Here is a 230,686-nt window from a genome sequence, read left to right as displayed (position 1 = left end):
ACTCGCTCTCAACTGTGTATATCATACATATACAGAATATACAGATATCACAGGAATGTCAACAACCGGTCATGTTGCGAAATCATTCTTTTCTTCCATCAGCTTCATAACCGCGGCTTCGCTTTGTGGGGCGTTTATATCAAAATATCAAAATAGGATTTGATAAAAAGAGACAAGGTGTATACAATTAATACAATGTTTGGAAACGGTGAATGAAAGAGGGATTGATTTGGCTATCATTGATGTTATCAAATTTAATGGCATAGCGAATCGAGATTGGCTGGTTTATCGTTATCCCGGAGATAGCTTTGTGTATGGTTCGCAGCTTATCGTAGGGGAAGGGCAGATGGCGGTTTTTGTAAAGGGAGGCAGGGCGCTGGACTTCTTCTCGCCCGGCACTTACACGCTTCGTTCCCAAAATATTCCGCTGCTTCAGTCGTTTATCAACCTCCCCTTTGGCGGCAGAACCCCGTTCTCGGCAGAAGTGTTCTTTATCAATAACACCGCCAAGCTGGACGTGCTATGGGGTACGAGCGACCCGATCAGTCTGATCGATCCTAAATACGGAGTTCGGATAAGAGTTCGGGCCTTCGGTCAAATGGGCATGAGAATTACCAATTTCCGCGTGTTTTTAACGGAGCTGATCGGTGCTGTCGGCGACGCGCAGGTCGTGAAATATGACACGGTGATGGGCCATTTCAAAGGCGTTACGGTCACGAAGGTCAAGACGATGATAGCGGATTTGATTATTAACCAGAAAATATCGGTCATGGAAATAGCGCCGAAGCTGGAGGAACTATCCGAGAAGGTTCATGAGAGCCTCGCCGGGGAATTCGAGCGGTTCGGCATCGAAATGATAGACTTCAACCTATCGTCTATTAATTTCCCGGACGAAGATTTTGAGACTATTAACAAGCTGCTGGGCGAAAGAGCGGCCTTCGATATTATGGGAGATTCCCGCTATAACGCGAAGCGTTCATTTGACGTGATGGAGGCCGCGGCAGGCAATGAGATCGGGGGCGGGATGGCTGCCGCCGGTATGAGCTTCGGCTTTGGGGCAGGCAGCGGGCTTATGAGCAGCAGCTTTTCCCAGACATTCGCCCACTCTTCTGTGTACAGCACTTCCTGCCAAGCCTGCGGACATATGAACGAGCCGGGGGATAAGTTTTGCGGCAACTGCGGCGGCAAATTAAGCAAGGAACAAATCGAATGCTATTCCTGCCATATGCTGATAGATGAGGATGCCAAATTTTGCTCGAATTGCGGAAGCTCAATGCTTTCCAAGCCATGCCCCGGCTGCCAGAAGGTGAATAAACCCGGGACCAAGTTCTGTGCCGAATGCGGCACGAAGCTGGGGGGCTGAATGTGAGCAGGACGGATGTTCGCAGCTACCGCATGCTGCGTTGGCTGGCGGCGGCAGCCTTTGATATTGCAGTTATTTTCGGTGCGATGACCTTGCTTTCTGAGGCGTTCTTGTTGGAACCAGAGAAGCAGGCGATAGCTGGTATGGTTCTGGCATCGGGGATGATTGCGGTCAATGGGATTCTCGTGAGGCCGCAGCTGTTTTTTAGAAACAGCAGCTTCCCTTATTGTGTATCGATGGTTATGCTGACCGTCGCCTATTTCCTGATCTCCAATCTGATCTCAGTATTGTTTATTTCCGGCAGTGTGCTCGGGTATATAGGCTGGGAGCTGTTCCTATTCGCTCTGTATGCGGCTCTCTATGCGATTCTATTGTTTTTTGCCGGACAGGATTCGGATGATAGACTTAGGACCGAGCTCGAGCGGGACGTCAAGCATACGATTCAGGCGCAGCTCAGTACAATTGAAGAAGCTTTGCGGGACAAGGAACCGAATCCTACCGCGGCCTCTATCTGGAAGGCCTTCCAATTGCTGAAGGAACGCTTCCAGGCTTCGACTCCGTTTGGAAGAATAGTGAGCAGCAGCCAGATCATGGAGCTGGAGCATAGGGTGCAGGTGAATCTGGATTTCCTGCAGCTGCATATGAAATCCAGCCTTCATGAAGGCAACCTGAACGACATTTTAAAGCTGATTGAGGAAACTCATACGCTGCTTAATCATAGGGAAGCATTGAATATCCAATCATAATATAGAGAGGAGCTCAGACCTATGAGCACAAAAAACTGCCCTTCCTGCGGCGCACCGGTTGCATTGAATACGACAGAATGTAAATATTGCGGCGAAGAATTCTCCTTTGCTCCGCCGCCTAACCCGCAAATGCACCAAAATGTTCCTCGTGAAACACAGCAGCCATTTGTCAACAACAACATCTATGTCAATTCGGCGCCTCCGCCACAACAGGTCTGGGTCCGTCCTGCCAAAAGTAAAATCGTTGCAGGGATACTGGCTATTTTACTGGGAGGCTTCGGCATTCATAAATTTTATTTGGGCAGGGTCGGCTGGGGCATCGTGTATTTGCTCTTCTGCTGGACGTATATCCCGACCTTGATCAGCCTGGTTGAAGGCATTATTTACTTTGCCTCAAGCGATGAAAGCTTCAATATGAAATATGGAACCAAAACATTGTAAGAGTAACCGGCGAACGCAAACAAGAAAGACGCCCATTCTTTCATCTGGAAAGGAAGGACGTCTTCTTTTTGTGATTCTCAAGGCATTGTTAGCGACTTAAACGAGCCGCAGAACGAAAGCTTATTCTTCTTCATCCCATTTGCGCGAGTATGCTTTCTTGGTGATCCAGAACGTCAAGCCAAGAACGATAACCAAGCAAACAACCGACCAAAAGATGATGACACCCATGACTAACACGATCCTTTATTATATATTGTAGTGCTGGCAGTTCGTATGCCCCGCTATCTGTAATCTGTGCCTATACTGGTTGTAGAATGGAGACATGGTTGCCTGATTTATGGTATCTATATTGTAACACGCCGTTTCTTCAGTCTGTCCGGGGAATATGGCGATATTATAAAATAAAAGTGCAGGAAAATCCAATCGGATCACATCATAAGCTTAGGACGGAGATATTTTTAGGTGAAGACATGGTTATTAAAGCGCGGGCGGCTACCGACTGGAAGTATTCAATCGAGTATGATTGAAGCGGCGTTGACGGAGCTTAAGGATGCTAGGCAATATTGGATAACAAATAACTGCCCTGACCCCCTTGTTTTAGCAAACTAATTTTGGGACAATAATAGGACTGAATTTATAGAGTTGAAAAGAGGATATCATATGAATAAAGAATCCATCTACGGATTGACGCAGGAGCAGCTGATAGCATGGCTGCAAGAGCATGGTCATAAAAAATTCCGCGCGGCGCAGGTGTGGGATTGGCTTTACCGCAAGCGGGTAACCGACTTCGCGGAGATGAGCGACGTTCATCCGGATTGTCTTCAAGTGCTGGCGGAGCATTTCGTCATTTCTACGATGAGTGAGCACACAAGACAGGAATCCGCGGACGGAACGATTAAATTTCTGTTCAAGCTGCGCGACGGCAACTTGATTGAAACGGTACTCATGCGCCATAAGTACGGCTTGTCAGTATGCGTCACGACGCAGGTCGGCTGTAATATCGGATGCAGCTTCTGTGCAAGCGGCTTGCTTGCGAAGAGCCGTGATTTATCGAGCGGCGAAATCGTGGAGCAGATCATGAAGGTTCAGCTGCATCTCGATTCTGCGGGTCAAGGGGAGAAGGTCAGTCATATTGTCGTGATGGGCATCGGAGAGCCGTTCGACAATTACAAGAACATGTCCGACTTCATCCATGTGGTCAAGGACCACAAAGGACTGGCTATCGGGGCAAGACATATTACGGTATCGACCAGCGGTCTGGCCGATAAAATTATCGAATTCGCCGACTCGGATCTGCAGGTGAACCTGGCTATTTCGCTGCATGCGCCTAATGACGAGCTTCGCACCAGAATTATGAAAATCAACCGGGCCATTCCGCTGAACAAGCTTATGCCGGCCATTGATTACTATTTGGAGAAAACGAAGCGGAGAATTACGCTGGAATACATTTTGCTGAAGGACGTCAACGATCGCAAGGAGCATGCTCTTGAGCTGGCAGAGCTGGTCGGTCACCGTCGTCAGCTGGCTAACGTCAATCTGATTCCTTATAATCCGGTCGATGAGCACAGCCAGTACCAGCGGAGCGAGCAGGAATCGATAACGGCCTTCTACGATACGTTGAAGAAGCAGGGCATCAGCTGCAGCGTCAGGCTGGAGCACGGAACTGATATCGATGCCGCCTGCGGGCAGCTGAGAAGCAAGCAATTGAAGCAATCGATCGGGTAAGCAAGAAGGAACGATAAGGTATAAACAGGAGAGAGCACACCCATTAGGGGTGTGCTTTTTTGCTGTTGAAGCTCGACGCGAATCCATATGGGTTACGGATAACGAACCACCCTCAACTGAGCTCTATTAAGCCTCGGCAAGGGCATCCCTTTCGCTCAAGCAGCTGCTAGCTCTCGTGACGGATCACGAATTCGTCCCATTTTACCCCATCCGCATCAAAGGCTTGATAGGTTAATGAAGACCCCTCGATTGTAATGCCGGCAAACATCGGCTTCTCATTCTGGAAATGGACCTTATGGTAGAACAGATCCTTTTTCTTTTCGTTGAACTTGGTACCGGACGCATTGGTGACCACGTATACAGTCCCTTCATGGTTGACAATCGGCCCGTCTCCGTTCCCCGTTATTTTACCGCCGCGCAGGGGATACGATCGGGAATATTCGTGATTATGCCCCTGCAGGACAAGATCGACCTGGAATTCATCAAACAGCTCGCTCCACTTCTCCACCTTCTTATACGAATTCCCTCCGTAGACCCCTCTGTGCATGGCGACAATCTTCCATGGCTTATCGGTACGGGCCAGATCGTTCCGGAGCCATTCGGTCTGTCCGTTGATATTGGATTCCGTATTCAATACGACGATGTGGGCGCTGCCGTAATCAAACGAGTAATTGGTACCGGGAATGGAACCTTTCGCCCCGTTGGCGGGCAGCTGGAAATGGGCCAAATATCGGTCCGCATTGCCGTTCATTTCGTCGTGGTTACCCGTGACCGGCATCAGAGGAATTTGCTTCAGCCAGCTGCCGGTCTTGCCGAAGAAGGAATCCCAGCCGGTCTCCTCCTCGGGATCCTCCGTCAAATCGCCATTATGAACGATGAATCCGGCATGGGGAAAGATCTTGAAGGCTTGGTCCAGCGTCCTGCCCCATTGCTCGAAATCCTTCTCCGTCTTCCCTTGGGAATCCGCAACGTTAATGAACGTGAACCCGTTCGTTCCTTCCGGCTCCGTCCTAAACGAGGAGGGCTCGCTCCAACCCGTACCTTGGCCGCTGCCAACTCGATAGGAATAAACCGTACCCGGCTCCAGTCCGGTGATTTCTACTGTATGAGCCGCCTGAGACTTCTTTTTCTCCATCTGGATGACAGCCGTGGACCCTGTGAGCGTCTGGACGTTATCTCCTGTAAACTGTGAGCCTTTGACCCATTGAATGACGGCTGCATCCTCTGGATTTTCCGTGAACCAGGTGAACGCCCGGGTTGTACGGGGGTCTCCATGAAACGTAGTTGCTATCGATTTAGGGGTGCTGGACGCGTGGACCGGGCCCTGCTTTTGTGATTCCAGCCATAGAGCGGCTCCGACGACAACTACAGCCAATGCGATGAGCCAAGCGGCGCTTTGATATCGGATCATCATGGGGACACTCCTTCCCTGCCATATCAGACTAGTGTAGCTCTATTGTAAAGGAATTGTAAACTTTCAGTTACCGCTCAGTTGCCGCTAAGCGTGAGTTCAGTTAGGGACGATACAATACTTTCTGTAATGAAGAGACAGCTGGATGGGAAATGGAAAAACCAGATACAGGGTTGATCTGATATAGAAAGAGGTGTGACATGAACAAGAGCTTGAAATACCGGCATGAGCTCAAATTTTTCATTAACCAGCATCAATTTTACATTATCCGCCAAAGACTCAAAAGCTTGATGAGCCCCGACAGCAATGTCGGCTCTTCAGGGGAATATCACATTCGGAGCCTATATTTTGATGATATGAGCAATAAAGCGCTTCATGAGAAGCTGGGCGGAATCAGGGACCGGGTTAAGTACCGGATTCGCATTTATAACGTACAGGACGATGTGATTCATTTTGAGAAAAAAATCAAGTTCAACGACTACATTGCAAAAGTGAAGGAGCCGTTGACCCGGGAGATGTACGAGCAGATTGCAGCCGGACATTTCGAGGTGCTGAACAATCCGGAGAAGCCACTGCTGATGGAGCTTTATCATGAAATGAACCATCATCTGCTGCGGCCCAAAGTCATCGTCGACTATGTGCGGGAGCCTTATGTATGCCATAACGGAAACGTGCGGATTACGTTCGACAAGGAGCTAAGGACCGGGCTGCACTCGACGGATCTGTTCAGCAAGCAGCTGAAGCCCGTCCGGGCTATCGACGAGAATCTGATCATTTTGGAGGTCAAGTACGATGAGTACATTCCGGATTCTATCAGGATCGCTCTTCAGCTTGAAGGACTGAACCGACAATCGGCATCCAAATACGTGATCTGCAGAAAATTTCTGAAATACAACACTTGGGAGGATTATTGATCTATGGATACAAACACAACGACAACGAATTTTACGGATTTACTAAAAAAATCGGTCATCAGCAACTTTGCTTCGGATATCACCCTGTCGAAAATCCTGCTGTCGCTGGCCGTCGCCTTTTTCATCGGCTTCTTCATTTACTTATTGTACAAACGGGTGTTCAGCGGCGTCCTGTATTCCAAAAGCTTCAACATCTCCTTGATCGGCATGTCTATGGTTACGGCGATGGTCATTATTGCGGTTAACTCGAACCTTGTGCTGTCGCTTGGTATGGTGGGCGCGCTGTCTATCGTGCGTTTCAGAACGCCGATTAAAGACCCGACGGATCTGATCTTTCTGTTCTGGGCCGCTGCGGCAGGGATCGTGTCCGGCGCCGGCTTCTACACGCTGGCTATCGTGGGCTCAGTTATAATTGGCTTGGTGATGTTCTTCTTTATCAAAAAGTCGTCCTTCGAAACACCGTATCTGTTAGTGGTGAATTGTGAGGGAGACGCAGCGGAACAAGAAGTTCACTCCATGGTCAGCCGCATGGTAAAAAGGTACAACGTGAAGCAAAAAACGGTAACTCACGGCAATATCGAAACGACCCTGGAAATTCGGCTTCGCGATAGCGAAGGGGCTTTTGTCAATCAAATGAACGAGCTTCAAGGCGTGAAAAATGCCGTGCTCATCAGCTACAGCGGTGATTACGTGTCCTAAGAATGGAGGTGTCAGGAATGAAAGCGAAAGCAATAACGCTTCTTCTATGCATCTGCCTGATCTTGGGGATAACCGGATGTGGGGTGACGGGCGGCAGCGGCGTGGCCGGAACTGGCAGTGCTGCGGCGACAAGCGGCGTCAGCTCAAGCAAGTCGGATAAGGAGAAGAGCATAGATGAGAACGTATTTCCGAAGGATAAAGTCATTGATGTGAACATTACGCTTGACCCGGATGATTTTCAAGATATGCTGGACAATGCCAGCGCGGAGGAGTTCAAGACTGCGTCGGTGGATTATAACGGCAAGCATATAGATCATGTGGCCGTCCGGACTAAGGGAAACCTCAGTCTGCGCAGCGTCGTCAATTCGGATTCGGACCGGTACAGCTTCAAAATCGCGTTTGACGAATATATCTCGAGTCAAAGCCTGGAGGGCATTACCAAAATCAATCTGAACAATAATTACAGCGATCCCACCTATATGCGGGAGTTTCTAGCCTATGAGCTGGCTGAGCAGATGGGCCTGCCGACACCTAAATATTCCTATGTCAACTTGTACGTCAATAACGAGCTGAAAGGCTTGTACCTGGCTGTAGAGCAGCTAGGGGAGTCCTATCTCGAGCGGAATTTCAGCAGCTCCAACGGAGCTTTGTACAAAGCGAACGGCGGTAACGGCAGTGAATTGAATTGGCTGGAAAAGGCGAGCGCCTATACGGGACTCGATCTGAAGTCGGGCTCTACAAAAGGAGAAGAGCTTCTGGCCATGGTCAATGAGCTGAACAATGGAACCGATTATGAAAAGGTGCTGGACGTTGAGGAGGCCCTGAAATTTATCGCCCTTAATATGGCTACCGCTAATATGGACAGTTATTTGGGAGGCAATAAGCATAATTATTATTTGTATGAAAATAAAGGGATATTCTCTATACTGCCCTGGGATTACAATATGGCGTTCGGCGGCCTTGGTGGAACGGGGATTCTGATGGATGAGCCGACCCAAGGGGCTGTAGCGGACCGGCCTTTGGTCGATAAGCTGTTGAAGGTCGACAAGTATAAGGAACAGTACCATCAGATTGTCAAAGAGATGGTGCAAGGATACTTATCCGAGGATAAGTTTGCCGCGCGTGTCCAGGAGCTGTCCGATCTGATCTCGGATGGTGTGGCCAAGGACCCAACGGCCTTCTATACCTATGACCAGTACCAGCAGGGTATCACCCAGCTCCAATCATTTAATTCGCAAATGGTTTCCAGCCTGACGAAGCAGTTGGACGGTACAAGTCCTTCTTCTGGCGACGGTTCAGGAAGCGGCGGCGGCATGGGAGGCGGTATGCCCGGAGGTATGGGTGGCGGCGTGCCCGGCATGGGCGCCGGCAATAACAACGGCAAAAAGGGCCAGCAAGTGCAGGCCCAAGCGGCCGCCGTCAACGGGCAAGTCCAGCAGAACGGCCAAGGGGGACAGCAGGCGCAGAACGGCCAAGGGGGACAGCAGGCGCAGAACGGCCAAGGGGGACAGCAGGCGCAGAACGGCCAAGGAGGCCAGCAGGTGCAGAACGGCCAAGGAGGCCAGCAGGCGCAGAACGGCCAAGAAGGCCAGCAGTTGCAGAACGGCCAAGGGGGACAGCAGGCGCAGAACGGCCAAGGAGGCCAGCAGGTGCAGAACGGCCAGGGAGGCCAGCAGATGCAGAATGGCCCCGGAGGCCGTCAGGGCGGCCCTGGAGGCGGCTTTGGAGGTCCGGGAGGCGGCCCTGGGGGACCGGGAGGCCAGCAGCAGCCGCAGGGAAGCGCCAGCGAAGCTATGATGGCTGGAGCTGCTTTTATAGCCTTGCTAGCCGCTTGCTTTATCGTAGTGTTTTATAAGCGCAAACGACTCTAATTCCAACCAAGAAGCCAGGGGGCATGTCGGCAAGTCTCCCTGGTTTTTTGCCGTATATTATGGCCTGTCGAGCATCAATCCGACAGGAAAACCGGCGGACGCCCCAGTTCATTCCAAGGGAAATACTCCATGCTCCGGAAGCCCGCGAATCTTGTCGATTTATGATAAATTTCCTCTTGAAACGATAGATACTAACGTGTACTATAGACAAAGATAACTTCATATGAACTCGTATAATTTTGGGGATATGGCCCATAAGTTTCTACCGGACGACCGTATGAATCGACCGACTATGAGTGAAAAGCGCATCTAGGGTTCCGTTTCTATTTCCTGATGGAGTAGAAGGGCTGGTCCGAGCGATGCGGGCACGGTTGCGTGCTACACCAACAGGGACAAAAACCCAGAAGGACAGGCTTCACTTGAGGAGTGCTCAAGGAGCCCTGTCCTTTTTTTTCATGAAAAGGGGCGAACACAGTTATGAAATTACTTCAAGAACGCATACGTCAAGAGGGACTGATCCTGTCCGATACCGTATTGAAGGTGGATTCGTTTTTGAATCATCAGGTGGACACTCAGCTTGCGCTGGAGATCGGCAAGGAATTCGCGCGTATTTTCGGGGGCAAGACTATTACCAAGGTACTTACCATCGAGGCCAGCGGCATTCACTTTGCCATGGCTGCGGCCATCGCGCTAGGCGTTCCGTTTGTTTATGCCAAGAAGAAGAAAGCCGTCACTCTCGCTGAGAACGTATACTCGGCACCGGTACATTCGTTTACCCGGCAGGAAACGTATCAGGTTAGCGTTTCCCAGAAGTATCTGAATCGGGGCGACAAGGTGCTGATCGTCGACGATTTTCTGGCTACCGGCGCGGCGCTGGTCGGACTGGTCGATATCGTGAAGGAATCGGGCGCTGAGCTGATGGGCGTCGGGTGTGTCATCGAGAAGAGCTTCCAGGAAGGAAGGGGCCTTCTGGAGGGGCGGGGCGTAGAGGTTCACTCTTTGGCTCGAATTGCTTCGATGTCGCCGGGTGAGGTTCATTTCATAGAGGATCAACCTATAATCCAAAAGGTCTAGGGGAGATTAAAGAATGTTAAGCAAACAAAAGGTAGTGACGCTAGGCTTCCAGCACGTGCTGGCCATGTATGCCGGGGCCGTTGTCGTGCCGCTGATCGTGGGGGGAGCGCTGAAGCTGACTCCCGCCCAAATGGCTTACTTGATCGCTGCCGATCTGTTCACATGCGGACTCGCTACGATCCTGCAGGTCATGGGAACCCGATTTTTCGGAAGCCGTCTGCCGGTCGTGCTGGGATGTACGTTTACGGCAGTGGGACCGATTATCGCTATCGCATCAACCTCGAATTTAGCGACCACGTACGGGGCCATTATTATATCCGGCCTATTCGTCGTTCTGGCTGCGCCGCTGTATGGCAAAATGCTCAAATTTTTCCCCACCATCGTAACCGGATCGGTCGTAACGATCATCGGACTTTCGCTGATTCCGGTCGCTATGAATAATGCCGCAGGCGGACAGGGCGCCCCGGATTTCGGACAGCCCCACAACCTGCTGCTGGCTGTGATTACGCTGCTCGTAATTTTGCTGGTGAATCGGTTGGCCACAGGCTTCCTTCGCGCTATATCGGTGCTTATCGGCTTGGTGGTCGGTACCGTAATCGGTTATTTCATGGGCATCGTGCATTTCTCGTCGGTTGGCGAAGCATCCTGGTTCAGCATTGCACAGCCGTTTTACTTCGGTATTCCTCAAATTAGCATTACCGCTATCGTGACCATGATTATTGTCAACATCGTGAGCATGGTGGAGTCCACAGGCGTTTATTTCGCCGTAGGCAAAGCTACGGATCAGAAGGTCGAGCAGAAGCAAATCGTGAACGGGTTGCGTTCCGAAGGCTTGGCGATTATGCTGGGCGGTATTTTCAATGCTTTCCCTTACACCGCTTTCTCGCAAAATGTCGGCTTGATCTCTTTGACCCGTGTGAAGTCCCGGGATGTTATTTTCGCCGCGGGCGGGATCATGGTCGTACTCGGATTGCTGCCTAAGCTGGCTGCGTTGACGACGGTCATCCCGAATGCCGTACTTGGCGGAGCCATGATCGTGATGTTCGGGTCGGTTGCCGCTTCCGGTATTTCCATCTTATCCGAGGTGGATCTGCGCAAAGAGCGGAATCTGCTGATCGCCGCTTGCAGTATCGCGGTCGGTCTGGGCTCGGCAACGCTGCCTCAGATGTTCGACCAGCTGCCGGACTTTGCCAAGATGCTGCTGCAAAACGGCATCGTATCCGGCTCCCTGACAGCCATTGTATTAAATCTGTGCTTGTCCAGCTCCAAGGATGAAGCCTCATCCGCGGCGGATCCTAAAGCCGCTTAAGTTCATGCTGCTACAAGCATTCTATTGACCGATAATAAGCCTCCGTTTGTGAAAGAAGCTTCTTTTACGGACGGGGGCTTTTTGCCGGTTAAGAAACCTGAGGGAATAGAAATTTAGGTCGTAAGCGCAAATTATGTTACAATGGCACTAAAAAGACAGTAAGGGGATAACGATCATGAGCGAAGCTATTAACGAACAGGAGCTTGTACAGTTCATTGCGGATAAGACGAAGGTGGACGAAGCGAGCATCAGGCTGGTTTTGAAGCATGAGCAGACTTTTATCAATAACGCCAAGGAAGATGATATCGACAGCGATGAGATTGTAGATTATGTAATGAGCCGCAAGGATGTCAAATTGGACGAGCTGACGGTCGAAACCATTCTGGATCTGGAAATGGACTACCTGACGGAAAAGGGCATCGTCACCTATATCGATTAATTCAATGCCGTACATAAAGACTCTTATCCCTTAGTGGATGGGAGTTTTTTGCTGCTTACGCATGTCTTTTCCGCTTGGCTTCTTCCTGTCATGCGGCGATAGTGCGAAAAGAGTTAAGATTCCCTCCCGATTGGTCGATATAACAAGTAGGAGTTTCGACACCTGATGGAAGATTTTATATAATAGAGACAGGATGTACAGGGAGGGATAGCCGGGTATGAAGAAACGATACGCCATGCTATCGGCTTGTTTGCTGTGGGGCGCACTGGCGCTGCCCTATTCCGTGAATGCCGCGGCGGAACGGCCGATACGAGTATATTTGGACAATAAGCTGGTCAAATTCGAAGTACAGCCGGTGCTGGAAAATGGGACGACGCTCGTGCCTTTCCGGGCTATCTTTGAAAAGCTCGGGCTGACTGTGGGCTGGGATGCCGACACGCAGACCGTGACAGGCACCAAGGATGGCTTGACGATCGAGTTGGTTATCGATGATACGGATGCCTATGTGAATGACGAGCTGAGTGAGCTGGAGCTGGCGCCGCGGCTGGTGGACGGCAATACACTCGTTCCACTCCGGTTTGTGGGTGAAGCCTCCGGCAAAGAGGTCAAATGGGTTCAGAATACATCCACCATTTATTTGACTACGCCCAAGAGCACAACCACACCGGGGAAAACCGGAAGCACCGGGGGAACGGCGAATCCGTCCAAGCCGACAGACACGACTACGGACAGCTCCAAGCCTGTAAAAGGGGAATACGTGTACCCGAATGGAGATAAGTATACGGGAATGCTCGTCGACGGATCTCCGGAAGGGAAGGGCAAGCTGGTCAATTCGATCGGGAAGGTGCTGTTTGACGGGACAATGGCGGACGGCGTACCGAAGGACGGCCGTTCCAAGAGCTATTATGACAACGGCCAGCTGGAGACCGATGCCGCTATGAAGGACGGCGTGCTGAGTGGAGCCGGGAAGCAGTATTCGGCAGCGGGAAGCCTGGTTTTCGATGGAACATTCTCAAACGGGGAGCGCTCTAACGGTACTCTGTATTACGAGAATGGGGACAAATACACGGGCCCGTTTGATAACGGACAGCCTAGCGGCCGAGGCAAGCTGGTATATAAGAACGGAGACGTCTATGAAGGCGACTTTGTTGACGGCAAACGGGACGGCAAGGGAACCTACACCACGTCCAAGGGCGAGAAGATTACAGGGGATTTCAGAAACAATATGATGGACGGCATGATCTCCTATTATGATAAGAAGGGGACATTGCTGTCCGTCAGCGAGTACAGCAATGATGTTCTGATCCGGAAAGTCGAGATAGGGAATGATACGACGACGCTGCCCAACACCAATCCAGGCTCGCAGTCCGATCCGATAAAGCAGGAGAATGAGCGGCACGAGAAGGCTCTTTACGAGATTAAAGAGAGGTACAATCAGGACCGGAAGCAGCTGGAGGACCAGCTCGCACAGGTGCGCAAGGATAGTCCCGGGGCTTACTCCAGCCAGGCATCCTACGATAAAGCGCTTGATGAAGCGCGAACGAAGCATAAGGAGATTTTGGATAAAATCAATTCGCTCTCGGGAGACAGCTCCAAAACAGCGGAAACGGCGAGAGCCGAGCTGGAGAAGCAGCTGGCTGACGCCCAGACGCTGATCGACCAAATCTTTAAAAAAGGAGCGGCCCAGCAGCAGATCGAGTCGTTAAAAACCCGTTTGAACGAGCTGAGAGACGGTTACACGGCGGAATTGAAAAAGGAAAACGACCGCCACTCCTATGCAATCAAGCAGTTAAAATAATCAGCGTAAGAACAAAGCCTGCGATAGCGGGCTTTTTCTTATAAGGAAAGGGAAACGACGGATGGACGCACCCAACAAAGGGCAAATTAACGGCTGCTGGAACAAATCCGAAGGAGAAATGCCGGAAGGAAATAATTTTAAAAATAACGTGTTGACAAATAGATCAAAATAAAGTATCTTAAATTTAAGACATTTGATCAACACATCGGAGGTGAGCAGGATGGCACAGGATCGCGAGGCTTCCCTGGACTTATATATCGCACTATCAAGAGCAAGCCAATGGGTGAATGCACACGCCGATCGGGATATCCGAAGTCATGGATTAAATAGAACCGAGTTCGGGGTTCTGGAGCTGCTGTACCACAAGGGGGCGCAGCCCATTCAACAAATTGGCGGCAAAGTACTGATGAGCAGCGGCAACATAACCTATGTGGTAGATAAGCTGGAGAAGAAGGAATTCGTGCAGAGGAAAGCTTCTACCGAGGATCGGCGTCTCATCTTCGCTGAGATTACCGATAAAGGCAAGCAGTTCATCGACGACGTGTTTCCTCAGCATGCCGAGGTCATCGAGAAAGCGGTGGAAGGACTCACCCTCGAGGAGAAGCGGGTCGCAAGCCAGCTGCTCAAGAAGCTCGGCAAGCACGCACAGGGTCATTTCAAGTAGTTCTGCACAAAACTGCAGATAACTGCTTTCATTTTTACCCAATATCTTAAAATTAAGATTCTTTAAATTGATAAAACCAAAAACGGAGGGATTTCAAATGAGTATTGCATTAGGGTTATTGATTGTACGTCTGGTTATAGGCTTGACCTTTGCGGGGCATGGAGCCCAGAAGCTGTTCGGATGGTTCGGCGGCTACGGGCCTAAAGGAACCGGGGGCTGGATGGAGTCGGTCGGCATTAAGCCGGGCGTGCTGATGGCAGTATTATCCGGGCTGATGGAGCTGATCGGGGGCTTGCTGTTCGCTGCCGGCTTGTTCACAGAAGTAGGAGCCGCGCTGATTGTCCTCACGATGCTGGGCGCTATAGTTAAGGTCCATGGGAAAAACGGCTATTGGGCAACCTCCAACGGCTATGAATACAATCTGATGCTGATTGCCGTAGCCGTAGGCGTAGCATTGATCGGTGCAGGAGCTTATTCTTTGGATGCTTTGATCCGCTAATTTTTTGAAAAACATAGGATGGAGTGAGCCTGTTATGAGCGAATTTACAACGTTATTGAAAGCACGCAGATCGGCAAATAACTTTATTCCCGGTGTGGAAATACTGGATAAGGAGCTGGAGGAGCTGTTCCAGCTTGTCAAATTCGCTCCGTCCGCCTTTAATCTGCAGCATACGCACTACCTTGTCGTGAAGGATCCGGAGCTCAAAGATAAAGTATACGAGGCGGCCAACCGGCAGTATAAGGTCAAAACCGCTTCCGCGGCGATAGTCGTCCTTGGCAACAAGGATGCCTACAAGGAGGTGGCTGCGATCAACGAAGGCCTTCTCCAGCTAGGGGTCATGAGCAAGCAGGAATATGACATGACCGTCGAGTCGGTTCTTGGGTTTTATGAGGAGCGAGGGGAAACGTTCAAGCAGGAAGAAGCGATTCGCAATGCCAGCTTGTCTGCTATGCTGTTCATGCTCGCCGCGAAGGATAAGGGCTGGGATACGTGCCCGATGATCGGGTTTGATCCGGAGGCGCTTCGCAGAGAGCTTCATATCCCCGATAACTACGTCCCGGCCATGCTGATTACGATCGGCAAGGAAGCCAGTCAAAGACCGCGCGGCTACCGCAAGCCGACCGGAGAGTTTGTCAGCTACAACACCTTTTGATAGATCGCAATTTTACTAATACAACATTAATTAACCATAGATAAAGGAGAGATTTTACAATGACTAAAACAGCTGGAATTCATCATATTACCGCATTCGTACGGAATGCACAGGAAACCGTCGATTTCTACTCTGGTGTGCTTGGTTTGAGACTGGTTAAAAAAACGATCAACTTCGATGCGCCGGAAGTGTACCACTTGTATTTCGGAGATCAGATCGGAAGTCCGGGCACGATCATTACGTTCTTCCCCTATGCTGGGTCCCGTAAAGGCCGTATCGGCGGTGGGCAGGTAGGAATTACCTCGTATGTGGTCCCTGTCGGCTCGCTGGAGTTCTGGGAAGCCCGGTTGAAAAAGCTCGGCGTTTCTGTGATGAAGTCAGAACGATTCGGCGAGCAGTACCTTCAATTCTCCGACAAAGATGGGCTGCGGCTTGAAATTGTCGAGAGAGAGGAAGGAGCGCCTAGCCAATGGTCGTTCGGGGGCGTTCCGGCTGAGAAAGCCATCAAGGGGTTCGGAGGCGCGGTTCTGTTCAGTACGGCCCCGATTCAAACCGGCCAATTGCTGGAGCAGGTCATGGGGCTTCAAAAAATCGGCCAGGAGGGATCATATACCCGCTACAAAGCGACAGGTGACTTGGGTAACGTAATCGACGTGAACGTAACTCCGATGGAATATGGGCACGGCGGAGCAGGAACGGTTCACCATATCGCATGGCGGGCTAAAGACCATGAAGAGCATGAGCTGTGGAGAAGCAAAGTGGAGCATAGCGGCTTCCGTCCGACTCCTATCATTGACCGTCAATATTTCAATGCTATCTACTTCCGTGAAGAAGGCGGAATCCTGTTCGAGATTGCTACAGACCCTCCAGGCTTTGCACGCGACGAGACACCGGAGGAGCTGGGTGAGAAGCTGATGCTTCCCGCATGGTACGAGGCGAACCGTCCGCAAATCGAAGCGAATTTGGATCCTATCGAAGTACGTGTATTGGAGGGCGATGAATAATGAGGCATCTATTTCAAAAAGGAACTGACAGCGAAGCACCGGTGCTCGTGCTATTCCATGGTACGGGAGGGACGGAGCGAGACCTGCTGCCGATAGCTCAAGCATTGTCGCCGGGCTCCTCGGTATTAAGCCTCCGCGGCAATGTGCTCGAAAACGGAATGCCGCGCTTCTTCCGCCGGCTGGCGGAGGGAGTGTTCGATGAGGAGGATCTGATCTTCCGTACGAAGGAAGTCTATGATTTCCTCGATCAGGCTGCCGCAGAGCACGGCTTGGACCGCCGGAATTTCGTGGCAGTGGGCTATTCGAACGGCGCTAATATCGCCGGCAGCCTCTTGTTCCACTATCCGGATGCGTTCAAGGGAGCGGTCCTGCACCATCCGATGGTTCCGCGCCGTGGAATCGGATTGCCGGATTTGAAGGAGGTGCCGGTCTTTATCGGGGCCGGTATGAACGACCCGATCTGCTCGCCGGAAGAGACGGAGGAGCTAACGTCGCTGCTTAAAGGAGCAGGAGCCTCCGTCACCGTCCATTGGGAGCGGGCAGGGCATCAGCTGACCCGTACTGAAGTGGAAGCAGCAGCCGAGTGGTTTCGGGAATCATTTGGATCGGCTCAATGAGGACTACTTAAACGAAACGGGGTGCTTCCTTGATAACCATCCATCCTAGTGAGATTAGTGAACGGGAAAGCTATAAGCTGCTTATCGGGAGCATCATCCCAAGGCCCATTGCCTTGGTGACGACGCTCTCCTCCCAAGGGGTAGTGAACGCGGCGCCCTTTAGCTACTTCAATATTGTTACCGCAGATCCGCCTATGATTTCGGTCTCTGTACAAAGAAAGCAGGGCCGCAGTAAGGATACGGCCCGTAATGCGGCGGCTACGGGAGCCTTCGTTGTTCATATAGCGGACGAAGCCTATATTCGCGAGATCAATCGGACGGCCGCTTCACTTCCGCCGGAAGAGAGTGAGGTGGCCTGGGCAGGGCTGTCTACTGTAAAGAGCGACATGATCCCGGTACCCGGTATTGCTGAAGCGCGAATCCGAATGGAATGCCTGCTGGAGCAGTCCATTCCACTCGGCGGCACGCCGGAGATGCCCGCTGCCGATCTGTTAATCGGCAGGGTGGTATGCTTTCACATCGACGAGTCTGTCTACGATCACGGCCATATCAAGGCGGATACGTTGAAGCCGGTAAGCCGGCTTGCCGGAGCCAGCTACTCGAAGCTGGGCGAGCAGTTCGTGCTGGATCGCCCGGAATAACGCCTTAAATAGAAAGAAAAAGGAGCAGCCCTAAACTGTACCTCCGTTGTTAGATAGGTGTCTAACAATTGGGGTGCAGTTCACGGGAATGCTCCTTTTTTGCGTTAAGCCATGGTGTTTCCTCTAACGTCCTCGGCGATAATCTGATAAGAGCGCAGGCGCGCTTGATGGTCATAGATCTGGCCTGTAATGATAAGCTCGTCGGCCTGCGTTTGATTAAGGATCTGCTGCAGCTTATCCCGGACGGTGTCTTTGTTACCGGCAACGGAGTAGCTCAGCTGCCTGCGGACGACCGCCTTCTCCTGCTCGGTCCAAAGCGCATCCATATCCTCAACCGGCGGCTTTAATTGGCCCGTTCTGCCGCGAATGATGTTCAGGAACTGCTGCTCGTGCGAGGTAGCCAGACGTCGGGCTTCTTCGTCCGTTTCCGCAGCGACGACGTTGACGCCGACCATCGCGTAAGGCTCATCCAGCACCTCCGACGGGCGGAAGCTGCTGCGATACAGCTGCAAGGCAGCCATCAGGTAGTCCGGCGCAAAATGGCTTGCGAAGGCAAACGGCAGCCCGAGCTGACCCGCCAGCTGAGCGCTAAAGCCGCTGGAGCCGAGAAGCCAGATCGGAATATCGAGGCCTTCGCCGGGCACCGCTCTAACGCCCATAGGCCGGGAGTCGATGGCCGAAGGATTCAGATAAGCGCGCAGCTCTGCCAGCTGCTCGGGGAAATCGCTGCCGTCGCTGCCAAGGCCGCGGCGTAAAGCGCGCATGGCGGGCTGGTCCGAGCCCGGCGCTCTGCCAAGACCAAGATCGATACGGCCCGGATACATGGACTCCAGCGTTCCGAATTGCTCTGCAATCATGAGAGGAGCATGATTCGGCAGCATGATGCCGCCGGAGCCTACTCTGATCTTGATGGTGCCGGCAGCAATATAGCCGATCACGACAGAGGTTGCAGAGCTTGCGACCCCAGGCATATTATGATGCTCTGCGAGCCAGTACCGGTGATAGCCCCATGCTTCTGCATGCCGGGCCAGATCCAGCGAATTCCGGAAGGAATCGGCCGGTGTGCCGCCCTCCCTTACCGGGGCCAAATCCAATATAGAGAAAGGGATGTCCTGCAGCCGTTTGGCAGCGGCTCCTGCAGTTGCTTCGTTCACTAGAGTCACTCTCCTTTATGTTTATCCTAAGAAATCGACGCGAGTCGGGCTTAGGTTCATCGATGTGGGATCCATCTGGTAATGATAACATGATTCCCTATGATGCCCTCAGCATGAGAGCCAATAATTTGTAAGACAGTCTCTAATGATAATTATTATATATTATATACATTAATACAAGTACCCACCTTTTTGTTAGATAGTATACTTTTTATACTAATGGGATTCGTCCACCCCGCTTGAAAATATAGGGCAGGAAGGAAATATTGTTCATTGACTCCCGTTCTTGTTATGCTACAATGATCATACAATAAATCATATCGAATTACTCGGATATTAAATGAGAGAGGAGAATCGTTGTGGGACAAATGATATGTACCGGTCTGTTATGCGGTGCGCTGTTGGGCTTTGTGATGCAGCGTGGGCGATTTTGCTTGACCGGCGGCTTCCGGGATATGTACTTGGCCAAAGATAACCGGATGTTCTACGCGCTGCTGATTGCTATCGCTATTCAAAGCATCGGTGTTTTTGCACTTATACAGATGGGACTTATTCAATTTAAGGCAGGGGCGTTTCCTTGGCTGGCGACGATCGTGGGTTCGTTTATCTTCGGGATCGGGATCGTATTGGCCGGGGGGTGTGCTACAGGGACCTGGTATCGGGCCGGGGAGGGCCTGATCGGCAGCTGGATCAGCTTATTCGGCTACATGGTAACGAGCGCCGTCATGAAAACCGGCGTGCTGGTTCCGGTGAATGACAGCTTCAAGGTATTCGCCGCTCCGACGAATTCCATTCCGGCAACGTTCGGGATGAGCGTATGGCCGTTCATTGCGCTGCTGACGCTGATCACCGTATTCCTTGTAGTAAGACATCTGCGCAAGCCCAAAGTGATGATCCCTTCGATGAAGGCCAAAAGATCCGGGCTTAATCATCTGCTGTTCGAGAAGCGTTGGCATCCGTTCGTTACGGCTATTCTCGTAGGGGTGATCGCACTGATTGCGTGGCCGCTAAGTGAAGCGACCGGAAGAATGTCCGGGCTCGGGATTACGACGCCGACTGCGAATATTTTGCAATACCTGATTACCGGCGACAGCAAAAAATATTTGAACTGGGGAGTGTTCCTGGTTCTCGGGATTTTCGCCGGCTCCTTCATCGCGGCCAAAGCAAGCCGGGAGTTCCGTTTCCGGGCTCCTGATGCGAAGGTGGCCGTGCGCAGTATGCTCGGCGGCGTGTTGATGGGTTTCGGCGCCAGCCTGGCGGGCGGCTGCTCCATCGGCAACGGTCTGGTCATGACCGCCATGATGACTTGGCAGGGCTGGATTTCCTTGCTGTTCATGATCCTTGGAACATGGACGGCATCCTACTTCATCTTCGTCCGTCCGCGTACGAAAACAAGCAAGCAGCCTGCGGCAGCTCTTAAAACGACTACAGCATAGGAGGAATCCGAGATGAAACATACATTGGAAGTGCTGGGCATGGTGTGCCCGTTTCCGCTGATTGAAGCGAAGGAAGCGATCCAATCCCTGAACAGCGGGGATGAGCTGATCATTAATTTCGATTGCACCCAGGCGACGGAGAGTATTCCTCGTTGGGCAGCTGAAGAAGGGCATACGATTACCGAATACGAACAAATCGATGATGCTTCCTGGACCATTACCGTTAAGAAAAAATAAAGTCGATAGCAAAAGAAGGCATCCTGTTATGATAGACGGGGTGCCTTTTGGCGTAAATAAATTTCGATGTGAAGCAAGGAGAAAAACAGGGTTGACAATATACATCGATTGTAACTATAATAGTTACAGGTGATGGCCGTTCAGCTTCATAAGCTTACATTCAAGCAATAGCAGGCGGCTGTATTTTTTTAATCAAACTTGTAACTGTCATGGTTACATAGTGAGATAGCTTACTTCCCTCTGAATAATCCATGAAAGGAGTTGAATACTACGTTATGACTCTGAAGATCCAAGCCTATTCGGATTTTATTTGCCCCTTCTGTTTTCTGGCTAAAGGACCGCTGGATGAAGCGGTGAAAGGAAAAGAGGTAGAGGTAGAATGGATGCCGTTCGAATTGCGGCCGAGTCCGGCGCCTCCTATCGATCCTTGGCAGGACCCTTCAAAGCTGAAGGGCTGGGAATCTTTCATCATCCCTACTGCACAGCAATGGGGAGTGGACATGAAGCTTCCCCGCGTGTCGCCGCACCCATATACAGGGTTGGCTTTTGAAGGCTACCATTACGCCTCGGAGCAGGGCAAGGGCAATGATTATATAGCCAAGGTGTTTCAGGCTTTTTTTCAAGAAGAGCAAGACATTGGCAGCGTGGATGTCCTGTCCCGGCTAGCATCGCAAATTGGGCTGGATGAAGAGGAGTTTCGGGAGGCTCTGGGGAGCCGCCGATACCAGCAAGCTCAAGAGCGGGCCCTCCGACACGCATACGAGGAGGCTGGTATTACGGCAGTGCCCACCTACATCATCGGGGATGAACGGCTGCAGGGGGCGGTAAGCAAGGAGGTTCTGGAGCAAGTGATCGCACGCCAGCTGGCAAATAAATCGTCCGGATTCTCCGGTGGTTTGCAGTGCAAGAGCGATGAGTCTTGCTAATCATATCATTCATATAAATCATGCTATGGGAGGAAAATAAAATGAAAATCGCAGTAATCGGAGCCGCAGGGAAAGCGGGAAGCCTCATTGTGAAAGAAGCTGTAAGCAGAGGGCATCAGGTAACCGCTATCGTAAGAAATGCATCCAAATTACAGGATAACAGCATCGCGGTAATGGAGAAGGATGTATTTCAGCTTACATCGGAGGATTTGAAGGGGTTTGACGTGGTCGTGAACTCTTTCGGCGCACCTGCCGGTCAGGAGCACCTGCACGTGGAAGCGGGAAGAGCATTGATTGAGTCGCTGAAGGGAGTGCCGCAAACAAGATTGATCGTTGTAGGGGGAGCAGGCAGCTTGTTCGTGGATGAGCAGCAAACAGTCCGCTTGCTGGATACCCCGGAATTCCCTAAAGAGTACTTCGCTACGGCGTCGAACCAAGGCAAAAACCTTGAGGATCTGCAGCAGTCGACCGGTATCCAATGGACCTTCATCAGTCCTTCGGCCTTCTTTAATCCGGAAGGAAGAAGAACCGGCGCGTATCAAAAGGGCAAGGACAACCTGCTTGTAAACTCTCAAGGACACAGTCACATCAGCTACGCGGATTACGCGATTGCCGTTGTAGATGAAATCGAGAAGCCGCAGCATATCAACGAACGTTTTACCGTTGTTGGGGAAGCTTAAATAAACGAAGCCTCAAAGACCTTTTCGTCTTTGAGGCTTTTTTGCTTGCAGCTGTCCTGTTGCCCGCCGTTATACCCGCCATTTCATCCGGTAACCGCCTATACAATGGTTGAATCGCGATTATTTCACGCCAAGCCGCATCCGGTAGCTGAACATCACGTCCAGTGTTCTTCCTTTGAAATATTCTTCGACTTCCGCTCTAAATGCAGCGATATCGGCGTCGAGATCGGTCGCTCCCAGCTTGAAAACGGTTTGAAGCCCGCCTTGGCTTAATGTCAAACCGATATAACGCTCGGCATCGCATGTTTCCATGTTGTGGAACACAATTTCTTTGGAAAAGCGGAACCTGCCGCTCCCGCGGATGCTCTGCAAATGTTTATCTTTGCTCCATCTATGGGCCTGCTCCGATTGCTGGACAAGCCGGGCGATCGTGTCATCCGCTTTTTGAATCAGGTTATTGTACTTCTCCTCAATGGTCCAGGTGAGCGTCGGCGGCCAGTCGCAATCGTAAGCGGCGAACACTCCGCCTGTTACCAATACCCGTGCAATTTCATTCAAGGTGCTTACCGGCTCCATCCAGTGAAAGGACTGGGAACACGTTACAATATCGACCGAATCGGACTCCATGCCCAGTTCATTAGAGTATCCTTTCACAAAGGAGATGTGGCTCGCTCCATTCAAGGAGCTGGCCTTCTGCAGCGCTTTTCCTCTCATATCGTCATTGGGCTCGACTCCGATGACACGCTCGGCATGGTCCTTCCAAATAAAAGAGGACAACCCCGTACCGCATCCAATATCGGCCACGACCGAGGGCTTACGGCCCAAGTAAGCCGTAACGATCTCAATCACTTTGAGCGGTGCCTCAGGGCGGTTGCGGTCATAAGTATCTTCATAGCCTGAAAACCGATCCACATTGCTCTTCCAATTGCCTTCCGGTATCATAGGTACCCTCCGTTCCTGACTTCGTCTTTTTTGAAAAAAGAATCTTAAGCTGTACCTGTATTGTACCAAGCCTTTCAAAAAAGGTTCAATAGCCTGGCTTGTCCTCCATTGACGCTAGGAATCCGAAATTGTAAAATGGAAACCAAGGGGGAACTATTCGGTTTCCACGGTTTCTGGTTTGGAGGTTATCGGAATGGATGACATCATCCGTACGCGCATTGTGCACGCGGCTGCCGAGCTGTTCAAGGTAAAAGGCTACCGCAGTGCAACCTTGAGCGAGCTCGCTTCGCAGCTTGGAATGAGCAAGAAGACGTTATATATGTATTTCACAGGCAAGGAGCAGATCGCTGAAGCGGTTATAGAGCTCATGCTGTCCGCCATCGAGACGAAAGTAAAGGAAGCCAGACTTCAAGGCGGCAGCCCGCTGGAGATCTTTCGAACTGCCTTTCGAAGCATTCGGCGGGAGATTACGCAGCTGAACCCGATGTTTCTGGAAGACGTTCAGAAATTCGTCCCCGGGTTATGGGAGCGGATTGAGCAGTTTCGCACCAGGCAGCTTTCCTTTTTGGAAGGCTTGCTCGTGCAGGCCCGGCAGGAAGGCTTGATCCGGGAGTTGAATCCCAAGCTTACATCCGTCATCATGCTGGACAGCATCCAGCGGTATGTAAGGCCGGATTTCGCAGCCAAGCACGGGGTTGCGATTATGGACGTCGCAGACACATTATTCACATTGTTATTCGAAGGAATCCGAACGAACGACAAGGAATAGGAGGCGTGCGGAATGAACGGTTTTGTGCTTGATTTTCAGCAGCTGGATAAGTCCAGTTTGCCGCTGGCAGGAGGTAAGGGGGCTAATCTGGGTGAGATGACTCGCGCCGGGTTTGCCATTCCTCCCGGCTTTTGTGTGACGACGGCGGCCTACCGGGCTTTTATTGAACAGTGCGACCGGATGGAGGACTATTTTGCACGGCTGGATAGCGTAAAGGCCGATCAGCTGGAAGAGATCACGGAGCTCGGCAGCGCTATTCGCGGGTATTTGGTTACGGTAGATATGCCGAAGCCCGTCGAGGCAAGCATTATCAAGCACTGGCGGCAAGCTGGCGACAGCAAGGCGTATGCCGTTCGTTCCAGCGCTACGGCGGAGGATTTGCCCTCCGCATCGTTCGCGGGCCAGCAGGATACCTATCTGAACGTGCGGGGAGAGGAGCAGCTGCTTCAATCGATCCGCCGGTGCTGGGCATCCTTATTCACGGCGCGCGCGATTTCCTACCGGGCGAAGAACGGCTTCGATCACCGTTCCGTTCTGCTCTCCGTCGTCGTGCAGCAGATGGTATTCCCCGAAGTGTCGGGCATTATGTTTACTGCAGACCCCGTCAGCGGTCATAGGGGGACCGTTTCGATCGATGCCAGCTTCGGGCTCGGCGAGGCTCTGGTGTCCGGCATTGTCTCGGCCGACTTGTATCAAGTACGCTCCGGGAAAATCATAAGCAAGAGCATTGCGAAGAAAAAGGTGGCGGTCTTTTCTTTACCGGAGGGAGGGACCGAAACGCGCCCTGTGCCGGATGAGATGCAGGAGAGGCAGGCTTTAAGCGATGAGCGGATTCAAGAGCTCGCCGCGCTGGGCCTAAGGATTAAGAACCATTATGGTACCGACCAGGATATTGAATGGTGCTATGCCGAAGGCAAGCTCTATATTGTGCAGAGCCGGCCTATTACATCGCTCTATCCACTGCCCGAGGTTCCGGTTGGCCCCGGCGAATCCCCTCACCTGCTTGTCTCCTTCGGGCATCAACAAATGATGACGGACGCGATGAAGCTTATGGGATTGTCCGTACTGCGTACGGTGGTTCCCTTCGGCAAGCCGTCGGTTCGCGAGAAGAGCGGGCTGGCTTATACCGCAGGGGGCAGACTGTTTATCGACATTACGAAGCTGTTCCATGTGAGGCAGGCCCGCAGGTTGTTCCCGAAGCTGCTGAGCGGAATCGATGAGCTGATGGCGAGCGGCGTGGCCGACTATATACAGAGAGATTCCTTCGTACGGGGATTAAAGCCCGAGCCCGGGCTAAAGCTTCATATTATGAAGTTTGCCGGCCCCATCTTAATCCGAGCCCTCAGGAATCTTCTGTCAGCCTCTCCTCCTCAAATGGCTAAGGAAGCGACCGATTGGACGGATGCCTTCGTGAGGCAGGGAAAGGAGCGGCTGGAAGGGGCCAGCGGCGAAGAACGCATAGTACGCGTGCAGGAATTGGCCGGGTCGATCCTACTCACGCTATTCCCCCGTGTCATGCCTTACCCGTTGTCGGGCATCATCGCTTCCAAACTGATTAAGGCTATGGCGGAGAAGTGGCTGGGAGACAAGGAAGCGATCCATGCGCTGAACAAATCGCTGCCCGGCAATGTAACGAGCGAGCTCGGGCTGATGATCGGCGATTTAGCGGATGCGGCGAGGCAGCATCCCGAGGTTGCCGAGATCATCCGGCAGGGGGATATCGGCGGCCTGAGGGCTCGGCTGGAGCTGGCTGCAGGCGGGGAGGCTTTCCTAACGCAGTGGGATCGATTTATGGAGCTGTACGGCATGCGCTGCCCCGGTGAAATCGATCTGACACGGCGGAGATGGCGCGATGAGCCGGGAGCGCTGCTGCCGGCTATCGAGAGCCATATGCGGACGATGCAGCCGGGTGAGCATAGGGAGCGCTTTGCTCAGGGAGCACGGGATGCCGAAGCCGCGGCCCGCGAGCTCGTGAACGGGGTAAGGGCCCTGCCTTTCGGCTGGTTCCGGGCGAAGCTCATGTCACGGATGATCCGGGTGTTCCGCCATGCGATGGGGATCCGGGAGCATCCGAAATATACGATGATCCGCTTGTTCGGATTTATCCGGCAGGCGCTGCTGGACGAGGCGAATGCGCTGGTCGACCGGGGCGTGCTGCAGACGGAGGAGGATATCTTCTACCTGACGCTGGATGAAGTGCTGGAGCTGACCCGGGGAAGGACGATGGCTCGCTTGCAGCAGGAGATAGAAGAGCGGAAGCGCGACTATGAGAGCTTCCAGGGGCTTACTCCTCCTCGCCTCATGACGAGCGAGGGCGAGATCATCACGGGCAGCCTTCGCCGGAAGGATGTGCCCGAAGGAGCCCTGCTCGGCACGCCGGTATCGGCCGGCGTCGTGGAAGGGATCGCCCGCGTCGTGCTGCGCCCCGACGAGGCCAAGCTGAACAAGGGCGAAATCATGATCGCCCCGTTCACAGACCCGGGCTGGACGCCGTTATTTCATTCGGCGGTCGGCCTTGTCATGGAGGTCGGCGGGCTGATGACTCACGGCGCCGTAGTGGCTCGTGAGTATGGAATTCCGGCCGTCGTCGGCATTGAAGGAGCTACTGCCCGGATTCAGGACGGCGACAGAATTCGTCTGGATGGCACCCGCGGCTATGTGCTGGTGCTGCCGCCGAACGGGAACGGGCAGTAGCTCGTTATAGCAGTACGCGTAAATAAAGACGCCATTCCGGCTGTCATCGGGAGAAAGACGATGGCAGCGGAAGGCGTCCTTTTTTTGTTTCAAAGCCTCGGAAATAGGTTAGCAATAGTGCGAGCGGATCGTTAGCGTTGTTCTTTTGACGTGCTGAACCCTTGCCGCATCTCGGTGAAGAAGTACAGCAGCGCCGCCAGCGGCAGCACGATTCCAAGTGCCAATGCCATACTCCAGCCGCCATTGGCGTAAGACCAGCCGCCCAAGGAGGAGCCGACGGCACCGCCGATGAAGAAGATCGCCATGAACAGGCCGTTCAGCCGTCCCCGAACTTCGCTTCCCAACGAATAAATGACACGCTGACCCAACACAAGGTTGCCCGATACGGCCATATCCAGCGTAATGGCGGAAACATAGAGCAGAACAAGGGCAAGAGTGGAGTGGTCCTGAAATACATCAATAAGCAGCAAGGATACAATGGCGATGCTGATGGCCATGCCCGTCGCTATCCTGCTCCAGCCACGATCGGCCAATCTGCCTGCAATGGGTGCTGCGACCGCTCCGCCTACGCCGACTAAGGCAAACAACGCTATGCCTTGCTGCGTCATGCCGAATGCGTCAGCCAACCGTAAAGGGACAACGGTCCAAAATAAGCTGAACGCTCCGAACAAGCTAGCTTGATAGAAGGCGCGGCGACGTAAAGCGGGAGTGTCCTTAAAAAGTCTGCCCAGCGAAGCGAGAAGCTTGCCGTAGCTGACAGAAGGTACCGGCTTGCGCTGGGGGAGCCGTCGTGCCAGAAGCACTGTCAGCAAAGCCGTCACGACCGCCGATGCGGCAAACACGGTCCGCCATCCCCATAAACCGGCGATTAAACTGGCAGCCGGTCTAGCCAGCATGATGCCTAGCAGCAATCCGCTCATCACATTCCCGATCACCCGTCCGCGATGCTCTGCCGGGGTTAAATAGGTTACAAAAGGCACGAGAATTTGGGCAACGACCGAACCTAGTCCGATGATGAGAGATGCGGTTAAAAACACCGCCGAGCTGCTGGCTCCCGCAGCCGCAAGAAGCGCCAAGACTACAATCGATAAGGAACCTGCCATGAGGCGCCGGTTTTCAATAATGTCACTTAGAGGGACGATAAACAACAGACCAAGAACGTAGCCGATCTGCGTTAGGGTGACGATGAATCCCGACGCTGAAGACGATAGGCCGGTCGCCAGGCTAATCGGACCGACAAGCGTTTGGGAATAATAAAGGTTGGCGACAATGAATCCGCATGAAATGGCGGCCAGCAGCATCAGCTTACTCTGTGTAAACCGGCTGGAATCAAGCTCTTTAGACATGAAATCATCCTCCTAAGGTTCGATTAAGGCATGTGATATAAAGCCCTTTATGCCTCGTAATAAAAACTAAACGTATAGTATAGAAATTGTATGACCTAATAATAAACTAAACGTTTAGTATTGTAAATAGGCAGCTCATTTATTTTGGAATAAAATTTATGTATACTGAACGTATTGTTTTATAAAACAAGAGAAACCAGCTGAAGGGGATGAAACGGATGCCAGGCAAAAGAGGACGTCCGCGAAATACGGAAACGCAGTCGGCTATCCTTACCGCGTCCTATGAATTGCTTGTGGAATGCGGCTTCGATGCGGTTACCGTTGAAAAAATCGCCGATCGCGCCAAGGTCAGCAAAGCTACGATCTATAAGTGGTGGCCTAATAAAGCTGCGGTGGTCATGGACGGATTTTTATCCGCGGCTTCGGAAAGATTACCTGTGCCTGATACGGGTTCCGCATACGAAGACGTGCGCTTGCATGCGGCGAGCGTGTCCAAGTTTATGACCAGTACAGAAGGAAACATCATCAAGGAACTAATTGCCCATGGACAATTTGATTCAGGGTTGGCGGAGGCTCTGAGAACGAGATATATCATGCCGAGGAGAAGCGAGGCGGGCGGATTGCTCGAACGCGGGATCCGGCGAGGGGAATTGAGTGAAGGCCTGGATATCGAATTATGCATCGATCTGATCTACGGACCGATATTTTACCGCTTGCTCGTAACCGGAGCGGCCATCGACGATTCCTTTATCGATAAGCTGATCCCCCTTGTCCTTAAAGGGATTAGGCAGTAATGCCGGTTTGACAGCTTCAGAGCCGAAAGGCTCTTTTTTTGTGCCCGATAGAAAAATCCAACCCAAATAACGAAAAGTCCATTCCAGTTATATTGAATTCATGTAAAAATGATTCTCAGTGATAATGATTATCAATTTCGTCAAAATGGATTTATATAGAAGAAACTCAACACAAGGGGGTAATGAGAATGGAATTGGCTCAGTTGATCCGGGATCGTCGTTCCGTTCATCAATTTGAAGATCGTCCTGTCTCTATTGAACTGGTAAAGGAGCTGCTTGATACGGCGGTATGGGTGCCGAATCACAAAATGACACAGCCGTGGCGCTTCGTCATCGTGCAAGGTGAAGGACGCCGTAGATTGGCTGATATTGCGCGATCCGGGGCAGAGAAGAGGGAGAGAGATCCTGAGAAAAGCAAGGAACTGGGGCAAAAATTTTACGACCGCTTCATGTCGGTGCCGATGTTTGTAGCTGTTGTGATGACGGAGAACACCCATCCGGTCGTCTGGGAAGAGGATTACGCTTCAACCAGCTGCATCATACATAACTTCAGCCTGCTCGCATGGGAGCAAGGGCTGGGTCTGGTGTGGGAAACGTATCCGCTGCTTCATTCCCCTGAGTTCCGAGAAGCGCTAGGCGTTAAGCCAGGGGAGAAAATTATCGGAAGCCTCCATCTCGGATATCCGGCGAAAGTACCGGCTGCTCAATCAAGAATACCGGCGGCAGAGCTTCTCACCATTATCGACCAGGCTTAAGAGAGGCATTCGTATGAAACTTAGATATTTGGTCGTTCTGCTTATCATTTTATCCATAGCCTCTGTCTTCATAGGAGTCAAAGATATTAAACCCTGGGATATTTTCAAGCTGAGCGATGACCAATTGCAGGTGCTCTTCATCAGCCGGCTGCCCCGTTTGATCAGCATCATCATCGCGGGAGTCAGCATGGGCGTAGTCGGACTGATTATGCAGCAGCTGAGCCGGAACAAGTTTGTATCGCCGACAACCGGAGGAACGGACGATTCGGCAAGGCTTGGGATTCTCGTTTCCTTGCTGCTGTTCACCTCTGCCACCCCGATGCAGAAGATGCTCGTAGCTTTTGTGTTTGCTCTGCTGGGCACATTCGTGTTTATGAAAATACTCGATAAGGTGAAATACAAGGATGCTATTTTTATCCCGTTGGTCGGTTTGATGTTCGGGAATATTATTACGTCCTTTTCTACTTTTTTTGCGTACAAGTATGATCTGATCCAAAACATTTCTTCCTGGCTGCAAGGGAATTTCGCGTTGACGATGAAAGGCCGTTATGAGCTGCTGTACATCAGTATCCCAGTTGTTATCATTGCTTATCTGTATGCCAATAAATTCACGATAGCAGGGATGGGGGAAGAGTTCTCCATCAACCTGGGACTGAATTATAAAAGGGTAGTCAATCTGGGCTTGGTTATCGTTGCACTCGTATCCTCCGTCGTCATGCTTACGGTGGGAACCATCCCCTTCCTGGGACTGATTATTCCCAATATCGTTACGCTGTATCACGGCGATAATCTGAAGAAAAATCTTCCCCATACCGCGGTACTCGGGGCTGTATTCGTCATGTTCTGCGATATTCTCGGCCGGGTGATCATCTACCCGTTCGAAATTCCGATCGGACTGACGGTCGGAGTGCTGGGGAGCGCTATTTTTCTTTATTTACTGTTGAGGAGAAAGGCATATGACGTATAGGGCAAAGCTCGGATCACTAACCATATTCGCATTAGCGCTGATTGCCGTGTTTTTATTCATCGACGTCGGTGACAACTGGGCTTACGTACTGCCGAGAAGAGGCTGGAAGATCGCAGCCATGGTGCTGACGGGAGGCTGTATAGCCTTCTCGACGGTCATCTTCCAGACCATTACGAACAACCGGATCCTCACGCCTAACATTATCGGTCTGGATTCGATGTATATGCTGGCGCAGACCGGGGTCGTATACATGTTCGGCTCCACGACGAAGCTTCTGGTAGATAACAATGTGAACTTCGTTTTGACTCTGGCCGTGATGATGCTGTTTGCGGCATTGCTGTACAAGATGATGTTCAAGAGAGAGGGAAGCCATCTTTACTTCCTCCTGCTGATCGGGATCGTTCTCGGTACACTGCTCGGCAGTCTGACGACCTTCATGCAGGTGCTGATTGACCCTAACGAATTCCTCGTGCTTCAGGGCAAAATGTTTGCCAGCTATAACAAGGTTCAAGGCAAGCTGACGATCATCTGCAGTGTGGTTATCGTTCTGGTCGCTGTCTATTATTCCCGGTTAGCGAAGTACATGGATGTCCTCTCGTTAGGCAAGGATCAGGCGATCAACCTGGGTGTCGATTACCACTACGTTGTCAAAAGGCTGTTAATTGTTATAGCAGCTCTCATCTCCGTAGCGACTGCGCTGGTGGGTCCTATTACCTTCCTCGGGCTTCTTGTCGCCAACGTGACGTATCAATTCATGAAGACCTATCGGCACGCGCTGCTGATACCGGCCTCCATACTGATCAGCATTGTGGCCTTAGTCGGCGGACAGCTCGTGGTCGAGCGGGTCTTCACATTCAACACGACGTTAAGCGTCATCGTTAACCTGATCGGTGGCGTGTACTTTCTATATCTTCTGCTGAGGGAGAGCAAATCGAAATGATTGAAGTAAGGCAAGTTTCCAAGCGATACGGTGACAAGCATGTGGTAGAGAACGTGTCGGTCCAGATCGGGAAGGGGAAAATTACATCGTTCATCGGACCTAACGGAGCGGGCAAAAGCACGCTGCTGTCGATGATCAGCCGGCTGACGACCCGGGATGCGGGAGAGATATGGATCGACGGCAAGGATATCAGCCAATTCAAGAGCGCAGACCTGGCCAAGCAGATTTCGATCCTGAAGCAGTCGAACCAGATCAATGTTCGTCTTACGGTCCGCGATCTGGTTTCCTTCGGGAGGTTCCCGTATTCCCAAGGCAAGCTGACCAAGGAGGACTGGAAGTATGTCGACGAGGCCATCGCCTATATGGAGCTTGAAGACATGCAGCATAAATATTTGGATCAGCTGAGCGGCGGACAGAACCAGAGAGCCTATATTGCCATGGTCATCGCGCAGAATACCGAATATGTGCTGCTAGACGAGCCCTTAAACAATCTCGATATGCGGCATTCCGTGCAAATTATGAAGGTGCTGCGCCGGTTGGTCGATGAGCTGGGCAAGACGGTGGTGATCGTGATCCACGACATCAACTTTGCCTCCTGTTATTCGGACTACATAGTGGCGTTAAAAGGCGGCAAGGTCATCAAGGAAGGAACGACCGATCAAATTATCGAATCGTCGGTTCTGAGGGAAGTCTACGATATGGATATCGAGATTGAGAACATTCGCGGCAACAAGATTTGCGTTTACTTTAAATAACCGAAATTATTTGGCGGCGGGTTCTCCGCATGCCGGTTAAAAAATAATTGATTTCTATTAAATTAAAGAGGTGGTTAAGATGAAGAAAAGTTTACCTATGCTGTTGATCGTCCTTTGTTTGGCTGTGTTCATGGCAGCTTGCGGCACTAGCGGCTCGAATTCTTCTAACGGGGCGGCTCCTGCTTCAGGCGGAGGCACACAAACGCCGGCAGCGACTCCAGCGGGCAATGAGGAATTGACCTTCAAGCATCAATTGGGCGAGACCAAAGTGAAGAAAAACCCTAAGAAAGTCATCGTCTTCGACTTCGGCGCTCTGGATACCTTGGATAAGCTCGGCGTTGAAGTGGCAGGCGTAGCTCAAAAGAATCTGCCTCCTTACCTGGCTAAGTACAAAGACAGCAAATATCAAAACATCGGAACGCTGCAAGAGCCGGACTATGAAAAAATCAGCTCCATCAAGCCGGATTTGATTCTGATCTCCGGAAGACAGCAGGCTGCTTACCCTGAGCTCAGCAAGCTGGCTCCTACCTTATATGTTGGCGTAGACAACTCCAAATTTTTGGAGTCATTCAAAACCAATATGAAAATGATCGGCCAAATCTTCGGCAAAGAGTCCGCCGTTGATGCAGAGGTCGCCAAAATCGAACAAACGATTAAAGATGTGAAAACGCAAGTGGCGGCAAGCAACAAGAACGCCTTGATCATTCTGGCTAACGAAGGAACGATCAGCGCTTACGGGCCTGGTTCCCGGTTCGGCTTGATCCACGACGTCTTGGGCATTCCTGCCGTTGAGAAGAATCTCGAAGTGTCCACTCATGGCCAAAGCATTTCCTTCGAATTCATCGCGGAGAAAAATCCGGAGTACCTGTTCGTCGTAGACCGCGGCGCAGCAGTAGGCGGAGCAGCTCAAACAGGCGCTAAACCGCTGGTAGAAAACGAGCTTGTGAAGAAAACGAATGCTTTCAAAAACAACCACATCGTGTACTTGGATCAAAACTACTGGTACCTGTCCGGGGGTGGCTTGGAATCCGTAGCTGAGATGGTTGGCGAAGTAGCAAAAGCGTATAAATAAGCATCATAACTAAGAGCCTGTCCCTTTTGGGGCGGGCTTTTTGGACGTAATATAATTTGCAAATTTTAGGTCCCCCCGCAAATCAATTGAATCAGCATCGAAGCCCATGCCCACTCCTCTGCAAGATGACTTCCAGATTGGGATATTCGAAATAATTATATTACAATGGAAACATACGAGATTTATAGTTTTTTCCATTTAATAAGTTAAGGGGTTGGATGGGGATAAAAAGACCACCGGGTTTGGTCATCATCAGCGGATTGTACATGCTATACGGGTTAATGCTCCTTGTCTCGCTCTTTCTTCCTGGGGAACGAGTGTGGTTTAACCCCGGCTTGTCTGAAGCGCTTGGATTGCCATATGAATATGAGGAATGGACCAGGCTGTTGTTAATTCTTTTTTGCGTCTCGATCGGCGCCGGCGTTTATTTTCTGAAAAAATGGTCTCTCGTTATTTTAATTGTCTATTTTCTGATTCAATTGACCGCGAAAGTAATGTTTTTTAAGGGGAATACGGTTATTTTTTCATATCCATTGGTTCTCTCATTAGTGGTATTGCTATATGTTCTCAGTAAGCGAAAATACTTTTTGTAATATAGATTTGGAAGGGGAGAATTCGTCATTATACGTATTTATAATAATCCGAAAGGGCAGGCTTACCGTCATCTCATTGACTATGCCATCAGCCGGTGCCCGATGTTTGTGCTTGCCATGAGAGGGCAAATAGATCGCAGCCCCAATTGTGCCCGGGTTGTTCAAAGGCTGGAGCCTTTCTTAATAAAGAAACAGGCTACGGATAGCTTAATGCGCGTTCTGGAAATTGCTTATTCCTACGGAGGTATGGTGTACTTTTACAGGAGCTGCCAAGAAGCGGCGCAGGTTCTGAAGGAAGAGGCAGACGGGCTGCTGGCCTGGCAGCATCCGAAGCTCCCGGAGGATTTATGCTTTTTGGACGATTCGGGTAAAGATTGGCTTGTCAACATTGCCCATGAAGAGATCATGACGCTGAATATGGATGAAGAAGAAGGTAAAGCTCTTTCGGAGCAGGTCGACGGCTTGTTTTTGCAGGGGGAATTTAACGCAGAGCTGGACGCATTTCTGAACGATGCCATTCGGCATAAAGCGGAGAAGCTGTACCTGTCCCACTACGATCTGGACCATGTCCCGGAGAAGATCAGCCGGATCACATCGTTGAAGTCGCTAACGATATTCGAAGGAAGAATCCGCAGGCTGCCAGAGAGCTTGTTCGGGCTGGAGCAGCTGGAGGAGCTCATCATATACACTGCAGATCTGCTGCCGTTACCCAAGGAGATCGGGCGGCTTCATCGATTGAAGAGACTGCAAATAAGCTGCTGCAGCTACTATCGATGGGGAGAAGGGGAACCCTTGCCTGCGAAGGAAACAGGCTCATTCCGTGAGCTTCCTGATGAGATCGGGCAGTTGTCCCAGCTAGAGCATTTGACCATCAATGCTACCCCTCTAAGCAGGCTCCCTTCCTCCATTGTAAATCTGAAGAGGCTTAGCTTTGTCGATCTGAGCAATAATTTATTCGAATCAAGACCCATCGAGCTATCCAAGCTTCCCAGCCTTCAACATGTTATGTTTTATCAGAATCCAGTGGAGCCATAGCTCCTTTTTCTTTTGTCCAACAGATGTTAGCTTATGTTAGGTTTATATGGTAACACGTCCTTACGATGATGGGTGTCGTAGGGACTTTTTGTGTTATCCAGGTTAAAAACAGCTTGAACTTCAAGTAAAGTGACAAGAAAGAATCACAAATGAATACGATGTGTAATATATATTGACATATAAGTAACATTCATTTAAAGTAGATGAAAATTAAGCGATGAAGGATGATAACTCGGATGAAGGAAGTGGATGAGGATGGCGAACAGGGTGGATAGGGCGCTGCTGCGGCTGCTGCCAAAGGTGGATCTTCATGTGCATTTGGACGGGAGTGTGCGGGCTCAGACGATTGCCGATTTGGCCAAGGAGCAGGGAATGGAGCTTTCGGTTAGCCCGGGCGGGGATCTGCTTCCCTACATTCAGGTGAATGAGGAATGCGGGAGTCTGCAGGAGTATTTGAGCAAGTTTGACTTCGTGCTGCCCTTCCTTCAATCTAGGGAGGCTCTGGAAAGGGTTGCGTACGAAATTGTGCAGCAATCGGCCGAGCATAACTGTCGGTATGTGGAGGTGCGCTTTGCTCCGCAGCTTCATCGCAGGAAGGGATTAACGGTAGAGGATACGATCCGTTCGGTTGTTCAAGGCTTAAGGCGCGGGGAAGAAGAGTATGGGGTGACGGCGAGGGTGATTGCCATTTGCATGCGCAACCACTCCTATGAGGACAATTTGGAAGTAGTAGAGGCGGCGGGACGTTTTATCGGCAAAGGAGTTGCGGCCGTGGATCTGGCCGGGGATGAGGCGTCGTACCCGCCGCAATGGTTCCGCGAGGTGTTCGCCTGCTCACAGGCCAAAGGCATTCCCGTAACGATCCACGCGGGGGAGGCTGGGGGAGCCGATAACGTATACGAGGCTATTACTCATCTTGGGGCGGTGCGGATCGGCCACGGGGTCAGGCTGAAGGAGGATCGCGCCATTCTCGATATGGTAAGGGAACGCAAGGTTCCATTGGAAATGTGCCCGGTGAGCAATATTCAGACCAAGGCGGTATCCGGCTGGGATGCGTATCCGATTCGGGAATATTTTGATAGCGGCATCCTCATTACGATCAATACGGATAACCCCAGTGTCTCGGGAACCGATATTACGAAAGAATATGAGGTCGTTGCGGATCGATTCGGCTTCAGCCTGGAGGAGATCGCACAGCTGATTATGAATGGGGTAGAGGCCGCCTTCCTGGGGGAAGAGGAGAAGCTCGCCTTGAAGCGGGAGTTTGGCGAGCGGCTTCAAGAGCTGGGGATTGATCCGGCTGGCAAAACGCCATAAACACGAAGGCCGCCCTTACAGGCGGCTGAGTCTGTCGAGAAACCCATTCATACAAAAAATGCAAAAGGTGATAGGTGGGGTATCCCCTGGAGGAGCGGTAGCGTCCGCCTTTGTTCTCGGAAAATTCCTGCTATAAAGCTAATGTAATCGAAGTTTTCCGAGAACAACAGCGGCTGGAGGGGGATTCCCCACCGGGGTACCGATGCTATTTTTCAATTTCTGCTGGTTTCTCAACAACCACAGGCCGCCCTTGCAGGCGGCTCTTTAAACATTTAAGCGTGGCTTCTTTCGGCGGCTTCCTTATGCTCCTTTTGCGGTGCTTCTTTGAAATCCTCGCCGCTCTCCTTGTGCTCCGAAACAAGCTCGCGCGCGGATGATTTGAATTCATGCAGAGTGCGGCCGACCGCTCTTCCGAGCTCCGGAAGCTTGGAAGGACCGAATAAGATCAAGATAACCACCAAAATCATCATGAGACCCGGAAAGCCGATGTTTTGAAGCATACACGCTCAACTCCTCATTTTGTATGTTATGCTGTTCAAGCATCCGTTTGCTTTAATCTTGATTGTGCATCTTTGGATAAACTGCCACGGCCTCAATCTCGATCAGCCAATCTTCATTGACCAGTCCGGCTACGCCGACAGTGGAACGGGCGGTTTTGACCGGATTGGATTCATTGTTGAAATACTCTGCATAGGCTTCGTTCCAGCCTTTGAAATCGAATTTGTTATCCTTGCTCGGATCGGCTGTAAGATAGGCGCGGAGGTAAATCACGTCCTTCAGGGTCAAGCCTTTTTCCTTCAGCTGGTTTTCAATGTTCTTCAGGACGCCTTCGGCCTGAGTCTTCGTGTCCCCGTAACGTTCATACACCGTAGCGCCGTCCTTGTTCAGAACCGGAGGTGTTGTTCCGCTGGTGTATAGATAGGCCGATCCGGCCGGGACAGAAACGCCTCCCGAGATGGTTGAGGAGGGATTACCGTAAAACTCGGCTTCATTCACCGGTTCCGCCGGGTACTTGCTCGGTGTTTCCTCCGCATAGGCACTGACTCCGATAGCTGTAGACAGCAAGCCTACCGCTAGAATGGTTTTGATTTTGTTATACATATCGATCGACCGTCCCTTCCTCTATTCTTTCATGACACGTTCGTGAATTTCGGTGACGACTTTGCGCGCGGATTCGATGCCTCCGGCCATCCAGGCCGGAATGTAGCTGATGTGCTCGCCGGCCAGGTAAATTCGGCCATCCGGCTTGCATAAGGTTGGATATAATGTCTTGCGTTCGTCGGCAGAATAGCTGCCCCAACCGCCCAGGTTATACTTGATGTTTTTCCAATGCACGGAGAAGGAGGCCTCGAATTCCTTGTGGTACTGCGGGTGGATTTTGGCCCCTTGGCTTAATGCGTAGCTTTCACGCTCCGCAAGGGACATTTTCCCGAGCTTGTCGGCGTTGGCGCCCGTTACGTAGTAACCGAGCAAAACCCCTTTTTTGCCGAAATAATTAGTCGGCGGGTAATACATCTGGGTAATATCCATATTCGTCAGGGAGCTTCCGCCGTAAATCTGCTCATCCTCCTCCCAGAAGCGGCGTTTGAACTGAAGGCCGATTTTGCCTGCGGATACGTAGTTAACTTTGGAGATGGCGTCCGCCATTTCGGGGGAGAAGTCGGCCGGGATGCTTTTAAGCACCGATAAGGGAATCGTACAAATACAGTAATCCCCGGTAATTTCCTTGGTTGTGCCGGTTTCCAGATGGGTGTACGTGATGCGCACGCCGCTTTCGTTTTGCCGAATTTCCTTGACCTCGGAATGGAATTGGATGCGATTGCCCAGGCGCTTCTCGAACGCTTTGGCAATATGGTCGATCCCGCCTACCGGATGGAACATCATCATCTGCTGGTCGTACGAATACTCGTTGCTGAAGAAATTGCCAAAGCCGGAGGTGATGATCGATTTCATGTCGAACGGGTCGCGGCGTACGCCTGCATCCAGCTTGCCACCCGGTTCCTCGATATAGCCTCCGCGCTCCGACCCCTTATAGAACAGATCGGCGTTCAAGTCGCCCTCGCGCTTCAAGTATTCAACCAGCTTCGCCTTTTCCTCCGGAGTCAGCGGGAGATCCAGTGCGTTCTGGTTGACCGCTTTGGCCAGCATTTCCGCTACATACCCTCTTACATCTGCTTTGGCTTCCCGTTTTCGGACTTTGCGCCCCGATAGCTCGCCTGCGTTCTCGTTGTAGTAGTAACCGTGCTCGTTAACATTGTTGAATGGCTCGATGGCAATTCCGAATTTGCGGCAGTATTCCATCGTGACATGGAATTGTGGAATCCGCATAGGTCCTGCGTTCAGGTACATGGCCTCTCCTTCGTCGAACCGGGCCACCTGCTTGACGCCGCCGATCTCGGTGACGGTCGTTCCCCTGCGCACGGTCCAGATCCGGCCCCCTGCACGGGCTCGCGCCTCCAGAATGGTGCAGTCATATCCGGCCTGCCCAAGCTCGTAGGCTGCGGTCATCCCTGCGATGCCCCCTCCGAGGATGATGATTTTTTTGCCGTTGCGGTGAGTGGAAGACAAATCGCCTTGATTCGGAGGGGTGAATTCGGCTGCCTTTAAAGTATCGGGCGAAAGCAGGCCCAGCGTCCCCATGACGCTAAATACGGCTGCAGACCCGCCGATTTTACCTACGGTGGTTAGAAACTGCCTTCGGGTCATCTCTTTCGTTGGTTCCTTTGTCTCCATGCTCCTCGACTCCTTTAGGGTAAAGTGGATCAACCTCACAACGAGATCGTACCAAAAAAATTTTTATTTGACTTCAAATTTGTAAGGTTTTCTAACATTGTTTTTTTGTTTTTCGAAAATCATTGCAATTTCAAAGCGGTTTTTGTTAGAATCGACTCAAGAAATGGGGGAAAACGGTTCGTTTATCTTTTCATCGGCCATAATACTTAACATTAAAATTACGTAGGAGGTAATTATGATGGAAGAAAAAGTGATGAACATCGGAATCGTTAAGGAGTTAACAGGCTTATCGGAGAGACAAATTCGCTACTATGAGGAGCGCAAGCTCATCTTTCCCGCCAGAACGAAAGGAGGAGCTCGAAGGTATTCGTTTGAGGATGTCAAGAGGCTTCGCGAAATCAATGAAAAGCTGAGGGACGGCTTCCACACGTTCGAATTAAAAGCAATGCGCCCGTTTAAAAGCATCTAGCGGATCACACAAAGAGTTACATGCCTCGGGCTCAAGGGGCAAACCTTAAGGGAAGGTTGGTGCTGGCCATGCACGATGACAGATTGATGACCTTGACGGAGCATTTAGCCGAGCTGCGTAAGAGGATCTTGCTGGTGCTGCTGGTGACGGTTATCACAATGGCGGCAGGACTATTTATTGCACCCCGAATTTTGGTATATTTAAAAAGCGTACCTCCAGCCTCCGCTATAGCCTGGAATGTTTTCTCCCCGTGGGATGGACTCCGGATTTATATGAGCATTGCCTTAGCATTCTCGCTGGCAGTTACGCTGCCCTTCGCGCTCTATCAGCTGTGGAAATTCGTGACGGTCGGGCTCAAGACGAACGAGCAGGACGCCGCGTTGAAATATATTCCTTTTACGATCGTTTGCTTTGCTGCAGGCTTCAGCTTTGCTTATTTTATCGTGTTTCCCATGAGCTTTCGCTTTACGACAGGGATTGCGCAAAGTCTGCAATTTACGGAAACGTACGGCATTTCCCAATACTTCGGCTTTATGTTTAACATTGTGATTCCGTTAGCGGTGGCTTTCGAGCTGCCGGTTGTTGTTATGTTTTTGACCAAAATTGGCATACTGAACCCAAAGCGGCTGCATTCCATGCGCCGGTACGCTTATTTGACGCTAGTTATCGTGGCCAGCTTGATTTCGCCTCCGGAATTGCTGTCGCATCTAATGGTGGCTGTGCCATTGATAGGCCTTTACGAATTCAGTGTCTGGCTGTCCGGCATGGTATACCGCAAGCAGCTGCAGCTCCGTGAAGCGGGAGGGCTGGAATCGGCGGCATAAAGCTGTCTTGGATTGTTTTGGTCATGAAAGGGGTGGAGGCATGAACGAAAAGGATTATATGATGCTTCTGTATGTGGCGGAGGAGCAGAGCTTGACCAAAGCGGCGGAGCGTCTATATATCACCCAGCCGGCCTTGACGTACCGCCTCCATCAGATGGAGCGGGAGATGGGCGTCTCCCTTATTGTGAAGAACGCCAAAGGGACGAGGCTGACTCCGGAAGGCGAATATTTGGCCGAATATGCCAAAAAGATGCTCGATGAACTTGCCAAAATGAAAGAGTATATCGTTAACATGCGCAATGAGGTCAAGGGGAGTCTTCGAATCGGAGTGTCCAGCTACTTTGGCTTATATAAGCTGCCCCCGCTGCTGAAGAAGTTCAGAGACTTGTACCCGGAGGTTCAGCTTATTGTCACCTGCGCCTTGAGTACGGAGATTCTGGAGCTGCTGTCACGGGAAGAGATCCAGGTGGGAGTGATTCGCGGCGACTATCCATGGTTCGAGGGCAAGCACCTGCTTCATGACGAGCATATTTGTCTTGTATCGCAAGAGGAAATTCAGTGGGAAGACCTGCCGCGTCTTCCCCAAATTTGTTACAAGCAGCCCAAAGTTCAGACAAGCAGCTATTCGCCGCTGCCGTTCAGCGAGACGATCAATGCGTGGTGGCGCGAACGCTTTCATGTTCCTCCGCTGGTCACCATGCAGGTGGACAGCTATGAGACTTGCAAGGAGATGGTCAAGCATGGGCTTGGCTATTCCATCATCCCCGGAATTTTCGTGACGGAGGAGGATGGGCTGCATAAGGTCGAATTGTACCGGAAGAATGGGGAGCCGATGAAGCGCAATACATGGATGGTTTACAAGCAGTCCTCTCTGCAGGTAGCTACCGCTGAACGGTTTGTGTCTTATATGAAGGAAGTGCATCCGCAATAAAATGCAGCACTCTAAGTAGATTGCATGAGCCGCCCGTGCTAAACCCATTCATATAGAAAAATGTGAAAGGTACTAGGTGGGGTATCCCTTGGAGGAGCGGTTGCGCCCGCCTTTATTCTCGGAAAATACCCGCTGTAAAGCGAATATGATCAAAATTTGTCCGAGAACAACAGAGGCCGGAGGGTGATACCCCACCGGGGTACTTATGATATTTTCATATTTCAGGTTTTGCAACAGAATCAGGACCTAGCCACAGGCTAGGTCTTTTTAGCATTACATAGGTTTATAAATTTTGGGACCGCTCCATTACGTAACGGAGGCCGCTTCGAATCCAAGGCCCCGCCTCGTGGGGCTGCTTCATTCCCCAGGCCCAGTTAACACCGGCCGCTATGCATAATTATTCTATAGCCTGTTAGACTCAGACCAACCTGAGAGAGGATGGAAATGAAGATACAGAAATTCCCACCACTTCAAGAGCAGGGAAATCGCATGAAGTGAAAGCGCGAAAATATAAGCAAGGAAGCGGTTTAATTGAGAGTCTCATAAAATTTTTTTAGGTCAACCGCTAAAAACTATTCATTTTACTTATTGGGGGTGCCGATTTACAATAATTCAAATAAGTTGCATAAATATTCGGTTGCATTTCAATTCGAGGATCATCATAAAAACCATATCTTGGGACATGTTAGGTGGGAGCAGCAATGAACAATACGGAATCGAATGAAGCAAAGGCGGCCCTTCAACAAGCGGTGGACGCGAGGGATGAATTGCTCAGAGGCTTGGCGTCGCTGATTCATGCCAATCCGGAGCTAAGCTTTCATGAGCATAAGGCTCAGCAATGGCTGACCGCTCCTTTGGCGGAAGCGGGCTTTCAGGTGGAGAAGGGAATCGCCGGTTTGGAAACGTCGTTTCGCGCGACATGGGAAGGATCGGCAGGAGGGCCAACCATAGCGCTGCTTGCCGAGTACGACGCGCTTCCGGCAATAGGACATGCTTGCGGGCATAATCTGATCGGCACGGCCGCGGTTGGAGCGGCGCTGGCGCTGAAGGATGCCTGCCCCGACCTGCCGGGCAAAATCATCGTGCTGGGAACGCCGGCGGAAGAAGAGGGCGGCGGCAAAATCATCATGTGCAACGAAGGCGTGTTCGACGATATCGACGCAGTGATGATGGTTCATCCGCAGAGCAAAACGATGGTGCTGCGGGGAGCGCTGGCTTGCGTCGATGCGACCTTCACCTTCCACGGGCGGCAGGCTCATGCCTCCTCCTCGCCGGAGAAGGGAATCAGCGCGCTGGATGCGATGATTAACGCCTTTGTGGCGATCAACTCGATTCGCCAGTTCGTGAAGGAGGATGTCCGCATCCACGGCATTATTACGAAGGGCGGAGATGCGCCGAACGTCGTGCCGGAGCTGTGTGAGGCAGTGTTTATCCTGAGGGCGGCCACCGTCAAAGAACTGGAAACCGTAAGGGAGAAGGTATATAAGGCGGTTCGGCATGCAGCCGAAGGAGTGGGCGCTACCGTCGATATTGCGGAAGGGCTTATCTATGCGGAAAGAAACAATAATAAAGCGCTCGCCGCTTTATTCCAGAATAATCTGGAGCAGATGGGCATCGAGGTATGCGATCCTCCGAAGAAAGGCGGCATCGGCTCCTCGGATATCGGCAATGTAGGCCAGGTTACCGCTACCATCCATCCGTATATCCGACTTGGAGACGCTACGACGCATACGCCGGAGTTCAGCGAGCTGGCCGGATCGGAAGCGGGGATGATCGAGATGAATCAGGCGGCCAAGGCGATGGCGATGACTACCTACGATCTCTGTATCGATAAGGAAGCGCTCCGGAGTGTCCGTGAGGAGTTCGAGCAGTGGAAACAGCAAAGCGGCGGGGGGCAAGCACATGGATAACGCAATGACAGGCAAGCGCAAATGGCTGAAAATGCCGCATACTTATGTGATTTTGATCATCCTGGTCTTCGTGGCCGCGGTATTGACCTATGCCATCCCTGCAGGGAAGTTTGAGCGGGTGAAGGATAAGGTAACAGGGAAATCGCTGCTGGTCACCGGTTCCTATCATCATGTGGATGCAAGCCCGGTAAGTCTTGTCGACATACCTAAAGCTATCGTACATGGACTTATAGATTCTGCAGATGTCGTATTTTTTATCTTTATCATCGGCGGAGCGTTCCAGATTATTTCTTCTACAGGAACGATCGAGGCGATTACGGGCCGGGTGGCCCGGACGTTCGCGAGCAAGGGAGTCTGGGTAATACCGGTCTTCTTATCTTTGTTCTCCGTAGGCGGCTTCACGATGGGGATGTCCACGGAGGTAATGGTGTTCGTGCCAATCGGCATAGCCATCGCCCGGGCGCTCGGCTACGATGCTCTGACAGGGACAGCGATGATCTCGCTGGGGGCCTCCTGTGGCTTTACTGCAGGGATTCTTAATCCGTTCAACGTCGGCTTGGCCCAGGCTATCGCTCAGATTCCTATGTTCTCCGGAATGTGGCTTCGAATTATTTTGCTCATTTGCTTGATTACCATAACCAGTCTGTACATTATCCGTTATGCAAGGAAAGTGAAGAAGGATCCAACTCAAGGGCTGGTTCACGAGCTGGAGCAAGAGGCGGAAGGCACCGGGACGAAGCTGGACTTCTCCCATCTTCCGTCCATGCAGCTGAAGCATTACTTGACTATTTTGACGGTTGTCGCGGGCTTCGGGCTCTTGATCTGGGGCGTATCGAAAAAAGGCTGGTGGATGGAAGAGCTGGCTGCCTTGTTCTTAACGATGGGGGTCTTGTCCGGATTGTTCTCGGCCTACGGCCCGAGCCGGATTGCCAAAGAGTTTGTAAAAGGAGCCAGTGCAATCACCTACGGCGCCTTCATAATCGGTTTGGCCAGAGGTATTATGGTCGTACTGGATCACGGAAATGTCATCGATACGATCGTGAACAGTCTGTCCATTCTTGTAGGCGAGCTTCCGAGCTCGATTCAGGTTCTAGGCATGTATGTATTCCAAAACGTCATGAATGTCTTCATTACATCGGGAACCGGGATGGCGGTTACGACGATGCCGATCATGGTTCCACTGTCCGATTTGCTCGGGGTAACGAGACAGACGGCTGTGCTCGCATTCCAATTAGGCGACGGATTCACCAACATGATCCTGCCTACCTCCTCCGCGTTAATGGGAAGCTTGGCCGTGTCGGGAATTCCGTATCAGAAGTGGGTCCGCTTCTTCTGGCCTCTGATGGCGACCTGGCTTGTAGTGGGAGCCATCTTCGTCATCGTTGCCAATATCATTCATTACGCATAACAAATAAAAGGTTGTTCCGCGGGTCCTTTTTCAGACTCTGGAACAACCTTTTTTAAATAATAACACCATTTGTAAATTTACGGGTTTGCACAAAGAAGATGCATCTGCTTAAAGCTAAGTTTCACTTTGCAAGGATAGTCTGGATTTAATTAACCAATGGTTTATTTTGCGAAAATATGGTTCCCGATTTGAATGGTTTGCGGTCTGGTCCATATCCAAGCGCTGGTCGCTGTTTTCGGGTTAAAATAATACAAGGAGCCATTAGAAGGATCCCAGCCGCGTACGGCGTCCTGGGCAGCCAAATAAGCCGTGCTGTCAGGCAACAAATTATATTGGCCATCCGCTACTGCGGTAAAGGCGCCCTTTTGGAAAACGACGTCTTTAATACTATCTCCAAACTTGCCGGATTGAATACGATTCATAACGACGGCGCCGACGGCAACCTGACCTTCGTACGATTCACCGCGGGCCTCGCTGTAAATAACCTTAGCCAGAATGTCCAGCTCTTCACGGTTCAAGGAATGCTTCTTCAGCTCGGACCAAGTCATATCTCCTACCACTCCGTCCGGATTTAAGCCGAAATTGCTTTGAAATCCTTTGACTGCTTGGGCTGTATTAGATCCGTACAAGCCGTCCAAGGGCAGCTGGTAAAAGCCGGCCAGCTTCAAACGGAACTGCAGATCCCAGACGTCGCCGTTGGCGCTGCCTTGCTGTAGTAATGGTGCTGCTTGAGCTGTATATGGGGTAATTCCTACTATATTCGTCAACAATGCAAACCCGAATAGGAAGGCCAATATTCTCCAATTTCTTCGTTTCATACGGTATCTCCCCTTTCGGATAAAGATTATAGAGGCTGTATGAACGAAGATTCAACCAGCATTTATTGGAATATCCTAAAAAATGCTTGCCGGGCGCGGGTTTATCCCACTTTATTAATGGGGATTAAAATCGCTTGCAGATGCGAATTCGATAGGTTCCTAGGTTTGCTATAGCGAATGGTTGGCTCCAGAAAAAGGAAATAAGCTTATGCTTTTAAACGATCACAATATACGTGCATAGCCTCCCGCAAAAAGACGGCCAGCCCCTCCTTATGCTTATCAATGTTCGCTGTAAATCGCTCATCCTCTACGTACAAATCTCCCAGACCGCGGAAAATGTCCGGTGTACATTCGTAAAAGTGGCTTATGATCCATTCTCTAAGCTCCGCCACTCCTTCCTGTACTTGCGGGTCCTCGGGTCCGTTATCCATGGCGGCGATGATCTTGGCATAAATTTGCCGTGATTGCTCCATAATATCGTTCCAATCCTGAGAGGAATAGCCGCCGGTCTTTTGCTCGACGGAGTCCATCATAGCATCTCCATAGCGTTGACGCGCTTCCTTGGCGTATTTGCGTTTGTGTTCTTCTAACGGAGTCCTATCAAAGGACTCGAATCGTTCCTGGTTACTCATTTGTCGTTCTCCTTCCATAGCTTGAATCGTTTTGTGAACCGTTTCGATGATGCTATCGAGCCGCCGCCTCTTCTCGAGCAATAGCTCCCGATGGGATTCCAGCGCCTCTTTCCGGTCGAAATGGGGGTGGTCGAGAATGTCTTTGATCTCCTTCAACGAAAACCCGATCTCGCGAAAAAACAATATTTGCTGTAAACGTTCCAGCTCACGATCGGTATAGGTGCGGTATCCCGCCTCATTAACTGAATCGGGAGAGAGCAGTCCGATTTCATCATAATGATGGAGTGTCCGGACGCTGATGCCGGCAAGATCGGCAACTTCCTTCGTTTTGTAGGTCATATCATCACCTCCTATTTCATCATAGGGTATTACGTTACGTGAGAGTCAACAGGCTCGCTTGTTCTTTTTGCATGATTTTGGTGGAAAAATATGTCTCGATGGAACCACTATTAGCATTTAGTTTGGCTTTAGAAGAGCTGCTTATAGTCAGAGTCGAATCGAATACTATTGTACCGGTAAATGTTGTGTATTAAGGCTCCGGGCTGTCTCGCAATGACAAAGTCAAGGCCCCGCTTGCGGGGTTTTTCGGCATGCCGGAATCTGCGAGTCAGCTTGCCGGGCTGCCTGGCTCGAGTTAGGGCTTCTTGCGATAAGGGTAAGGAATAACAAGGACTAGCCCTAGAGCAAAATAGGGAGAAGAGGATGATTATGGACTATTTCGGCTGAACGCAGCCCAAACGAGGTGATGGCGTGTGATTCGAATGCTGGGTTTTCTCCAGCCTTACCGGTGGCCGGCAGCAGCTGTGCTCGTCTTGATATTTCTGCAATCCTTGTCGGATCTGTATCTCCCGACCTTAATGGCGGATATTGTGGATAAAGGGATTGTGGAAGGCGACATCCCCTACATCTTCCGAATCGGGGGATTCATGCTTCTGGTGGCGGCGGGAGGCGCAATATGCTCTGTTGCGGCAAGCTTTCTTTCCGCCAGGACGGCATCGGGCTTTGGCCTTAACGTGCGGAGCCGGGTGTTCTCCCATGTCGAAAATTTCTCCCTTCAGGAGTTCGACAGGATCGGCACCGCTTCGCTGATTACGAGAACGACCAACGATATTACCCAGGTGCAGCAAGTGCTGACCATGATGCTGCGAATGATGATCAGTGCTCCCATGATGTGTATTGGGGGCATCATCATGGCGGTGAATAAGGACGCCACGCTATCGCTTGTTCTAGTCGTGGTTATTCCGGTGCTTGCGGCGGCCATCGCCATTATCGCAAGCCGCGGCATGCCCTTGTTCAAAGCGCTCCAGATGAAGCTGGACAAGCTGAATCTGGTGCTGCGGGAAGGGCTGACGGGAATACGCGTCATTCGTTCCTTCAACCGGATTGAGCACGAGCAGCAGCGATTTCAGGAGGCCAACCGGGATTTGACGGCTACCGCTACGAAGGTGAACCGCATTATGGCGGCCATGATGCCGGTGATGATGCTGGTCATGAACTTCTCCTCCATAGCTATTATCTGGTTTGGCAGCGTCCGGATCAGCACTGGTCATATGCAGGTAGGGGATCTGATGGCCTTTTTGCAGTATGCGATGCAGATTATGTTCTCGCTCATTATGATGTCGATGATGTTCGTCATGATTCCTCGAGCTTCCGTCTCGGCCGGCCGCATTAACGAAGTGCTGGGCATGACCCCGACGCTGGAGAATCCTGCGCATGGCCGACAGACGGGAGAGAGGAAGGGCTACATCGAATTCGACCAGGTTTCGTTCAGCTATCCGGGAGCGGAGCAGCCGGCCCTCTCGAATATTTCCTTCAGCGCCAGCCCCGGGGAGATTACGGCGATTATCGGAGGGACGGGGTCAGGCAAATCGACGCTGATCAGCCTCATTCCCCGATTTTACGATGTAAGCAGCGGCAGCATCCGTGTGGATGGGGTGGACGTAAGGGAGATGACGCAGCAGACGCTGCGCGAGAAAATCGGCTTAGTCCCGCAGAAGGCCGTGCTGTTCTCCGGAACCATTGCAGACAATATCCGGTACGGCAAGGAGGATGCAACCGACGAGGAGCTGCGGCATGCGGCAGCGGTCGCCCAGGCGACGGAGTTCATCTCCGCTATGCCGGAAGGCTTCGACTCGGTTATTGCCCAAGGAGGAACGAACGTATCGGGAGGACAAAAGCAGCGTCTCTCCATAGCCAGAGCTCTGGTCAGAAGGCCGGAAATTTACGTGTTCGACGACAGCTTCTCCGCTCTTGATTTTAAGACGGATGCGAAGCTTCGCGCTGCCCTGAAGGCGGAGACCGGGGATGCGACGGTCATCATCGTGGCCCAAAGGGTGAGCACCGTCATGGACGCGGACCGGATCATCGTGCTGGAGGACGGACGTATTGCCGGGATAGGGAATCATCAAGAGCTGATGGCTTCGTGCGGAGTGTATAGGGAAATCGTGGCTTCACAGCTATCGGAGGAGGAACTGTCATGAGCGGACCGCATAGAGGGGGCGGGGGACCGGGCCGCGGCCCGGGAGGAGGACCCGGAGGTCCCCGAATGGGAATGCCCGTCCAAAAGGCCAAAAACTTCAAGGGCACGCTGAATCGCTTGCTTCACTATTTAAAGCCTCATCGTTATGCGCTGCTTATGGTTCTTCTCGCTGCCATACTCAGCACCGTGTTCAGCATCGTCAGCCCGAAAATTATGGGGAAGGCGACGACCAAAATTTACGAGGGTGTCATGCTGAAGCTGAAGGGAGTTCCTGGAGCGGAAGTCGACTTCGGTTACATAAAGGATATTTTGCTGGTGTTGGCTGTCCTGTATATCATCAGCGCAGCCTTCAGCTACGTGCAGCAATATGTGATGGCAGGAGTCGCCCAGAAGACCGTCTATGGCTTAAGACAGCGGGTCAATGAGAAGCTGTCCAGGCTGCCGCTGTCGTTCTTCGATTCCCGCGCCCACGGCGAAATCTTGAGCCGGGTTGTCAACGACGTTGACAATATAAGCAGCACGCTGCAGCAAAGCTTGACCCAGCTGATTACCTCCGTGGTCACGCTGGTCGGCGTTATTGTCATGATGCTGACGATAAGCGGTTGGATGACGCTAATCGTATTTCTTACGCTTCCGCTCAGCTTTCTTGTTACCAAAGCGGTAGCCTCCCGTTCGCAGGCTTTTTTTGCAGGACAGCAAAAGGCGCTTGGAGAGCTGAACGGCCACGTGGAAGAAATGTATACGGGCCACCGGATCATTAAAGCGTTCGGACACGAGGAGAAGTCCATCGATAAGTTCAACGAAATTAACCGCAAGCTGTATCAGTCAGGCTGGAAGGCGCAGTTTGTGTCCGGGATCATCATGCCTTTGATGAGCTTCATCAGCAATATCGGCTACGTGCTGGTCAGCGTCGTCGGCGGGATTCTCGTCACGAGAAGGGCGATTGAGATCGGTGATATTCAGGCGTTTATTCAATACACGCGTCAGTTCTCACAGCCTATCACCCAGCTGGCCAATATCGCCAATATTATACAATCGACCATCGCTTCCGCAGAGCGCGTCTTCGAGCTGCTCGACGAGAAGGAGGAGGTGCCGGAGGCTTCGGAGCCTAATCACTTGGAGCGTCCTAAGGGCGAAGTGCATTTCCAGGACGTCACGTTCGGGTACAAAGAGGGCGCCGTCTTGATCGAGCATATGAATATCGATGTCAAGCCGGGTCAGACCGTTGCCATAGTAGGGCCGACGGGAGCGGGCAAAACAACGCTTATCAATCTGCTGATGCGATTTTATGAGCTGGGAGGCGGCCGAATCACGATTGACGGAGTCGATATTACTGACCTGAAGCGGGGGAACCTGCGCAGCCTGTTCGGCATGGTGCTTCAGGACACCTGGCTGTTCAACGGCACGATTCGCGATAATATCGGCTATGGGCGTGAGGGAGCTTCTGCCGAGGACATCGTTCGGGCCGCGAAGGCAGCGCATGCCGATCATTTTATTCGGACCTTGCCGGACGGCTATGACACCGTGCTAAACGAAGAGGCTTCGAACATCTCTCAGGGGCAGAAGCAGCTTCTGACCATTGCCCGCGCCATTCTGGCCGACCCTGCGATTCTCATTCTGGATGAAGCGACGAGCAGCGTAGATACGCGAACGGAAGTATATATCCAAAAGGCGATGAACGAGCTGATGAAAGGAAGAACCAGCTTTGTCATTGCCCATAGGCTCTCGACGATCCGCAACGCGGATATGATTCTCGTCATGAACAAAGGGACTGTGATCGAGAAGGGAACACATGAAGAGTTGCTGGCCGAGGGCGGCTTTTATGCCGACTTGTATCTCAGCCAATTCACGGGGAAAGACTCGCAGAAGGATATCGGGTAAAGCCACGTGGATGTTGGGAAACGGCCGCCGGGCAAGCCTCCATTAAAGAAGGGCTATCGGCAGCAGGGATCAAGGATGAGCTCCTGATTTTGGGACAAGCTAATGCAGGATGATTTTACATAGGGACAGGAGAGAAAAGGATGCATAAAGAAACCGACTCAGGGCAGCGGACGTTGACTACCCGTCAGGGACATCCGGTAGCGGATAACCAGAATATTCGCACGGTAGGCAGCCGGGGGCCAAGCACGTTGGAGAACTACCATTATCTTGAGAAAATTACTCACTTCGACAGGGAGCGCATTCCGGAGCGCGTCGTCCATGCGCGCGGTGCAGGAGCTCACGGAGTATTTGTAGCTTACGGGAAGGTTGGAGAAGAGCCGGTATCCAAGTACACCCGGGCGAAGCTGTTTCAGGAGGCGGGCAAAGAGACGCCGGTGTTCGTAAGGTTCTCGACGGTGATTCATGGCGGTCATTCTCCCGAAACCTTAAGGGACCCGAGAGGCTTTGCCGTCAAATTTTACACGGAGGACGGGAACTGGGACTTGGTCGGGAACAATCTCAAAATTTTCTTCATTAGAGACCCGCTGAAATTCCCTGATATGGTTCATGCCTTCAGGCCCGATCCGATCACGAATGTGCAAGATATGGAGCGCTTCTTCGATTTTGTGTCGATGAGTCCAGAGGCTACCCATATGATTACGTTTGTGTACTCCCCTTGGGGAATTCCCGCTAACTACCGGCAAATGCAGGGCTCCGGCGTCAATACATATAAGTGGGTGAATGAGGCGGGAGAAGCGGTGCTGGTGAAATATCACTGGGAGCCGTTAAAGCAGGGCATTAAAAATTTGCTGCAAAAGGAAGCCAACGAAATTCAAGCGATCAATTTCAACCACGCCACGCTGGATCTGTATCAGGCCATTGAGCGGGGCGATCATCCCGAATGGGAGCTATGCGTACAAATCATGTCCGATGATGAGCATCCCGAATTGTCCTTTGACCCGCTGGATCCCACCAAACTGTGGCCGACGGATCAGTTCCCGCTGCTGCGTGTAGGCAAAATGACCTTGAACCGCAATCCGGTCGATTATTTCACGGAAGTGGAGCAGGCGGCATTCGGAACCGGCGTTCTGGTAGACGGCCTGGACTTCTCGGATGACAAGCTGCTGCAGGGCCGTACCTTCTCCTATTCGGATACGCAGCGGTACCGGGTCGGGACGAATTACTTGCAGCTTCCGATCAATGCGCCTAGAACCCATGTGGCGACCAATCAGAGCGGGGGGCAGATGCAGATCCGGCCGGACCGGGCCCCGGGGCAAAATCCGCATGTCAACTATGAGCCTTCCTCCCTAGGCGGGCTGGAGGAAGCGAAGCGGCATGGCAAGGAGCATGAGCCGCACTATAACGCCAAATTGACCCGCGAGGCCATTCCGCGAACGAATAACTTCGGACAAGCGGGCGATACGTACCGGGCCTTTGAAGAATGGGAGCGTGAAGAGCTGATCTCGAATCTGGTCGATGCTTTGTCGAAGTGCAGCGAAGGCATTCGCGAGAGGATGATCCGGCATTTCACGGAGGCGGATGCCGATTACGGCAGGCGAGTAGCCGAGGGGCTATCCAAGGCTGACCGGAACCGCATCGAGAGCGGTCAGACAGATCCGGCACAGGCGGTCCGCAAGGCTCAGCAAGAGGGGCACAGTGCAGGTCCATATTAAAGGAAGGCGGCGGGCTTAGGAATCGGCCCGCCGCCTTATTTTTGGGGTTCCCAAAGCACCTGAATCAGCTCCAAGCTAGGCGCTATTTTGCAGGGTTATTTTGCATCAGGGGCCGAGAGAAGCTTCCATCCAATGCCGGTCATGCCAACCTAAGCAGGATTAGCTGCGCAGCTCATTATCTATCGCTTCGAGCAGGCTGACCGCTTGCCGTTCAAGGGCAAGCACCGACTCAAGAATCGGCACGGCTTGCTCCGCCGCGGCAGGAGAGTTAGGGTCCCCGCCGGAGGGGAAGGGAAACAGGCTGCGCAGAGGCAGTAGCCGGCGGGCAATATCCCCGTACAGAACGGCTGCCTCCCGGAACAAGCTGCGAATGCGTGCGTCCCGTTCGTCGGAGCCGTTCCATCCGTCAGCCAGCTCGTTCCAGAATGCGGCTGCAAAATGCCGGGCGTCCTGAACGAAGGCGACGTTATAGGAATGACCATTAGGCTCGATCGCTCCGCCGCGGAACGCTTCGATCCAGGTCGAATAAGCCGCAAGTCCCCGAACCGTTCTCGGGGCTTCCTCCTCTATTCCCTGATAATGATCGAGGATCATGCGCAGCGCACCCTGCAGCATCGTACGGTCATCCGTCTCGAAGGAATCCTCAATGGCAAGAATGAATAGATCCTCCAGGATCCCCCGTCCGAGGTTGTCATAGGAAATAGCTTTCTCTCTGCACAATTCCGCAGCCATCAGCTGTCGCTGTTCATCGTCATAGCCGTAGATGACTCCGAATTCGGGGATAAATAGATCCCAGGACAGCACCGGAAGCCCACGGTCGATGGAACGGTGGATGAGCTCCAGCGCTTCGGGAAGCGCTTTGTGCATCGACCTTTTGTGCATTGCTTGCTCCGTTAGCAGGGACGGATCGACCAGGTTGGCATTTGGTCCCGGACCATCCTTCCGGAGCCCGTCAACGAAACGGCAGCGGAAGCCCAGATTGAGCAGCCCCTTGGTGAGGATATCTCCGAAGTTAAAGCTGGTCGGTCCGCCGATATGGACGTCTCCCGGCCCGATATTGATGCGAAAGGCGTGACCGGTCAAGCCCATGACCATGGGAAGGGAGAAGGCTTTGTCCGTATAGCCCAGAATGCGATGAATAGCTGAGGCGGCCGATGTCCAGGTTCCTCCTTCGTGGCTTGCAGCGTTGTTAGGCAGCAGAGTCTTTTTCATAAGTCCCATATCCCTTCTGTTTTTCATGTAATGATCTACAGAAATACGGAGCTTTTCCTGAATCACTTTTTTACGGCCCCGGGAAATAATCTGATACACATTGGCGGAAGAGAGCTGAAACAGCTTGGCAATCTCCTGAGGGGACAAGTGGTCGAAAAAATGCGATTCGAAGATTTGCCGCTCTCTGCGGTTGAGACAGCCTAATATGCCGCCGATCGTATCCATCAGCTCCCGCCGGAGCAAAGCTTCTTCCGGATTCGTCTCTTGCCCGGCAGGAGGCCGTGATTGGGAGAGACGGTGCAGGATGTAATCGAGATCGCGCCAGGTATCCTCCGAGGGCTCTATGGACCCCTGGGACGGTGCCAGGGCGGAGAAGGACTGCTCTTTGGCGACGGAACGGCTCCTTAGCCTAGTGTACGCCTGGTTGCGCACGATCCGGTGCAGCCAAGGGAGGAACCTCTCGGTATCTACCAATGTCCCGAGATGCAGAAAAGCCCGAATCAGCGCATCCTGCACGATATCCTCCGCTAGGAAGGGCTCCTGGGCTATAGAACGGGCATAGCCGTACACCTGGGCTCTATGTCTTCGTATTAATTCCCCGAAGGCCTCGCGATCCCCGGCCTTGGCCTGCTCAACCAGCAAGCGGTCATCCCTATCATCAAGCTCTGGAACAGCTCCTTCTTCATCCCGGGGGTCCAGCGGTGTAAATGATGCAGTGCTCAAGGAAATCCTCCTTACGTAGATTCTTGTTACATTGACGCTTCAGGAGCGGGTATTCTGACAACTGCGGCCAAAAAATAAAGGTGTGGATCATGATTGACTTTATGTGAACCCAAATGGTCGGAACGGGTTGATTTATAGGGCTATGCTCTTTGATTATTTTACCATCTATTTCAAAAATGCAGCGCGGTTTTGCTTGAACAGCCATGCGAAAAAAGCCGCCCTCGCCGTAAAGGAAGACGGCCTGCTTAAGCTTTGCGAAGCTGCTTGCTAACCCAACAAAGAGCGCCGAAGCTTTAATACTTGATGCAGATGGTAGAAACCTCGCTGTAGAAGTCCAGGCTGAACATCCCGCCCTGACGGCCGATGCCGCTTTGCTTCTCACCGCCGTACGGCGTTCTCGGATCACGCAGGAACCAGGTATTCACCCAGGTCAGCCCGGCTTCGATCTGATGCGCTACCCGGAAGGCCCGGCTGCTGTCCTTCGTCCAGATGGATGCGCTAAGACCGTAGTGGGTATCGTTAGCGAGGGCGATGACCTCCTCCTCGGTATCAAAAGGCTGTACGGTGACGACAGGACCGAATATTTCCTCATTGACCACCCGGCACCCGGCATCGACTCCGGTTATGATGGTCGGCTCCACGTAGAAGCCCCGATCAAGTCCATCGGCGCGATTGCCGCCGGTTTCGATCACGCAGCCGTCCTCTCTTGCAGACTGGATATAATCCAGCACCCGATCGTAATGCTGCTTGCTGATGAGCGCTCCGATGTTTGTATTCGGCTGGAGGGGGTCGCCCACCGTTTGCTGGCGCGTGCGTTCAATGAATTTCTCCAGGAAGGCTTCATAGATCGGGCGCTGTACATAGATCCGCGAGCCGCACAAGCACACGGCGCCTTGGTTAATAAAGCTGCTGCGCAGCGACGTATCGACCACTTCGTCCAGATCGCAATCCGCGAAGATGATGTTCGGGTTTTTGCCGCCCAGCTCGAACGATAAGCGCTTCAGGCTGGCTGATCCGGCCTTCATAATGCTTTTTCCGGTGGTTGTTTCCCCGGTGAAGGCAATCGCGCGCACATCCGGATGCTCGGAGATCGCTTCCCCTACGGAGCGACCGGCCCCGTTCACGATGTTGACGACTCCGTCCGGCAAACCGGCCTCCTTGCAGATTTCCCCGAGCAGCGTTGCGGTCATGGGCGTCCAGCGGGCCGGCTTCAGTACGACGGTGTTGCCCATGGCAAGGCACGGCGCAAGCTTGGCGCTGAGCAGAAGAAGCGGGAGGTTCCAGGGATTGATCATGCCGACGACGCCGAGCGGACGGCGTACGACGAAGTTCATGGCGCCAGCCTCGCTGGGATAAGCCTCCGTTCCCATGGTGGAGATGAAATTGGCATAGAAATGGTAGCTGCCGGCGGCACGCGGAATATCTACATTCGTTGACAGCCACAGAGGCTTTCCTGTATCCAGCGTTTCGAGCATGGCAAGCTCGTCTTTGCGCTGCAGAATCAAATCGCCGATCCGGCGCAGTATGGCGGCGCGCTCACTCAGCTTGGAATGCTTCCATCCGCCGTCGAAGGCCCGCTTGGCAGCTTCTACGGCCAGCTCGACCTCGGCTTGGCCTCCCTCAGCCACTTGACCGAGCACCTCCTCCGTTGCCGGATTGATATTATCGAAGGTTTTGGGCTCCTGGGAATGAACGTACCGGCCGTCAATGAAATGCAAGCAATCCATACCTTTCACGATAGTTTCCATTTTCAAACTCCTCCTTTAGGATCTTAGGTTATGAGGCTTTAGCCAGTATCGGCGCAGAGGACCGATTCGTTCTTTGTTATCCTGCGTCACACAGCGGGCCGGACAGCGCTTGAGTCAAGCCCGCTTGGTAAGGGGACGCTCGCGATGCAGCCTCCGGTAATGATTCGGAGTCATGCGAATGCTGCTTTTGAAGGTTCTATAGAAGGTGGACAGCGTTTCAAACCCGATTTCAAAGCAGATGGATGCGATATCCTTGTCGGTCTCGGCCAGCAGCTTTTGCGCAAGACGCATTCGAACGTCCGTGAGGTATTGATGCGGAGTCATGTGGTACACTTCCTTGAAAATGGTATTCAAGTGCCGCGTACTGACGCCGAGCTTGGCGGAAATATCGTCCGGGCCTACAATTTCGAAGTAATGCGTATCGATATAATGGCGAAGCTTCTCGGCCCGGAGGCTGTTCACGGCGGCCGCCTCGGTGGCGGGCTGATAGCGGACGAGCAGAAGCAGCAGCTCGGATAAATACAGCGCATTGGCCAGCTTGTTCAGCAGGTTCTCCCGCGTCTGCTCGAACAGCATTTTGCGCGTCAGCTGCCGCAGCTCCTTGCTTCCGAAGCCGCCAAGCCGGACGAGTCTGGAACGGTCAAACTGGGAGCGCAGCAGTGCCTCACGGACGCTTTCATCCAGCATCGCTTCGTCAAATTCGAGCACCAGCACGGTCATCCGGCTTCCGGAAAGCACCGAATGGCTCGTTCGCGGGACGATGACGACGCCCTGATCCTGTTCGAAGTCGAAGCTCCGCCCATCGAGCACCACTCTGCCCTTTCCCTCCAGAACATACAGGATTTGATGGATGTCATGATGGTGCTCCTGCATGATCTCGCCGTCGTTGTGACGCATTTCATACAAGTGGATTCCAACCATGAACAAGTCAGCTCCTTGCAGTCTTGGCACGCCCGTACAAGAACAGAACGACAAGTATGACAAGACCGTAAATGATTTGTTTTCCTGCGTCCCTCATGTCCAATAACGTAAGAATACTCATCAAAATATAGAGAATGACGGCTCCGGCAATCGTCCCCGCATAGCCCCCGCGCCCTCCCATAATGGAGGTCCCTCCGGCTACGACAGCGGCAATGGACGGGAGAAGCAGCGTGTCCCCCATTCCGAGGAAGGAGAGGCCGTAGAAGCCGACGGACATCATGCCTGCCAGCACGGCAAACAATCCGCTTAGCGTATACACCAGAACGAGGACCCTCTTGTTATGGATCCCTGATAGGTGCGACACGGTAGGATTCGTCCCGATAGCATACACTTTCCGTCCGAACGTGGTTTTGCCAAGCAAAAGCACAATAGCAGCGGCAAGAACCAGCCACACGAGAAGCGCCAGCTTGATCCCGAACACAGAACCCGTACCGAGATAACGCAACCAGTCGGGTGCCGCTCCTTTGGGGTTGCCGTCGGTATAGACGTACGTTACGCTTTTCAAAATACTGCTCATGGCGAGCGTCATGATGATCGGAGAGATCTTGAGATATGCCACACCGAGGCCGTTTAGCGCTCCAACGGCGATGCCTGCCGCCGCCATGATGATGGCTGCGGTCCCGCCGCCGTAGTCCGAGGCTGCTTGAGTCATAATGACCGCTCCCAGGTTCAGCATGTAGGCGACGGATAAATCAATGCCTCCGGTCAAGATGACCAGGGTCTGGCCCATCGCCAGAATGCCCAGAAAAGAAGAGATCACGAGCAGCTGAATCAAATGATCCGCAGAGAAGAACTGCGGCTGCATAATCCCCGATATCCCATAAAGCCCTGCGGTAGCCGCATAAATTTTCCAAACCCCTGTATGGCGAAGCGGTGAGGCAAGCGCTCCCGACGCACCGGGGCGGGTGGAAGCCGGTTTTAACATATCCGTACTCATGAAGGCCCTCCTTATAGTTCTGACTAGAGCCAAAACCTGCTTCATAAGCCATTCCTTTTACGAGGAACTGGCGGAGCCTGATGCCTGGGCAGAGTCCGCGTAGCGGGCTGCGGTCCGTTTTCTTTGCTTCTGAAGGATGCTCACGGCCAGGGCGAGAATAAGGATGATCCCTTGAACGGCATTTTGATAAAAGGACGGGACGCCCCAAAAAATCAACAGACCCAGCACGAGCGACAAAATGGCGGCTCCGGCCACCGATCCAACATATCCGCCTTTACCGCCTGACAAGGCTGTGCCTCCGAGAACGACGGCGGCGATGGAGTTCAAGGTGAACAGGCTGCTGCCGAGCGGATCGCCGGAAGCGGTTTGGGCGGTGAGCAGCAGACCGGCGCAGGCCGAGAACAAGCCGGCCATCGTATACGCCCATACCTTGGTGCGCCGAATCGGGACTCCGGATATGAAGGCCGAGTATTCGCTGCCGCCGATGGCATAGATGGATTGACCGAAGCGGGAATGGCGCAGAGGCACCCAGATCAGAGCCATAAAGACGGCCAGCACGATAGCGGAGACCGGGATATAGGTAAGCACGCGCCCGGTTAGCAGGTCGGTATACGCTTCCGGCACCTTGCCTCCGGCCGTAGGGCGAATATATAACGCGATCCCGCTATAAATGGAGGCGGTCGCCAGCGTCACGATAATCGGCTGCAGCCTGCCGAATACGATGATCAGCCCGTTAAGGAGCCCTGCGGCGCATCCGATGGCCAGCACAATGAGATGGGTAAGAACAAGTCCGAAGCCGGTATGGCCTACCGATACGGAAATGGGATCCATGATCGTAGCCGCTGCGGAATTCGTCAGCCCGATGATCGCCCCAATCGACAAGTCGATCCCGGCGGTCAGCACGACGACGGTTTGCGCCAAAGCGGCAACGGCTAATGTAACGACCTGGTTACAAATGGATTGCGGTCCGTACCTTGTGAAGAAATCGTACTGATTGAAGGCGAACAATACGAGGATGGCCATTAAAATGAGATAAGCCATGGCCGCATCCTTGTTTCTTCTTATCAGCGCGCCGAAGGGTTTGCGATGTGGAGCTGGTTTCATCCTGTCAGGTCACCTCCTGTAACGTTAGGCGATGCCAAGAGCGGCGTGAATCATCCGCTCCTCGGTAATGCTCCTGCCTTCCAGTAAAGCTGCCATCCGGCCCTGCTTGAAGACGGCTACGCGATCGCATAGCCCGGCCAGCTCCGAAAGCTCGGTGGAGTAGAGGAGAATCGCCATCCCTTCCTCTGCGAGCTGCCGCAGCAGCCGGTAAATTTCCGACTTGGTCCCTATGTCGATGCCCCGGGTGGGGTCGGCCAGAAGCAGGATGTCCGCTTGCGTCAGAATCGCCTTGGCAATGACGACCTTTTGCTGATTGCCTCCGCTCAAGCCGCCAACCTCGAGATCGGGGTGGGATGTCTTGATATTCAAAAACCGGATCATCTCATGAACGGCGGTCCGTTCCTTGCCGGCTTGAATGAATCCCAGCTGCTGCCGATGCTGCAGCGTCATCAAGGAGATATTCTCGCGAACGGAGCGGGACAGCAGCAGACCCTCGTGCTTGCGGTCCTCGGGAACAAGCGCAATGCCGGCCTTGATGGCGGCCGCCGGCCCGGTCAATGCGGCCCTTCGCCCGTATACTTGAACCTCTCCGCCGGCGATGGGACGTAAGCCGAACAGCGCCTCAAGAAAGGGGCCTTGCCCATGCCCCTGAAGTCCTGCGATGCCGACGATTTCTCCCTTTCGCAGCTGCAGATTTATGTCGTAAAACTGCCCTGTGCTGGTCAGATTACGGACATCTAGAGCGATTTCGTCCCGGCGCAGGGCACTTTTGGCCGGATACGTCTCGTTCACGGTCCGACCGGCAATCCAGCTTACTATCTGTTCTCCTGAGACGGTTCCCCAGTCGAAGGTGGTCACATAGCGGGCGTCCCGGAACACGGTGGCGCGATGGGCGATCCGTTCCAGCTCATCCATGCGATGGGAGATGAAGATAGCCGTTGTGCCCCGATCGGTGAGTCTCCGGATCAGGGAGAACAGCAGGTCGACCTCCTGCTGGCCCAGCGCAGAGGTGGCTTCGTCCAGCAGAATGACCTCGGGGTCGCGGGATAACGCCTTGGCGATCTCGACCAGCTGCCGTTCCGCGAGCGTCAGATTGCTGACAAGCGCTTCGGGTTGAAGGGTCAGGCCCAGATCCCGGAACAGCTCTCCGGCCATGACATTCATCCGGGCAAAATCGATCAGCCCCCATCGAGTCTTCGGCTCATGTCCCAAATACACGTTCTCCGACACGGTAAGATCGGGAACGAGGGAAAGCTCCTGAAACACCGCGACAATCCCCCGGCGGGCGGCATCGATGGGGGAGCGAAACCGCATTTCCTCGCCTTTGAATCGGATAGAGCCTTTATCGGGGGAAACAACGCCGCACAATAGTTTGACCAGCGTGCTCTTGCCGGCGCCGTTCTCGCCGAGCAGTGCGTGCACTTCGCCTCTGCGGCAGGAAAAATCGCAATCGATCAAAGCCTGCACGCCGCCGTAGCTTTTGCTCACCTGCGATACTTCAAGCAGGGCTTCCTCCGGTGACACGGGCTGGTTTGCCGGGGTCAACGGGCGATTCTCGGTAGGCATCCTTGGCACCTCGCTTTGGTGTGGGTGAGGGGACCGACCGATATCATCGTTTTGCGGCCGGCCCTTTCCCTTAATGGAAGCTTACTTTTGCAAGATTTGCTCGATTTTCAATCCGTAGCTGTTGGATGGGTCCGTCCAGTCGACGTAGAAATTGTCCGGCTGACCCGGCGCATACCATTTGTCTACATTTTTGTAGTCATCGTAAGGCAGCGGGATGATGGTCTTTTTGTCGGTCTTCTCACCCTTGAGCACCTTCAGCGCAATATCGAGAGCAGCGGCGCTAAGGTAAGGGGGCTGGCCTGCGGCAATCGCCTTGACCTTGCTTTCCTTCATATGGCGGAACAGGCCGTTCAGCATCTCCCCGGTCATAGGAATGGCAGCCGGATCGAGCTTGTTCTGCTTCAGCGCCTCTACGATGGCATTCTCGCCGCCCCCTTGCGTGAGGATCCCCTGAATGCCTTTGGACTTGTGGGCCGCCAGCATGTTGTTAATCACGACAGAGGTCGTTGCATCATCGTAATTTCCGAAGCCTTCCTGAAGAATTTTGACGTCAGGGTATTTTTTGAGGACCTCCCGATGGCCCTGGTCCCGGTCGCTGTTGATCGAAATCCCGTCGATGCCTTTGATCAGGAGAATGTTGCCTTTGCCGCCGATCTGATCCATCAGCCACTGCGCCTGAACCCGGCCGAACTGGACCTGGTCGGTGTTGACGTTATATACCTTGTCGGATTCCACGGTATTGTCGAAGGCGACGACGACAATGCCCCGCTGTACGGCCTCATGGAGTACGGGCACCAGTGCCGTTGGAGAGGAAGCGTCGACGAGGATGGCGTCGTAGCCCTTGGACATCATATTGCGGATTTCATTGATCTGGGCTTGCGGATCGTTGCCTGCGCTTGAGGAATAAAACTCGCTGATCTCGCCGGCGGCCTTCTTCTGCTGGGCATAGGCTTCAAAAATTTTCAGCATTTCCGAGCGCCAGGAGTTTCCGGCGAACGCATTGCTCAAAGCAATTTTATAGGCTTTCTTGGTCTTACTGCCGGCCTCTTTATCCCCGGCGCCCGCCGGATCTTTCCCGCCTGCGCAGCCAGTCAGGCTTGCACCAACCAACAAAAGAATGACGAATAACGTTGTCCATCGGATTGACCGTTTTTTCTTCATGGACGCACTTCCCTCCTGGGCCTGGGATCGGTTCCTTATTTGCTGCGCTCTTGCGGTTGATCGAAATCGGGGTAGCCCCCCGTATGCGCCGATGCACCGGGAAATCCGATTCGTTCGGAGACGCCCGGCGTGTTAAGATACAGCCCGGCGACATCGGTTCGGAGCTGCTTGTAAAACCCGGGCACCGAGGCTTTCAAGGCCATCAGCACGGCGTGTAGCTGCTCGGGCCCAAGCCGGGCCAGCGGCTGCCCGAACTGCTCCTTCGCCGCCGTCACGGCGGCTTCGATGCCAAGCTCATACAGCCTGGCGTGAATGCCGCGCTCGATTCTTTCGGCGAGGACCGGACCCGCATTCGCCTCGGCGGCTCCTTGGTCGGTCTCATCAGCGGGAATCACACCGTTGGCGAGCACCGCAAGCCATTCCGCCTGTTCGGCAGCATTCCTTCTCATAGGTATCAGCTCCTTCGTTACAGTTGTCCCTGCCGTGCCTGGTCGGCGATATAGTCCACGGCCCGGCTGGCGATGGCCATCGCGGTCAGCGTCGGATTAAGGCCGCTGCCGGTGACGAATACGCTCGTATCGCAGATAAACAGATTGGGAATGTCGTGCGTCTGGCCGAACTCATTGACGACGGAGGAATCGGGATCGTCTCCCATGCGGCAGGTTCCCATGGCGTGAGCCCCATAATTCAGGCCGGCCCGCACCTTGCGGGCGCCGGATGCTTCCATCAGCTCTGCGGCTTTATCCCGGGCGGCACCCGCCAATCGAATGTCGTTATCAAGCCATTCGATCGAAACTCTGGCCGCAGGAAGGCCGCGGTGATCCTTGACCTCGGGATCGAGCGTCACCGTGTTATGCTCGCTCGGAAGTCCCTCGGCATGAGCCCACCAGGCGGCGGTGTACGGATAATCCTTCAGAAATTGCTTGAATTCCGGGCCTACGAAATCGCCGCTCAATGTGGCGTAGGTGACCGGGGTCATCATGTAGGACAGGAGAACATAGCCGCGCGCATAATCGTTGCGGGAATCCGGCTTGTAGTAGTCCTGCACCATGACCTGCCCCATCTGTATGCCCTTATAAGCGTTGACCGGCTCTTCGAACGTTCCGAACACCTGCCATGTCGGATGGCTGAGCATGTATTTGCCGACGGCTCCGCTGGAGTTGGCGAGTCCGTCCGGGAAGGCGGGACACGCCGACAGGAGCAGCAGGCGGGGCGTTTCCACCGCATGAGCCGCAAGAATGACGAGCTGCGCGCTCAGCTCGTGCTCTCGCCCTTCGGCGTCCAGGTAGAGGACGCCGGTGACGCGGCCGGCGGCTGCGTCGTATAGAACGCGATGCACGAACGCCTCGCTGATGACCTTCACGCCGGCGGCCTCCGCCTTGGCCAGGTACGTGCCCTGGCTGGTCGCCTTCGCGTCCGTCGGACAGCCCGCGGCACACCAGCCGCAGTATGTACAAGCCGGCCGCCCGTCGTACTCGACGGAGTTGATGGCGATGGGCGGGGCGAACGGATGCGCCCCGGACTTATGCGCCCCGCGCGCGAGCACCTGGGCATGCCAGCTGAAGCGGTGGGCCGGCATGGGGAGGGAATACGGCTCGGGCGCGAACGGCCCGCAGTCTCCGGCGACGCCGAAGTCTCTTTCCACCTTGGCGTAGTAAGGCGCAAGGTCCTCATAGCTTAAGGGCCAATCGGCCCCTACGCCCTCCAGACTGTAGGTGCGGAAGTCCTCCGGATGGAACCGGGGCATGACCCCCAGCCAGGTTAACGTTCCTCCTCCTACACCGATGCCGGTTTTGGGAGCGACCTGATGCTTGCCCGCATAGACGCGCGGCTCCGTCCATTGGATTTTGGCGTGGTTGGCCTCGGCGTTGGCGAAATCCGCGTTCGGGTTATACCGTTTGCCGGCTTCGATGACGGTTACGGAGAAGCCATGATCGGTTAGCTCCTTGGCGACCAGACCGCCGGTGGCCCCGGAACCGACAACGATGACATCAACGGGCAGTTTCGACATCTTGAAATACCCCTTTCTTGACTCGCATCTTCTTGGCACTTGTGAACGATTTAACGGAGAGCATATAATAAAAACAAGCAGTGCATTTCAATTCTGGGAGCCTATTCCATATGAGCTTGCAAAAAATTGAGTTACCGGCTGAGGGAATCCTGATGTATGAGTTTCAGCATGTAGACGGTGAGGTGATGAAGCCGCACCATCATCAAGTTCATCAGATTTTGTACGCGTTGGAAGGTGAGGGCAAAATTACGTTGAACCAAAGGGTGGAGTCCTACGGCCAAGACCGCGTGGCGGTAATCGTTCCGAACTCGGAGCATTCCATCGTTTCCGATTCGAAGCTGACGGTGCTCGTGCTGGCTTTTGACGAGGCGATCTTTGATGCCGTGGTACGGGAAGAGCTGCTGCATGCTTTCTTCAACCAATCCCAGCTATGTAAGCCGAATCCTTTTACCGGAAGCGAATTAAGGCTCTTGCTGCGCAAGCTTCTGTTCGAGCAATCAAGCGGGAGCAGACTTGGGCTGCTTGCGATGAAGATCATCTTATCGGAGCTGATGATCCTGCTCGCCCGTTCCCAGCACATGCTGCAGGTTTCGGATGCGAATAGCTTAAGGGCCGAGAAGATCCGGCATTATATCGACACCCATTACTTTGAAATCGTCAGCGCTGCGGATATTGCCGCCAAGCAGGGGATCAGCCTGCGGTACATCAACAATATTTTTAAAGAGCAGTACAACATGACGCCGATGCAGTATTTGGCTGACATCCGAATCGGATTGGCGAAGCAAATGCTTGCCGAGACGGACAAGGACATCGCCTCCATCTGCTTTGAACTTGGATTTGAAACCGTTTCCACGTTTTATCGCATGTTTAAGGACGCCGTTCAAATGCCTCCGAACAAATATAGGACGCTGCATCGCATGCAAGAAGTGAGCCGGGAGGAGGAGGTCTAAAACAGAAAAGACGATCTGCTGCTCGGAGAGCAGAGCTTCCTCACGATAAATTGCCGCCGATCTGCTACGATGTAAACGCCTACATTTGAAGGTGTAGAACGTACCGGTGCTCGAAACATACCGGCTGTTCTTTTTTTCAGGAAGAACGGCTTGAGGCCGTCTGTCTGACATCCTGCGAAATAGGGGCCCGCAATCGAGGATTACAAGGCCATCATAATTCACACGGAAGCGGTTCGTCTTAGCAATCAAGGAAATGGTTTCTTAATATCGGAACTATTATTACAGCACCGCTGCCATAATCCAGGGCGTGACGAACAACGTGATGACAGCGGCCAAAATCATGGAAATGCTGGATACCGTTCCGGAGACGCTGCTGAATTCAAAGGCCTTCGACGTACCGGCGCCATGCGAGCTGGTACCGAGAAGCACGCCGCGGGCAATGTCGTTACGGATGCGGCACATGCGTATAATATAAGGTCCGACCACGGATCCGAATATTCCTGTCATCATGACGGCAACCGCCGTAATCGTAGGAATGCCGCCGATCGTTTGCGAGACATTCATGGCAATCGGGGTCGTTACGGAATGCGGGAGCAGGCTGAAGACGAGCTGATCGTTAAGCCGCAGCCCCTCAGCAAGCCAAATGGACGAGGCTACGGCTGCGCAAGAACCGGCCAGCACGCTGACCAGGATTTCGGTCGCGTGTTTTTTTATTAACGGAAAATGCTTGGACAACGGGATTGCAAAGGCGATCGTTGCCGGCTGAAGCATATCCGACAGCCAGTGGGCCCCGGTATTGTAGGATTCGAAGGAGGTTCCCGTCGATACTAACAGGATGATTAGCGCCAATGGCGTAATGATGATGGGCGATAAGATGAACATGGGTTTATACCTGTACAGCCGCTTGGCTACAATATATAGCAAGACGGTGCCGATCAAGCTGACGGCTCCGATCATGATTGCGCACGCTCCTTACGTTTGGCGATATGCTGGGCGACGAGTCCGCTGGACACCATAACGACGATGGTGCCTAACGCAACGACCAGCACGATCTGGAATCCGTCGCTCACCAGTAATTGGGGATAGGCAACAATGCCGACGGCCGGGGAAATAAAGAACAGCAGAAGCTCGGCAATCAGCCAGCTTGCGCCTGCCTCCAGCCATTCACGGCGCAGCACCTTGGTCTGCAGCAGCAGGAACACGATAATCATGCCGAGAATGCTGCCCGGAACAGGGATATGTAGCCACGCGACGAGCTTGTTCATAATAAACGAGATGACAATCAACAGAAGCACTTGAACGATAATTTGAAGCATGGTTTTCATGGCTGACAGCCCCTTTCCTTTGAAAAGTGTACAGCAGCTTCTTTCATAGGTAAAATACATATACAGAATGTTTTTCATTCCATTTGTCTATGGATGGGGGGGAGCCTATTGGACATGCGGCACCTGCAGTATTTTCTCGAGGTCGCCCATTGGAAGAGCTTTACGAAGGCCGCTCAGGCGCTTTATATTACCCAGCCCACGATCAGCAAAATGATCAAAAATCTGGAGGAGGAGCTCGGTGTTGTTCTCTTCGACCGGATCGGCAGGCGTATCGAGCTGACGGATGCGGGGGCCGTGCTGCTGACTCAGGCACAGCATATGGTCAAGTCCTTCGAGGAGATGACCTCGCATTTGGACGAGCTGATGAAGGTACAACGGGGAAGAATACGCATCGGGCTTCCTCCGATGGTAGGGTCTAACTTTTTCCCGCAGGTGATCGGCAAGTTTCGCGAGCAGTATCCGGGCATTACGCTGCAGCTGTTCGAGTACGGTTCTAAGAAGGTAGAGGCGGAGGTCGGAGCAGGGGAGCTCGATATCGGAGTCATCTTGCTGCCCACCAACGAGGAGCTGTTCGACTTCTATTCCTTCGTCAAGCAGCGGCTTATGCTGGTCGTTCATTCATCTCACCCGCTGGCTGAGAAGGAAGAGGCTTCGTTAATGGACCTGAAGGATGAATCGTTCCTCCTGTTCCATGAGGATTTCGCCCTGCACGACCGGATCATAGCCGAATGTGAAAGGCTGGGCTTCTTTCCTAATGTCGTCTATAAAAGCTCCCAATGGGATTTTATTACCGAGATGGCGGCCGCTAATCTGGGAATTGCTTTATTGCCGGAGGCCATTTGCCGGGAGCTGGACACAAGACGCCTGCGGACGATTCCATTGACAAAGCCGGCGATTCCTTGGCATTTGGCCATGATATGGCGTAAGGAAAGCTACCTGTCATTCGCGGCCCGGGAATGGATCGCTTTCACGCAGAGCATGCTCCGGCAGCCGGTGTGAGACCTGCTGCGAAACAACGAAGACCGCTCCTTTTCGGTATTGCCGAAAGGAACGGTCCTTTTCATTATAAATAGGTTAGATTTTAGGGCTCCGCGCAAATTACCCGGGAGGATTTTAACGCCTTTTTTGCGGCTCTTGCATATTTGCACGTTCACGGCATTGCTGGCAAGCACGTTGCCAGACTCTGCCTTTGCCTCAGCCGATTGGAAAATATTAATAATGATGTAATGGTTTTTTCCAATTCGCTGCCGGTATGTTTTGACATGTGTCCGGAGCATGGTTCATCCCCCTAATCCAGTCTTCTTAATACGGTATGCGGAGGAGAGCCGAGCTGAGACGGCTATCGGCTTGCCGATCCGCCCTATTGCTCTCCATGAAGAAGAGGCTGCCGCAGAATGTTGCTTCTGCTGCAGCCCCTTGCCGTCCATTATGCGCTTGGTAATGTCGCCGGTCTCGTCGATGCTCGTCTTGCCCTAAAATGCCGCTGAAGAACGTGGGGGGACAAAGGTGTCTCGTTGTTCAGCGTTGACAGGAGTGGGAGAATCATTCACACCCTTCTGCCGCCGCAAACGCGGAGGTCCCCGACAAGGACACACTCGGCGCAGCGGAAGCTGTAAATCATAACCTTTTTCATATCTGTATTTATCTCTCTAGTTGTACTTCTTTCTTTGTGCCGCTTCTAAAGCTGCTTGTATGGTCTGGAATGATCAATCCGTCATAAGGTAAAACGTGTCGACATCTCCATAGACGGGAGGAGGTTGAGAAAGGTTGCATGGGAATAAAAGGAATACCGTCCAGGTCGAAAAAGCATCCTGACTAAGGCTTCGCGGCCATATCTGGACTCATTCATTTGACAATGAGAATCATTTTCATCTAATATGAAAGGAAAGATTGCATAACATTCTAGGACGTGATTATCATGCTGCAAAGGCACGAGTCCATGCGTCATCTTCGTCTGGACTATATCGCTGCGGAGGAATTTAAGCTTCCTGTTCAGCGGCACAAGGAACTATTCACCTTGGAGGAGCATGCCTTTGGTTTTGTGCTGCAAGAAAAAGTTAAAATCCATCTGCAGGTGAGCGAACAGCAGCGAACAGGCACCGCCTTGTGCGGAGAGCTCTTTATGCTTCCTCCCCATTCCCGATGTGCGCTGGAGAACAGGAATACGGCCCCTGCGCACCTGTTGATTATCCGTTTCCAGTGCACTCCCAGGCAACTGCTGGACGATGTCCAGCTCTACTGCTTCCGGATGCCGCAAATTCGCAGCTGGATCCAGGATTTTCTCAGCGATGGCGGAAGCATGGAGCCGGCATTGTACTACCAGCTGCAGTCCCATCTGTATGCCATGGTGGCGGCGCTCATGATGTATGTTCAGAAGCCGCGCGAAATGGAGCAGGATTTGGTCGATTACGTGGAGCAGACACGGCAATATATGCTCCGGAGCTATCAGGAGGCGATGGACATGGAGGATATCGCCCGGTTATCCGGGGCCAGCCCGAGCCGGTTCTATCAAGCGTTCCGCCGGCAAACCGGACTCAGTCCCCACAAATTCATTACGAAGATCCGGCTGGACGCTTCGCTGTCCCTGTTGGCGAACACTATGTCGCCGGTGATCGAGGTCGCCCATTCGGTGGGCTATCCGGATGAATATTACTTCAGCCGCTTGTTTAAAAAGCACATGGGGATGACCCCGACGGATTATGCGGCCCGCACCAAGAAGAAAATCGCCTGTCTTTCTCCGGTCCTCCGCGGCGATTTGGCCGTCCTCGGGATCACGCCGCATCTATGCCTGGAAAGAGGCTGGATGGATGAACCGGCGCAGGCTTTGAAGGCCGTTGCTTCGAGTGAGCCGGAGCTTATTTTGACCCCGCCGGTTACAGAAGAGATCTATCGGGCGCTGGGCGAGATAGCACCGGTAGTTAAGATCGAATGGAAGAAATACCCGTGGAAGGAACGGCTGATGGACATAAGCCAGCTGTTCGATCTGTCCAGCATCGCCGAGCGATGGTTATCGTATTTCGATATGAAGGTGGAAAATGCGCGGTTTCACATACGCCAGCATCTCGGGCAAGAACCGGTTTTGCTGGTTCACGCCTCCAATGAAAGGCGCTTTCGCGTATTCGGCATGCAAATGAAGAAGATGAAGGATTTATTTTATGATGACCTTCAGGTGACCCCTCCAGATCCTGCGCACCATATAGGCGCGATGGATGTCACTTCCCTAAGCGAGGTTGCCGCGCTGGATTGCGACAATGTCCTTTTCCTGGTAGGCGCCGCCAAACCGGAGGCCTTTTGCGACCACTTGGCCGAGCATTGGAAGGAGCTCAAGCAGACCCGCAGAAGCAAGCGCTGCTTCTTCATCCGGCATGATGATCCGCTGCTGTACAATGCCTCGGCGCACGATGGCCTGGTCGATCAAACCGTGCAGTACCTGCTGCGCTCCGGGACTTGAGTCTTCCCGAATCCACCGGTTTTTGAAGGGGAAGCCTCCTTTCCCGCCGTCTAATATGCAAATCGGGTGAATGCCCGCCCAAAGCGTGATACAATAAGTTTGCTGTCATCATACATCCGGTTTCAGGGTCTATGGACAGCAAGCTTTTTTTATTGTATAGAAAATAATACACCGTGTATTTTTCGGGGGGAGCTCGCTGCTTCCTGTTGGAGCTTGGTGTTAAGTTCAATTGCGTGAGCGGCTCAACGGAATGGGTGAAGCTGGGCTGCGTTTATGGGGAGGGAATTTATGCTTTCGGGCTGCCCGGGAGCATGCGGAGCCCTTGATCCACGTAGATATAACTGGGGGATACAGAGATGAATAGTTGTTGGCAGAGTGGTTTATTTTTATATGGGAAATAACTATGATGGAAGTAGGAAAAACGGTAGTGCGATTGGTTCCAGGGAGGAGGCTACCATGAATCACAGACCACGGATCCTGATCCTTACAGCGAGTTACGGTGACGGACATATACAGGCTGCCCGGGCACTGAAGCAGTCCTTTCTTGCCCGAGGTACGGACCAGATTCTTATTGTCGATCTCATGAAAGAAGCGCACCCGCTTTTGAATACAATTACAACCACCTTATATTTAAAAAGCACCCAGACCTCCAAATTCGGTCTTGATTATTACGGCTGGAGCTATTATATGACCCGGGAAACCAAGCCGGACCTGGCATGGAACCGGTATTTCAATATTATAGGCAGAAAAAAACTGAAGGAAATTATCGAGGAAGAGCGCCCGGATGCGGTCATCAATACGTTTCCTTTCGGTGCGACACCGGAGTTGTGCCGAAGCATGGGCATTCCATGCTTTACGGTCATTACCGATTTCGCCCTTCATTCCCGCTGGATTCATCCGGAGATGGACAAATATTATGTTGCCGCGGAAGAGCTGAAGAAGCAGATGATCTCGCTGGGGCTTGCCGAGCGTCAGGTGGAGGTAAGCGGCATTCCGATCCGGAGAGACTTTATCCAGTATGACCGATCCAGTCCCAATCCTTTCGAATCGAGGCTGGACCCGGGGAAGCCTACGATCCTTATTCTGGCAGGCTCCTACGGGGTGCTCGGCAACGTGGAGGAGATGATCCGCTCCATTCTCTCTATCGAGGAGTGCCAGGTAGCGGTCGTTTGCGGCAGAAATCATAAGCTGGAGCAAAAGCTGCTTATGCAGTATGCGGGCCGTGATGATGTACACATTTTTGGATTTTTGGATAATATACATCAGTTAATGGCCATTTCTTCCTGTATTGTGTCCAAAGCGGGCGGTCTTACGCTGTCGGAATCGCTGGCGCTGCAAATTCCTATTTTTATATTCAAGCCTTTTGCCGGTCAAGAAAAGGAAAATGCCGTTTTCCTGGAGAGCAAGAAGGTGGCGTCCATCTCAGGCAATCTGGAAGAGCTGACGGAGCAGGTAAGACAATTTTTGTCAGAGGAATACCGATCTGTCGATATCAAGCGTCGCATGAAGCTGCTGCATCCCAAATGCGCGGCAGACTTTATCGCTGACGATGTGCTCAGCACGATAGACCATAAGGTGATTGTAGGCTCATAAATATTTCGCATGGAACAGGGGATAACTAACTTATAGGTTATAGGGAAGAAGGTGGAACACCGATGACAGCCTCTTCTAAACGATCCTTTGCCGCGCATATGCTATTGTACGGAATTATTTTATTTCTTGTTGAGTTCGTCCGGGGGGCCTTTCTCGTCTCCTTCCTGCCGACGTACGCGGTACATGCGCTGGGCTTTACCGTTACGACGGTGGGCTGGGCCGTCTCGGTCCATTATGTCACCGATACATTCATCAAATGCTATGCCGGATATTTGCTGGACCGGTTTCCGCTCCGATTGATCGTGCCGGCCGGGCTCGTTGTTTCCTTGGGCGGGCTGTGGCTGTTGTACAGTGTAAAGTCCTTGTGGCTCCTCATCGGGGCCTCCGCTTTGTTCGGTATCGGCATGTCGCCGATCTGGCTTGTCTGCCTGAGCAAGGTTAGACCTGAGCATCGCGCGGAGCATATGGGACTGCTGTACACCTGCTGGCTTGCCGGACTGGGGTCGGGTCCTGTCGTACTCAACTTCATTATGGACATCAGCTACTCCATTTCCTATTGGTGCATGATGATATTATGGGGAATCAGCCTGCTCTTGTCCTTTTTTATTTCGAACAAAAAAGCATCGACTCCTGCACAAATTCCTCTTCGCGATCAAATCTCCATGCTATGGGAGCGGCTTCGCACGATGAAGTCCTTACTCCCCGGCATGACTCTACAAACAACGGCAGCAGGGATGTTAGTCCCTGTATTGCCCGGCTTTGCTTCTAAGGTTCTCGGCTTCAATTATTCCCAATATTCTTATTTGCTCATTGCCGGAGGCGCGTTCACGGTTATGGCTCTGATTCCTATGGGCAAGCTGTCGGACCGGTTCGGGAAAAAGTGGTTTCTCATAGCAGGCTTCACCGCCTTTGCGGTCATCTTATTTTTGCTCACCTTTGCCAAATATTTGTGGCTCTCGCTGCTGCTTGCGGCTTTATTAGGCATATCCTATGCGGCGGTACTCCCGGCCTGGAATGCGCTTCTCGCCCAATATGTTCCCAAAAACAATCAGGGCATGGGATGGGGACTCTTCTCCAGCGTGGAAGGGATCGGGGTCATTATCGGGCCGGTGCTTGGAGGCTGGATTGCCGACACCTTCAGCGAAAGCTTCACCATCATGACCAGCGCCGTGCTGTTAGGCTTCATTGCGGTTTACTATTTCGTGGCTCCTCCGGAGGGAGCGGGAAAGATGGCTGCACTTAAGAAGTAGGAGGGTGAGTTCAAATGGGTTACTTCGTCTGGATGGTTGTCCTTGTGCTGGCTTTGTACACGATTATTCCGACGCTCCTGGTCCGGTTGTTCGGCTGGGGGGCCTACCGGAAAGGAAACGCGGACCGAACGGTATTCCTCACCTTCGACGATGGCCCGGACCCGGATTATACCCCCCGGCTGCTGGATTTGTTAAAGCGGTATCAGATTCGGGCGACGTTCTTCGTTCTCGGTTCGAAGGCAGTCCAGTACCCGGGGCTGATCATGCGAATGAAGGAGGAAGGCCATCTGGTCGGGATCCATAACTATTCCCATTGGACCAATGCCTTCATGACGCCAAGAAGAGTGCGCAGGCAGCTGAACCATGCCGTCGAGGCCATTGAGAGCATTACCGGCGAAAAACCGGTCTATTACCGGCCGCCCTGGGGAATTATCAATCTGTTCGATTTCTTGCTGTTAAAAGATTTTCGCCTGGTGCTGTGGTCCTTGATTGTAGGGGATTGGCGGAGCCGCGGAGGCACCGTGAAGATCAAGCACCGGCTTCTGTCGCGCTTCAAGGATGGCGCAGTGATCGTGCTTCATGACAGCGGCCAGACGATAGGAGCGAATTCGGACGCGCCGGAATATATGCTGCAAGCCCTGCATGCCTTTATTGAGGAAATGCAGCGGAAGCAGGTTACGTTCCATACCGTAGATGAGATTGGCTGGTCTAACGAGCAAATGGATAGCCTTAGCTGGTACAAGCGGCTCCCGTTATCGCTGTGGCTGAAATGGGAAGGGCTCTACCATTCCTGGTTTGAGCTGGAGCCTGTCGATCCGGACAACCGGCTGCTCTATTACCGGGTGTGCACCTATCACGGCAAACGTATCGCGCTTCCGGACGGAGAGGAGATCCGCAAAGGGGATCGGGTGATTGAGCTTCATTTCAATAATGAAATGATGTTCCGCATCGCCATGGACACCCGTTCGATGATGCAGCTGGCCGTCCAGCTGGTACGCGCGGTGCAGCAGATTATGCCCAAGATGACCGAGCGATTCATGAATGATGAGACGACGAAGGATGTCAAAGGAATATACGGCATCACGATGATCAACCGGGGACCTAAGCAATTAGGCTTTACGGTAACCGATTTGCCCCGCGGAATTTTTTTCGTACTGACTAAGCTTTATTTGCGCACGCTGCTGGTGGTCGTCCATCCTCAAGGCAAGAAGCGGCTGGAGATCAAGAAGGAGCTTCTGACACCCAAAATTTTGGCCATATCGACCAAGGAGCTGCAAAAAAGATATTCCGTTTCCCCTGGTACATAACCGCGCCCTGTTAGGGCATATTATCCCTGATCTTACATTCTAGGATGAAGGGGTGACATGCTTGTGAAACGATTGGCCATGCTGACCGTTTCGCTGCTGCTGTGTGCTGTGATGGCTCCGTTCGCCGTACACGCTGCCGATGCTATCTATGGGGGAGACCCTTACCATTTCGGTTTCAAGAAAAGCAGAAATCAGCAGCTGGCGTCCATTAACGAGGAGGGCTTCAAGGATATTATCCAGAAGAATGAAGCGATCTTCCTGGGGGATGTGACCCAAAAAGAGCTGTACTTGACGTTCGATAACGGCTACGAGAACGGCTATACGGGGCGAATCCTGGACGTTCTGAAGGAGCATAAGGTTCCGGCCATCTTTTTTGTGACAGGGCATTTTGTCAAGGATCAGCCGGAGCTGGTGAAGCGGATGGTGGAGGAAGGACATCTGATTGGCAATCATTCGTGGAGTCATCCCGATATGAGCCAAATATCCAACGAGCGCTTGAGAGAAGAGCTCGAGAAGGTGCAGGCGGAGGTCGGCAAGCTGACCAGCCAGAAGGAAATGCATTACCTGCGTCCGCCGCGCGGCATATTCAACAACCGGATTCTCGCGGAGAGCAAGAGCCTCGGCTACACGAGCGTATTCTGGTCCGTTGCCTACCGCGATTGGGACCCTAAGACGCAAAAAGGCTGGAAGTACGCTTACGATAACGTCATGAGCCAGCTGCATCCGGGCGCCGTCATCCTTCTGCATTCCGTCTCCAGCGACAACGCAGAGGCGCTTGGCCGTATTATTGCTGCCGCCAAGGAGCAGGGGTATGAGTTCAAGAGCCTGGATCAAATGCAGAAGAAGACTTATTAATAGCCCGGCAGGCTGAGAGTCCTTACGGCAATAGTCCATATTTATGAAGCTCCTGCAGAAGGAGCTTTTTTTCATTTCTAAAAGCATCGGATGAGTTCTCTCCTTTGGGCTTGTTATGTTTTTTTAATGTTTTGCCCGGTTTTTTTATTCGATTGTAACGGTCTGCGGAGTAATCTATCTCTAGAGTCTTTCAGCAAGCAACATGATGAAATCCAAAGGAGAGATAGTTGATGATAAACCGCAAAAAATTCGCAGCATGGGTCATTACAACGGCTGTCGGCTTGTCCGCCATCGTACCTGCAGCCTCCGCCGCAGTCCAATTTACCGATAATGGAGCTGCAGCAGCCTACAAAACGGCTGTAGAAGAATTGGCGAAGCAGGATGTCATCTCCGGCTATGGAGACCAGGAGTTCAAACCGAATCAAAATGTAACGCGCGCCGAGCTTGCCAAGATGGTGGCCCTTGCGCTTCACGTAGAATTGAATACGACCGGCAAGCCTGACTTGTCCGATGTAGCCTCCAGCGATTGGTACCAATCCTATGCCGCAGCCCTTGTCAGCATTGGTGCCATGAAAAGCGAGGACGGCAAATTTCAGCCTAACAAGCCTGTCACTCATGAGCAATTAGTTGAGATCACGGCAGCGGTATTGAAGGTCGACGCCGAGCAAGTGAAGGGCCAGTTCGGCAGCGCATTCGCGAGCGGCAAGTTCGCAACCCGCGGAGAAGCCGCCCTGCTTGTTTATGCAGCGCAGCAAATCGCTCCGATTCAAATTACAAGCATTACACCGCTGAATGCTATCACGCTGCAGGTTACGTTCTCTGCGCCGCTTCCCAAAGAGAATACGGATGTGGATAAAGCCAAAGCGAACATTACGTTTGACAACGGCTTGAAGATATTGAACATCCCACAATTGAAATCCGGAGCTACCCAGACCTACATCGTTCCCGTGACGCCGCAAAAAGAAGGCACGACCTACACGATGAGCTACAAGGGCAGCACTTCGATGACGTTTAACGCGAATACGGAAAAGCTTCCGCTTCGTTCCGCACAGCAAGTGACAGCGGATACCTTCGAGGTAGAATCCAGCCTGGAGGATGGGGTAGCCGACTACGGTTACGTGGTCGCTTCTTACAGCTCCAGCCGCAAAGGCGCGTTCATTGTGGACGAGAACAACATGTACAACGGCAAACAGTACAAAATTCTTTCTTCCATGAGAGATAAGCAGGTATACATCACTCCGGAGGGCGGAGAGACGATCGTTGCGAACTATGTGCCGTTCACCCAGGCTACGGACGGCAGACAGGCGCCTAAGTTCCGTCTGCCGAACGGTCAGAAGCTCCAGGCGGGCGTAAAATATACGGTGACCTCCGATTGGGCTACTATTGCCAGCGGCACGTTCACGGCCAAGGAAGTCGCTCCGCTGACCATCCAATCGGCGGCACAGGTGAATGAGACCTCCATTGAGGTGACATTGACACAGGATCCTAAGGATGAGCTGTTTGCACTGCGCAGCGTGACGCTGACTCCGGCAGGCGGAGGAACGCCAATTACGGCTCAATACAAGCTGACCAGCCGCAAAGGGGCGACAGGCACGTTTGATTTGCAAAACGGAGCGAAGCTGGCCGCTGGAACGACTTACACAGTAGCCCCTGCAGGAGACTGGGCAACCGCTGCGGGAGTGAGCCTGAGTACGAAATAAATAACCATAGGTTAATTAAATAGGTGAAAATACGGAGCGGCCTGTCGGGAATGGGCCGCTCTTTTTTCCTATGGCGGCCAACAGAGAATAGGTTGTGCAGGATGAAAAAAGAAGAGGTGAAGCTTGTGCTTAATCATCGGATGAAAAAAAGAATCATGACCGTCATTGCGGTTATCGGGGTCATGCTTGCGATCATGGGATGTTCCCCGCAGCGGGGAATGGAAGGGACGTCCGCTCCCGCAGCGGAACCATCCCCGATGCCTGCGGATCCTGCAGTAAAGGCGCCGGAGAAGGTGGAGCCCGAGCTGCGGTACACCCTGATGATCACGCATTCCAAAAGCGACTACATCTCCTTTACGGATGGGGAGAAAGGAATAACAGACAAGGTCACGGCCGGTGCGTTTCCATTCGGGATCGCCTTGGATGAGACGCGCCGTCGTGCTTATGTGTCGACGGCGGAGGGGGTTGCGGTTATGGATACCAAGCTGCACAAACGCTTGGCTTTGGTTCCATATGAGTCCCATATTAAGGAAATAAAATTCGGGGAATATCGTCCCGGCGGAATGGGCATCGCCGTATCTTCGGATGGCCGTTATGTGTATGTCGGTGTCTACTTGCCGGGCCAGCCCAGCCGGCTGGAAATCATGGATACGGAGAAGCTTGCGATGACCGGAAGCGTTCCGGTAGGGATCAGACCGTTCGATGTGGCTGTGAGCCATGACGGAAGTGAAGTGTACAGCATCGACCATGATTCCTACACCGTTACGATAGTGAATCCGCAAAAACTTACGGCGCGGCAGGTGAAAGCAGCGCCTTTCGGCACGGGAGGAGGGGGCTTCGAAAAGCCGCACTACGCTATCGTAAGGGAGGATGGACGGCTGCTGCTTCCTTACCAAGGAAGAGGCCTCGTCGTTCTGGACCCGGCTGCGGGAACGTCGGAGACGAAGCCTTTGACCGGGAATACGCATCAGGAGGGAGTAAGCCTGACGCCGGACGGCAGGAAGATGCTTATTGTGGGGAACGGGGCCGCCGGAAGCGCGACCGGAAAGCCGAACTTGACCTTGCTGGACATAGGGACGATGGAGGAACGGATCCTTCCTTTGGACCGTCCCCACCAGATGGTGGCGAGCAGTCCGGACGGACGTCTGGCTTATTTGACGGGAGGAGTTACCCTTACCGGCACCGGCTGGGACGGGCTTACGGTGGTAGACTTGTCCGATGGGACTTCGAGGGAGCTGGTTCTGCCGGATTATCCGCTGGATATTGCCGTTGTAAAGGAATCGCAAAATTGACCGGAAAAAGGAGCTGCAGAGGGCTCCTCAGGCTGTCGATAAACCCTGTTTTGCGCGAAATATGCTATAGCGGAGGTGGGGTATGCCCTGGAGGAGTTTACGTCCGCCTTTGAAGCCCGTGAAAATACCGCTAAATATAATGACATTTCACGGGTTTCAACAGCGGCCGGAGGGGCATATCCCACTGGACTATATTGGAAATAGTTCAAGCTCTATAGGTTTCTCGACAGACTCAGGAGCTGCAGAGAGCTCCTTTTTCCTTTGTGATGAGGCTAAACGAGGGGATGCCGAAGGTTATTTGACAACCGGCACATCGGTAATGGAAATGATATTCGCATCGATCAAAGGCGTAACGTCCAGAATGCGGCCTTTAGAGTCGATTTCGACGATTTTCATCACATAGCTTTTTCCATTAATTTCAAAATAGGCGTTATTTCCCGATCCCCCGCTGCTGCTTTTAATTCCCTTCTTGCTAAGCACATCCAGCAGGTCGAACAAATACACGCGAGTGACGCCATTCGTTGTTTTTGTCTCGCTATTGCTGCTCTTCTCCGGCTCTTGTTTGTTCTCCTGGGTGCTCTTCACCGATGAGGAATTCACGATTTTTATATCAGCCAGCGTTATAATTTTTGCCTCAAGCAAAGGAGTGACGTCCAGAATAAGGCCGTTCGAATCGCTGCCCATCGTCTTCAACGTGTATACCTTCCCATCGATTTCGAAGCTCGCCGTATCCCCCGAGCCGCCTCCTCTGTTTTTGATACCTTTGTTGGCGAAGGTGTTCAATAAATCGCTTAAATAGACCGGGTGCGTTTGTGCAGTGTCCGGTGTGCTTTTCTTCTCGGGCTCCGGCTTCGCCGCAGGAGGAGCAGGCGGAGTGACAGGCGTGCTGACAGGGGCCGTGAGTTCTATGGTGCGTGTCTCTTCTTGATAGACAAGTTCATAGCCTGTTAGCTTGGCCACTTCTCTAACCGGCAAATAGGCGGTTCCTTCGTATACGAGAGGAGTCGTCTCCAGCGGTTTTTCCGCGCCATTCACCTTGAACACGAATTTGGCGAATACCGCCTGGACCTGTTTTCCGATATCTTCCGACGACGCGAAAGCAGTTGCTGCTGATCCGATCAGCATTCCGGCAGTTAGACCGGCGATTAGTTTTTTCATTGCTTAACAGCTCCTGTTCTATATGGGTTTCCATAATGTGGACGAAGGCAAATGGGATAAAGTTACATATATTACAGGTTTTTTATAAAATAAAAATGAGGCTTTATCCTCGAAGCTGATTCAGATGCCTTGTTGGAGATCCGCATAATATCAAAAAAAGGGGACCGGCTAAAAGCACGGTCTCCCTTTGTATAAACCCACAGGATGAGCTGCAAGGCTTCTAGGGCCCTTTAGGAGAGGGTAACCTCCACACCCAAAGCGCTCAGCCGGTCCCAATAATCCGGGCAGGTTTTGGATACGCAGCCCGGATCGGCAATTCGGATGCCGTCCGCTTTGACGGCGATCAGCGACAGAGCCATAGCGACGCGATGATCGTCGTACGTATCAAGCAGGGTAGGCTGCGGCTTGCCCGGGTACACCGTCAAGCCGTCCGGGTGCTCCTCCACCCGGATGCCGAGCTTGCCGAGCTCGGTGCAGATAGCGGCAATCCGGTCGCATTCGTGATGCCGGATATGAGCTGCGTCTGTGAGCGTAATAGGGGCATCGGCGAAAGGAGCCAGCGCGGCGATCGTCAAGGTCTGGTCGGACCACCGCTTCATGCTGGCCGTGAACCCTCCCTTAAGCCGGGGGGTCCCGGCCACTTCGATGAACCCGTCTCCGCGGACAACGGTGCAGCCCATCCGTTCAAGCACGTCCAGGATCTCTATATCCGGCTGGCGGGTCCGGTCGGAAATGCCCTCGATGCGGACGCGTCCGTTCGTCTGTGCCGCTAACGACCAGAAGTAGCAGCACGTAGAGACATCCGGCTCCAGAGCCAGGGACTGGGCTTGATACTTGCCGGGCTGGACGAGGACGGATTGGCCGTCCGCCGACGGCTCTGCTTCGATGCCGAAGGCCCTCATCATATCGAGCGTCATTTCGACATAGTCACGCTGTACGACGGTGCCCTCGATTTGCACGGTCAACGGCTCGCGGGCATAGGGCGCCGCCAGAAGCAGCCCGCTGATGAACTGGCTCGAGACATTGCCGGCTATGCTGACGCCGCTCCCCCGAAGACCGTTCGCATGAAGGGTTAGCGGCAGCCTTCCCTGCTCCGCTTCATAGCGGATATCGGCGCCGAGCGCGGACAACGCATCCAGCAGCGGGGCGAGCGGTCTTTCGCTCAGCCGCGGATTGCCCTGCAGCTTCCACGTACCGCGGCCTGCCGCCAGCGCACCGGGCAAGAAGCGCGCGATGGTACCTGCCGCCCCGAAGTACAGCTCGCCTTCGCGGTTCGGCCAGTCTCCGCCCGTGCCATGAATGACGGCCGTCTCTTCCTCAACCTCGATGTGAACCCCAAGCTGACGCAAGCTTTCGATGCACCAGTACGAATCATCGCTTTTCAGAATCCCTTCAAGACGGGAGCTTCCTTCCGCCAGCGCCGCAATAATAAGTGCGCGGTTGGTCAGGCTCTTGCTTCCCGGGATGGTAATATTCGCCGTTATCGCCGATTGAGGCGGAACGATGCGAACCTCTTGCTTCCCCTTGCAGCGGGACCAAGGAGAGCGAGACTCCCGCCCGTGCGGCTGACCGATCGTATGTTCCATATTTCAACATCCCCTCTACATTGAATGCTTGATGTAATCTGATTATAATAGGGGAAATGAAATAGATGAAATTTCAATTTCTTTATAATGACATAGAGAGGACTTATATCATGATCAATCTGGAATGGTACCGCATTTTTTATCATACGGCGAAGGCGGGGAACCTGACCAAAGCGGCGCAGGAGCTGTACATCACACAGCCGTCCGTCAGCTATGCGATCAAGCAGATGGAGGAGACCTTAGGGGTCAAGCTGTTTCATCGGCAGTCCAAGGGCGTAAAATTGACGGTAGAGGGCCAGGCGCTGCTGGAATATGTGGAACCCTCCTTTTCTCTCTTGGATGCCGGAGAGGCCAAAATAAACAATCTCAAGCGGCTCACCGGAGGGGAGCTTCGCGTCGGCGCGAGCGATTCGCTGCTTAAGCATATGCTGCTTCCGCATCTGGATTCGTTCCACGCGGATTACCCGGATATACACATTCGGCTCTCACACGGCAAAACGCCGGATATTGTGCACAGACTCAAAGAAGGGCACATCGATTTCGGCATTGTTCATATGCCGATCGTCGACCCGATGCTAGAAGTGACGGCGCTCTCCGTCATTCAGGACTGCTTCGTAGCCGGCAAAGCCTACAAGGAGCTGGGGGAGCAGCCGTTGACGGCGGAGAAGCTCGGAACACTGCCGCTTCTGCTTCTGTCGCAGGGAAGCAGCACGCGCCGGTTCGTTGAGCAGTGGTTTGCCGGCCAGGGGGTTGCTGTTGAAGCGGATATTGAGCTCGGCAGCATTGATTTGCTGGTAGAGTTTGCCCGCCGAGGCTTTGGTGTCGCCTTCGTAACGCGTTCCTTCGTTCAGGATGAATTGGCGGCGGGCAGCCTGACCGAGCTCCGGACGACCGAGCCCGTTCCTTCCCGCTCGGTCGGCATAGCCATTCGTAAGGACATGCCTCTGTCGTTAGCGGCTTCGCAATTTCTTATGACGCTGCGGAGCGGGTTTCCGGCATGGAACGCTGCCCGGTAAGTCGTCCTTGTACATTAAAGGCCCGCTGCAGGTGATATCCGCATCGGGCCCTTATGATTTATTCCCCCGCCTTAGCCATGTAGCCTACCCCCGGGTAAGTGACGATCAGGCTGAGCTTCTCGTCGGCCTGCTTCAGCTTCTGGCGAATACGCGCTATCGCGACGCGCAAATATTCCACATCGTCGCGGTATTCGCTTCCCCAGATATCGCTTAGCAGCTGCTCGTGGGTCATGACCTTGCCGGCGTTTTGAAGCAGCAGAACGAACAGGTTGTATTCGGTTTCGGTGAACTTGATTTCGCTTCCGGCAAGCCAGGTCCTCCTTTGAGCCAGGTTCAGCGTCACGGGACCAAGACGAATCTCGCTGGAGCCTGCCGTCGCGGGCAGGGCCGTGCGTCCATCGATCCTTCGAAGCACCGCATTGACACGCGCGAACAGCTCGTCGAGAGAGAACGGCTTGGTCAAGTAATCGTCCGCACCTAGGTTTAGCCCCCGCACCTTATCGCTGGAATCGCTGCGCGCTGTCAGGATGATGACAGGTACATTGGAGAAGCTGCGCAGCCGCTCAAGCGCCTCGAAACCGTCCATCCCCGGCATCATGATGTCAAGCAGGAGCAGGTCCGGGTCAAAGCTGTCTATCATGTTCAGAGCCTCCGGCCCGCTGGCGCAGGCAGCGGTCTCATGGCCTAATGATTTCAGATTGGCGGAGATGAACCGAATTATCTTCGGCTCGTCATCCACGATGAGAATTTTATGCTTCTTCATGCCCATCTCCATTCTTCCATTCGTATTTGGGTACGGAAAGGGTAAAGACGCTTCCCGCACCCGGCGTGCTTTCGACGTGAATAGCTCCTCCATGGGCCTCGATGATGCCCTTGCTTATGGCGAGGCCCAGACCGGTTCCCCCCGTATGCCGGCTGGAGGATACGTCGACCCTGTAGAATCGGTCGAAAATATGCTCCAGATGCTCAGGCTCTATCCCGATGCCGTTATCCTGGACCCGGATGTGAACGAATCTGTCATCAGTGGTCGCGGATAGACGTATGACCGGCTGGCGCTGATTATAACGGATCGCATTGGTGAACAGATTGACGAGTACCTGCTCCAGCCGCAGTCTATCGGCAAAAAGCAGCGGCAAATCGTCGCCGAGCTCCAGCTCGAACGCGGCATGCAAGGCTCCGGTATGCTGAGGCATCCGCTCAATGGCGCTCTGTACGATGGACTGGACGCGTACAGGCTGCAGATGGACCCGCAGTGCCCCGGCCTCGATCTTGGAGATATCAAGCCACTCGTCGATCAGATCCTGAATGCGCCCGATATCCTCGCGGATTCCTTCCAGAAGCTCCTGCTTAAAGTCTTCATCCCAGGATGCGTCCGGCCGCAGGAGCGTTTCGACGCTGCCCCGAATGCTCGTGATAGGTGTCTTGAATTCGTGCGAAGCGAGAGAAATCAGATCGTTCTTGAGCGCATCGACCTCATGCTCCTTCGTAATATCGCGCCATACGTAGCCCCGGCCGAAGCTGTTCTCCCCGCTGGACACCTGAAAGGCGGCAACCGAGATAAAGCGCTCCTTGCCGCCGGTCCCTATCGCCTTGAATTTGGCGTGGGGCCGTTGCTTCTGTGTAAAAGAGGTCCAATCCTCGTCCGGCTCAGGCAGCAAACCCGTCATGACGTGGAACAATTCCTCTTCTGGCATTTCGAGCAGCTCCGTGGGCTTCAGTCCGAACATGTCCGTCATACGGCGGTTAAAGTAGACGACCCGCCGGTTTGTATCAATAAGCACTATCGCGTCCGACATGCTCTCGAGCACGGCGTTTAACGTCGCGTGCTCATGACGTATGCTGTCGAGCAGCATGTCATTTTGGACTAGAATGGCGATGGTTCCGGACAGCGTATGCAGAAACTTGCGGTCGCTGTCGCTTAAGGTGTCCGTATCGCTGTGTACGACCAATTCGCCGAGAGCCAGGCTGCCCGTTTGAATCGGGATGACGCTGACGCTCCGGTCCGCGTCGGGGACATCTGCCGAGGCTTGCGTTTCGTCCTCCCAGCCCTTAAACCGCCCCAAGCCGGAAGAGCCCGTGTGAGGGAACAGCCTCAGCTGGATTTCTTGATGAATCAGCCTGCGCAGTTGAACCATGCTATCTTCGATGACCTCGTTTGCGTTCTTCCGGGCAGGGACGGGAGTAAGGAGCGTATTGACGATCTCCAGCTCCTGGTTTTTGCGAAGAAGGCTCTGGGTCCGCTCGGCGACGCGGCGCTCCAGGTCGGCGTTCAGCTCGATGAGCGCACGCTGGTTCTCCTTGATTTGACCCGCCATCCGGGTGAAATGATCAGCCAGCATATGAAGCTCGTAAGGCACTCCGCGAGAGGTGATGGAGCGGTCAGGCTCGGGAAAGACCCCATCGGTTAGCCTTCGGGTATAGCCTACCAAGGCATGTATGGTATGGGTCAACCGTTTGGCCAATAGCGTGCCTACAATGACGGTCAGCAAGAGCGTGATGACCAGCAGCAGAAAGGTCGTTCGGAGCGAATCGGTAAAAGCGGCATTCACGGCCTTGTAGGACCTTGCTACCAGCACGGTCCAATCCAGATCGGGGATCGTCGTATAGCTTACAAGCTCGTCTGCGCGGTTGACGCCGGAGCGGTAGATTCCCTGTCCTTGCTTCTTTGCCCTGGCCTCTTGGACAGACGGTTCATTGGATAGATCGGTCAAGGAATCGGTCAGTTCCCCGTCAGGGTGGTAAATGGCTTTCCCACTGGCATCCAGCACGACAGGATAGGCATCGGTGCCGTAGTCATATTTGGTGACCAGCTGTGCTACAGCCTGCATATCCAGCACGCCGACGATGAGCCCGTCCCACTGCTTTTGCTCGTTATAGACAGGAGCTGCTATGGCTATGGCAGGTTTGTTCGCACCTTCGATACCGCGAAACAGCGGTGTGATAGTCGTTGACTCGGATGCTTTCACTTGATTAAAATAATCCCGATTCCTAACATCGATTCCGAACAGCGCCGGCTGCTGGCCGGATCCCGGGTCGGGGTATATCGAAGTAACGGCACCATTGCGATTCACAACGAACAGCCTTGAGAAGCTGGGCAGATTCGTTTTGACGGATTGCAGCTTCAGCGTCATGCTCTCGCGGGTCCGAAACGGCGGGCTGGACGCGCTGATGGTAGCCGCTACCGTCTCTACGGCATTGCGATGGTAGTAGGTGTAGGTCTGCACGGCGTCTGCCAGCCGATAGGTGGTCTGCATTTGCGTTTTATTATAATCATTCGTAATGTTTTTGATTTGCTGGACCTGGATGGTGCCAAGGACAAGGATGGGAATAAGGGCGACTATGGCAAACGTAATCGTCAGATGAAGCCGCATTGAGAGTCTTTTCACAGGTTCCTCCAAAAATTTTTTTCAAGTACCGCTTTACCCCTTTATTGTAGCATAAATGCAGTATTTTCAAGCGTCGAGCTCGTGTTACTTAAAGTGACAAATTAAATACGAATGAAGGAAATATTCTCGCATCAATTGTCAAATTAACAAAAAAAATATAAACTTATGTTAGTTAGGAAAAAAAGGAATTATAAAACGATATCCAGGAGGTACATCATTCAATGCTTGAGACAACTGTGACTGAAGAGAATCTTAACCCGTTTAAGATCGCCCAACGCCAAATTGAGAAGGCCGCTTCCCTGCTGCAGCTGCCTGAAGAAGTCGTAGAGATTTTGAAACAGCCGAAACGCGTGCTGTCTGTTACTTTCCCTGTCAAAATGGATAACGGCAAAGTAAAAGTATTCGAAGGCTACCGTTCCCAGCATAACGATGCAGTAGGACCTACCAAAGGCGGCATCCGTTTTCATCCGGACGTTACTTTGGATGAGGTTAAAGCTTTGTCCATGTGGATGAGCTTCAAGTGCGGCGTTGTCGGCTTGCCGTACGGCGGCGGTAAAGGCGGAGTCATCTGCGACCCTCGCGAGATGAGCAAAGGCGAGCTGGAACGTGTCAGCCGCGCTTTCATGGAAGCTATTCATGAGATCGTTGGTCCGGAAAAAGACATTCCAGCGCCAGACGTTTACACCACTCCGCAAATCATGGGCTGGATGATGGATACTTACAGCCGCTTGAGAGGTCATAACTCTCCAGGCGTTATTACAGGTAAACCGCTTATTATCGGCGGCTCCAAAGGCAGAAACGAAGCTACGGCCCGCGGCTGCGTATTTGCTATTCAAGACGCTCTGCACGATATGGGTAAAGCGACAGAAGGCGCTACGGTAGCTATTCAAGGCTTCGGTAATGCTGGCCGTATCGCTGCCCGCTTGCTGGCTGAGCTTGGCTGCAACATTGTAGCTGTCAGCGATTCCCGCGGTGCGATTTACGATCCGGAAGGCTTGGATTTGGCAAAAGTGGAGCGCTTGAAAGACCATTCCAACATTTTGGAATATGGCGATTCCCACATCATTCCTGCAAATCAATTGCTTGAGCTGGATGTAGATATCCTGGTTCCAGCAGCATTGGAGAACGTTATTACTTCCCACAATGCATCTCAAATTAAAGCAAGCATCATTGCAGAAGCGGCAAACGGACCTACTACACCGGAAGCGGACGCTATCCTGTTCGAAAAAGGCGTGAAGGTTATTCCTGACATCCTGGCTAATGCCGGCGGTGTAACCGTTTCTTACTTCGAATGGGTACAAAACCTGATGAACTACTACTGGAGCGAAGAAGAAGTAAACGGCAAGCTGAAAGTGGCTATGTCCGATGCTTATCGCGCCGTACAATCCTTGGCTACCCGTTACAAAACCGACCTGCGTACTGCAGCTTACATGATCTCCCTGGAGCGTATCTCCAAAGCGATGGAAGCTCGCGGCTGGGTATAATCGTTCTGCACTTATTATATATTATTTCAAGGCATCCCGTACCAGGGGTGCCTTTTTCCGTCCCGGGAGCCAGTCTAGGCATGTTATCCGCAGCTGCCTTATATACTAAAGTATTCAGACCATCACGGATCATGAGTAAAGAGGTGCTGCGAACATGCTTCACATTGTCGCTTGTATCAAACAGGTACCGGATACGAAGATCATCAAGATGAACCCGAAGACGAACACGATGGATCGGGCCAGTGCACCGGCGATTTTGAACCCGTATGATGCGCACGCGGTAGAAGAGGCGGTCCGCCTGAAGAGAAGGTATGGAGGCAAGGTTTCCGTATTGACGATGGGCCCTCCCCCGGCGGTGAAGGCCATCAAACGCTGCATAGAAATAGGAGCGGACGAGGGGTATCTGATTACCGACCGCGCGTTCGCCGGAGCGGACACGCTGGCAACCAGCTACTCGCTCACCAAAGCATTGGAGAAAATCGGGAAGACCGAGCCGATCGATCTGGTCATCTGCGGCAAGATGACGATTGACGGGGACACCGGACAGGTAGGGCCAGGTATTGCCCGCAGGCTGGACATCCCGCCTCTGACCTCGGTGAACAAGGTGGTGGAAATCAATAAAGATGGAGGCCATATCATCATTCACCGCAAGCTGGAGGACGGCTATGAGGTGATCCAATCGACACTGCCCTGCCTGCTCTCCGTAGAAAAGGATATCAACGAGGTCCCGTATTCCCCTCTTCCCAACGTCATCAAGGCGGCCCGGTACCAGCCTCACATATGGTCGGTTAACGACTTGGAGGATGTAGACCGCTCCCAACTGGGGCTGAAGGGGTCGCCGACCATCGTTTCCTCCGTATGGGCGCCCCAGAAGCCTCAAGGCGGGGAGCTGCTGGAGGGAACAGCAAACGAGCAGGTCGAGAGGCTGCTCGGTATTTTGCTAGAGCGCAAGGAATTGTTCCAGCTTGGGGGTGGAGCTTCGTGAGCTTTGAAGATTACCGTGGCGTCTGGGTGTTTATAGAGGAGAAGGACGGGGTTATAGCTCCGGTATCGCTGGAGCTGCTGGGTGCAGGAAGACGATTGGCCGATAAACGCGGAACAGAGCTTGCGGGAGTTTTGATCGGGGATCAGGTGAAATCGCTTGCCGCAACGGCCTTTGAGTACGGGGCAGACACGATGTATGTATATGATGCTCCTGTTTTCAAGCATTACCGGACCGAGACCTTTATGCGGGCATTACTCGATTGCACGCAAAAATATAAGCCGGAAATCATCCTGTACGGGGCGACTTCCACGGGGAAGGACCTGGCAAGTGCGGTTGCGACCGACCTGCCGACCGGGCTTACGGCCGATACGACCATTCTCGATGTAGAGGAGGATACGGGCTTGTTGCTCGCCAGCCGGCCGGCGTTCGGAGGCAACATTATGGCGACGATTCTTTGCAAAAAGTACCGTCCGCAGATGGCCACTGTCCGCCCGAAAGTCATGAAAGCGCTCCCCAGGGAGGTTGGCCGCACCGGCAAGCTGATCGAGGAAACGATCGCTCTTAAGGAAGAGGACGTAAGGACCAAGGTGCTGGAGATTGTCCGCGAGACGACTCACAAGGTGCGCATTGATGAAGCGGATATTATCGTGGCCGGGGGCAAAGGGCTCGGCAGCCCGAGCGGCTTCCAGCTCGTTCATCAGCTTGCCGATGCCTTAGGCGCAGCCGTCGGTGCCAGCCGGGATGTCGTCGAGGCGGGCTGGATCGAGCATCACCATCAGGTGGGGCAGACGGGGGTTACCGTCACGCCCAAAATTTATGTTGCTATCGGGATCTCGGGAGCGATTCAGCATATTGTCGGGATGCAGAATTCCGGCCTCATCATAGCGATCAACAAGGATCCGTCCGCTCCGATATTCCAGTCCTGCCACTATGGAATCGTTGGCGATGCCTTCGAGATCGTACCGTTGTTGATCGAGCAGTTCACCAAGGCACCGGGCAGAAAGGAGGACGGCTATGTCCGAAAAGTTTGATTGTATCGTCGTCGGGGCCGGGCCTGCGGGAATCGCCTGTGCCTATGAGCTTGCCAAAGCGGGGGTTAACGTGCTGCTGTTGGAGCGGGGCGAATATCCCGGCTCCAAGAACGTCATGGGCGGCGTCCTGTACCGCAAAATGATGGAGGATGTCATCCCGGGATTTTATAAAGAAGCGCCGCTCGAACGGCCCATCGTAGAGCAGCGGTTCATGATGCTCGACAAGGAATCCGCCGTCACCTTTGGCTATAAAGGGATGGAATGGGGGCGGGAGCCCTACAACAATTTTACTGTACTGCGCGCCAAGTTCGACCAATGGTTCGCTCAAAAAGCCGTCGATCAGGGTGCTCTGCTGATTAACGAGACGGTAGCGCTGGAATGTATCGTAGAGGATGGGCGGGTCATAGGGGTCCGCACGGACCGACCGGATGGAGATATTTACGCTGATGTGGTCGTACTGGCCGATGGTGTCAACTCGCTGCTGGCCAAGTCGCTAGGATTTCACAAGGAGTTCAGGCCTGATGAAGTGGCGTTGGCGACCATGGAGATCATCAAGCTGGACCGCAAAGTCATCGAAGACCGCTTCAACCTGGAGGAAGGCCAGGGCTGCACGATCGAGCTGTTCGGCGACGCGACGAAGGGGATTCTGGGCACCGGCTTCCTGTACACGAATAAAGATACGCTAAGCATAGGCGTCGGCACACTACTGTCCGGGCTCATCAAGCATAAAATAAAACCATATGAGCTGCTCGAATATGTCAAGCAGCATCCGATGATACGACCGTATTTGCAAGGAGGGGAGCCGCAGGAATATTTGGCCCATCTTATCCCGGAGGGAGGCTACTACTCGATGCCGAAGGTGGTCGGTAACGGGGTCCTTGTCGTCGGGGACGCCGCACAGCTCGTGAATGCGATTCACCGCGAAGGCTCGAATATGGCGATGACATCGGGACGCTTGGCGGCAGAGACGATAGTGATGGCGAAGCAAGCGGGCAATTTCTCCGAAGAGATGCTCGATCATTACCGGCAGCGGCTGATGGAAAGCTTCGTCGGAGAGGATTTGAAGAAATACAAGGATTCTACGCATCATTTTGATAAATTCCCGCAATATTTCGAGGAATACATCCCGATGATGAACCGTGCGGCCAGCCAAATGTTCACGGTGGACGGTACCTCGAAGCGGGAGAAGCAAAAGAAAATATGGCGTGACATCGGCACCGTCAAGCAAAAGCTGAAAATAGCGCGGGATATGTACCGGGCATGGAAGGTGATCAAGTAATGAGCGATCAGGCGAAAGGCCAGTCCATCGAAGAAAAGCAGTATCTTCTGCGCTTTAACGCGGATACGAAGTCTCATCTTACCGTCTTGGATGCGGATACCTGTTTGACGAAGTGCCCGGATAAAATATGCACGATCTTCTGCCCGGCAGAGGTGTACAAATGGGAGGAGATCCGGATGCATGTCGGCTATGAGGGCTGTCATGAGTGCGGCAGCTGCCGTATCGGCTGTCCCCACCAGAATATCAAATGGGAATACCCGAAAGGTGGTCACGGAATCGTCTTTAGACTGGGGTGATCCTTATGCTGTTTGAGGTTGGAGACCGGGTTGTGTTTAAGCTCGATGGAGCTCGGGGCATTATTGTGGAAGCGGAGCAGGGCATATATCACATCATATGGGAGGATCATTTCAGCAGCTGGGAGAAGGAAGAGGCGCTCGAGAGAGTGAGGGATTAAGGTTTACCGTGAGGGCGATCAAAGGGCCGTGCCGGAGCAGCTGTCGCTGCCAGGTGGCCCTTTTACTTTTATAATGTGCCAACCTGAGCGGCCGAAGGGTACTTAAAAAGTTTTGATCAGGCTTACACGAATGACATCGTCCCAGATCGGCCCGCGCCGTACTTCTCTGTAGCCTAGCTTCCGGTTGAGCTCGATCACATGTTCATACTGGGTATGAGTATAGATAAGGTTAATCCCCCTGCTGCGTGCTTCCTCCTCAAGCTTGCACTTTAGCCGGGTTGCCAATCCCTGTCGTCTGTATTCAGGCTCCACCCAAAGGTTGAAAATTTCAATGAATCGTCCGTCCTCCTGAAATAAGCCCCGGTCCAGCTCATGATAGATAGTCTTCCAAGGGTACTCTTGATCCCGGTTAGCAACGGAATACATGATGGCAGCTGCTTGTTTCCCGGCAGCCTCATCATCCAGGATCCATGCGCCGCGATCGGAGCTGGACACGAATTTGGATATTTTCTCCTGATGCAGCCTCATTTCTTCTGCGGACAGAGAACTCGTGTTAAAGAAGCTGACTTCGTCCTTTAAGTCGATGCGGACCAAATAATCGAGATCGGACGGAATGGCCTTTCGCATACGCACCAAACAGATGCACCTCAAAATTATAATGGCTTCAGCGAACATAAGCGGTGACATGGTTCAAGCTTTCTATGTCTTTGGGGGCTATTTTTAAAGTGGCGGTCGCTATCCCTGTTCCCCCGTAAACATATGGATAACGCTGGATGCCTCTATCGATAATAGTCGGCAAGCCGTGCCCTATTAAGGGAACGCTTCCCACCGCATATCCGGTCCTTTCCAGTACCTCTTTGGGCTTGGCCAGCTTAAGCTCCTCCCCGCCTGGGACAACAGCCTTGATTTCCTCGAAGTCCACTTTTCCGTAATCCCCGGACAGGATCAAAGCGTATAGGGTTGTCCCCGATTGCAGGATCAGGGTCGGCGCCGTCTGACCAAGCTCGATACCGAAATAATCGGCTCCGTCTTGAGCGGATCGTATAGGCTCGGGATGGTGAATGATTTCAAAATCCGCTTGCTGCTCCGTTAAAATGCGGGATAGTTTCTCCATAAGGGCCGCTCCTGTCAATTCTTTATTTTATAGGTTTAATGCAACGATTCCCGCAATACCTGCAAGAGAGAGCATGGCTCCTCCGAAACGGGTCGATACGATATACACCTTCGATGGTTCTGTCGCATCATTCGATTTCCAGCTTTCGGTTAGGGTCCAGATGATAGAAGGCTTGCAGATCATGAAAACGCCCAGCAGAATAAGCAGCACTGAAAGTACCATTCAGTTGTCTCCTTTCGTCAGGGATAACCATAGTGTAGAGACGGATGCGATTGCGTTCAGCAGGTGCATCTCATGTTATAGGTGGTATGAATTAATGTATTCGTGAAAAGAAGCCGGTTTCCTTTTTATTGGAAAAAGAGGGATTGTACAGGTTTGCCATTATATGCGGATAGGATTGACAAATGTTCGTCTTTTCACCCATAAACCGAACTTTGATTGGATCGGAGGACCGATTTTTGCAAAAAATACGAATGAAGGGTTGAATAGTCCTTGACAACGGTAGTGATTTGCTTTACCATTCGTAGTGGCAATGAAATAGGGCTTACATTAATCACTGTTCGTATATCTTCGGCGATATGGGCTGAAGGTCTCTACAAGGAACCGATAATTCCTGACTACGAGTGGGCGGGCTTTCCGCATCCATTCGGGGTTGGGATTTTTTTATGCGCAGTGGAGCAAACTGATTCCAAAAGGATGGCGGAGTTTTCCAAATGCATGGAGCAGCCGAACAGTCTGCTTTTCTTGTGCTGGGGAACGGGTATGCCCGATAAAGGCTGGCATAAACTTTCTTAACTGTGGAGGGACAAGAACATGAGCAAGCGTTACGACGTCATTATTGTTGGAGCCGGACCGGCAGGGATTTTTGCCGCATATGAATTGCTGTTGAAAGCGCCGCACTTGAAGGTGCTGTTAATTGATAAAGGCCATGATATCGACAGCCGCCGCTGTCCGATCCTGGAGGAGAAGATCAAGCTGTGCCCGCCGGCTGCGGGGAAAAAGGAGTTTGCAGGCTGTCTGCCTGCCTGTTCCATTACAGCCGGGTTTGGCGGCGCGGGAGCCTACAGTGACGGCAAATTTAACATCACGACGGAGTTCGGCGGCTGGCTCACGGACTATTTGGCGCCGTCGCAGGTGCTGGATTTGATCCAATACGTCGACCGGATTAACCTGAAGCACGGGGCCCCGGAAACGATTACCGATCCCATGACGGAGGTCGTCCGTTCAATTGAGCAGCGCGGCTACGCGGCGGGCTTGAAGCTGCTGCGCGCGCAGGTGCGCCATCTGGGCACAGAGAAAAACCTGGAAATTCTCCAATCGATCAATCAATACCTGAAGCAGCATATCGATATGCTGTATAAGACGGAAGCAGCCGATATATTGACCGTAAAAGAAAACGGCAGCCACCGGGCCGCCGGCGTCGTCCTGAAGAACGGCGAGGAGATCGAAGCCGATTATGTCATCATCGCCCCGGGCCGTGACGGATCGGCCTGGCTGACGGATATTTTGAAAAAACGCCGGATTCCCATGTTCAACAACCAAGTCGATGTCGGTGTCCGCGTAGAGACGTCCGATGTCGTCATGCGCGAAATAAACGAGCATTTGTATGAAGGCAAATTTATTTATAACACTTCGGTCGGAACGCGCGTTCGTACGTTCTGCAGCAATCCTTCCGGCCATGTCGTGGTTGAGAATCACAGCGGTGTTATGGCGGCTAACGGTCATGCTTACAAAGACCCGGCGCTTGGCTCCACCAATACGAACTTTGCGCTGCTTGTTTCGCACCGGTTCACGGAGCCGTTCGATAAGCCTAACGAATACGCTAGAGAAATATGCAAACGGGCTAACGATTTGTCGAATGGCGGCGTTATCGTCCAGAAGTATGGGGATATTATTCGCGGACGGCGGTCTACCGAAGGGCGTATCAAGGAAGGCTTCCTTGAGCCGACGCTCAAGGAGGCGGTTCCCGGAGATTTGGGGCTGGTGCTGCCTTACAACACAATGAAGAGCTTGATCGAGATGGTAGAAGCATTAGATAAAGTGACGCCGGGAATTGCCTCGGAGCATACGTTGTTTTATGGCGTGGAGGCTAAGTTTTATTCGGCCCGGCCGAAGCTGAGCATGCATTTGGAGAGTGAAATTGCCGGCCTGTACTGCGGCGGTGACGGGGCGGGGGTAACAAGGGGCCTCGCTCAAGCGGGTGCGGCCGGTGTATGGATTGCCCGTTCGATTGTGGAACGGACAGGAAGCAAATAAGAATTGAGAGTCGGAGTCCAGGGTGCCTGGGAATCCGGCTCTTTTTGCTGGTTGGGGAAGGTAAAGAGAGGCTAGGTCCATGCCCCGAGTAGGATTAAACCGTTGTATCTGGTGGGAGGTTTGATTCTCCTATGCCGAATAAGACATCGGGATCCTGCCTGATGTCTTAACAGCGTCTCTATTTTTTTGCCGCCTGTGTCAGGGTGCTACGGGCTTTCATAGAAAGGAGAAATAACGGTCGGAATGATCGATCAGATAAGAGCGTTCGAGTCCGTTACATACTTCACTTTGACGGGAGAAGAGGCGGCCGCCCTGGCATTGTGAGGCCAGGTCCATCAGCGATGCTTTGCCTGCCGTATATCGTTCCAGCCCCCAATCCGAATGGTGCTCATGAACGAAATGAATGGCGTCGGCTACAGGAGCACCCTTTAATTTTCCGAATACGGATGCCCATTTAATAAAATCAAATTGCGGCTCTCCGACGGGCAGCGCGCAGAGTCCCCAACCGTTGACCCCGGAGCTGGAGATTTTCAATAGGCAGGCGGTACGATCTTGTGCAGCAGCTGCTCCCTGGATCGTCTGGTATGCCAGCCGGTCAAGCTGGAACAGTTCGATGGATCGGATAGAGGACTCCCTGATCCTGGAATGGTTCAAATCCAGTTCGGTATCGACGGGATGGGGCATAGACAAAATACACTCCTTTTTAGTTCAGATCGTTGTATCAGCGGCGGTCGCTCTATGAAAAGAAGCCCCGAATAGAGAACTCTACTCGCGGGCTTCCTATGAGGTTGTTGAACCGTATTCTACGATGAAGCACCCTGAATGTAAAATAGGGCTAAACGGTTTTGAAGCCGATTTGGGCTGGGCTAGGCTTGTGAAAACGGAATCAAAGGCCATTATCTTCGACTTTCGCTTCCGCTCTCGGGGCAGGTTAAGCTTTAACCCACCCGTTTGAACTGGCTGTTATACAGGTCGTGATAGAAGCCTTTCTGATCCAACAGCTCCTGGTGGGTACCCCGTTCGATAATTTCCCCTCCGTTGATGACGAGAATTTGATCCGCCTCCCGAATGGTGCTCAGCCGATGCGCGATGACGAAGCTGGTCCGCCCTTTCATCAGCGAATTCATCGCTTCTTGAATATGCATCTCGGTACGGGTATCGACGCTGCTGGTCGCTTCATCGAGAATCAGAATCGCGGGATCGGCCAGAATGGCTCTCGCAATCGTAATCAGCTGCCGCTGGCCTTGACTCAGATTGCTGCCCTCAGCCGACAGGATGGTATCGTAGCTTTGCGGCAGCTTTCGTATGAAGGCATCGGCGTTAGCCAGCTTGGCTGCCGCTTCAATCTCCTCGTCGGTTGCGTCCAGCCTGCCGTAGCGGATGTTCTCCCGTATCGTGTCGGAGAACAGGTAGGCGTCCTGCAGCACGATGCCGAGCTGTTGGCGAAGCTGGTCTTTATCAAGATGGTGGATCGCTTCGCCGTCGATGGTGATCGTACCCTCCTGAATATCATAGAAGCGGGTCAAGAGATTAATAATGGTTGTTTTCCCCGCACCCGTCGGGCCTACCAAAGCTACGGTATCTCCTGGCTTGGCGGTCAGCGATACGTGCTTGAGGATAGGCACGTCTTCCTTGTAGCGGAAGGATACACGATCGAGAATGACCTCGCCCTTTACTTGGCGAAGCTCTCTATGGCCTGCCTGCTCCTCATACTCGGTCTTCGTATCCATAATTTCAAATACGCGTTCCGCACCGGCAACGCCGGATTGAATCATATTGAATTGATTGGCAAGCTCGTTAATCGGTCTGCCGAACTGCTTGGAATAGTTCAGGAAGCTGACGATGATCCCTATCGTCGTCATATCGTTCAACGCCATCCAGCCGCCGACTGCGGCTAATAGGGCGAAGCTCATATTATTCAGTACGTTCATAATAGGGCCGATCATACCGCTGAAGATTTGCGCTTTGGAGCCTGCGCTGCGAAGCTTCCCGTTGATCACGTTAAAATCCTGGATCGCCTTCTCTTCACGGCGGAAAGCCTTGACGACCTTCTGTCCGGAGATCGTCTCCTCGATGAAGCCGTTGATTTCCCCGAGATGCTTCTGCTGACCGGAGAAATAGTTGCGGGTATAGCCGGAGATTTTCCCGGTTATGATCATCACCAGCGGGATCGTAATCAGGCTGAGCAGCGTAAGCCAAACATTCAGCTTCAGCATAAAGATCAAGGCGCCGACCACGGTGATTACGCTGGAGATGAGCTGCGTCACACTCTGGTTTAACGTATTGGATACGTTCTCGATATCGTTTGTTGTCCGGCTCATCAGCTCGCCGTGCGTCTTGCTGTCGAAGAACTGTAGCGGCAGCTTCTGTATGCGGCCGAACATATCCTCGCGGAGCTCCCGCACCGTCCGCTGCGATACGCCTGTCATGACATAAGCCTGAATCCAGGACATGACGGCGCTGAATACGTACACGCCTAACAGAGCGGTGCATAGTCCTATCAGGCCGCTGTAATTGCGCGGAATAATATATTCGTCGATGGACACGCCGATTAAATAAGGACCTATCAGGGCCAAGCCGGAGCTTAGCGCGGTCAGAATAAATACGGAAATCAGTCCGGCGCGTTGACGGCTTAAGTACTGCCACAATCTTTTCAGAGTGGCTTTCGTGTTTTTGGGGCGCACCTTGGCCATCATGCCTCTAGCGCCAGGGCCGCCTCCCATAGGGCCTCCCATGCCCATAGGATGACCCATCGGTCTCGTTGCTCCGCCATTACGCTCCCGGTCGCTGCGGTTCAGCTCAGCCATGTGCGACGGCCCCCTTTCCGATTTGGGAGTTATAGATGTCCTGATATTCCGGACTGGTCCGGATTAATTCTTGATGAGTACCTTCTGCGACGATGCGTCCTTCCTCCAGCACCAGTATTTTATCCGCATCAAGGACAGAGGAGATCCTCTGAGCGATGAGGAAGCAGGTGCTCTCGCGCATCAGCTCTTTGATGGCCGCCTGGATGCGGGACTCGGTCCCCAGATCGACGGCACTCGTGCTGTCGTCCAGAATGAGGATGGAAGGCCGGACGAGCAGCGCGCGGGCGATGGAGATCCGCTGCTTTTGTCCCCCGGACAGATTGACGCCTCTCTGGCCAAGCTCGGTATCATAGCCTTCCGGCATGCTCATAATGAAATCATGAGCCTGGGCCGCCTTGGCTGCCGCTTCCACCTCTTCCTGTGAAGCATCCGGCTTGCCGAAGCGAATGTTGTCACGAATGGTTCCGGTAAACAGGATGGCCTGCTGAAGCACCATACCGACCTGATGGCGAAGCTGATCAAGCGACATTTGCCGCACATCGATACCGTCGATCAGCACGGTCCCTTTCGTAGTATCATACAGCCTGGGAATCAGGCTCACGAGCGTGGATTTACCGGAGCCTGTCGCACCCAGAATCGCGACCGTCTGACCCGGACTAGCTGTAAAATGAATGTCCTTCAGCACTAATTCCTTCTGCTCGGAGAGGGAGTCCTTGGGAACGGACGCATCGGTGCTATAAGCGAACGATACGTGCTCGAACGTAACCTCGCCCGCTCTAACCGCACGGTTTACGGTGTGACCGTCATCCGTAATTTCGGATTGCACCTCCATCACTTCATTAATGCGGTCGGCAGATGCTTTGGCGCGCGAGACGAACATCAGCATCATGCCTACCATCAAGAGGGAGAACAGCACTTGCGTCACATAGTTAACAAAAGCAATCAAATCACCGACAGGAAGGGACCCTTCCCAGGTCAGATTGCCTCCGTACCACAGGACCGCTACAATGCTGGCATTCAAGATCAAGGTCATGACCGGCATATTCAAGGCGACGATCCGCGTGGCCTTCATGGCAATCTCGGTGTAGTCGTTATTGGCCTTGCGGAACCGCTTGTTCTCGTAGTCGGAACGTACGAATGCCTTGACAACCCGGATGCCTGCCAGATTTTCCTGAAGAACGTTGTTCACCGAGTCCAGCTTGCTCTGCACAATGGAGAACAGAGGAAAGGCGAAGCGGATCAGCAGATACAATACCAGGAATAGAATCGGAATGACGACCGCCAAAATGATGGCCAGCCGGGAGCTGATCGTAACCGCCATAATCAGGCTGCCGATAGCAAGGAAAGGGGCTCTGACCAAAATGCGCAGCGTCATTTGCACCAGGTTTTGCATTTGAACCACATCATTCGTCAGGCGAGTGACGAGCGATCCGGCCTTAAACTGGTCCAGATTGCGAAAAGAAAACGATTGCACTTTTTGAAACAGGTCCTTGCGCACATCGGCCCCGAAATTCTGGGAGGCCAGGCTGGAGAAGACGGTACACCCCAGTCCGCCAATCAGACCGATAAGGGAAAAGCCGATCATCATGGCGCCAACCTTTTGAATGTGCAGCAAATCCCTTTGCAGCACCCCTTCGTTCACGATGCTGGCCATAAGCTTCGGCTGAAGCAAATCCATGTATACCTCAACGAGCATCAAGAGGGGAGCCAGCAAGGCGGATTTCCAGTAAGGCTTTAAATACCGAAACAATTTCCACACAAAGTTGCACCTCGCTATTATTTTGTCGACTAAACGTTTTTCTCTAATTTTTTCAGGTTATCCTGCAGATGCAGCAGAAAGCGGCGAAGCAGCAGCTTCTCTTCGGTCGTGAAGTCCTCGAATGAGCTGACCTCTAGGGACTGCATCGTATCCTTCACCGCTTGGATCGCTTGCCGTCCTTGCTCGGTCAAATACACCCTCGAGATCCGCTGGTCCCGTTCATCCGGCCTGCGCTTTACAAGTCCGGTCTTCTCCATGCGGGTCAGCATCACGGTCAGGGTTGCAGGCTGGATGCGCAGCTTCTTGGCCAGCTCCTTCTGGCTCTGTCCGTCCTCTTCCGATAGCCGGAATAGAAGGGGAGGCTGTCCCGGATAAACTTCAATTCCCTGCTCCTGCAGCAGCAAATGCAAGGTGTGGCGGTGAAGCCTCATCACATGGGACATCAAATGGGTGAGAGATTCGGACGGATGGGGATGCAAGTCAGTCGTATCCTCCTTGTTAAATTATTTAGGCGACTAATCTAAATTGTAAAACAGTGGAAGAAGCCAGTCAACTGAAAATATGCTTAAAGCGGGAGGAAGGGAACCGGGTGCTTTGGCAGATTTCCATGCGTAAGAAAACCATGCGTAAGAAACCATGCGGGAAAAGCCAAACTATAGAAAAGGCGGTCCAACCATGTAACTGTATCAATTACAGGTTAAAGAAAAATGAAACCTATGTTAAAATACATAATAGCAAAAGAGTCGAAGCTCGGTTGAGCTGCGATCAAGGAAGAGGGGAGTCGCATGACGATAAGCAGCCGTTTTGCTGTTGCCATCCACATATTATCGCTTCTTGAAGTCAACAAGGAAGGCCGGAACACCTCCGACTTTATAGCCAGCAGCGTCAACACGAATCCAGTAGTTATAAGGCGAATCATGAGCATGCTGAATAAAGCAGGACTCGTCATCACGAATCCTGGGGTGGCGGGAGCCGTTCTGGCGCGGCCGATGGAGCAAATTACCCTGCTGGAGGTGTACCGCGCCGTTCAAGCCGATCATAAGGAGGAGCTGTTCTCCGTACATGAGAACCCGAACCCGCAATGTGCGGTAGGCCGAAATATTCAAGGTGCATTGGAATCGACGTTCCTGCAGGCGCAAAAGGCGATGGAAGATGAATTAAGCAAAGTCACACTGAAGCATATCGTGTCTCAGATGATAGAAGAGTCTTAAAGCTGTGAGAGGGCGGCGTATGAAATTATTGCGTACGCAGTGCAGTGTACAAACAGAACGATCAGGAGGTCGTGGGATGAGGCTTCGTCCATACAGTCTGTTATGTTTTGCTGTTGCGGTTATTTGTGCTGTCATCAGCGTACTGTCATTGGAGAAAGAAGGGAGCGGATTCCTGACTCCTTTTCTGGTTCCGTCTGTCATAGTTGGGTTCATTGGCGCTTTGGCCAGGGTACCGCTTTTGCTGTATATTTCGTTCCTTCTGGCTGCACCTCTGCTATTGTTTGTAATCAGCATGGAGTTCTGGTTCATTGCAGCCGTACCGGCATGCCTTCTGTTAAGTGCCGTGATGCTCCATCTTCCGCGCAAGAAACCCGTTCCCTCGAGATGAAGAAACGGGTTCGATTGTTTCCGGAATCAGCTGCGCCTGCTGGGAAACCTTAGAGCCGTTTGACCATATGAAAATAAGTGTGCCCGTTAATCACCGTGTTTTTGTCCGCTTCATACCCCAGCTTTTTATATAAAGCACAGGCCTTTTCGTTATATTGCTCGACGTTCAGGGCAATTTTGTCGTAGCCGAGCTGCCGCCCGTGCTCTTCTGCCGCGCGGATCAGCTCGGTACCGATGCCTCGGCCTCCCCATTCGGGGAATACGGCCAGAGCATCGATGTAATATTCATCCTCATCGGCCTCCTTATCCAGTGACAGGTTCGGGTCGTTCTTTAACGAACGAAGCTGCTCCAGGATCGGTCGATCTATCGTTTCGGCATCTGAGCCGTGGTAGCACAAAATCATGCCGGCCACTACACCGTCTAGTTCTTTAACGAGAAGGTTAGGGTAGCTGAACCGGTTCCCCTCGGTCTGGAAAAATCGCGTTAACCGCTCCAGCACCTCTTGTTCTGTGTCGGCTCCCGTCAATTGAAAGCCAATATCCTTAATCGCTTGGTAGATTAAAGCTGCGGCTGCAGGAGCATCCGCCGGTTGAGCGAGTCTAATCATATTCATGCCTCCGGTAATAATGAAGTTGTTGTAGCAAGCTCCCATCGGAATAGAATGATGATTCCACCATTCAAAAGCTGCTTTTATTGTATACTATAAAAGAAAAAATCGGAAATGAAGGCGAAGCTTCACGTGGATTGCAAAGGAATGCCCATATTCGGGTATGCTCCGAATAACGAACAGGAAGGAGGGAATTGCTGTGAGGTTAAGCGTGTTGGACCAGTCTCCCATTGCGGAAGGCAGCAGTGCGTCAGAGGCATTGGCCCTGACGGCAAGGCTGGCTCAGGAGACCGAGCAGCTGGGATATTCCCGGTTTTGGGTAGCGGAGCACCATTTTACGATGAGCCTGGCCGGCTCGAGCCCTGAGGTGCTTATCAGCCATTTGGCAGCCCGGACCTCCAGCATACGTATTGGCTCGGGAGGCGTTATGCTGCCGCATTACAGCGCATTTAAAGTAGCGGAGAATTTCCGGTTATTGGAGGCGCTGTACCCCGGGAGAATCGATCTCGGGATAGGACGGGCGCCGGGAGGAATGCCGCTGTCCACCAGGGCGCTGCAGGAAGGCAAGACGTCCGCGCTGGATCTGTACCCGAAGCAAATCGAGGATTTGATCGATTATTTGCATGATTCGCTTCCGGATGATCACGCTTATGCGGGATTGCGTGCCACCCCGATCGTGGACACGGCTCCGGAGCTGTGGCTGCTCGGCTCTAGCGGTGAGAGCGCCCGGTTGGCCGCACAATTCGGTGCGGGGTTTGCGTTCGCACAGTTTATTAACGGCTTTGGCGGAGACGACGAGATGCGGGGATATCAGCGGAGGTTTCAACCGTCCGTGCTTGGAGACAAGCCGAAGTCGCTGCTCGCAGTTTTCGTCATTTGCGCGGAGACGGAGGAGGCGGCTAATGAGATAGCCTCCAGCCTGGATTTGAGGCTGCTGCTGTTTGAAAAAGGGCGCAGTTCTGTAACAGGCACGCCTTCCATCGAAAAAGCGAAGCGTTATCCGTATACGCCCTATGATCGAAACTGGATCGAAGATAACCGGAAACGGATGATCGTAGGGACACCGGAGCAGGTCAAGGCAAGGCTGTTACGCCTGGCAGAGCAGTACCGGACGGAGGAGCTTATGCTGGTGACGATCACATACGACTTTGAAGCCAAGCTGCGGTCCTACCGGCTGCTTGCGGATGCTTTCGACCTTTGAGTCCCGTTACTAACCAGGGAGGGTTCCATGAATTCACACAGCGAGAGAGAAGAGATGCTATGGTCAGTCAGCCGGGACACACTCAGCGAGCAGCTGAAGCGAACGATCGCCGAATGCAGGCGGCGTACCGATTTGCCTTTTTGGGGCGAGGTATTCTCGATCATTCAACAAATGAAAAAAATCCCTTCGGACTACATGCCGCTCTACGAGCTTCATCCGGTGGGAGGGGTGCTGTATGATGCAGATAAACGCCGGTTTGTCGTTAAAATTCCGGATATGGACATTACCTTGAAAGATGCGGAGCTGGCGGACGCTATCGTGAAGCAGGGGTTGTTTCATCCTAAATAAACCGGGAACATCGGAAGGCGGAGCGGATGCTCTGCCTTTACTTTCTCCGGTTGTATTCGTCTCTTGTGATCGATTTCTCCCGTCCCCTTGGAAACCGCAGTTCTGCGAGAAACGCCTTCCAAGCTGCTTAAGCAGTACCCAGTACGGCTCGGGCCCGACGGGCTCGATCAAGAGACAACCAAATCTTATGTTGGGAAGGGAGTACATGCTATGCAATTTCGACGTTTAGGAAATAGCGGGTTGAAGGTGTCCGTTCTGGGCCTGGGGACCAATGCGTTCGGCAAACGGGCCGATCAGCAGGCTTCCACGCAGATCATTCATCATGCATTGGACAACGGAATCAATTTCATTGATACCGCCAACATTTACGCCCAGTCCGAATCGGAACGAATCATTGGTCTGGCCCTGGAGGGCAGAAGGCAAGAGGTGGTTCTGGCGACCAAAGCCGGCCTGGTCCGCGGACCGGGGCCGAATGAAAGAGGCTCGTCAAGATATCATCTCCAGCGGGAGCTGGAGGACAGCTTGCGCCGGTTGAAGACGGACTATGTGGATTTGTATCAAATTCATACGTTTGATCCCGATACGCCCCTTGAAGAAACGCTTCGGGCGCTGGATGATATGGTGCGGTCCGGGAAGGTGCGGTATATCGGGGCTTCCAACTATGCGGCCTGGGAGCTCATGAAGGCTCTTGGCATCAGCGAGCGTCTGGGCCTGAACCGGTTTGTTTCTACACAAATCAGCTATTCCTTAGCCGACCGGACGCCGGAGCAGGAGCTGGTCCCGCTTTGTCTGGATCAAGGGGTAGGGATTATTCCTTATTTTCCGCTGGCCGGGGGCATTCTTACCGGCAAATACAATGCTCTGGACGCCGCTCCCGCAGGGTCACGCGCGCAAACGGACCCGAATTTCAGCCGGTTTCTTAGCGAGGACAGAATCGCGTTGGGCACGAAAGTAAGTCAGCTTGCAGCTGAAGCGGGCTGCTCCCCAAGTGCGATTTCGATTGCTTGGCTGATGCAGCAGCCTGCCGTATCCACCGTGATTGTAGGAGCGACGCGTGTAGAACAAGTAACGGAAAACTTGCGAAGCTTATCCGTCGACCTTACAGCGGAGCATCAGCAGGAATTGAGCTCTATCAGCGAGCCGTTTCGTTATGGGGCTCCGTTCGCTTTATACCGACTTCCATAGAACTTTTCGGCTAATGAAAAAAAGTCCGATGCCTTATGGCATCGGCTTTTTCCCATAATTCGGCTTCGAAACCAAGGAGCTGCTTTGCGGCGCCAGCCCAGTCTTGTTCTTACCCGGAACGGTAGATGCCCAAAATCCGGATTGACAAGAACAGCAGACCATGATATCTTTTAAACAAATAAATTGTACACAATTTAATTTTGCAAAATGTATAGTGGAGGTGCGGATGAACAAGGATGACTGGCTGAAGCTGGAGAACCAGCTGTGCTTTGCCGTATATGCCTGCTCCAAAGAAATTACGCGGCTGTACAGGCCGCTGTTGGATGAGCTGGGTCTAACGTACACGCAGTATGTTACGCTGCTGGCCCTGTGGGAAGAGGACGGGGTCACGGTGAAGGAGCTCGGCAGCCGGCTGTATTTGGATTCCGGCACCCTGACGCCGCTATTGAAGCGTCTGGAGCAGATGGAGCTAATAAAGCGCGTGCGGGACAGCAAGGACGAACGTCAGGTCATAATCCGCCTGACAGAGCAGGGAACCAGGCTGAAGGAACAGGCTTATGACATCCCTGGCCGCTTATTTTGCCGGATGGGGATAGAGCAGGAAGAAGCAGCGGAGTGGCGTGAAAGATTAACGGCGCTCCTGCATACAATCCATCACATGCAAACGGAGGAATGAACCATGTCTATTTATGATATTTCGGCAGTAACGCTTCAAGGGAAAGAAGTATCTCTTGAGCAGTACAAGGGGAAAGTACTGGTCATTGTCAATACGGCAAGCAAATGCGGGTTTACGCCGCAGTACACCGATCTGCAAAAGCTGTACGAGCGCTATAATTCGCAAGGACTGGAAATTCTAGGCTTTCCGTGCAACCAGTTCAACGAACAAGAGCCGGGGAGCAACGAGGAAGTTCAGTCGTTTTGCCAAGTGAACTATGGCGTCCAATTCCCGATGTTTGAAAAAACAGATGTGCGCGGCAGGGACGCTCACCCATTGTTCCGCTATTTGACGGAGCAGGCTCCTTTCGAGGGCTTCGATCTGAGCAATGCCAGCGGACGGCTGCTCCACGCTTTTCTGCAGGAGAAGCAGCCTGAGCTGCTGGTCGGGGACGAAGTGAAATGGAACTTTACGAAATTCCTTGTGGACCGCGACGGCCATATCGTAGAACGGTTTGAGCCGGCAGTGGAGCCGATGGACATGGAGCCCGCAATCGAATCGCTGCTGTAATGAATCCTTTATCCAAATCAGGAAAAGACTGCATGGACGATTAGGCTAAACGTCCTGCAGTTTTTTCATATCATGACCATAGTTCAACCTCAACAGGACTTTCAACGGATTCGCCCTGCTTGTGGGGGGATTAGCGCATAGGACCCAGCTTCGTGATTTCCGTTTGGAAGGAGATATGGACATCAGCGCGGGACAATGCCTCTTCCCACTGGTCCTGCACCTCTTTCCACTGGGCATTATGATAGGCTCGGGCATACAATCCGAGTCCGATGGGGTCAATCCGGGCCTTCTGGAATTTCCCGATCAAATCGGCGCACCTCTTTTGTAAATCTTCGTTCACAATGGACTCGAGTTTGGGGGAAGGAACCGATGCAGCAAACCTGGGTAGCTGCTTCTCGAGCAGGCTGAAGCTGATTCTTCCGAGAATATGAAACTCGAACCGGTCCTTATTGTATGCGCTGCGGATACGCAGCTTCAGCTGCTCGGGCAGAATGCCCAGCTTCTTTTTAAGGATACTTCCATCAGGCTGCTTTAGTGGAACATGTATCGTCAGAGAGAGATCTTCACCGGTCTTGCGCTGCAGAATTTGCAGCAGGGCATTTTCCTCTTTGGATAGCGATGCGACATATTTTCCCTGCTTATTCAGCAGGGCGGTACCCTGAACCTCGATGCTTTTCTCTTTTTTAATTTCCGATATAACAGGCGTGGTTCCTTTCTCGAACATTTGACGGTGCAGCTCTTGCAGGGTTGTTTTCACCGTAATGTTTCTTTCGTAAGCCGTATCTATAAGCTTGGACAAAAATACCGGCAGTCTCGGCTTGTCTTTGGGCTGAAATTGAAAAATCTCTATGAGGGGGCCATCCACCGCGACGACTCTCGCGTTTACCGTGAATTTGGCATCCCGGAACGCCACATCCAGCAAGGGGAACCAGTCCTCATGCTGCAGCAGCCGTTTGCCGAGGAGGAGCACCTGTACTTTCCCGCGTACCGTCAGAGCATTTGTCAGGCTGTCCAATTTCCTCTCGGATTGAACGACCGTCGATGTGAAGGCCTGGGCTTCTTCCTCTCTTTTTCTGGCTTGCTTATTGAATACGGGGCTCGATAAATAATAGACGAGGCGGTCATCCCCCTCCAAATCAATCCCCATCAAAAGTCCTATCGCCATATTCTCGAGATCCAGACGATCGTTACATCCCGGAAGCAACAGCAGCATGACAATACACAAGCAGAGAAGCCGCTTCAAGGAGTTCTCCTCCTTCGGATGAGCCTGTGCCCCGCCATATACAGCCATAAGATGACGGGGAGAACGAAGGCTATCACAACGCCCACCATACCGATAATACGCTGTAACTGGTCGTTTTTATCGAATGAGAGCTTGTAGAAGAATGTTATGGCAATAGATAGAAGCAGAAAGATGACCAGATGACGGTGATGATTCTGCTTGCCCAGCAGCTGGCTGGTACAGAAGATAGACCAGTACACGTTAGGCATCCAGGTGGTGGAAATGATCACCAAGTAAAAGGCGAGAAACACGATCTCCGGACGTTCCAGGAAGCTTAGCTGAATGGCTTTTAATATATTGAGTGTAGGCTCGTTAAATTGCAGGATGCCTTCAGGACTGAAATAGACAAAGCAGGCAAGGGTCACAAAAAGAAACACCAGCATGGACAATGTGTTGGCGATCACGATTCCCGGAACGGCGGTCTCCTTGTTCTTCAAAAAAGGATACAGAAACAAGGCGGTTTCAAATCCGAGAAAGGAGTTGACCGTCAGGGAAGTCGTCTGCACAATGGGACTCCATCCGTCCTTGACCAGCGGGAGAAGGTAGTTCCAATGGGCATCCTTCAAAGGGAGCAGATAAAACAACGGCATCCACAAGGAGAGGAAGAACACCAGCTCCGAGTATCGGCCCTGCACGCGTAAGCCGTTTCTAACCACCATGTAAGTAGGGATGCAGAAGAGAAGCATCAGGACATAGTCCGCCGTTTGAGGCAGAATCCATGAAGTGATGAACAGGCTGGCACGGCTCATAACGGTATAAGCCAAAATTCCAAAATAAATTGCAAAAGCCAGGGTGAATAGCCTGCCGATCCATACACCGAAATATCGCGGCAGCAAATCGATGATCGTATCCCCGGGATGCTTCTTCATCACCTGGATCAGGACAAGGCTGGCCGCTACGGATAAAGCCCATCCGATAAGGATGGACATCCATCCGGCAGTCCCGGCAGACGCGGCAATTTGGCGAGGCAGCTGAAGGATGCCTATACCGACCTGTGAGCTGTGAATGAAAAGGGTGTACTGCATAAACGTGATATCGTTATAGGCATATTTGTTCACTCCCTAGCTGCCTCCTTCCACTATATGTCCTTGGCCTCAAATGATGGGGCCGCTGCTTTTGATTTTGACCTTGACCGATACATTTACTTCAGCCTTGGACCAGGCTTCACCCCACTGCTGCCCGACCTTGGACCAAGCTTTATACTGATAAGCTCTGGCCAAGTCGCCGTAGCCTACAGGGTCGGCTTTATGCTTTTGCATCTTTTTAATGAGAGTTTGCAGCTGCTTTTGCAGCTCCTTCTCCATCATTTGCTCCAGCTTGCGGCTTTCGGTTCTCATGTTATAGGGAAAGAGCCGTTCTGTCAGTGTAACTGTCATATTGACCTGCGTATCGAAACGAAAGCGTCCCTGTTCGTAAGCCGTTTTCGTTTTATTAGAGAGTCGCTGTATGAGAAAGCTCAGCCTGTTTTGTTCAATGGGCCCCTTTTTTTCACCGGCAGGAAAGGAAAGAGTAACGTTCTGCTCCCCGTGCCGATGCTGTTGAAGAATGCGCAGGAGCGTGGTTTGCTGCAGGTTAAGCGAGTCGGCGTACTTTCCATCCTCTTGCAGCAAGGTCGTCCCTGTAAGCTCAACCTCCTTATCCTTCTTGATTTCCGAAATAAAGGGGGTCATCCCCCTATCGGTCATTTGCCGGTGCAAATCCAGCAAGTTTGTTTTTACCGTAATGTTGCTCCGGTGGTTTTGCTCGATAAGGCTTGTAATAAACATGGGAAGCAGCGGCTTATCTTTCGGAGTGAAGTGGATGATGTCCGAGACGGATCCGTCGACAGCAACTACCTTGGGCGACAGGCTGTTCTTGGTATCACGGTAAAACGTATCGAAAAGCGGGAACCAGTCCCCTCTTTTCAGAAGCCGATGGCTGAGCAAAATAATTTGGACCTTCCCTTCCACCGTCAGAGCCGTAACCATGGCATCGAACACTTCCCTGGCTTCATGAAACGTGGCAGCCTTGACTCCATACTCCTCTTCCTTGTCCTTCGCTTCTTTATTAAAGACAGGGCTCGATTCATAGAACACCAGGTTGTTATTGCCGTCTACATCGATCCCTAGCATAAGGATGACGGTAAGATCCTCCAGATTGTGCCGGTCTCTGCAGCCGGTAAGAAGGGCAGCGAGCAGGGCGATGATTACCGCCAATTGGATGGGTTTCCTCATGTGCGTCTCCTTCCTTGGGACAGCTCTTTTCCCCTTAGGTACAGCCATAAGCCTACCGGCATGACAAAGGCGTACAGAAAGCCCGTTTTGGTCAGCCAGCTGTACCAATCCTCCATTTGATCCGTTGAAGGATCTAGGAAATAAGCAGACAGGATGGTAAGGACCAGCAGGACGAGCACGTGGCTTTGATGATCTTGTTTGCCTAGAAGCCAGCTTGTGCAAAAGACGGTATTATACATCAGAGTGATCCATGTCGCGGAAATGACGGTCAAAAATCCGGATAAAAATACTATTTCCAGCCGCTCAACAAATTTGAATTCGACCACCTTCAGCAAATCGAGGGTTGGCTGTTGATACTGCGTGATTTCATCCGGACTGAAGAAAACAAAGCACGATAGCACGTTAATCAGAAAAATGAGCAACGTCAAGGTGTTGGCTATGATGATCCCTGTGGCGGCAGCTTGTTTTTTTTGCAGAAACGGATACGCGATCAGGGCGGAATCGAAGCCAAGGAACGAAAATACCGTAACCAGAGTCCCCTGAAGCAAAGGGCCCCATCCTTCTCCAAGGATCGGAAGCAGATGCAGCGGATGCCCGTTCTTTAACGGGACCAGCATGAAGAAGATCATCCCTATCGTCAGAAAAAAAATCAGCTCTGTATACCGGCCTATAACCCGAAGACCGTTGCGGGTGATCAGATACGTCGGTATCGAGAACAAAATGATTAAAATGTACAGCGGCGTATGGGGGAGAATCCACTGCTGAATCATCAAACCCGTTGCGAAGATGCTGGTCAGGCTGGAAAAGGCGTAAAACATCGTCATCAACAATACCGCTATTTTGCCGATAGGTTTGCCGAAATAATGAACCAGCAAATCGGGAAAGGCTCCATCCGGATATCTTTTCATGATAGAGACGATGAATAGACTGGCGGCTACGGACCCTGCCCAGCCCATCAGGAGCGATATCCATCCGCTGACGCCGGCCTTTTCGGCCAACAAGCGGGGGAGAGCTAGCTGGCCGCTCCCCAGCTGAGTACCATGAATGAAAAAGATATACTGCATCAGCGTGATTTCGTTATACTGGTATTTCTTCATTTGCCGTCACCTCTAGGGTGATTGGGGCCCAGCCGTTTATCCTGCACAGGCCGCGCGCTCACCGGACGTTTGGTCATTTTCCATAGCGGTACCCGGATAAACGTATCCTTCCAATCTGCGAAACGCATCGGGGCGAGCGGGCTTCCATAGGGAGTACCGAGCGATTCAAGAGAAATGAGATGGGCGATGAGAGTCATTAACCCGATAACGATTCCGACAATGCCGAACATGGAAGCAATGATCATCATGGGGAATCGGATCAAACGAATGGCGGAAGCCATATCGTAATTCGGGATAATGAATGAAGCGATCGCCGTCGCCGCCACAACAATAACCATTACGTTGCTTACGATGCCGGCCTGTACGGCGGCCTGGCCTATGACGATACCCCCGACGATGCCTACGGTTTGCCCGATCGGCGAAGGCAGCCGAATCCCGGCCTCCCGCAGCATCTCCAGCGTAATTTCCATCAGCAACGCCTCCACGATAGGGGGAAAAGGAACACGCTCCCGGGATTCCCCGATCGATAAGATCAGCTTTATCGGTATGACCTCGTAATTAAATGAAATGGCCGCGATGTAGAGAGCGGGCAGAAAGGCTGCGACGAGGAAGCCGACGAAACGCAGCAGCCGGATAAACGTGGCAAGGAGCCAGCGCGTACTGTAATCGTCCAAGCTTTGAAAGAAGGACGTAAAGGTCGTAGGGCCGATCAGCACGCTTGGAGAGCGATCGACGACAACGGCGAACCTGCCCTGCAATATTTGGGAAGCCGCGGCGTCCGGACGCTCCGTCGATAAGAACTGGGGGAAAGGAGAGTACGGGTTGTCTTCTATGAACCCTTCCAGCTCCCCGGTGTTCAATATCGCATCTACATCCAGCCTCCGGATGCGGTCTTCCAGCTCCTTCAGAACCTCCGGATGGGCGACATCGGCCAAATAGAGAATGGATACGGTTGTTCTTCCTCTTCGTCCAACCGTAATTTCCCTTATTTTGAGCTCACGGTTCGGAATATACCGGCGAATCATGGCGATATTCTGGGTTCCCGTTTCTACAAAGCCCTGGTGGGCCCCCTTCAGGGAAGCCTCTATCTGAGGGTCTTCGATGGACCGCTGCGGCCAGCCTTGGGTGTCGAAGGTTTGAACCTCCGTCAGCCCTTCCGTAAACAAAATACTGTAGCCTTGGAAAAGAGCTTGTTCAATGTCCTCCCAACGCGTCAGCTTCATAATGTATCCAATAGTGACGGTTGGGGCTGAACCGGAGCTTCCGCCGGATGTTCCCGTCTGAAGCGAACGGATCACATTATTGTTAATGGAGTTTTTATCGCTAAGCCCATTCATGTATACGAGCGCAGCTTCGTCACCCGTCGATTGGATGACAAGATGACGGATGACAAGATCGGGAGCCAGACTGAAAAGAGCGCTTAGCTCCGCTATATTTGCCGCCAGAGAGGGGCTTATGGTGCCAGTCAGCTTCTCGTACGTTGGATGGGCCGACGGATTCTGAGGACTTTTCCATTTCAACCAGTGAAGAAAGCTCATGATGACTCCATTCCGATCCTTCATTTATTGTTTAATATGGCATAGGATGAAAAATTTATGCGGAAATGGCTCATTTATCCGGCCAAGCTGCGTCAGGCTTGTTTTTGCAATCCGACACGAGCGTGGTATGATTTATAGCATAAACCAGGCCTGATGAAAGAAGGCCGGAGTGACTGCAGGAAGGGAACGAACTGGATTTGATTCGTCATTTTTTGCATAAATACCCGTTCAAGCACCGGCTTCGTATCGCCTTTGCCTTGATGATTATTTTATCCGTGCTGACCGTTGGATGGACCACTTACCAAATTTCTGCGAAGGTTGTGCAGGACAACGCCCTGAAGCTGAGTCAGGATGCATTGAATAAATCCTCCCAGGCGTTCGATGAGAAGCTGAACCATGTTGCTCTGTCCCTAATGACGCTGGTGATCAGCAGCTCCTACGAGCAGGCGATGAAAGATGTCGTTACGGGAAATAACTCGAACTATTTTGCTCATTATGCGGCTTTGCAAACGCCGTTTATGCAGCTGAAGCTGAATGAGCGGCTGCTGCAATCGGTGCTGCTTACGACGCCGATAGGCGATTTTTACCCTGCGGATGCGCCTAGACAAGCCCAGAACCATTTTGTTGATACGCCTATGTACGACAGAATCCGGGAAGAACGGCATGCGATATGGATTGAGGGGCATAAAGATCCCTTTTTCGCCGGGGAGGTTCCGGTTTTATCACTGGTCATTAACGCGATTTCAAGCTTTGTGGTCCCTGAATCCTATATTATTGTGAATTTGAGGGAGGAAGGACTGCTTCATTTTTTAACCGATAATATTAACGAATGGCGTGAAGGCGTTACGATCATGAAGGAAGATGGAACGCCGGTATTCATGCAAAAGCCGTATCTGTACGGGGATATGCTCAAAGAGCCGGAGTTCCGGGAGCGAATCGGGTCCAAGGCGCAGGGAGCTTTTAATTATGCCTTTCAAGGCGAGACGTACTTGGTGAACTTCGTCAAATCCACCGTCGACAACAAGTGGACCTACATCAGCGTTAAACCGACCGATGAGCTGATGAGCCAGGCGAACGGCATCAAATGGGCAACCTTGCTCGTCATGATTGTCTGCATTATCATAGGCTTTCTTGTGTCCAACGCCTTAAGTACGCTGCTGGCGAATCCGCTGACCAAGCTTCAAAAGCTGATGCGGCGCGCGGGGGATAACGACTTGGGCGTACGCTTCGAAAGCGGGGGTAATGATGAGGTGGCCCAGGTAGGCAAGCAGTTCAACCGGATGCTGGAGCAGATCGCACAATTAATTGAGGCGAACCACCGGGTGGAAAAGGACAAGCACAAGGCGGAAATCAAGGCGCTGCAGGCGCAGATTGACCCGCATTTTCTATACAACACATTGAACACCATTTATTGGAAGACGCAGCTGAAGAAATCGGATGAGGTCGGCCGGATGGTCATGTCGTTGTCGCGGATGTTCCAGCTGGGTCTGAATAACGGCAAAGAACTGACAACAATCAAGAAAGAATTGTTGCACGTGGAGCAATATTTGTCGCTTCAGCAGAGATGCTACGAGAATTTGTTTGAATATCGGATCGAAGCTCCGCAGGACGAGGACATTCAACAGCATTCGATATTGAAGGTGCTGCTTCAGCCGCTGGTCGAAAATTCGATCCTTCATGGCTTCAAGGACAAGCAGACCGGGGGCCTCATTATAGTGAGGCTGGAGCCAGTGGAAGATCACCTGATATTCACAATCGAAGATAACGGCCACGGCATGGACGAGGAGCAGCTGCGCGCGATACGACAGGCCGCCGAATCGTCGGACAGCTACGCGCTTCATAACATTGTCGAGCGTCTCAAGCTGTATTATGAGGACGAAGCGAGCATGACGATCCACAGCACGCCGGGCTTGGGAACGGTCGTAACCTTGAGGATACCTTGGGACAGAGGAGGGGCAGACGATGGATTCGACGATGATCAGAATGATCGTTATAGATGATATCAAGGACGTTGTAGACGGACTTGTTAACGGGATCTCGTGGGAGCAATACGGCATTGCCATTGCGGGAGCCTGTCTCAACGGCGAAGACGGCTTGAAGCTGGCTTTGCAGGAAAAGCCGGATATCATCGTGACTGATATTCGGATGCCGAAGATGGACGGGCTGACGATGACGCGCGCTATTGTCGAAGCGCTGCCGCAATGCAAGATCATCCTGATCAGCGGCTACAGCGATTTCGAATATGCTCAGGAGGCCGTTCGGCTTGGCGCCTTTGATTTCGTGACCAAGCCGTTTTCATTGGAGGACATCGTCGAGACGGTACAGAAGGCACGGCTGGCGGTCTTGGAACTGAAGCGGCAGCAATCCAATATTCAGGAAATGGAGCGGCGGGTGAAGGAGAGCTTGCCGGTGCTGCGGCAGGAGTTTTTCAATTTGCTCATTCATCACAAAGCTCATGAGAACAAAATTCGTGAACGATGGGATTTTCTCCAGGTCGGACTGGACCGGGAGAACTTCGTCGTCATGGTGCTCGAGATCGACCGGTTCCAGGAGCTGAGCAAGGATTGGCCAGTCAGCGAAATCGAGCTGCTGCGGTTCACTATGCAAAATATATTGGAGGAAACGATCCATGCCTATACCAAAGGCGTGGTCTTTCGCGATTCGGACGGAAGGTTCGTAGTCATCCATAACGAATACGAAGCGGAAAGTCCGTCCGCACTGGCGGAACGCTGCTGTGATCATATCGCCCGTTACGCCAAGTACACGGTCTCCATCGGGGTCGGCAGCCGGGTAAGCAGGATCCATGAGCTGCCGCTGTCGTATCAGCAGGCGACTACGGCTATGTCGTACCATTTCTACACCGGCGGCAATGGCGTCGTATGCTATGGCGACGTGATAGAGGACAAGCAGCGGCTCCCCAAATATCCGGCGGACCGGGTGCAGGACATTGCCTTTGCGCTGTTGTCGGGCAACAGGGAGCGGACGCTCGTCATACTCGAAGAGGTTTACGAGGAGCTGGTTCACTTTCAACCGCGGCCGCAGCCGCGGTATCTGGCCTTGCTGCTCCATGGATTTGCCAACATGCTGGTGCGGGTGCTGCTCGAGAAGCTCTCCTATGAGGATATCGAGCCTCTGGAGGAGCTGCTGCAGGAAATGGAGGCGAGCAGCGGCCGTACCGTTCACGATATTTACGGGCTGCTGAAGCAAATTTGCGAGCGGGGCTGCAGCATCGTGGAGGAGCGCAGCGCTTCGCAGGCACACTTGATCATTGAGCAGGCGATAGCCTATATCAAGCAGCACCTGTCTGCAGAGCTGACCGTGGCCCATTGCGCTTCGCAGGTGCATTTGAGCGGGAGCTATTTCGCCAATCTGTTCAAGAAGGTGACTGGGATGAGCTTCAGCCAGTACGTCACCGCTACGCGGATGGACAAGGCGAAGGAGATGCTGCTTCAGAACAAGCAGATCCAGGAGGTGGCTTCCGCGCTGGGATACGAAGAGCGTCGCTACTTCAGCGACGTGTTCAAGAAAGTGACGGGGATGACGCCTTCGGAATTTCGTCAGAGCGCAGGGCTTGCAGAAACTTGAGGCAAACGTGTGCCGATGCTTTGGGCGAATTGCGCAGCCCCCGTTCATCGGAGGATACACATCGATAGGTACGCGCCGTGCTCCGATAAGCTGGCGCTTTCCTATCTCCCAAAAAGCCCTCTAGAAGATTTAGAGGGCGTGGATTGTTGTGATGCCTTGTTTGGTGTGAAATTCGCTAAATAAGGAGGTGAGGTATACCTCGGAGGAGTTTACGTCCGCCTTTGAAGTCCGTGAAGTTACCGCTATAGTTAATCATGCTTCACGGGCTTCAACAGCGGCCGGAGGGGGATACCTCACCGGATTTGTTAGCGAAATTTCAAACGCTTAGCTTCACAACCGTCGCAGCCTTCTACATTAATTAGAGGGCTGCGCCTCAATCTCGATGAATCTGAGCACTAAGGATAAGACCGATAGAGAACATATTGATAATTATCGAGGTGCCTCCGTAGCTGATGAAGGGCAGCGTTATCCCCGTCAACGGCATCAGGCCCATGAGCATCCCGATGTTCTCGAAGATTTGAAACAGGAGGACGGCGGACACGCCTACCGCCATAATTCCCGCTATATAAGCAGAGCCGATGTTCATGAACAGCAGCCTGCTGATCAGGATCAGATAGAGGGCAATGAGTGCCGAGCAGCCGATAAAGCCGAATTCCTCTCCGATGACGGCGAAGATGGAATCGGAGTACGCGAACGGGATGCGTCCGCGGTTCTTGGAGCTGCCCTGCATGAAGCCTTCTCCGCTCAGTTGGCCCGAGCCGATGGCGGTAATCGTTTTTTTGACATGATAGGCTGCATCGTCCGAGGCTTGATCCGGCATTAAATACGTGTCGATCCTTTCCGACCAGTGACCGAGCTTCTTGTCCAGCAAATACCGCTCTATCGAATCATGATAATGAATATAGCTGTAGACAAACGCAATCAGAGAAGCCGCGATGAGAAGAATCAGGAGAAGCATGTGCCTGTATTTCATATTCCCCATCCACAGCATGGCGAAAAGAATAACCAAATAAATGACGGCATTTCCGAGATCCGGCTGCTTCAGTACCAGAATGAAGGGAATTAGAGTCATCAAAGCCATAGGAACGACATCGCGGGTGATTTGCAGAGGGTCGTAGTTTTTTTTCTCAAGCAGCTTTACAATAGATAGGATCAGTACGATTTTCATCAGCTCAGCCGGCTGAAAGTTAAACCCGAACGGCAGCTCGAACCAGCCTGTAGCTCCGTTAATTTTGCTGCCCAGCTTATAGACGGCAACCAGCAGGAGCAAGGCAATGCCATAGATGTAGTACGACATCTTGACGACCAAGCGGTAATCCCACAGCGCGGTCACGATGAGCACCACGAAGCCTATGGCGTAATTGATCATATTTTTGATATAAAGATTATGATACTGTTCATCATACGTGGTGGCGCTCTTAATGAGCAGGGTGCTGATGATCATGAACAAGAAAAGAAGAATGAGTATGTGATAGTCCAGTTTTTTGATATTACGAATCATGGCTGGTGCAAATCTCCTTTTGCTGCGTGCTGGTAACCAGCGATCTCCTGAAACGGATAAATTAGTAAGGACGGTTTATTCAGTGTAACATATTATGAAGCGATTATACATTTTTACGCGGGTAGCCCGCGGGCTGAAGGGAAAAGGCTGTTCGAAGCCGAAACCATAGAATAAGAACTTGTGACAGAAAAGAGTGAATGTCTTGAAAATCGGCATTTTTGACTCAGGTATCGGTGGAGTCACGGTACTTCACCAGGCGTTGAAGCAGCTGCCTAATGAAGATTATATTTATTACGCGGATACACAGAACGTTCCATATGGCGAAAAGCCGAAGGAAGAAGTCAAACGATATATATTTGAAGCGGTAGATTTTATTGCCCGGCAAGGAGTGAAGGCGGTCGTGATCGCCTGCAATACGGCAACCAGCGTAGCGGTGGAGGACCTAAGAGCGAAGTATGTGTTTCCGGCGCTTGGCATCGAGCCTGCAGTCAAGCCGGCGGTGCAAGCTAGCGAAGCTATGGGCAAGAGGGTGCTGGTGCTGGCCACCTCGCTAACGCTCAAGGAGAAGAAGTTCCATGACCTGGTGGACCGGATTGACAGCCATGCCATTGTCGACAAGCTGCCGCTGCCGAATCTGGTCCAGTTTGCCGAGAGATATCAATTTCAGGAGGATGACGTCATCCGTTATCTGGAGGATCAGCTCACTCCGTTTGACCTGAAGCAGTACGGTACGGTCGTTCTGGGCTGTACGCATTTCCCTTTCTTTAAAGCAGCCATCAGGAAGCTGTTTCCTGATGATGTGGTGCTGATGGACGGGAGCGTCGGTACGGTGAAGCATTTGAAAAGGGTGCTGGAAGCAAGCGGCCAAACCGGGGATGGAACAGGTCAGGTCACCTTTTATACTTCCGGTGTAAAGGTTGAGGACGGGGTCTTATTGTCCCAATATCATCGGCTGCTGGAAATGCTGTAAACGGGAATCAAATGAGAAGCCCTTAGTCTTTTCCCTGTGTGGGGAAGGCTAAGGGCTTTGCTTTTTGGCATGCGGCTACTTATAAAGAATACTGTCCTTAAGCGTGGCTACATGGATCAATACTTCATCGATTTTTTCCTCGCCGACGCCAAAATGGGCAAGCGCATCATGAAGATGGCCGACCACGGCATTGAAGTGCTCCGGTTGAAGGTTCATTCCTTCATGGGCTTTTTCCATAGACTTGCCGGAGTATTGATTCGGACCGCCCAACGCAAAGCTGATAAACTTCGCCTGATGCCTCCGCTGCTTTTCCATATCGGTTTTGGTGAAGAAGGAGTTTATCGAGTCATCGGCCAAAATTCGGTTGTAAAATTCGTCTACGACCTTGGAAATCGCGTCTTCTCCGCCTAATTGTTCATAAAGTGTGGTTGTCACCTGGCAGTACCTCCCCGGTTATTCATTATGTACTTACCAATTCTAGCATTATTAGGACTGGCTTATCTATAGGATAACCTGGCCTCAGCCAATTTATCATGAGCGGCGGATCGGCTCTTTCTAACGCGCTATTCTAAAGGTAGCACCGTAGGGAGGATATACCGATGTAGGTCCATCGTCGGATTTTATCCCTTTGTCATCGTTTCACCGCACTCCATTTTCGACAAAAATCGCATATCCTATATTCATAAGAGAAACCTATGATTTGAACAGGAGGGTTACACCATGGTAAAAAAATCAATGGCAGCCTTGCTTTGCTTGTCATTAGCCTTTACGGCAGCGGCTTGCGGAAACAAGGAGGACGGCGCTAATGGCGGAGGAGCCAGCAGCGGCGGCAAAACGAAACTGACATTTTGGACTGCAGACCGTCATGATGCGGATTATATTAAAGGTCTTGTAGAAAAGTTCAATACGGATAACCCGGATATCGAAGTGGAAATGAGCGTGATGTCGGAGAACTACGTTCAATCCGTCGATCTGGCTTATGCCAGCGGACAAGCTCCTGATATTCTGAATGCCAAATTTGATTTCGTGAACATGGCTCGCAAGCAATACTTCGAACCGCTCGATTCGTTCATGAAGGATGATATGAAAAAACGTTTTGAAGGCACGCTTCGTGACAGCGCCAACATGTATGACGGCAAAATCTACACGCTGCCTAACTACGGAACAACGATTCGTCTCGTGTATAACCAAGAGCTGTTCGAAAAGGCCGGCATCGCGAACCCGCCGAAAACGCTTCAGGAAATGGTGGATGCGGCCAAGAAAATTACGGACATGGGTAAAAAGGACGGCATCTATGGCTTTGCCGAGAACTTCAAAAACCCTACAAGCGCTATGGAGCGTTCCGTACGTAACATTCTCCAAGTTAGCGGCTACGGCGTAGACGGCTACAACTTCAAAACAGGCAAATACGATTTTGCAGGCTATAAAGAGGTTATCTCCGCATTCAAGAAAATGAAGGATGACGGAAGCATGCTGCCAGGCGTGGAATCGATGGATATCGACCCGCTGCGCGCGCAATTTGCCGCAGGTAAAATCGGGATGTACTTGTCCTACTCTGCGGAAATCGGCGTGTACCAGACTCAATTCCCTACCAAAATCAAATGGGCTGCAGCACCGGTACCATCCATTGACGGTACCATCAAAGGTCTTAACGGGATGAACGGAGCTCAATGGCTCGCTATTAGCAACAGCTCCAAGAATAAAGAAGCGGCATGGAAGTTCGTGAACTACATGTACAGCGAAGAGAACCTGGTGAAATATGCAGAAACAGGTCTTGGGATGCCAGTCCTTCAATCCGTTGCGGAAAAAATGAAAACTCCGGATATCTATGGATATAAAGATTTCGTTCCTAACAAATCCGATGCCATCTGGCCTATCAAACCGAACGTAGACAGCTCGCTGCAAGGCTTGAAATATGCGGATGCGTTCTGGAAATACATCCTGGACGGCAGCGGCGACCTGGACGGCATTATTGCCGACCTGAGCAAGCGCTACAATGATGCTCTGGATAAAGCGGTGAAAGCCGGCGACGTGAAAGTGAATCCGGATCCGAACTTCGATCCGATGAAATTGAAGTAAATCAGGCTGGTTTGTTGAGAGGCGGGACCTTATCTTGATGGGTCCCCTTCTTTTTGCCAAAGTCAATGCTTACGAAGTAAGTTTCACCTTCGGTGAAACTCAGCTTATGCTTACGAAGTAAGTTTCGTCTCCGACGAAACTCTCAGGAGGGAACATGATGACCAAAAAATCCAGGCTGTTAGGGATATCTGCCGTATTCGTACTCCCGAGTCTGCTCCTTACGCTTATTTTCTCCGTATATCCGATCGGCTGGGCTATCCGGTATATGTTTTACGACTATAAGGGGTACGGGAAAGAAGTGTTTATCGGACTCGATAATTTCAAGCAGCTGATGCACGACCAATTGTATTGGGATTCGGTGTGGAACACCTTTATTTATGCGGGAGGCAAGCTGCTCATCACGCTGCCGTTGTCCTTGATTCTTGCTGTTATCTTAAACCGGGCGATCCGGGGTCGCCAGTTTTTGCGGGCGGTCTATTTTATGCCGACGGTTATCAGCTCCGCGGTTATGGCGGTTGTCTTCTTCATCGTATTTAACTCCTACAACGGCATATTGAATAAAATGCTGCTGAATCTTCACCTCATTTCGCAGCCAATCGACTGGCTCGGGCAAAAGCATGCGATGCTTACGGTGATTCTGATCGCGGCTTGGGGAGCCTTCGGGAACTATATGCTCCTGTTCATCGCGGGTCTGCAAAGCATTCCTAACGATGTATACGAAAGTGCTTCTCTGGACGGAGCCAACGAGGCTCAAAAGTTCTGGTACATTACGATTCCTATGCTCGGACCTGTACTGCAAATTATTATTATGTACGCGATCATCAACTCGCTGAAGGGCTATGAGAGCATCATGGTACTTACCGAGGGCGGTCCGGTCGGCAAGACGGAGGTTATGTTCCTGTATGTCTACAAGCTGTTCTTCCCGGTATCGACAGGCTCCGGCGTACAGCCGCAATTCGGTTACGGTTCTGCGGTAGGTTTCGTTACGGCCTTGATCGTCGGTCTGATTACGGCGGCCTACTTCTACATTTCCAAACGTCTCAACAAGGTTTATTAATAGGGGAAGGGAGCGAAGACTATGAATAACGCGCCTGCAACCGTACATGCGGGGCAAAAAAGCCGGTCCAAGGCCAGCAAATATACAAGCCAAATCATCCTTTGGGCATTTTTGCTGATTGTCCTTATTGTTACTGTGTTTCCAGTTATTATGGCGATTATCAACTCGTTTAAAACGAATATCGAAATTAACTTAGGCGATACGTTCTTCCCTAAGACATGGGAGTTCAGCAACTACTTGACTGCGTGGAAAAAGGGGAATTTCAGCACCTTTACGTGGAACAGCTTGTTTATCAGTATTGTGTCCACCATCGGTACGCTGATCGTCGCTTCCATGGCGGCCTTCGCGGCGAATCGGCTTCCTTTTCCGGGGAAAAAGCTGTTCGTGTTCATTCAATCCGCTACGATGTTCATCTCGATCGGTGCGGTCGTGCTTCGTCCGCAATACGATATCATGGTCTCTCTCGGCTTGAACAAAACGCTGTGGGGCGTCGTTATTATCCTTATTGCGGCCCATGCTTCGACCTTCTTCATTCTGCTCGGGTTCTTCCAAGGGATTCCGAAGGAATTGGATGAAGCGGCGATGCTGGACGGCTGCGGTTACTTCCGCATCTACTGGCGGATCGTTCTGCCGCTCGTGGCTCCAGGTCTTGGCGTATCGGCACTGTTTGCCTTCCGTCACGGCTGGAACGAATATATCCTGCCGCTTGTCTTCACGATGAGCTCGCCGAAGCTGCAGCCGTTGACCGTAGGTCTTGCAAATCTGCGCTACGGCACAGGCGATGCCGCTCAGCTCAACCTGATGCTGGCCGGTGCCTGCTTGTCCATCCTGCCGATTCTGGTCGTCTACGCCTTGGCGAACAAATCGTTTATGCAAATGTCCGCAGGCTCCTTAAAAGGATAAAGCCATGCTTGCAGCAAAACGCTCTTTCCAGGCTTTCTAGGAAAGAGCGTTTTTTTCGTCACGGGTGTTCTTAAGCGGCAGCTTGACGGTAAAGGCTGTGCCTTCACCCAAACGGCTGTGCACTTGGATAGAGCCCTGGTGGCGCTCGATGATGTTCTTGACGATGGAGAGCCCCAGACCACTGCCTCCGGCTGACCGCTGCCGTGCCTTATCGGCTTTGTAGAAGCGCTCGAAAATATGCTCCTGATCCTCCGGGGAAATGCCAATGCCCGTATCCGATATGCGAATCACGGCATCGCCATCCTGCCGTGTCAAATGAATCCCGATTGTACCGTCCTTCGGGGTGAATTTGATGCTGTTGTTAATCAGATTCACCCATACCTGACTCATCATATCTTCATCCGCTTCCACAACAACCTCATCTAGAGATACATCCATATCCAGGTTCTTGTTAACCCATTGAGGCTCGCATGCAAGCACGAGCCTGCGAAGCTGTTTGTCCAGCCGGTAAGGCTTGGGCTCGAACGGGTGGTGCCGTGATTCGAGCGAGGTCAGCTTGAGCAGATTATCGCTCAGCTTGGACAGACGGGTGCTTTCGGTCTCGATGATCTCAAGATAATGCCTCCGCTCGTCGGCACTCAGCCGCTCGTTATGAAGGGCGCGGGCGAAGCCGGTAATGGATGTCAGCGGGGATTGAATCTCGTGCGAGACGTTCGAGATAAACTCCTGCCGCATCTGCTCGATCTGGTTCAATTCGACCGCCATGTGGTTCAGGTTCTCCGCCAGCTCTCCCCATGGGCCATGGTCCTTGCGCGTTTCGAAGGTGACGTTGAAGTCCCCTTTGGCTATTTTCCGGATGGCATCGATCATTCGTTTCAAAGAAAGCATCTGCTGCTTTCGCTTCGGGGATGCGAGCAAAGCAAGCAGGAGAAACAGAAGCAAGTCGACGATGACCGTGACGAGCTGTTTGCCGTAATCGTGAAACAAGCTTTCCGTATCCGCCTGGATAAAGAGGGCATAGGAACGGCCGGCAATCGAGATGGGTTGGCCGGTGATAGCCAGACCCGGCCGGAATATGTTCTTGCGCTCCATATACTTCATCTCGGTGCCGGACAGCACCCGGTCGACCTCGGTCCGATCGAGGGACGAGGCGAACAAAACGGCCGGCGCTCCGCCAAACTCCAGCTTGCGGCCCGAATCATCGACGAGAACGAGCCGCTCCTGCTTGAGGACCGCGAGCTCTTCCATTAAGCCATCCCAATTGCCGGCATGACTGTCGGCGAGAAGGGCTATCGTCCTCCCGTCGCCCAGCATCTCGTCCCATATGGCTTCCTTGCCGCGCCAATCGTAATAATAAGCGGTCAGAAGCGAGGCTATCGTCCATAGCGCAATGGACACGGTGAGGAAGAGTGTCATGCCGAAAGCCACGCTTAGGACGAATTTTTTTCGCGGTTTCATGATAGATCCTCCAGCCGGTAGCCGAGCCCGCGGATCGTATGGATCTTGAAGCCGTATTGGTCCTCCGGAAACCTCTCGCGAAGCCGATTGATATGGACGTCCACGGTCCGTTCATTGCCTTCAAAATCATAACCCCACAGCTGCTCGATAAGCTGTTCGCGAGAGAAGGTTTTGCCCGGATAGCTGCCCAGCTTGAACAGCAGCTCAAATTCCTTTAACGGCAGCGTCATGCTCTCGCCGTCTGCAATAAGCTCGTACGTCTTGCGGTTCATCGACAGCTTGCCGAATTGGATGGTCTGAGAGGAGGCGATGCGGTATCGCTTGAGCAGCGCCTTCACCCGGACGACCAGCTCCAGCGGATCGAACGGCTTTACCAAATAATCGTCTGTGCCGAGCTCGAATCCTTTGACCTTCTGGGCCGTTTCGCCTTTGGCCGTGAGCATAAGAAGGGGGAGCTCGTAATGCTCTCTTAGCTCGCGGCACAGCTCCCAGCCGTCCATGTTCGGCATCATGATATCCAGAATCACCATATCGACAGTAACGGACTCCAGTAAGGCAAGCGCTTCTACGCCGTCCGAGGCTTCTATCACCTCGAATCCCTCTCCGCTTAGAAACACCCGCACCAGCTCGCGGATATGCGAATCGTCATCGACAATCATTAATTTGGCCATCTTCCCAGCCTGCCTCCTTTGTGCAATAACCGCCAACGGTTCGAACGGGATAAGGAATAATCTTGGCAATATCATATATCAGTTCCTCGGTTTATGCGAGCTCGGGAGAGGAGAGGGCCTCTTTCGGGCCTGCCTCACCCGGATCTTTCATCATGGCCGGCCTTGCCGTTGACACCGCAGGGTCAAGAGCAGCCAGCAACAGCCCGACCAGCCAATCGGTCAAAGTCAGCTCCAGGCTTGGTTTTGCAGTCGCCATTCACGTATCCGCTCCTTTGTTTTTTGCTAAGAACAGAATACGAAACTTTTTTAAACGGAATATAAACGGAATGTATTGGATGACCAAGAGGATATGTTCCCAAAGCAAAAAGGATTACCTTATTGCGCAGGCAATCCTTTTAGTCGAGATGGATGAGGCTGGAAAGATGAAGACCGTGCTTTAATAGTAGGGCCTTTGCTGAGACGGCGGATAAGCGGGCTGGGCCGAATAACAGGCCGGGTAAGGGAGAATATTTTGAATCTGGCTCAGGGGGTAATGCTTCGTTGCGAATTGCGTATGGTACAAATATTCCATAAGGTATATCTCCCCGCCGCTGACGCTGCACAAAATCCCCGATACCCCTTGCCCGTTGGTCAAAGAGACGCCGACCGGTTTACCTATCAAGTAATGAATGCTTTGCTGCCAGGACATTACGAATCCCCTCCGTATGGTTAGAATATGAAGGGGCGGGATGCAGGGTGACTCGCCTAGTGAACGGACCGGATTAAGACGGTCTCTTGTAAACCGGTGGTCAGGAAGGATGCTGCTTAATCTCGATGAGAATGCTATCTCTGCCGCACCGCTCCATCTCTTGGACCGTCTGGATCAGCTTGATGGCGGCATTCCATTTCTCCTGCTCAATAGCGGATAAAATAATTTCTTTCATATCACGTTTGGTCGTGAGGTTATACTGCATTCGCATCGCTCCCTGTAACCGGTTTCTTTCCTGTTTGTTATTATTTCCACCAAACGGTTTTTTCAATCTTCAACAAGCAAAAAGACGGCCGCCCGCGGGGCAGCCGCCTTCCAAATTAAAATTGAACGATCAAATGGCTGAGCGAGCCGTATTGATAGCTTTGATGCAGCAGTTTGGCCTTCTTGCGGGTATCCCCTGCACCCATCGCGATAAAGATCGGAAGGAAATGCTCGTAGTCGGGCGTTGCCACCTTCGCGTAAGGACCTTGATTCAAATAATCGAACAAGGCCGCGGTATCCCAGTCCTGCATGCGGCCGATGAGCCAATCGTCGAATTCTTTGGCCCAACTGTCGGCTTGCTCGGGCTTACCGAAATCCATGGCGCGGAAGTTATGCACGGTCGCGCCGCTGCCGATGATGACGACGTTTCTCTGGTCGCTAAATGCCGCCAAGGCTTGCCCGATACGATATTGCTGCTCCGGAGGCAGCAGCGGATTGACGGAGAGGGCGATCACCGGAACATCGGCCTCCGGATACATGTGCCGCAGCACGACCCAGGATCCATGGTCGAGTCCGCGGACGGTGTTGCGGGCTGCCGGGATGCCGGCCGCCTCGAACAAGCCATGGAGCTCATCAGCGATGCTGACCGAACCGCGCGCCGGGTATACGACCCGGAACAGCTCATCCGGAAATCCGCCGAAATCGTAAATCGTTTCGTAGACTTGATCCGTTGACGCAAGCTCTTGCTGGCGGCTTACCCAGTGGGCCGAGAACAATATAACCGCTTCCGGCTTACCCAGCCGCTCACCCAACTGGCGGAGCTCCCGGGTGTAAGGGAGATCCTGAATCGCCAGCATAGGCGATCCATGACCGATAAAAAAGGATGTTCCCATTGTTTAAAGCCTCCTCCAATTAAGATTGGGTTGCATTCGCAGAACGTCCGAACAGGCGGTCGATTCCCCAGCCTTTTTTCGGTTCGACGCTTAAGAAGAGAGCAATCAGCATATAAGCCAGCTCAAGCTCGAAGCCCGGAGCCTTGCCGTCTCCGAGAAGACCCATCGGCAGCTTGGTGCTGATAATGGCGCCGGCCATCAGCAGAATATAAGCGATCGATATATAACGGGTTGCGAAGCCGACGATGATAAGGATCCCCCCGATCAATTCGAGGAGGGCAACCACATACCCCAGCTGGCCAGGCAGCCCGATGCTGTTGAACCAGCCCGCCACATTGCTTAACCCCATTTGCAGCTTTGCTATACCATGAGCCATGAACATTACACCGAATAGGATGCGTACGATCGTATGAATAATACTTCCTTTTGGCACAAACATTCTCTCCTTTTAACTATAAATTTGTAAGTTACTTTAAATAAAAATTAACATGTTTGCCGCTGAGCGTCAAGAAGAAATATTTCTCATACAAATATAATATTTATATTATTAATAATTTGGACGCCTCCGCGAATGTCTCCACTAGAAAAAACAAACCTAACCTCTTAAGTTTGTTCATTGTTGAATGGTTCTCCGGGATGCCATAATAAGCATGTAGCAAGAAGAATCGATGTGAGGGGGAGCATTAATGAGGAGAATGCGTAAGGTCCATCTGGCTTTGACCGGAACGCTGGTATTAAGTCTTGCGGCATGCGGGGGAGGGGGCAGCCCGGCGCCGGGGCAAGCGAATCAGGGGGGTGACTCCGGTGATACAGCCAAAGATAAGGAGAAGCAGTCTGCGGTCACCATCACCTTTCAAAATATATATCCGGATCCGACGACCCCAAAATATAAAGTAGTCCATAAAATTGTAGCCGATTACACGGCGGCAAACCCGAACATTAAAATCGAGCTGGACTCTCTGAACACGGACCAGCAGAAGCTGAAGCTCAAAACCCAGGCAGCCTCCAAGGAGGTTCCGGATATTACGATGGTGAATCCCAGCGCGCAAATGAAGCCGTTCGTAGATGCAGGCCTGCTGGCGCCTTTGAACGATGTGCTGGATAAGAACGGGCTGAAGGACACGTTCCAGAAGGGCATTCTGGATTATTACACCTTCAACAACAACGTATACGCTTTCCCGGACGGCAATAACCTTGGGGTTGTCTACTACAATAAGGAGCTCTTCGCTCAGGCCGGCGTTGAGGTTCCCAAGACGTTCGAGGAATTGGTGGACGTATCCAAAAAATTAAAGGCAAAAGGGATTACACCGATTTCCATACCCGAGAAAGATACATGGACCGGCTCCTTCTTATTTATGAACATGGTGCTAAGGACGAACGGCGGACCGAATTTCCTGAAGGATGTTATGGATAAGAAGAAAACATTCAACGATCCGGCGTTTGAGCTGGCTGTTTCCAAGCTTCAGGACCTCATCCAAGCCGGCGCCTTCCAGGAAGGGGCAACCTCGTTCGACTATAATGCAGGCGAAAACCTGTTCCGCAGCGGTAAAACCGCCATGTATTATATGGGCACCTGGGCAACGGGAAGCATCGACGACTCATCGATCAAAGGCAAGGTCGGCGTGTTCAAGTTCCCGACGGTGGACGGAAAAGGAAATCCGGATCAATACATGCTGGCTCCGGGCAGCGGCTTCGCCGTATCGGCTAACAGCAAGCATTTGAAGGAAACGAAGGATTTCTTGAATTATTTCATGGTGAACTTCCCGAAAGTATCGTTTGAATTGAACAATGCAGTCGGTCTGGCGCAAAAAGTAGACGGCGATTTTAAAGCCGCGGGCTATTCGCAGCTGTCCATCGATGTGCTGGAACTGTTTAAAACGGTACAGGGCGGGGATTTGGCCTTCGACAACACGATGAACCCGGGAGCAACTCAAGCTCACTTGACCAGCATTCAAAACCTGTTCGTCCAGAAAAAGGATCCCAAGGAAGTAGGGAAGGAGCATCAAGCGGCCTTCGAGGCGAACAACAAATAAAACGAAGCTAGGTGGGAAGGGAACCGGGAAGTTGGACGGTTCCCTTTATCCTTAGACAAGGAGGATGTTACAGTTGAACGCACTAAGGGTTCCGAAATGGACCATCGCTTTATTCGTGCTCCCTTGCTTACTCTTGTATGTGCTGTTGGTTTTTATTCCGATTCTCGTCTCCTTTTACAGCGGCTTGCTGGATTGGAACGGAATTGGCACGTCGGAGTTTATCGGTCTGGACAACTTCAAGACGATGTTTACGCAGGACCCGGTTTTTTGGCCCTCTGTCGGAAGAACGCTGCTGTTCGCTTTATTTTCGATGGCGGAGATTCCCATTGCGCTGTTCATTGCCATCTTGATCAGCCGTTTCGTCCGCAAGCCGAACTTCTGGGTATCGAGCTACTTTTTGCCCGTTATCCTGTCGGTTGTCGTGATAGGGCAGCTGTGGAAAACGATCTATAATCCCGCATCGCTCGGCGGTATGCTGAATCAGGTTCTTATCTCGGCAGGCCTCAAGGATTGGACCCGGGAATGGATTTCCGACCCGAATGTCGCCATTTTCTCTCTTTTTTTCGTAGCTTTATGGCAGTATCTCGGTTACCATGTGCTGATCCAGTTTACGGGGATACAAAATATTTCGGCTGACATTTACGAGGCCGCTCGTATCGACGGCGCTGAAGGGCTGACTGCTGACCGTTACATTACGCTGCCTATGGTGCTGCCGATTTTTAAAATATCGATTGTTCTCTCCGTCATTGGATCCTTGCAGTCGTTCGACCTGATTATGGTCATGACTGCGGGAGGACCGGGCCACGCGACAGACGTCATATCGACCCATATGTACAACATGTCCTTTTTATCCATGAAATATGGCTACGGAAGCGCTCTGGCGTCCTTCCTCGTCGTAGAATGCCTGGTCGTGACCGTCCTGTTGAATGCCGTGTTCCGCTGGCTGGAAAATAAGTATGCTTAATTGAGAGGAGAGCCCGCTATGAGCTCCATAACCGGTAGAGTCACTGTTCCGAGCACCGTGAAAGCCCGCCGAAGCCGGTTTTCGGCAGGCAAAGGCCTCGTCATGGTGCTGCTGTCCGTGCTGTTCGTCACACAGATTTATCCGCTTGTCTGGCTGCTGCTCTATTCACTGAAGACCAATGAAGAAATATTAAGCGGAAGCTTCTTCTCGCTTCCGCAGTCGCCCCAGTGGCATAATTTTAAGGACGCCTATGTTTCGGGGAATTATCTGAGGTATTTGTTTAACAGCTTTTTCGTCACATCGGTAACGATGCTGACGGTCATCGTGCTTTGCTCGATGGTCGCGTATGCGATAACAAGGTTCCGGTTCCGTTATGGGAACGCAGTGATGCTGGTGTTCCTCGTCGGGATCATGATACCGCTGCAAGCGACGCTGCTGCCCAATATGATCATTTTTAAGCACCTGGGCATTCTGAATACGTATTTGGCATTGATATTGCCGTACATTTCCTTCTCCACGCCGATTGCCGTCTTCGTTCTGTCCGGCTTCATGCGATCGATTCCGGTGGAGATCGAGGAATCCGCCATTATGGACGGTGCGAGCATCCTTCGGCTGTTCCGCAGCATTATTTTGCCGATCTCCGTACCGCCTATCATGACCGTCTGTATATTAACGTTTATCTCGGTCTGGAACGAGTACATTATGGCGGCCACGTTTATCTCGTCCCAGAAGCTTAAAACGCTGCCTTTCGGCGTCTATAGCTTTGTCAGCCAATACTCGGCCAACTACGGAGCTATCGGAGCCTTTCTCGTCATGGGGGCCGTGCCGGTTGTCATCATCTATTTCCTCCTGTCAGAGAAAATTACGAAGGGAATGGTCGCCGGAGCCGTTAAAGGATAGAGATTACAAAATTTCCTTGTATCGCACGGGGGCATCTGCTCAAACACAAAGCGATGTTGTATAGTAAAAGCAGGCAGTTTAGCGAAAGGAGACGTCATTCGTGCGGAGAGGGCTTCATTCGATCCACAACCGGTTGTTTTTCCTTTTTCTTATCTGCATGCTCAGCCTGCTTCTGGTTGTGAGCGGGCTCTATTACAAGCGCTCGACCGATCAATTTCATCATAAATTCAGTGAAATTGCGGAAAAAAACGTGTATCAGACGCTGCAGCTGTTTGATTTGCTGCTGCAAGGGTACAATATGCTGTCCAAATCCATTGCGGGCAATCTGGATTTGCAGCGGCTGATTGTGGACGACAGCCATAAGGACCCCGCGGTGAAAGCCATTAATGAACGGACGATCGTTAATATATTAGGGGGCTTCTTCAACTCGCGGGAGGATATTATCGGAATCCACGTGATCTCCAACGAAGGCGCCGTCTACAGCTATGGCAGCATGATGAGCGTGGTAGATTCGAATTTTGCCGCAACAGATTGGTATAAGCAGGTCGAGGCTTCGACCGGGGAGCTGGTCTGGTTCGGTGTGAAGGACCGGTCCATGATTGATCAGAATGAGAAACGCCCTGTATTTGCCTTTGGCAGGCATTTATACGATTTTCATACGCATCAGCCTATCGGAGTGCTGTTTGTGGAAATGACGCCGGACCAGGTGGTGTCTGCCTTGTCCAACCTCAGCTTAGGAGCGCACAGCGAGGCGTATATGCTATCCAAGGACGGCAAGGTGATGGGCTCAAGCGGCACGTCAGAGGCTGATTCCAAGCTGCTCAAGTCGCTCGAGGACCATCCGCTTCAGGAGCATGAGGTGCTCGTAAGGGAGCAATCCGGCATTCTGGTCGTAGCGTCGAGACCCGCATTGGCGGACTGGCAGTTTATCAGCCTGACCCCCTCCAAGGACTTGAATGTTGAGTTGGATCAGATGAAGCATTATTTGCTGATCGTCGGCTCGATTCTCGTGGTCGTTGCTACGGTAATGGCCACACTTGTCTCCAAGTCGTTCGCTTCTCCCTTGAAACGGCTCATTCATCAAATGAAGCAGGTGGAACGCGGGAATTTCCATGGAGTGCTTAACGTCAATTCCTATGAAGAAATCAATATTCTGGTAGCCTCGTTCAATCAGATGGTCGGCCGGATGGAAGAGCTGATCAACCGCATCAGGGCAGTGTCCGAGAGCGAAAAGAACGCTCAGCTGCTTGCTCTGCAGTCTCAGGTCAATCCTCATTTTCTGTACAACACGCTCGATATGATTTATTGGATGCTCGATGAGCAGGGGAACGACCGGCTGGGAAGGGTCGTCCTTTCCTTGTCGCACATGTTCCGCTACAGCAGCCATTGGGAGGAGAATTCGGTCGTGACCTTAGGTGAGGAGCTGGAGCAGATCGGCCATTATTTGACGATCATCGAGACCCGGCTCGAGGGAAGGCTGCGTACGGATATCCAAATCGACGAGAGCTGGCATGCGATCCGGCTGCCCAAGATGACGCTGCAGCCGATCATCGAGAACGCAGTGAAGCATGGCTTGGAGCCTATGCACGAGGCAGGGATGCTGCGGGTTTTTGGCGAGGCAGCCGGATCTATTCTGCATGTGTATATTGAAGATAACGGCCCTGGCATGGAAGGACCTGTTCTCGAACGGCTCAACCTGTCGCTCGCCGAGGGCCCGCGGAAGGCTGCTCAGCAACCCGCCGACTCGGCAGAATCAGCCGTGAAGAGCCGTCAGGGCATCGGGCTGCACAATGTACATCAGCGCCTGCAGCTTATGTTCGGGGAGTCCTACGGCCTCTCGATCCACAGCCGCGAAGGAGAGGGAACGGTTGTTACGATTACGATACCTCTAATAAAGCCTTTGGAAGCAGAAGGGGGCAGCTTGCATGAATATTCTGGTCGTCGATGATGAGAAGATCATACGCGAAGGGGTCAGGCGCGCCATACAGGCGGGATATCCCGAGTATCGAATCCTTTTGGCGGCTTCTCCCGAGGAAGCCATTCAAGTGCTGCAAAGCGAGCAGGTGGATGCGGTATTTACCGATATCCTGATGCCCGGCATGACCGGACTGGAGCTTATGAAGCTGTCCCGGCGCCGGCATCCCCACGTCAAATGGATTGTGATCTCGGCCTATTCCGAGTTTGCCTACGCACAGGAAGCGATCCGGCTCGGAGCGCGGGATTACCTTATTAAGCCTATAGGCAAGGAAAAGCTGATCGGACTTATAGCTGCGCTGGATGCCGAGCTGAAGAGGGACAGCCGATTGACGAAAGAAACGCAGCTTCTCAAATCCAATTTGAAATATTTGCGCGAAGCAGTGTTTCAACGCTGGGCCTCGGGTCTCGACATTGGACGCTTCGACATGACCGATATGATGGAGCAGCATTCACATTTTCATTTGGTTATGGTACGGCTTGAGCATACCAACCGCATTCAGCTGGAGCATTTTATCGTAGATAATGTGCTATCCGAGCTCATCGAACATCAGGGCCACGGCTTCGTGGTCAGCCTGGATACCCATAGCCTGCTCGGTTTGGTGACACTGCGTCCGGGGATTGGTCTGGAGACCTTCCGGGCCGAGCTGAAGAGCCACCTGCACCAATGCTTGAAAATTCCTTTTCACTTGTTCGTCAGCGCAGGGCTAACCGAATTCGAACGCATTCCCGATGAGGTGAAAAAGCTCAAGCTGCACATCGTGGCTCCGGTGGCAAAGCCGTTGGAGAAAGGCGGCGAAGGCCCGATTGATATCGCTTTGCAGTATATCCGAACGCATTATGGCGCCGACTTGTCCTTGGAGAAGGTTGCCTCGGTCGTTTATCTCAACCCGGTATATTTCAGCCAGTTATTCAAGCAAAAGATCGGGCAGGGCTATAAGGAATATGTCATTCAGCTGCGAATGGAGAGAGCCAAGGAGCTGCTGCAGGATCCGTATCTGAAAATCGCTGACGTAGCGGAGCGGGTGGGCTATCAGGATATGCGGCATTTCACCCAGGTATTCCGCAAGAAGCTGACCCTTACCCCAACGGAATACCGCAAGCAATTCGAGTGCGGCTCCTAAGTTAAATCAAAAAGCCACCGCTTTCCCAAGATGGGCAGCCGTGGCTTATTTTTGCGGGCTTTCCTGCAGTCAGGAACGGCCCGCTCTGCTTTCATTGTAGCTGGCGATCAGGATGACGGCCTGGTCCTCCCCGATATTGACCACTTTATGAGGCACACAGGCCTGCCAAGTGAAGGTATCCCCTTCGCCCAGAACAAACTCATCCTCGCCTTGGGTTACGAGCAGGGTCCCTTTCAGGATGAGGTGACACTCTACACCTTCGTGAACGCTAGGCTCTTCCGTCATGGGCGGCCCCGGAGGAATCTCGATCAGAATCATGCGCAGTCCGCCTTCCTCCCCCAGATGCTCCACCTTCAGCTGATCCTTGTACAAGCTGAAGGTGCGTTCTTCCTTGCGGACGACTTTCATCCGTTCCTCCTGCTTGAGCAGCAGAAACGCTAGCGGGACTTTCAGGACGCCGGCAATGGAATCCAAGGTGGCCAGCGAGGGAGAGGTCTTGTTGTTCTCAACGAGGCTCATAAATCCTTGCGAGAGTCCTGTCGCTTCACATAGCTGTCCTATGGTGATCCCTCTTTTTTTGCGAATTGCCCGAATCGTCGCTCCAATCTCCATGCTTCCATCCCCATTTTTCACCTTAATGTGCTTGCTGCTGCTATCATCTTAGCGAATCGGGGAGCGATTTGCAAAGCAGCGGCTGCTTCTGGGAGCCACTCTATGCAGACCACCGGCCGCGGCTGCCGAATCTGCCTGCAGACCAAGCCCCTGCCGTGAGAACCGTCCGGGAGCTGGCCAGCGCAGCTGTGTGCAGAACGGAAGCCGCGGCTGAAGGCTGCGGCTTTTTTGCAGCGGTTTTGGACAAATCCAAGCAATCTATAAGAAACTTTCCCGCGATAACATGCTAAAATGAAGTGGAGGAACAACTGAGGAGGTTATAATGAGAAACATAAATGAGCCGATGCAAGTTGATGACGATGTGAGCGAAGCAATTATTATTGTCGATGGACTTGTAAAGAAATACGGAGATCATACGGCCGTAAACGGTGTCAGCTTTACCGTTAAGCGCGGTGAAGTACTGGGGCTGCTCGGACCGAACGGTGCCGGCAAGACGACAACGATAGAGATGATTGAAGGCCTGCGGCGACCTGATCAAGGCTTTGCTAAAGTAGCCGGCTATGATACGCAGAAGGACTTACGGAAAGTAAAGGAAGTGATCGGCGTTCAGCTGCAATCGACGTCAATGTTCGATTTACTGAAAGTAAAAGAAATCGTTCGTATGTACGCCAGCTTTTATCCGAAATCGCTTCCGGTAGATGCATTGCTCGATTCGATGATCTTGAAAGAGAAGATGAATGACCGTGTCAAGCATCTGTCCGGAGGACAGAAGCAGCGTCTCGCGATAGCGCTTGCCCTCGTTAATGACCCTCAGGTCGTGTTCCTGGATGAACCGACGACGGGTCTTGACCCGCAAGCGCGCCGAGTGCTGTGGGACATTATTCTCAAGCTTAAGGAGCAGGGCAAGACGATTGTATTAAGCACCCATTATATGGATGAGGCTCATGTTCTCTGTGATCGCATCTGCCTAATGGATCAGGGAAAGGTAATCGCCCTGGATACCCCGCAGCAGCTTGTGCGCAGCCTTCATTCCGACAGCGCCATTGAATTCCGCATGCCAAGCTATGAGAGCTTGCCGGAAGCAGAACGTTTAGGAATAGTACAGCTTCTCCAGACGGTTGCGGAAGTGAAGCAGGTTGACACACATAAGGAAGGGTTTATTCTTTATACTGATAATCTTCAAGACTCGCTGATAGATTTCATTGGCAAGGCCGCCGAAGAGAGCTTATTTTACTCAGAGCTGCAAACAAGGACGGCGACATTGGAGGATGTATTCATCCATATGACAGGGAGGAGCTTGAGAGAGGAATGAATATAGCCGCTTATATCCAGCTGACGCTCGCTCAGCTTCGTATCTTCGCCCGCAACCGTCAGATGCTGTTCTTCACATTGCTATTTCCGCTGCTTCTCATGATCATGCTTGGATCATTCATCGGCAAAGGGGGAGGGGTGTCGCTAGACACCGTCATCGTCGATCACGATAGTACACCACAGTCTCAATCAATGATCGCCGCGCTGCAAGCACAATCCGTATCCGCCTTGAACGCGGTTATAAGCTCGGATGAAACACAAGCGCTCGATCAGCTTAAAAAGGGCGATAAGCAATTCGTCATCATCATTCCGAAAGGATATGGCGATCAAATCGCTGCGTACTCTACCTCATCGGCCGCAGCAGGCAAGCTCGATGTATATTACGATGAAACCGATGCGGCCAGAGCCAATGTAGGCCTTGCGGTTATCGGGCAGCTCGTTGAGGGTGTAAGCAAGAATATTACGCAATATAAGCCGGCGGTCACGATTGAAGGAAAGGGCGTAAGATCGCTTAACTTGAAATATATCGATTTCCTTGTGCCAGGTATTGTTGCGATGATGATCATGTCTAACAACTTGAACGGCGTGGCAGGTCAAATCTCTTCGTGGCGTGAGCGCGGCATCCTTCGCAGAATGCAGAGCACGACGCTGCGTGCACCGATCTTTATCGCAGGCCAAATTACAGCGCGGCTGCTGCTGAACTGTATTCAAGCTATCATCGTGATTCTGATAGCCAGCTGGTTCTTCGACACGCAGGTTAACGGATCTTGGTGGCTGCTGATCCTACTGGTCGTACTCGGGACTCTTACCTTCATGGCTATTGGCTTTATTATTGCCGGAGTGGCAAAGACTCCGGAGTCTGCCGGTCCGATTGCCGGTGTGATTTCTTTTCCGCTTATGTTCCTTGGCGGAGTCTTCTTCCCGATCAACTCGATGCCAGAGGGATTCCAGGCTGTAGTGAAGCTGCTGCCTATATCCCATCTGTCGACGGCGTTCCGGCAAGTGATGAACATCGGGGCTGGCTTTGGTGAGCTGTGGCCGCAAATCGGCTTGCTGGGCGGCTGGACGATTGTCGCCTTCATCGTCGCCAGCTTTACATTCCGCTGGGACTAATGATGCACGCGAATTCAAAGGCTGCCGCATAGGAACAATGGATATAACAAGACCAACCAGATCTTTCTGGTTGGTCTTGTTTCGTTAACTTGATGAGAGTGAATTGTTTGTTAAACAGCTTTTGGCCCGTAGCTGCTATAAAATTTAGGATTTTGGTTCCGCATGCTTCGCCCGGCGAAGGAACAGGGAGAAGAACAGGGCGATCACCGTGATCAGCGTCGCCACCAGAAAGGAGTCATTGATCCCGCTGATGGTGGAGTGGGTCGCCGCCAGGGAGTACAGCGTTTGGATAGCCAAGGTGCTCCCTGCTTCCACGGCCTGGCCTGAGGCCAGGGCAAGCTGCTGCCCGAACTGGGTTACATTTTCCATTAAGATGGGGTTGCTTGTTGTCAGCTCATTCGAATAATTGCCCAAATGGACGGTGGTACGGCTCGACATGACGGTAACCAGCAGGGCGGTACCGATAGAGCCTGCGACTTGACGCGTTGTATTCGACATCGCGGTCCCATGGCTGCCGAGCTGCCGCGGAAGCTGGTTCAAGCCGGCGGTCTGAACGGTCATCATAATCATCGACATGCCGAACATCCGCACGGTATACAGCAGCATGATGTGACCGTAGGTGGAGTCATCCGTCAGCCTGCTGAATTCCAGCGTCGTTATCGCTGTAATAATCAGACCGACGATGGCCAGCGGCCGTGCCCCCATCCGGTCGAACAGCGCACCGGATATGGGAGACATGACGCCCATAATCAAAGCTCCCGGGAGCAGCAAGAGGCCGGATTGAAGCGGTGTGAAGCCGCGAATATTTTGCAGGTAAATCGGCAGCAAAATCATGGCTCCGAGCATAGCCATATTCACGGCCGCCCCGATGATGGTGCTCATCGTAAACACATCGTATTTAAACACGCTTAAGTTCAGCAATGGCTGATCGGTTGTCAATTCCCGCCAAATGAACAGCAGCAGGAAAATACCTCCGATGAAAAAGCTGCATACGACCAGCAAGCTGGTCCATCCTTTGCTGCCGGCTTCACTAAAGCCGTAGAGCAGCGCTCCAAAGCCAATCGTTGAGAAAATGGCTCCCGCCAAATCAAACGGAGGGTAGGAGAGCTTGGTAACATTTTTAAGCCATTTCGTTGCCAGTAAAATATCCAGTATCCCTAACGGAAGCATGGCATAGAACAGGATGCGCCAAGTATAGTTTTGCACAACCCATCCTGCCAAGGTCGGCCCGACAGCCGGTGCGAACACCATAACGATCCCCATCATTCCCATAGCCGCACCCCTTTTTTCCGGAGGGAAGACGGCCAGGAATACGTTGGTGATCAGCGGCATTAGGACACCGGCCCCAATAGCTTGAATAATACGGCCGAAGAGGATGATCGAGAAGCTGGGCGCTATGGCACAGATGAGAGCTCCCACTGTGAAGGCCACCATGGCAAAAAGAAACAAGGCCCGGGTTCCATACGTTTCTATCAGGAACGCGGTGATCGGAATGAGCACTCCGTTAACCAGCATATAAGCGGTGGTCAACCATTGGATCGTTGTGGCCGATACGTTGAAATCATTCATCATGTGCGGGATAGCCACACTGATAAGGGTTTGATTCAAGATGGCTACGAAAGCCCCGGCCATTAACACGGTTAGCGTGCGGCCGATCGAAATGTTTTCCATGACGGCCCCCTGCTAAATATGAATTCGTACGGATACGTTCATGCCCGGAACGATGGCGAGTCCGTTATAGCTGTCCAAGGTGATGGTTACAGGAATGACTTGAGTGACCTTCGTATAGTTTGCGTTGCTGTTGGAGGACGGCAGCAGGGAGAATGAGCTCGCTGTTGCTAATCCCACTTTTTCCACATGGCCGGTGATGGTGGTTCCCGGAAAAGCGTCTGCATACACGTCCACCGTTTGCCCCACCTTGATATTGTTGATTTTTGTTTCTTCGATATTAGCGGTAACGTACAGATGGGCCATGTCAAATCCTCTGGCGAGCGGAGAGCCTGCCGAGACGAAGGAGTTGGGCACGGCGGTCTGCTGAACAATAGTGGCGTCAATCGGGAACGTCAAATCAACTTTGGCTGCGCCAGCTGCCGGCTGGATGCTGCCTACACGGTCGCCGGAGCGATAAGCCTTGCCAACCGTACCGTTCCAATCCGTAAGCTGACCGGAAGCAACGGCCGCAATCGTTATAGCCTGGCCTTCGAATTTGGCGTTATCAGTCGTTACATAATTGATAGAACGGTTGTAATAGTAAATAGCCGCTCCGGCGCCACCCAAAATGAGGATCAAAACCAAAATATTAACCAAAATTACTTTGCTCATCTTACATTCCTCCATACTCCAATATTCTGTACACATTTTCCCCTGACGGTTGTTTCTTTATGCAATGGATTTCTGAGATTGGAAATTCATGAGCGGCCTCATACTTTGCGGATTCATGGGGAAAATTGAAGGAAGAAGCACAGGATAGGGAGGACAGAGTCAACCATGAAAATCATTGTGGTTTATGATAGCGAGAACGGGCACACGGAGGCGCTGGCACGCTCCATCTACGAAGGGGCTAACAGCCACCCTCACTCTACGGTCAAGCTTCGCCATGTAAGCGATGCGGATACGAGCGAGTTAGTTGAGATGGATGCGATCATATGGGGCTGTCCGGGGCATTTCGGAACCATAAGCTCCGGCATGAAAACGTGGATCGACCAATTGGGATATCTCTGGGCACAAGGGAAGCTGATGGATAAAATCGGCGCTGTCTTCTGCACCACCGCTACAGTTCACGGCGGCATTGAAGCGACGATGCTGAACCTGATTACTCCGATGCTGCATCAAGGAATGATCATTGTGGGACTTCCCGGCAACATCCCTGAAAATGCCTTATACGGCTCCTATTATGGAGTCGGTGTTACCTGCCCGGTAGAGGCTTCACGTAATGATCCGCCGAACCTGCCTTCGGAACGAGACCTTGCACTTGGCCGGGCATTAGGTAAACGGGTCGCTTCGATAACCGCCAAGATGAAGCACGACAGGGTGTAAGCTTATGCAATATATCATTTTTGGTATTATTGCCGTTGTCGGGCTTATCTTCCTCATTGTTTACAATTTGAAGGTCGAGGCTAACCGCAAAAAGAAGGAGGCCGAAACGGCTACTCCCGCCAGAGTGGAAGTCGCTCCTCCTGCAGCCGTGCCCTCCGCAGCGCCACCTGCAGAACCCGAAAGAGAGCCGGTGAAGGAAGTGCCCGCAGCAGCGGAATCTTTACCGTCGGAGCCCAAGGTGCAAAAGCAAAGCAATCGGGGCGATTATGACTATCGGCAGGCGCTTAGGAACTTTGAGAGCGGAGAGGAGCAGGATGAGGATCAACAGCATCTGCCGCCCAAGGCGACAGGCGATAATCAATTTCGCGATGCGCTTAGATCTTTGAACAAGCAGGATCATTAGGAACAACATAAGCCCGGTAGAAGCATTCAGCTTCGAGCCGGGCTTTCCTGTTTGGCTATAGACCATAGTTGAAGTGAAGCATGCCGGGTTGGGGATGTCTGATGAGGTTAATTTTGCTCGTACGCATTCAGGGCATTGACGGCATGGGCTAGAGCGGCTCCAGCATTGACGGCGGAAGCGACCATAACGGCCTCCATGATCTCCTCCATCGTGCCGCCCAGCTTTTTGTACTTGGCTACATGCACGTCGATGCAATAAGGGCAGCCGGTGATATGAGCGGCGGCTATGGCAATAAGCTCCTTTGTCTTACGTGGGATGAGCCCGGAAGCGAAGGCTTCCTTTTCGTATTGAAAATAGCTGTTCGCTGCCGGTAAGGCCATCGGTCTCAATTCTGAAATGCGGCCTAAATACGATTTGCGGTATAAAACGTCATCAGGCAATGGAAACAACCTCCATTCGGAAATATGTTTAGATATCTAAGTAAATAATAAATCAGGATGGAGGATTTTTCAAGTAGGAAATACGTAAATTTCCAAAATAGTTCCGAGTGCATATGTAGCAAGGAATTTATATATTTAAATGAAAAACGCGATAAATATAGATTAATTAAGGTCTTTCGGGACATCCGCCGGGAAACTATCAACCCGAAGCAGTTGTTTTAAAAAAGAACAATAACAAGAAGAATATACTTCGATATCGAAATAAAAGAACCCCCGTTCAAGGGAGTTCTTTGTGCACATGATAAAGTATTATAATTTTGGTTCTTCCCGCAGAAAGCACCGCTAAATCTGCTTCGAAGTCATGGGCTCAACTTTAAACTGGTTATTTCCCTTCATTCAGATTGCCCATCATTCTCTGAATCCAGACTCTCAGGATCTTAATCTCGTCCGGGGAAAAGCCGCCGCGCATTTTCTCCTCGCCCTCTATGACTATGGCCATGCAAGGCTTCTCCAATGCCCTTCCTTGCGGCGTGATATATAATCGCTTGACCCGGGAATCGCTCGGGTCTCCGCTGCGGGTGACGAGCTGCTTGTTCTCCAGCCCTTTAATCAAATGAGTCATAGAAGCGGGCTGGATGCCGAGCATTTTTTGAATATCGGTCTGCGTCAGCCCGTCCTGCTCCCAAAGCATCATCAGTACACCCAGCTGGGAATTGGTAACCCCGTACGATTCCAGGCGGCTGTCCAAATAATTGCAAATATCCCGGTAAGCCCGCTTCATCCAAAAGCCAAGCAAAGACGACATTTGTTGTTCCATGTCCTACCTCATTCATCAGATTGTATCAGCCTGGCGTAAGCCGGGGGCTGCCGTATCTTCAGTGTACAATGGAACGAACACAATGCCAATCCTATGTCCTATTAGCTGGCCGGCACGACAATTGTTTGTCCGGGGAAAATCAGATTGGGATCGGCAAGCTGATTCCATTCCTGCAGCTTTTCCCATTGAGTTCCATACCGACGGGCAATAGTCCATAAGGAATCTCCGGATTGTACGATATATACCCCCGAGGAGGCTTGAGCTTCTACAGGCGCAGCAGGTTTAACCGGAGCCGGCTGGGGCTCCGAAGCGGAAGATATGACCTTCATGCGGCTATCGACGCTCGGCTGCACGGAGCCTATTTTTTGCAGGTAAGCGATGACCGATTCCTCAAGTGAGGAGAAGTCGTTAGCTATCGGATAATCCTTGAACATCGTATATTGGTCGCCGCCGGCCGCCATAAAATCATTCGTGGCCAGAACGTAGACCTTGTCTGGCTCGATCGGCTGTCCCTTGACCAATACATCGCTTACGCGCTGGCCGGAGGGCTTGCCGGCGTCAAGCGTGAACGTAACCCCTCCGACATGCGGGAATCCGCCGAGAGGCTCAGGATAGGAGGAAACCCCCAGCTCGAGGGCCGCTACGATATCAGAGCCCTTGACCTTTTTAGTCTGAATGTAATTGCCAAACGGAAGCACCGTAATGATCTGACCTTTGGTGATTTGACCGGCCTCGATGGATGCGCGAATGCCGCCTCCGTTGGTCAGAGCGACATCCGCACCGGTCTCATCCAGCATGGCGTCCGTGATCAGATGGCCCAGATTGGATTCGCCGACACGAACCACCTCGCGCTCCCCGACAAGCTTCATCGCTGAAGAGCCTACCACTTGGGATAATATGCTGTCTTGGCTCTTCTTGATCTCATCGATTATGCTCAGGACCGCTGGATCGGCTTCCACGCTTTCGGTTGCAGGCTTGGTAATAAGGCTTGCTGTTTTGCTTTTGATGGTTTTGCCGTCCAGCTGGAGATCGACCTTGCCGATATTTTTACTATATTCCCCAGTCTGGGCTATGAGGGTATTTCCGACGGTTATCCCGTGCTCCAGCGTGGAATGACTGTGCCCGTCGATAATGACATCAATACCGGGGACCTGCTCAGCCACTTTGGTGCTCGTATCCGCGCTTGATTTATCGATTCCCAGATGCGCTAAAGCAATGATGATATCGGCTTTCCCCTTGAGCTCGTTAACCATTGCTTTGGCTTCAGCTACCGGGTCGGCGAACGTAAGGCCTTTCACATTATTGGGGTGGGTCTTGTATGTCGTTTCCGGGGTCGTAAGGCCAAAGATGCCCACCTTTACTCCGGCAACGCCCTTGATAATATAAGGCTTGAGCAGGCAGGTTCCGTCAGCCTTCTTCACATTGGCCGAAAGAATCGGGAATTGAGCTTTGCCGCTCAGCTCGACAAGCCGGCTGCTTCCGTAGTTGAAATCATGGTTGCCGGGCTCCATGGCATCAAAGCCAATGCTGTTCATGATTTTGACGATGCTCTCGCCGCGCTCCAGATTAGCGATGGTCTGCCCGTGGAACGTATCCCCGGCGTCCAGAACCAGCGTGTTCGGATTAGCCGCTTTCTGCTGTTTGATCAGGGTCGACAGCTTGGCGTAGCCGATGCCCTCCTTGCTTTCTTCAACCCGGCTGTGGATGTCGTTCGTGTGGAGGATGGTGATCGTTGCCGCCCCGCTCGTTGCGTCAGCAGCGGATGCAGGGACCGCCGTGGATGCGGCGATGAATAATGTCAGCATTACAGAAAGCCATGCTGTTCTTTTCTTCATACTTGCCCTCCTTAGGTTACCTATTTAATTTGTCCACCGCATTGTATCAGCCGAATGTTAAAGGATGAACAACTGTGTGTTAATTTATGGTAAATTTGGGCAAATAAAAACCACGCCTTAGAGCGTGGTCAGACATTATTCAAGCCTAAGCCTGCTGCTTTTTTCTGCGGCTGATGCTTTGAGCCCGGAGGGTCTTAATAGACAGCGTAATCCCGGTTACAGTAAGGACGATCATGCCGACGGCCGTCAAATCGACGAGCCATTTCACATTCGTTTGGCCGATTCTGCCTTCGTGGAGGCCTCTAATAACTCCCATAACGCCGCCGGCTTCCCCGCCGCGGTCGCCGCCTTTAAAGGCTTGCCGGTTAGCCGTATCGGAGGCTCCGTCTGGACGGTTGGCTAAAGCTCGTCCCGTATTGGCGGATGCTTGATCGGATGCTCCTGAATCTTGTCCTGCTGCTGCCGATTGGGTAATGGCTTGAGGAGGCTTCATGTCCATGCCGCCCGATCCGACCAGCCATCGTTCCGATAGCAATAATCCCGTGACGGATTCAATCAAAATAAAAATAGAACAGATCAATCCAATCCATAAATGCAGTTGACGTGTGCGCTTCATAAGAATTTCACCTTTTCTATCATAATGTTTTCGTTTACTGATCTGATAGCAAGTATAAAACGGTTTTATGAAAAGCGACTGAAGTGCAACTGAAAGTCTCCTGAAAGCCAAAAAAGCAGCCCCAGCGCGTCAACGCCGGAACTGCTTCGGATGAATATGGGGATCGTTCCTTACAGCTCGAAGGAGCTTTTAAGGGAGACGATTCGGTTATAGACCAGCTTATCGCCCTTGGTCAGCTTCGGATCAATATTAAAGTAGCCGTGGCGGAAGAGCTGGAACTTGTCCTGAGGCTGAGCCTCTTTCATGTTCGGCTCTACGAAGCCATGGACGATCTCCAGTGAATTCGGATTGATATGCTCCATGAAATTGTCACTGTCGCCTTTTTCCTCATCGAGGATGAGCGGCTCGAACAAATGGAATTCGGCAGGCAGGGCATGCTTGGCATCGACCCAGTGGATCGTTCCCTTCACCTTACGTCCGGTAAAGCCGCTGCCGCTCTTCGTCTCCGGATCGTACGTGCAGTGAATTTCGACCACATTCCCGTTCGCATCCTTAATGAAGTCGTTGCATTTGATGAAATAAGCATTCTTCAGACGCACTTCATTGCCGGGGAACAGCCGGAAATATTTGTTCGGCGGATTCTCCATGAAGTCGTCCTGCTCGATATAAATTTCACGGGAGAACGGAATTTGGCGAACGCCCATGTCCGGATTTTCCGGATTGATCTCCGCGTCCAGCATTTCCACTTGATCTTCCGGATAGTTCGTGATGACAACCTTCAAAGGGCGCAGAACCGCCATCGTGCGAGGCGCCTTAAGCTTCAAATCCTCGCGGATGAAATATTCCAGCATGCGCTCATCAGCGACGCTGTAGCTTTTGGCTACGCCAGTTTCCCGAACGAAATTGCGGATCGATTCCGGTGTATAGCCCTTACGGCGTAGTCCGCTGATCGTCGGCATGCGCGGATCGTCCCAGCCGTCAACGATGTTCTCGTCCACGAGTTGCTTTAAGAACCGTTTGCTCATCACCGTGTTGGTGATGTTCAGCCGGGCAAATTCATATTGCTTCGGCTGGTGCTCCATCTCGCACTCGGATACAACCCAATCGTAGAATGGGCGTTGATCCTCAAACTCCAATGTACAGATAGAGTGGGTGACACCCTCAATCGCGTCCTCTAGCGGGTGGGCAAAGGCATACATCGGATAAATGCACCATTTGTCGCCGGTATTATGATGAGTCACGTGAGCGATACGGTAAATAACCGGGTCGCGCAGGTTAATATTCGGCGAGCTCATGTCGATTTTGGCACGCAGCACCTTCTCGCCGTCCTTGAATTCACCCTTGCGCATCCGTTCGAACAAATCGAGGTTCTCCTCAACGGTTCTGTCGCGATGCGGGCTGTTTTGTCCAGGCTGCGTCAAAGTACCTCGGGTATTGCGGATTTCATCGGCGGACTGGTCATCGACGAAGGCGAGACCCTTCTTGATCAGCAGCACCGCACGGTTATACATTTCTTCAAAATAGTTCGAGGCAAAGAACAAGCCGTCCCATTCAAAACCGAGCCAGGCCACATCCTCTTTGATGGCTTCGACATATTCGGTATCTTCCTTAACCGGGTTCGTATCGTCAAAGCGCAGGTTAGTCTTACCGTTGAACTCGTCGGCGAGCTCAAAGTTAAGGCAGATGGATTTGGCATGTCCGATGTGCAAATAACCGTTCGGTTCAGGCGGGAAACGGGTTAATATGTAGTCGACTTTGCCGGATTTCAAGTCTTCCATAACGATGTTTTTAATAAAATTGGATGATGCAGACGGGTTCTCCAACAGAATCAACCTTTCTTACGTAATAGTTTATCTTAATATAATACACAAAATCGGGTTGAAATATAATGGTCCTTCCTCTAAAACTATGACTTTTTTGGGAGTTTGGCAGTTTCCGGGAAAAACAGGCTCCCTTCGGCGGCCTAACAGCCCTTCTTTTGAGACCCTGCGTGACGGGAGCAAACGCTGCAGCTGGCAGGCATATGACGTTAGGAACAAAAATCCCTCCGAATCCAGGCGAAAGCAAGCCGGATGGAGGGATTTTTCGGTTGTCCCGCGAAAGGCGTTCTTACAAAATTTGCGCTTCACAATACGCTAGAAACAGCTGGATATCCGTGGACAGCAGGAAGGGGATCGCTTTTTCGATCCGGTCCAGAGGCCAGTGCCACCATTGCACTTGAAGCAAGCGGCGAATGGTCTCATCGTCGAAGCGGTATTTAATAATTTTGCCGGGGTTACCGGCTACGACAGCGTACGGAGGAACATACTTGGTAACAACGGCACGGGCCCCGATGACGGCACCGTCACCAATCTGCACGCCTGACATAATCGTAGCTCCAGACCCAAGCCAGACGTCATTGCCGATCACCACATTCCCTTTTGTCTTCGGATGGCCCTGGATATAGCTGAAACTTGGGATCAGGGCATTGAAAGGATACGTAGTCACCCAGTCCGGGCGGTGCTCTCCTCCGAGAAAGATGGATACTCTATCGGCAATAGAACAGAACTTTCCGATGGTCAGAATGCTGTTCTCCCCCCAGGATAGAACTTCCGGGTAGCCGTAAGTAAATTCCCCAATAAATATTTTGCTCCCTTCCGCTCTTCGAGGGAATGTCTGCTGCAGTGAATGTATACTCATGGTGCTCACGCTCCTCGAATATTGAGGTATCCATGCAGTATATTCACGAGCATGTCCTGACGCATCGTACAGGAGTACAGGGAGGGGGGAACTTATTGCTTTTTTAAGACAGCACGTAGACCTTTACATTTTTTTTCACGCCGAAGTTAATAGCCTCATCCAAATCGTTCATGAACACGTCGATTCGCGCGCCCCGGACGGCAGAGCCGGTATCTTCCGCTGTGCGGATGCCGATGCCGTCAATGAATACGGTAGAGCCGATAGGAATGACGGCAGGGTCTACGGCAATAGTCCGGCCCTCCTCCGCCTTGCTTCCGCTGTAGGTAATGCCGTAGGCGGGGCTCGTAGGCTCCTTTCCCGTAGATTCTTTGCCGGCCGTGTATGCGGTAAGCGTCGAGCTTAGCACTTTTTTGATAACCTTTTGCTGACCGTCGGAAAGCGGGAGGACGGATTCCGCAGAAGGGATCTGCAGCTGCTGGCCAATGGAGAGAAGGCGCGGGTCGTTAATATTATTTTCAACCATAAGGGATTCTATGGAAATGCCGAACATACTCGCAATTTTATACAGCGTATCGCCGGAGTTTACCTGATAATAGACAGGCTCTGGCGCCGAAGGCTCTTCATCGGCAGGCTGAGGCTCGAGCAAAGGTTCAGGAGCCAAAGAATAATAGTAGGGGTCGGAATAGGCCTCGAGCAAATCCGTTCCATCGTCTAATACATGATAGGCATATACATGGGCGGCCAAGGTCAGGTTGGATAGCAGCAATGCAGGAAGTAACAGCATAATGCTCAAGCTTTTACGATACATGGTTCTTTTCCTCCTTCGATAGCACAAATGATAGAATCGATTGCTAGTAGCTAGATTTGCCGATTTTGCTAGATTCTATACCTGTGCCGGGAGAAGGAGGGGATACTTGGGCTATCAGACGGTTTACGATTTTTTATAGAATGAAAGATTTGCATATTTTCATTGATGGTGTATGGTATTAGTAAATGTTGGGTTAGAATCGTTGTTTGAGGTGGGGAATCATGGATTTTTGGACGATACATATATGGAAGACGCTGAATGATTGGATTCCCGTCATCAACCTGCTGTTTGCGGCGGCCATTATTTTTTTGGAAAGGCGTAATGTAGGGGTTACCTGGGCCTGGCTTATGGTGCTGCTGCTTCTGCCGGTGGTCGGATTTCTGTTGTATATTTTTCTTGGGCAAAACCTGGCCAGACAGAAGGTGTACCGCAACCGTCCGCGTTTGGAGAGGCGGGTCCGGGAGGAGATGAAGGGGCAGGCCCAGAGCCTGCATAACAATACATTCGCATATCACGATCCTTCGGTTCGGGACTACCAGCGGTTGATTTATATGAACCTGATCAGCGGCTACTCCCCTTTGACTCAGAACAATGAAGTCACGATCTTTATCGACGGGGTGGAGAAATTCGAAGCGCTGCTTAAGGAGATTAGCCGTGCCGAGCATCATGTTCATTTGCTTTATTATAAAATCGGCAACGACGAGACCGGCAGCAGGCTTATCGAGGCTCTGACGCGAAAAGCACAAGAGGGCGTTAAGGTGCGTCTCTTGTATGACCATATCGGGTCCCTTGGGGTCAGGAAAAGAATGTTCACGGACTTGCTGGCCGCAGGCGGAGAGGCGCTTCCCTTCTTTCCGTCCAAAATCCCTTATTTGAACTTCCGCCTCAACTACCGTAATCATCGAAAGATCGTAGTCATTGACGGGCGGGTCGGGTTTGTCGGGGGCTTTAATATCGGGGATGAATATTTGGGGATGGACAAGCGTGTCGGTTATTGGCGGGATACGCATTTGATGCTGCGGGGCGATGCGGTGCATCGGCTGCAGGTCCAATTTTTGCTGGATTGGGGCGTTGCCGCCTCCAGTGAAAGCCCGATGGCTGACCCTGCATTCTTCCCGGCGATGCGGGATACGGCGCAAACGGCGGTACAAGTTATTACCAGCGGCCCGAGCTCGGAGACGCAGCGGATCAAGAACGGCTTCATCAAATTTATCTTCGAGGCCCAGAAGAGAATCTATATTCAAACGCCTTATTTCATTCCCGACGATAGCGTGCTGAACGCATTGAAAATAGCGACGCTGTCCGGGATAGACGTTCGCATCATGATCCCCTTCAAGGGCGATCATCCTCTGGTTCATCTGGCTTCCTACGCCTATTTGGTGGAGCTGCTTCGTGCAGGGGCAAGCTGTTACTTGTATGACAAGGGCTTTTTGCACGCGAAGACGATGGTGGTCGACGGTCAGGCGGCATCCGTGGGTACAGCCAATATGGACCGCCGCAGTCTGGAGTTGAATTTTGAAATCAATGCCTTTTTATTCGATCCCAAGGTGGCTTCCCGTCTTGAGCATATTTTCGAGCAGGATATTCGTTACTGCCAGCTGCTGACCTGGGATAGCTACAACAAAAGGCCGCTTCTGACCCGTGCTGCGGAATCGATGGCGAGATTGATCTCTCCTATTTTATAATTGAAAAGGAAATGGATTCCAGTATACAATAGGAGCTGCAAGAATAGTGAGGTGCCTATGATACATATCGGACTTGCCGGTTGGGGCGATCATGATGATTTGTATGGGGAAGGAACCCCGGGCCGGGATAAATTAAAGGTATACAGCCGCCATTTTCCCATTGTAGAGGTGGACAGCTCGTTTTATGCCGTTCAGGCGGAAACGACATATGAGAAATGGGTACATGATACTCCGGATGATTTCGGATTTATCATTAAAGCCTATCAAGGCATGACTGGACATTCGCGGGGGAAAATTCCCTTCGACGACGAAGCCGCGATGTTCGAGGCCTTCATCCGATCGATAGGACCTGTGCAGGCCGCAGGGAAGCTGAAGACGGTCTTGTTCCAATACCCTCCGTGGTTTGATTGCACGAGAGCCCATGTGCAGAAGCTGCGGGAGGCCAAAGAACGCATGGGCCCCATTCCCGTTGCGCTGGAGTTTCGGCATCAGAGCTGGTTTACCCCCGAAATGAGGGACAAGACGCTGTCGTTTATGGAAAAGGAAGGATGGATGCACAGCATCTGTGACGAGCCTCAGGCGGGCTTGGGTTCGGTGCCTGCGGTTCTCCATCCCACGGTCCGCTCCATGACGATGGTTCGAATGCACGGGCGGAATCAAGAGGGCTGGAGTCAGGCAAGCGCCCCGAATTGGAGGGATGTCCGCTACCTGTACCGCTATTCCCGGGATGAGCTGATGGAATGGAAGCAGCATCTGGAACGGCTTCAGGAGAAGACCGATGAGCTATGCGTCATCTTTAACAACAATTCCGGCGGTGACGCGGCGGCCAATGCCAAGCAATTGATGGAGCTGCTGGGGATGCAGCCGAAGGAGAACGCCCCGAAGCAGCTGGACTTATTTTGAACAGGAGTGTTGTAGGAGAATGAATCCGAGGTTGGTACATGAGAATGAAACAGCTTTATTCATTATATGTGTCTGCGTTAGTGTGTTTATTTATCTCAGTCTGATTTTTTCCATGATCGGGATTCCATATTTGATCATAGGCTTGATCGTATCGCTCATATTGCATGGGCTGCTGGTAGCAGGCATTCGCAGCTCGGGCGTGAAGCTGTCACCGAACCAGTTTCCCGTAGTGCATGAAAAAGTGCAGGAGCTGTGCCGGCAAATGGGGATCGCGAAGGTGCCCGACGTGTTTGTCGTTCAATCCGGGGGAGTTCTGAATGCATTCGCAACCCGCTTTCTGGGACGAAATTTCGTGATTTTATATTCGGACATATTCGAATTGATCGAGCAGGGGAATGACGAGGAGCTGACCTTCGTGATTGCCCATGAGCTTGCGCATATCCAAAGAAAGCATATCAACAAGCATATGCTGATCTGGCCTGCGATGTGGGTTCCTTTTCTGGGGAAAGCCTATTCCCGTTCCTGCGAGTTTACTTGCGATCGTATTGCAACGGCGTATACCGGAAATGCCAATGCGGCCGTGCGGGCTTTAACCATCCTTGCTATAGGCAAGCAGCTGTTTAACCGGGTCAATATAAACGAATATGTGGAGCAGGGTGCAAGAGAGAGGGGCTTTTTCATCGCTTGGTATGAGCTCATGTCGACCCATCCTCCATTGCCCAAGCGGATTAACGAAATCGGACGCTTTCACGCGCATCCCTATTTGTACGGCTATCAGTCGCAGCGCTTTGAAACGGAAGAGCAGCCGACGGCGTTATTATAATTCGGATGCCGGGCTTTGCGAAGAAGGGGCTCATCGGCATAAAATACCTCCTTTTGTTCCATAGTAAGCAAGGAATGAAAACCAAGACTTAAGGAGGCATCTTCCATGACAGAGGATTCCAGTCTGCAATCGCAGAACCCGATTTCCCAGGCGCAAAACTCCGTTAAGACGGCTCACCATGCGGTTACGCAGGCGCAAAGCCATCCGAGCGAGCAATTGATCGAGCAGGCTCAAACGGCGGTGGAGCGGGCGGAGCGTGCAGTGGAGCAGGCCGGCTTCAGCCATAATCAGAAGGCGGTAGAGGAGGCTAGAGCGGACCTGGCAGAGGATCAGGCGGCGCTGCAAAGCCTGACACCAATGGAAAGCCCGGAAGAAACGGAAACCCGATGAGCGGACCGCTCAACCAAGCAATCAGGAAGACCTGCAATGACCGGTAGGACCGGCTTGCAGGTTTTTTTTGGCATGGAATAGGTTTGAAAGCCAAGGAGCCTGCTTCGGGGCTGCCCGTGATTTCTCCCGGTCTCCTATGCTACAATAAAGGCAATAATGGACATAGAGAACGCTTAAATATGAATGGAGGAATCTGCGATGACACAGCCTCAAGCGGAACTGGTTCTAGACCTTAAAGCCACCTTGGGAGAAGGCCCCTGCTGGGACTCCCGGAGCGGAACGTTATACTGGGTGGATATCAAGCAAAATCAGCTTCATGCTTACTGTCCTGAGCAAGGAGCGAACCGTACGATCACGCTTGATCAAATGGTGGGAGCGGTTGTTCCGAGGCAGGAAGGCGGACTTGTGCTGGCGCTCCAGCACGGCTTCTATCTGCTGGATTGGGAGACGGAGCAGCTGACGTTCATTGATGATCCGGAGAGCGACAAGACGGAGAACCGGTTTAATGACGGCAAATGCGACGCGGCAGGCCGTTTCTGGGCCGGTACGCTCAGCTTTGATGAGAAGGAGCCGATTGCAGCGCTCTATGTTCTGGAAAAGGATCGGAGGGTACGCAAAGTGCTTGACGGCATCACGGTATCCAACGGGCTCGGTTGGAGCCCGGATGGCGGAACGATGTATTACATTGATTCGCCAACCAAGAAGGTCGTTGCATATGATTACGATGTGGAAAGCGGAGTCTTGGGACAGGCGCGAACGGTAGTGACCATACCGGAAGGCGGCGGCTTCCCCGACGGAATGACAGTGGATGCGGAGGGAATGCTGTGGGTGGCTCAATGGGGAGGCTGGCAGGTATCCCGGTGGAATCCGCAGACGGGCGAGCAAATCGGCAAGATTTCGCTGCCAGCAGCCCGCGTCACTTCCTGCACATTCGGAGGGGAGCGCTTGGATGAATTGTATATCACGACCGCGCGCACGGGGCTGTCCGAGGAGGAGCTCGCCAAGCAGCCGCACGCCGGCGGAGTATTTCGCGTAAAGCCGGGAGTAGTTGGACTTCCTACTCATATGTACGGAGGCTGACAGTCAGCAAACAAGGAGCTGATGTACATGATCCAAACGTTCGTCAACATAGTGGAGCAGGAGCTGCTCCCCGCGCTTCGCATCGAAAGCGAGCACTCCCACGACCCTGTTAAGGTGCATCATGTGCCGAAGCCGTGGAAGCTGCTCGGAGCCGGCAACTATGCCGCGGTTGTATATCACCCCGACTATAGCGATATGGCGGTAAAAGTATACGCTCCCGGCCGTCCGGGGCTTGAAGCGGAGGCGGAGGTATACAGGCGGCTGGGGAGCCATCCTGCCTATTCGGAATGCTATTATGCAGGGAATTCCTATCTGATTCTGCGGCGCTTAAGCGGCATTACGCTGTATAACTGCATCCTGAGGGGGATTCCGATTCCCCGGCGGGTCATCGACGATATTGATGCGGCCCTCGACTACGCGAGGCGAAAAGGGCTGAATCCGCACGACGTACACGGCAAAAACGTCATGCTGAAGGACGGACGGGGAATCGTGGTCGACGTGTCAGATTTCCTGAAGGAGGAGCCCTGCAGCATGTGGGACGATTTGAAGGCCGCGTACGACCGGTTTTACTTCCCGGTACTGCACCATATGCCCGTTCCTGAGTTTTTGTTGACCGCAGTGAGGAAGGGCTACCGCTGGTTCAACGATCATGCGCGTACGGGTTCGGATTCTTGAGGCCTGCCAAAATGGGCCGGCCTCCGGCTGATATGCCCTCCCAAGACGGTCCCATTCTTCATACAATATCCCAATCCTCGTATCAATGTGAGAGTGGTGATCATTTCAATGGATTGGGAGTTTCACGATGTGGTATTTATCGCGGATTCAGCCCCCGAGCTGCCCCTTGAATTCATGGTAAATGGAGCCTGGTCGGGGCATCGGCGCTTCGCCTATGATCTGGTTCGCTTTGCCAAACCTAGAACGATTGTGGAGCTGGGCACCCTGTATGGAACCTCGTTTTTCAGCTTTTGCCAGGCGGTGAAGGACGGGGGGTTGTCTACCCGCTGCTATGCTGTGGATACATGGAAGGGAGACTTGCATACAGGGGCTTATGGAGAAAATATCTACCTTGATGTTTCTGTGGTGACAGCGAGGGAGTTTCCCCAGATCGGTACGCTGATTCGCGGGAGCTTCGATCAGGCGTTGGATTTGTTCGCGGACGGCTCCATCGATTTACTGCATATTGACGGATATCATACCTATGAAGCGGTGCTTCATGACTTTCAAACCTGGTATCCGAAGATAGCGCCCAATGGCATCATCTTGTTCCATGATATTGTGGCGCGTCTTGCCGACTTTGGTGTATATAAGCTGTGGGATGCATTATCAGTGCTGCCGCATATGTCATTCCCGCACAGCAGTGGCCTGGGGGTACTTTTTCCGAAAGGGGTGCCTGAGTCCTTCCTGCCCGTTTTGCAGCGTAAAGAGGAATTGATACAGCATTATGCAGCCCGATATATGTTATAAGACTTACTCCCCCTGTGCTTACTGGAAGAAGCGAGGGGGATTTTTGCGTGGGTGAAGAAAAAAAGCTTCTGCTATCCATTAGGGAGCAGGCTTACCTGAAGCCGGAGCGCTGTTAGCCGGAGAGGAAGCGGGGGCGGTGCCGTTCGTCGCAGGACCTCCTTGCATGGCGGGCTGGCCGTTGGGGCGCTGCATCGGGCCTTTTTCTTTATGTACCATTTGCCCTCCCAGATGCCCCGTATAGGACACGAGCAGCACCCCGATAAAGGCGGCAGCCAAATAAGCGGGCCGACTCCCGGTTTCGGCCTTCTTTCTCCAGTGAAACCATAAGCGCAGGGCTGTTAAGAGAATGAACAGCACCATCGTGATTTTTCCGTACAGCGCATGCTTCTGGATGGCAGGATTGGGGATGTCCGGACCGGTCCAGACCGAAGCGATCGTTCCCAGAGTTCCTACGACCAAACAAAGGATAGCGGCGGTATGCCAATCCTTCTTCTTCAAGGCGACAGCCAGGATGTCGAAGACGAAGCTGAAAATTAACATGGCAATCGGAATATGGATAAAAATAAAATGCATATTTTTCATAAGATAATCCATCGCTCTCATCCTCTCATCTAATATAATGCACTACTAGTCTTCTCTAAGTATCAGCTGCCTTCGAATACACCCGCCTTCCGAAGCGATTATACACTACATAGAGTAGTGTTCAAGATCATTGTAGCAGAACCACTTTATGGAAACCTGAAAATAAACTTAAAGTTTTTACGCCGCCTCGACCGGCCTTTCACCGTCATTTCCGCATCATAGATCCCGGGGGATAAGGGTATAATAACGTCCGAGTTCAACATCAAGGAGGGTTTTGGCATCTATGGCAAACGATAAAAGCATGAAGCCTGTATCCAGTGACGAAGTCGAAACAGACGGTATATATGAGAATGAATGGGGACGCGAGGAGACGCTGAAGCGGGGGGATGAGTTTCCTTACGATCCTATGATGGGCCAAACCGAATGGGAGCTGGTCAGCTTGCCTCTCGAGAGCGAGGAGCAAGAGCTGTACAAGAATACCAAGGGCAATACCAAGCCAAGGCTCCATATCGACCAAAGCGATAAATAGAAAGCGGAAAGCCTCTGCGTGCATCGGAGCTGAAGTGAAAGCTTACTGCCGCGTTTCAGCCTTCCTTAAGAAGGGTAATTCCATTATGAGCAAAAATAACCTATTCCAATGATCTAAAAAGGAGCGTGACCTATATGTCTACAGCTACAACCGTATCGATTGAAAAAGTATTGAACAAGCAGGTAGCCAACTTCGGTGTATTATATATGAAGCTCCATAACTATCACTGGTATGTTAAGGGACCTCATTTCTTTACGCTGCACGTCAAATTCGAAGAGCTGTATAACGAAGTGACGCTTCATTTCGATGCGGTGGCCGAGCGCCTGCTCACGATTCAAGGAAAGCCCGTAGCTACGATGAAGGAAATGCTGCAGGATTCCTCTATCAAGGAGGCCAGCGGCAAAGAAAAGGCCGAGGAAATGGTTTCCCAGCTGATCGATGATTTCAACACCGTGAACAAAGAGCTTCAGGAAGGTATGGAAGCCGCGGAAGAGGCGGGAGACGAGTCGACCTCCGATCTGCTGCTGGGCATACAAGCGAGCCTGGAGAAGCATGTGTGGATGCTGAAATCGTTCGTGCAATAATGAAGGGAAAAGGGATGAGCGCTGCGGAATGCGGCGCTTTTTCTTTTCTAATGGAGCTATGCTATCGCTGATTCAAGCGGCGAATGTTCCTGCTCGCATTCCTGTGGGCAAATTAGGTATAATTACTACTAACCATCATGGTCATGCCGGCGAATCAACCGGACTTTGCCGGGGGGCCTGATTCGGTCAAGAAGAGCCCGGACGGATCGCGGCCTGCTTCCTAAAAATAGCCATGACCTTACTTACCCATCGGAACGGAGAATGACCATTTATGCAATCCATAGCATCGCTATTGAACGATCTTATCCAACAGCGCTCGCTCATACAAGCGACCTTAAGCCAGGTTCGCACCAAGGATCCACAGGGCTGCACCAAGGTTGTCGTGAAGCCGCTGGAGATGAAGGGCAAGCTTCATTATCAATTCAGCTCCTACTGCGGCAGCAAAGTTCTCCATGATAATGTTGTGCCCGAAGAAGCCGCTGAACGAATGGAGCAGATGCTCACGGTGTCGTTCCGTCAAGCGCTGCTGCAAGCAGTGGAAGCGGACTACCAGGTACTGATCAGCAAGAAGGGGAAAGCCGGTATTTTAAAGAAGCCGCCGACCAAGAAGCCTGCGGCAGAGCTATCCCACAATCGTAAAAAGAATTACGTGCTCGAGGAAGGGACCCCGATTCCTTTTTTGGTCGAGCTCGGGATTATGAACGCGGAGGGCAAGGTGCTCGCCAAGAAGTATGACAAGTTCCGGCAAATCAACCGCTTTGTCGAGATGATCGCGGATGTAGTGCCTCATCTGTCAAAAGACCGGACGCTGAACATCGTCGATTTTGGCTGCGGCAAATCGTATCTCACTTTCGCCCTCTATCATTATTTGAAAGAAGTACAGGGGCTCGATATCCGGGTGATCGGTCTGGATCTTAAAGAGGATGTCATTCGGCATTGCAGCAAGCTTGCTGAAGACTTCGGCTATGACCGCTTGCAGTTTCTTGTGGGGGACATCGCCCAGTATAACGAGCTGGACCGGGTCGATATGGTCGTGACGCTGCATGCTTGCGACACGGCGACGGATGCGGCTCTGGAAAAGGCGGTCCGCTGGCAGGCCGACGTTATTTTGTCCGTGCCCTGCTGTCAGCATGAGCTGTTCCGTCAGCTGCAGAATCAGGTGCTTCAGCCTCTGCTGCAGCACGGGATTTTGAAGGAACGGTTCGCTGCGCTGGCTACGGACGCCATTCGGGCCAAGCTGCTCGATATCGTAGGCTACAAGACGCAGCTGCTGGAATTCATCGATATGGAGCATACGCCCAAAAATGTACTGATTCGGGCCGTCAAAGGAAAACGGCCTGCGGAAGCGGAGCTGTTGGCCATGGTCCGCAGCTATGTGGACTACCGGAGCTTCCTTGGGGCCGATCCCTACCTGGAGCGTGCGCTGGAGCCTGAGCTGCGGCCGTTATGGAACGCCTATGCCGCTAGTGCCCAATAAAGCGGATAATCTAAAAAACTTTACAACCAAGAGGTGAGCTCCCAACACGAAAGATCGAAGGGGCTCATTATTTTTTATACGAGGGGGAGGAAACATTGGAAACCAAGCTGGTGAAAGGCGGTTTATACGGCTTCATCATCGGACTGTTCTTGGCCGTCCTGCTGTGCGACGATCAAGTAACCGTCTCCAGAAGCGCTTCATCGACCGTAACGGAATTATTGCCCATGAGAGAATATGTGCTGAAGCTGCTCCGCTGGGCCTGCGGCGCCTCTTTGGGTACGGTGGCCGTATTATGGGTGCGGGATTGGCTGGACCGGGATCCGGGCCGTAAACAGGAGCCTTCGTTTATCGTCGGGTTTCTAAAGGCCTTTTTTGTTGTCATAGGAGTTATTGTTGCGGTTATGCTGTTTATGCTTCTGTGGAGACGATTTGTCTAACGGATGTCGGTTTGTTGCTGAAAATGTCATATTTTGTACGTGATGGTAGGCCTTTATCCCCAAAAAACCATGTATAATGGTGGAAAATTAATCCATAGGGCATGGGGGGGATTTTATGGCTAAAGGCTACGTATCTCTAACAGGCAAGTTTATGGCGTATACCGGAATCATCCTATTGGCGCTGATGGCGGGAATCTATGCCGTCGAGTGGCATGAGATAAGCAAGGATGCGGAAGCACAGCTGCTGGATAAAGGAAACAGCCTGGCAGTGGCGCTCTCCAAGACCCTGCAGAGCGTCACCGAAGATGACATTCGCAACGGCGTTGTCTTGAGGAATGGAACAAGGCTGACGGGAGAAGAGCTGAAGAGCCGTTTATTCAATGATAAGCTGACGGTCCTGCCGGAAAGCCAGCAGGAAGCGCAGAAGCGCTCGAAGGACCCGGCTTATGCGGAAGGCAAGCAGCAGCTGTTTGACGGCCGTTCCGTTCCGCTTGCGCAATATGAGCTTAAATATACAAGCGCTTTCGACGAATATACCGATGATCGCTGGCAGGCGGTGATCGATAGCTTCCTGACGGACGATAACGTCATCTTTGCTATTCCGTCGATGTATTCGGATCATCCGGACTTCGTCGGCTATACGGCAACGCATAACAGCAAATACAGTCCGCAGGGCGAGGCATCCAAGGATTCATGGGGGGCCGCGGGCCTGTTGAGTCAAAAGTACCGGGGCAACCGGGTCTTCAATGATGAGACCGGATACCGGTCTGCCGTAACCAAAGACACGTCCAAGGCACTGCTGCAGAAATACCCCCGCAATCTCGAGGGCAAGATCGTGGAAACGTGGAATATTTCGTACCCGCTTACAATCGAAGGCAAACATTGGGGCGGCGTCCGCGTCGCCTTGTCCAAGGAAGGGTCCGACGCTTTGGTGGCCAAGCAGCGTATGCTGATGGGCGGCGCATTCGGGCTGCTATATGCGGGCATGCTCCTTCTTTTGTTCGTGTTATCCCGACTGATTGTTGCACGCAAGCTGCGGTTCGTCCTTCGGGCAACGGCCAACCTGAACTCCCATGAGGCCGATTTGACCTACCGGATTCCGGTAAAAGGAAAGGATGAGATGGGACAGCTGGCGGAAGAGGTGAACCGGTTTATCGCCCATCTTCAAGGCATAATCGGTACGGTGCATGGCATGTCGGGCCGGATAGGGGATATATCCGGCAAGCTGACGGAGAGCGCAGCCCAATCAACCGCTATGGCCTCTGATATATCGCGTACCGTTCGGGAAATGGCAGCCGGTGCCGAGAATCAGGCTTCCGGGGCCGAGGACAGCGCCAAAGCGATGGAAGAGATGGCCGGCGGGATTCAGCGTATTGCCGAAGCATCCTCGCATGTGACGGAGGCTACAAAACGTCTCGTTGAGGAGGCCGATCAGGGCAGCCGTTCGTCCGAGAAGGCGATGGAGCAGATGGGCACGATGAATGAATCTGCCCGCAAGGTAGCCGAGGCCATTCACAAGCTGGAGGAAGGGATGCAGGTTGTGGGCGAGATGGCGCATGTGATTTCGGGAATTGCCTCCCAGACGGGGCTGCTTGCACTCAATGCGGCGATTGAGGCGGCCCGGGCGGGAGAGCATGGCAAAGGCTTCGCCGTTGTGGCCGGGGAAGTGCGCAAGCTGGCCGATCAATCGGAGGCCTCCGCCGGGCAAATTCACGAGATGGTCGAAGGCATACAAACCACCATGAAAGGCGCTGTGCTTGCCATGCAGCAGGGCGGGAAGGACGTCGAGCTTGGAGTTCTTCAAGTTGAAGAGGTTCGCCGGGTGCTCGGGAGCATGGTCGGCATGATCCACAGCATTTCCGGGCAGATGGAGGAAGTGTCCGCTGCTGCCGAGCAAATGACAGCCGGTACGGAGGAAGTGACCGCGGGCATCGAGGAAATGGCGAGAATCGCCGGATCGGCATCGGAGAATGCGCACCAGGTAGCTGAAGCATCACAACGGCAGCTCCAGGAATCGGAGGAAACCCGGGCTCTATCGGATGCGCTTCGTTCAGCCGAGCGGCAATTGAGTGAAACCGTGGGCAGGTTTAGGTTTTAAACCGCCCGCGGTTTCTTTTTTTTCGCCAAATATGGATCTGCCGAACTTCATATTCATCGTTACGGCATCCCAAGGCTGTGGTACAATAGCTACGTAAAATCGAAGCGGACAAGAATCAGACTCAGCATGCCGAAAGACAGAGCGGGTCAAGAGGACGAATGAGGTGTGGCAGCGTGGGGTATTTCCTGCTTTTTTTGGCGACGTTATCCTGGAGCTTTGTCGGGATCCTGGTGAAGACGGCATCGGGGATGGTCGATAGTACGACGATTACCTTTGCACGGTTTGCGTTAGGGATTGTTTTTTTAGGCATTTTACTGCTTTTGAAGGACGGGCAAATCAAGCTTCGCGGCAATATGAAGTGGATATGGCTTGGGGCGCTTGGCAAAAGCTGCAACTATTTCTTCGAAAACCTGGCCCTATCGATCGGCTATTCATATGGCAATATCTTGGTAGGGCCGATCCAGACCGTGATTTTGCTGCTGGTTTCGGCCTTTTACTTTAAGGAGCGCGTCTCGGCTCGCGGATGGGCGGCGGCGGGTCTTTGTATCGGAGGCGTGCTGATGATCAGCTGGAACGGGCTTCCGCTGCATCAGATGCTGGCGAGCAACGGCTTGACGACCGTTCTGTTTATTTTCTCCGCGGTCGGCACAACCTTCCACGTATTAAGCCAGAAAATGCTGATTCAATCGATGGATGCGGAAAATATGAACTTCTCCGTCTTTTTCTGGTGCTCGCTGCTTATGGCGCTTCCGCTGCCGGTACAAGCCCATGCGACAGGGCCGGTGAACGGATGGGCGATTGCAGCCCTGCTCGGGCTCGGGCTCATAACCGGGCTAAGCTTCAACTGGTTCGCGCAGGCACTCAAAAGAGTGAGCTTTGCTGTTGCCGTCATTGTCAGCAACAGCGGAGTCCTGTTCACGATAGCATGGTCATATTTATTTTTTCATGATCCTATTACTGTCTATATTATAGGCGGGGCGGGCGTTTTCATGGCCGGGCTGCTGCTGCTGAACTGGCCTCTGAAGCAAAGGGTCAAGCTCGATCAAAGCAAGCGGCTTGAAGCCTAGAGGCGGCTAGCGGCAGGAAACAGGGAACAATAGAGATGATATCGGTCGTAATCGGATCGCAGCCGTGGTGAAAGGAGATAAGGATCTACGTGAATAGAGAAGAAGATCGTCTTATCGGGCTGCCACCCGTGATGAATGCATCATGCCGGACGATTGTGCTCGGCTCCATGCCGGGCGCGCTGTCCTTAACCAAGCAGCAATATTACGGGCATCCGCGGAATCATTTCTGGAGGCTGCTGTATACCCTATTCGGCTCCCAGACGACGGCTCATCAGGGACAGCAGGTAAGCCCGAGCGAGAGCTACGAGGAGCGGCTTGCGTTTGCTTTATCGCATGGGATTGGTCTATGGGACGTGCTGGCCTCCTGCGAGCGGGAGGGCAGCCTGGATACGAACATCCGCCATCCAGAGCCGAATGACTTCGGATGGTTGTTTCGGAAGTACCCTCAAGTAAGCCGAGTCTTCTTCAACGGGCAGGCCGCCGGCGAGCTGTACCGGAAGAGGGTGCTGCCGAAGCTGAAGGAGCTTGGCATTGGGGAGCATCTCTCGTACATGGTGCTGCCCTCCACTAGCCCTGCGAGGACCTTGTCATTCGAGGCCAAGCTGGAATCCTGGGCCATACTCAGAGAGGAAGCGACGGCTGCCGACACGTTTAACCTACGGTAAGGAGGTCTCCAAGATGAAAGAAAACAAATATGATGATCACGCGTTTTTTCAACAATATAGTCAAATGGCCCGTTCCATCGGAGGCCTGGATGCTGCGGGAGAGTGGCATGCAGTAAAAAGAATGCTTCCGGACTTGCGGAATCAGCGGGTTTTGGATTTGGGCTGCGGTTATGGCTGGCATTGCCGTTATGCAATCGAGCAAGGGGCGAAGCAGGTCACCGGCGTCGATATTTCGGAACGAATGCTCCGGGAGGCGAAGCGTATGACGCAGTCAGACTCTATTCAATACCTGCAATTGCCAATTGAAGATATTGATTTTCCGGAGAATAGCTTTGATGTCGTCTTCAGCTCGCTGGCATTCCACTATATTCAGTCCTTCGAGGAGATTTGCCGCAAAGTAAACCGGTGTCTCACAAGCGGGGGCGCGTTTGTTTTCTCGGTCGAGCATCCGGTGTTCACCGCCCATGAGAAGCAGGATTGGCACTACGATGAGCTGGGCCAGAGGATGTTCTGGCCGGTAGACCGGTATTTTGCAGAAGGCATGCGTCATACCCGGTTTTTGGGCGAGAAAGTCACAAAATACCACAGGACGCTGACGTCATACATCAATCAATTAATCCGATCGGGGTTCCAGATCAGGGAGCTGGTGGAGCCTGAACCTGACCCAAGGCTTATGGATACTGGTCCTGAAATAAAGGATGAATTGCGAAGACCGATGTTTCTTCTGATATCCGCCGTAAAACTATAACCCGGGTTCTCTGGCAAAAGAGGATGAAGGTATTCCTTCCGGAATCCCTCATCCTCTTATTTTGGTGACACCACATAGGCTGAATCGGCTCCGCCGCAGACGGGGAATTCTCCTAATGACATCGTAAGCTAGCGCTAACCGTTTGGTTCATTTCAAAGTCAGGATACCGAACGGCAGATATCCTGCTTACTCTTCCTCAGCCGAATCCTTGAAAATGGCTCCGTTTAAGTTTTTGGTCGTTTTCACGTCCTCCACCGTATCATTCACGAACTCCATATCCTGATTTTCCGCTTTCATGGAGGCGGTTCCCTCGTAGTTTCCTTGATGCTTTTTATTTTCCGACATTCGATCTCTCTCCATTTCCTTGTATACTTGGCTTTCTTTCCCGAGCAGCGCGGATACGCCCGTGCCGAAGGCAGTAAGCTGTTCTTAAGCTTGCCTGGAAAGAGGACATTTATTCCTTATTGCGGGAATGTTTACAGAGGCGGATGGTATACTAAGGCTAACAACGATCATTTCCAATAGATGGGGGAACCAGCATGGCGAGACAAGCAAGCAGTGTGCCTTTCGGCTATATGCCGGAAGATGAACGTAAAGCTAAGCGGGGTACGGTATGGGTATACGACAGCTTCGAGACGTTCGGGGAGCAGCAGATGGCTGCACTAGTTCACATGGCGGAGGAAAAAACGGTAGCCAGGCTCGTGTTCTATCCTTTGCATGAGGAGACGCTCAAACGGATGGGGGACCGGGAGGCCGCGCCTTATTTTCGACGGGTAGAGGAGCTGGAGGCTTTGCTGGAGAGGCTTCCTTCGGAGACGGAGACGGTTATCGAACGGTTCGAGGGCAAACGCAAAAAGTACACGCCCGCCGATACCGCATTCCGTTATTTGGCCGATAAGTACCCCGGGCCTCATTTCATATGGGTAACGCAGGACATGGCGAATAAGCTGGTGTCCTTCGAATCGTTCGAGCCCTGGATCAAGAAGGTCCGTCTATGGATCGATATGCCTGCGGGGGCCAGCCCATCCGAGCTTCATCCCCGGCTGCAGACCACGGACCACAGGTGGGACGCCGTGCAATAGCGGGTCCATCATCGAAAAAATCCCCGATGTTCCCCGAAAAGCGGAGATCATTACGAAACCTATAGGGACTAGATAAGACATGATGACCTATAGGAGGGGACTATGAGAAAAAGGCTCATATGGATTATTGTCGGTTGTTTGGTGCTCGGAGGCATTTCGTACGGTGCTTTCGGCTTGTCGGAACGGCCGGTATCGGCTGAAATATCGAAGGAAACGAAGGGGCAGTTTGTCCGCGTAGAGGATGGGGGCAAGCGGCTCGTCGTGAGTACTGGCGGGCAGGAAGCAGCTTATCCGGTTTCTGCTGCGGTATGGGTATATCGTAATATGCAAAAGTCAGCCCTGGCGGATCTACAGCCTGGGGATACGGTAGACATTATTTTAAACAGCAAGGATCAGGCTGCCTATATTAAAGCCGCCAGCGCTCAAGAGTCGGCGCAGGCTTCGGCCGGCCAGGAATCCAACGATTCGGCTTCCCAAGGCAGCCCTACTTCGCCAGCGACGGGCGGCAGCGCAGAGGCGAGCGCCGGGACCGGCGCCAAGACGCCGACAGCGCCGGCGGAAGCAGGTTCCGGTGCAGCGGCTCCGCAAGGTACTCCTGCAGCCCCGACCGCATCATCGGCAGCGACGGCTTCCGGTTCGAAGTCGACGCCGGGGTCCAATGCGAGTACAGGGAAGGACACCGCCAGCGTCGGCACGCCAGGAACAAGCGGTTCATCTTCAGCCAAGGCTTGGGAGAAGCTGTCCTTTGAATGGAAGAGCCGCGAGTTCGAGCTTAAGGTCAAGCAGGAGCCGGCCAAGCCGGGTTCGTCGGGCCCATCGAAGAGCGAGATGTTCCTGCAGACGAACGACCGCTCCATCATTCATCTCGAGGGCGCCGAGGCGGACTCGTTCATTCAGCTGCTGATGAAGGGGGTTCCTTCTGACGCCAAATCGTTCGAGACCTCCTTGAAGCAAAAAATTGCTTCGGAGTTTCAGCTTAAAAACACATCCCCGGAATGGAAGCTGGATGTGAAATGGCTGGATAAAGCAGCGAACTCTTCGCCTCAGGAATCCAAGGCTAAAGGAAACGAGAAGGAAAAGCCGAAGGATAACGGAAAAGGCAAGGACAAGGAGAAGGAGAAGGAAAAAGAAAAGCATCAGGACAAGGGACGTAACGGTCATGATGATGATTGATGCTTTGCTTTAACAGGTAAGGAAAACCCCGCTTACAAGCAGGCCTAGTCATAAAGACGAAGCGCTGTAAGCGGGGTTTTTGTCATGGGTTAATGCTCCTTCGGCTTGCCTTTGCCCTTGCCTTTCCCGGGGTCATTCTCTTTCCCCTTGGGGCCGGCCTTGGAAGGCGTCTCCTGTTTACCGATGCCGAGCTTTTCTTGTACGGATTGAAGCCAGGTGCTCTGCGGGTCCGGCTCGGGAACGTAATCGGCCGGCACCGTGAACGGAGTCACGGGCACATCGCGCAGCGCGCGGGACATGATTTCCTTGAACAGCGCGGCGGGGACCGCTCCCCCGGTCATCAGATAGTGGTTCTTGTCCGTCTGATCGTAGCCGAGCCAGATAGCGGCGGTCAGCTCGGGCGTGAAGCCGACGAACCAGGCATCCTTGATGCCGTTGGCTCCGATGTCGGCAAATTCCTTGGTGTCGGGCAACTGCGTCGTGCCCGTCTTGCCTGCGGTCGGCCGCCCGAGCGCGGCGGCCTGACCCGTACCTGACTTGACTGCATCCTGCAGCAGTAAAGTCAGGGTGTAGGCGGTCGCCGGCTTCGTGACCGCGGCCGGCTGCGCCTGTGCTTCGACCAAGGGGTAGCCCTCCTTGGTCGTTACCTTCACGATGGCGTGCGCCTGCTGCCGCACGCCGAGATTGGCGATGGCGCCGAACGCTTGCGCCATCTGCAAGGGCGACACGCCCTCGGACAAGCCGCCGAGGGCGATGCTCAAAGAGCGGTCGGCAGGCCCAAGCGCTATGCCTGCCCGGCGGGCAAAGTCCATCCCCGCATCGATGCCGATCTCGTTCAGCAGCCATACGGCGGGGATGTTCCACGAGCGCATAATGGCTTCCCGCATCGTGACCTGCCCGCGGGTCTGACCGTCCCAGTCCTTGGGACGGTAGCCGGCAATATCGAGGTCTCCGTCATAAAGCGGAGAGCTCGGGGTATAGCCCTGCTCCAGAGCGGGGCCGTATACCGCCAGCGGCTTGAAGGACGAGCCGGGCTGCCGCTTCAGCTGCGTCGCATGGTTGAAGCCGCGGTAGACCTGCGGTCCGCGGGCGCCGACCAGCGCCCGGATGCCTCCGGTCTTGTGGTCCATAATGACCACGCCGCTCTGGATCAGCTGATCCGGCTTGCTCTCGGGGAACAAAGCATCGCTCGCGTACACATCCTGAGCCGCCTCTTGAACCTGCGGATCAAGGTCGGTGTAGATGCGGAGCCCGGTGGTCAGCACCTGCTCCTCCGTAAAGCCGTACAGATCCGCCGCCTCCTGGATGACATAATCGACATAGGAAGGGTATTTGCCCTTTAGCGATTCCTCATTGTGCTGCTTCAGCACGATCGGCTGAGCGACGGCCTGTTCATAGGCGGCCTCCGTAATGAAGTTCTGCTCCTTCATCAGCGATAAGACGAGATTGCGCCGATCCAGCGCCTTTTGCATATTTTTGGCCGGCGAATAGGCCGTGGGAGCCTTGGGCAGGCCGGCCAGCAGAGCAGACTCGGCCAGGCTTAGTTCCTGCACGGGCTTCGCGAAGTATTCCTGAGCCGCGCCCTCGACGCCCCAGCGGCCTTCCCCGAAATAGATGCTGTTTAAATACAGCTCCAATATTTCATCCTTGCTGTATACGGTATTGATTTTAAGAGCGTAGCCGGCTTCCTTCAGCTTGCGGCTTAACGTCTTATCCGATTGGAGGAATAAGTTTTTGGCCAGCTGCTGGGTCAGCGTGCTGCCGCCTTCCTTCATTTCGCCGGACATTACATCGCGAACCAGAGCGCGGGCCGTGGACCAGAGATCGATCCCCGAATGCTCATAAAACCGGCGGTCCTCCACCGCGATGACCGCATTGCGCAGATCGAGCGGGATTTGGTCCAGCGATACCGGGACGATACGGGAGGATGACAGCTGGGAAGCCGGCTTGCCGTTCCGGTCATAGATCAGCGTCGGCTCGGGCAGAGGGTTCTCCAGCTTGCTGATATCGAGGCTGCGAACCCACTGCGCGGCAGCAAATGCTGCTATGCCGCAGGCTACCGCCATAATCCCGGCAAGCCATAGCGCGATCCGTCCGAATCGGCGCCGGGCACGCTTCGGCCGCTTGGGCTGCTGCAGGCCCCGGCTTTCATCCGGGGCCGGTTGTTCCATCCTGTTCGTTTGCTTCGAAACGGAGGTATTTCGTGCTGCGTTCTTTCCTGCCCATTTGCGCCGCAGTCTCTTTCGCAGCAGCGCTAGTAAAGAAGGTTGTTTTGATGTCATGAAGTAAACCCCTCGCTACAAAAACTGGATATGGCGAGCAATACAAACTGTCGCATAGTAATGTATTCGGGCCATGGGCCGATTTTCAGTTGATACCGCCGATATTTCTGCATGCCAAAGAACCCCGGCAGGGTCTGGTACCGCAGCTGCCGGAGTTCTTTGATTAGTCCCATTCTGCTATTGCTATTGAATGGGATCGGGCACCAGCCCGCTTTTCATCACCTGGGAGTTCGTCGGCATGCTGGCCATTTCCTTGCCAAGCCGCTTCACTTCCTCCTCGTTATTCGCCATGCGGCCGTTCATGGCTTCCTCAATCGGTTTGCCGGCCTCCTTGGGCTCGTGGCTGGCCAAATACTGCTCGACCTCGGCCATCATCTGAGCCGCCGCTTCTATGGCGCTGAGAGGAATATCCCCTCCGTCTTTGAAGCAAGCTTTGTGAAGATGAACGATAGTGAGGCCGTTGGTTGCCGTTTGGGCCGGCAGCTGGTACAGATAGTCCTTCAGCGTGATAGGGTCGCGGAACATGATCTCATATACGCATCCATCTCGCTGAGCTCGTTCGGCAAAGCCTAGAGCCGTTAATATATTGTGCACGTGGGAAAAGGGGCGCGTGATCAAATGCATCTGCTTCTTGCGTGTCATTGCCTTCACACTCCTTGAATGGTGGTGTGGGAATGCCAGCGACCGAAATCAGGCATCCCGAGAATCGGGTAGTTGTATTTACCCTGTTTCCCAGGCCTTGAAACAGGCGGCAGAGTGAAGCCCCTTATGGCGCCGTATGAATGGAAGTCCTCTTATGATGCTTCCTGGCCGAGCGAAGAGCGCTTAACGTCCAGAGCGCTCCGAACAGGTCGATAAGGCTGAGCGCAATGAAGATCGGCTTCAGCATACCCAGCAAGACGAAGGTCGTCATGAACACGATGATCGATGCCCGCGTATAGACGGTCAAGTAGAAGAAGTATGTCATTCCTCCAAGGGCCAAAGTACAATAGTAGAACGCCAGGAAGAGCAGGAACATGCCTATGACGCGAATCCAGATTTCGCTTTCCTGGGTGTAGCCAAGCAGCGGAGCCAGCAGACCCGGTACGACCAACAGGGCCAGGCTGAGTGTGAACATGTACAGGCTGAAGTAGAATACCGTTTTGGCCGGATAGGACATTTTGGACAACAACGAATTTCGCCTCCTTTCGATGGATTGTGATAGTTATCGAACATGAGCATAGGACTATCGTACCTAAACAGGGATATTATGTAAATAAGGAAAGGGGAAATCTGCCTATTTTTGTTTGGGCAGGATAGGCCGTGTTATAATACAGGCAATGGAGAGAACATTAGGTGGAGTGACAATATATGCGGATTAACAAATTTATAAGTGAGACGGGCTTCTGCTCGCGGCGCGAGGTGGACAAATTGGTTGAAGCCGGGCGCGTAACCATTAACGGCAAGAGGGCCGAGCTGGGCAGCCAGGTGGAAGAAGGGGATGAGGTCCGGGTCGACGGCAAGCCGATCAGCACCAGGAAGAAGGGCGTCTACATCGCGCTGAACAAGCCGGTCGGCATTACAAGCACGACGGAGCAGCACATTCGCGGCAATATCGTTGACTTCGTCGGGCATAAGGAACGGATCTTTCCTATCGGGCGGCTGGATAAAGATTCCGAGGGGCTGATCCTGTTGACCAATGACGGAGATATCGTGAACAAAATCCTGCGGGCGGAAAACAACCACGAGAAGGAATATATCGTCACGGTGGATAAACCGATTACCCCGATGTTTTTGCAGGGCATGGCGGGCGGAGTCCATATTTTGGGCACCGTAACCAAGCCTTGCCGCATATACAAGCAGGGAGACAGGGTGTTCCGAATTATTCTGACCCAGGGATTGAACCGGCAAATCCGGAGAATGTGCAGTGCATTCGGATATGAGGTCCGCCGCTTGAAGCGGGTAAGAATTATGAACATCCATCTGGGCCCGCTGCCTGCAGGCAAATGGCGGGACTTGACGGATCAGGAAATGGACGAGCTGCTGCGAACGATCGCTCACGACCGTAAGTAAGCGGCGGCATGAGGCAAGCCGGCTCGACTCCGGAGCTGGCCGGCTCGCGCTCTACCCCTGAATCAGCTTCGAAGCCAAGTCTCCTGGCGGCAGTAATGATTCCCAGCCCCTGTGCAGAAACGCTCGTTTCATGTACAATTTCCTTCATGGCTTTCACCACATACGGTTTACGACCGGAGTACCCGGCATTTCTTTACCATTCATATGAGCCCTTTCCATGCCGTGGCGGTATAAATGAAACCGGTCCGGAAGTCCAAAACAGTCCAAATCGGCGCAAAATTGTTAGAAAATAGTTTGTATCCCTATACTTTTTACATCTTATCTCGGGATATAACGCCGTTTAGCGGCAAGCTGTTCCTTGGAAGCATGCATAAATTGCGATATAATAAGTATATATAAGTATATATAAATGTTGCTTATGTATGGTTTGAAAAATTGAGTTTTAAGGGAGGTGTACCTATCCGCCTCACCGAGGGGATAGGGAATTATTGAGTAGTGACCCGTTACCTTTATTGTGGAATCTGGTATTGATTCTTGTTTTGATCTTATTGAATGGATTTTTTGTCGCTGTAGAATTTGCGATGGTTAAGGTTCGTAACAGCAGGATTGAAACGTTGGCCAAGGATGGGAACACAAGCGCCAAGTTTGCCCAAAAAATTACGAGCAACTTGAATGCTTATCTGTCTGCGTGCCAGTTAGGTATCACATTAGCGTCACTAGCTTTAGGTTGGGTCGGGGAACCGACCGTATCGAGAATCATTGAGCCTGTGCTCAAGGATTTTGGGTTTAACGATACACTGATTCATACGATTTCTTTTATCATTTCCTTTTCCGTAATTACCACGCTGCATATTACTTTGGGTGAGCAATTTCCGAAGACTTATGCGATTCGCAAGCCGGAGCAGATCACGATGATGTCTGCAGGACCTATGATTTTGTTCTATAAAATTATGTTCCCATTCAACTGGCTATTGAATACGATTTCCAACTGGATGCTCCGCAAGGCGGGGATCGAGGTTACTTCCGAGCATGACTCGGCTCACACGGAAGAAGAAATTCGCGTACTGATGAAAGAAAGCCATAAGAACGGCTTGATCGATAACACCGAGCTTACGCTGGTTGATAATATTTTTGAATTTACCGAAACGAATGCGCGTGAAATTATGATTCCCCGCACGGATATGGGCTGCTTATACGTCCAAATGTCGTTTGAGGAGAATATGAAAATTGCGCTAGACGAGATGCGAACACGCTACCCGGTTTGTGATCCGGATAAAGATAACATTATCGGGTTTGTCCATATAAAAGATTTATTGAAGGCCAACGCCAACAGCGCGGACATTCGTAAAGTCATTCGTCCTATTACCAAAGTTCCTGAGTCGATGCCGATCAGCAACCTGCTGAAGCTGATGCAGAAGAAGAGAGCGCAAATTGCTCTGTTGATCGACGAATATGGGGGTACTTCGGGTATGGTGACACTCGAGGATATCATTGAGGAAATCGTCGGTGAAATTCAGGATGAATTCGATACGGATGAGCGTCCAGTGCTGGAGCAAAAGGACGAAAGAACGTTTTCTATCGACGGCCGTATGCTGATCGATGAAGTGAATGACCGATTCGGGACCGAGATCGATACCGAGGACTATGATACGATCGGCGGTTGGGTCTACTCCCATATCGAGATTCCCCCTAAAAAAGGCCAGAAGATCGCATACAATGACCAATATGAGTTTATTGTGGAAGAAACGGATGAACTCAGGGTTTCGCGGATTATCGTGAAGAAGCTGTCCGTAGAAACACTAACGGCTTAAATTCATCAATAATAAAAGGGCTGCAAGGCCAGGTTGGAAGATACCTGGTCTGTGCGGCCCTTTACTTTTCTAATCTTATGTAAGAGTTCTAGCAGTTAAACTTATAGCCTACGCCGCGGACCGTTTGTACGAAAACGGGCTCGGTCGGATTGGGCTCGATTTTTTTGCGCAGATTGCTGATATGCACGAGAAGGGTTCGGGTGTCCCCGTTGCTGTCCACTCCCCAGGCCATTTTGTACAGCTGCTCGATGGGCACCACTTTATTCGGCTTTTTGGCCATTAAGGCCAACAGGTCGAATTCTTTGGACGACAAGGGGGCAATGGTTCCGTTGACCCAGACATTGCGGCTGAGAAGATCGATTTCAAGCCCCGGAAACGACAGCTGCTGCGATTCCTCCTTTTGCTGGTCCAGCTGCTGCTTGCGGCGCAGATGGGCCTTCACTCTCGCGACGAGCTGGCTCGGGCTGAAGGGCTTGGTCACGTAATCGTCGCCGCCGATGCTTAAGCCAAGAATGATATCCATATCCTCGCTCTTACAGCTGATGAACAAGATCGGAATGTCGTAATTTCTGCGGATCTGCCGGCATATTTCAATACCATCCATCCCCGGCAGCAGCACATCCAGGATCACCATATCCGGTTTATGCTGCTCCATATACTCCATAGCCCCGGTGCCGCTGTCCGTGCTTATCACTTCATATCCTTCCTTGATCAAGTACAATCGAATGAGCTCAATAATTTCCGGTTCGTCATCTACGATTAATATTTTTTCAGCTGGCATTGTCACTCTTCATCTCCTGACCCCTGTTGTAACCTGCTAGTTCCCAAAAAATGAAAATTGCGATACGATGAGAGAAAAATGTTATAGAAAGAACGTGATTTCCGTTTCCAGATTATATCTCTATTATATATGGATTCCAGTTGTTTTTGCTATCCTTTTGTTAAGCGGGTGCGGCAAGGACGAGACGGTAAAGCGGCTTCAGCCTCTTGCGGTTGATGGGGTCATGGATCTGCGGAGCTGGCAATTTGAGCAGGACGGCGGCGTGGAATTAAACGGAGATTGGGACTTTTACTGGAGGCAATTGGTTGACCCGCAGGAGGCTGCCTCAAACGGATATCTGCGTCAGGTTCCGGATCGGCTCAAGCTTCCCGCCGCCTGGAATGGACATTGGGTCAACGGTGAAGCGCTATCCGGGATCGGCTATGCGACGTTTCATCTGAAGCTGTTGACGCAGCCGACCGATCGCATTTTGGCAGTGGAGATGCCTTCTATACGCACAGCCTATACCTTGTGGATCAATGGCGAGCGGCTCGCCCAAGCAGGTAAGGTAGGGGTCAGTCCCGAGGAAGGGGAGCCGGGATATAGACCTCAGGTCGTCTATTTTAAACCGGCGAGTACGACGTTGGATATCGTGCTCCAGGTTTCCAATTACGATCACCGGCTCGGAGGAATATGGAACGAGCTGAAGTTGGGGGAAGCCTCTCAGATCACAACAAGCCATAATAATCATATGGGTCTTGATTTAATGCTGGTAGGAAGCTTGCTGTTGATGGGGCTGTACCACTTCGGGCTGTTCCTTATCCGCTTTAAAGAGAGAGGATCGCTTTATTTCTCCCTATTCTGCCTGTTGATCGGGATACGAGCTACGTATGTCGGCGAGGGGGCCGCACTGCAAATGTTCCCGTCCGTTTCTTGGGAATGCGGCTTGCGGATAGAGTATCTATGCTACTATTTGGCGCTGCCGCTGGCGGTCATGTTCTGCAGATCATTATACCCGCAGGAGATTATGCGTTTTTTCGTGGTCGGAACACAGGTGATTGGGGCCGTCTTCTCAGTCGTGGTGATAATCCTTCCGCCAAAGCAATTCACATTCACGACCCAGCCCTACCAAGTGATTACAGTGCTGGTCTGCGTGTACGTGCTGACCGGGATCGTCAGAGCTCTGCTCCGCGGCAGGGAAGGGGCTTGGTTTGCTCTATTGGGGGGCATCGTATACGCGATTACGGTTTGTATAGATATTTTGTATTATAATCAGTGGATTCATTTAGGGAACATCTCTTCCTTTGGCTTGTTTTTCTTCATATTTATGACATCGTTTATCATCAGCCTCAAGTCCTTCAAAGCCTTTGCTTCAGTGGAGACCTTGTCCCGCCAGCTGCGTGAGCTGAATATGGGTCTGGAGCACCGGATCAAGGAAAGAACAGCCGAGCTTCAGAGGTCTAACCGGAGATTGGAGAAAATGAACGAGGATTTGGGACGTCTGGAAACCTCCAGGCGCCATCTGCTGAGCAACATATCCCACGATCTCGGGACGCCAATGACGCTTATCCAGGGTTATGTGGAGGCTTTAATTGACAGGGTTGTTGTCGACCCTGACCAGCAGGAAAAATATTTGCGGCTCATTCTGGGGCGAATCACGGGCTTGAACCGGCTTATAGCCGATTTGTTCCAGCTCTCCAAGCTTGAGGCCAGACAAATTGACTTTTCCATGCAGGAGATGGCCATAGAAGACGTCATTCACTTTTACAGCGATCGCTACGATCTTGAGGTGAAGAATGCCGGCCTGCATTTCAGTGTACAGGCTCCTATCCCTGCTTCGGAGGAGCGGAATAAAACCGGGAGCGTATTTATCGATATCGACCGGATCGATCAGGTATTGACCAATATTATTTATAACGCGATCAAGCATACTCCCGTGGGAGGATTTATACAGCTCCAAATGGCTATTGAAGGACAAGCGCTTGTAATGCGGGTGCAGGACAATGGGAGCGGGATCGATCCGGAAGACTTACCTTACATATTCGACCGTTTTTATAAGAAGGACAAGGCGCGCAACTCCGCCGAGGGGGGCAGCGGCCTGGGACTTGCCATCGCCAAAGAAATCGTGGAATTCCATGGCGGGCGCATCTGGGCGGAGAGCCGGCTCGGACAAGGAGCCTGCATCTGCTTCCTGCTGCCGCTACAGCCGGCCAAGCAGATCATTCGCGCTTAAGTGAAGGAGAGGAATTCTTCTGCCCGGACAATAGGCTAGAGCCGCTTCATCGCCTGGCGATAGTCGGTCGGCGACATCCCGTACAGCCGCTTGAACTGCTTCGAAAAGTAAAGCGGGTCATGGAACCCGACCGAGGAGGCGATCTGCTCCACGGTAAGCTCCTGTCTCTCGCGAAGCAGCAGCCTTGCCTTGTCCGTGCGGAGCTGAAGCAGGAAGCTGACGGGAGTCATGCCCGTGTGCTTCTTGAACAGGGTGGACAGGTAGGCGCGATTATAGCCGAGAGCCTCGGCCATGAGCTCAATAGTGATAGGCTCCGCATATTGGGTGGACAAATATTGAATAGCCTGCTGGACGATCTGCCCGCTGCTGCTCGGAAGCTGGGGTGATCCGCTCGGCTCGGGCTGCAGAGCCCCGGCATATTCGGCCAGCAGCAGGTGGAGATAGCCGCTTGCCCTAAGGTTGGCTTGGCTTATTCTCGTCTGGAAGACGGTCTGCACTTGATGGTAGAGCACGCCGATGCTGCGTTTGCGGCCGGTGTGGACAACAGGCTGCTGGGAGGAGAGGCCGATCTGCTTCAGCATCCGCTCTGCTCGAGCCCCTTCAAACGCGATCCAGCGATAGAACCAAGGATCATCCTCATCGGCCTTGTAGCTGATAAGCCGGCCCGGCTCGATCAGGAAGCTGTCCCCGGGCCCAAGAGGATAGGTTACCCCCTGGCATGTGTAAGTACCGCGCCCGGCTTGAATGTGGTGGAGCAAATAGTAGTCGACCACCTTCGGGCCGGGCTTGTGCCCGGGCTTGGTCTGGCTGCTGCCGCTGAACAGCACGGTCAAATCGTCATCGGCGGGCGGCTCGGGGTTGGAGACGACATAATAGCTTTCCGTTCGTTTGGTGGGCACGGTCATCGGGCAATCCTCCTGGCATGATCGGTCGTATTTTGCATTCTCGCTCAGGTTGTCTTTCTATAAGATAGAGTATATCATGTCACTGGAGAAGTTAAACGGGCGATCTAACATTTTTCCATGCTATACTGACATCGTTCCATAGTGAAGAGAATCCGGCAGCAGTATACTGAAAGCAAGCAAACAACGAGCCCCGCATCCATAGATGTGCGGCATCATTCTAAAACAGGTGGTGTACCCATGGCAGATTTACAAGCATTGAAAGGCCGTTTCACAGAACTATACGGCAGCGAGAGCGCAGAACCTATCCACGTTTTTCATGCACCTGGGCGCGTTAATTTGATCGGTGAGCATACGGATTATAACGGAGGCTACGTATTCCCGGCGGCACTTACCTTCGGGACGACCATGCTGATCCGCAAGCGCGAGGATGAGCAGGTTGGATTCGCCTCAACCAATTTCCCGCTGCACAAACATATTTCCATCAACAACATCGCGTTTGATCCGGCCGATGACTGGATGAATTATCCCAAAGGGATTATCCATGAGATTCAGAAGAAGGGCCTGTCCGTAGGCGGCTATGACATCTTGTACAGCGGCGCTATTCCTAACGGCTCCGGACTGTCCTCCTCGGCCTCTATTGAAGTGGTAACGGCTTATGGCTTGCTGACCATGGAGGGACACCCTGCGGATAAAGTTCAAATCGCATTGATGTCGCAGAAGGCGGAGAATGAGTTCATGGGTGTGAAATGCGGCATCATGGACCAATTCGCCGTGGCGATGGGCAAGAAGGATCATGCGATCCTGCTGATGTGCGATACGCTTGAGTACAAGCATGTGCCGTTTGAGAGCGGCGCGTACAAGCTGGTGATCGGCAATACGAACAAGAAGCGCGGCCTCGTTGATTCGGCCTATAACGAAAGAAGATCGCAGTGCGAACAGGCAGTCAAGGATTTGCAGCAGCAATTTCCGGAGCTGACGCTGCTCGGCCAGCTGAATCTGGAGCAGTTTAACGCTTATCAGCATCTTATTCCGGACGAAACCGTCCGCAAGCGGGCAAGGCACGTTGTGGAGGAGATTGACCGCGTGCTTCAATCCATGAAAGTGTTGGAGAAAGGCGATCTCGAGGCCTTCGGCCAATTGATGATCGGCTCCCATAATTCGCTTCGTGACCTATATGAAGTAACCTGCCTGGAGCTTGATGTCATGGTGGAGGAAGCATTGAAGATTCCTGGGGTGCTTGGCTCCCGTATGACCGGGGCAGGCTTTGGCGGATGTACCGTATCATTGGTGCATGAGGATAGCGTCGAAACGTTTATCGAGCAGGTGGGCCGCGTCTACAAGGAAAAAACAGGGTTAACCGCGGACTTCTACGTATGTGACATCGGCAATGGCGTGGAGCAAGTAACGGAAGCATAGAAAAGCCTGGCCTGGGCTGAAGCTTGTTCGGGCATTCGGATAGGAAACATGACATACAACGATGGGGAGGCAATCAAAATGGCTATCATGGTAACAGGCGGTGCGGGCTATATCGGCTCGCATACGGTTGCGGAGCTGTTGGCAAGAAACGAGGAGGTTGTCGTTGTCGATAATCTCCAGCAGGGACACCGCGAGGCGGTATTGGGCGGCAAGCTGTATGTGGGCGATCTGCGTGACGCGGCCTTTATGGATACGGTGTTCAAGGAAAATGAGATTGAGGCTGTCATTCATTTCGCCGCGAACTCGCTGGTCGGCGAGAGCATGCAGAATCCGGCCAAGTACTATCATAACAACGTGTACGGAACGCTCTGTCTTCTGGAAAAAATGAACGAGTACGGCGTGAACAAAATCGTGTTCTCCTCCACGGCGGCTACGTACGGTGAACCGGAAAATGTGCCTATCGTGGAGAGCGACCGCACCCTGCCGACGAATGCATACGGGGAAACCAAGCTGGCGATGGAAAAAATGATGCGCTGGTTCGATACGGCGCATGGCATCAAATACGTGTCGCTTCGTTATTTTAATGCGGCGGGAGCCCATGAAAGCGGCCGTATTGGAGAGGACCATTCACCGGAAACGCATCTCATTCCGATCATTTTGCAGGTGGCTCTAGGAAAGAGAGCGCATATCTCGATCTTCGGCGATGACTATGCAACGCCGGACGGTACTTGCATCCGCGATTACATTCACGTGACCGATTTGTCGGACGCTCATATCCTGGCGCTGGAGAAGCTTCGTAAAGGCGGCGACAGCGGCATCTATAACCTGGGCAACGGCAAAGGCTTCTCCGTTAAGGAAGTGATCGACATTGCCCGCAAGGTAACGGGACACGATATCCCTGCGGTTGTGGAGCCGCGCCGCGCAGGCGATCCGGCCATCCTTATCGCTTCTTCGGAGCGGACCCGGGCGGAGCTCGGCTGGAAGCCGAAGCGCGATAGTCTGGAGCAAATCATCGCATCGGCATGGGCATGGCATCAGAGCCATCCGGAAGGCTATGCGAAGTAATCAAGTACATGCGGCTTACAAGCTGTAACAAAGGAGATCGTGCGCTATGAATGACACAACCGGTATGAATCGGGAGGAAACAGCCGCTCTGACCATAGAGCGGCTCCTCCAGTTCGGTATTAGACATAAGCTGCTGGAGCCGATCGACATCTATGCTGCGCGTAACGCCCTGCTTGAGATGCTTCGGATCGGGGAGCCGTACAGCGGGAAAGTGGAAGAGGAATCTATCGATAGCCCTGTGGAGCTGCTGGAGCAGCTGCTGGATTATGCGGCGGAAACCGGCATTCTGGAAGACAACAACACGACGCTTCGCGATCTGCTGGACGCCAAAATCATGGGCTGTCTGATGCCTCGTCAATCGGAGGTGGCCGGCCGGTTCTGGAAGACGGCCAAGCAGGACAGCGTGGAGCGGGCTACGAATGAATTTTACCGGCTGTGCATGGATTCGAATTATATTCGCGCAGACCGGATTGCCAAAAACCAGTATTGGCTGGCGCCAACGGAATACGGTGATTTGGAGATTACGGTAAATCTGTCGAAGCCGGAGAAGGACCCCAAAGAGATCGCCCTGCTTAAGACAGCAGCGCCGAGCAATTATCCGAAATGCCTGCTCTGCATCGACAACGTCGGGTATGCAGGAAGATTGAATCATCCCGCACGGCAAAATCTGCGAGTCATCCCTGTGGAGCTGGACGGAGAGCCGTGGTATTTCCAATATTCTCCGTACGTGTATTACAACGAGCATAGCATCATTTTGGACCATCAGCATCGGCCGATGCAGACCTCCAATAAGACGTTTTACCGCCTGTTTGATTTCATCGATCAGTTCCCTCACTATTTTATAGGGGCTAATGCGGACCTGCCGATCGTAGGAGGGTCCATCCTGAACCACGATCATTTTCAGGGCGGCAAGCATCGGTTCCCTATGGAGAAGGCACCGGTGGAATACAGCATATCCCATCCGGACTATCCGAACGTGAAGCTGGGTATTGTCAAATGGCCTATGTCCGTTATCCGTATTTCCGGTCATAATAAGCTGCTGCTGTTGAAGCTGGCCGATACGATTCTTAACGAATGGAAAGCCTACAGCGATCTCGCTCATGATATATTGGCTTACACGGATCAGGACGGCGTACGTGTGCCTCACAATACGATTACCCCTATTGCACGTAATAATGCAAATGGAGAATATGAGCTGGATCTTGTTCTTCGCAACAACCGGACCAGCGAGGAGCATCCGGACGGAATTTTTCACCCTCATCAGCCGCTTCATCATATCAAGAAAGAAAATATCGGCTTGATTGAAGTGATGGGTCTGGCCGTTCTCCCGGGCCGCCTTAAGGATGAAATGGAGCTTCTGGCACAAGTGCTGACGGGATCTCTTCCTTTGGATGCGGAAATTACCGAGCATGAGGAGCATCCTCTGTATAAGCATCGCGATTGGATCGTCGAGCTGATTGCGGAGCACGGAACGGCCTTGACGCATACAGCCGCGGAAGAGGTACTTCGCAAGGCTATCGGTCATAAATTCTCCTGTGTTTTACAGGATGCAGGCGTATTCAAACGGACCGAAGCGGGACTGGATGGATTTAAAGCATTTATTCGAACGTTCGGATTTCGTTGAATATTATGGCAGGTTTTGAGACTCATTCCCTTGGGAATGAGTCTTTTTTACTACCTTTTTCAATTTGGTGATAAGTTTTATGCGGAAAATAGGAAAAAATTCTCACATACGAACTCTCTTTGTGTTATAGTATTTTACATAATGATAACACCTGTTAAGGGATGGGGGAGTACATATGTTTGATTGGTTAGGTTTCAGGAAGGGGCTTCCTCTCTGGTGGTCTTACCGATTGAATCGGGGGTTAAAGGAGGATGTCGAGGATATTTTCGAAGGGATTGCGAACACCCGCATGGAGCTCTTGAGAAGCTGGACGAACGAATACTGGGCTCATCTGGATCGTCTGCTCATGCAGATGGCTTCAGTGGATGGGGACAGGGACGATTCGCAGAACCGCCAGGCTAAGGAGCTGGACAAGCTGTTCGCATCCGTCCGCAACAGGGCATCGGATTTTTCGGAAATTTTCCTGTTAAACGAACAAGCCGCAGTTGTGTTCTCATCTTACCCGAGACATGTCGGCACAAGCTATGCCGGGCGCGGTCTGCTGTCTAAAGGCTTGGAGTACACCTATAAAGGGGATAAATGCTTGTTCGGTCCCTATGCAGACCCGTTGACGCTGGAGATAGGACCTTCGACCTCCGCTTTTCATGATAAAATGACGCTTCTTTATATGGTGCCGGTTATGAAAAACGGCCGGTGGGCGGGAGCTTTGTGCGGAAGAGTCCCTAACGATGTGATCGGCGACTTGATTCAGCGGGAATCAGGCCATGTGTATCCGGATTCCGGCGATAACTATATTTTTATGGCACGGGCGGGTCTGAACACCCACATTACTCCGGGTACGGCCTTATCACGAAGCCGTTTCGAGGATCGTACGTTTACTCACGGAGAAAACCTGAAGGACGGCGTCACAACCGATTGGGGTGTAGTTTCGGTACAGGAGCACACTGAGCTCGAGCTGATGTTCACTGATCCTGCCACCGGCAAGCTTCACCCAGGCGTTGCAAATACGATAGCGAACGGCAGCAACTTATTCGTCTCCTTCCCGGGTTATTCGGATTACCGGCATATTCCGGTCATCGGCAAGGGGGTGACGTTCCAGCTTCCTCATTGCCCGGATGTTTGGGGGATGATGTGCGAGGGGGATCTGGAGGAGGTGTACCGGATTCGCGGGGTCGGATGGAAACTGGCTAAGCTTCAGCTGCCTCTGATCGCTGTTTTCGCGGTATTGAGCGCCCTTCTGGTCTATTTCGCGCTAAGCCTGGGTTCCGTGTCTCCGGCTCTTGTGGCTATCGGGCTGGGCGTGCTCCATCTGTTGTACGGCGGCCTAGTCGCCTGGACGCTGCATAAGAAGGGCTCCAAGCCGGTGGTGGACAGCCTTCATACTATCAACCGGTTTATCCGGATCAACGCCGAAGGCAAGGGGGACTTAACACAGCGTCTGGACTATGCGCGGTTCGATAAGGACGAGACCCGGGAGCTGGCGAAATGGATTAATAATATGATCGATTCTTTGGAAGGGATTATGCTCCAGGTGAAGCAGGCGGCGGCCGATGTACTGTCCAGCCAGCAGCTGCTGAACGAATCGACGGTCAGTACAGCCGGATCCACCGAGCGAATGAGCGGCAAAATTCATGATATGATTCGAAGCATTCGCAGCCAGCTGAAAGATATCGATGTCGCCAAGGATGCGGTAGGCGATATGCAGGGAACGCTGAGGGTGCTTGAAGACAAGGCGTCGGAGCAAATTGCGGTGGCGCAGACCGAGGTAGAGCGAATCGGGGAGAAGATGCGCCAAATTTCGGACAAGGTGGCTCAAACGAACCAAACGATTGAGACCTTCATGAAGACGACCCAGGAGATCACCAATGTGCTTCAGGTCATTGAGGAAATATCCAACCAGACGAATTTGCTCTCCTTGAATGCCTCGATCGAAGCGGCCCGGGTAGGCGAGCATGGCAAAGGCTTTGCGGTTGTTGCAGGAGAAATCCGCAAGCTGGCTGATCTGACCCGCAAATCGACGGAGGAAATTCACGAAACGGTGCAGCATATTTATAAAAACGCCAAGGAAGCGTTCTCCTCAATGGAGGAAGGAACGCAGGTGGTGGAGGAAGGGACCCGGCTGGCGGCAGCAGCCTCCGAGCTATTAACCGGGGCAGGGATGGACTCGCAAAAAACACAAGTCGTCGACGAGGTAGTCGGATTGATGGAAAAAATCGCCGACGTCAGCAAAGAAAACCGCCAAATTTCTACCGAGGTCGAAGGCAAGGTGCAGGAATTAATGACCGATATTGTGAACGTCCGTCATACCTCCCATCATGTGGAGGCTATTACCGGTTTTCTGCAGCAGCTGGTGAATCAGTTCCGGTTGACGGAAACCAGGAGAAGATAGACGAGACGAAAGCTGAACGGCTCCCATATGTGAAGCTGCAATCGGGTAAGAGCTGCCTGCTCCTAAATAGGATCGGGCAGCTCTTCCTATTCCATAAAGATTTAAGGTATGGTCCCAAAGTGTCTTCGCTCACAGATGATATCGGCCCGCCATGAAGCCAAGAGCGCCATAAGGGGGTCGGGGGCTCGTTCATCCGCTCACGGACGCTCCGGCGGCACTCCCCACTTCTCTGCAAAAATTAGCGGCTCCAGCGAGCGCCGTTTCTCCCATTGAGCCGCTTCCAGAATCGGCATCGGAGGATAGTTATCGGTATACCCGATGGACAGCAGGGCAACGGGGTCGATATGGGGAGGGATATTCAGAATGTCGCGAACGTCGTTCTTCTTATAAAAGCTGACCCAGCCCATGGCAAGCCCTTCGGCGCAGGCTGCGAGCCACATATTCTGAATGGCGCACGCAGTCGACATAATATCCGTCTCCGGGATCGAATTGCGCCCGAGCACATGGGAGCCGCCGCGGGTGGGATCGCAGGTTACACAGATCGTTAGGGGAGCCTGCTCGAGCCCTTCGATTTTGAGCGACAGGAACTTCGTTTCTCTTTCTCCTTCATAATGAATGGCCAGCGCTCTCCGCTCTTTATCCGCCGCCCAGGCGAGACGCCGTTTTCCTTCCTCCGATTGAATGAGAATAAAATTCCATGGCTGACTGAAGCCGACGGAAGGTCCGTGATGCGCGGCGTCCAGCAGCTTCATGATCGTATCCTGCGGGATCGGATCGGGCCGGAAGGTCCGTATATCTCTGCGGGTATAGATGGCTTTGTAGACGGCGGCCTTTTCTTCTTCGCGAAAGTGCATCGCAACAACATCTCCTTCGGTTCGTATTAGGAGCAGCTTACCCTAGATTGCTGTCTTCTATAAAATGACCGCTCGAATATCCCCTGCCGAGCTAAGCCTCCGGCAGATCGGGTTTACGCTTGGGCTCAATTTGAATCGTATCCTGTCCATGCGTAATTCCGCTGACCTCAATCCCTTTTTTCCTTAAGGACGATGTGATCAAGGCTTCATCCTGCTCAGGGAAAATATAGGAAGGCTGGGACTCTGTATGGTACAGCAATTGCTCTGCAGCCTGAAGCAGCTTCTCCATTGAAAATGGCTTGCGCAAAAACTTCTCAATATCCTTCTCGTAATAATTAAGCGGCGGCTCCAGCGCAGTCGATACGATGACCGGAGTGCGATAGAAGGTAGGGTGATCGTAGAGCTCGGCCATGAAATCCCAGCCGTTCTTCGAGCCCTCAAGATGAATATCCACGATGCAGAGACGCGGCGGGCTCTTGCGAATGCGATGCAGGGAGCCGATGCCTTCTTCCGCGGAACGCAAATGCACGATAGGGATCTCCAGCTTGCTGAGAGCAACCTGGATCAGCTTGGCCAAGTTATCATCGTCCTCGAGTACGATAATGCTGCCGTCGACCTCGGGGAACCGGTAGCTGTCCAGCTGAACGGTGAAGGTCGTGCCTTCGCCCATCGCGGATTCGAAGGTGATGGAGCCGCCGTGCGCATCGACGATTTCCTTCACGATGGCAAGACCCAGGCCCGTGCCCCCGATTTGCCGGCGGTCCGAGTTATCTACCCGGAAAAATTTGGTGAATAACTTATCTTTTGCCTCATCCGGTATGCCGAGCCCGAAGTCAGTAATGTGCAGCTTGACCTGCCCGTCCTGCGCATCGATGAGAATGTTCACTTTATCGGCCTGAGGCGAATATTTGATCGCATTGCTGATTAAATTGTGCGCCACCTGCTTGAGCCGATCGGCATCGGCACGAACCCATGCTTCTTGGGCTGAAGACTCAATGACCACGGTGTGGCTCGGCTTTTCCTTCCACTGCTCCGCCACTTCCCTCACGATGCTGATCAGCTCAACGGGCGCAAAATGATACGCCTGCTTGCCGGATTCCATACGCTGCAGATCGAGGAAATCGTTAATCAAGTTCGACAAGCGATGGGCTTCCTTGTAAATGGTTTGCATATACTTGTGCTGCTTGTCCTGCGGCAATTGCCGGTGCAGCAGAATCTCGATGAATCCAAGCACGCTGGCCAGCGGTGTACGGAGCTCATGGGATACGATGCTGATGAATTCGTTTTTCATCTCATCGACCTTCTCCTCCTCGGTCCGGTCCCGGAACACGAACAGGTAGCCTCGCTCCTGTTGGTTTTTCTTGTCACCTACCTTGGTGGCGTACAGCTCGACATAGCGCTGCTGCTCCTCCTGATCCATGAAGGCGAACCGTTCGGTCAGCTTATCAAGCGTGCCGTTCAGCAGGTTATCCATAGCAAGGCGGACGGGTGACAAGGAAGGAATGATCTTCTCCATGTTTCGGGTAAGCTCGTTCCAATCCTCTCCGCCTTGATCGGCGATCGTAAAGTAGCTTTTCATCCGGTGGTTGGCGAAAAGCAGCTTGCCTGAGGAATCGCACAGCATCATCCCCTCATTAGTAGACTCCAGGATGCTCTCGATCAAGGCTTTTTCCTGAAGAAGCTGTTCATTCAGCCGCTCCAGATACAATGATTGAAGATGACGGTCCTCATTCATCTGCTGAGCCAGGAAGGCGAGCCCGAACTGCCGCATCAGGCCTTTGCCCGTACGGTCCTGCTGCTCGGTGCGCGAGGACAAATAGCTGGTCAGCAGCAGGAAGCCGATCACTTCTTGTTTATCGTCGAACAAGGGGTGATATTGATCTATCGCATGGGTCATTCCCTGGTGCAGACCGGTCTCTTCCCGAGACAGCTCCCGCTTGCAGTCTATCTGCACTTTCTCCGTAAATACGCGTTGGGCCGGCCCGTACAGCTCCTGCTCGACCCGGGAAGGCAGCTGCGACGGATAACCTGCGGCATACAAAATGGTGTAGGCAGAACGCTGTTCGGAAGAGGGAGGCTCCTCCGGAAGCGGGACAAGCGCATTGGTGGCTTTCTCTTTCACGACAAGGAGCGCCGCATCCATCTGAAGCGAGTTTAACAACGCCGGAATGGAGGCTTGCAGGAACTGGTTCATGTTCAGCGAGCCGGACAGCTTTTCCTGGTAAGAGCTGATCGCTTCGAGCTCCAGCTCCCTCTGGGACAGCTTTTCCAAGGTCTGCTCCTGCTCCTCCTGCTGCGCGATGATCTCTTCATTCTGCGCTTCCAGACTCTCCGCCATATAGCGGTAGGTCTCCTCGCTTTTGCGCAGTGCGGCCTCGGCCCGGCGGGCCCGGTTGAAAATCACGGCAGAGAAGGCGCCGATTATGATAGCTACCGCCCCGCCAGCCGCTATGATGATCCGGGCGAGATGGCCCGCTCTTTGTGCATCATTGTAGGCATCCGTTCCGATCGTATCGATATCAGTCCGAATCTTCAGGTGCAGCTGCCGGAATCGGTCCATCAGCATTTTGCCGTTACCTAGACGCGCGCGCGCCTCGTCCACCCTGCCGGCCCGGACCAGCTCCACCTGCGAGCTGTAATGGTCCTGAAGCTTTTGGATTTGCGGAATAATGTCGCCTTCCATCAGGCTTTTCAAACCTGGATATTTTTTCTGGTACACGGCCATAAGCTCTAAGTCTTTGGCAAGCTGGGCTTTGCCTTGCTCATAGGGCTCCAGATACCTTTCATCGCTTGTCACTTCAAAGCCGCGTACACCGGTCTCCTGATTGATGACATCGCCTAAAATATTTTCGGCCAGTGCGGCCAGGGGAATCGCTTCCTGCACGACACTGTTGAGCTCGTCCTCCATGTTCGTGGAAGCGATATAGCTGGACACGCTGACAAGGGCCAGCAGGGCGACGATGAGTACGACGTAGAGCAAGGAAACGTTAGATCGGGTTACGTTCATGCATAAGCTCCTTACCTAAAAATAGAATGATCCTGTTCATTTGATTCGGTCCAAGCAAATATGAACTCTATAGTTGGCGTAGTCAAGCAGCCGGTCCAGGAACTCGTTAAGCTCGCCATGGGAAGCCACGAGCAGACGGAGCGAGTAGCAGCCTTCACCGCTGATGCGGTAAGCCTCCTTGACATGGGGATGCTCCCGTACGAAGCTCTGGAACTGGGCATGGGAGCTCGTCATCTTCATGAACACGATAATGTGCGCCATAACCGTCAAGCCGAGCTTTTCATGATTCAGCGACACATGGACACCCTGGATCACTCCGGCATCCTCCAGCTTGCGGATCCGGAAGCCGACCGCCTGTCCGGTCAGATGAACATGCTCTCCGATTTCCTTGTGGGGCATTCGCGCATCGGCCAGCAAGCATTCCAATATTTTGATATCCGTTTCATCCAGCATGGGCTTCATCCTTTCCTGTCCAGGGGGCAGTTTTTTCATCGTGAAAATGGTTTGAGCGGAATCTTTTCATCAAGTCCTTCAGCCGTTCGGAGAAACGGTGCATACTGATGACAGATGCTTCCCGGGTCCAAGGGCTCGGGTAGGCAGGAGAGCAAACCGACAGGTCTAGGAGGAAACGATAATGAAAGTTCAACTTCTTCGTCACGCAACGTTATTGGCAGATATTCACGGAAAACGGTTCTTGGTCGATCCTATGCTCTGCGATCAAGGGGTACAACCACCCGTAATGAATTCGACAAATAGTCGACAAAATCCTTTAGTTTCCATTGCCGTCACCCCTGAGTTATTACAATCGGTGAATGCCGTCATCGTGACCCATACTCATTTTGATCATTGGGACAAGGAAGCGGTGCGTCTTCTCGATAAGCAGCTACCGGTGTTTTGCCAGCCGTCGGATGCGGAAGCCATAAGAGAAGCAGGTTTTACCGATGTGCAGCCGGTAGAGAGCGAGCTTAAGTGGGAAGGCATTCAGTTGTCGCGAACAGGAGGGCGGCACGGGACAGGGGAGATCGGCGAACGGATGGGGAACGTATCGGGCTTTGTCCTGCAGGCTCCGGGCGAGCCTGTGCTGTATATAGCGGGAGATACCATCTATGTTCCGGAGGTGGAGGAAGCGTTGGACCGGTATCGTCCCGATGTCACGATTGTTAACGGGGGTGCGGCTCAATTTGCCCAAGGCGATCCGATCACGATGACCAAGGAGGATATTGCGCGCGTATGCCGCTATGTATCGGGGACTTGCGTGGTAGCCGTTCATATGGAGGCGATCAACCATTGCCTGGAGACGAGAGAGCAGCTAACCGATTATTTGCGGTCGGAGGGGCTGCTGCATCAAGTCAAGGTGCCCGGGGATGGAGAATCGATCGATTTCGGCTCTCGGTAAGCAGGTGGAGGAGAGCGCAGCCTAAGAAAATACGGCAAGTTTCGTAGTAACCGATTGCCAGGCGACCTGTTGTACCTTACAATAACCATAGGAATATTATGTTAGGAAATCTATCATACAACTAACGCTTATGGGTTATTGGAGGGCAAGGAGAATGCTGAACGGAACAGGAGATTTGCGGGAACGGGAGCTGCGTTCTTTTTTTCAACCGATAGTATCGCTGCAAACACAAAGAATTATCGCTTACGAAGCGTTAGGGCGGAGTGTGGAGGGGAATCGGGTTCGAAGCTTGGGGGACTTTTTCCAAAACCCGAACATCAGCGACGAGCAGCATCTGCATGTAGACCGAATGCTGCGCGAGCAAGCCATTGCGGCCATAGCCCAATCGGATTCCAGCGCCATGCTGTTTCTGAATGTAAAGCCGTCCTGGATTTACCGTGTGTATAAGGAGAAGGGAGTATTGCCTACACTAAAGCTCCTGCAAAAGCACGGGCTTGATCCTGCAAGGGTCGTCATTGAAGTGACGGAAGAGGAGTTCCACGGCAGGCTGGACGAATTGTCCGCAATGATTCATGTATATCGGGACCATGGCTGCCTGATAGCCATTGATGATATCGGCAGCGGCTACAGCAACTATGACCGTATCGCTTCCATCCGGCCGAACATCTTGAAGATCGATCTGAAGCTGTTGAAGAAGAGCGCTATACATGACGGGTACAAGGCACTGTTGAATTCCTTCTCGATTCTTTCCTCCCAAATGGGCTCATCACTCCTGATAGAAGGGGTAGAGACCAAGCACGATCTGTACCATTCGTTGAAGGCGGGGGCCAGATATGTCCAAGGCTTCCTCTTCTCGGAGGCCCGGGAAGAGCTTCAGGATGAGCGCGCCTATGAGCCGTTTCTGAAAGAGGAAATCAGGCTGTATACCGAGCAAGAGGTCGCACGCTATCGTGCGCTGTTCTCGGTGCAGGAGGGCTTGAGCGAGCTTATTGCCCCGGATGCCCCTATCACCGGCTTTGCAGATGCGGATAGGATGATCGAAGGTCTGCTTCCGAGTGTGGGCTCTAATGTAGTGCGGATTTATATTTGCCGCGAGGACGGATGTCAGGTTTCCTCCAATTATTCGAGGGATAGCGGGGGCCAATGGAAAAGGGACGCCCAATATCAAGGTTCGAACTGGATATGGCGTCCATATTTTATTCCGAATATGATGCGGCTGAACAATCAGCGGCAGGGCATGCTGTCGAGCGAATATACCGATCTGGATACGGCCCGGTTGATGCAGACCTACTCGTGTCCTGTTGGCGGCACGCATTATTTATTTCTCGATGTTCAGGTCTAGGAAGTCCGGTCGGGCGGCTAGAGCTCGACCCAATCATTGCGCAGTGCGAACAACTCCTTCAAATCCTCGGTGGACAGCTCCGTGATCCACTGCTCGCCGTTACCGACAATTTGCTGGCTCAGGCCCTGCTTCTTCTCAATCATTTCGTCGATGCGCTCCTCCAGCGTCCCGAGCGTGACGAACTTGTGCACCTGCACATGGCGGGTTTGCCCGATCCGGAAGGCCCGGTCCGTCGCCTGATTCTCGACGGCAGGGTTCCACCAGCGGTCAAAGTGGAATACGTGGTTGGCCGCTGTCAGATTAAGCCCCGTGCCGCCGGCTTTGAGCGAGAGCAGGAAGATGCCCGGCTGCTTGTCGCCCGGCAGCGATTCGTTCTGGAAGTCGGCAATCATACGGTCACGCGCCGCTCTGGGCGTGCCGCCATGGAGGAACAGCACCTGGGAGCCGAGCTCCTGCTCCAGAATGCGCTGCAGCAGATGGCCCGTCTCCACGAACTGGGTGAAGATAAGGCATTTATCTCCTTCCTGGCGCAGCTCCTGAACCATTTCAAGCAGCCGCTCGACTTTGTTGGAGCGCTGCTGCCAGGGGGCGGCGGCCGGTTCCTTCAGCAGAAGGGAAGGATGGTTGCAGATTTGCTTCAGCTTCGTTAAAGCCGCCAGAATCAAGCCTCTCCGTTCCATAGCGCTCAGGCTGTCCAGCCGCTCGAACATATCCTTGATGTAGTTTTCATACAGCATGCCCTGCTCTGCCGTCAGCGAGACGAACGTTTTATACTCATGCTTATCCGGCAGATCGAGCTGAATAGCCGGGTCCTTCTTGACCCGCCGCAGCAGGAAAGGGCGGACCAGCCGCTGTACCTTGGATACGAGCTCGGGATCGTTCGTTCGCTCGATGGCGCCTACGTACCGGTGTGTGAACTCCCGCAGCGTTCCGAGATAGCCCGGATTGAGGAAGTCGAAGATCGACCACAGCTCGGTCAGGCGGTTCTCGATCGGGGTCCCTGTCAGAGCGATCCGGTGACGGCTCTTGAGGCCGCGGATCGAGGTCGCCTGCTTCGTATAGGCGTTCTTAATGTTTTGCGCCTCGTCGAGACAGATCGAGCTCCATTCCAGCTGGGACAGCTCGGCTTCATCCAGATGAGACAAGGTATAGGTTGTCAGTACCAGGTCATAGCCTAGGCAGGCTTCCTTGAAGGCGTCGCCCTTTGCCCGGTTCGGGCCGTAATGCAGATGGATTTTGAGCTCGGGTGCGAACCGCTCGAGCTCCTTCTGCCAGTTGCCGAGCACGGAGGTCGGGCAAACCAGGAGCGACGGAGCGGTCTCAGTCCCTTGCTCCGCTTGGGCCGCAGCTTCCTGCTCCCGCAGGTGGAGCAAGTACGTTATCATTTGAATGGTTTTGCCGAGACCCATGTCGTCGGCAAGGCAGCCGCCGAGACCAGCACGCCGCAGGAACAGGAGCCAGGAGATTCCTTCGACCTGATAAGGCCGCAGTGTTCCGCGGAACGACGCAGGGGGCTCGACCAGCGGCGGGCGCTTGGCGTGGTTGAGCAGATCGACCATTTCCTGCAGCTGCTCGTTGAGCTCTACCTCCATCTGCAGGGAGCGCTGGAAGCCGAATTCTTCCTCTCCTTCGGAGGAGCCGAGCAGATGCAGCTCCAGCACATCGCGGAAGGATAGCCCCTGCTTCTTCTGCACCTGCTTCATGACCTGCTCGAGCTGCAGGAGCTGGGTCGGGTCCAGTTGAATCCATTGGCCGCGGATTTGGACGAGCTTGCGGTTTTCCTCCAGGAGGGAGCGGAATTCCTCCTCCGTCAGCTCGATGTCGCCCAGGGCGATCTTCCAGTCGAACTGCATCAGCTGCTCGAGTCCGAACATCGCTTGCGGTCCGGTGCCGACCGACGATTTGATCTTCGCCTTGAGGCGCGGACGCCAGCGCCGAATGCGCTCCCACCAGGCGGGCAGGAAGACGGAGTAGCCCGCCTCCATCAGGCGCAGGCTGCCGGCGGTCAGCAGCTGCCAAGCCTCGTCCTGCGTGAGCTCGCTGCGCAGCGTGCCGGGCTCGTCGCTGTTCTCGAGCCATGGCAGGATGCGCTGCCATTTGGCGATATCGCGCCCCGCGCGTTGAAGCTCCGGCTGCCAGGCAGCCGGGAGCTCCTCCAGCGCGGGTGCAGCCGGGCCGGGCGGCGGCGCGTTCGCGTCGCCCTTGGCAGCAGCCGCGAGTGCGCGGGAGTCCACCTCGCGCAGCAGGGTCTTGTCGGCGCGGTCCTGCAGGATGACGCGCAGAGGCCAGCTGCCGCTGCTCTTCTGCTGCGGCGGCTCGCTCAGCTGCAGGCACGTCCGAAACGGCGTGCCGTCGGTCTGCCAGCCGATGGAGACGAGCCAGTCCTCCTCGTCCATCCACAGATCGGCCGGCAGCTTGCCTCGCTGCAGCAGAGGATACGTCGCCTCCAGCTGCCGGATGCTCTGGCGCAGCAGGCTGTCCTCCTCACCCCATTCGGGGATGAGGCGGTCCATCCATTGCTGCGCCAAAGGCGAAAACCCTTCAGCCGCCACGGAATCCGGCAGCTGAAGCTTCCAGCCGAGCTCGCCCGCCTTCCACTTCGCGAAGTCGGGCATGCAGCGCCCCTGCACGAGCGCCTCCTTAACATGAGGCGCCAGCCGCATCAGCTCGCGCAGCTCGCTGCTCCAGTCCAGCTTCAGATGCTGGACTGCGCTCGGGCTGCAGAAGTAGTCCAGCGCCTCCAGCGCGGACAGCTGCAGCCCCTCTACGTTCATCGATTCCGTTACCTCGATGAATGTGCCGTAGAACGAAGGCTCGTGCCAGGCGAACAGCAGTCCCTTCAAATCATAGGCATCGCTCACGCCCCCATTGTACCGGGAGCCCCATAAGAAGAAGCAGCCCGGGGCTATCCATCTGGCATGAACCGTAATTGCAGATGTATCGATCATGGAATCCACTTCCCTTTCCGAAGCTCCTCTTGAAACGCTCTAAGGCGGGAGTATCTCGTAGCCAGCCGGTACATGTATTCCTCCCAGACAGTAAGCTTATCGAGCTTTTTATAATAGGCATGCAGCTTTTTGAGCAGCTTAACGGCCATTTTATAGGCGTTCCGGTTCTTTTCCGCGATGATTCGCTCCACCGCCTGATGATAAAGCGGAAGCAGAAGGGACGGATCATGGCTTTCCACCGTTTTTAAATCCAGCGCATACAAATTGAGCGGAGAGACGCGGTTGGCGATCTGCAGATCGACCCAGGCCTTGAACCGGTGGGCCTTGAGCAAATAGGTCGTATAAAAGTAGTAGGTGCGCGGCAGCAGGGCGATCATTACGTCGACCCATTCCCCGTCATCGGGCTGCCGGTTGACCGCCTCCATCCAGTACGTGCAGAACGTCCGCAGCTCATCCTGCTGCGCCCTTTGCATGGAGGGCAGCATCCACCGAAGCCAGGCCAGCATCCGTTCCCACTCCTGATTCTCATAGCTGTGGTTCAGGTACAAGAAATAGTCGCGGGGCTCCCGCTTGCTCAGCTCCTCGAGCTGCGTCCGGGCCTGCTCGTCTTTTCCGTCCATAACCTCAAAATGCGCGGCCGCGATCAACAGGGCGTCCTTGCGCCGAGGCTGAAGACCTGTCTTGGAGGCGAGCAGCTTAAGCCGCTTCCTCTCCTTGGCGATCCGGTCCGGATCCTCTGTCAGCCGCCACCAAAGGCTGCGATAGCCCACCAGCCAATCCAATGGAGAGTCTTTGCCGCTGAGTGCGGCGTCGCCGAGGAAAGTCAATGTTTCATCTATAGCTTCACCATGCCGCTTAAGCAGGGAGGGAATGTCCAATTCAGGCAGCAGCTTCATGAGCTGCTCCATACACTGCTTGGCGACGGTTTTGCACCCGGTTTCGATATAGTAGGACATGTAGGAGGTCTTCGTCTCCGAGTAAAACTGCTCGATCTTGCGCATGACGAACAGCAGCACGTGCAGCTCATAGAGCGTCCGCAGCGAAGGCTCCCACGCGGCTGCAATCGGATGAAGCGTTTCTTGGGCTGTGGCAAAGAACTGCTCAATCGAATGCTGCTGGGAGAGAGAATAGCCGTAAAACTGCTGATCGAAGAAACGGTGCCAATAGGCAGGCAGCTGTTGGGCCTCGGGCGGTTCCAGGCGCTCCTGCTTTTTCTCCGTTCTGGTCCCTGCAGCCGTTCGCGACAGCTGCTGGCGATTTTTGACCCGGATGGACTGCTTCAAGTGCTGCAGCAGCAGTTCCGGGCGTGCGAACGAAGCATATAATGTGAAGATAACCGCAGCCATGTGCTGGCAATACCCGTCGTCAGGACAGCTGCATTCGCTCTTCTCGAAGCGGTCGAGATCGAGAACGACCTCGCATGCCTGTGCATCGCGAACGAGGGCATGGATCTCTAATCCATGGACCAGCTCTACCTCGGATATGCGGCGTTTATGGAAATGCTCCCACCCTTGCTCCAGGGCAGAGAGATCGAAATCCTGCTGCATCCGTTCGATCAAAAAGTTCATTCGGTTTTTCGGGAGTTGCAGCTTCAACATAGGAAACGTTCCGCCTCCGAACTTGTTTGTATCCTTACAGTGTAACAGATTTTGGATACAAATGCTTTATTTCCGTGCGGTTGCATGAGAAGGAATTTTCAGGTTAAAATGCTTAGTAAGCATTTTCATTCCATTTTCAACCCGGAAGGACTGACGTTGCATGGGAATTAAATTCGCCCGAGAATATAATGACATTATTGACGACTTTACCCAAGCTTTACACAGCATCGACGAATGTTATTCTTTTTTGGAAATGACACCGGAGGATTGGAATGAGCTGGACGGCGAGGAGCAGCAGGAATGCATCAAGACGCTGGCTGACGATCTGTTCTACGGTTTGGGTACGGAGCCCAAAATGCGCGTCGGCAGCTGCACGGTGAGCCATGACCGGGAAAAGCATGTGATTGTCGTTTACCATGAGGGCAAGCTGATCAGCGTGGTTTACCTGGTATAGCGGCTCGCGCGGACGGTTCAGGGGAAGGATGGCCATGATGAAATTGACGAAGCTGACGGAGGAAGAGATCGTATCCAGGCTCGGGCAAGCGGACGGCTGGAGCAGGGAGGACGGCAAATGGATCGTCAAATCGTACCGGTTTCCGGCTTATATGGACGGGATTCAATTTGTTCAGGAGATCGCCCGGATATCGGAGCAGGAGCTGAATCACCATCCGTTCATTGCTGTCGATTACAAGCTGGTGCGGCTGCGTCTGACCTCCTGGCGGGCAGGAGGCTTGACGGACCTTGATTTCGAGGCGGCTTCGCGCTATGACGCCGTGTTCGAGCGATACGCCGATTTATAGCGGCTCAGCGGAGCCTTTCCAGACCATGCAGTGGAACGTTTCCATCCCAGTGGGGGTTTTCCGCTCGTAGGTATCGGTCTGCACAAAGCCTGCTTTCTCATATACGCGGTAAGCGCGGATGTTCCAGATCAGCACCTCCAGGTCGATTTCGTTGGAAGGTGCTTTTTGCTTGGCTTCGGTTACGATGGTGCGTACGAATTCAACCCCGTACCCCTGTCCGCAAAACTCCGGGCGCATGCCTAGACCGAGCCGGGTCACGCCGACCAAAGGGAAGAATTGAGCGAAGCCCACCAGCAAGCCGTCGGAATCGACAACACCGCGGTACTGCTCCTCCCGAAGCGCCGCATCGGCGAATTCCTCCTGTTCCGCAACCATCAGCTCCCAGGAGCGCCAGTTGTATACGTTATAAGGAACGGGATATTCCCACGTACAAATATCGCGGCAATGATCTTCCGTTAAGGGGACGACACGAAATTGGGATGTCGTGTGCATGGCGCACTCATCTCCTTTTCCAAATAATTACCATACTCCATTGTACAGAGTGGGGGCTTTTTTGTCGACCTGCGGCTTTCCTTGAATATTTCCACATTTTGTTCCTCTGCCGTTCCGTTGTATACTAGAAGAAAACATTTACCTTCAGCAAAGGAAGTGAACCTTCGATGCAGCATATCGTATCTCAGGAATGGTTGTTCGAGCATGGAACAGATGAGTTTGTCGTCATCATAGATTGTCGTTTCGTATTGGGAATGGGCAACGCGGAAGCAGGACGGAAGGCGTATGAGCAGGATCATATCCCCGGCGCCGTTTATATCGATTTGGAACAAGACCTGTCGGCCCCGATATCGGAGCACGGAGGGCGGCATCCGCTTCCGGATATGAACCGCTTTGCGCAAATTATGGGATCCGCCGGCATCAGCAGCGAATCGAAGGTTATCGTATACGACGACCAGGGCGGAGCCATGGCTTCCCGCTTATGGTGGATGCTCCAATATGCAGGACATACGCAAGTCTTTGTGTTAGACGGAGGATACTCCAAGTGGAAGGCCGCAGGCTACCCGGTAACCGACGAGCCGCCGGCTGTGCACGAGGCTGTATTCGTGCCCAAGCTGCAGAGCTCGATGCTGGTCAGCATGGAGGAAGTGAAGGAGCGCATAGGTCGTCCAGGGACGGTATTGGTCGATTCCCGTGAAGAGCGCCGATATCTTGGCCTGGAGGAACCGATTGATCCGGTAGCCGGACATATTCCTTCAGCAAAAAATTACTTCTGGAAGCAAAGCCTGAACGAACAGGGGAGCTGGAAGGAAGCGGCGGCGCTTCGTGAGCAATTCGTAGAATTGCAAAAGGCCGATGAGGTTATCGTGTACTGCGGGTCAGGCGTTACCGCTTGTCCTAACGTGCTGGCGATGAAGGAAGCAGGCTTGGCGAACGTGAAGCTGTATTCCGGCAGCTGGAGCGACTGGATCTCGTACAAGGACAATCCGATCGCGACAGGGGAAGAATAAGAGAGCGCATAACTGTTTATGCGCACAATGTAAGGGCTGCGGCAGGGGAAGGATGATACCCTGCAGCAGCCCTCTTTGGCTTGTTACTATGCCTATTCCTCTTGCTGAGAGGGGGAGTCAGCTTTTGGCGTACTGATTCATTTTGACGGTAGACTCTCTGACAATAAGCCGGGGCTCAAATTCTACCCGTTCATAGCCGGAAGTGTTCGGATATTGAATGCGTTTGAGTAATAGCTCCGCCGCGAGCCTTCCGACCTCGCTGCCCATGATGGAGACGGAGGTGATCTGCGGTGTCGTTACGGTCGCCCACAGATTGTTATCGATGCCCGCAATCGCCACATCCTCCGGCACTCGAACGCCAAGCTCCTTGAGCCGGTTTACGATGCCGATGGCAACCATGTCATTCACCGCATAGATGGCGTCCGGCATATGCTTCAGGCTGTAAAAATAATTGGCCGCCTGCCGTCCCGTTTCAAAAGAGAAATCTTCGCCGAAATAGACAAGGGACGGATCCACGTGGTTAAGCGACTGCTCGTAAGCAAAATAACGCTCCTCAATCTTTTGCTTCGGGGCACCTGCATAAGCGATTCGTGTCCGCCCTATCTGCAGTAAATGCTCCATCACCAGCTTGCCCTCCTGGCGGGCCATGCCGACAATATCCGCGTTGAGGTCCTCGCTCATTTTTTTGCCGTAGTTGATGACGGATACTGGGATCACGGCCTGATTTATCATGGGCTCGAGCTGTTTGGGATACGCCAGAGGCATAATGACAAGCCCGTCCACATGCAGCTTGTCCAGCTCCCTCAGCGTCTCCAGCTCCAGCATGGCATTCCCCAGCGTATTGATCTGCACGACTCTGTACCCATGCTGCTTGGCCGCCTGCTCGACCGACCATGCAATATCCGGAATGATAGCATTCCGGATATCGGGGACCGCCAGCGCAATCTGGCGTGTTTGGCGTATTTTGAGGCTCTGGGCCGAAGTGTTGGGCGTAAAGCCCATCTCTTCTACGACCTGCAATATTTTGGCCTTCGTCTTGGCGCTGATGCCTTTATGATTATTAAGCGCCCGGGACACGGTGGCGATGCCGACACCGGCTCTTTTGGCGACATCCTCGATCGTCAGCTTTTTGTTATTCGTCATACGAAGGAATGTTCCTTTCATTTCGGAATCGTTTCCGAATTGTTTCCGCGAGATGGGAGTTCTATTTTTATTATATCATAGCTTATCCTTCCTAAAACGGGATTGCGGTCAAACCACGGGATAGGACTCGTTTTTACGGCAAATAAGCAGGTGGGCTCCCCGTTTTGTTATTTGACAGTTTGTCGAAACTGTGACATGATAGTTACCGGAAACGTTTCCTATTATGCCTTTGTAAATGGGAAATCATATCATTTATTTCTTAATTCCTACAGGGAGATGACTAATATGCAAGCGTTAAGATGGCATGGTGTGAAGGACTTGCGCGTAGAGACGATCGATGAGCCTACCCCTAAGAAAGGGCAGGTCAAAATCAGAATCGAGGCGTGCGGAATATGCGGAAGCGATCTGCATGAATATGCTGCAGGTCCTATTTTTATTCCTGAGGGAACGCCCCATCCGCTTACGAATGAAAAAGCGCCTATCGTCATGGGCCATGAGTTTTCCGGACAAATCGTTGAGGTCGGCGAAGGGGTGACCCGGTTCCGGGTTGGAGACCGTGTAGTGGTCGAGCCTGTGTTCTCATGCGGCACATGCGAATCCTGCAGACACGGCAAATACAATCTTTGCGACAAAATGGGCTTCCTGGGCCTGGCCGGGGGCGGAGGAGGCTTCTCGGAATATGTAGCGGCAGATGAGCATATGGTGCACAAAATTCCGGACAGTCTATCTTATGAGCAAGGCGCATTAGTTGAGCCTTCGGCTGTCGTCCTGTACGCCGTTCGCTCGAGCCAGCTGAAAGTAGGCGACCGCGCGGTTGTATTCGGGACGGGCCCGATCGGCTTGCTGCTGATCGAAGCTTTGAAGGCTTCCGGCGCATCGGAAATTTATGCGGTGGAGCTGTCCGAGGAGAGACGCAGCAAAGCGGCAGAGCTGGGAGCCATAGTCTTGAATCCGGCGGAAACGGACATTGTGTCAGAAATCCAGCGCCTTACTAACGGCGGAGCGGACGTATGCTATGAAGTGACCGGCGTTCCGGCCGTATTGAACCAAGCCATTGCTTCGACAAAAATCAGCGGTCAAATTATGATCGTCAGCATTTTCGAGCGTGAGGCATCTATTCATCCTAACCAAATCGTGCTGAAAGAGCGCAATATTGCCGGGATCATCGGCTACCGTGATATTTTCCCTGCCGTCATAAGCTTGATGGAGCAAGGATATTTCCCCGCCGACAAGCTGGTGACCAAGCGGATTCCGCTTTCCGATATTGTGGAGGAAGGCTTCGAGACTCTCATTAAGGAGAAGAGCCAAATCAAAATTTTGGTTTCTCCAAAAAGCAACTAATCCTGTGTCGTACCTGTAGCTGAGCCTAGCCAAGTGGATGCGGCACAGCATAAGGAAGCCCGCACCCGGGCTCCCCTTGTTTCATGAACGTAGTCCCTTACCAATGAATTTGGGCTGTGGCGGACTGCCGGGAGGCGGTGGTCACGCCCTTTTTTTTATAGAGCTATAAATTTTCGGGGCCCCGCAAAATTACGAAGCTAAGGTCCTTTTGTAGGTCCGTTTGTTGAATAACCCGGCTTTGACAGAAATATGCTACATTGGAAGCTGGGGACGGTTTAGAGGCACCGCAAGCAAGCGTCTGGATCATTATTAGGCTTGTAACTCAATTCCATGAAGATATTCATATACGAAAGGATGTCCAAGATGAATACGAGAACCGAGAAAGAGAAAATGTTAGCCGGAGAATTATACCTTGCTTCCGATCCGGAATTAACCAAAGACCGTGAGAACGCTAGAAAGCTGACCAGACTGTTCAATCAAACGATAGAAACGGATTATGATAAACGAACGGAATTGCTCAAACAGCTCTTTGGTTCAACCGGTGAAAACCTGTATATGGAACCGACATTTCGTTGCGATTACGGCTATAACATTCATGTAGGCAACCATTTTTATGCGAACTTCGATTGCGTTATTCTGGATGTGTGTGAAGTCCGTATCGGTGAAAATTGTTTTATAGCACCAGGCGTACATATTTATACGGCCACACACCCGCTAAACCCGTTTGAACGAGTTTCGGGGGCTGAGTTTGGGAAGCCTGTAACGATTGGCAATAATGTTTGGATAGGTGGAAGAGCCGTTATTAATCCCGGCGTTACTATCGGTGATAATGTGGTAATAGCTTCCGGGGCAATTGTAACCAAAGATGTTCCTAGCAATGTTGTCGTAGGAGGAAATCCTGCGAAGGTTATTAAGACCATCGATGTTTAACAACCATTTCTTTAACAAACGAATACTGACAATGAAAAAAATAAGCCACCAGAGAGATGGCTTCAGGTTGTTGAAAAAAACTATCATACAGAAAAATGCGAATGGTAGGTGGGGTATCTCCAGGAGGAACGATAGCGTTCGCCTTTGTTCTCGGGAAACTCCCGCTATAAAGCGAATTTAATCAAAGTTTCCTGAGAACAACAGCGACCGGAGGGGGATACCTCACCGGGGTACCGGAGCAATTTTCAGATTTTCAGGTTTTCAACAGAATCAAGCCACCGAAAAGGTGGCTTGAGTTAAGTCGAATGAGTGCAGTAATCGTGAACGATAAATAGAGAGGGGCCGCTGCATAGGCTTAATCTTATCTATCAAGAAATTGGCCGCAAATCTTTTTAGCCGCTAATCTCGTCAGACATCGTAAGAATCACGGGACAGTGATCGCTGCCGAAGATTTCCGTATCTATTTGCGCATCCAGCAAGAAGGGAGCAAGTCGGGAGGAAGCCAGAAAATAATCAATGCGCCATCCGATGTTCCGCTCCCTTACCTTGGGCATGAAGGACCACCAGCTGTAGACATCTGTCCGGTCAGGGTAGAAATGCCGGAACGTATCGAGAAATCCCGCCTCCAGAAGCTGCGTCATTTTCTCCCGTTCCTCCGGAGTGAAGCCGGAATTGTTTTGATTGGACTTCGGATTTTTCAGGTCTATTTCCTGATGCGCCACATTCAGGTCCCCGCAAACGATAACAGGCTTCTGTTCGTCCAGCTGCTGAAGGTAGGCGCGGAACCTTTCCTCCCACTCCAGTCTGTACGCCAACCGGGACAGGTCGCGACGGGCATTGGGAGTATACACATTGACTAGATAAAATGATTCGAATTCCAGCGTGAGAATCCTGCCCTCTTCTTCTTGGTCCTCTTCGATGCCGTATCGCACGGAAAGCGGCTCTATCTTGGTAAAGACGGCGGTGCCGGAGTATCCCTTCTTAACGGCGTAATTCCAATATTGATAGAAGGAATCTCCCAGCTCCAGGCTAATTTGTCCTTCCTGCAGCTTCGTCTCCTGAACACAGAATATATCGGCTCCGCATTCCTTGAAATAATCGTAAAAACCTTTGTTAACACAAGCACGTAAACCATTGACGTTCCAGGATACCAGTTTCATTGCTCTATCTCCTTACCGCTTACTTGTCATCTATTTATTCAGTGTATCATAGATTGATAGTTCAAGTAGAGGGGAATGGTTCGTACCTGGATGCGTGGAGGGAGAGGACGCAAAAAAACCGCCCGCGGGTTACCGGCGGACGGGTTGTTCCTCCTGCTGCTGATTTTTCATGTACTTATCCATTGATAAGCTTGCGTTTACAGCGGCGGGGCGGACTTGAAGCCTTCGGTCGATGCTTTGCGTCCCCAAGGCGTACCGAGGAAAGGCAGCGCCCAGCGGTCTAACCCGTACCAGCCTGCATTTTTCCATGCCAGCACCAGCCATGTGGCCAAAATAAATAAAATCGGGTTCGTGCTCAAGGTTCCGGCGAATAAGAAGCTGGCGTTCATAACGCCGCCGAAGAAGGCTGCGATGCCGGTTAACAGACCCAGGATCAATCCGAGTCCTACGAGCAGCTCGCCGAAGGCGACAACGAATCCGAATACCTTGGCATTCGGCAGTACGAAGTGCTCCAGAAAGCTCGCATACCAGCCGGTAACATCCTTGCCGGCCTCGGCTTTGGCCAATGCCCCCTTGATAAATCCTGTCAGAGCGGTTCCCGCTTTATCGCCGGTCCATGCAGGGTTCGTTATTTTTCCCCATCCGGATGTAACCCAAGTGTAGCCGACATAGAGGCGAATGATTAACCAAATCACACCCGCCCGGGTGCTGCTGAATAAAAAATGGGAAACGGGATTTTCGGGTATTACGATTTCGTGTTTGCTCATGGAATAACCTCCTCAATGTAAAACCGTTCGCTGTGGGATCTATTGGATGGCTTTATTGTAGCTGGAGCTCGAATAATTATATGTGATATTTATCACAAGATACCTGGGAATGTATTATTTCCATCATCATGGCTGTAACATCCAAGAAGCAGGGTTTGTAAGGCTTTCCTTACTCCGGTAGGTTATAATCGTATCATGACGAAAAGGAGGAGGAGCAGAATGAGAATCGTAACGATTTCCGGCAGCTTGCGCAAGGAATCCTCTAATACAAGGCTGCTGCAGGCCGCAGAGGCTTTGGCGCCGGAGGGGATGGAGCTGGTTAGCTTTGAGGGGATAGGGGATCTCCCGCATTTTAATCCCGACTTGGATGGAGATGCTCCACCGGCTTCGGTAGCTGTATGGCGAAAGACGCTGCAAGCGGCAGATGGAGTGATGATCTGTACGCCGGAATATGCGAATGGAGTGCCCGGCGTTCTGAAGAACGCGTTGGATTGGCTGGTCTCGTCGGGAGAGCTGATGAATAAACCGACGGCCGCCATAAGCGCTTCCCCGCTAGCGACAGGAGGGAAGGTGGCTCATGCTTCCCTGATGCTGACTTTAGGCATGCTAACCGCTCACCTGTTCGAAGGAGGACAGCTGTCGATTCCACTCGTATCCAAAAAGATCAACGATCGGGGCGAATGGACGGATGCGGAAGCGGCTGAGGAGATAAGGCGATTGCTTGTAAGGATGTCGGATGCGGTACTGAAGCGGGGAAGCGAGTGAAGGATTCCTTTCGAGACGTGAGTCTCTAGGTTTACTCACCTGGTCGAAATTGGAAGGGCGAGAAAACGGGTTCAAGTGGAACTTTTTCGGGTAACCAATCGTATAGAAGAAAGAGAGCCCTGCAGGCTTGTCCGGACGCTGGAGACGTAACGGAGGCAAACGCTGAGGGCTTCAAAAAATAGTTGCGCGATGCTTCTATTTGCTGTCGGTCATCACAGCTTGGTACTGCTCTTCCGACAGGATGCGTTTCGCTGTGACAAAACGCTTGGCGTAGTAGGAATCGCTAAGCTTGGTCACGGTAACGCCTTTGTTTGTGGCGGAATGGTAGAACTTTCCGTCACCAACATAAATACCGACATGTGAGATTCCTTTGCCATCCGTGTTATAGAACACAAGATCGCCTGGGCGTAGCTCATCTTGGGACACCGTTGTACCGATCGCTGCTTGTCCTTTAGACGTATGAGGCAAATCGATATCGAATTTTGCGAAGACGAAGGAAGTGTAGCCGGAGCAATCAAAGCCTTTTGCTGTGGTACCCGCCCATTTATAAGGCGCTCCCAGCTCTTCGTTCACGGCTTGACTTAGCGGCGTTTCCGCAAAAGCGCTTCCTACTTGAATGCTGCAAAACAGTGCCACAGAAACGGCAAAACCAAAAAACTTTTTCAAAGGAAATTTTCCCCTTCCGATGCCTACGAGGTTAGCTTAAGGGTTCGGTTGAAGGCTCCCTATGATCACTCTGTTGCGAGATCAATTCACCCGGGTATTTGGATCCCCCGTTTTCCGCTGTGGAAATTCGGCAATATGTACGTTATTTTTGTTACGACTACAACAATTCGATCAAATATGCAGTTTTCCTCCCGCTGTCATAAAAAGTTCACAATTATAAAGGTTTTTTTGCTATATTTCTCGAAATTTCTAAAAAAGCAGTAGATGAAAAGGTTTACAATGAAAAATCATTGGGAGGAAACGGGGCGTTTTCATCCATATTTCGACAAAATGCTGAGTCGTTTGACATGGGCGTCGTCCAAATCGTGGAACATTACTGTCTGTAGTGAGGTTGCCCGATTTAGCGGGCTATTGACTTTATGGATAAAATCTGTTATCTCACATCGGGTGGCATGAATTGGGATGTAACCTGAACCCTGTAACACGAAAAAACCGTCGCAGCTTCCAAGGGGAAGCGGACGGTTTTTTTTGATATTTTATAAATAGTGGGTCCGTTTGTTTCTCTCTGCCGGTCAGGACATCGGGGGAAGCTATTCGCTTTTGGCGGACCAAAGCGCGTATTGAGCCGTGATCTCCCACATTTTGCAGAACATATGGATGAAGCGGTAGGCTTGAAAGCCGAGAAGAGCAAGGAATCCGGCCCATATCATGGTGGATGTCACGACGGCGGCGGTAATAAGAAGGCCGATCAGTGCGACCGTGACAGCGATCAACAGGGCAGGAAGAACGTTGCGCAGCAGGAGGGATACGGAGAATAAGGATGACTTTCCGCATACTTTCCCGAATTGCAGATACATAAACAGCGTCTGCAGAATAAACATGTAGGCCAGATAGGCGCCGAGCCAAGGCAGCAATTCCTGCGCGGCCGCATACAGTGTCGCTTGCTTGCTGTACAGCTGGGCTGCTTTGGGGATCAGCCAGTACAGCGGGCCGAGCTGCAGCGCCATTTGGGCCAGGTAGTAGCCGAAGAACGGTAAGGTCAGCTCACGTATCCCTTGGACGAACCGGTAACCGGCGTTTAATTCGGTATGCTTAAGTGAGTAGTATACACCGGCGTTCAGCACCGGGGTGAGCAGCATGCGGGCCAGCAGCAGCCCGAGCCCCCACAGAAGGTAAGGCTGCACGAGGTCGGTCTTCGTCAATTGGAACTGGCCTTCGATCCAGAAGAGCTGTACCGCTTCACGGGCCTGCTCTTTGCCGGGATAGCGGCGGAGCAAGGGGAAGACGATGGAGTGGATCCATTCGAAGAGCCCGAGCCCCCACAGCAGATTATAAATAAATAGAGTGCATACGGTAAAAGGCTGGTTCCAGGTTAAGCCCAATCCTTTTTTTATTAAATTCAACATAAGCGCTTGCTCACCTCACCATGCGACCCAGCCGAACAAGGTCTCGATTAATTTGACCACACCGACATTCCAGCGAATGGATAGCTTGCTGTCCACATTAGTTTTCATAAAGCTGTTGATTCGCTTGTTTTCCAGCACGATAGAGTAATGCGGGTCGATAGAAGCGTAATCCAAAGGCGCCGTGTGATTCAGCTTGAACTGGACGTCGGCGTCGATCCCGTCCCAGGTTTTATCAATTTGCGAGCCATCGGCAAAATGGAAGCGGATGGGAATCGTAGAATAGGTTCCCCCGAACCTTTGAATACGGACCGTATTCTCATATAAGGGCTGTCCTTCCTGGACAACCTGCTTGCTGTGAATGCCGGTCACGGCGTAGTCTACCATAAGGCCGTTATAGACATATTGATCGAAGAAGGCTGCCCAGCTCGTCTTGGTCACGTCCTCCAGTACCTTCTGGAAATCGGAGGTCGTCGGATGCTTGAACTTCCAGCGCTGGAAATAGGTCTTCATCACACGGTCCATCGTATCCCGGCCGATTTGCTGCTCGAGCGACTTTAATACCAGCTTGGCCCGGATGTAGACGTTCTCGGCATATTGATTGTGGCCCCGGTACGCCCAGGAATCCAGCTTGAGCGCTGCCGGAGAAGTCATATAGCTGGACTCCACGAGCAGATTCGGCTTAACGCCGTACTCCAGCTCCATCAGCTTATCCTCGGCATAGGAGGTAAAGCCCTCATCCAGCCAAGCTTCCTCGAACTCGTTGTTCGCGACCATGCCATACCAGAATTGATGTCCAATTTCATGTACGATTACCCGCTCAAGCTCCAGGTCCGGCTGTTCGCTGGCTGCTCCCCAACCGGTGACGAGTGTCGGGTATTCCATGCCGCCTGCTCCATTGCCGTTCTCGGGCGGTACAACGATCGAGAGCGTGGAGTACGGGTAGCTGCCATACCATTGGGAGAACCGTGCCAATGCTTTTTTGGCGGCGGTCATGTAACGGTTTTTCAGCTGCTCGTGCTTGGGATCGAGATACAGCTTGATGCGGACGCCCGGAATTTGCTGGGTGGCGTAGGGCTCTTCATAATAAATGAAATGAGGGGAGGCGGCCCAGGCAAAATCATGCACGTCATCGGAATAGAACGAATAGGTTTTCGTCTTCCCGTCGTCCGCAGGCGGCTTCGTCGGAAAACCGGTGGCTGCAACCGTGTAGCTGGACGGCACTTTGATGCGTACGTCAAAAATGCCGAAATCCGCATAAAACTCCGAATTGCCGTGATATTGGTGCAAATTCCAGCCCTCGGCCGTGCGTCCTCTGGTACCTGCCGGCTCATAGACGGCTACCTTCGGGAACCACTGCCCAGCCATGATGAAATCGTCGGCGTACCCCATCCTGGCGAACACAGAAGGGAACTGAACGGAAAAGTTGGTTTTCAGCGTGATTCGCTCTCCGGGGTTCACCGCCTTGGGCAGGGTGATTTTCATCAAGGTCTGGTCATCCTTGTTACCGTCGTCGGGCTGAACATACTCCATTTTGGAGACGAGCTCCTCGCCCTCTAACGTTTTGATACTGCTGATGTCCATATTCCCTGTATTGTTTTCTGTGCTTTTATCTTCCCTCAGCTTGCCGCCGGACTCTTTCATGAAGGTCGTTTTTTTGGATTTGAACGCATTCGGGTACATGTGGAAGTAAAGCTCTTGTACCGGCTGGCTTCCGGGATTTTTCCAGGTCAGCGTCTGAGTGCCGGCAATCTGCTTTTTAGCCGCATCCAGCTCGACGTTCATATGATACTCGACGATGCGGGAGCTGAGCGGCTGCGGGGCAGGCTTCTCGATAGGCTTGGCCGGCAAGCTGGGAGGCGCCGGCGTTGCGGGCTCATTCATACGTGCTGCCACGGGCTTGGCCAGAGGCTGGAGCTGAAGACCCAGCGAGGAGCCGTCCGCTTGAGACAGATCGAATTGATACGGTTGAAAGTCGGGCTCTCCCTTCAATGATGAGGAGGTCATGGCGACGGGATTCGGTGCGAGCGAGCCTAATAGTTCCGCACCCTCGCGCAGGTCGGATAGAGAGAATGGAGCTTGCTGCGGAAGGCTGCCGCCCGGCAGGGCTTGGCTTGCAAAGGTTGCTCCGCTGGCAAGGACTACGAGAAGACACCATTGCGCGAGTCGGTTGCCGATAACATTTTTCATCTATTTTTCACCCCGTTGACAAGCATCTACAGCATGTATATGTTTGTGGGACGAGGATTATTTCTGCTCGGTACAAAAGAAATTTTTCAGGCTGCTTACCCTGTCCGCTGAGGGCTGTATCAATAATTTTTCGTTTTTAGTGGAAATAGGGGGGGCATTTTAGCTAAAATAGAAGGAACGGGCAAGACGATAACATTAAAGACGGATGGTGCCATTAATGGATATAAATAAGGATCAAGCGGCGGATAAGCCGAAAAAATTGAACTCCCTCAACATTGTCAGCGGCAAGGTGGAGCATCGCGGCTTTGGCGCAGGATCTATCGACCTGAGCCAGCTGTCCAGCGTCATTATCGATGGGGACGAAGCGTATCTCGATATGGGAGCTCTGCATGCGAAGAGCAAAGTGGAGAAGGGCATCAAATTCTCGACAAACAAGGAGGACGTCCCGAACGGGCGCACCTGCTGGATCGTTTGGGTAGCGGCAGACCGCAGGGAATCCGGCTCTTATTATGCGGGTGTGACGTCCTGCGAAATGTCGGTCGATCCGGAGGCAAGACGCGGGTGGAAGATCCTGGCTGACCATGTAAACCGGATGGATTATGCGCTAAAACGCCGGATCATGCTGGAAAATTTGCCGGCCCGGGAGAAGGCGGCCTTGCGAAAATTGCTTATGGAGTACAACCCGGAGATGTGGGAAAACTCAGATGAGGCGCTGAAGGAAGCGCTGGCATAAAATTATGTACATTATGTGACTTCCATTGTATAAGTCCTCGCGAACGATGTATACTATTGCTCAGTATATGCAACATATACTAGGACAGCAAAAAGGCAGACCTCGGTCTGCCTTTTTGTGTTGGACAAAAATAGAATTATTCCTTCAAGCCGCGGTAACGCCCTGTTCGAAGCTCGCGGCTGTACGGTTCGAGCAGCGGAATATCGGCCTGCTCCGCCAGACGGACGGCCAGCTCGATATCATAAGGAACCCGGACAAGCTGGATGGAGAAGGCGGAAGGAACGGAGCTGTCGAGCTGCCCTTCCAATATGGCATAGGAGGCCTGCGGGATGTCGAGAGGGTTGCCTACGCTGCCTGCATTAAACAGCGTTCTTCCGCGCAGATTTTGGGAGTAGGCGTTGTGAATGTCTCCGTAGCCGACGACATCGGGCAGCTCGCTGCCATCCGTTCCTCCTGTCTGGTCGGTATTATGAAACATGGTGAGCCGGCTTTCCATTGAATCCCACGGCTGAATGCGCGTATACACACTGACCGGGGATGCGTGAAACAACCGGATCTTCTTGCCGCTCATCATAAAATCGTGGGAGAAGGGAAGCTGCCCGAGCCAGCGGAGGCGTTCCTCCCCTAACCGGCGCTGATGCCATTGGAGAACCTCGTCCTGACTAGGCTTGGTCAATAGATGATCCCAGTTTCCCATTACAACGACGGGACACAGCTCCTTGATGGTATCAACGGCTTCGGCCGGATGAGGGCCGGTACCGACCAAATCTCCCAAACAATAGATAGCCGTGACTCCCCGCTGGCGTATGTCCTCTAGCACTGCATCGAGAGCCGGAATGTTGCCGTGAATATCGGATATGACAGCTATTTTTTGCATTATGCAGCCCTCCTGGCTACCTGAAATTAAGGAAGATCCTGCTGCTGCTCCTCACAGGTAATTGCATAAATATTATGATCCTCCCACACATCATGAATATGCAAGTAGTTTCGGGCTAAGCCCTCGTAACGAAAACCTGCTTTCTCAAGCACACGGATGGAAGGTGTATTGCGGGGCATAACAGCGCCTTGGACGCGATGCAGCTTCAAATGGTGGAAGGCGCAATGTACGGTCAGCTTGACGGCTTCCGTCGCATAGCCTTTGCCTGTATGCCCTTTATCTAAATAATAGCCGATATTAGCGTTTTGCCAAGGCCCCCGGAATACAGAGGATAGGTTAACGCGTCCAATTAAATGCTCGCTTTCATTTAAAAAAATACCGAAGCTGTAGCTGGTATCGTTTTGCGCATTTACCAGGCTTAGGCGAATTTGTTCCTCCTGGAACTCAAGCGTAAAATGGTCGTCCGGGCGGACCGGCTCAAACAGCCGGTGGTATTCCCGGTTCTCGGTGCGAAGGCGATGCAGCGCTTCGGCATCGGATAGAGCGAGGGGGCGTATATGGACAATGTCAGCTTGCAGCTTCATAGGCATAGCTTCTGTTCACCTGAGTTCGTTATGATTTGCCGTCAGAGGTGATTCTTCCGTCAGAGGTCATCACGGGAATCGGGTCCCCCAAATAAGTCGGTTTAGGCTTTAATAAATTTACATAAAGAAAGTCTTTGTTCCTGGCTAATACCTCGCGGGTTTCGTAGCGCGGCATCCCGGCGTATTGCTGCCTGTCCGAGGCGACGCCGTAAGCATCCAAACCCATTTGCCGGGCGGTATAGACAGCGCGCATCAGATGGTACTCCTGGGTCACGATCACGACTTTTTTCGCCTGGAAAATATCTTTAGCGCGGTACATGCTTTCATATGTGCTAAATCCGGCGTGATCCATGAAGATATGCTCCGGTTCTACATTTCGCTGCTCCAGATAGCGTCTCATCGTATTGACCTCGTCGTAATCCATTCTGCCGTGATCACCGCTCACAATGAACCGGTCCGCTTTGCCTGCCTCCTTGAGCTCAAGGGCCGCATCCAATCGGTCTCCCAGCATGCTGGATACCGAGCCGTTAGGATATACCCTTGCACCCAGAACAAGAATAGCCTCGGCCTTAGGAGCCTCCTCAACACTGACAATGTACGGTGCCGCGGAGGATTTCACAATGCTGTTAATCGTGAATACAGTGAAGATCGGAGCGGCAATCAGCACGATGACAGCCGTAAGCTTCCATTTTAGCTTCATCATTTCCCAACCTTACCTATGGAAAAATTAGTTTGTATGGTATATAACGCGGCAAATGGCGCAAAAGTTTCTGATATCCGGCTAACGCTTGACCTGCATTGAAAATCATATTGTTAAAGCGAGAAGTCTGCTGCGGACAGGCTCTGGCAGCGGTTCCTGCAGCAGCTGCTGCAGCCTCTCCTGGTCCGCTCCGCATTCGGTCAAATAGGAGAATAGCTTATTCGCCTTCTCCTCACGGTTCATCAATGCATAGGCGGCCGCCCATACTTCGGGACTCCCCATAGGGATGCCTTCCCATACGCGGGAGGAATGGGAATACAGCCGGCATAATCCGGCATCCGTATGAATCGCGAAGCCGCCTATCAGATCTACAGGAAGGGAACCGTGTGTGATGGAAAGCCGGTAGCTGCTTGCAAAGGGATAATCCCCACTGACGGCCCTGGTCCACGAAATTCCTTTCAGTGCTTTCTCCACATCCTCAAGCGGTGCCTCCGTCGTGATATCCCAGTCGCGAACCTGCTCTGTGAGCCCGAGGCTGTACAATAGGCCGCTTCCGCCGGAAGCATAAGGGATGCCGGCCGCATCCAGCCGCTCTGTGATGCTTTTTGCCGCAGTTAGAATGGAATGAAGCCCCATAAACGCACCTCCAATGTTGTCCTCATAGTATAGCATAGCTGTGTGTCATAATATGGAAGGAATTTGGCTAAAAAAGCAAAAAAGCCGCACCGTATCCGATGCGGCCAGGTCGTTGAAAAAACCTATCATGCAGAAAATGGAAAAGGTGACAGGCGGGGTATCCTTTGTAGGAGCGATAGCGTTCGCCTTTGTTTTCGGGAAATCCCCGCTATAAAGCGTATATAATCAAAGTTTCCCGAGAACAACAGCGGCCGGAAGGGGATACCTCACCGGGGGACCGAAGCGAATTTTCAGATTTTCGGTTTTTTTAACAGACTCGCCGCACCGTATCCGATGCGGCTCCCTCATCAATCGTTCCACCAGCGCTTCAGATCTTCCCACCAGGTGCCGTTGCCTTTTGGCTTGGCCGGCTTCACAGGCTCTTTCTTCTGCTCGGTGCAGTAGTCGGTAGGCTCGGTTCCCTGCACGAAGGCTTCCATTCTGGAGTTAGGGCAGTCATCATTCGCCAGCTTGCCTGTCGCCGGATCAATGTAGACGCTGGTCACCCCGTCAGGGATCGGGAACAGCTTCGGCGGAACCGACTCCAGCGCATGCTCCGTAAACTCCGCAAAGATAGGGGCGGCCAGATGCGATTCTACCGCATTGATGTTCCGGTCTTTGTCATAACCGACCCAGACGGCCGTCGACAGCTCGGGCGTATAGCCGACCAGCCAGGCGTCTGTGTTGGTGGTGCCGGTCTTGCCCGCAACCGGACGCTTCAGCACGGCGGAGACGCGGTTGCCGGTGCCCCCCGTCTCGAATACGCTCTCCATGAGCTGCGTCATGACGTAAGTGTAAGAAGGCGGGATGACCGTTTCCTTGGCCGGATTCGCCTGATACAGAACCCGCCCGTAGCTGTCTTCGATGCGGGTGATGATTGTAGGCTCGACCCGGACGCCTTGGTTGGCGAAGATGCCGAAGGCGGACGCCATCTCGAACGGGCTTACCGGGAAGGTGCCAAGCGCTAGCGAGGGGAGCGGCTTCATCGGGCTGTTGATGCCCATTTTGCGCGCCATCGCAATGACATTCTCCGGCCCTACGTCCAGTATGGTATGAACGGCGAAGATGTTGTCCGATTTGGCGATCGCCTGCCGCAGATCGATCCAGTCAAAATACTTGTTATCGAAGTTGCTCGGCGTGTACGTTTGCTTTCCGTTGTCATAGGTGAATGTCGTAGGCTCGCTTTTAAACCGTGTCACCGGGGTATACTGCTTTTGCTGAAGCGCGGTGACATACATGATCGGCTTAAAGGAAGAGCCCGGCTGCCGGGTATTGGACAATGCCCGGTTATATTGATTCTCGCTGTAGTTGCGTCCGCCGACCATCGCTTTGACGTAGCCGTTGCGCGGGTCGATTGCCACCAGTGCGGCCTGCATCTCCGGATAGGGCTCCAATTGGGAGCTCACGGTTTCTTCGGCGACCCTCTGGGTATTCATATCCAGCGTCGTATAGATTTTCAGGCCGCCGTCATCGAACTGGTCCTCCGTAATGCCCAGCTTTTCCGTCGCCACACTGCGCACATAATCGCGGAAGTAGCCCGCGATCGCCGGTTTGCGGGGCTCCAACGGCAGGATTGTCAGCTTTTCCTTAGCCGCCTGATCGGCCTGTCCCTGACTGATGATGCCGGCATGGACCATCGTTTGGAGCACCGTTTCCTGCCGGTCCTTTGCGCTTTTCATATCATAGTAGGGAGAATAGTAGCGGGGACCTTTCGGAATACCGGCCAGCATGGCGCTTTCGGCAAGCGTCAAATCCTTGGCATCCTTGCCGAAGAACAGCTTGGCCGCCGCCTGAATGCCGTAGGTGGAATGCCCGTAATAAATTTGATTCAAATACTCGTCCAATATTTCGTCCTTGGTCATATGCAATTCCATTTGGACGGCGTAGTACGTTTCCTTCAGCTTTCTCGACCATGTGCGCTCGTGTGATAAGTACAGATTCCGGGCCAGCTGCTGCGTAATCGTACCGGCCCCCTGAACCTTGGCCATATGCTGCAGGTTGACGACGGCCGCCCGTGCGATCCCGCGCAGATCAAAGCCGTAATGATTGTAAAAATTACGATCCTCAATGGCCAGCGTCGCTTCGACCAAATAAGGGGAAATGTTGTCAAGAGGAACCTCCTGGCGGTTTTTTCCCCCGTTTAATGTTTCCAGCACCTCTCCGTGCATATCGTACATTTCGGTCGAGGGACCCATTTTGGAGACCGGCAGCGCCTGGGAACGCATATATAACAGCAGGATGAAGATGACGGCCGTAGTCATAAGGAGCGTAGAGAAAGTGAGCGAGACAGCCGATTTCAGCTTTCGGAACCAGCGAAGCTCGTCCGGCTCGGCCGGTTTGTTCTTTTTCGCATCGGACACGATCATCCCTCCTTTCATACAACATTATAATTTTGGAGCTCCCCCAAAAAAAGGACTGGACTAGGCTCAAGGCCAGTGCCCGCTTTGTAGGGCTATTTCAACCCAAGCTTATAAGAGTCCTTACTTTCCATTATGGAAAAACATAGAAACGGCTATTCAAGGATTGCGGCATCCGCGTTAATTTTTTTTAAAGGTTCCGAATTTCATCCGGTTTGTATTTGCATTTTCGGGTGGATACACTATAATACAACTTGACGCAAAACCAGAAGCAGATAACGCAGGAAATCGGCCCGTTTGGAATAGGAAAAAACCATACGCTTCAGGACCTGGAATGAACCGGTATGATGAAGAAGGAAGGGTGAACTGATAATGGAATTGTGGTACACGGAGAAGCAAACCGAAAGTTTCGGCATTACCGCAAAAATTCGTGAGACGCTTGTAACGGAGAAGACCGCCTTTCAAGACCTCGCCATGATCGATACAGAAGAATTCGGACGCATGCTTGTTTTGGACGGCATGGTGATGACTACGATTAAGGATGAGTTTGTGTACCATGAAATGGTGGCGCACCCTGCGCTTTACACGCATCCTAATCCTAAGCATGTGCTGGTTGTAGGCGGCGGCGACGGCGGGGTTATCCGCGAAGTGCTGAAGCACCCTGAAGTGGAGAAAGCGGTACTTGTAGAAATCGACGGTAAAGTAATCGAGTATTCCAAGAAGTACTTGCCGGAAATCGCAGGGCAGCTGGATAACCCCCGCGTAGAGGTTATCGTGAACGACGGCTACATGCATATCCATGATCATAAAAATACATACGATGTCATTATGGTCGACTCTACGGAGCCGGTTGGACCGGCAGTAGAGCTGTTCACCCGCGGATTTTATCAAGGCATCTTCGAAGCATTGAAGGAAGACGGTATTTTCGTAGCGCAAACGGACAATCCTTGGTTCAAGGCGGACTTGATCCAAACGGTAAACCGTGATGTAAAAGAAATCTTCCCGATCGTACGCGTATACTGCGCGAATATTCCGACGTACCCAAGCGGCTTGTGGACCTTCACGATGGGCAGCAAAAAGTACGATCCGCTCGAGGTCGATGAGACGAAAATTCCTGAAATCGAGACGAAGTACTACACGCCTCGACTGCATAAAGCGGCTTTCGCCTTGCCGAAATTCGTAGAAGATCTTACGAAATAAATATCTCTAAAGTAAGGAAGTGTCACGCATGCGTTTGGATCAAGCTTATTCCGGTAACGTATTTATTTTAAGTTCTGATGATTACGAGGCATCCCGAGCCGTTATATATGGTATGCCTATGGACTTTACGGTCAGCTTCCGTCCAGGCTCCCGCTTTGGCCCTCCGCGTATCCGCGAAGTGTCGATCGGTCTGGAGGAGTACAGCCCTTATCTTGACAAAAGCCTCGAGGACATAAAGTACTTCGATGCAGGCGATTTGCTGCTGCCTTTCGGCAATGCGGCGCGCAGCCTGGATATCATCGGTGAATATGTCCGCGGCTTGCTGAATGACGGCAAATTCCCGCTCGGTCTTGGCGGAGAGCATCTGTGCTCTTGGCCGATCTTCCGCGAGGTTTATGCCAAATACCCTGATTTGGCGATCGTTCATTTCGACGCTCATGCGGATTTGCGCGAGCAGTACGAAGGCGAACCGCTGTCGCACTCCACACCGCTTCGCAAAGCGGCTGAGTTAATGGGCGGACGCAACATTTACCAGTTTGGTATCCGCTCCGGCTCCCGCGAAGAATTCCGCTATGCCCGCGAGAATATCAACTTCCATCCGTTCGAAGTATTGGAGCCTTTGAAAAAGGTGCTTCCGGAGCTGGCGGGTCGTCCGGTTTATTTGACTATCGATATCGATGTCCTCGATCCTTCCTGCGCACCGGGTACCGGTACCGCAGAAGCGGGCGGCATCACCTCGAAGGAGCTGCTGGCTGCAATTCATGCAATGGCTGCGGCTAACCTGAATGTCGTTGGCGCCGATGTGGTGGAGGTAGCCCCTGCCTACGATCCGACGGAGCAGACGCAAATTGTAGCGGCTAAGCTTATCAGAGAAATTTTGCTCGGACTAGTGAAATAATAGATGCAATAGAAAGAGGCAGCTCTTGCGCCGATGGCGCAGGGGCTGCCTTTTTACATAATTTATTCATTCCATGGGCTTAAGAATCGAGGCTCCATTTTGCGGGTCTTCGTACGGCAAGCTTACCCCGATTGCAGGGTTAAGACCGTTAACTCCGGACGGCAGTAAAACCGGATCGGGTATTGGGACACGCCGATGCCCCGATTGGTATAGACCTGCAGCTTGCCGTCGCCCAAAATATACAGGCCGTCTACGTATTTTTTGGCGTATTCGGGAGTGACGATATGGCCATAGAAGGGAAGCCGCACCTGGCCGCCGTGACTGTGACCGGATAGCTGCAAATCGATCGGATATTGAAGAGCGATATCGGCGAAATCGGGACAATGGGACAGCAGCAGCACAAAGTCGTTAGGGGGCACGGATTGCATCGCCTTGTCGATGTCCGGCTGCCCGTTCCACATATCTTCTATGCCGCTCAGCCATATGTAATCCTTGCCCCGGTTCAGGGCGACGGACTGGTTGTTCAAGACATAGAAGCCACTGTCGGCCAAAATCTTCGTAATTTTCTTCGGCTCCTTGCCGTAGTAATCGTGATTTCCAAGAACCGCTCCTTTGCCGAGAGGGGCTTCCAGACGGGACAACGCCTGAATAACCGCAGGGGCGTCTTCCAGAACGACGTAGTCGTACAGGTCACCGGTAAAGCAGATCAGATCGGGTTCATGGGACTGGATAATGCCGACCAGATGAGAGAGCTGCTCCGCTGTATAATGGAACCCGAGATGTACGTCGCTGAATTGGACGATCCGCATCCCGTTAAAGGCGGGAGGCAGCCGCTTCAGCGTTAAGGTCAGATGCTTGGTTTGCAGCCAGCGAGGTTCGGCATAGCGTGCGTAACCGTAACCGCCTGCGGATAATACGGCAAGCTGCGCGAAGCCGGACAGCGCATGCTTCAGAAAAGATCTTCTGCTGAGCTTGGAGGTCATAGGGCACGCCCCATACGCCGAGGATGTTCATATTTCACCGGGCAGAGGATATCAGCCAGGTCCGCCCTATAGGGAGGAACACTGGAATTCCATACCGCCTGATAACTCATGACTAACAGCATGATGCACACCGCTCCTTATTTTGGAAAAACTATTAATATGGTATTTACGCTCTACGCAGGGCAAAGGTTGCTGTCAAGTCAGGCGGTGAATTTTGCGAAAGCTGCTCGGGGTAATCCCTTCCTGCTTTTTGAACAGCTTGATAAAGTAGCTGCTGTCCTCGTACCCGACGCTGCGGGCGATATCGCGAACCTCCGTATTCGGCTGCTTGAGCAGCAGCTCCTTTGCCTTTCTCAGCCGGTAGCGGGTCAAGTAGGCAAAGGGGCGGATGCCGAGCGTCTGCTGGAACAGCAGGCAGGTATGCTGGGGAGTGACTCCGAGCTGGTCGGCAAGCTGCTGCAAGCTGATGGTCTCGTGATAGTGGGCCTCGATATACAGAAATGCCGGAGCGAGCTGCTCCGCATGCTGCCTTTTGGTACGGACCTCCGAACGGGAGGCGTACAGGAACAGATCGAGCAGCAGCTGATAGCCGAGGGAGGAGCATTCCGCTCCCCGCAGCGGATCTTCCGATTGCAGGATCGAGACGATGGCATTGATTTTATTAAGTGTCACATCGGGATTGCTTAAATATAGGATGGTCGATGTATCGAAATGCATGGAAGCCAGCAGCTCAGCCATATGAGCTCCGTTGAACGTCACCCATTTGACTGTCCAGGGCTCGCGGACCGGAGCATAGCCGTGCTTCTCATTAGGAAGCAGGAACATGCCTTGTCCCTCGCTTACCGTATATAGCTTGCCGCCGACCTCCAGCTGACCGGCCCCGCTCACCGTCTGAATCCACTGATAGTCGGGGAAGCCCTTCTCCCGGTGCATGGGCTCCTGATTGCGCCAGCCGCCCGCATTCGTAATATAGATCGGATATTTCAAATCCATTTCCGTCATGACGCCGAATATATTGTAGTCCAAGGGTAGAGACACCACCTTATGCTTCCGTAGAAACCAATATGAATATATTCATATTAACAAGAAAATGATCCGATTGAAATAGCACCTCAATAAGATTTATCCTATGCATATGATCCTATTTTGAGGAGGTTTCGTTATGACCGTATCCAAAAATGTTAAGCTTCCCCATTTGTTCTATGGGGGCGATTATAATCCGGAGCAATGGCCGGAGGAAGTATGGAAGGACGACATGCGTTTGATGAACAAGGCTGGCGTCAACATTGTCAGCGTCGGTATCTTCAGCTGGGCTGCACTGCAGCCGGGACCGGAAACATACGATTTTGCATGGCTGGACCGCCTGATGGATTTGATGGCCGAGCACGGCATTATGGCGGACCTGGCAACCGCTACCGCATCGCCGCCTGCATGGCTGGCGAAGCTGCATCCCGAGTCGTTGCCCGTAGATGAGAACGGGGCCCGTTACGCTCAAGGCTCGCGCCAGCATTACTGCCCTAACAGCAAGGCGTTCCGCCTGTACGGACAGCGGCTGGTCCGCAAGCTGGCAGAACGGTATAAGGACCATCCTGCACTTGCTATGTGGCATATCAACAACGAGTATGCGTGCCATATTTCCCAATGCTTCTGCGAGGAATGTACCCGGGAGTTTCGCGTATGGCTTCAAAAGCGTTACGGAACGATTGATGAGCTGAATGCCCGCTGGGGAACGAATTTCTGGAGCCAAAAATATTATGACTGGGAAGAAATCGGTCTGCCCGGCAAAACACCGACGTACCCGAACCCAGGCCAACAGCTGGATTACAAGCGCTTCATGTCCGACAGCCTGCTTGACGCCTATTTGGGCGAGCAGCGGATTCTGAAGGAAATTACGCCGCATTTGCCGATCATGACGAATTTCATGGGAGCCTTCAAGCCGCTGGATCATTTCGAATGGGCCAAGCATCTGGACGTGGTTACCTGGGACAGCTATCCGGAGCCGACGGCGGGGATTCCGGTATTTGCCGCCATGCAGCATGATTTGATGCGCAGCTTGAAGGGCGGGCAGCCGTTTATTCTCATGGAGCAGGTAACAAGCCAGGTGAACTGGCGGCAGCAGAATCCGCTTAAGCGCCCCGGCGTTATGCGCCTATGGAGCTATCAGACGATTGCCCATGGGGGGGACGGCGTGATGTTCTTCCAGTGGCGGCAATCCCAGGCCGGTGCGGAGAAGTTCCATGGCGCTATGGTAACACACACCGGAGATGAGAACAGCCGCATTTATCGTGAAGTCGAACAGCTCGGACAAGAGCTGAAACGGCTTGACGCCTTGGTCGATTCCCGCGTGGAGGCGCGTGTGGCGATGATCTTCGACTGGCATAACTGGTGGGCGCTGGAGCTGGACTCCAAGCCGAGCCGGGATATCCTGTACCTGGAGCAGGTCAAGCAGTATTACCAGGCTCTATTCGAGCATAATGTCGGCGTGGACTTCGTGCAGCCGAACGCCGATTTAAGCAGCTACAAGCTGGTTATTGCGCCTGCAATGTATATGGTCGCTCCCGGCGTCGCAGCCAATTTGGAATCGTATGTGCAGAACGGAGGCACGCTGCTAACGACCTTCTTCAGCGGCATCGTTGACGAGAATGACCGCATCCACTTGGGCGGATACCCGGCACCGCTTCGCAAGCTGCTTGGGATCTGTGTGGAGGAGTTCGATCCTATGCTGCCGGGCCAAACCAATGGCATCAGCGTAACCGGGGGCGGGGAGTTCAGCTGCAATCTTTGGGCCGATATAATACGGCTTGAGGGAGCCGAAGCTCTGGCATCCTTTACTTCCGATTTCTTTGCAGGTTCTCCGGCTGTTACGGAACATACGTTCGGAAGCGGGAAGGCCTATTATGTAGGCACGCAGCCTGAGGCTGGCTACATCAAGCAACTCGTGGGCGGCCTGCTGGCCGATTTGGAGCTGCAGGCTCCTGTGACGGCGCCTGCGGGTGTGGAGGCGACGGTACGCCGATCGGCGAACGGGGAACGCTATATCTTCGTGCTGAACCATAACGGACAGAAAACCAGCGTGGGGCTTCCGGAAGGGGCTTTCGTGGACCTGATCAGCGGCCGGTCCGTTGATAGCTCGCTGGAGCTTGATCCTAACGGGATTGCGATCCTTCACTTGCAGCCTTAGTCCTTTCCTTGAAAAAAGGCTCCCGTTTCGTTACACTGTTGCGTGTAGCGGGAGGTGCGGGAAAGATGAAGAAGGCAGTATCGGTCGTGATAGAGAGCTTCTCTGAGGACCAGCGCATGCAGCAGTCCGTTCAGGGAGAGCTGTTCCCAAAGGGCGATCATTATTATTTGCGATATGAAGAAGCCGATCCGGAGATGTCGGGGACGATGACGACGATCAAGCTGGAGCGTGACCGCATCCGGTTATTACGGAGCGGGAGCGTGCGATCGGAGCTTACGTTCGTGCAGGGCCAAAGCTGCCGGGGGAGCTATGAGATGCCTCAAGGCAGCCTGGAGCTGCACACGGACACGACCTCCATGATCATCGATCTGTTGGAGGGTCTCGGGACCGTCGATTGGAGCTATGACTTGTATGTGGCAGGGGAGAAATCCGGCTCCTTCCGGTTAAAGGTGACGATTGCTTTGCGGCAGTAAGCCGAATAAGCGAAGACAAACAAAAAAACGGTTTCGGGCGGGTTGCATCAGTCTCCGCTCGAAACCGTTTTTGATACTGCGCCGACGGCTCTCATCGCATTGATTTCCTTGATACCGAAGCTGGTTCTGTTTGCTTTCAAAATCAGCTTGGCGTTTTTCTTGATGATGGTTTTTACCTGCATCGGCTTTAGGCCCGGCTTTTTGGCAAGCATAAGAGCGATCACGCCGGTGACGTGCGAAGTCGCCATCGAGGTACCGCTTAATTCGTGATATTTTCCTCGCAGCCAAGTGGAATATACTCTCTCACCTGGGGCATAAATGTCGATTTTTTTGCTGATGTTGCTGAAGGGAGCGATCTGCCCGCGCCGGGTTGTCGCCCCTACGGCGATCACCTGACGAAGTCTGGCAGGGTAATCAATTCCCGCTTTCTTGCCTTCGTTGCCGGAGGAGGCTACGACGATGACACCAGCCTCATACGCGTTGCGCACGGCCAATTCCAGCGCTTTACTGTACGTTTTCATGCCGAAGCTCATATTAATAATGTGTATTTGATTTTTCACGCACCAGTCGATGCCGTTAATAATATCGGAAACAAACGCGCTGCCTTGATGATCGAATGCCTTCACCGGATGAATCAGAGCTTCCGGAGCCACTCCCAATATCCCGCGCTGGCGGCTGGATGCGGCGATCGTACCCGCGATGTGGGTCCCGTGGCCGTTATCGTCATTGGGCAGCAGAAACCGGTTCAGCAGGTTGATTCCGTGTGACAGGCAGTTGCGCAAATCCGGATGCGTGTAGTCGGCCCCGGTATCGATGACCCCGATATGAATCCGGTCCCCTTTGGATTTTTTCCAAGCTTGAGGGGCCCGGATATGCCGAATGCCCCAAGGAATCGTCTGCGTCTCGCCCGCTGACTTTCCGCTGTTAGACTGAACTGACTTTAAAGATTTCGGTGCATGAACCTTCATCAAGGTATCCGGTTCAACGGATTGGATAAAAGGGAGATCCGCCAACAGCTCCGGGGAATTCAGGGTGCAGGAAAGGGCGTGAATGATTTGCAGCGGCTGGACTTCCTTCAGCCGGGTCCATTTCTTCTTGCGGCGTTTAATTTGTTGCAGGCAAGCTGAGTAATGCATTGGGTCGTTGAATCGGATGATATGCTTGCAATCGCTGCTGCCTGTACCTTCCATGGCTCCATGTAGCCATTCAACAAACGCGGATGGTTTCACAGTTGATCTTCCCCCCATGCATCGGCCGTCTGGAATCATACGCTTTTCAATATCGTATGTGGGAGGAAGTCCGGCGGCATGTGCACATAACCTTTATATAAATAATTGGGTTGGGACCCGTGTCATTCGGGAAACTTGCACATACGATAAATAGAGAGAGTCGGTCGATTCTCTTCAGCAATGATGGGAGTTGGGGCAGATCTGTACTCGGCTCTCGCGGATACAGTCAAAGGCGAAGGAGCTTTCCTTCGCTTCTTTCTTTGGACGGGATCGGCAAAGATTTTGAGGAGGATGGGGACCAGAGTCTTTATCAGCAAAAAAAGCGGTCCTGCGGACAGACTCCTAGTTGCATTTTTACATAAAATAAGGTTTACTAAATGAGTATAATGGATATTATGAGTTAGGACTCTTGTAAAATGTTCGAAGGGATGTGCTTGGATGAGTGGACAGTACACTCTAAAGGTCGGTGCGGAGCAAGCAAAAGAAATGCCGATGGTCGATCTAGCATTTGAATTGCTGAAAGCTGCGAATACACCTTTTTATTACCGTGATTTAATGGCTGAAATCGCCAAAATTAAAGGCCTCTCTGAAGATGAAGTCATGCAGGTTATCGCTCAACTATATACGGAGATCAATATAGACGGCCGGTTTGCTTGTGTCGGCACGAATTTGTGGGGATTGAAGCGCTGGTATCCGGTTGAGAAATCCGAGGATGCCGTTGGCAGCGGCAAGCGTCCGCGCATTATTAACGATGAAGACGACGATCTGGACGATGAGGATCTGTTCGCCGAGGAAGAGGATCATTTCGCCGAGGAGGAAGATTACGACTCCTTCGACAAAGTGCGTGACGAGGATGACTTTGAATCGGAAGAAGAAGCAGAGGAAGAAACCGAATTCTTCGAAGAGGACGAGATTGAAGAGGAGATCGAGGAGACCGATCTGGAGGAAGACTCCGACGAGGAATTGGATGATTCCGAAGAGGAAGAATTTGATGATGAGGATGAAGACGACGACCGGAAATAAACCAATTCCCTCCTCCTTCTTGACAGGGATGGGCGTTCAGAGTAAACTATTTTCTGGGCTTTGGAAAAGATCGAATCATGACGAATGTCTTGACTATAAAGTGCCCCGCGCAAAGTCGGGGCATTTTTTCTTTTTTTATGGGGGATTTTTGAGCGATCCGTGCCGTTGGACGTGAAATGGATTGTGGCGCGGAAGTTGTTGCTTTCCTTCCGTTTATGAGAACTGATTTCGCGCAATACTATCAATATTGGAGGGTTACATAATGACCAAGTATATTTTCGTCACGGGGGGCGTTGTTTCCTCATTGGGCAAGGGGATTACAGCGGCATCGCTCGGAAGGCTCTTGAAAAACCGGGGGCTGAAAGTTACCATTCAAAAATTTGACCCTTATATTAACGTAGACCCTGGAACGATGAGTCCATACCAGCACGGGGAAGTTTTCGTTACCGATGACGGCGCGGAAACCGATTTGGACTTGGGTCACTACGAGCGTTTTATCGATATTAACTTATCCAAGAACAGCAACGTAACGACGGGCAAAATCTATTCCTCCGTTATTACGAAAGAGCGTCGCGGAGAGTATTTGGGCGGAACGGTGCAGGTTATCCCGCACATTACCAACGAAATCAAGGATCGCGTATTCCGCGCAGGACGCGAAGCGCAATCCGACGTCGTTATTACTGAAATCGGCGGTACGGTCGGCGATATCGAGAGTTTGCCGTTCATCGAGGCTATTCGCCAAATTAAGAGCGACATTGGACGCGAGAACGTCATGTACATCCACGTGACGCTGATTCCTTACTTGAAAGCGGCGGGTGAAGTTAAAACCAAGCCGACCCAGCACAGCGTGAAGGAGCTCCGTGGAATCGGCATTCAGCCTCATGTTATCGTTTGCCGTACGGAGCATCCGTTGTCCGAGGATATGAAGCGCAAGCTGGCCTTGTTCTGCGATATCGATGAGAAAGCGGTAGTCGAGTGTCTGGATGCGGATACCTTGTATGAAGTACCGATGATGCTGCGTGAGCAAGGGCTCGACGATATCGTCGTCAATCATTTGAAGCTGACTACGAATGAACCGGATATGACGGAATGGGAAAGCCTTGTTCAGCGCGTCAAATCCTTGAAGCATACGACGGAAATCGCCATTGTCGGCAAGTACGTTGCACTGCATGATGCTTATTTAAGTATTGTCGAAGCGTTGGGGCATGCCGGAATCGACAGCAACACGGAAATTAAAATTCGTTGGGTCAACGCCGAAGAGGTGACCGACGGCAACGTGGAAGAGCTGCTGAAGGGTGTACAAGGCATTCTTGTACCGGGAGGCTTCGGCGATCGCGGCATCGAAGGCAAGGTTTCTGCCATTCGCTATGCGCGCGAGAACAAAATTCCGTTCTTCGGCATTTGCTTGGGAATGCAGGTAGCCGTAGTGGAATATGCGCGTTCCGTATTGAATCTGGAGGGAGCGAACAGCTCCGAGATCAATCCGACTACGCCGTATCCGGTGATTGATCTTCTGCCTGAGCAAAAGGATATTGAAGATCTGGGCGGAACAATGCGTCTTGGATTGTATCCGTGCAAATTGGCGGAAGGCTCGCTCGCTATGCGCTGCTACGACGATGAACTTGTCTACGAAAGACACCGTCACCGCTACGAATTTAATAATCAATACCGTGACATGCTGGAATCGGCCGGCTTGAAAATTACCGGTACGTCGCCAGATGGCCGACTGGTTGAAATCATTGAATGCCCGGATCATCCTTGGTTCCTGGCTGTGCAATTCCATCCGGAATTCACATCGCGTCCGAACCGTCCGCAAGCCTTGTTCAAGCATTTCGTTCAAGCGGCATTTCAAATGAAAAATTAGTCATAGATCCTCATGCGACAGCATATTCCATAACAACACAATTCGATTTGCTTCTTCAGAAACTTCTTTAATTGTAAAAGTTTTCAACTTTCCGCAGAAACAAGAAGGAATATCGGTGTTTGTATCGAATTTATCTTGTTAGGATCGTTAGACAGGACGGAATTCCGACAAACAAACGAAAGCGGAATGAGGAGGTTACCGTATTGAAGAAGAAGTTGCTTATTGTTGATGACCAGAACGGTATTCGCATTTTGTTAATGGAAGTGTTCAGCAGCGAAGGCTATGAGACCTACCAGGCTTCCAACGGGAAGCTGGCCCTTGAGATTGTCAGATCGGCCTCTCCTGATCTTGTGCTCCTGGATATGAAAATCCCCGGAATGGACGGCCTGGATATTTTGAAGCATATCAAAGCCATTGACCCTTCCATCAAAGTGATCATGATGACAGCTTATGGTGAGCTGGACATGATTAAGGAAGCTACGGAGCTGGGGGCTATCATGCATTTCACGAAGCCGTTCGACATTGATGAGCTTCGTCATGCAGTCAACAATCAGCTGCGACTTACGGGCAACAATTCATACGCAGTGGGATCCTGATTTTTCAGGATCTCTTTTTTTTATTTCTATGGAATTGGGTTCGCTTACATGTAAAATCCCCAAAGATAACCCTCTATTTTAGGTAGGCTTGTCTGGAAAATTACTATAGGCTTGGTTATCATTTTAAGCTTTATATGATATAATAACGCAGTATGACACAAGAGCGGTCTTCGTACTTAACTCGGTCAATAAACACTAGGAGGAAGAGACACATGCCATTGGTTTCAATGAACGAATTTTTGCCTAAGGCAAAGGCGAACAAGTATGCAGTTGGACAATTTAACATGAACAACCTGGAGTTCGCCCAAGCTATCGTAGAAGCAGCAGAGGAATTGAAGTCTCCTTTCATTTACGGCGTAAGTGAAGGAGCTTTGAAGTATATGGGTATCGAGTTTACGGTTGCCATTGCTGAAGCGGCTGCCAAAAAATCCGGATTACCGATCGCATTGCACCTGGATCACGGCAGCAGCTTTGAAGTTGCTATGAAATGTATCCGCGCGGGCTTCAGCTCCGTTATGTTTGACGGTTCTCACTATTCTTTCGAAGAAAACATCCGTTTGACTAAAGAAGTGGTTAAGGCCGCTCATGCTATGGGCGTTTCCGTTGAAGGCGAGCTTGGAACTATCGGCGGCGTTGAAGATGATATCAGCGTTGACGAAGAGAATGCAAGCCTTGCTAAGCCGGAAGAAGCTATTCGTTTCTATGAAGAAACCGGCGTTGACTGTCTGGCGATCGCAGTAGGTACCGCACACGGTATGTACGCAGGCGAGCCTAACATCCGATTTGATATTATCGAGAAGGTTTCCCAGGCCATTCCTGTTCCTGTCGTTCTTCACGGCGGATCCGGCGTACCTGACGAAATGATCAAGAAGTCCATCGCAGCAGGGGTTGGCAAGATCAACGTGAACACCGAAAACCAAGTAGCATGCACGGAAACGATCCGTGAAGTGTTGAACAAAGATGCTAAAGTGTACGATCCTCGTAAATACCTCACTCCTGCCCGCAAAGCCATGATTGAAGTGGTTAAATCCAAAATTCAATTGTTCGGAAGCTCCAACCAAGCTTAAGTTATATACGGGAAATGCATCGTTAAGATGTGTTTCCCTTCTATTCTTTCTTTAATAGCTCCGTTTATCGGTTGATTCGTTTGTTTAGTGCTTTAAAGCAGTCATGTGGGAGGAAGAGGGACGAATGGAAAAATTGATGGTCTCCGGCGGTCGTCCGCTGAGGGGGACGGTCCAGATAAGCGGCGCCAAGAACAGCGCGATAGCTTTAATTCCAGCCGCTATTTTATCGGAGACGACGGTAACGCTGGACAATTTACCGATTTTGAGCGATGTAGCCATTTATACGGAACTTCTCGAGGAGCTTGGTGCAACGGTAGAATGGAAGGAAGATCGCATGATCATCGACCCGAGCCGCTTGCAATCCAAACCTATGCCGAACGGCAATGTGAAGAAATTAAGAGCTTCCTACTATTTGATGGGAGCGTTACTGGGACGTTTTGGGGAAGCCACCATAGGATTACCCGGCGGATGCAATTTTGAACCGCGTCCGATCGATCAGCATATTAAAGGATTTGAAGCGCTGGGAGCGCGTGTAAGTACAGAAAACGGTGCCTTACATATTCATGCTAAAGAGCTTCGCGGGGCAAAGATTTATTTGGATGTAGTTAGCGTAGGGGCGACGATCAACATCATGTTGGCAGCTTCTCGCGCCAAAGGTGTCACTTTGATTGAAAACGCGGCCAAAGAGCCTGAAATTATAGATGTTGCCACTTTATTGAACGCCATGGGCGCTAAAATAAAAGGGGCAGGGACAGAAACCATTCGCATAGAAGGCGTAGATTCTCTGCACGGATGTCACCACTCTATCATTCCCGATCGTATACAAGCAGGTACTTATATGATTGCCGCAGCCGCAACGCGCGGGGATGTTGTCGTAGATAATGTGATTCCCAAGCATATGGAGGCCTTGACGGCCAAATTGCAGGAAATGGGCGTACACATTTATGAGATGGATGAGTCCATCCGTGTTGTCGGTCAGCCTATTTATGAAAGCGTCGACGTAAAAGCATTGGTGTACCCCGGGTTTGCCACCGATCTGCAATCGCCTATGACGAGCCTCCTTACTCAAACCAAAGGCGTCAGCATTCTTACAGACTATGTTTATAGCAATAGATTTAAGCACGTTCCGGAGCTTGTGCGAATGGGAGCCAAAATCAAGGTTGAGGGGCGTTCGGCGGTTATCGAGGGATCTCCGCTGTGTGCGGCTAAAGTGAAGGCGACGGACCTTCGGGCCGGCGCTGCGCTGGTCATAGCGGGCCTTACCGTACCGGATGGGGTGACCGAAATTAGCGGCGTCGAATATATTGATCGCGGTTACGATCATTTGGTTATGAATCTATCGAATTTAGGTGCAGAGGTATGGCGGAAGAACGAATAGTAGTCGTATAGACTTCGCCAAATTGGGTAATGCTAGACAATGTCTGCATCACAGTGAAACAACACTTCGATAGTCTTTTGAAACAGAACACCGTAAAACGGTTAAACATGTTATGAAGCGGCTTTCTTACGAAAAGCTATCTGCGAGGTCTTCGCCCGGCCTGATCGCTGCGGTGAACATTGAGGGATGGTTTTTCGCAAGAAAGGCTTGCTGCTCCTTTCCTCATTCCCCGACCTGATTCCTTAGTGGGTTTTCTCCGAGAACATGTACTTCCCGGCAAATGAAAAAGGATTCCATGAACGCCTCATGCTAGAATAATGAATGTGGAACGTTAAGCCTTGAAAATTTAATAGTTTGGTGGTTAGAAATTATGGATATGCATCTAGCTCAACTAGAGGCACTTAAATTAACAGAGCTTTATCAATTGGCCAAAAAGCATCAAATTCCTTATTACGGGCAGTTGAAGAAAAAAGAACTTATTTTCGCCATTTTACGCGCGCAGGCTGAAAAAAGCGGATTGATGTTTATGGAGGGCGTACTGGAGATCCTGCAGGACGGTTTCGGTTTCCTTAGACCTATCAATTACCTGCCTAGTTCGGAGGATATTTATATATCCGCCTCCCAGATTCGCAAATTTGATTTGCGGTCCGGAGACCTGGTATCCGGTAAATGCCGGCCTCCAAAAGAAAACGAACGTTACTTCGGCTTGCTGCATGTGGAGGCAGTAAACGGAGAGGACCCTGTGACGGCAGCGGAACGGCTGCACTTCCCGGCATTGACTCCTCTGTATCCGCAGAAAAAACTGGTGCTCGAAACCTCCCCTACGCATTATTCCACACGGCTTATGGACTTATTGGCTCCCGTAGGATTAGGACAGCGCGGCTTGATCGTAGCTCCGCCTAAGGCAGGTAAAACCTTGCTGCTCAAAGAAATTGCCAACAGCATTTCCACTAATTACCCGGATATCGAGCTGTTTGTGCTGCTGATTGACGAGCGTCCGGAAGAAGTGACGGATATGCAGCGTTCGGTGAAAGGGGAAGTGGTCGCTTCTACCTTTGACGAGCTGCCGGAGAATCACATCAAGGTTGCTGAATTGGTGTTAGAGCGGGCTCAACGCTTGGTTGAGCATAAGAAAGATGTCGTTATATTGATGGATAGCATCACTCGTTTGGCTCGCGCCTACAACCTGGTCGTGCCTCCGACTGGCCGTACCTTATCCGGGGGGATCGATCCCGGGGCGTTCCATCGCCCGAAAAGATTTTTCGGTGCCGCCCGTAATATCGAAGAAGGCGGCAGCCTGACGATCCTGGCCACTGCGCTTATTGAAACCGGATCGCGTATGGATGACGTTATCTATGAAGAGTTCAAGGGAACAGGCAATCTGGAGCTGCACCTGGACCGCAAGCTGGCGGAGCGCCGCATATTCCCGGCTATCGACATTCGCCGATCGGGTACACGCCGCGAGGAAATGCTCTTGACCAAAGAAGAGCTGGATAAAGTATGGGCTATTCGCAAGAGCATGAATGATTCGCATGAATATTTGGAGGCTTTCCTCAAGAAGCTGGCTGATTCCAAGACGAACCAAGAGTTTTTGGATATGCTCGAAAAAAATGGCGCGGGCAGCACAGGCGGCAGCGGGGGCAGCGGTTCTTCTTCCGCATCCGCCTCCAAGCGGGTAAAAAACACCTCTGCGTCGTAATTCAACAAGATAGGAGCATTAGCCATGAACTTGCTATATGCCGACCGTGATGGAAATGTATTCGATCATCCCGACTATACTGCACTTGGCCGTAACGGTGATATGATAACCGATATTATGGAAGAAGAGCTGATTCCTCTTCCGGAAGGAGCTACGTTGGTCAGCCTGCCGCATACACGACCGGTTGGCTTGAATGCGGCTACCGGGGAGATGGAAGTCGTCCCCGGGGATGTTACGGCCGTCGGAGCGCTGCTGCCGCAGGGCTTCACCCGGCTGCTGCTTCCAGGGTACGTCAAATCGGACAAGAGCCAGCTGCTTCCGCTGTTCGGTTACACGGCTGCCGTCTGGAAGGACGGGCGGTTTTATGTGGCCGCGCATCAGAGTGACGATCCGGAGCGGTGGAATCCGCGCAACTGTGATCCTGACGAGCTGGAGCTGCAGGTGCAGCGTTATTTGGAGAAGTACAGCGAGAACCGGCTTTACAAGCATTTATCGAATTGTGCTTTGGGCTACGAATGTCTTACAGCCTCCAATACGTTCTTGAATCGCTGGGAAGGTGCGGTTCCCGTATCATTCTCCTGCAATGCCGGGTGCTTTGGCTGTATTTCCGAACAGCCTGACGATAGCGGCTTTCCTGCCCCGCAGACACGTATGAACTTCAAGCCGACGGTGGATGAAGTTGTTGAAGTCATGCTGGAGCATCTGAAAACGCCGGACAGCATCATCAGCTTCGGACAAGGCTGTGAAGGCGAGCCATCGACGCAAGCGCCGATCATCATTCAAGCGATGCGCCGTGTGCGTGAGCTGACCAGCATGGGATATATCAATATCAATACCAATGCCGGTCTGACCGACCATATCCGCGGCATTGTGGACGCCGGCCTTAACTTGATGCGGGTAAGCACCATCAGTGCCTTGGACGACCATTATAACGCTTATTACAAGCCCCGCGGCTATACGCTGAAGAATGTCGAGAAATCGCTTCGCTACGCGGCTGATAAAGGGGTGTATACCTCAATCAACTATTTGATTTTTCCCGGCGTAACGGATAGGGAAGAAGAAATCGAGGCCATGATCGAATTTGCCAGACGAACCGATCTCAAGCTGATTCAGCTGCGCAATTTGAATATTGACCCCGAGAGCTATTTGGGGCTAATTCCCAAAGCGCAGGGCGAAGTGCTCGGAATGAAGCAGATGCTGGACATTTTCCGTGAGGAGCTGCCTCATGTTGTTCTCGGCTCTTATACCCATGTTCCACCAAAGCCGTAATTCGGACAAACTACTTGCAACGAATGCAGCTGACGTGATATACTACGCCTATGTGTGTAATTAAATAACTCTGATTCACATGGTGTTTCAGGGCAAAAGAGGTGAAAGCAGTGAAAGAAGCAATCCATCCTACGTACCATAACACAACGGTAACTTGTGCTTGCGGCAATACGTTCGAAACAGGTTCGATCAAACAAAATCTTCGTGTTGAGATTTGTTCCGCTTGCCATCCGTTCTTTACCGGTAAACAAAAATTCGTTGATGCCGGCGGTCGCGTTGATAAATTTAAAAAGAAATACGGTATCTAATTTTAGACCGTTTTCCAGATGTCTTACAGCATAATCATGCCTCCTGTGGCTATCCTAAAAGCAATGCAGCAGCTTTGATGACTTTGTTCATCGGACTGTTTCACTAGCTCTTAGAAGTTGCAGGAGGTGTTTTTGTTTTGAAACCGAGAGTGGCGTCATTCACGTTGTGTATTTTATTATCCGTTGTATTATGGGGAACGGCTTGTCAGAAGCAGGACGGAGTGACCAGGGTGAAGTCGTATTCCCGGGACGGGGCGCTTGGTATAACGGAGGTCAATCCGAACATGCCCATGAGTCCCACTTATCATACGTATATGGATGATACCCGTTTAATGAAGGATACGATAAGACAAATCCCCGAAGTCAGGTCCTCTACCATTACTATGAACGGACCTATTGCTACGGTAAGACTGGATGTGCCGGCCACCTTATCTGCGGAAGAGGCGGAAAGAGTGGAATGGGAGGCCTACGACAGGCTGTCGAAAATGATGCCCCGATATACGGTGAAAGTTTCCGTTTCACGTAAATAATGCACACAGGTTGATATTTCTCGGGGAATCGTCTATACTTATCTTTGCCGTGCTAGACGGGGAGGTAGCGGTGCCCTGTAACCCGCAATCCGCTGTAGCGGGGTCGAACGCCTATTCGCGGTATTACGATGTAAGGTTTGGGTTTTAGAATCGGTGTTGAGAGTTGGGTCCTCCGCAATGGATGCTTGTGAACCCGGTCAGGTCCGGAAGGAAGCAGCCGTAAGCAAGATGTTTCATGTGCCGGAGGGCTGCCTGACTTGAGTCGAGTCTAAAAATTCCGCTTGGATCGTAATATCAAGGTAGGTGCACGGTATTATTTTTTAAAATGAATGTACATAAACACCATTTTCGGTCTATGACCGGGGATGGTGTTTTTTTATACGCTCAGGAGGAAAATGAAAAATTTAGGAGAATTGTATACTAAAGTTAACTGGAATGTTAAAAGGGGTAGAGCTTAGGAGGTGGCACGTTGCAGCGGGGGTTGAATTTGCTACAGCAATTCGCCGGAACATTTATGAAGGATGTCAATCTGGGGGTTCTGCTTATTGACACCAGCTTTCAATTGATTGACATCAGTGATATGGCGTGCCGTGTGCTTGGCTTAGTAAAAGAGAATGTGATCGGACGGCCGGTAGACCGTATATTCGCGACACTTCCGCCCGAGCATCAGTTGGTGCAGCGGAGTATTCTGGAGGGGATGGTTGTACGCAACCACGCGCTGTCGTGGACGAACAATCAGGAGCGCTACGAGCTTTTGCTGGATTCCAATGTGCTGCGTGACGAGAATCATCAGATAGCCGGAGCTTATATTATTTTTAAAGATGTGACGAATCTGCGTTCCTTGGAAGAACAGGTTCAGCGCAGCGACCGGCTGGCGATGATCGGACAGATAGCGGCGGGAACCGCCCATGAAATTCGCAATCCGTTGACCTCGATTAAAGGCTTCCTGCAGGTGCTTCGTAAAACACTTCAAGAGCAAGGGATGGAACGGGAAAGCGGCTATACCGAGGTTATGCTTACTGAGATGAACCGGATCAATGAATTGGTGAACGAATTTTTGCTGCTGGGCAAACCCAAGAATGTGACCTATACATCCATTGATATTTCGCAGGTTGTGAAGGATATTTTGCCGATCATTAAGAATGAGGCTCTGCTTCACGGCGTTATTGTTCAATGCGAAATCACAGACGGGCTTCCACATGTCATAGCGGATAAGGAGTTGTTGAAGCAAGTTTTTCTGAACATATGCAAAAATGGCATTGAGGCCATGGGTGACGGAGGTCATTTGAAGATTACGGAAAGGGTGGACATTGAGGAGCGAAAAGTGAACATAGAAATTCACGATACAGGTCCCGGCATACCGCTTTTTGTTATTGATAAAATTTTTGACCCGTTCTTCACTACAAAGCAAGAAGGCACAGGACTTGGACTGTCCATCTGCCAACGTATTATTCACGACATCGGCGGGCATATCCGCGTTTCCTCGAAAGGCTTCGGAACTACTTTCACTCTCAGCATTCCTTTCCCCTAAGCCACTTCATTCAGCCGTAGATGTGTAGTATAATAGACGGGATAAACAATTGTTGGAGAGGAAGCTATGGCACATATCGCATTATACCGAACGTGGAGACCGCAGGCTTTCCGTGAAATTGTAGGTCAGAAGCACATTGTTCAAACCTTGCAAAATTCGCTGCGCGAAGGGCGTTATACGCACGCTTACTTGTTTAACGGCCCACGGGGTACGGGGAAGACGAGTGCTGCCAAAATATTGGCTAAAGCCGTCAATTGTTTGAAAGGTCCTGCCGAGGAGCCGTGTAATGAGTGCGCCAACTGCATTCGCATTACCGAGGGTGCCGTCATGGACGTTGTGGAGATTGATGCAGCCTCCAATCGGGGCGTCGAGGAAATCCGCGATATCCGGGACAAAGTGAAGTACGCGCCGACAGAAGTGCGGCAAAAGGTGTACATCATCGACGAGGTTCATATGCTCACAACGGAGGCCTTCAATGCATTGCTGAAGACTCTCGAGGAGCCTCCAGCACATGTTATGTTCATTCTGGCTACCACGGAGCCGCATAAGCTGCCTGCTACGATTATTTCCCGCTGTCAGCGCTTCGATTTTCGCCGGGTATCGCTGGATGAGCAGGTGGAGAGGCTTCATGAAGTGTGCAGAGAAGAGCAAATTAATGCCGATGATGAAGCCATTCGGTTCATAGCCAGATTGTCCGATGGAGGCATGCGCGATGCGTTAAGCCTGCTGGACCAGATCATGGCGTTTTCGGGCAAGAGCATCACATACGATGATGTGGTATCGATTACCGGAGGCATGGCGGGCGACCAGTTTCAAAAATTGGTGCAGGCTGTGAAACGACGGGATGTCGGGGTCGTATTACAGTTGATTGATGACTTCATGCAGGAAGGCAAAAGTGCGGATAAATGCATGGAGAGCCTGCTGTATTATTTCCGCGATTTGCTTATGGTCAAGATGGTGCCTGGTTCTCAGGCGGTCACTGACCGTATCATAGATGTAAAACAATTTGCCGAAGTGGCGGAGTCGTTCACAACCCAGGAGCTAATCTCCATGATGGACACATTGAACCATTACCAGACGGAGATGAAATATTCCGTACAGCCTCAGACGCTGCTGGAAGTGGCTTTAATGAAGCTTTGCAGCTCCGCCGGTCCTGAACGTTCAGCCGCGGCAGCGCCTACAGCCGGATCGGCTCCAGCTCAGGATGGATTGATTGTTCAACTGACCGGACGAATCCAGCGGCTGGAGGAGCAGATCGCTCAGATGCTTAAGCAGGGTGTCGCCCCAGCTGCAGCTGGTTCCGGCCATGCCGGCGGTCATTCCGGTTCGGGTGGAAGAACGGCTTCGGTACCTGTAGCGATGAAGAGAGTTGAGAAGCTGGAGGGCTACCTGCACGCCAAGGATACGGACGAAACGCGAGCTGTCATTCAGCGGTGGAGTCAAGTGCTTGGCCGGGTTAAGGAGCTGAAGATTACCATCCATGCCTGGCTGGTGGACGGAGAGCCGGTTGCGGTATTTGAGGGAGCTTTGCTCGTTGCCTTCAAAAGCTCGATGCACCGGGAAACGACAGAAAAGCCGGCCAATAAACAGCTGATTGAGCAAGTCATGAGTGAGATTCTAGGCAAGCCTCTTCGGCTGGTCACTATCATGATGAAGGATTGGAAGGCCGCCGCAGAGCAGTCGAAGCCTGCCGAGCAGGCTGGTGAGGAGTTAAAGCTGGTGCATGAGGATGAACCGGCGGCAACGAAGGAAGAATGGATTCATGAGGCCATCCAATTGTTTGGCGAGGATCTGGTAAAAATAAAAGAAGATTGATGACGAGGAGTGGATTTTCAATGAACAACATGAACCAAATGATGAAGCAAGTGAAGAAAATGCAGGAGCAAATGCTCAAGACGCAAGAGGAATTGGCGCAAAAAACAATCGAAGGAACTGCCGGCGGCGGCGTTGTTACTGTTACCGTGAACGGGCAGAAGAAAGTTACCGGAATCGTCATCAAACCGGAAGCCGTAGATCCGGACGATGTAGAAATGCTTCAGGATCTCGTTCTTACAGCTATTAACGATGCAATGAACAAAGCGGAAGAAATGGCTAACAAAGAAATGTCCCGTTTGACGGGCGGAATGAACATTCCAGGCTTATTCTAATCGACCGACGGCCGCATTTGTGAAGTACAGGGAATTTACTTTAACAGCATAAGGAGCTATCTCTTTTGTTTTATCCCGAACCGTTAGCCAAACTGATCGATTCGTTTGCCCGTTTGCCCGGTATAGGGCCCAAGACGGCTGCGCGGCTTGCATTTCATGTGCTGCGTATGAAGGAAGACGACTGTATCGATTTTGCCAAAGCCCTGGTCAATGTCAAACGAAATTTGCACTATTGTTCCGTCTGCTGCAACATTACGGATACGGACCCCTGCCGCATATGCCAGGATAAAAGCAGAGATCGTTCGGTCATCTGTGTCGTGCAGGAGCCCAAGGATCTGGTTGCAATGGAAAGAACCAAAGAATTTAATGGGTATTACCACGTCCTTCACGGAGCGATCTCACCGATGGAAGGCATCGGCCCTGATGAAATCCGGATTGCGGATTTGCTGAGGCGGTTGTCCGACGAGCAGGTGCAGGAGCTCATTCTCGCAACCAATCCGAATATAGAAGGCGAGGCTACGGCGATGTACTTGTCGAGGCTCGTACGTCCGTTTGGATTGAAAGTGACGCGGATTGCGCATGGTCTGCCTGTGGGCGGCGATTTGGAATATGCCGACGAGGTTACGTTGACCAAAGCGTTAGAAGGACGCAGGGAGCTTTAACAAGCTTACGAGCCTTTGAATATAGCAATGAAAGAAGAGAAGTCGTTTAGAATAACGCAGGTTATTCTTGTACGGCTTCTTTTTTTATAGACTTCTTCTTCTATGCCGCGACTTTTCATTTTGACCGCAATGTACCTGAATCCGCTTCGAAGCCATAGCCGCACTTAGTCGGGTTATTTTTGTATAAAATAAGAGATTCGGTTCTACTTAAGCCCTTGGATTGATATGTATAGAACATAGGGACAAACTTGGGAGGGATCGAAAATGAAGCTATGGCAGAGGTTAAGCTCGAAGCATCGTAAACGGGAGGAGCTATTGAAGAATGAGAGACTGCAGCTGCTGCTTGAGATAGGAGTAGCTCATAACGAATGGGTGGCGGCTCAGGAGCGACTGAACTACGTGCTGGATGTGGATCAGATTGATTATGCCGTATATGCTATGGAGGCAGCGGAAAAAAGATTCGAAATGTTAATTAAGCAGGCCAAGCATATGAACCTCTCTGCCATAGACGTATATAAAGGGAGGGTAATGGAGGGTTGATGATAAAGCAATATATGCTGTGGGGAATCCTTATCGTATCCGGGCTGTTATTGATTATTACTTTGTTCAGGCATAAGCATACCTTTCAGTGGATTGGATATGTATGCTTGCATGTTGCATTTGCCGCATTTTTGTTATATATTTTAAATCTGTTCGGGCCGTATACCCGAATCGAGGTTCCACTAAACCCCGCAACCGTAGGGACAGTCAGTGTGCTTGGGGTGCCAGGTTTATTGATGCTTATCGCGTTGAAGCTGTGGGTTGTATAAGACTATAATGAAGAGTCTGAAAATGGAAAATAAAAAAGACTTGCACTATAGTGTGGGATTGTGATATATTAATCAAGTCGCCGCTGAACGGGGCGGCAAGAAATAAGAAGCATTGTCCTTTGAAAACTGAACAACGAGTGAATGTTTTAACAGAGAATGAAAATTCTCGCTAGCATTGAATTTTGAGC

214 protein-coding genes, 1 other RNA gene and 3 riboswitches are annotated in these 230,686 nt (G+C 52.3%); of the genes, 131 read left to right on the top strand and 84 right to left on the bottom strand.

Going from position 1 to position 230,686, the window contains the following annotated elements:
• Positions 1–229: 229 nt before the first annotated feature.
• From B1728_RS16185 to rlmN, 4 genes are all read left to right on the top strand, one after another.
• On the top strand, positions 230–1,363 hold the full coding sequence (locus tag B1728_RS16185; protein ID WP_079911272.1) for an SPFH domain-containing protein: 1,134 nt from the start codon (positions 230–232) through the stop codon (positions 1,361–1,363).
• A 2-nt stretch (positions 1,364–1,365) separates the two neighbouring features.
• Positions 1,366–2,109: a hypothetical protein gene (locus tag B1728_RS16180; RefSeq protein ID WP_079911271.1), complete on the top strand. Its 744-nt coding sequence runs from the start codon at positions 1,366–1,368 to the stop codon at positions 2,107–2,109.
• Positions 2,110–2,130: 21 nt separating this feature from the next.
• Positions 2,131–2,550 (top strand): NINE protein, encoded by a 420-nt coding sequence (locus B1728_RS37475; RefSeq protein ID WP_079911270.1) that lies wholly within the window; start codon positions 2,131–2,133, stop codon positions 2,548–2,550.
• 660 nt (positions 2,551–3,210) lie between these two features.
• Positions 3,211–4,275, top strand: a complete 1,065-nt coding sequence (rlmN, locus tag B1728_RS16170; RefSeq protein WP_079911269.1) for a dual-specificity RNA methyltransferase RlmN — start codon at positions 3,211–3,213, stop codon at positions 4,273–4,275.
• A gap of 166 nt (positions 4,276–4,441) precedes the next feature.
• Here the strand turns inward: rlmN and B1728_RS16165 are convergent, their stop codons facing one another.
• Entirely contained in the window at positions 4,442–5,689 is a 1,248-nt protein-coding gene (locus B1728_RS16165) for a purple acid phosphatase family protein (protein ID WP_256865376.1), read from the bottom strand.
• 197 nt (positions 5,690–5,886) lie between these two features.
• Between B1728_RS16165 and B1728_RS16160 the strand changes: the two genes are divergently transcribed.
• From B1728_RS16160 to B1728_RS16100, 13 genes are all read left to right on the top strand, one after another.
• Positions 5,887–6,600 (top strand): polyphosphate polymerase domain-containing protein, encoded by a 714-nt coding sequence (locus B1728_RS16160; RefSeq protein WP_079911268.1) that lies wholly within the window; start codon positions 5,887–5,889, stop codon positions 6,598–6,600.
• A gap of 3 nt (positions 6,601–6,603) precedes the next feature.
• On the top strand, positions 6,604–7,299 hold the full coding sequence (locus tag B1728_RS16155; RefSeq protein ID WP_079911267.1) for a DUF4956 domain-containing protein: 696 nt from the start codon (positions 6,604–6,606) through the stop codon (positions 7,297–7,299).
• Positions 7,300–7,316: 17 nt separating this feature from the next.
• On the top strand, positions 7,317–9,170 hold the full coding sequence (locus B1728_RS16150; RefSeq protein ID WP_079911266.1) for a CotH kinase family protein: 1,854 nt from the start codon (positions 7,317–7,319) through the stop codon (positions 9,168–9,170).
• A gap of 209 nt (positions 9,171–9,379) precedes the next feature.
• A riboswitch (purine riboswitch) is annotated at positions 9,380–9,483 on the top strand.
• A 164-nt stretch (positions 9,484–9,647) separates the two neighbouring features.
• On the top strand, positions 9,648–10,244 hold the full coding sequence (locus tag B1728_RS16145; RefSeq protein ID WP_079911265.1) for a xanthine phosphoribosyltransferase: 597 nt from the start codon (positions 9,648–9,650) through the stop codon (positions 10,242–10,244).
• A 13-nt stretch (positions 10,245–10,257) separates the two neighbouring features.
• Positions 10,258–11,553 (top strand): nucleobase:cation symporter-2 family protein, encoded by a 1,296-nt coding sequence (locus tag B1728_RS16140; RefSeq protein ID WP_079911264.1) that lies wholly within the window; start codon positions 10,258–10,260, stop codon positions 11,551–11,553.
• 175 nt (positions 11,554–11,728) lie between these two features.
• Positions 11,729–11,992: a hypothetical protein gene (locus B1728_RS16135; protein ID WP_079911263.1), complete on the top strand. Its 264-nt coding sequence runs from the start codon at positions 11,729–11,731 to the stop codon at positions 11,990–11,992.
• A gap of 217 nt (positions 11,993–12,209) precedes the next feature.
• The gene (locus B1728_RS16130; RefSeq protein WP_079911262.1) at positions 12,210–13,790 is read left to right on the top strand and encodes a stalk domain-containing protein; all 1,581 of its coding nucleotides are present in this window, start codon (positions 12,210–12,212) and stop codon (positions 13,788–13,790) included.
• A gap of 220 nt (positions 13,791–14,010) precedes the next feature.
• Positions 14,011–14,454 (top strand): MarR family winged helix-turn-helix transcriptional regulator, encoded by a 444-nt coding sequence (locus tag B1728_RS16125; protein ID WP_079911261.1) that lies wholly within the window; start codon positions 14,011–14,013, stop codon positions 14,452–14,454.
• 97 nt (positions 14,455–14,551) lie between these two features.
• A complete protein-coding gene (locus B1728_RS16120) occupies positions 14,552–14,953 on the top strand; it encodes a DoxX family protein (RefSeq protein ID WP_079911260.1) in 402 nt (133 codons plus the stop codon).
• A 34-nt stretch (positions 14,954–14,987) separates the two neighbouring features.
• On the top strand, positions 14,988–15,608 hold the full coding sequence (locus tag B1728_RS16115; protein ID WP_079911259.1) for a nitroreductase family protein: 621 nt from the start codon (positions 14,988–14,990) through the stop codon (positions 15,606–15,608).
• A 59-nt stretch (positions 15,609–15,667) separates the two neighbouring features.
• Positions 15,668–16,612, top strand: a complete 945-nt coding sequence (locus B1728_RS16110; protein ID WP_079911258.1) for a ring-cleaving dioxygenase — start codon at positions 15,668–15,670, stop codon at positions 16,610–16,612.
• Positions 16,612–17,229: an alpha/beta hydrolase gene (locus B1728_RS16105; RefSeq protein ID WP_079911257.1), complete on the top strand. Its 618-nt coding sequence runs from the start codon at positions 16,612–16,614 to the stop codon at positions 17,227–17,229. The genes B1728_RS16110 and B1728_RS16105 overlap by 1 nt, the downstream gene beginning before the upstream one ends.
• Positions 17,230–17,258: 29 nt before the next feature.
• Entirely contained in the window at positions 17,259–17,870 is a 612-nt protein-coding gene (locus tag B1728_RS16100) for a flavin reductase family protein (protein ID WP_079911256.1), read from the top strand.
• Between the two features lie 104 nt (positions 17,871–17,974).
• Here the strand turns inward: B1728_RS16100 and B1728_RS16095 are convergent, their stop codons facing one another.
• A complete protein-coding gene (locus B1728_RS16095; protein ID WP_079911255.1) occupies positions 17,975–19,024 on the bottom strand; it encodes an LLM class flavin-dependent oxidoreductase in 1,050 nt (349 codons plus the stop codon).
• 368 nt (positions 19,025–19,392) lie between these two features.
• Here B1728_RS16095 and B1728_RS16090 point away from each other — a divergent pair, with 368 nt between their 5' ends.
• From B1728_RS16090 to B1728_RS16075, 4 genes are all read left to right on the top strand, one after another.
• A complete protein-coding gene (locus tag B1728_RS16090) occupies positions 19,393–20,460 on the top strand; it encodes a YeeE/YedE family protein (protein ID WP_079911472.1) in 1,068 nt (355 codons plus the stop codon).
• Positions 20,461–20,472: 12 nt separating this feature from the next.
• Positions 20,473–20,697 carry a sulfurtransferase TusA family protein gene (locus tag B1728_RS16085; RefSeq protein ID WP_079911254.1) on the top strand — a complete coding sequence of 75 codons (225 nt, stop codon included), beginning with the start codon at positions 20,473–20,475 and terminating at the stop codon, positions 20,695–20,697.
• A gap of 275 nt (positions 20,698–20,972) precedes the next feature.
• The gene (locus tag B1728_RS16080) at positions 20,973–21,623 is read left to right on the top strand and encodes a DsbA family oxidoreductase (protein ID WP_079911253.1); all 651 of its coding nucleotides are present in this window, start codon (positions 20,973–20,975) and stop codon (positions 21,621–21,623) included.
• 41 nt (positions 21,624–21,664) lie between these two features.
• Positions 21,665–22,303, top strand: a complete 639-nt coding sequence (locus tag B1728_RS16075; protein ID WP_079911252.1) for an NAD(P)-dependent oxidoreductase — start codon at positions 21,665–21,667, stop codon at positions 22,301–22,303.
• 120 nt (positions 22,304–22,423) lie between these two features.
• Here the strand turns inward: B1728_RS16075 and B1728_RS16070 are convergent, their stop codons facing one another.
• Positions 22,424–23,245, bottom strand: a complete 822-nt coding sequence (locus B1728_RS16070) for a class I SAM-dependent methyltransferase (protein WP_079911251.1) — start codon at positions 23,243–23,245, stop codon at positions 22,424–22,426.
• Positions 23,246–23,438: 193 nt separating this feature from the next.
• On the opposite strand from B1728_RS16070, the gene B1728_RS16065 reads away from it, so the two are divergent.
• Positions 23,439–24,014 carry a TetR/AcrR family transcriptional regulator gene (locus B1728_RS16065; RefSeq protein ID WP_079911250.1) on the top strand — a complete coding sequence of 192 codons (576 nt, stop codon included), beginning with the start codon at positions 23,439–23,441 and terminating at the stop codon, positions 24,012–24,014.
• Between the two features lie 12 nt (positions 24,015–24,026).
• The gene (locus B1728_RS16060; protein WP_079911249.1) at positions 24,027–26,708 is read left to right on the top strand and encodes a phosphoenolpyruvate synthase; all 2,682 of its coding nucleotides are present in this window, start codon (positions 24,027–24,029) and stop codon (positions 26,706–26,708) included.
• Between the two features lie 131 nt (positions 26,709–26,839).
• Here B1728_RS16060 and B1728_RS16055 read toward each other — a convergent pair whose 3' ends face one another.
• Positions 26,840–28,054 carry an MFS transporter gene (locus B1728_RS16055; RefSeq protein ID WP_079911248.1) on the bottom strand — a complete coding sequence of 405 codons (1,215 nt, stop codon included), beginning with the start codon at positions 28,052–28,054 and terminating at the stop codon, positions 26,840–26,842.
• A gap of 218 nt (positions 28,055–28,272) precedes the next feature.
• Between B1728_RS16055 and B1728_RS16050 the strand changes: the two genes are divergently transcribed.
• From B1728_RS16050 to add, 8 genes are all read left to right on the top strand, one after another.
• On the top strand, positions 28,273–28,848 hold the full coding sequence (locus tag B1728_RS16050) for a TetR/AcrR family transcriptional regulator (protein ID WP_079911247.1): 576 nt from the start codon (positions 28,273–28,275) through the stop codon (positions 28,846–28,848).
• A gap of 188 nt (positions 28,849–29,036) precedes the next feature.
• Positions 29,037–29,603, top strand: coding sequence for a nitroreductase family protein (locus tag B1728_RS16045; protein ID WP_079911246.1), 567 nt, complete (start codon positions 29,037–29,039; stop codon positions 29,601–29,603).
• A 13-nt stretch (positions 29,604–29,616) separates the two neighbouring features.
• Entirely contained in the window at positions 29,617–30,570 is a 954-nt protein-coding gene (locus tag B1728_RS16040; protein WP_079911245.1) for an ABC transporter permease, read from the top strand.
• Complete coding sequence (locus tag B1728_RS16035) at positions 30,560–31,510, top strand: iron chelate uptake ABC transporter family permease subunit (protein WP_079911244.1); 951 nt, start codon at positions 30,560–30,562, stop codon at positions 31,508–31,510. The genes B1728_RS16040 and B1728_RS16035 overlap by 11 nt, the downstream gene beginning before the upstream one ends.
• Positions 31,507–32,265: an iron ABC transporter ATP-binding protein gene (locus tag B1728_RS16030; protein ID WP_079911243.1), complete on the top strand. Its 759-nt coding sequence runs from the start codon at positions 31,507–31,509 to the stop codon at positions 32,263–32,265. Before B1728_RS16035 ends, B1728_RS16030 begins: the two co-directional genes overlap by 4 nt.
• A 79-nt stretch (positions 32,266–32,344) precedes the next feature.
• Positions 32,345–33,337, top strand: a complete 993-nt coding sequence (locus B1728_RS16025; RefSeq protein ID WP_079911242.1) for a siderophore ABC transporter substrate-binding protein — start codon at positions 32,345–32,347, stop codon at positions 33,335–33,337.
• 803 nt (positions 33,338–34,140) lie between these two features.
• Positions 34,141–34,965, top strand: a complete 825-nt coding sequence (locus B1728_RS16015) for a leucine-rich repeat domain-containing protein (protein ID WP_144027891.1) — start codon at positions 34,141–34,143, stop codon at positions 34,963–34,965.
• A gap of 255 nt (positions 34,966–35,220) precedes the next feature.
• Entirely contained in the window at positions 35,221–36,282 is a 1,062-nt protein-coding gene (gene add / locus B1728_RS16010; protein WP_256865375.1) for an adenosine deaminase, read from the top strand.
• 272 nt (positions 36,283–36,554) lie between these two features.
• Here add and B1728_RS16005 read toward each other — a convergent pair whose 3' ends face one another.
• From B1728_RS16005 to B1728_RS15995, 3 genes are read right to left on the bottom strand one after another with little or no spacing between them, the layout of a single operon-like run.
• Positions 36,555–36,782, bottom strand: coding sequence for a twin-arginine translocase TatA/TatE family subunit (locus B1728_RS16005; RefSeq protein ID WP_079911238.1), 228 nt, complete (start codon positions 36,780–36,782; stop codon positions 36,555–36,557).
• A gap of 52 nt (positions 36,783–36,834) precedes the next feature.
• Entirely contained in the window at positions 36,835–37,383 is a 549-nt protein-coding gene (locus B1728_RS16000) for a RidA family protein (RefSeq protein ID WP_079911237.1), read from the bottom strand.
• Between the two features lie 21 nt (positions 37,384–37,404).
• Complete coding sequence (locus tag B1728_RS15995; RefSeq protein WP_079911236.1) at positions 37,405–39,015, bottom strand: flavin monoamine oxidase family protein; 1,611 nt, start codon at positions 39,013–39,015, stop codon at positions 37,405–37,407.
• Between the two features lie 238 nt (positions 39,016–39,253).
• Here B1728_RS15995 and B1728_RS15990 point away from each other — a divergent pair, with 238 nt between their 5' ends.
• From B1728_RS15990 to B1728_RS15970, 5 genes are all read left to right on the top strand, one after another.
• Positions 39,254–39,484: a MerR family transcriptional regulator gene (locus tag B1728_RS15990; protein WP_079911235.1), complete on the top strand. Its 231-nt coding sequence runs from the start codon at positions 39,254–39,256 to the stop codon at positions 39,482–39,484.
• 68 nt (positions 39,485–39,552) lie between these two features.
• Positions 39,553–40,308 (top strand): twin-arginine translocase subunit TatC, encoded by a 756-nt coding sequence (gene tatC / locus B1728_RS15985; protein ID WP_079911471.1) that lies wholly within the window; start codon positions 39,553–39,555, stop codon positions 40,306–40,308.
• A gap of 40 nt (positions 40,309–40,348) precedes the next feature.
• On the top strand, positions 40,349–41,239 hold the full coding sequence (locus tag B1728_RS15980) for a LysR family transcriptional regulator (protein WP_079911234.1): 891 nt from the start codon (positions 40,349–40,351) through the stop codon (positions 41,237–41,239).
• A 701-nt stretch (positions 41,240–41,940) separates the two neighbouring features.
• A complete protein-coding gene (locus tag B1728_RS15975; RefSeq protein WP_079911233.1) occupies positions 41,941–43,149 on the top strand; it encodes a M20 family metallopeptidase in 1,209 nt (402 codons plus the stop codon).
• On the top strand, positions 43,142–44,557 hold the full coding sequence (locus B1728_RS15970; RefSeq protein WP_079911232.1) for a YfcC family protein: 1,416 nt from the start codon (positions 43,142–43,144) through the stop codon (positions 44,555–44,557). Before B1728_RS15975 ends, B1728_RS15970 begins: the two co-directional genes overlap by 8 nt.
• Positions 44,558–44,718: 161 nt before the next feature.
• Here the strand turns inward: B1728_RS15970 and B1728_RS15965 are convergent, their stop codons facing one another.
• Both B1728_RS15965 and B1728_RS15960 read right to left on the bottom strand, forming a co-directional pair.
• Positions 44,719–45,375, bottom strand: coding sequence for a cell wall hydrolase (locus B1728_RS15965; RefSeq protein ID WP_079911231.1), 657 nt, complete (start codon positions 45,373–45,375; stop codon positions 44,719–44,721).
• Positions 45,376–45,581: 206 nt separating this feature from the next.
• Entirely contained in the window at positions 45,582–46,346 is a 765-nt protein-coding gene (locus tag B1728_RS15960) for a MerR family transcriptional regulator (RefSeq protein ID WP_079911230.1), read from the bottom strand.
• Positions 46,347–46,768: 422 nt separating this feature from the next.
• Between B1728_RS15960 and B1728_RS15955 the strand changes: the two genes are divergently transcribed.
• The 3 genes from B1728_RS15955 (at position 46,769) to B1728_RS15945 (ending at position 52,079) form a co-directional block, all read left to right on the top strand.
• Positions 46,769–48,487, top strand: a complete 1,719-nt coding sequence (locus tag B1728_RS15955; RefSeq protein ID WP_483310983.1) for an ABC transporter ATP-binding protein — start codon at positions 46,769–46,771, stop codon at positions 48,485–48,487.
• Positions 48,484–50,367 (top strand): ABC transporter ATP-binding protein, encoded by a 1,884-nt coding sequence (locus B1728_RS15950; protein WP_079911228.1) that lies wholly within the window; start codon positions 48,484–48,486, stop codon positions 50,365–50,367. Before B1728_RS15955 ends, B1728_RS15950 begins: the two co-directional genes overlap by 4 nt.
• A 140-nt stretch (positions 50,368–50,507) precedes the next feature.
• Complete coding sequence (locus B1728_RS15945) at positions 50,508–52,079, top strand: catalase (RefSeq protein ID WP_079911227.1); 1,572 nt, start codon at positions 50,508–50,510, stop codon at positions 52,077–52,079.
• Positions 52,080–52,238: 159 nt separating this feature from the next.
• Here B1728_RS15945 and B1728_RS15940 read toward each other — a convergent pair whose 3' ends face one another.
• From B1728_RS15940 to B1728_RS15900, 9 genes are all read right to left on the bottom strand, one after another.
• Positions 52,239–54,014: an RNA polymerase sigma factor gene (locus tag B1728_RS15940; RefSeq protein WP_256865374.1), complete on the bottom strand. Its 1,776-nt coding sequence runs from the start codon at positions 54,012–54,014 to the stop codon at positions 52,239–52,241.
• 293 nt (positions 54,015–54,307) lie between these two features.
• Positions 54,308–55,762 carry an aldehyde dehydrogenase gene (locus tag B1728_RS15935; RefSeq protein WP_144027890.1) on the bottom strand — a complete coding sequence of 485 codons (1,455 nt, stop codon included), beginning with the start codon at positions 55,760–55,762 and terminating at the stop codon, positions 54,308–54,310.
• Between the two features lie 114 nt (positions 55,763–55,876).
• Positions 55,877–56,683 (bottom strand): AraC family transcriptional regulator, encoded by an 807-nt coding sequence (locus B1728_RS15930; protein WP_079911225.1) that lies wholly within the window; start codon positions 56,681–56,683, stop codon positions 55,877–55,879.
• A 7-nt stretch (positions 56,684–56,690) separates the two neighbouring features.
• Positions 56,691–57,680: an ABC transporter permease gene (locus B1728_RS15925; RefSeq protein WP_179136042.1), complete on the bottom strand. Its 990-nt coding sequence runs from the start codon at positions 57,678–57,680 to the stop codon at positions 56,691–56,693.
• Between the two features lie 57 nt (positions 57,681–57,737).
• Positions 57,738–58,784 (bottom strand): ABC transporter permease, encoded by a 1,047-nt coding sequence (locus B1728_RS15920; RefSeq protein ID WP_079911223.1) that lies wholly within the window; start codon positions 58,782–58,784, stop codon positions 57,738–57,740.
• Positions 58,785–58,808: 24 nt separating this feature from the next.
• On the bottom strand, positions 58,809–60,350 hold the full coding sequence (locus tag B1728_RS15915; protein ID WP_079911222.1) for a sugar ABC transporter ATP-binding protein: 1,542 nt from the start codon (positions 60,348–60,350) through the stop codon (positions 58,809–58,811).
• An 81-nt stretch (positions 60,351–60,431) separates the two neighbouring features.
• Positions 60,432–61,511, bottom strand: coding sequence for a substrate-binding domain-containing protein (locus B1728_RS15910; RefSeq protein WP_079911221.1), 1,080 nt, complete (start codon positions 61,509–61,511; stop codon positions 60,432–60,434).
• A gap of 35 nt (positions 61,512–61,546) precedes the next feature.
• Entirely contained in the window at positions 61,547–61,960 is a 414-nt protein-coding gene (locus tag B1728_RS15905) for a gluconate 2-dehydrogenase subunit 3 family protein (RefSeq protein ID WP_079911220.1), read from the bottom strand.
• Positions 61,961–61,977: 17 nt separating this feature from the next.
• Positions 61,978–63,522 carry a GMC family oxidoreductase gene (locus B1728_RS15900; RefSeq protein WP_079911219.1) on the bottom strand — a complete coding sequence of 515 codons (1,545 nt, stop codon included), beginning with the start codon at positions 63,520–63,522 and terminating at the stop codon, positions 61,978–61,980.
• A gap of 110 nt (positions 63,523–63,632) precedes the next feature.
• On the opposite strand from B1728_RS15900, the gene B1728_RS15895 reads away from it, so the two are divergent.
• Positions 63,633–64,472, top strand: coding sequence for a helix-turn-helix domain-containing protein (locus B1728_RS15895; RefSeq protein WP_079911218.1), 840 nt, complete (start codon positions 63,633–63,635; stop codon positions 64,470–64,472).
• A gap of 279 nt (positions 64,473–64,751) precedes the next feature.
• Here B1728_RS15895 and B1728_RS15890 read toward each other — a convergent pair whose 3' ends face one another.
• Both B1728_RS15890 and B1728_RS15885 read right to left on the bottom strand, forming a co-directional pair.
• Entirely contained in the window at positions 64,752–65,429 is a 678-nt protein-coding gene (locus tag B1728_RS15890) for an LrgB family protein (protein WP_179136041.1), read from the bottom strand.
• On the bottom strand, positions 65,426–65,797 hold the full coding sequence (locus B1728_RS15885; RefSeq protein ID WP_079911216.1) for a CidA/LrgA family protein: 372 nt from the start codon (positions 65,795–65,797) through the stop codon (positions 65,426–65,428). The genes B1728_RS15890 and B1728_RS15885 overlap by 4 nt, the downstream gene beginning before the upstream one ends.
• 108 nt (positions 65,798–65,905) lie before the next feature.
• Between B1728_RS15885 and cidR the strand changes: the two genes are divergently transcribed.
• The 8 genes from cidR (at position 65,906) to B1728_RS15840 (ending at position 77,245) form a co-directional block, all read left to right on the top strand.
• Positions 65,906–66,796: a cidABC operon transcriptional activator CidR gene (cidR, locus tag B1728_RS15880; protein WP_079911215.1), complete on the top strand. Its 891-nt coding sequence runs from the start codon at positions 65,906–65,908 to the stop codon at positions 66,794–66,796.
• A gap of 919 nt (positions 66,797–67,715) precedes the next feature.
• Positions 67,716–69,248: an AraC family transcriptional regulator gene (locus B1728_RS15870; protein ID WP_079911213.1), complete on the top strand. Its 1,533-nt coding sequence runs from the start codon at positions 67,716–67,718 to the stop codon at positions 69,246–69,248.
• Positions 69,249–69,704: 456 nt separating this feature from the next.
• A complete protein-coding gene (locus B1728_RS15865) occupies positions 69,705–70,841 on the top strand; it encodes an MGDG synthase family glycosyltransferase (RefSeq protein ID WP_179136040.1) in 1,137 nt (378 codons plus the stop codon).
• 62 nt (positions 70,842–70,903) lie between these two features.
• Positions 70,904–72,091, top strand: a complete 1,188-nt coding sequence (locus tag B1728_RS15860; RefSeq protein ID WP_079911211.1) for an MFS transporter — start codon at positions 70,904–70,906, stop codon at positions 72,089–72,091.
• Positions 72,092–72,105: 14 nt separating this feature from the next.
• Entirely contained in the window at positions 72,106–73,398 is a 1,293-nt protein-coding gene (locus B1728_RS15855; RefSeq protein WP_079911210.1) for a polysaccharide deacetylase family protein, read from the top strand.
• A gap of 57 nt (positions 73,399–73,455) precedes the next feature.
• Positions 73,456–74,253, top strand: a complete 798-nt coding sequence (gene pdaA, locus B1728_RS15850) for a delta-lactam-biosynthetic de-N-acetylase (RefSeq protein WP_079911209.1) — start codon at positions 73,456–73,458, stop codon at positions 74,251–74,253.
• A 230-nt stretch (positions 74,254–74,483) separates the two neighbouring features.
• Positions 74,484–75,953 carry an S-layer homology domain-containing protein gene (locus B1728_RS15845; RefSeq protein ID WP_079911208.1) on the top strand — a complete coding sequence of 490 codons (1,470 nt, stop codon included), beginning with the start codon at positions 74,484–74,486 and terminating at the stop codon, positions 75,951–75,953.
• Positions 75,954–76,054: 101 nt separating this feature from the next.
• Positions 76,055–77,245, top strand: coding sequence for a YncE family protein (locus B1728_RS15840; protein ID WP_079911207.1), 1,191 nt, complete (start codon positions 76,055–76,057; stop codon positions 77,243–77,245).
• Positions 77,246–77,539: 294 nt separating this feature from the next.
• Here B1728_RS15840 and B1728_RS15835 read toward each other — a convergent pair whose 3' ends face one another.
• Positions 77,540–78,403 carry a stalk domain-containing protein gene (locus tag B1728_RS15835; RefSeq protein WP_079911206.1) on the bottom strand — a complete coding sequence of 288 codons (864 nt, stop codon included), beginning with the start codon at positions 78,401–78,403 and terminating at the stop codon, positions 77,540–77,542.
• Positions 78,404–78,633: 230 nt separating this feature from the next.
• Complete coding sequence (gene aroA, locus B1728_RS15830; RefSeq protein ID WP_079911205.1) at positions 78,634–79,989, bottom strand: 3-phosphoshikimate 1-carboxyvinyltransferase; 1,356 nt, start codon at positions 79,987–79,989, stop codon at positions 78,634–78,636.
• Positions 79,990–80,099: 110 nt separating this feature from the next.
• Between aroA and B1728_RS15825 the strand changes: the two genes are divergently transcribed.
• Positions 80,100–81,005, top strand: coding sequence for a LysR family transcriptional regulator (locus tag B1728_RS15825; protein WP_079911468.1), 906 nt, complete (start codon positions 80,100–80,102; stop codon positions 81,003–81,005).
• A gap of 58 nt (positions 81,006–81,063) precedes the next feature.
• Here B1728_RS15825 and B1728_RS15820 read toward each other — a convergent pair whose 3' ends face one another.
• Both B1728_RS15820 and B1728_RS15815 read right to left on the bottom strand, forming a co-directional pair.
• On the bottom strand, positions 81,064–81,768 hold the full coding sequence (locus tag B1728_RS15820) for a response regulator transcription factor (RefSeq protein WP_079911466.1): 705 nt from the start codon (positions 81,766–81,768) through the stop codon (positions 81,064–81,066).
• A complete protein-coding gene (locus tag B1728_RS15815; protein WP_144027889.1) occupies positions 81,755–84,391 on the bottom strand; it encodes a sensor histidine kinase in 2,637 nt (878 codons plus the stop codon). Before B1728_RS15815 ends, B1728_RS15820 begins: the two co-directional genes overlap by 14 nt.
• Positions 84,392–84,612: 221 nt before the next feature.
• Here B1728_RS15815 and B1728_RS15810 point away from each other — a divergent pair, with 221 nt between their 5' ends.
• The 6 genes from B1728_RS15810 to B1728_RS36305 all read left to right on the top strand — a co-directional run bounded on the left by B1728_RS15810 (position 84,613) and on the right by B1728_RS36305 (position 89,624).
• Positions 84,613–85,875 carry a Glu/Leu/Phe/Val family dehydrogenase gene (locus B1728_RS15810; protein ID WP_079911203.1) on the top strand — a complete coding sequence of 421 codons (1,263 nt, stop codon included), beginning with the start codon at positions 84,613–84,615 and terminating at the stop codon, positions 85,873–85,875.
• A 154-nt stretch (positions 85,876–86,029) separates the two neighbouring features.
• Positions 86,030–86,860, top strand: a complete 831-nt coding sequence (locus B1728_RS15805) for an electron transfer flavoprotein subunit beta/FixA family protein (protein ID WP_079911202.1) — start codon at positions 86,030–86,032, stop codon at positions 86,858–86,860.
• Complete coding sequence (locus tag B1728_RS15800) at positions 86,857–87,891, top strand: electron transfer flavoprotein subunit alpha/FixB family protein (protein WP_079911201.1); 1,035 nt, start codon at positions 86,857–86,859, stop codon at positions 87,889–87,891. The genes B1728_RS15805 and B1728_RS15800 overlap by 4 nt, the downstream gene beginning before the upstream one ends.
• Positions 87,875–89,170, top strand: a complete 1,296-nt coding sequence (locus tag B1728_RS15795; RefSeq protein WP_079911200.1) for an FAD-dependent oxidoreductase — start codon at positions 87,875–87,877, stop codon at positions 89,168–89,170. Before B1728_RS15800 ends, B1728_RS15795 begins: the two co-directional genes overlap by 17 nt.
• Positions 89,170–89,466: a ferredoxin family protein gene (locus tag B1728_RS15790; protein ID WP_179136039.1), complete on the top strand. Its 297-nt coding sequence runs from the start codon at positions 89,170–89,172 to the stop codon at positions 89,464–89,466. Before B1728_RS15795 ends, B1728_RS15790 begins: the two co-directional genes overlap by 1 nt.
• Positions 89,467–89,471: 5 nt before the next feature.
• Positions 89,472–89,624 (top strand): hypothetical protein, encoded by a 153-nt coding sequence (locus B1728_RS36305; protein WP_179136029.1) that lies wholly within the window; start codon positions 89,472–89,474, stop codon positions 89,622–89,624.
• Between the two features lie 102 nt (positions 89,625–89,726).
• Here the strand turns inward: B1728_RS36305 and B1728_RS15785 are convergent, their stop codons facing one another.
• Genes B1728_RS15785 through B1728_RS15775 form a run of 3 tightly spaced genes read right to left on the bottom strand, consistent with a single transcriptional unit; the run spans position 89,727 to position 90,960 of the window.
• Positions 89,727–90,251, bottom strand: a complete 525-nt coding sequence (locus B1728_RS15785; protein WP_256865386.1) for a GNAT family N-acetyltransferase — start codon at positions 90,249–90,251, stop codon at positions 89,727–89,729.
• A 37-nt stretch (positions 90,252–90,288) separates the two neighbouring features.
• Complete coding sequence (locus B1728_RS15780; RefSeq protein ID WP_079911197.1) at positions 90,289–90,738, bottom strand: aminoacyl-tRNA deacylase; 450 nt, start codon at positions 90,736–90,738, stop codon at positions 90,289–90,291.
• Positions 90,739–90,765: 27 nt separating this feature from the next.
• Positions 90,766–90,960, bottom strand: coding sequence for a DUF6199 family natural product biosynthesis protein (locus B1728_RS15775; RefSeq protein ID WP_079911196.1), 195 nt, complete (start codon positions 90,958–90,960; stop codon positions 90,766–90,768).
• A 318-nt stretch (positions 90,961–91,278) separates the two neighbouring features.
• Positions 91,279–91,378: riboswitch (purine riboswitch) on the top strand.
• Between the two features lie 173 nt (positions 91,379–91,551).
• On the opposite strand from B1728_RS15775, the gene B1728_RS15770 reads away from it, so the two are divergent.
• Complete coding sequence (locus B1728_RS15770) at positions 91,552–92,994, top strand: NAD(P)/FAD-dependent oxidoreductase (protein WP_079911195.1); 1,443 nt, start codon at positions 91,552–91,554, stop codon at positions 92,992–92,994.
• Positions 92,995–93,210: 216 nt separating this feature from the next.
• On the opposite strand, the gene B1728_RS15765 is transcribed toward B1728_RS15770, so the two are convergent.
• From B1728_RS15765 to B1728_RS15750, 4 genes are all read right to left on the bottom strand, one after another.
• Entirely contained in the window at positions 93,211–93,684 is a 474-nt protein-coding gene (locus B1728_RS15765; RefSeq protein WP_144027888.1) for a hypothetical protein, read from the bottom strand.
• Positions 93,685–93,932: 248 nt separating this feature from the next.
• Positions 93,933–95,801, bottom strand: coding sequence for an ABC transporter ATP-binding protein (locus B1728_RS15760; RefSeq protein ID WP_079911193.1), 1,869 nt, complete (start codon positions 95,799–95,801; stop codon positions 93,933–93,935).
• Positions 95,794–97,560 (bottom strand): ABC transporter ATP-binding protein, encoded by a 1,767-nt coding sequence (locus B1728_RS15755; RefSeq protein ID WP_256865373.1) that lies wholly within the window; start codon positions 97,558–97,560, stop codon positions 95,794–95,796. Before B1728_RS15755 ends, B1728_RS15760 begins: the two co-directional genes overlap by 8 nt.
• Positions 97,561–97,589: 29 nt before the next feature.
• Positions 97,590–98,039, bottom strand: coding sequence for a MarR family transcriptional regulator (locus B1728_RS15750; protein WP_144027887.1), 450 nt, complete (start codon positions 98,037–98,039; stop codon positions 97,590–97,592).
• Positions 98,040–98,345: 306 nt separating this feature from the next.
• On the opposite strand from B1728_RS15750, the gene B1728_RS15745 reads away from it, so the two are divergent.
• Both B1728_RS15745 and B1728_RS15740 read left to right on the top strand, forming a co-directional pair.
• Positions 98,346–98,771: an Rrf2 family transcriptional regulator gene (locus B1728_RS15745; RefSeq protein ID WP_079911192.1), complete on the top strand. Its 426-nt coding sequence runs from the start codon at positions 98,346–98,348 to the stop codon at positions 98,769–98,771.
• 76 nt (positions 98,772–98,847) lie between these two features.
• Complete coding sequence (locus B1728_RS15740) at positions 98,848–99,159, top strand: hypothetical protein (RefSeq protein WP_079911191.1); 312 nt, start codon at positions 98,848–98,850, stop codon at positions 99,157–99,159.
• A gap of 49 nt (positions 99,160–99,208) precedes the next feature.
• Here B1728_RS15740 and B1728_RS15735 read toward each other — a convergent pair whose 3' ends face one another.
• A complete protein-coding gene (locus tag B1728_RS15735) occupies positions 99,209–99,766 on the bottom strand; it encodes a GNAT family N-acetyltransferase (RefSeq protein ID WP_079911190.1) in 558 nt (185 codons plus the stop codon).
• Between the two features lie 163 nt (positions 99,767–99,929).
• Between B1728_RS15735 and B1728_RS15730 the strand changes: the two genes are divergently transcribed.
• The 5 genes from B1728_RS15730 (at position 99,930) to B1728_RS15710 (ending at position 103,725) form a co-directional block, all read left to right on the top strand.
• The gene (locus tag B1728_RS15730; RefSeq protein ID WP_079911189.1) at positions 99,930–100,967 is read left to right on the top strand and encodes an LLM class flavin-dependent oxidoreductase; all 1,038 of its coding nucleotides are present in this window, start codon (positions 99,930–99,932) and stop codon (positions 100,965–100,967) included.
• Between the two features lie 27 nt (positions 100,968–100,994).
• Positions 100,995–101,315: a hypothetical protein gene (locus B1728_RS15725; protein WP_079911188.1), complete on the top strand. Its 321-nt coding sequence runs from the start codon at positions 100,995–100,997 to the stop codon at positions 101,313–101,315.
• A gap of 210 nt (positions 101,316–101,525) precedes the next feature.
• Complete coding sequence (locus B1728_RS15720) at positions 101,526–102,500, top strand: aldo/keto reductase (RefSeq protein WP_079911187.1); 975 nt, start codon at positions 101,526–101,528, stop codon at positions 102,498–102,500.
• Between the two features lie 226 nt (positions 102,501–102,726).
• A complete protein-coding gene (locus B1728_RS15715) occupies positions 102,727–103,176 on the top strand; it encodes a MarR family winged helix-turn-helix transcriptional regulator (protein ID WP_079911186.1) in 450 nt (149 codons plus the stop codon).
• A gap of 3 nt (positions 103,177–103,179) precedes the next feature.
• A complete protein-coding gene (locus B1728_RS15710) occupies positions 103,180–103,725 on the top strand; it encodes a glutathione peroxidase (RefSeq protein WP_079911185.1) in 546 nt (181 codons plus the stop codon).
• A gap of 130 nt (positions 103,726–103,855) precedes the next feature.
• Here the strand turns inward: B1728_RS15710 and B1728_RS15705 are convergent, their stop codons facing one another.
• From B1728_RS15705 to B1728_RS15685, 5 genes are read right to left on the bottom strand one after another with little or no spacing between them, the layout of a single operon-like run.
• Positions 103,856–104,968 (bottom strand): Ger(x)C family spore germination protein, encoded by a 1,113-nt coding sequence (locus tag B1728_RS15705; protein ID WP_179136037.1) that lies wholly within the window; start codon positions 104,966–104,968, stop codon positions 103,856–103,858.
• Positions 104,965–106,065: a GerAB/ArcD/ProY family transporter gene (locus tag B1728_RS15700; RefSeq protein ID WP_079911183.1), complete on the bottom strand. Its 1,101-nt coding sequence runs from the start codon at positions 106,063–106,065 to the stop codon at positions 104,965–104,967. Before B1728_RS15700 ends, B1728_RS15705 begins: the two co-directional genes overlap by 4 nt.
• A gap of 36 nt (positions 106,066–106,101) precedes the next feature.
• Positions 106,102–107,220 (bottom strand): Ger(x)C family spore germination protein, encoded by a 1,119-nt coding sequence (locus B1728_RS15695; RefSeq protein ID WP_079911182.1) that lies wholly within the window; start codon positions 107,218–107,220, stop codon positions 106,102–106,104.
• Positions 107,217–108,317: a GerAB/ArcD/ProY family transporter gene (locus B1728_RS15690; protein WP_079911181.1), complete on the bottom strand. Its 1,101-nt coding sequence runs from the start codon at positions 108,315–108,317 to the stop codon at positions 107,217–107,219. Before B1728_RS15690 ends, B1728_RS15695 begins: the two co-directional genes overlap by 4 nt.
• Complete coding sequence (locus tag B1728_RS15685) at positions 108,314–109,855, bottom strand: spore germination protein (protein WP_079911180.1); 1,542 nt, start codon at positions 109,853–109,855, stop codon at positions 108,314–108,316. Before B1728_RS15685 ends, B1728_RS15690 begins: the two co-directional genes overlap by 4 nt.
• A 197-nt stretch (positions 109,856–110,052) precedes the next feature.
• On the opposite strand from B1728_RS15685, the gene B1728_RS15680 reads away from it, so the two are divergent.
• Complete coding sequence (locus B1728_RS15680; protein WP_079911179.1) at positions 110,053–111,855, top strand: sensor histidine kinase; 1,803 nt, start codon at positions 110,053–110,055, stop codon at positions 111,853–111,855.
• Positions 111,818–113,440 (top strand): response regulator transcription factor, encoded by a 1,623-nt coding sequence (locus B1728_RS15675; RefSeq protein ID WP_079911178.1) that lies wholly within the window; start codon positions 111,818–111,820, stop codon positions 113,438–113,440. The genes B1728_RS15680 and B1728_RS15675 overlap by 38 nt, the downstream gene beginning before the upstream one ends.
• A gap of 373 nt (positions 113,441–113,813) precedes the next feature.
• Here B1728_RS15675 and B1728_RS15670 read toward each other — a convergent pair whose 3' ends face one another.
• The gene (locus B1728_RS15670; protein WP_079911177.1) at positions 113,814–114,941 is read right to left on the bottom strand and encodes an FtsW/RodA/SpoVE family cell cycle protein; all 1,128 of its coding nucleotides are present in this window, start codon (positions 114,939–114,941) and stop codon (positions 113,814–113,816) included.
• 202 nt (positions 114,942–115,143) lie between these two features.
• Here B1728_RS15670 and murI point away from each other — a divergent pair, with 202 nt between their 5' ends.
• Positions 115,144–115,911, top strand: a complete 768-nt coding sequence (murI, locus tag B1728_RS15665) for a glutamate racemase (RefSeq protein ID WP_079911176.1) — start codon at positions 115,144–115,146, stop codon at positions 115,909–115,911.
• Between the two features lie 75 nt (positions 115,912–115,986).
• Here murI and B1728_RS15660 read toward each other — a convergent pair whose 3' ends face one another.
• Complete coding sequence (locus B1728_RS15660; RefSeq protein ID WP_079911175.1) at positions 115,987–116,346, bottom strand: group I truncated hemoglobin; 360 nt, start codon at positions 116,344–116,346, stop codon at positions 115,987–115,989.
• Positions 116,347–116,631: 285 nt separating this feature from the next.
• Here B1728_RS15660 and B1728_RS15655 point away from each other — a divergent pair, with 285 nt between their 5' ends.
• The 3 genes from B1728_RS15655 to B1728_RS15645 all read left to right on the top strand — a co-directional run bounded on the left by B1728_RS15655 (position 116,632) and on the right by B1728_RS15645 (position 119,950).
• Entirely contained in the window at positions 116,632–117,990 is a 1,359-nt protein-coding gene (locus tag B1728_RS15655; RefSeq protein ID WP_079911174.1) for an ABC transporter substrate-binding protein, read from the top strand.
• Positions 117,991–118,147: 157 nt separating this feature from the next.
• A complete protein-coding gene (locus tag B1728_RS15650; protein ID WP_079911173.1) occupies positions 118,148–119,047 on the top strand; it encodes a carbohydrate ABC transporter permease in 900 nt (299 codons plus the stop codon).
• Positions 119,048–119,068: 21 nt separating this feature from the next.
• The gene (locus tag B1728_RS15645) at positions 119,069–119,950 is read left to right on the top strand and encodes a carbohydrate ABC transporter permease (RefSeq protein WP_079911172.1); all 882 of its coding nucleotides are present in this window, start codon (positions 119,069–119,071) and stop codon (positions 119,948–119,950) included.
• Positions 119,951–119,986: 36 nt separating this feature from the next.
• Here B1728_RS15645 and B1728_RS15640 read toward each other — a convergent pair whose 3' ends face one another.
• From B1728_RS15640 to B1728_RS15620, 7 genes are all read right to left on the bottom strand, one after another.
• The gene (locus B1728_RS15640) at positions 119,987–121,408 is read right to left on the bottom strand and encodes a sensor histidine kinase (RefSeq protein WP_256865372.1); all 1,422 of its coding nucleotides are present in this window, start codon (positions 121,406–121,408) and stop codon (positions 119,987–119,989) included.
• Positions 121,405–122,079 carry a response regulator transcription factor gene (locus tag B1728_RS15635; RefSeq protein WP_079911171.1) on the bottom strand — a complete coding sequence of 225 codons (675 nt, stop codon included), beginning with the start codon at positions 122,077–122,079 and terminating at the stop codon, positions 121,405–121,407. Before B1728_RS15635 ends, B1728_RS15640 begins: the two co-directional genes overlap by 4 nt.
• Before the next feature lie 91 nt (positions 122,080–122,170).
• Positions 122,171–122,335, bottom strand: a complete 165-nt coding sequence (locus B1728_RS36300; RefSeq protein ID WP_179136036.1) for a hypothetical protein — start codon at positions 122,333–122,335, stop codon at positions 122,171–122,173.
• Positions 122,336–122,515: 180 nt separating this feature from the next.
• Positions 122,516–122,767 (bottom strand): hypothetical protein, encoded by a 252-nt coding sequence (locus tag B1728_RS15630; protein WP_079911170.1) that lies wholly within the window; start codon positions 122,765–122,767, stop codon positions 122,516–122,518.
• Positions 122,768–122,867: 100 nt separating this feature from the next.
• Entirely contained in the window at positions 122,868–123,032 is a 165-nt protein-coding gene (locus B1728_RS36295; protein ID WP_179136035.1) for a hypothetical protein, read from the bottom strand.
• Between the two features lie 115 nt (positions 123,033–123,147).
• Positions 123,148–123,924, bottom strand: coding sequence for a DODA-type extradiol aromatic ring-opening family dioxygenase (locus B1728_RS15625; protein ID WP_079911169.1), 777 nt, complete (start codon positions 123,922–123,924; stop codon positions 123,148–123,150).
• Positions 123,925–123,943: 19 nt separating this feature from the next.
• A complete protein-coding gene (locus tag B1728_RS15620; RefSeq protein WP_256865371.1) occupies positions 123,944–124,357 on the bottom strand; it encodes a DoxX family protein in 414 nt (137 codons plus the stop codon).
• Positions 124,358–124,610: 253 nt separating this feature from the next.
• Between B1728_RS15620 and B1728_RS15615 the strand changes: the two genes are divergently transcribed.
• The 5 genes from B1728_RS15615 (at position 124,611) to B1728_RS15595 (ending at position 130,919) form a co-directional block, all read left to right on the top strand.
• Positions 124,611–125,957 carry a sugar ABC transporter substrate-binding protein gene (locus B1728_RS15615; RefSeq protein WP_079911167.1) on the top strand — a complete coding sequence of 449 codons (1,347 nt, stop codon included), beginning with the start codon at positions 124,611–124,613 and terminating at the stop codon, positions 125,955–125,957.
• 73 nt (positions 125,958–126,030) lie between these two features.
• Entirely contained in the window at positions 126,031–126,921 is an 891-nt protein-coding gene (locus tag B1728_RS15610) for a carbohydrate ABC transporter permease (RefSeq protein ID WP_079911166.1), read from the top strand.
• A 102-nt stretch (positions 126,922–127,023) separates the two neighbouring features.
• On the top strand, positions 127,024–127,821 hold the full coding sequence (locus B1728_RS15605; protein ID WP_225948250.1) for a carbohydrate ABC transporter permease: 798 nt from the start codon (positions 127,024–127,026) through the stop codon (positions 127,819–127,821).
• 100 nt (positions 127,822–127,921) lie between these two features.
• The gene (locus B1728_RS15600) at positions 127,922–129,769 is read left to right on the top strand and encodes a cache domain-containing sensor histidine kinase (protein WP_079911164.1); all 1,848 of its coding nucleotides are present in this window, start codon (positions 127,922–127,924) and stop codon (positions 129,767–129,769) included.
• Positions 129,747–130,919, top strand: coding sequence for a response regulator transcription factor (locus tag B1728_RS15595; protein ID WP_079911163.1), 1,173 nt, complete (start codon positions 129,747–129,749; stop codon positions 130,917–130,919). Before B1728_RS15600 ends, B1728_RS15595 begins: the two co-directional genes overlap by 23 nt.
• 69 nt (positions 130,920–130,988) lie before the next feature.
• Here B1728_RS15595 and B1728_RS15590 read toward each other — a convergent pair whose 3' ends face one another.
• Positions 130,989–131,531, bottom strand: coding sequence for a helix-turn-helix domain-containing protein (locus B1728_RS15590; RefSeq protein WP_079911162.1), 543 nt, complete (start codon positions 131,529–131,531; stop codon positions 130,989–130,991).
• 100 nt (positions 131,532–131,631) lie between these two features.
• Entirely contained in the window at positions 131,632–131,778 is a 147-nt protein-coding gene (locus B1728_RS36290; protein ID WP_179136034.1) for a hypothetical protein, read from the bottom strand.
• 75 nt (positions 131,779–131,853) lie between these two features.
• Here B1728_RS36290 and B1728_RS15580 point away from each other — a divergent pair, with 75 nt between their 5' ends.
• Positions 131,854–132,843, top strand: coding sequence for an ABC transporter ATP-binding protein (locus tag B1728_RS15580; protein WP_256865370.1), 990 nt, complete (start codon positions 131,854–131,856; stop codon positions 132,841–132,843).
• 2 nt (positions 132,844–132,845) lie between these two features.
• Positions 132,846–133,955 carry an ABC transporter permease gene (locus B1728_RS15575; protein ID WP_179136056.1) on the top strand — a complete coding sequence of 370 codons (1,110 nt, stop codon included), beginning with the start codon at positions 132,846–132,848 and terminating at the stop codon, positions 133,953–133,955.
• A gap of 144 nt (positions 133,956–134,099) precedes the next feature.
• Here the strand turns inward: B1728_RS15575 and B1728_RS15570 are convergent, their stop codons facing one another.
• Positions 134,100–135,626 carry a DHA2 family efflux MFS transporter permease subunit gene (locus B1728_RS15570; protein WP_079911160.1) on the bottom strand — a complete coding sequence of 509 codons (1,527 nt, stop codon included), beginning with the start codon at positions 135,624–135,626 and terminating at the stop codon, positions 134,100–134,102.
• Positions 135,627–135,638: 12 nt separating this feature from the next.
• On the bottom strand, positions 135,639–136,277 hold the full coding sequence (locus tag B1728_RS15565) for an HlyD family secretion protein (RefSeq protein ID WP_079911159.1): 639 nt from the start codon (positions 136,275–136,277) through the stop codon (positions 135,639–135,641).
• Positions 136,278–136,442: 165 nt separating this feature from the next.
• Between B1728_RS15565 and B1728_RS15560 the strand changes: the two genes are divergently transcribed.
• Complete coding sequence (locus B1728_RS15560; RefSeq protein WP_079911158.1) at positions 136,443–136,991, top strand: NAD(P)H-dependent oxidoreductase; 549 nt, start codon at positions 136,443–136,445, stop codon at positions 136,989–136,991.
• Positions 136,992–136,995: 4 nt separating this feature from the next.
• Positions 136,996–137,394 carry a hypothetical protein gene (locus B1728_RS15555; RefSeq protein ID WP_079911157.1) on the top strand — a complete coding sequence of 133 codons (399 nt, stop codon included), beginning with the start codon at positions 136,996–136,998 and terminating at the stop codon, positions 137,392–137,394.
• Between the two features lie 107 nt (positions 137,395–137,501).
• Here the strand turns inward: B1728_RS15555 and B1728_RS15550 are convergent, their stop codons facing one another.
• The 7 genes from B1728_RS15550 to B1728_RS15520 all read right to left on the bottom strand — a co-directional run bounded on the left by B1728_RS15550 (position 137,502) and on the right by B1728_RS15520 (position 144,589).
• Entirely contained in the window at positions 137,502–137,834 is a 333-nt protein-coding gene (locus B1728_RS15550) for a carboxymuconolactone decarboxylase family protein (protein ID WP_079911156.1), read from the bottom strand.
• A gap of 382 nt (positions 137,835–138,216) precedes the next feature.
• Entirely contained in the window at positions 138,217–138,651 is a 435-nt protein-coding gene (locus B1728_RS15545) for a MarR family winged helix-turn-helix transcriptional regulator (protein ID WP_079911155.1), read from the bottom strand.
• Positions 138,652–138,752: 101 nt separating this feature from the next.
• Positions 138,753–140,486, bottom strand: a complete 1,734-nt coding sequence (locus B1728_RS15540) for a 5'-nucleotidase C-terminal domain-containing protein (RefSeq protein WP_079911154.1) — start codon at positions 140,484–140,486, stop codon at positions 138,753–138,755.
• A 145-nt stretch (positions 140,487–140,631) separates the two neighbouring features.
• On the bottom strand, positions 140,632–141,102 hold the full coding sequence (locus B1728_RS15535) for a PepSY-associated TM helix domain-containing protein (RefSeq protein ID WP_079911153.1): 471 nt from the start codon (positions 141,100–141,102) through the stop codon (positions 140,632–140,634).
• A 170-nt stretch (positions 141,103–141,272) separates the two neighbouring features.
• Entirely contained in the window at positions 141,273–142,925 is a 1,653-nt protein-coding gene (locus B1728_RS15530) for a glutamine--tRNA ligase/YqeY domain fusion protein (protein ID WP_179136033.1), read from the bottom strand.
• 286 nt (positions 142,926–143,211) lie between these two features.
• Complete coding sequence (locus tag B1728_RS15525; RefSeq protein WP_079911151.1) at positions 143,212–143,781, bottom strand: CatB-related O-acetyltransferase; 570 nt, start codon at positions 143,779–143,781, stop codon at positions 143,212–143,214.
• Between the two features lie 103 nt (positions 143,782–143,884).
• Complete coding sequence (locus B1728_RS15520; protein ID WP_256865369.1) at positions 143,885–144,589, bottom strand: 3D domain-containing protein; 705 nt, start codon at positions 144,587–144,589, stop codon at positions 143,885–143,887.
• A 221-nt stretch (positions 144,590–144,810) separates the two neighbouring features.
• Here B1728_RS15520 and cls point away from each other — a divergent pair, with 221 nt between their 5' ends.
• From cls to B1728_RS15485, 7 genes are all read left to right on the top strand, one after another.
• Positions 144,811–146,274, top strand: a complete 1,464-nt coding sequence (cls, locus tag B1728_RS15515) for a cardiolipin synthase (protein WP_079911150.1) — start codon at positions 144,811–144,813, stop codon at positions 146,272–146,274.
• A gap of 57 nt (positions 146,275–146,331) precedes the next feature.
• A complete protein-coding gene (locus B1728_RS15510) occupies positions 146,332–147,177 on the top strand; it encodes a DUF72 domain-containing protein (RefSeq protein WP_079911149.1) in 846 nt (281 codons plus the stop codon).
• A 19-nt stretch (positions 147,178–147,196) separates the two neighbouring features.
• Positions 147,197–148,000, top strand: coding sequence for a M48 family metallopeptidase (locus B1728_RS15505; protein WP_079911148.1), 804 nt, complete (start codon positions 147,197–147,199; stop codon positions 147,998–148,000).
• A 105-nt stretch (positions 148,001–148,105) separates the two neighbouring features.
• A complete protein-coding gene (locus B1728_RS15500; RefSeq protein ID WP_079911147.1) occupies positions 148,106–148,390 on the top strand; it encodes a hypothetical protein in 285 nt (94 codons plus the stop codon).
• 198 nt (positions 148,391–148,588) lie between these two features.
• On the top strand, positions 148,589–149,470 hold the full coding sequence (locus B1728_RS15495; RefSeq protein ID WP_256865368.1) for an SMP-30/gluconolactonase/LRE family protein: 882 nt from the start codon (positions 148,589–148,591) through the stop codon (positions 149,468–149,470).
• A gap of 21 nt (positions 149,471–149,491) precedes the next feature.
• A complete protein-coding gene (locus B1728_RS15490) occupies positions 149,492–150,145 on the top strand; it encodes a serine/threonine protein kinase (protein WP_079911145.1) in 654 nt (217 codons plus the stop codon).
• Positions 150,146–150,253: 108 nt separating this feature from the next.
• Positions 150,254–150,934: a class I SAM-dependent methyltransferase gene (locus B1728_RS15485; protein ID WP_079911144.1), complete on the top strand. Its 681-nt coding sequence runs from the start codon at positions 150,254–150,256 to the stop codon at positions 150,932–150,934.
• Positions 150,935–151,012: 78 nt separating this feature from the next.
• Here B1728_RS15485 and B1728_RS15480 read toward each other — a convergent pair whose 3' ends face one another.
• Positions 151,013–151,528: a DUF2231 domain-containing protein gene (locus tag B1728_RS15480; RefSeq protein WP_079911143.1), complete on the bottom strand. Its 516-nt coding sequence runs from the start codon at positions 151,526–151,528 to the stop codon at positions 151,013–151,015.
• 271 nt (positions 151,529–151,799) lie between these two features.
• Between B1728_RS15480 and B1728_RS15475 the strand changes: the two genes are divergently transcribed.
• From B1728_RS15475 to B1728_RS15440, 8 genes are all read left to right on the top strand, one after another.
• Positions 151,800–152,045 carry a hypothetical protein gene (locus tag B1728_RS15475; protein ID WP_079911142.1) on the top strand — a complete coding sequence of 82 codons (246 nt, stop codon included), beginning with the start codon at positions 151,800–151,802 and terminating at the stop codon, positions 152,043–152,045.
• A gap of 134 nt (positions 152,046–152,179) precedes the next feature.
• Complete coding sequence (locus B1728_RS15470; RefSeq protein ID WP_079911141.1) at positions 152,180–152,629, top strand: Dps family protein; 450 nt, start codon at positions 152,180–152,182, stop codon at positions 152,627–152,629.
• Between the two features lie 271 nt (positions 152,630–152,900).
• Positions 152,901–154,106 carry a class I SAM-dependent methyltransferase gene (locus tag B1728_RS15465; protein ID WP_079911140.1) on the top strand — a complete coding sequence of 402 codons (1,206 nt, stop codon included), beginning with the start codon at positions 152,901–152,903 and terminating at the stop codon, positions 154,104–154,106.
• Positions 154,107–154,201: 95 nt separating this feature from the next.
• Positions 154,202–154,543 (top strand): hypothetical protein, encoded by a 342-nt coding sequence (locus B1728_RS15460; protein ID WP_079911139.1) that lies wholly within the window; start codon positions 154,202–154,204, stop codon positions 154,541–154,543.
• A 115-nt stretch (positions 154,544–154,658) separates the two neighbouring features.
• Positions 154,659–156,641, top strand: a complete 1,983-nt coding sequence (locus B1728_RS15455) for a methyl-accepting chemotaxis protein (RefSeq protein ID WP_079911138.1) — start codon at positions 154,659–154,661, stop codon at positions 156,639–156,641.
• Between the two features lie 173 nt (positions 156,642–156,814).
• Positions 156,815–157,708 carry a DMT family transporter gene (locus tag B1728_RS15450; RefSeq protein ID WP_079911137.1) on the top strand — a complete coding sequence of 298 codons (894 nt, stop codon included), beginning with the start codon at positions 156,815–156,817 and terminating at the stop codon, positions 157,706–157,708.
• A gap of 89 nt (positions 157,709–157,797) precedes the next feature.
• Positions 157,798–158,373, top strand: coding sequence for a DNA-deoxyinosine glycosylase (locus tag B1728_RS15445; protein ID WP_256865367.1), 576 nt, complete (start codon positions 157,798–157,800; stop codon positions 158,371–158,373).
• A gap of 13 nt (positions 158,374–158,386) precedes the next feature.
• Complete coding sequence (locus B1728_RS15440; protein WP_079911136.1) at positions 158,387–159,121, top strand: class I SAM-dependent methyltransferase; 735 nt, start codon at positions 158,387–158,389, stop codon at positions 159,119–159,121.
• Positions 159,122–159,307: 186 nt separating this feature from the next.
• On the opposite strand, the gene B1728_RS36285 is transcribed toward B1728_RS15440, so the two are convergent.
• On the bottom strand, positions 159,308–159,466 hold the full coding sequence (locus tag B1728_RS36285; RefSeq protein ID WP_179136032.1) for a hypothetical protein: 159 nt from the start codon (positions 159,464–159,466) through the stop codon (positions 159,308–159,310).
• A 194-nt stretch (positions 159,467–159,660) separates the two neighbouring features.
• Between B1728_RS36285 and B1728_RS15435 the strand changes: the two genes are divergently transcribed.
• A complete protein-coding gene (locus B1728_RS15435; protein WP_079911135.1) occupies positions 159,661–160,203 on the top strand; it encodes a hypothetical protein in 543 nt (180 codons plus the stop codon).
• A 102-nt stretch (positions 160,204–160,305) separates the two neighbouring features.
• Positions 160,306–161,376 carry a hypothetical protein gene (locus B1728_RS15430; protein WP_079911134.1) on the top strand — a complete coding sequence of 357 codons (1,071 nt, stop codon included), beginning with the start codon at positions 160,306–160,308 and terminating at the stop codon, positions 161,374–161,376.
• Positions 161,377–161,465: 89 nt separating this feature from the next.
• On the opposite strand, the gene B1728_RS15425 is transcribed toward B1728_RS15430, so the two are convergent.
• The 3 genes from B1728_RS15425 to B1728_RS15415 form a co-directional block, all read right to left on the bottom strand.
• Entirely contained in the window at positions 161,466–163,658 is a 2,193-nt protein-coding gene (locus tag B1728_RS15425; RefSeq protein ID WP_218672302.1) for a transglycosylase domain-containing protein, read from the bottom strand.
• A gap of 183 nt (positions 163,659–163,841) precedes the next feature.
• Positions 163,842–164,300: a hypothetical protein gene (locus B1728_RS15420; protein WP_079911133.1), complete on the bottom strand. Its 459-nt coding sequence runs from the start codon at positions 164,298–164,300 to the stop codon at positions 163,842–163,844.
• A gap of 124 nt (positions 164,301–164,424) precedes the next feature.
• Complete coding sequence (locus B1728_RS15415; RefSeq protein ID WP_079911132.1) at positions 164,425–164,829, bottom strand: hypothetical protein; 405 nt, start codon at positions 164,827–164,829, stop codon at positions 164,425–164,427.
• A gap of 179 nt (positions 164,830–165,008) precedes the next feature.
• Between B1728_RS15415 and rluF the strand changes: the two genes are divergently transcribed.
• Both rluF and B1728_RS15405 read left to right on the top strand, forming a co-directional pair.
• Positions 165,009–165,710 carry a 23S rRNA pseudouridine(2604) synthase RluF gene (gene rluF, locus B1728_RS15410; protein WP_079911131.1) on the top strand — a complete coding sequence of 234 codons (702 nt, stop codon included), beginning with the start codon at positions 165,009–165,011 and terminating at the stop codon, positions 165,708–165,710.
• Positions 165,711–166,198: 488 nt separating this feature from the next.
• Complete coding sequence (locus tag B1728_RS15405; RefSeq protein WP_256865366.1) at positions 166,199–167,521, top strand: hemolysin family protein; 1,323 nt, start codon at positions 166,199–166,201, stop codon at positions 167,519–167,521.
• Between the two features lie 88 nt (positions 167,522–167,609).
• Here the strand turns inward: B1728_RS15405 and B1728_RS15400 are convergent, their stop codons facing one another.
• Positions 167,610–168,302, bottom strand: coding sequence for a response regulator transcription factor (locus B1728_RS15400; protein WP_079911129.1), 693 nt, complete (start codon positions 168,300–168,302; stop codon positions 167,610–167,612).
• A gap of 67 nt (positions 168,303–168,369) precedes the next feature.
• On the opposite strand from B1728_RS15400, the gene B1728_RS15395 reads away from it, so the two are divergent.
• Positions 168,370–170,514, top strand: a complete 2,145-nt coding sequence (locus tag B1728_RS15395; protein ID WP_079911128.1) for a sensor histidine kinase — start codon at positions 168,370–168,372, stop codon at positions 170,512–170,514.
• Between the two features lie 35 nt (positions 170,515–170,549).
• Here the strand turns inward: B1728_RS15395 and B1728_RS15390 are convergent, their stop codons facing one another.
• Positions 170,550–171,419 (bottom strand): AraC family transcriptional regulator, encoded by an 870-nt coding sequence (locus tag B1728_RS15390; protein ID WP_079911127.1) that lies wholly within the window; start codon positions 171,417–171,419, stop codon positions 170,550–170,552.
• A 237-nt stretch (positions 171,420–171,656) separates the two neighbouring features.
• Between B1728_RS15390 and B1728_RS15385 the strand changes: the two genes are divergently transcribed.
• The 4 genes from B1728_RS15385 (at position 171,657) to B1728_RS15370 (ending at position 177,913) form a co-directional block, all read left to right on the top strand.
• Positions 171,657–172,835, top strand: coding sequence for a galactokinase (locus tag B1728_RS15385; RefSeq protein WP_079911126.1), 1,179 nt, complete (start codon positions 171,657–171,659; stop codon positions 172,833–172,835).
• Positions 172,836–172,913: 78 nt separating this feature from the next.
• Positions 172,914–173,900, top strand: a complete 987-nt coding sequence (gene galE / locus B1728_RS15380) for a UDP-glucose 4-epimerase GalE (protein ID WP_079911125.1) — start codon at positions 172,914–172,916, stop codon at positions 173,898–173,900.
• Positions 173,901–173,946: 46 nt separating this feature from the next.
• Positions 173,947–175,524, top strand: coding sequence for a UDP-glucose--hexose-1-phosphate uridylyltransferase (locus B1728_RS15375; protein WP_218672301.1), 1,578 nt, complete (start codon positions 173,947–173,949; stop codon positions 175,522–175,524).
• Between the two features lie 175 nt (positions 175,525–175,699).
• Positions 175,700–177,913, top strand: a complete 2,214-nt coding sequence (locus B1728_RS15370) for a methyl-accepting chemotaxis protein (RefSeq protein ID WP_079911124.1) — start codon at positions 175,700–175,702, stop codon at positions 177,911–177,913.
• A gap of 197 nt (positions 177,914–178,110) precedes the next feature.
• On the opposite strand, the gene bluB is transcribed toward B1728_RS15370, so the two are convergent.
• From bluB to B1728_RS15355, 3 genes are all read right to left on the bottom strand, one after another.
• Complete coding sequence (gene bluB, locus B1728_RS15365) at positions 178,111–178,767, bottom strand: 5,6-dimethylbenzimidazole synthase (RefSeq protein ID WP_079911123.1); 657 nt, start codon at positions 178,765–178,767, stop codon at positions 178,111–178,113.
• Positions 178,768–178,858: 91 nt separating this feature from the next.
• Complete coding sequence (locus B1728_RS15360) at positions 178,859–181,774, bottom strand: ATP-binding protein (protein WP_079911122.1); 2,916 nt, start codon at positions 181,772–181,774, stop codon at positions 178,859–178,861.
• Between the two features lie 36 nt (positions 181,775–181,810).
• Complete coding sequence (locus tag B1728_RS15355; protein ID WP_079911121.1) at positions 181,811–182,227, bottom strand: Lrp/AsnC family transcriptional regulator; 417 nt, start codon at positions 182,225–182,227, stop codon at positions 181,811–181,813.
• Positions 182,228–182,408: 181 nt separating this feature from the next.
• Between B1728_RS15355 and B1728_RS15350 the strand changes: the two genes are divergently transcribed.
• A complete protein-coding gene (locus B1728_RS15350) occupies positions 182,409–183,170 on the top strand; it encodes an MBL fold metallo-hydrolase (protein WP_079911120.1) in 762 nt (253 codons plus the stop codon).
• Positions 183,171–183,324: 154 nt separating this feature from the next.
• Positions 183,325–184,512, top strand: a complete 1,188-nt coding sequence (locus B1728_RS15345; RefSeq protein ID WP_179136030.1) for an EAL domain-containing protein — start codon at positions 183,325–183,327, stop codon at positions 184,510–184,512.
• Between the two features lie 17 nt (positions 184,513–184,529).
• On the opposite strand, the gene B1728_RS15340 is transcribed toward B1728_RS15345, so the two are convergent.
• Both B1728_RS15340 and B1728_RS15335 read right to left on the bottom strand, forming a co-directional pair.
• Positions 184,530–187,460 (bottom strand): DEAD/DEAH box helicase, encoded by a 2,931-nt coding sequence (locus tag B1728_RS15340; protein WP_079911118.1) that lies wholly within the window; start codon positions 187,458–187,460, stop codon positions 184,530–184,532.
• Entirely contained in the window at positions 187,457–189,058 is a 1,602-nt protein-coding gene (locus B1728_RS15335) for an SWIM zinc finger family protein (RefSeq protein WP_079911117.1), read from the bottom strand. Before B1728_RS15335 ends, B1728_RS15340 begins: the two co-directional genes overlap by 4 nt.
• A gap of 160 nt (positions 189,059–189,218) precedes the next feature.
• Here B1728_RS15335 and B1728_RS15330 point away from each other — a divergent pair, with 160 nt between their 5' ends.
• Positions 189,219–189,512 carry a hypothetical protein gene (locus B1728_RS15330; RefSeq protein ID WP_079911116.1) on the top strand — a complete coding sequence of 98 codons (294 nt, stop codon included), beginning with the start codon at positions 189,219–189,221 and terminating at the stop codon, positions 189,510–189,512.
• Positions 189,513–189,546: 34 nt separating this feature from the next.
• Positions 189,547–189,858: a 4a-hydroxytetrahydrobiopterin dehydratase gene (locus B1728_RS15325; protein ID WP_079911115.1), complete on the top strand. Its 312-nt coding sequence runs from the start codon at positions 189,547–189,549 to the stop codon at positions 189,856–189,858.
• Here the strand turns inward: B1728_RS15325 and B1728_RS15320 are convergent.
• Positions 189,853–190,350, bottom strand: a complete 498-nt coding sequence (locus tag B1728_RS15320; RefSeq protein ID WP_079911114.1) for a GNAT family N-acetyltransferase — start codon at positions 190,348–190,350, stop codon at positions 189,853–189,855. The genes B1728_RS15325 and B1728_RS15320 overlap by 6 nt on opposite strands.
• Positions 190,351–190,517: 167 nt before the next feature.
• Here B1728_RS15320 and B1728_RS15315 point away from each other — a divergent pair, with 167 nt between their 5' ends.
• Entirely contained in the window at positions 190,518–191,360 is an 843-nt protein-coding gene (locus B1728_RS15315; RefSeq protein ID WP_079911113.1) for a sulfurtransferase, read from the top strand.
• A gap of 117 nt (positions 191,361–191,477) precedes the next feature.
• Here B1728_RS15315 and B1728_RS15310 read toward each other — a convergent pair whose 3' ends face one another.
• The gene (locus B1728_RS15310) at positions 191,478–192,503 is read right to left on the bottom strand and encodes a LacI family DNA-binding transcriptional regulator (protein ID WP_079911112.1); all 1,026 of its coding nucleotides are present in this window, start codon (positions 192,501–192,503) and stop codon (positions 191,478–191,480) included.
• A gap of 285 nt (positions 192,504–192,788) precedes the next feature.
• On the opposite strand from B1728_RS15310, the gene B1728_RS15305 reads away from it, so the two are divergent.
• Positions 192,789–193,844 carry a 2,3-butanediol dehydrogenase gene (locus B1728_RS15305; protein WP_079911111.1) on the top strand — a complete coding sequence of 352 codons (1,056 nt, stop codon included), beginning with the start codon at positions 192,789–192,791 and terminating at the stop codon, positions 193,842–193,844.
• A 363-nt stretch (positions 193,845–194,207) separates the two neighbouring features.
• Positions 194,208–194,774 carry a sugar O-acetyltransferase gene (locus tag B1728_RS15300; protein ID WP_079911110.1) on the top strand — a complete coding sequence of 189 codons (567 nt, stop codon included), beginning with the start codon at positions 194,208–194,210 and terminating at the stop codon, positions 194,772–194,774.
• A gap of 392 nt (positions 194,775–195,166) precedes the next feature.
• On the opposite strand, the gene B1728_RS15290 is transcribed toward B1728_RS15300, so the two are convergent.
• Both B1728_RS15290 and B1728_RS15285 read right to left on the bottom strand, forming a co-directional pair.
• Positions 195,167–195,934 (bottom strand): exodeoxyribonuclease III, encoded by a 768-nt coding sequence (locus B1728_RS15290; protein ID WP_079911108.1) that lies wholly within the window; start codon positions 195,932–195,934, stop codon positions 195,167–195,169.
• A 197-nt stretch (positions 195,935–196,131) separates the two neighbouring features.
• Entirely contained in the window at positions 196,132–196,701 is a 570-nt protein-coding gene (locus B1728_RS15285; protein WP_079911107.1) for a DoxX family membrane protein, read from the bottom strand.
• A 219-nt stretch (positions 196,702–196,920) separates the two neighbouring features.
• Between B1728_RS15285 and B1728_RS15280 the strand changes: the two genes are divergently transcribed.
• Complete coding sequence (locus tag B1728_RS15280; RefSeq protein WP_079911106.1) at positions 196,921–197,466, top strand: NADPH-dependent FMN reductase; 546 nt, start codon at positions 196,921–196,923, stop codon at positions 197,464–197,466.
• Between the two features lie 195 nt (positions 197,467–197,661).
• Here B1728_RS15280 and B1728_RS15275 read toward each other — a convergent pair whose 3' ends face one another.
• The 3 genes from B1728_RS15275 to B1728_RS15265 form a co-directional block, all read right to left on the bottom strand.
• Entirely contained in the window at positions 197,662–198,132 is a 471-nt protein-coding gene (locus B1728_RS15275) for a C40 family peptidase (RefSeq protein ID WP_079911105.1), read from the bottom strand.
• Positions 198,133–198,137: 5 nt separating this feature from the next.
• Positions 198,138–198,275: riboswitch (cyclic di-AMP (ydaO/yuaA leader) on the bottom strand.
• Between the two features lie 447 nt (positions 198,276–198,722).
• On the bottom strand, positions 198,723–199,538 hold the full coding sequence (locus B1728_RS15270) for a hypothetical protein (RefSeq protein ID WP_079911104.1): 816 nt from the start codon (positions 199,536–199,538) through the stop codon (positions 198,723–198,725).
• 15 nt (positions 199,539–199,553) lie between these two features.
• Positions 199,554–201,725, bottom strand: coding sequence for a M1 family metallopeptidase (locus B1728_RS15265; RefSeq protein ID WP_079911103.1), 2,172 nt, complete (start codon positions 201,723–201,725; stop codon positions 199,554–199,556).
• Between the two features lie 217 nt (positions 201,726–201,942).
• On the opposite strand from B1728_RS15265, the gene B1728_RS15260 reads away from it, so the two are divergent.
• Positions 201,943–202,458 carry a YwhD family protein gene (locus B1728_RS15260; protein ID WP_079911102.1) on the top strand — a complete coding sequence of 172 codons (516 nt, stop codon included), beginning with the start codon at positions 201,943–201,945 and terminating at the stop codon, positions 202,456–202,458.
• Between the two features lie 136 nt (positions 202,459–202,594).
• Here B1728_RS15260 and B1728_RS15255 read toward each other — a convergent pair whose 3' ends face one another.
• The 5 genes from B1728_RS15255 to B1728_RS15235 all read right to left on the bottom strand — a co-directional run bounded on the left by B1728_RS15255 (position 202,595) and on the right by B1728_RS15235 (position 207,654).
• Positions 202,595–203,335 carry a metallophosphoesterase family protein gene (locus B1728_RS15255; RefSeq protein ID WP_079911101.1) on the bottom strand — a complete coding sequence of 247 codons (741 nt, stop codon included), beginning with the start codon at positions 203,333–203,335 and terminating at the stop codon, positions 202,595–202,597.
• Positions 203,336–203,361: 26 nt separating this feature from the next.
• Positions 203,362–203,919 carry a GNAT family N-acetyltransferase gene (locus B1728_RS15250; protein WP_079911451.1) on the bottom strand — a complete coding sequence of 186 codons (558 nt, stop codon included), beginning with the start codon at positions 203,917–203,919 and terminating at the stop codon, positions 203,362–203,364.
• 28 nt (positions 203,920–203,947) lie between these two features.
• Positions 203,948–204,622, bottom strand: a complete 675-nt coding sequence (locus tag B1728_RS15245) for a SanA/YdcF family protein (protein WP_079911100.1) — start codon at positions 204,620–204,622, stop codon at positions 203,948–203,950.
• Positions 204,623–204,724: 102 nt separating this feature from the next.
• Positions 204,725–205,255 (bottom strand): hypothetical protein, encoded by a 531-nt coding sequence (locus B1728_RS15240; protein ID WP_079911099.1) that lies wholly within the window; start codon positions 205,253–205,255, stop codon positions 204,725–204,727.
• A 347-nt stretch (positions 205,256–205,602) separates the two neighbouring features.
• Positions 205,603–207,654: a transglycosylase domain-containing protein gene (locus tag B1728_RS15235; protein ID WP_483310981.1), complete on the bottom strand. Its 2,052-nt coding sequence runs from the start codon at positions 207,652–207,654 to the stop codon at positions 205,603–205,605.
• Positions 207,655–208,023: 369 nt separating this feature from the next.
• Between B1728_RS15235 and speE the strand changes: the two genes are divergently transcribed.
• Both speE and speB read left to right on the top strand, forming a co-directional pair.
• A complete protein-coding gene (speE, locus tag B1728_RS15230; protein WP_079911097.1) occupies positions 208,024–208,851 on the top strand; it encodes a polyamine aminopropyltransferase in 828 nt (275 codons plus the stop codon).
• Positions 208,852–208,879: 28 nt separating this feature from the next.
• Positions 208,880–209,749 (top strand): agmatinase, encoded by an 870-nt coding sequence (speB, locus tag B1728_RS15225; RefSeq protein ID WP_079911096.1) that lies wholly within the window; start codon positions 208,880–208,882, stop codon positions 209,747–209,749.
• A gap of 122 nt (positions 209,750–209,871) precedes the next feature.
• Here speB and B1728_RS15220 read toward each other — a convergent pair whose 3' ends face one another.
• Positions 209,872–210,732 (bottom strand): metallophosphoesterase, encoded by an 861-nt coding sequence (locus B1728_RS15220; protein ID WP_079911095.1) that lies wholly within the window; start codon positions 210,730–210,732, stop codon positions 209,872–209,874.
• 195 nt (positions 210,733–210,927) lie between these two features.
• Positions 210,928–211,758, bottom strand: a complete 831-nt coding sequence (locus tag B1728_RS15215) for an AraC family transcriptional regulator (protein ID WP_079911094.1) — start codon at positions 211,756–211,758, stop codon at positions 210,928–210,930.
• A 136-nt stretch (positions 211,759–211,894) separates the two neighbouring features.
• Between B1728_RS15215 and B1728_RS15210 the strand changes: the two genes are divergently transcribed.
• Together B1728_RS15210 and B1728_RS15205 are read left to right on the top strand one after the other, a co-directional pair.
• Positions 211,895–213,913 carry a beta-galactosidase gene (locus B1728_RS15210; RefSeq protein ID WP_079911093.1) on the top strand — a complete coding sequence of 673 codons (2,019 nt, stop codon included), beginning with the start codon at positions 211,895–211,897 and terminating at the stop codon, positions 213,911–213,913.
• Positions 213,914–213,978: 65 nt separating this feature from the next.
• Positions 213,979–214,386 (top strand): YwiB family protein, encoded by a 408-nt coding sequence (locus B1728_RS15205; protein WP_079911092.1) that lies wholly within the window; start codon positions 213,979–213,981, stop codon positions 214,384–214,386.
• Positions 214,387–214,433: 47 nt separating this feature from the next.
• Here B1728_RS15205 and B1728_RS15200 read toward each other — a convergent pair whose 3' ends face one another.
• Positions 214,434–215,615, bottom strand: coding sequence for a S8 family peptidase (locus B1728_RS15200; RefSeq protein WP_306293529.1), 1,182 nt, complete (start codon positions 215,613–215,615; stop codon positions 214,434–214,436).
• A gap of 438 nt (positions 215,616–216,053) precedes the next feature.
• On the opposite strand from B1728_RS15200, the gene rpoE reads away from it, so the two are divergent.
• The 16 genes from rpoE (at position 216,054) to B1728_RS15115 (ending at position 230,498) form a co-directional block, all read left to right on the top strand.
• Positions 216,054–216,638: a DNA-directed RNA polymerase subunit delta gene (gene rpoE, locus B1728_RS15190; protein ID WP_079911089.1), complete on the top strand. Its 585-nt coding sequence runs from the start codon at positions 216,054–216,056 to the stop codon at positions 216,636–216,638.
• Positions 216,639–216,900: 262 nt separating this feature from the next.
• Entirely contained in the window at positions 216,901–218,502 is a 1,602-nt protein-coding gene (locus B1728_RS15185; RefSeq protein WP_079911088.1) for a CTP synthase, read from the top strand.
• 203 nt (positions 218,503–218,705) lie between these two features.
• Positions 218,706–219,098 carry a response regulator gene (locus B1728_RS15180; RefSeq protein WP_079911087.1) on the top strand — a complete coding sequence of 131 codons (393 nt, stop codon included), beginning with the start codon at positions 218,706–218,708 and terminating at the stop codon, positions 219,096–219,098.
• Between the two features lie 212 nt (positions 219,099–219,310).
• Complete coding sequence (gene fba, locus B1728_RS15175) at positions 219,311–220,165, top strand: class II fructose-1,6-bisphosphate aldolase (protein WP_079911086.1); 855 nt, start codon at positions 219,311–219,313, stop codon at positions 220,163–220,165.
• A 124-nt stretch (positions 220,166–220,289) separates the two neighbouring features.
• A complete protein-coding gene (locus B1728_RS15170) occupies positions 220,290–221,543 on the top strand; it encodes a UDP-N-acetylglucosamine 1-carboxyvinyltransferase (RefSeq protein WP_079911085.1) in 1,254 nt (417 codons plus the stop codon).
• A 370-nt stretch (positions 221,544–221,913) separates the two neighbouring features.
• Positions 221,914–223,242 (top strand): transcription termination factor Rho, encoded by a 1,329-nt coding sequence (gene rho / locus B1728_RS15165; protein WP_079911084.1) that lies wholly within the window; start codon positions 221,914–221,916, stop codon positions 223,240–223,242.
• Positions 223,243–223,266: 24 nt separating this feature from the next.
• A complete protein-coding gene (locus B1728_RS15160) occupies positions 223,267–224,511 on the top strand; it encodes a radical SAM family protein (RefSeq protein ID WP_079911083.1) in 1,245 nt (414 codons plus the stop codon).
• A 110-nt stretch (positions 224,512–224,621) separates the two neighbouring features.
• Complete coding sequence (gene rpmE, locus B1728_RS15155; protein WP_079911082.1) at positions 224,622–224,819, top strand: 50S ribosomal protein L31; 198 nt, start codon at positions 224,622–224,624, stop codon at positions 224,817–224,819.
• A 137-nt stretch (positions 224,820–224,956) separates the two neighbouring features.
• Entirely contained in the window at positions 224,957–225,349 is a 393-nt protein-coding gene (locus tag B1728_RS15150; RefSeq protein ID WP_079911081.1) for a hypothetical protein, read from the top strand.
• Between the two features lie 47 nt (positions 225,350–225,396).
• Positions 225,397–225,660: signal recognition particle sRNA large type (gene ffs, locus B1728_RS15145), an RNA gene on the top strand.
• Positions 225,661–225,863: 203 nt separating this feature from the next.
• Positions 225,864–226,880 (top strand): ATP-binding protein, encoded by a 1,017-nt coding sequence (locus B1728_RS15140; protein WP_377740965.1) that lies wholly within the window; start codon positions 225,864–225,866, stop codon positions 226,878–226,880.
• Positions 226,881–226,946: 66 nt separating this feature from the next.
• Positions 226,947–228,695, top strand: a complete 1,749-nt coding sequence (gene dnaX, locus B1728_RS15135) for a DNA polymerase III subunit gamma/tau (RefSeq protein ID WP_079911079.1) — start codon at positions 226,947–226,949, stop codon at positions 228,693–228,695.
• A gap of 20 nt (positions 228,696–228,715) precedes the next feature.
• On the top strand, positions 228,716–229,027 hold the full coding sequence (locus B1728_RS15130) for a YbaB/EbfC family nucleoid-associated protein (protein WP_079911078.1): 312 nt from the start codon (positions 228,716–228,718) through the stop codon (positions 229,025–229,027).
• Positions 229,028–229,092: 65 nt separating this feature from the next.
• Entirely contained in the window at positions 229,093–229,689 is a 597-nt protein-coding gene (gene recR / locus B1728_RS15125) for a recombination mediator RecR (RefSeq protein WP_079911077.1), read from the top strand.
• Between the two features lie 264 nt (positions 229,690–229,953).
• Positions 229,954–230,229: a DUF2508 family protein gene (locus tag B1728_RS15120; protein ID WP_079911076.1), complete on the top strand. Its 276-nt coding sequence runs from the start codon at positions 229,954–229,956 to the stop codon at positions 230,227–230,229.
• Positions 230,229–230,498: a pro-sigmaK processing inhibitor BofA family protein gene (locus B1728_RS15115; RefSeq protein WP_225948221.1), complete on the top strand. Its 270-nt coding sequence runs from the start codon at positions 230,229–230,231 to the stop codon at positions 230,496–230,498. The genes B1728_RS15120 and B1728_RS15115 overlap by 1 nt, the downstream gene beginning before the upstream one ends.
• Positions 230,499–230,686 lie beyond the last annotated feature (188 nt).

Origin of the sequence: Paenibacillus sp. 32352, from assembly GCF_002042965.1 — a bacterium.
Lineage (GTDB): Bacteria > Bacillota > Bacilli > Paenibacillales > NBRC-103111 > Paenibacillus_S > Paenibacillus_S vulneris.
This window is presented reverse-complemented; position numbering and strand designations above follow the sequence as displayed.

Coding starts and splice junctions, on each gene's coding strand:
- B1728_RS15675 (WP_079911178.1), top strand. CDS start 111,818: ATGGATTCGACGATGATCAGAATGATCGTTATAGATGATATCAAGGAC.
- rluF (WP_079911131.1), top strand. CDS start 165,009: ATGCGGATTAACAAATTTATAAGTGAGACGGGCTTCTGCTCGCGGCGC.
- B1728_RS16025 (WP_079911242.1), top strand. CDS start 32,345: ATGAAGAAAAGTTTACCTATGCTGTTGATCGTCCTTTGTTTGGCTGTG.
- B1728_RS15385 (WP_079911126.1), top strand. CDS start 171,657: ATGGCAGATTTACAAGCATTGAAAGGCCGTTTCACAGAACTATACGGC.
- B1728_RS15580 (WP_256865370.1), top strand. CDS start 131,854: ATGAGAAACATAAATGAGCCGATGCAAGTTGATGACGATGTGAGCGAA.
- dnaX (WP_079911079.1), top strand. CDS start 226,947: ATGGCACATATCGCATTATACCGAACGTGGAGACCGCAGGCTTTCCGT.
- B1728_RS15325 (WP_079911115.1), top strand. CDS start 189,547: ATGATGAAATTGACGAAGCTGACGGAGGAAGAGATCGTATCCAGGCTC.
- B1728_RS15205 (WP_079911092.1), top strand. CDS start 213,979: ATGAAGAAGGCAGTATCGGTCGTGATAGAGAGCTTCTCTGAGGACCAG.
- B1728_RS15710 (WP_079911185.1), top strand. CDS start 103,180: ATGTCTATTTATGATATTTCGGCAGTAACGCTTCAAGGGAAAGAAGTA.
- B1728_RS15485 (WP_079911144.1), top strand. CDS start 150,254: ATGGATTGGGAGTTTCACGATGTGGTATTTATCGCGGATTCAGCCCCC.
- B1728_RS16125 (WP_079911261.1), top strand. CDS start 14,011: ATGGCACAGGATCGCGAGGCTTCCCTGGACTTATATATCGCACTATCA.
- B1728_RS16080 (WP_079911253.1), top strand. CDS start 20,973: ATGACTCTGAAGATCCAAGCCTATTCGGATTTTATTTGCCCCTTCTGT.
- B1728_RS15255 (WP_079911101.1), bottom strand. CDS start 203,335: ATGCAAAAAATAGCTGTCATATCCGATATTCACGGCAACATTCCGGCT.
- B1728_RS15715 (WP_079911186.1), top strand. CDS start 102,727: ATGAACAAGGATGACTGGCTGAAGCTGGAGAACCAGCTGTGCTTTGCC.
- B1728_RS15300 (WP_079911110.1), top strand. CDS start 194,208: ATGAATACGAGAACCGAGAAAGAGAAAATGTTAGCCGGAGAATTATAC.
- B1728_RS16075 (WP_079911252.1), top strand. CDS start 21,665: ATGAAAATCGCAGTAATCGGAGCCGCAGGGAAAGCGGGAAGCCTCATT.
- B1728_RS15320 (WP_079911114.1), bottom strand. CDS start 190,350: ATGCACACGACATCCCAATTTCGTGTCGTCCCCTTAACGGAAGATCAT.
- B1728_RS15845 (WP_079911208.1), top strand. CDS start 74,484: ATGATAAACCGCAAAAAATTCGCAGCATGGGTCATTACAACGGCTGTC.
- B1728_RS15210 (WP_079911093.1), top strand. CDS start 211,895: ATGACCGTATCCAAAAATGTTAAGCTTCCCCATTTGTTCTATGGGGGC.
- B1728_RS15970 (WP_079911232.1), top strand. CDS start 43,142: ATGGATAACGCAATGACAGGCAAGCGCAAATGGCTGAAAATGCCGCAT.
- B1728_RS15240 (WP_079911099.1), bottom strand. CDS start 205,255: ATGGGGCTTCATTCCATTCTAACTGCGGCAAAAAGCATCACAGAGCGG.
- B1728_RS15870 (WP_079911213.1), top strand. CDS start 67,716: ATGCTGCAAAGGCACGAGTCCATGCGTCATCTTCGTCTGGACTATATC.
- B1728_RS15280 (WP_079911106.1), top strand. CDS start 196,921: ATGAGAATCGTAACGATTTCCGGCAGCTTGCGCAAGGAATCCTCTAAT.
- B1728_RS15390 (WP_079911127.1), bottom strand. CDS start 171,419: ATGACCGTGCCCACCAAACGAACGGAAAGCTATTATGTCGTCTCCAAC.
- B1728_RS15120 (WP_079911076.1), top strand. CDS start 229,954: ATGAAGCTATGGCAGAGGTTAAGCTCGAAGCATCGTAAACGGGAGGAG.
- pdaA (WP_079911209.1), top strand. CDS start 73,456: ATGCTTGTGAAACGATTGGCCATGCTGACCGTTTCGCTGCTGCTGTGT.
- B1728_RS15470 (WP_079911141.1), top strand. CDS start 152,180: ATGTCTACAGCTACAACCGTATCGATTGAAAAAGTATTGAACAAGCAG.
- B1728_RS15860 (WP_079911211.1), top strand. CDS start 70,904: ATGACAGCCTCTTCTAAACGATCCTTTGCCGCGCATATGCTATTGTAC.
- B1728_RS15430 (WP_079911134.1), top strand. CDS start 160,306: ATGAGAAAAAGGCTCATATGGATTATTGTCGGTTGTTTGGTGCTCGGA.
- B1728_RS15770 (WP_079911195.1), top strand. CDS start 91,552: ATGAGCAAGCGTTACGACGTCATTATTGTTGGAGCCGGACCGGCAGGG.
- B1728_RS15615 (WP_079911167.1), top strand. CDS start 124,611: ATGAGGAGAATGCGTAAGGTCCATCTGGCTTTGACCGGAACGCTGGTA.
- B1728_RS15480 (WP_079911143.1), bottom strand. CDS start 151,528: ATGGATTATCTTATGAAAAATATGCATTTTATTTTTATCCATATTCCG.
- rho (WP_079911084.1), top strand. CDS start 221,914: ATGGATATGCATCTAGCTCAACTAGAGGCACTTAAATTAACAGAGCTT.
- B1728_RS15790 (WP_179136039.1), top strand. CDS start 89,170: ATGAGCGATCAGGCGAAAGGCCAGTCCATCGAAGAAAAGCAGTATCTT.
- B1728_RS15475 (WP_079911142.1), top strand. CDS start 151,800: ATGGCAAACGATAAAAGCATGAAGCCTGTATCCAGTGACGAAGTCGAA.
- B1728_RS16085 (WP_079911254.1), top strand. CDS start 20,473: ATGAAACATACATTGGAAGTGCTGGGCATGGTGTGCCCGTTTCCGCTG.
- B1728_RS15775 (WP_079911196.1), bottom strand. CDS start 90,960: ATGGTACTTTCAGTGCTGCTTATTCTGCTGGGCGTTTTCATGATCTGC.
- B1728_RS15685 (WP_079911180.1), bottom strand. CDS start 109,855: ATGAGCTTTCTTCACTGGTTGAAATGGAAAAGTCCTCAGAATCCGTCG.
- B1728_RS36285 (WP_179136032.1), bottom strand. CDS start 159,466: ATGTCGGAAAATAAAAAGCATCAAGGAAACTACGAGGGAACCGCCTCC.
- B1728_RS15740 (WP_079911191.1), top strand. CDS start 98,848: ATGAGGCTTCGTCCATACAGTCTGTTATGTTTTGCTGTTGCGGTTATT.
- B1728_RS15935 (WP_144027890.1), bottom strand. CDS start 55,762: ATGGAAACTATCGTGAAAGGTATGGATTGCTTGCATTTCATTGACGGC.
- B1728_RS15735 (WP_079911190.1), bottom strand. CDS start 99,766: ATGATTAGACTCGCTCAACCGGCGGATGCTCCTGCAGCCGCAGCTTTA.
- B1728_RS15455 (WP_079911138.1), top strand. CDS start 154,659: ATGGCTAAAGGCTACGTATCTCTAACAGGCAAGTTTATGGCGTATACC.
- B1728_RS15695 (WP_079911182.1), bottom strand. CDS start 107,220: ATGAGGAAACCCATCCAATTGGCGGTAATCATCGCCCTGCTCGCTGCC.
- B1728_RS16060 (WP_079911249.1), top strand. CDS start 24,027: ATGAACGGTTTTGTGCTTGATTTTCAGCAGCTGGATAAGTCCAGTTTG.
- B1728_RS15720 (WP_079911187.1), top strand. CDS start 101,526: ATGCAATTTCGACGTTTAGGAAATAGCGGGTTGAAGGTGTCCGTTCTG.
- B1728_RS16000 (WP_079911237.1), bottom strand. CDS start 37,383: ATGTATAACAAAATCAAAACCATTCTAGCGGTAGGCTTGCTGTCTACA.
- B1728_RS15345 (WP_179136030.1), top strand. CDS start 183,325: ATGCTGAACGGAACAGGAGATTTGCGGGAACGGGAGCTGCGTTCTTTT.
- B1728_RS15595 (WP_079911163.1), top strand. CDS start 129,747: ATGAATATTCTGGTCGTCGATGATGAGAAGATCATACGCGAAGGGGTC.
- B1728_RS15745 (WP_079911192.1), top strand. CDS start 98,346: ATGACGATAAGCAGCCGTTTTGCTGTTGCCATCCACATATTATCGCTT.
- add (WP_256865375.1), top strand. CDS start 35,221: ATGGCGAACAGGGTGGATAGGGCGCTGCTGCGGCTGCTGCCAAAGGTG.
- B1728_RS15260 (WP_079911102.1), top strand. CDS start 201,943: ATGGATATAAATAAGGATCAAGCGGCGGATAAGCCGAAAAAATTGAAC.
- B1728_RS15350 (WP_079911120.1), top strand. CDS start 182,409: ATGAAAGTTCAACTTCTTCGTCACGCAACGTTATTGGCAGATATTCAC.
- B1728_RS15900 (WP_079911219.1), bottom strand. CDS start 63,522: ATGTCGAAACTGCCCGTTGATGTCATCGTTGTCGGTTCCGGGGCCACC.
- B1728_RS15960 (WP_079911230.1), bottom strand. CDS start 46,346: ATGACCTACAAAACGAAGGAAGTTGCCGATCTTGCCGGCATCAGCGTC.
- B1728_RS15915 (WP_079911222.1), bottom strand. CDS start 60,350: ATGCCTACCGAGAATCGCCCGTTGACCCCGGCAAACCAGCCCGTGTCA.
- B1728_RS16005 (WP_079911238.1), bottom strand. CDS start 36,782: ATGCTTCAAAACATCGGCTTTCCGGGTCTCATGATGATTTTGGTGGTT.
- B1728_RS15465 (WP_079911140.1), top strand. CDS start 152,901: ATGCAATCCATAGCATCGCTATTGAACGATCTTATCCAACAGCGCTCG.
- B1728_RS15950 (WP_079911228.1), top strand. CDS start 48,484: ATGAGCGGACCGCATAGAGGGGGCGGGGGACCGGGCCGCGGCCCGGGA.
- B1728_RS15495 (WP_256865368.1), top strand. CDS start 148,589: ATGACACAGCCTCAAGCGGAACTGGTTCTAGACCTTAAAGCCACCTTG.
- B1728_RS15655 (WP_079911174.1), top strand. CDS start 116,632: ATGGTAAAAAAATCAATGGCAGCCTTGCTTTGCTTGTCATTAGCCTTT.
- B1728_RS15730 (WP_079911189.1), top strand. CDS start 99,930: ATGCTCCGAATAACGAACAGGAAGGAGGGAATTGCTGTGAGGTTAAGC.
- B1728_RS16070 (WP_079911251.1), bottom strand. CDS start 23,245: ATGATACCGGAAGGCAATTGGAAGAGCAATGTGGATCGGTTTTCAGGC.
- B1728_RS15820 (WP_079911466.1), bottom strand. CDS start 81,768: ATGAAGAAGCATAAAATTCTCATCGTGGATGACGAGCCGAAGATAATT.
- B1728_RS15920 (WP_079911223.1), bottom strand. CDS start 58,784: ATGAAACCAGCTCCACATCGCAAACCCTTCGGCGCGCTGATAAGAAGA.
- bluB (WP_079911123.1), bottom strand. CDS start 178,767: ATGCACTTTCGCGAAGAAGAAAAGGCCGCCGTCTACAAAGCCATCTAT.
- aroA (WP_079911205.1), bottom strand. CDS start 79,989: ATGGAACATACGATCGGTCAGCCGCACGGGCGGGAGTCTCGCTCTCCT.
- B1728_RS15635 (WP_079911171.1), bottom strand. CDS start 122,079: ATGGCCAAATTAATGATTGTCGATGACGATTCGCATATCCGCGAGCTG.
- B1728_RS15370 (WP_079911124.1), top strand. CDS start 175,700: ATGTTTGATTGGTTAGGTTTCAGGAAGGGGCTTCCTCTCTGGTGGTCT.
- B1728_RS15360 (WP_079911122.1), bottom strand. CDS start 181,774: ATGAACGTAACCCGATCTAACGTTTCCTTGCTCTACGTCGTACTCATC.
- B1728_RS16145 (WP_079911265.1), top strand. CDS start 9,648: ATGAAATTACTTCAAGAACGCATACGTCAAGAGGGACTGATCCTGTCC.
- B1728_RS16140 (WP_079911264.1), top strand. CDS start 10,258: ATGTTAAGCAAACAAAAGGTAGTGACGCTAGGCTTCCAGCACGTGCTG.
- B1728_RS15285 (WP_079911107.1), bottom strand. CDS start 196,701: ATGAGCAAACACGAAATCGTAATACCCGAAAATCCCGTTTCCCATTTT.
- B1728_RS15245 (WP_079911100.1), bottom strand. CDS start 204,622: ATGATGAAGCTAAAATGGAAGCTTACGGCTGTCATCGTGCTGATTGCC.
- B1728_RS15130 (WP_079911078.1), top strand. CDS start 228,716: ATGAACAACATGAACCAAATGATGAAGCAAGTGAAGAAAATGCAGGAG.
- B1728_RS15955 (WP_483310983.1), top strand. CDS start 46,769: ATGCTGGGTTTTCTCCAGCCTTACCGGTGGCCGGCAGCAGCTGTGCTC.
- B1728_RS16050 (WP_079911247.1), top strand. CDS start 28,273: ATGCCAGGCAAAAGAGGACGTCCGCGAAATACGGAAACGCAGTCGGCT.
- B1728_RS16150 (WP_079911266.1), top strand. CDS start 7,317: ATGAAAGCGAAAGCAATAACGCTTCTTCTATGCATCTGCCTGATCTTG.
- B1728_RS15420 (WP_079911133.1), bottom strand. CDS start 164,300: ATGACACGCAAGAAGCAGATGCATTTGATCACGCGCCCCTTTTCCCAC.
- B1728_RS15435 (WP_079911135.1), top strand. CDS start 159,661: ATGGCGAGACAAGCAAGCAGTGTGCCTTTCGGCTATATGCCGGAAGAT.
- B1728_RS15640 (WP_256865372.1), bottom strand. CDS start 121,408: ATGAAACCGCGAAAAAAATTCGTCCTAAGCGTGGCTTTCGGCATGACA.
- B1728_RS16030 (WP_079911243.1), top strand. CDS start 31,507: ATGATTGAAGTAAGGCAAGTTTCCAAGCGATACGGTGACAAGCATGTG.
- B1728_RS16055 (WP_079911248.1), bottom strand. CDS start 28,054: ATGTCTAAAGAGCTTGATTCCAGCCGGTTTACACAGAGTAAGCTGATG.
- B1728_RS15780 (WP_079911197.1), bottom strand. CDS start 90,738: ATGGAGAAACTATCCCGCATTTTAACGGAGCAGCAAGCGGATTTTGAA.
- B1728_RS16110 (WP_079911258.1), top strand. CDS start 15,668: ATGACTAAAACAGCTGGAATTCATCATATTACCGCATTCGTACGGAAT.
- B1728_RS15645 (WP_079911172.1), top strand. CDS start 119,069: ATGAATAACGCGCCTGCAACCGTACATGCGGGGCAAAAAAGCCGGTCC.
- B1728_RS15220 (WP_079911095.1), bottom strand. CDS start 210,732: ATGACCTCCAAGCTCAGCAGAAGATCTTTTCTGAAGCATGCGCTGTCC.
- B1728_RS15995 (WP_079911236.1), bottom strand. CDS start 39,015: ATGGAGACAAAGGAACCAACGAAAGAGATGACCCGAAGGCAGTTTCTA.
- speE (WP_079911097.1), top strand. CDS start 208,024: ATGGAATTGTGGTACACGGAGAAGCAAACCGAAAGTTTCGGCATTACC.
- B1728_RS16015 (WP_144027891.1), top strand. CDS start 34,141: ATGCGCGTTCTGGAAATTGCTTATTCCTACGGAGGTATGGTGTACTTT.
- B1728_RS15855 (WP_079911210.1), top strand. CDS start 72,106: ATGGGTTACTTCGTCTGGATGGTTGTCCTTGTGCTGGCTTTGTACACG.
- B1728_RS16115 (WP_079911259.1), top strand. CDS start 14,988: ATGAGCGAATTTACAACGTTATTGAAAGCACGCAGATCGGCAAATAAC.
- B1728_RS15310 (WP_079911112.1), bottom strand. CDS start 192,503: ATGACGAATAACAAAAAGCTGACGATCGAGGATGTCGCCAAAAGAGCC.
- B1728_RS16090 (WP_079911472.1), top strand. CDS start 19,393: ATGATATGTACCGGTCTGTTATGCGGTGCGCTGTTGGGCTTTGTGATG.
- B1728_RS15160 (WP_079911083.1), top strand. CDS start 223,267: ATGAACTTGCTATATGCCGACCGTGATGGAAATGTATTCGATCATCCC.
- cls (WP_079911150.1), top strand. CDS start 144,811: ATGGATTTTTGGACGATACATATATGGAAGACGCTGAATGATTGGATT.
- B1728_RS15355 (WP_079911121.1), bottom strand. CDS start 182,227: ATGCTGGATGAAACGGATATCAAAATATTGGAATGCTTGCTGGCCGAT.
- B1728_RS15560 (WP_079911158.1), top strand. CDS start 136,443: ATGAAAATCATTGTGGTTTATGATAGCGAGAACGGGCACACGGAGGCG.
- B1728_RS15835 (WP_079911206.1), bottom strand. CDS start 78,403: ATGAAAAAACTAATCGCCGGTCTAACTGCCGGAATGCTGATCGGATCA.
- B1728_RS15400 (WP_079911129.1), bottom strand. CDS start 168,302: ATGCCAGCTGAAAAAATATTAATCGTAGATGACGAACCGGAAATTATT.
- B1728_RS15910 (WP_079911221.1), bottom strand. CDS start 61,511: ATGAAGAAAAAACGGTCAATCCGATGGACAACGTTATTCGTCATTCTT.
- B1728_RS15500 (WP_079911147.1), top strand. CDS start 148,106: ATGACAGAGGATTCCAGTCTGCAATCGCAGAACCCGATTTCCCAGGCG.
- B1728_RS16065 (WP_079911250.1), top strand. CDS start 23,439: ATGGATGACATCATCCGTACGCGCATTGTGCACGCGGCTGCCGAGCTG.
- rlmN (WP_079911269.1), top strand. CDS start 3,211: ATGAATAAAGAATCCATCTACGGATTGACGCAGGAGCAGCTGATAGCA.
- B1728_RS36300 (WP_179136036.1), bottom strand. CDS start 122,335: ATGGCGACTGCAAAACCAAGCCTGGAGCTGACTTTGACCGATTGGCTG.
- B1728_RS15185 (WP_079911088.1), top strand. CDS start 216,901: ATGACCAAGTATATTTTCGTCACGGGGGGCGTTGTTTCCTCATTGGGC.
- fba (WP_079911086.1), top strand. CDS start 219,311: ATGCCATTGGTTTCAATGAACGAATTTTTGCCTAAGGCAAAGGCGAAC.
- rpoE (WP_079911089.1), top strand. CDS start 216,054: ATGAGTGGACAGTACACTCTAAAGGTCGGTGCGGAGCAAGCAAAAGAA.
- B1728_RS15330 (WP_079911116.1), top strand. CDS start 189,219: ATGGGAATTAAATTCGCCCGAGAATATAATGACATTATTGACGACTTT.
- B1728_RS15590 (WP_079911162.1), bottom strand. CDS start 131,531: ATGGAGATTGGAGCGACGATTCGGGCAATTCGCAAAAAAAGAGGGATC.
- B1728_RS16155 (WP_079911267.1), top strand. CDS start 6,604: ATGGATACAAACACAACGACAACGAATTTTACGGATTTACTAAAAAAA.
- B1728_RS37475 (WP_079911270.1), top strand. CDS start 2,131: ATGAGCACAAAAAACTGCCCTTCCTGCGGCGCACCGGTTGCATTGAAT.
- B1728_RS16165 (WP_256865376.1), bottom strand. CDS start 5,689: ATGATGATCCGATATCAAAGCGCCGCTTGGCTCATCGCATTGGCTGTA.
- B1728_RS15905 (WP_079911220.1), bottom strand. CDS start 61,960: ATGAGAAGGAATGCTGCCGAACAGGCGGAATGGCTTGCGGTGCTCGCC.
- B1728_RS16130 (WP_079911262.1), top strand. CDS start 12,210: ATGAAGAAACGATACGCCATGCTATCGGCTTGTTTGCTGTGGGGCGCA.
- tatC (WP_079911471.1), top strand. CDS start 39,553: ATGCACGATGACAGATTGATGACCTTGACGGAGCATTTAGCCGAGCTG.
- B1728_RS15395 (WP_079911128.1), top strand. CDS start 168,370: ATGAGAGAAAAATGTTATAGAAAGAACGTGATTTCCGTTTCCAGATTA.
- B1728_RS15520 (WP_256865369.1), bottom strand. CDS start 144,589: ATGTATCGTAAAAGCTTGAGCATTATGCTGTTACTTCCTGCATTGCTG.
- B1728_RS15895 (WP_079911218.1), top strand. CDS start 63,633: ATGAGCTTGCAAAAAATTGAGTTACCGGCTGAGGGAATCCTGATGTAT.
- B1728_RS15965 (WP_079911231.1), bottom strand. CDS start 45,375: ATGAAACGAAGAAATTGGAGAATATTGGCCTTCCTATTCGGGTTTGCA.
- B1728_RS15865 (WP_179136040.1), top strand. CDS start 69,705: ATGAATCACAGACCACGGATCCTGATCCTTACAGCGAGTTACGGTGAC.
- B1728_RS15340 (WP_079911118.1), bottom strand. CDS start 187,460: ATGATCGATACATCTGCAATTACGGTTCATGCCAGATGGATAGCCCCG.
- B1728_RS15510 (WP_079911149.1), top strand. CDS start 146,332: ATGATACATATCGGACTTGCCGGTTGGGGCGATCATGATGATTTGTAT.
- B1728_RS15525 (WP_079911151.1), bottom strand. CDS start 143,781: ATGAGTATACATTCACTGCAGCAGACATTCCCTCGAAGAGCGGAAGGG.
- B1728_RS15540 (WP_079911154.1), bottom strand. CDS start 140,486: ATGAAGAAAAGAACAGCATGGCTTTCTGTAATGCTGACATTATTCATC.
- B1728_RS15890 (WP_179136041.1), bottom strand. CDS start 65,429: ATGATCGGAGCCGTCAGCTTGATCGGCACCGTCTTGCTATATATTGTA.
- B1728_RS15505 (WP_079911148.1), top strand. CDS start 147,197: ATGAATCCGAGGTTGGTACATGAGAATGAAACAGCTTTATTCATTATA.
- B1728_RS15490 (WP_079911145.1), top strand. CDS start 149,492: ATGTACATGATCCAAACGTTCGTCAACATAGTGGAGCAGGAGCTGCTC.
- B1728_RS15290 (WP_079911108.1), bottom strand. CDS start 195,934: ATGAAACTGGTATCCTGGAACGTCAATGGTTTACGTGCTTGTGTTAAC.
- B1728_RS15270 (WP_079911104.1), bottom strand. CDS start 199,538: ATGTTGAATTTAATAAAAAAAGGATTGGGCTTAACCTGGAACCAGCCT.
- B1728_RS36295 (WP_179136035.1), bottom strand. CDS start 123,032: ATGCAGTATAACCTCACGACCAAACGTGATATGAAAGAAATTATTTTA.
- B1728_RS15625 (WP_079911169.1), bottom strand. CDS start 123,924: ATGGGAACATCCTTTTTTATCGGTCATGGATCGCCTATGCTGGCGATT.
- B1728_RS15535 (WP_079911153.1), bottom strand. CDS start 141,102: ATGAAGCGCACACGTCAACTGCATTTATGGATTGGATTGATCTGTTCT.
- B1728_RS15375 (WP_218672301.1), top strand. CDS start 173,947: ATGAATGACACAACCGGTATGAATCGGGAGGAAACAGCCGCTCTGACC.
- B1728_RS16135 (WP_079911263.1), top strand. CDS start 11,729: ATGAGCGAAGCTATTAACGAACAGGAGCTTGTACAGTTCATTGCGGAT.
- B1728_RS15975 (WP_079911233.1), top strand. CDS start 41,941: ATGAACAATACGGAATCGAATGAAGCAAAGGCGGCCCTTCAACAAGCG.
- B1728_RS15805 (WP_079911202.1), top strand. CDS start 86,030: ATGCTTCACATTGTCGCTTGTATCAAACAGGTACCGGATACGAAGATC.
- B1728_RS15265 (WP_079911103.1), bottom strand. CDS start 201,725: ATGAAAAATGTTATCGGCAACCGACTCGCGCAATGGTGTCTTCTCGTA.
- B1728_RS15930 (WP_079911225.1), bottom strand. CDS start 56,683: ATGGTTGGAATCCACTTGTATGAAATGCGTCACAACGACGGCGAGATC.
- B1728_RS15885 (WP_079911216.1), bottom strand. CDS start 65,797: ATGAAAACCATGCTTCAAATTATCGTTCAAGTGCTTCTGTTGATTGTC.
- B1728_RS15545 (WP_079911155.1), bottom strand. CDS start 138,651: ATGGAACAACAAATGTCGTCTTTGCTTGGCTTTTGGATGAAGCGGGCT.
- B1728_RS16120 (WP_079911260.1), top strand. CDS start 14,552: ATGAGTATTGCATTAGGGTTATTGATTGTACGTCTGGTTATAGGCTTG.
- B1728_RS15980 (WP_079911234.1), top strand. CDS start 40,349: ATGAACGAAAAGGATTATATGATGCTTCTGTATGTGGCGGAGGAGCAG.
- B1728_RS15115 (WP_225948221.1), top strand. CDS start 230,229: ATGATAAAGCAATATATGCTGTGGGGAATCCTTATCGTATCCGGGCTG.
- B1728_RS15335 (WP_079911117.1), bottom strand. CDS start 189,058: ATGTTGAAGCTGCAACTCCCGAAAAACCGAATGAACTTTTTGATCGAA.
- B1728_RS15990 (WP_079911235.1), top strand. CDS start 39,254: ATGGAAGAAAAAGTGATGAACATCGGAATCGTTAAGGAGTTAACAGGC.
- B1728_RS15690 (WP_079911181.1), bottom strand. CDS start 108,317: ATGAAGAAATACCAGTATAACGAAATCACGCTGATGCAGTATATCTTT.
- B1728_RS15170 (WP_079911085.1), top strand. CDS start 220,290: ATGGAAAAATTGATGGTCTCCGGCGGTCGTCCGCTGAGGGGGACGGTC.
- B1728_RS15315 (WP_079911113.1), top strand. CDS start 190,518: ATGCAGCATATCGTATCTCAGGAATGGTTGTTCGAGCATGGAACAGAT.
- B1728_RS15305 (WP_079911111.1), top strand. CDS start 192,789: ATGCAAGCGTTAAGATGGCATGGTGTGAAGGACTTGCGCGTAGAGACG.
- B1728_RS15555 (WP_079911157.1), top strand. CDS start 136,996: ATGCAATATATCATTTTTGGTATTATTGCCGTTGTCGGGCTTATCTTC.
- speB (WP_079911096.1), top strand. CDS start 208,880: ATGCGTTTGGATCAAGCTTATTCCGGTAACGTATTTATTTTAAGTTCT.
- B1728_RS15725 (WP_079911188.1), top strand. CDS start 100,995: ATGAATTCACACAGCGAGAGAGAAGAGATGCTATGGTCAGTCAGCCGG.
- B1728_RS16045 (WP_079911246.1), top strand. CDS start 29,037: ATGGAATTGGCTCAGTTGATCCGGGATCGTCGTTCCGTTCATCAATTT.
- B1728_RS15785 (WP_256865386.1), bottom strand. CDS start 90,251: ATGCGAAAGGCCATTCCGTCCGATCTCGATTATTTGGTCCGCATCGAC.
- B1728_RS16040 (WP_079911245.1), top strand. CDS start 29,617: ATGAAACTTAGATATTTGGTCGTTCTGCTTATCATTTTATCCATAGCC.
- B1728_RS36305 (WP_179136029.1), top strand. CDS start 89,472: ATGCTGTTTGAGGTTGGAGACCGGGTTGTGTTTAAGCTCGATGGAGCT.
- B1728_RS15650 (WP_079911173.1), top strand. CDS start 118,148: ATGACCAAAAAATCCAGGCTGTTAGGGATATCTGCCGTATTCGTACTC.
- B1728_RS15440 (WP_079911136.1), top strand. CDS start 158,387: ATGAAAGAAAACAAATATGATGATCACGCGTTTTTTCAACAATATAGT.
- B1728_RS15810 (WP_079911203.1), top strand. CDS start 84,613: ATGCTTGAGACAACTGTGACTGAAGAGAATCTTAACCCGTTTAAGATC.
- B1728_RS15565 (WP_079911159.1), bottom strand. CDS start 136,277: ATGAGCAAAGTAATTTTGGTTAATATTTTGGTTTTGATCCTCATTTTG.
- B1728_RS15570 (WP_079911160.1), bottom strand. CDS start 135,626: ATGGAAAACATTTCGATCGGCCGCACGCTAACCGTGTTAATGGCCGGG.
- B1728_RS15825 (WP_079911468.1), top strand. CDS start 80,100: ATGATCAATCTGGAATGGTACCGCATTTTTTATCATACGGCGAAGGCG.
- B1728_RS15425 (WP_218672302.1), bottom strand. CDS start 163,658: ATGACATCAAAACAACCTTCTTTACTAGCGCTGCTGCGAAAGAGACTG.
- B1728_RS16035 (WP_079911244.1), top strand. CDS start 30,560: ATGACGTATAGGGCAAAGCTCGGATCACTAACCATATTCGCATTAGCG.
- B1728_RS16160 (WP_079911268.1), top strand. CDS start 5,887: ATGAACAAGAGCTTGAAATACCGGCATGAGCTCAAATTTTTCATTAAC.
- B1728_RS15670 (WP_079911177.1), bottom strand. CDS start 114,941: ATGATTCGTAATATCAAAAAACTGGACTATCACATACTCATTCTTCTT.
- B1728_RS15795 (WP_079911200.1), top strand. CDS start 87,875: ATGTCCGAAAAGTTTGATTGTATCGTCGTCGGGGCCGGGCCTGCGGGA.
- B1728_RS15630 (WP_079911170.1), bottom strand. CDS start 122,767: ATGTCCTGGCAGCAAAGCATTCATTACTTGATAGGTAAACCGGTCGGC.
- B1728_RS15760 (WP_079911193.1), bottom strand. CDS start 95,801: ATGGCTGAGCTGAACCGCAGCGACCGGGAGCGTAATGGCGGAGCAACG.
- B1728_RS15840 (WP_079911207.1), top strand. CDS start 76,055: ATGAAAAAAGAAGAGGTGAAGCTTGTGCTTAATCATCGGATGAAAAAA.
- B1728_RS15250 (WP_079911451.1), bottom strand. CDS start 203,919: ATGAAGCTGCAAGCTGACATTGTCCATATACGCCCCCTCGCTCTATCC.
- B1728_RS16105 (WP_079911257.1), top strand. CDS start 16,612: ATGAGGCATCTATTTCAAAAAGGAACTGACAGCGAAGCACCGGTGCTC.
- B1728_RS15140 (WP_377740965.1), top strand. CDS start 225,864: ATGAAGGATGTCAATCTGGGGGTTCTGCTTATTGACACCAGCTTTCAA.
- B1728_RS15605 (WP_225948250.1), top strand. CDS start 127,024: ATGGTGCTGCTGTCCGTGCTGTTCGTCACACAGATTTATCCGCTTGTC.
- B1728_RS15945 (WP_079911227.1), top strand. CDS start 50,508: ATGCATAAAGAAACCGACTCAGGGCAGCGGACGTTGACTACCCGTCAG.
- B1728_RS15925 (WP_179136042.1), bottom strand. CDS start 57,680: ATGAGTACGGATATGTTAAAACCGGCTTCCACCCGCCCCGGTGCGTCG.
- galE (WP_079911125.1), top strand. CDS start 172,914: ATGGCTATCATGGTAACAGGCGGTGCGGGCTATATCGGCTCGCATACG.